The 230,686-nt window shown below is 67.8% G+C and carries 197 protein-coding genes, 4 tRNA genes and 1 pseudogene (1 of these 202 cut by a window edge); 126 read left to right on the top strand and 76 right to left on the bottom strand.

Annotated features, from left to right (window positions below; genetic code table 11):
• Together EV640_RS07010 and tgt are read right to left on the bottom strand one after the other, a co-directional pair.
• Positions 1–2,018, bottom strand: partial view of an acyltransferase family protein gene (locus EV640_RS07010; protein ID WP_166645880.1) — the 5' portion only. The gene continues 67 nt to the left of window position 1, outside the view; only the first 2,018 of its 2,085 coding nucleotides appear in the window; it begins with the start codon at positions 2,016–2,018; its stop codon lies off the left edge, out of view.
• Between the two features lie 226 nt (positions 2,019–2,244).
• Complete coding sequence (gene tgt / locus EV640_RS07005; RefSeq protein WP_243832254.1) at positions 2,245–3,576, bottom strand: tRNA guanosine(34) transglycosylase Tgt; 1,332 nt, start codon at positions 3,574–3,576, stop codon at positions 2,245–2,247.
• Between the two features lie 35 nt (positions 3,577–3,611).
• Here tgt and EV640_RS07000 point away from each other — a divergent pair, with 35 nt between their 5' ends.
• From EV640_RS07000 to EV640_RS06970, 7 genes are all read left to right on the top strand, one after another.
• Positions 3,612–4,694: a putative sulfate exporter family transporter gene (locus tag EV640_RS07000; protein WP_051501318.1), complete on the top strand. Its 1,083-nt coding sequence runs from the start codon at positions 3,612–3,614 to the stop codon at positions 4,692–4,694.
• 37 nt (positions 4,695–4,731) lie between these two features.
• The gene (locus tag EV640_RS06995; RefSeq protein WP_133726141.1) at positions 4,732–6,312 is read left to right on the top strand and encodes an Rv2578c family radical SAM protein; all 1,581 of its coding nucleotides are present in this window, start codon (positions 4,732–4,734) and stop codon (positions 6,310–6,312) included.
• Positions 6,313–6,403: 91 nt separating this feature from the next.
• Complete coding sequence (locus tag EV640_RS06990) at positions 6,404–8,194, top strand: gamma-glutamyltransferase family protein (protein ID WP_036476471.1); 1,791 nt, start codon at positions 6,404–6,406, stop codon at positions 8,192–8,194.
• A 46-nt stretch (positions 8,195–8,240) separates the two neighbouring features.
• On the top strand, positions 8,241–8,561 hold the full coding sequence (locus tag EV640_RS06985; RefSeq protein WP_036476469.1) for an antibiotic biosynthesis monooxygenase family protein: 321 nt from the start codon (positions 8,241–8,243) through the stop codon (positions 8,559–8,561).
• Positions 8,562–8,640: 79 nt separating this feature from the next.
• A tRNA-Arg gene (locus EV640_RS06980) sits at positions 8,641–8,713 on the top strand.
• Between the two features lie 218 nt (positions 8,714–8,931).
• On the top strand, positions 8,932–9,426 hold the full coding sequence (locus EV640_RS06975; RefSeq protein WP_051501317.1) for an HD domain-containing protein: 495 nt from the start codon (positions 8,932–8,934) through the stop codon (positions 9,424–9,426).
• 9 nt (positions 9,427–9,435) lie between these two features.
• The gene (locus EV640_RS06970; protein ID WP_200869324.1) at positions 9,436–10,260 is read left to right on the top strand and encodes an ion transporter; all 825 of its coding nucleotides are present in this window, start codon (positions 9,436–9,438) and stop codon (positions 10,258–10,260) included.
• Between the two features lie 149 nt (positions 10,261–10,409).
• Here the strand turns inward: EV640_RS06970 and EV640_RS06965 are convergent, their stop codons facing one another.
• The 4 genes from EV640_RS06965 to EV640_RS06950 are packed head-to-tail and all read right to left on the bottom strand — an operon-like array spanning position 10,410 to position 13,177.
• Positions 10,410–10,805: a VOC family protein gene (locus EV640_RS06965; protein ID WP_051501316.1), complete on the bottom strand. Its 396-nt coding sequence runs from the start codon at positions 10,803–10,805 to the stop codon at positions 10,410–10,412.
• 47 nt (positions 10,806–10,852) lie between these two features.
• Positions 10,853–11,839, bottom strand: a complete 987-nt coding sequence (locus tag EV640_RS06960; protein ID WP_133726140.1) for an SRPBCC family protein — start codon at positions 11,837–11,839, stop codon at positions 10,853–10,855.
• Between the two features lie 17 nt (positions 11,840–11,856).
• Entirely contained in the window at positions 11,857–12,231 is a 375-nt protein-coding gene (locus EV640_RS06955) for an ArsR/SmtB family transcription factor (protein WP_036476467.1), read from the bottom strand.
• 28 nt (positions 12,232–12,259) lie between these two features.
• A complete protein-coding gene (locus tag EV640_RS06950; protein ID WP_036476465.1) occupies positions 12,260–13,177 on the bottom strand; it encodes a LysR family transcriptional regulator in 918 nt (305 codons plus the stop codon).
• 89 nt (positions 13,178–13,266) lie between these two features.
• On the opposite strand from EV640_RS06950, the gene EV640_RS06945 reads away from it, so the two are divergent.
• The 20 genes from EV640_RS06945 to EV640_RS06850 all read left to right on the top strand — a co-directional run bounded on the left by EV640_RS06945 (position 13,267) and on the right by EV640_RS06850 (position 36,146).
• Positions 13,267–14,067, top strand: a complete 801-nt coding sequence (locus tag EV640_RS06945) for a LysE family translocator (protein ID WP_036476464.1) — start codon at positions 13,267–13,269, stop codon at positions 14,065–14,067.
• A gap of 76 nt (positions 14,068–14,143) precedes the next feature.
• Positions 14,144–15,799 carry an arginine--tRNA ligase gene (gene argS, locus EV640_RS06940; RefSeq protein WP_036476462.1) on the top strand — a complete coding sequence of 552 codons (1,656 nt, stop codon included), beginning with the start codon at positions 14,144–14,146 and terminating at the stop codon, positions 15,797–15,799.
• A gap of 84 nt (positions 15,800–15,883) precedes the next feature.
• A complete protein-coding gene (locus EV640_RS06935) occupies positions 15,884–17,395 on the top strand; it encodes a diaminopimelate decarboxylase family protein (RefSeq protein WP_051501315.1) in 1,512 nt (503 codons plus the stop codon).
• A 56-nt stretch (positions 17,396–17,451) separates the two neighbouring features.
• The gene (locus tag EV640_RS06930; RefSeq protein ID WP_036476461.1) at positions 17,452–18,801 is read left to right on the top strand and encodes a homoserine dehydrogenase; all 1,350 of its coding nucleotides are present in this window, start codon (positions 17,452–17,454) and stop codon (positions 18,799–18,801) included.
• A 60-nt stretch (positions 18,802–18,861) separates the two neighbouring features.
• Positions 18,862–19,971: a threonine synthase gene (gene thrC / locus EV640_RS06925; protein WP_036476460.1), complete on the top strand. Its 1,110-nt coding sequence runs from the start codon at positions 18,862–18,864 to the stop codon at positions 19,969–19,971.
• 23 nt (positions 19,972–19,994) lie between these two features.
• The gene (gene thrB, locus EV640_RS06920; RefSeq protein ID WP_243832253.1) at positions 19,995–21,110 is read left to right on the top strand and encodes a homoserine kinase; all 1,116 of its coding nucleotides are present in this window, start codon (positions 19,995–19,997) and stop codon (positions 21,108–21,110) included.
• Positions 21,111–21,418: 308 nt separating this feature from the next.
• Complete coding sequence (gene rho / locus EV640_RS06915) at positions 21,419–23,800, top strand: transcription termination factor Rho (protein ID WP_133726139.1); 2,382 nt, start codon at positions 21,419–21,421, stop codon at positions 23,798–23,800.
• Positions 23,801–23,942: 142 nt separating this feature from the next.
• A complete protein-coding gene (gene prfA / locus EV640_RS06910; protein ID WP_036476579.1) occupies positions 23,943–25,025 on the top strand; it encodes a peptide chain release factor 1 in 1,083 nt (360 codons plus the stop codon).
• Positions 25,026–25,030: 5 nt separating this feature from the next.
• Complete coding sequence (gene prmC, locus EV640_RS06905; RefSeq protein ID WP_133726138.1) at positions 25,031–26,065, top strand: peptide chain release factor N(5)-glutamine methyltransferase; 1,035 nt, start codon at positions 25,031–25,033, stop codon at positions 26,063–26,065.
• A complete protein-coding gene (locus tag EV640_RS06900) occupies positions 26,053–26,796 on the top strand; it encodes an L-threonylcarbamoyladenylate synthase (RefSeq protein WP_036476457.1) in 744 nt (247 codons plus the stop codon). The genes prmC and EV640_RS06900 overlap by 13 nt, the downstream gene beginning before the upstream one ends.
• On the top strand, positions 26,793–27,941 hold the full coding sequence (locus EV640_RS06895; protein WP_036476455.1) for an MraY family glycosyltransferase: 1,149 nt from the start codon (positions 26,793–26,795) through the stop codon (positions 27,939–27,941). The genes EV640_RS06900 and EV640_RS06895 overlap by 4 nt, the downstream gene beginning before the upstream one ends.
• Positions 27,942–28,230: 289 nt before the next feature.
• Entirely contained in the window at positions 28,231–29,022 is a 792-nt protein-coding gene (atpB, locus tag EV640_RS06890; protein WP_084479650.1) for a F0F1 ATP synthase subunit A, read from the top strand.
• Between the two features lie 135 nt (positions 29,023–29,157).
• Positions 29,158–29,361 (top strand): ATP synthase F0 subunit C, encoded by a 204-nt coding sequence (locus tag EV640_RS06885; protein WP_036476452.1) that lies wholly within the window; start codon positions 29,158–29,160, stop codon positions 29,359–29,361.
• A gap of 81 nt (positions 29,362–29,442) precedes the next feature.
• On the top strand, positions 29,443–30,012 hold the full coding sequence (locus EV640_RS06880; RefSeq protein WP_036476451.1) for a F0F1 ATP synthase subunit B: 570 nt from the start codon (positions 29,443–29,445) through the stop codon (positions 30,010–30,012).
• A complete protein-coding gene (locus EV640_RS06875) occupies positions 30,012–30,821 on the top strand; it encodes a F0F1 ATP synthase subunit delta (protein ID WP_036476449.1) in 810 nt (269 codons plus the stop codon). The genes EV640_RS06880 and EV640_RS06875 overlap by 1 nt, the downstream gene beginning before the upstream one ends.
• 89 nt (positions 30,822–30,910) lie before the next feature.
• Positions 30,911–32,539 carry a F0F1 ATP synthase subunit alpha gene (gene atpA / locus EV640_RS06870; protein WP_036476448.1) on the top strand — a complete coding sequence of 543 codons (1,629 nt, stop codon included), beginning with the start codon at positions 30,911–30,913 and terminating at the stop codon, positions 32,537–32,539.
• A gap of 57 nt (positions 32,540–32,596) precedes the next feature.
• Entirely contained in the window at positions 32,597–33,490 is an 894-nt protein-coding gene (locus EV640_RS06865) for a F0F1 ATP synthase subunit gamma (protein ID WP_036476446.1), read from the top strand.
• 69 nt (positions 33,491–33,559) lie between these two features.
• Positions 33,560–35,020 carry a F0F1 ATP synthase subunit beta gene (gene atpD, locus EV640_RS06860; protein ID WP_036476444.1) on the top strand — a complete coding sequence of 487 codons (1,461 nt, stop codon included), beginning with the start codon at positions 33,560–33,562 and terminating at the stop codon, positions 35,018–35,020.
• A 2-nt stretch (positions 35,021–35,022) separates the two neighbouring features.
• Positions 35,023–35,289, top strand: coding sequence for a F0F1 ATP synthase subunit epsilon (locus tag EV640_RS06855; RefSeq protein WP_036476443.1), 267 nt, complete (start codon positions 35,023–35,025; stop codon positions 35,287–35,289).
• A 191-nt stretch (positions 35,290–35,480) separates the two neighbouring features.
• Positions 35,481–36,146, top strand: a complete 666-nt coding sequence (locus tag EV640_RS06850; protein ID WP_084479649.1) for a dihydrofolate reductase family protein — start codon at positions 35,481–35,483, stop codon at positions 36,144–36,146.
• 3 nt (positions 36,147–36,149) lie between these two features.
• Here the strand turns inward: EV640_RS06850 and nucS are convergent, their stop codons facing one another.
• Positions 36,150–36,842, bottom strand: a complete 693-nt coding sequence (nucS, locus tag EV640_RS06845; RefSeq protein ID WP_036476441.1) for an endonuclease NucS — start codon at positions 36,840–36,842, stop codon at positions 36,150–36,152.
• 104 nt (positions 36,843–36,946) lie between these two features.
• On the opposite strand from nucS, the gene EV640_RS06840 reads away from it, so the two are divergent.
• Positions 36,947–37,258, top strand: a complete 312-nt coding sequence (locus EV640_RS06840) for a hypothetical protein (protein WP_036476440.1) — start codon at positions 36,947–36,949, stop codon at positions 37,256–37,258.
• A gap of 30 nt (positions 37,259–37,288) precedes the next feature.
• Here EV640_RS06840 and EV640_RS06835 read toward each other — a convergent pair whose 3' ends face one another.
• Positions 37,289–38,578, bottom strand: coding sequence for an AI-2E family transporter (locus tag EV640_RS06835; protein WP_243832252.1), 1,290 nt, complete (start codon positions 38,576–38,578; stop codon positions 37,289–37,291).
• A gap of 146 nt (positions 38,579–38,724) precedes the next feature.
• On the opposite strand from EV640_RS06835, the gene EV640_RS13715 reads away from it, so the two are divergent.
• The 6 genes from EV640_RS13715 (at position 38,725) to EV640_RS06805 (ending at position 46,649) form a co-directional block, all read left to right on the top strand.
• Positions 38,725–40,869 (top strand): hypothetical protein, encoded by a 2,145-nt coding sequence (locus EV640_RS13715; protein WP_208292190.1) that lies wholly within the window; start codon positions 38,725–38,727, stop codon positions 40,867–40,869.
• Positions 40,870–40,935: 66 nt separating this feature from the next.
• Positions 40,936–41,925, top strand: a complete 990-nt coding sequence (locus EV640_RS06825) for a co-chaperone YbbN (RefSeq protein WP_036476438.1) — start codon at positions 40,936–40,938, stop codon at positions 41,923–41,925.
• Positions 41,926–42,014: 89 nt separating this feature from the next.
• Positions 42,015–42,830, top strand: a complete 816-nt coding sequence (locus EV640_RS06820) for an ABC transporter ATP-binding protein (RefSeq protein ID WP_051501312.1) — start codon at positions 42,015–42,017, stop codon at positions 42,828–42,830.
• Positions 42,815–44,395: a transporter gene (locus tag EV640_RS06815; protein WP_133726137.1), complete on the top strand. Its 1,581-nt coding sequence runs from the start codon at positions 42,815–42,817 to the stop codon at positions 44,393–44,395. The genes EV640_RS06820 and EV640_RS06815 overlap by 16 nt, the downstream gene beginning before the upstream one ends.
• 110 nt (positions 44,396–44,505) lie before the next feature.
• Positions 44,506–44,838, top strand: coding sequence for a DUF3039 domain-containing protein (locus EV640_RS06810; RefSeq protein WP_036476566.1), 333 nt, complete (start codon positions 44,506–44,508; stop codon positions 44,836–44,838).
• Between the two features lie 23 nt (positions 44,839–44,861).
• Positions 44,862–46,649, top strand: coding sequence for a DEAD/DEAH box helicase (locus EV640_RS06805; RefSeq protein ID WP_036476434.1), 1,788 nt, complete (start codon positions 44,862–44,864; stop codon positions 46,647–46,649).
• A gap of 58 nt (positions 46,650–46,707) precedes the next feature.
• Here EV640_RS06805 and EV640_RS06800 read toward each other — a convergent pair whose 3' ends face one another.
• Positions 46,708–47,352, bottom strand: coding sequence for an isochorismatase family protein (locus EV640_RS06800; protein WP_133726136.1), 645 nt, complete (start codon positions 47,350–47,352; stop codon positions 46,708–46,710).
• Positions 47,353–47,425: 73 nt separating this feature from the next.
• Positions 47,426–48,406 carry an NAD(P)/FAD-dependent oxidoreductase gene (locus tag EV640_RS06795; protein ID WP_036476433.1) on the bottom strand — a complete coding sequence of 327 codons (981 nt, stop codon included), beginning with the start codon at positions 48,404–48,406 and terminating at the stop codon, positions 47,426–47,428.
• A 77-nt stretch (positions 48,407–48,483) separates the two neighbouring features.
• Between EV640_RS06795 and EV640_RS06790 the strand changes: the two genes are divergently transcribed.
• Positions 48,484–49,119 (top strand): helix-turn-helix domain-containing protein, encoded by a 636-nt coding sequence (locus EV640_RS06790; RefSeq protein WP_084479659.1) that lies wholly within the window; start codon positions 48,484–48,486, stop codon positions 49,117–49,119.
• Here the strand turns inward: EV640_RS06790 and EV640_RS06785 are convergent.
• Positions 49,112–50,371: a nicotinate phosphoribosyltransferase gene (locus tag EV640_RS06785; RefSeq protein WP_235181077.1), complete on the bottom strand. Its 1,260-nt coding sequence runs from the start codon at positions 50,369–50,371 to the stop codon at positions 49,112–49,114. The genes EV640_RS06790 and EV640_RS06785 overlap by 8 nt on opposite strands.
• Before the next feature lie 143 nt (positions 50,372–50,514).
• Here EV640_RS06785 and clpS point away from each other — a divergent pair, with 143 nt between their 5' ends.
• The 7 genes from clpS to EV640_RS06750 are packed head-to-tail and all read left to right on the top strand — an operon-like array spanning position 50,515 to position 55,883.
• Complete coding sequence (gene clpS / locus EV640_RS06780) at positions 50,515–50,826, top strand: ATP-dependent Clp protease adapter ClpS (protein WP_036476432.1); 312 nt, start codon at positions 50,515–50,517, stop codon at positions 50,824–50,826.
• A gap of 3 nt (positions 50,827–50,829) precedes the next feature.
• Positions 50,830–51,633 carry a DUF2017 domain-containing protein gene (locus tag EV640_RS06775; protein WP_133726135.1) on the top strand — a complete coding sequence of 268 codons (804 nt, stop codon included), beginning with the start codon at positions 50,830–50,832 and terminating at the stop codon, positions 51,631–51,633.
• A complete protein-coding gene (gene murI / locus EV640_RS06770; protein WP_133726134.1) occupies positions 51,630–52,532 on the top strand; it encodes a glutamate racemase in 903 nt (300 codons plus the stop codon). The genes EV640_RS06775 and murI overlap by 4 nt, the downstream gene beginning before the upstream one ends.
• An 18-nt stretch (positions 52,533–52,550) precedes the next feature.
• Positions 52,551–53,384, top strand: coding sequence for an MBL fold metallo-hydrolase (locus EV640_RS06765; RefSeq protein WP_051501310.1), 834 nt, complete (start codon positions 52,551–52,553; stop codon positions 53,382–53,384).
• Between the two features lie 2 nt (positions 53,385–53,386).
• Entirely contained in the window at positions 53,387–54,121 is a 735-nt protein-coding gene (gene rph, locus EV640_RS06760; protein WP_036476556.1) for a ribonuclease PH, read from the top strand.
• The gene (gene rdgB / locus EV640_RS06755) at positions 54,118–54,756 is read left to right on the top strand and encodes an RdgB/HAM1 family non-canonical purine NTP pyrophosphatase (protein ID WP_036476431.1); all 639 of its coding nucleotides are present in this window, start codon (positions 54,118–54,120) and stop codon (positions 54,754–54,756) included. The genes rph and rdgB overlap by 4 nt, the downstream gene beginning before the upstream one ends.
• Entirely contained in the window at positions 54,753–55,883 is a 1,131-nt protein-coding gene (locus tag EV640_RS06750) for a 3'-5' exonuclease (RefSeq protein ID WP_133726133.1), read from the top strand. Before rdgB ends, EV640_RS06750 begins: the two co-directional genes overlap by 4 nt.
• Here the strand turns inward: EV640_RS06750 and EV640_RS06745 are convergent.
• Positions 55,867–56,775 (bottom strand): ADP-ribosylglycohydrolase family protein, encoded by a 909-nt coding sequence (locus EV640_RS06745; protein ID WP_051501308.1) that lies wholly within the window; start codon positions 56,773–56,775, stop codon positions 55,867–55,869. The genes EV640_RS06750 and EV640_RS06745 overlap by 17 nt on opposite strands.
• A 66-nt stretch (positions 56,776–56,841) precedes the next feature.
• Between EV640_RS06745 and EV640_RS06740 the strand changes: the two genes are divergently transcribed.
• Genes EV640_RS06740 through EV640_RS06730 form a run of 3 tightly spaced genes read left to right on the top strand, consistent with a single transcriptional unit; the run spans position 56,842 to position 62,731 of the window.
• Positions 56,842–58,092, top strand: coding sequence for an exonuclease SbcCD subunit D (locus EV640_RS06740; RefSeq protein ID WP_036476430.1), 1,251 nt, complete (start codon positions 56,842–56,844; stop codon positions 58,090–58,092).
• Positions 58,089–61,367, top strand: a complete 3,279-nt coding sequence (locus EV640_RS06735; RefSeq protein ID WP_133726130.1) for an AAA family ATPase — start codon at positions 58,089–58,091, stop codon at positions 61,365–61,367. The genes EV640_RS06740 and EV640_RS06735 overlap by 4 nt, the downstream gene beginning before the upstream one ends.
• A complete protein-coding gene (locus tag EV640_RS06730; protein WP_133726129.1) occupies positions 61,364–62,731 on the top strand; it encodes a hypothetical protein in 1,368 nt (455 codons plus the stop codon). Before EV640_RS06735 ends, EV640_RS06730 begins: the two co-directional genes overlap by 4 nt.
• A 9-nt stretch (positions 62,732–62,740) precedes the next feature.
• On the opposite strand, the gene EV640_RS06725 is transcribed toward EV640_RS06730, so the two are convergent.
• From EV640_RS06725 to EV640_RS06715, 3 genes are all read right to left on the bottom strand, one after another.
• Entirely contained in the window at positions 62,741–63,529 is a 789-nt protein-coding gene (locus tag EV640_RS06725) for an alpha/beta fold hydrolase (protein ID WP_084479645.1), read from the bottom strand.
• A gap of 3 nt (positions 63,530–63,532) precedes the next feature.
• Positions 63,533–65,044: a malate:quinone oxidoreductase gene (locus EV640_RS06720; protein WP_036476426.1), complete on the bottom strand. Its 1,512-nt coding sequence runs from the start codon at positions 65,042–65,044 to the stop codon at positions 63,533–63,535.
• A 118-nt stretch (positions 65,045–65,162) separates the two neighbouring features.
• On the bottom strand, positions 65,163–66,809 hold the full coding sequence (locus EV640_RS06715; RefSeq protein WP_084479644.1) for an ABC transporter substrate-binding protein: 1,647 nt from the start codon (positions 66,807–66,809) through the stop codon (positions 65,163–65,165).
• Between the two features lie 120 nt (positions 66,810–66,929).
• On the opposite strand from EV640_RS06715, the gene EV640_RS06710 reads away from it, so the two are divergent.
• On the top strand, positions 66,930–67,952 hold the full coding sequence (locus EV640_RS06710) for a saccharopine dehydrogenase family protein (protein WP_133726128.1): 1,023 nt from the start codon (positions 66,930–66,932) through the stop codon (positions 67,950–67,952).
• Here the strand turns inward: EV640_RS06710 and EV640_RS06705 are convergent.
• Both EV640_RS06705 and bcp read right to left on the bottom strand, forming a co-directional pair.
• Positions 67,917–68,000 (bottom strand) — tRNA-Leu (locus tag EV640_RS06705). The two genes, EV640_RS06710 and EV640_RS06705, sit on opposite strands and share 36 nt — an antisense overlap.
• 159 nt (positions 68,001–68,159) lie before the next feature.
• Positions 68,160–68,627 carry a thioredoxin-dependent thiol peroxidase gene (gene bcp / locus EV640_RS06700; protein ID WP_036476424.1) on the bottom strand — a complete coding sequence of 156 codons (468 nt, stop codon included), beginning with the start codon at positions 68,625–68,627 and terminating at the stop codon, positions 68,160–68,162.
• Between the two features lie 90 nt (positions 68,628–68,717).
• Between bcp and EV640_RS06695 the strand changes: the two genes are divergently transcribed.
• Positions 68,718–69,236 carry a hypothetical protein gene (locus tag EV640_RS06695; RefSeq protein WP_036476423.1) on the top strand — a complete coding sequence of 173 codons (519 nt, stop codon included), beginning with the start codon at positions 68,718–68,720 and terminating at the stop codon, positions 69,234–69,236.
• A gap of 213 nt (positions 69,237–69,449) precedes the next feature.
• Here EV640_RS06695 and EV640_RS06690 read toward each other — a convergent pair.
• Positions 69,450–69,522 (bottom strand) — tRNA-Lys (locus EV640_RS06690).
• Between the two features lie 294 nt (positions 69,523–69,816).
• On the opposite strand from EV640_RS06690, the gene EV640_RS06685 reads away from it, so the two are divergent.
• The 14 genes from EV640_RS06685 (at position 69,817) to EV640_RS06620 (ending at position 82,056) form a co-directional block, all read left to right on the top strand.
• Positions 69,817–69,890, top strand: a tRNA-Pro gene (locus EV640_RS06685).
• A gap of 40 nt (positions 69,891–69,930) precedes the next feature.
• The gene (tig, locus tag EV640_RS06680) at positions 69,931–71,316 is read left to right on the top strand and encodes a trigger factor (protein ID WP_036476422.1); all 1,386 of its coding nucleotides are present in this window, start codon (positions 69,931–69,933) and stop codon (positions 71,314–71,316) included.
• A gap of 208 nt (positions 71,317–71,524) precedes the next feature.
• On the top strand, positions 71,525–72,133 hold the full coding sequence (locus EV640_RS06675; protein WP_036476421.1) for an ATP-dependent Clp protease proteolytic subunit: 609 nt from the start codon (positions 71,525–71,527) through the stop codon (positions 72,131–72,133).
• 65 nt (positions 72,134–72,198) lie between these two features.
• On the top strand, positions 72,199–72,867 hold the full coding sequence (locus tag EV640_RS06670; protein WP_036476420.1) for an ATP-dependent Clp protease proteolytic subunit: 669 nt from the start codon (positions 72,199–72,201) through the stop codon (positions 72,865–72,867).
• Between the two features lie 124 nt (positions 72,868–72,991).
• Complete coding sequence (clpX, locus tag EV640_RS06665) at positions 72,992–74,284, top strand: ATP-dependent Clp protease ATP-binding subunit ClpX (RefSeq protein WP_133726127.1); 1,293 nt, start codon at positions 72,992–72,994, stop codon at positions 74,282–74,284.
• 135 nt (positions 74,285–74,419) lie between these two features.
• Entirely contained in the window at positions 74,420–75,730 is a 1,311-nt protein-coding gene (locus tag EV640_RS06660) for an extracellular solute-binding protein (RefSeq protein WP_036476419.1), read from the top strand.
• Positions 75,727–76,734 (top strand): carbohydrate ABC transporter permease, encoded by a 1,008-nt coding sequence (locus tag EV640_RS06655; RefSeq protein WP_051501305.1) that lies wholly within the window; start codon positions 75,727–75,729, stop codon positions 76,732–76,734. The genes EV640_RS06660 and EV640_RS06655 overlap by 4 nt, the downstream gene beginning before the upstream one ends.
• A 2-nt stretch (positions 76,735–76,736) precedes the next feature.
• A complete protein-coding gene (locus EV640_RS06650; RefSeq protein WP_036476418.1) occupies positions 76,737–77,588 on the top strand; it encodes a carbohydrate ABC transporter permease in 852 nt (283 codons plus the stop codon).
• Positions 77,589–77,609: 21 nt separating this feature from the next.
• Positions 77,610–78,857, top strand: a complete 1,248-nt coding sequence (locus EV640_RS06645) for an ABC transporter ATP-binding protein (RefSeq protein WP_036476416.1) — start codon at positions 77,610–77,612, stop codon at positions 78,855–78,857.
• A 164-nt stretch (positions 78,858–79,021) separates the two neighbouring features.
• Entirely contained in the window at positions 79,022–79,408 is a 387-nt protein-coding gene (gene gcvH, locus EV640_RS06640; protein ID WP_036476413.1) for a glycine cleavage system protein GcvH, read from the top strand.
• Between the two features lie 36 nt (positions 79,409–79,444).
• Complete coding sequence (locus tag EV640_RS06635; protein WP_036476411.1) at positions 79,445–79,888, top strand: FHA domain-containing protein; 444 nt, start codon at positions 79,445–79,447, stop codon at positions 79,886–79,888.
• A gap of 91 nt (positions 79,889–79,979) precedes the next feature.
• Positions 79,980–80,738: a transcriptional regulator FtsR gene (gene ftsR, locus EV640_RS06630; RefSeq protein ID WP_036476409.1), complete on the top strand. Its 759-nt coding sequence runs from the start codon at positions 79,980–79,982 to the stop codon at positions 80,736–80,738.
• A gap of 14 nt (positions 80,739–80,752) precedes the next feature.
• Positions 80,753–81,256, top strand: coding sequence for a bifunctional nuclease family protein (locus EV640_RS06625; protein ID WP_133726126.1), 504 nt, complete (start codon positions 80,753–80,755; stop codon positions 81,254–81,256).
• Between the two features lie 194 nt (positions 81,257–81,450).
• Positions 81,451–82,056 carry a MerR family transcriptional regulator gene (locus EV640_RS06620; protein ID WP_051501304.1) on the top strand — a complete coding sequence of 202 codons (606 nt, stop codon included), beginning with the start codon at positions 81,451–81,453 and terminating at the stop codon, positions 82,054–82,056.
• Positions 82,057–82,163: 107 nt separating this feature from the next.
• Here the strand turns inward: EV640_RS06620 and EV640_RS06615 are convergent, their stop codons facing one another.
• The gene (locus EV640_RS06615; RefSeq protein WP_036476546.1) at positions 82,164–82,949 is read right to left on the bottom strand and encodes a ParA family protein; all 786 of its coding nucleotides are present in this window, start codon (positions 82,947–82,949) and stop codon (positions 82,164–82,166) included.
• A gap of 65 nt (positions 82,950–83,014) precedes the next feature.
• On the bottom strand, positions 83,015–83,344 hold the full coding sequence (locus EV640_RS06610; RefSeq protein ID WP_036476407.1) for a putative quinol monooxygenase: 330 nt from the start codon (positions 83,342–83,344) through the stop codon (positions 83,015–83,017).
• 162 nt (positions 83,345–83,506) lie between these two features.
• On the opposite strand from EV640_RS06610, the gene EV640_RS06605 reads away from it, so the two are divergent.
• Together EV640_RS06605 and EV640_RS06600 are read left to right on the top strand one after the other, a co-directional pair.
• Entirely contained in the window at positions 83,507–84,955 is a 1,449-nt protein-coding gene (locus tag EV640_RS06605) for a mycothione reductase (protein WP_036476405.1), read from the top strand.
• A 204-nt stretch (positions 84,956–85,159) separates the two neighbouring features.
• The gene (locus EV640_RS06600; RefSeq protein ID WP_036476403.1) at positions 85,160–85,762 is read left to right on the top strand and encodes a mycothiol-dependent nitroreductase Rv2466c family protein; all 603 of its coding nucleotides are present in this window, start codon (positions 85,160–85,162) and stop codon (positions 85,760–85,762) included.
• 114 nt (positions 85,763–85,876) lie between these two features.
• Here the strand turns inward: EV640_RS06600 and EV640_RS06595 are convergent, their stop codons facing one another.
• A complete protein-coding gene (locus tag EV640_RS06595; protein ID WP_036476401.1) occupies positions 85,877–86,641 on the bottom strand; it encodes an SDR family oxidoreductase in 765 nt (254 codons plus the stop codon).
• 81 nt (positions 86,642–86,722) lie between these two features.
• Between EV640_RS06595 and valS the strand changes: the two genes are divergently transcribed.
• Positions 86,723–89,410 (top strand): valine--tRNA ligase, encoded by a 2,688-nt coding sequence (gene valS / locus EV640_RS06590; protein ID WP_036476545.1) that lies wholly within the window; start codon positions 86,723–86,725, stop codon positions 89,408–89,410.
• Positions 89,411–89,515: 105 nt separating this feature from the next.
• On the opposite strand, the gene EV640_RS06585 is transcribed toward valS, so the two are convergent.
• From EV640_RS06585 to EV640_RS06580, 3 genes are all read right to left on the bottom strand, one after another.
• Positions 89,516–90,223: an MgtC/SapB family protein gene (locus tag EV640_RS06585; RefSeq protein WP_036476399.1), complete on the bottom strand. Its 708-nt coding sequence runs from the start codon at positions 90,221–90,223 to the stop codon at positions 89,516–89,518.
• Positions 90,224–90,373: 150 nt separating this feature from the next.
• On the bottom strand, positions 90,374–90,505 hold the full coding sequence (locus EV640_RS13840) for a putative transporter small subunit (RefSeq protein WP_036476397.1): 132 nt from the start codon (positions 90,503–90,505) through the stop codon (positions 90,374–90,376).
• Positions 90,502–92,229, bottom strand: a complete 1,728-nt coding sequence (locus EV640_RS06580) for a sodium:solute symporter family protein (RefSeq protein WP_036476395.1) — start codon at positions 92,227–92,229, stop codon at positions 90,502–90,504. The genes EV640_RS13840 and EV640_RS06580 overlap by 4 nt, the downstream gene beginning before the upstream one ends.
• Positions 92,230–92,862: 633 nt before the next feature.
• Between EV640_RS06580 and ileS the strand changes: the two genes are divergently transcribed.
• From ileS to ndk, 4 genes are read left to right on the top strand one after another with little or no spacing between them, the layout of a single operon-like run.
• On the top strand, positions 92,863–96,207 hold the full coding sequence (gene ileS / locus EV640_RS06575; protein ID WP_133726125.1) for an isoleucine--tRNA ligase: 3,345 nt from the start codon (positions 92,863–92,865) through the stop codon (positions 96,205–96,207).
• On the top strand, positions 96,204–97,580 hold the full coding sequence (locus EV640_RS06570) for a bifunctional folylpolyglutamate synthase/dihydrofolate synthase (RefSeq protein ID WP_036476393.1): 1,377 nt from the start codon (positions 96,204–96,206) through the stop codon (positions 97,578–97,580). The genes ileS and EV640_RS06570 overlap by 4 nt, the downstream gene beginning before the upstream one ends.
• A 14-nt stretch (positions 97,581–97,594) precedes the next feature.
• The gene (locus tag EV640_RS06565; protein WP_036476391.1) at positions 97,595–98,074 is read left to right on the top strand and encodes a DUF4233 domain-containing protein; all 480 of its coding nucleotides are present in this window, start codon (positions 97,595–97,597) and stop codon (positions 98,072–98,074) included.
• Complete coding sequence (gene ndk, locus EV640_RS06560) at positions 98,067–98,480, top strand: nucleoside-diphosphate kinase (RefSeq protein WP_036476389.1); 414 nt, start codon at positions 98,067–98,069, stop codon at positions 98,478–98,480. Before EV640_RS06565 ends, ndk begins: the two co-directional genes overlap by 8 nt.
• A gap of 86 nt (positions 98,481–98,566) precedes the next feature.
• On the opposite strand, the gene EV640_RS06555 is transcribed toward ndk, so the two are convergent.
• The 5 genes from EV640_RS06555 to EV640_RS06535 form a co-directional block, all read right to left on the bottom strand.
• Positions 98,567–99,601, bottom strand: coding sequence for an ABC transporter ATP-binding protein (locus EV640_RS06555; RefSeq protein ID WP_084479640.1), 1,035 nt, complete (start codon positions 99,599–99,601; stop codon positions 98,567–98,569).
• Positions 99,598–100,536, bottom strand: coding sequence for an ABC transporter permease (locus EV640_RS06550; protein ID WP_051501303.1), 939 nt, complete (start codon positions 100,534–100,536; stop codon positions 99,598–99,600). The genes EV640_RS06555 and EV640_RS06550 overlap by 4 nt, the downstream gene beginning before the upstream one ends.
• A gap of 147 nt (positions 100,537–100,683) precedes the next feature.
• Positions 100,684–102,798 (bottom strand): acyltransferase family protein, encoded by a 2,115-nt coding sequence (locus EV640_RS06545; protein ID WP_133726124.1) that lies wholly within the window; start codon positions 102,796–102,798, stop codon positions 100,684–100,686.
• Positions 102,799–102,850: 52 nt separating this feature from the next.
• Positions 102,851–104,914 (bottom strand): acyltransferase family protein, encoded by a 2,064-nt coding sequence (locus tag EV640_RS06540; protein ID WP_161634828.1) that lies wholly within the window; start codon positions 104,912–104,914, stop codon positions 102,851–102,853.
• 11 nt (positions 104,915–104,925) lie between these two features.
• Complete coding sequence (locus EV640_RS06535; protein ID WP_133726122.1) at positions 104,926–106,185, bottom strand: hypothetical protein; 1,260 nt, start codon at positions 106,183–106,185, stop codon at positions 104,926–104,928.
• A gap of 71 nt (positions 106,186–106,256) precedes the next feature.
• Here EV640_RS06535 and wecB point away from each other — a divergent pair, with 71 nt between their 5' ends.
• Positions 106,257–107,423 carry a non-hydrolyzing UDP-N-acetylglucosamine 2-epimerase gene (gene wecB / locus EV640_RS06530; protein WP_036476381.1) on the top strand — a complete coding sequence of 389 codons (1,167 nt, stop codon included), beginning with the start codon at positions 106,257–106,259 and terminating at the stop codon, positions 107,421–107,423.
• 10 nt (positions 107,424–107,433) lie between these two features.
• Positions 107,434–111,057 carry a chromosome segregation protein SMC gene (smc, locus tag EV640_RS06525; protein WP_208292189.1) on the top strand — a complete coding sequence of 1,208 codons (3,624 nt, stop codon included), beginning with the start codon at positions 107,434–107,436 and terminating at the stop codon, positions 111,055–111,057.
• On the opposite strand, the gene EV640_RS06520 is transcribed toward smc, so the two are convergent.
• Positions 111,044–111,436: a DUF1801 domain-containing protein gene (locus EV640_RS06520; protein ID WP_133726121.1), complete on the bottom strand. Its 393-nt coding sequence runs from the start codon at positions 111,434–111,436 to the stop codon at positions 111,044–111,046. The two genes, smc and EV640_RS06520, sit on opposite strands and share 14 nt — an antisense overlap.
• A 130-nt stretch (positions 111,437–111,566) precedes the next feature.
• On the opposite strand from EV640_RS06520, the gene EV640_RS06515 reads away from it, so the two are divergent.
• Positions 111,567–112,799 carry an MFS transporter gene (locus EV640_RS06515; protein WP_133726120.1) on the top strand — a complete coding sequence of 411 codons (1,233 nt, stop codon included), beginning with the start codon at positions 111,567–111,569 and terminating at the stop codon, positions 112,797–112,799.
• A gap of 107 nt (positions 112,800–112,906) precedes the next feature.
• On the opposite strand, the gene EV640_RS06510 is transcribed toward EV640_RS06515, so the two are convergent.
• The 6 genes from EV640_RS06510 to eat all read right to left on the bottom strand — a co-directional run bounded on the left by EV640_RS06510 (position 112,907) and on the right by eat (position 120,275).
• Positions 112,907–114,187 (bottom strand): ammonium transporter, encoded by a 1,281-nt coding sequence (locus tag EV640_RS06510; protein ID WP_036476377.1) that lies wholly within the window; start codon positions 114,185–114,187, stop codon positions 112,907–112,909.
• 169 nt (positions 114,188–114,356) lie between these two features.
• Complete coding sequence (locus EV640_RS06505; protein WP_036476375.1) at positions 114,357–115,133, bottom strand: 3-oxoacyl-ACP reductase; 777 nt, start codon at positions 115,131–115,133, stop codon at positions 114,357–114,359.
• A gap of 50 nt (positions 115,134–115,183) precedes the next feature.
• Positions 115,184–116,542: an aldehyde dehydrogenase family protein gene (locus tag EV640_RS06500; protein WP_036476374.1), complete on the bottom strand. Its 1,359-nt coding sequence runs from the start codon at positions 116,540–116,542 to the stop codon at positions 115,184–115,186.
• Positions 116,539–117,378, bottom strand: a complete 840-nt coding sequence (locus EV640_RS06495; RefSeq protein WP_243832251.1) for a gamma-glutamyl-gamma-aminobutyrate hydrolase family protein — start codon at positions 117,376–117,378, stop codon at positions 116,539–116,541. The genes EV640_RS06500 and EV640_RS06495 overlap by 4 nt, the downstream gene beginning before the upstream one ends.
• Entirely contained in the window at positions 117,359–118,705 is a 1,347-nt protein-coding gene (locus EV640_RS06490) for a glutamine synthetase family protein (RefSeq protein WP_133726153.1), read from the bottom strand. The genes EV640_RS06495 and EV640_RS06490 overlap by 20 nt, the downstream gene beginning before the upstream one ends.
• A gap of 136 nt (positions 118,706–118,841) precedes the next feature.
• Positions 118,842–120,275, bottom strand: coding sequence for an ethanolamine permease (gene eat, locus EV640_RS06485; protein WP_036476371.1), 1,434 nt, complete (start codon positions 120,273–120,275; stop codon positions 118,842–118,844).
• Positions 120,276–120,450: 175 nt separating this feature from the next.
• Here eat and EV640_RS06480 point away from each other — a divergent pair, with 175 nt between their 5' ends.
• Entirely contained in the window at positions 120,451–121,167 is a 717-nt protein-coding gene (locus tag EV640_RS06480; RefSeq protein WP_133726118.1) for a FadR/GntR family transcriptional regulator, read from the top strand.
• Positions 121,168–121,283: 116 nt separating this feature from the next.
• Here EV640_RS06480 and ftsY read toward each other — a convergent pair whose 3' ends face one another.
• On the bottom strand, positions 121,284–122,483 hold the full coding sequence (gene ftsY / locus EV640_RS06475; RefSeq protein ID WP_051501302.1) for a signal recognition particle-docking protein FtsY: 1,200 nt from the start codon (positions 122,481–122,483) through the stop codon (positions 121,284–121,286).
• Between the two features lie 202 nt (positions 122,484–122,685).
• Here ftsY and EV640_RS06470 point away from each other — a divergent pair, with 202 nt between their 5' ends.
• Entirely contained in the window at positions 122,686–124,857 is a 2,172-nt protein-coding gene (locus tag EV640_RS06470) for an acyltransferase family protein (RefSeq protein ID WP_084479638.1), read from the top strand.
• 32 nt (positions 124,858–124,889) lie between these two features.
• Here the strand turns inward: EV640_RS06470 and EV640_RS06465 are convergent, their stop codons facing one another.
• The 5 genes from EV640_RS06465 to EV640_RS06445 form a co-directional block, all read right to left on the bottom strand.
• Entirely contained in the window at positions 124,890–126,290 is a 1,401-nt protein-coding gene (locus EV640_RS06465; protein ID WP_133726117.1) for an ATP-grasp fold amidoligase family protein, read from the bottom strand.
• A gap of 102 nt (positions 126,291–126,392) precedes the next feature.
• A complete protein-coding gene (locus tag EV640_RS06460) occupies positions 126,393–128,927 on the bottom strand; it encodes a glycosyltransferase (RefSeq protein WP_133726116.1) in 2,535 nt (844 codons plus the stop codon).
• Between the two features lie 167 nt (positions 128,928–129,094).
• Positions 129,095–129,508 (bottom strand): hypothetical protein, encoded by a 414-nt coding sequence (locus tag EV640_RS06455; RefSeq protein ID WP_036476359.1) that lies wholly within the window; start codon positions 129,506–129,508, stop codon positions 129,095–129,097.
• Between the two features lie 106 nt (positions 129,509–129,614).
• Positions 129,615–130,847 carry a UDP-N-acetyl-D-mannosamine dehydrogenase gene (wecC, locus tag EV640_RS06450; protein WP_133726152.1) on the bottom strand — a complete coding sequence of 411 codons (1,233 nt, stop codon included), beginning with the start codon at positions 130,845–130,847 and terminating at the stop codon, positions 129,615–129,617.
• Between the two features lie 292 nt (positions 130,848–131,139).
• Positions 131,140–134,031, bottom strand: coding sequence for a glycosyltransferase (locus EV640_RS06445; RefSeq protein WP_166645879.1), 2,892 nt, complete (start codon positions 134,029–134,031; stop codon positions 131,140–131,142).
• Positions 134,032–134,128: 97 nt separating this feature from the next.
• Between EV640_RS06445 and ffh the strand changes: the two genes are divergently transcribed.
• The 14 genes from ffh to EV640_RS06375 all read left to right on the top strand — a co-directional run bounded on the left by ffh (position 134,129) and on the right by EV640_RS06375 (position 146,007).
• Positions 134,129–135,736, top strand: a complete 1,608-nt coding sequence (ffh, locus tag EV640_RS06440; RefSeq protein ID WP_036476356.1) for a signal recognition particle protein — start codon at positions 134,129–134,131, stop codon at positions 135,734–135,736.
• Between the two features lie 199 nt (positions 135,737–135,935).
• Positions 135,936–136,340, top strand: a complete 405-nt coding sequence (gene rpsP / locus EV640_RS06435; RefSeq protein WP_036476354.1) for a 30S ribosomal protein S16 — start codon at positions 135,936–135,938, stop codon at positions 136,338–136,340.
• A gap of 20 nt (positions 136,341–136,360) precedes the next feature.
• Positions 136,361–136,603 carry an RNA-binding protein gene (locus EV640_RS06430; RefSeq protein WP_036476533.1) on the top strand — a complete coding sequence of 81 codons (243 nt, stop codon included), beginning with the start codon at positions 136,361–136,363 and terminating at the stop codon, positions 136,601–136,603.
• 19 nt (positions 136,604–136,622) lie between these two features.
• Entirely contained in the window at positions 136,623–137,207 is a 585-nt protein-coding gene (rimM, locus tag EV640_RS06425; protein WP_133726114.1) for a ribosome maturation factor RimM, read from the top strand.
• Positions 137,208–137,221: 14 nt separating this feature from the next.
• Positions 137,222–137,956, top strand: coding sequence for a tRNA (guanosine(37)-N1)-methyltransferase TrmD (trmD, locus tag EV640_RS06420; RefSeq protein ID WP_036476352.1), 735 nt, complete (start codon positions 137,222–137,224; stop codon positions 137,954–137,956).
• Positions 137,957–138,161: 205 nt separating this feature from the next.
• Positions 138,162–138,557 carry a 50S ribosomal protein L19 gene (gene rplS / locus EV640_RS06415; RefSeq protein WP_036476351.1) on the top strand — a complete coding sequence of 132 codons (396 nt, stop codon included), beginning with the start codon at positions 138,162–138,164 and terminating at the stop codon, positions 138,555–138,557.
• 44 nt (positions 138,558–138,601) lie between these two features.
• Complete coding sequence (gene lepB / locus EV640_RS06410) at positions 138,602–139,327, top strand: signal peptidase I (protein ID WP_036476349.1); 726 nt, start codon at positions 138,602–138,604, stop codon at positions 139,325–139,327.
• A gap of 73 nt (positions 139,328–139,400) precedes the next feature.
• Entirely contained in the window at positions 139,401–140,048 is a 648-nt protein-coding gene (lepB, locus tag EV640_RS06405; protein ID WP_235181068.1) for a signal peptidase I, read from the top strand.
• Between the two features lie 64 nt (positions 140,049–140,112).
• Positions 140,113–140,781, top strand: a complete 669-nt coding sequence (locus EV640_RS06400) for a ribonuclease HII (protein WP_051501299.1) — start codon at positions 140,113–140,115, stop codon at positions 140,779–140,781.
• A 169-nt stretch (positions 140,782–140,950) separates the two neighbouring features.
• Positions 140,951–141,331: a YraN family protein gene (locus EV640_RS06395; RefSeq protein ID WP_036476347.1), complete on the top strand. Its 381-nt coding sequence runs from the start codon at positions 140,951–140,953 to the stop codon at positions 141,329–141,331.
• Positions 141,331–142,914, top strand: coding sequence for a YifB family Mg chelatase-like AAA ATPase (locus tag EV640_RS06390; RefSeq protein ID WP_133726112.1), 1,584 nt, complete (start codon positions 141,331–141,333; stop codon positions 142,912–142,914). Before EV640_RS06395 ends, EV640_RS06390 begins: the two co-directional genes overlap by 1 nt.
• A 14-nt stretch (positions 142,915–142,928) precedes the next feature.
• Positions 142,929–144,326, top strand: coding sequence for a DNA-processing protein DprA (locus tag EV640_RS06385; RefSeq protein ID WP_051501298.1), 1,398 nt, complete (start codon positions 142,929–142,931; stop codon positions 144,324–144,326).
• A 48-nt stretch (positions 144,327–144,374) separates the two neighbouring features.
• Positions 144,375–145,352: a tyrosine recombinase XerC gene (locus EV640_RS06380; protein ID WP_133726111.1), complete on the top strand. Its 978-nt coding sequence runs from the start codon at positions 144,375–144,377 to the stop codon at positions 145,350–145,352.
• Between the two features lie 148 nt (positions 145,353–145,500).
• Positions 145,501–146,007 carry a DUF3145 domain-containing protein gene (locus tag EV640_RS06375; protein ID WP_036476342.1) on the top strand — a complete coding sequence of 169 codons (507 nt, stop codon included), beginning with the start codon at positions 145,501–145,503 and terminating at the stop codon, positions 146,005–146,007.
• Positions 146,008–146,253: 246 nt separating this feature from the next.
• On the opposite strand, the gene fabF is transcribed toward EV640_RS06375, so the two are convergent.
• From fabF to aceE, 6 genes are all read right to left on the bottom strand, one after another.
• Entirely contained in the window at positions 146,254–147,513 is a 1,260-nt protein-coding gene (gene fabF, locus EV640_RS06370; RefSeq protein WP_036476340.1) for a beta-ketoacyl-ACP synthase II, read from the bottom strand.
• Between the two features lie 95 nt (positions 147,514–147,608).
• Positions 147,609–147,854 (bottom strand): acyl carrier protein, encoded by a 246-nt coding sequence (locus EV640_RS06365; protein WP_036476339.1) that lies wholly within the window; start codon positions 147,852–147,854, stop codon positions 147,609–147,611.
• Between the two features lie 101 nt (positions 147,855–147,955).
• On the bottom strand, positions 147,956–148,960 hold the full coding sequence (locus tag EV640_RS06360) for a beta-ketoacyl-ACP synthase III (protein WP_051501329.1): 1,005 nt from the start codon (positions 148,958–148,960) through the stop codon (positions 147,956–147,958).
• A 143-nt stretch (positions 148,961–149,103) separates the two neighbouring features.
• On the bottom strand, positions 149,104–150,027 hold the full coding sequence (locus tag EV640_RS06355) for an ACP S-malonyltransferase (RefSeq protein ID WP_036476335.1): 924 nt from the start codon (positions 150,025–150,027) through the stop codon (positions 149,104–149,106).
• A 91-nt stretch (positions 150,028–150,118) separates the two neighbouring features.
• A complete protein-coding gene (locus tag EV640_RS06350; protein ID WP_051501297.1) occupies positions 150,119–151,294 on the bottom strand; it encodes a PucR family transcriptional regulator in 1,176 nt (391 codons plus the stop codon).
• Positions 151,295–151,579: 285 nt separating this feature from the next.
• Positions 151,580–154,321, bottom strand: a complete 2,742-nt coding sequence (aceE, locus tag EV640_RS06345) for a pyruvate dehydrogenase (acetyl-transferring), homodimeric type (RefSeq protein ID WP_036476332.1) — start codon at positions 154,319–154,321, stop codon at positions 151,580–151,582.
• Between the two features lie 244 nt (positions 154,322–154,565).
• Here aceE and EV640_RS06340 point away from each other — a divergent pair, with 244 nt between their 5' ends.
• Complete coding sequence (locus tag EV640_RS06340) at positions 154,566–155,042, top strand: DUF3052 family protein (protein ID WP_036476330.1); 477 nt, start codon at positions 154,566–154,568, stop codon at positions 155,040–155,042.
• Positions 155,039–155,539 (top strand): redoxin domain-containing protein, encoded by a 501-nt coding sequence (locus tag EV640_RS06335; protein ID WP_036476329.1) that lies wholly within the window; start codon positions 155,039–155,041, stop codon positions 155,537–155,539. Before EV640_RS06340 ends, EV640_RS06335 begins: the two co-directional genes overlap by 4 nt.
• 9 nt (positions 155,540–155,548) lie before the next feature.
• Here EV640_RS06335 and EV640_RS06330 read toward each other — a convergent pair whose 3' ends face one another.
• From EV640_RS06330 to EV640_RS06320, 3 genes are read right to left on the bottom strand one after another with little or no spacing between them, the layout of a single operon-like run.
• A complete protein-coding gene (locus EV640_RS06330) occupies positions 155,549–156,619 on the bottom strand; it encodes a COX15/CtaA family protein (RefSeq protein ID WP_051501296.1) in 1,071 nt (356 codons plus the stop codon).
• Positions 156,616–157,377, bottom strand: coding sequence for an ABC transporter permease (locus EV640_RS06325; protein WP_133726110.1), 762 nt, complete (start codon positions 157,375–157,377; stop codon positions 156,616–156,618). Before EV640_RS06325 ends, EV640_RS06330 begins: the two co-directional genes overlap by 4 nt.
• A complete protein-coding gene (locus EV640_RS06320) occupies positions 157,374–158,348 on the bottom strand; it encodes an ABC transporter ATP-binding protein (protein ID WP_235181066.1) in 975 nt (324 codons plus the stop codon). The genes EV640_RS06325 and EV640_RS06320 overlap by 4 nt, the downstream gene beginning before the upstream one ends.
• A gap of 164 nt (positions 158,349–158,512) precedes the next feature.
• Here EV640_RS06320 and EV640_RS06315 point away from each other — a divergent pair, with 164 nt between their 5' ends.
• The 15 genes from EV640_RS06315 (at position 158,513) to EV640_RS06245 (ending at position 177,378) form a co-directional block, all read left to right on the top strand.
• Positions 158,513–159,490, top strand: coding sequence for a helix-turn-helix transcriptional regulator (locus tag EV640_RS06315; protein ID WP_133726109.1), 978 nt, complete (start codon positions 158,513–158,515; stop codon positions 159,488–159,490).
• Positions 159,487–160,944 carry a Fe-S cluster assembly protein SufB gene (sufB, locus tag EV640_RS06310; RefSeq protein WP_036476322.1) on the top strand — a complete coding sequence of 486 codons (1,458 nt, stop codon included), beginning with the start codon at positions 159,487–159,489 and terminating at the stop codon, positions 160,942–160,944. Before EV640_RS06315 ends, sufB begins: the two co-directional genes overlap by 4 nt.
• 154 nt (positions 160,945–161,098) lie before the next feature.
• A complete protein-coding gene (gene sufD, locus EV640_RS06305; RefSeq protein WP_133726108.1) occupies positions 161,099–162,388 on the top strand; it encodes a Fe-S cluster assembly protein SufD in 1,290 nt (429 codons plus the stop codon).
• 108 nt (positions 162,389–162,496) lie between these two features.
• Positions 162,497–163,258 (top strand): Fe-S cluster assembly ATPase SufC, encoded by a 762-nt coding sequence (gene sufC, locus EV640_RS06300; RefSeq protein ID WP_036476321.1) that lies wholly within the window; start codon positions 162,497–162,499, stop codon positions 163,256–163,258.
• 7 nt (positions 163,259–163,265) lie between these two features.
• The gene (locus EV640_RS06295) at positions 163,266–164,582 is read left to right on the top strand and encodes a cysteine desulfurase (RefSeq protein WP_036476319.1); all 1,317 of its coding nucleotides are present in this window, start codon (positions 163,266–163,268) and stop codon (positions 164,580–164,582) included.
• Positions 164,582–165,040, top strand: coding sequence for a Fe-S cluster assembly sulfur transfer protein SufU (gene sufU / locus EV640_RS06290; protein WP_036476318.1), 459 nt, complete (start codon positions 164,582–164,584; stop codon positions 165,038–165,040). Before EV640_RS06295 ends, sufU begins: the two co-directional genes overlap by 1 nt.
• Before the next feature lie 88 nt (positions 165,041–165,128).
• On the top strand, positions 165,129–165,461 hold the full coding sequence (locus EV640_RS06285) for a metal-sulfur cluster assembly factor (RefSeq protein ID WP_036476317.1): 333 nt from the start codon (positions 165,129–165,131) through the stop codon (positions 165,459–165,461).
• A gap of 127 nt (positions 165,462–165,588) precedes the next feature.
• A complete protein-coding gene (locus EV640_RS06280) occupies positions 165,589–168,531 on the top strand; it encodes a helix-turn-helix transcriptional regulator (RefSeq protein ID WP_084479635.1) in 2,943 nt (980 codons plus the stop codon).
• Positions 168,532–168,879: 348 nt separating this feature from the next.
• Entirely contained in the window at positions 168,880–170,454 is a 1,575-nt protein-coding gene (locus EV640_RS06275) for a tyrosine-protein kinase domain-containing protein (protein ID WP_133726107.1), read from the top strand.
• Between the two features lie 148 nt (positions 170,455–170,602).
• Positions 170,603–171,346: a WecB/TagA/CpsF family glycosyltransferase gene (locus EV640_RS06270; protein WP_036476310.1), complete on the top strand. Its 744-nt coding sequence runs from the start codon at positions 170,603–170,605 to the stop codon at positions 171,344–171,346.
• Positions 171,346–172,302, top strand: a complete 957-nt coding sequence (locus EV640_RS06265) for a glycosyltransferase family 2 protein (protein ID WP_133726106.1) — start codon at positions 171,346–171,348, stop codon at positions 172,300–172,302. The genes EV640_RS06270 and EV640_RS06265 overlap by 1 nt, the downstream gene beginning before the upstream one ends.
• The gene (locus EV640_RS06260; protein WP_133726105.1) at positions 172,295–173,866 is read left to right on the top strand and encodes a hypothetical protein; all 1,572 of its coding nucleotides are present in this window, start codon (positions 172,295–172,297) and stop codon (positions 173,864–173,866) included. The genes EV640_RS06265 and EV640_RS06260 overlap by 8 nt, the downstream gene beginning before the upstream one ends.
• A 5-nt stretch (positions 173,867–173,871) precedes the next feature.
• Positions 173,872–174,807, top strand: coding sequence for an ATP-grasp fold amidoligase family protein (locus EV640_RS06255; protein ID WP_051501295.1), 936 nt, complete (start codon positions 173,872–173,874; stop codon positions 174,805–174,807).
• A gap of 154 nt (positions 174,808–174,961) precedes the next feature.
• A complete protein-coding gene (locus EV640_RS06250) occupies positions 174,962–175,921 on the top strand; it encodes an ATP-grasp fold amidoligase family protein (protein WP_133726104.1) in 960 nt (319 codons plus the stop codon).
• The gene (locus EV640_RS06245) at positions 175,918–177,378 is read left to right on the top strand and encodes a sugar transferase (RefSeq protein WP_036476307.1); all 1,461 of its coding nucleotides are present in this window, start codon (positions 175,918–175,920) and stop codon (positions 177,376–177,378) included. The genes EV640_RS06250 and EV640_RS06245 overlap by 4 nt, the downstream gene beginning before the upstream one ends.
• Before the next feature lie 64 nt (positions 177,379–177,442).
• Here EV640_RS06245 and EV640_RS06240 read toward each other — a convergent pair whose 3' ends face one another.
• Complete coding sequence (locus tag EV640_RS06240; RefSeq protein ID WP_036476522.1) at positions 177,443–178,132, bottom strand: energy-coupling factor ABC transporter ATP-binding protein; 690 nt, start codon at positions 178,130–178,132, stop codon at positions 177,443–177,445.
• 65 nt (positions 178,133–178,197) lie between these two features.
• Here EV640_RS06240 and EV640_RS06235 point away from each other — a divergent pair, with 65 nt between their 5' ends.
• A complete protein-coding gene (locus tag EV640_RS06235; protein ID WP_133726103.1) occupies positions 178,198–179,796 on the top strand; it encodes an ABC-F family ATP-binding cassette domain-containing protein in 1,599 nt (532 codons plus the stop codon).
• 357 nt (positions 179,797–180,153) lie between these two features.
• Here EV640_RS06235 and EV640_RS06230 read toward each other — a convergent pair whose 3' ends face one another.
• The 3 genes from EV640_RS06230 to EV640_RS06220 are packed head-to-tail and all read right to left on the bottom strand — an operon-like array spanning position 180,154 to position 181,879.
• Positions 180,154–181,086: an SURF1 family cytochrome oxidase biogenesis protein gene (locus tag EV640_RS06230; protein WP_036476305.1), complete on the bottom strand. Its 933-nt coding sequence runs from the start codon at positions 181,084–181,086 to the stop codon at positions 180,154–180,156.
• Positions 181,083–181,370, bottom strand: coding sequence for a hypothetical protein (locus tag EV640_RS06225; RefSeq protein WP_036476303.1), 288 nt, complete (start codon positions 181,368–181,370; stop codon positions 181,083–181,085). Before EV640_RS06225 ends, EV640_RS06230 begins: the two co-directional genes overlap by 4 nt.
• Positions 181,370–181,879 (bottom strand): DUF3099 domain-containing protein, encoded by a 510-nt coding sequence (locus tag EV640_RS06220; protein WP_084479634.1) that lies wholly within the window; start codon positions 181,877–181,879, stop codon positions 181,370–181,372. The genes EV640_RS06225 and EV640_RS06220 overlap by 1 nt, the downstream gene beginning before the upstream one ends.
• Before the next feature lie 157 nt (positions 181,880–182,036).
• Between EV640_RS06220 and EV640_RS06215 the strand changes: the two genes are divergently transcribed.
• Together EV640_RS06215 and EV640_RS06210 are read left to right on the top strand one after the other, a co-directional pair.
• On the top strand, positions 182,037–182,744 hold the full coding sequence (locus EV640_RS06215) for a beta-ketoacyl-ACP reductase (RefSeq protein ID WP_036476302.1): 708 nt from the start codon (positions 182,037–182,039) through the stop codon (positions 182,742–182,744).
• 75 nt (positions 182,745–182,819) lie between these two features.
• Positions 182,820–183,581 carry an SDR family oxidoreductase gene (locus EV640_RS06210; protein WP_036476300.1) on the top strand — a complete coding sequence of 254 codons (762 nt, stop codon included), beginning with the start codon at positions 182,820–182,822 and terminating at the stop codon, positions 183,579–183,581.
• A 36-nt stretch (positions 183,582–183,617) separates the two neighbouring features.
• On the opposite strand, the gene EV640_RS06205 is transcribed toward EV640_RS06210, so the two are convergent.
• From EV640_RS06205 to EV640_RS06195, 3 genes are all read right to left on the bottom strand, one after another.
• Positions 183,618–184,643 (bottom strand): M56 family metallopeptidase, encoded by a 1,026-nt coding sequence (locus tag EV640_RS06205; protein ID WP_036476299.1) that lies wholly within the window; start codon positions 184,641–184,643, stop codon positions 183,618–183,620.
• A 79-nt stretch (positions 184,644–184,722) separates the two neighbouring features.
• Positions 184,723–185,064, bottom strand: a complete 342-nt coding sequence (locus tag EV640_RS06200) for a BlaI/MecI/CopY family transcriptional regulator (protein ID WP_036476298.1) — start codon at positions 185,062–185,064, stop codon at positions 184,723–184,725.
• Between the two features lie 135 nt (positions 185,065–185,199).
• Positions 185,200–187,740: a DNA gyrase/topoisomerase IV subunit A gene (locus EV640_RS06195; protein ID WP_036476297.1), complete on the bottom strand. Its 2,541-nt coding sequence runs from the start codon at positions 187,738–187,740 to the stop codon at positions 185,200–185,202.
• 92 nt (positions 187,741–187,832) lie between these two features.
• On the opposite strand from EV640_RS06195, the gene EV640_RS06190 reads away from it, so the two are divergent.
• On the top strand, positions 187,833–190,568 hold the full coding sequence (locus tag EV640_RS06190; RefSeq protein ID WP_133726102.1) for a bifunctional GNAT family N-acetyltransferase/acetate--CoA ligase family protein: 2,736 nt from the start codon (positions 187,833–187,835) through the stop codon (positions 190,566–190,568).
• A gap of 30 nt (positions 190,569–190,598) precedes the next feature.
• On the opposite strand, the gene EV640_RS06185 is transcribed toward EV640_RS06190, so the two are convergent.
• From EV640_RS06185 to EV640_RS06175, 3 genes are read right to left on the bottom strand one after another with little or no spacing between them, the layout of a single operon-like run.
• Positions 190,599–191,621, bottom strand: a complete 1,023-nt coding sequence (locus EV640_RS06185; protein WP_133726101.1) for an NAD-dependent epimerase/dehydratase family protein — start codon at positions 191,619–191,621, stop codon at positions 190,599–190,601.
• Positions 191,618–194,404 carry an alpha/beta fold hydrolase gene (locus tag EV640_RS06180; protein ID WP_133726100.1) on the bottom strand — a complete coding sequence of 929 codons (2,787 nt, stop codon included), beginning with the start codon at positions 194,402–194,404 and terminating at the stop codon, positions 191,618–191,620. The genes EV640_RS06185 and EV640_RS06180 overlap by 4 nt, the downstream gene beginning before the upstream one ends.
• Positions 194,398–195,426, bottom strand: coding sequence for a 3-oxoacyl-ACP synthase III (locus EV640_RS06175; RefSeq protein ID WP_036476295.1), 1,029 nt, complete (start codon positions 195,424–195,426; stop codon positions 194,398–194,400). The genes EV640_RS06180 and EV640_RS06175 overlap by 7 nt, the downstream gene beginning before the upstream one ends.
• 62 nt (positions 195,427–195,488) lie before the next feature.
• Between EV640_RS06175 and EV640_RS06170 the strand changes: the two genes are divergently transcribed.
• Positions 195,489–196,148: a DUF5998 family protein gene (locus EV640_RS06170; protein ID WP_051501290.1), complete on the top strand. Its 660-nt coding sequence runs from the start codon at positions 195,489–195,491 to the stop codon at positions 196,146–196,148.
• A gap of 13 nt (positions 196,149–196,161) precedes the next feature.
• Entirely contained in the window at positions 196,162–197,358 is a 1,197-nt protein-coding gene (locus tag EV640_RS06165; protein ID WP_036476294.1) for an alkaline phosphatase family protein, read from the top strand.
• 185 nt (positions 197,359–197,543) lie between these two features.
• On the opposite strand, the gene sepH is transcribed toward EV640_RS06165, so the two are convergent.
• Entirely contained in the window at positions 197,544–199,121 is a 1,578-nt protein-coding gene (sepH, locus tag EV640_RS06160; RefSeq protein WP_133726099.1) for a septation protein SepH, read from the bottom strand.
• 388 nt (positions 199,122–199,509) lie between these two features.
• On the opposite strand from sepH, the gene EV640_RS06155 reads away from it, so the two are divergent.
• Entirely contained in the window at positions 199,510–199,809 is a 300-nt protein-coding gene (locus tag EV640_RS06155) for a DUF4193 domain-containing protein (RefSeq protein WP_036475539.1), read from the top strand.
• 78 nt (positions 199,810–199,887) lie between these two features.
• Here the strand turns inward: EV640_RS06155 and EV640_RS06150 are convergent, their stop codons facing one another.
• Positions 199,888–200,415, bottom strand: coding sequence for a DUF3093 domain-containing protein (locus tag EV640_RS06150; protein WP_133726098.1), 528 nt, complete (start codon positions 200,413–200,415; stop codon positions 199,888–199,890).
• A 61-nt stretch (positions 200,416–200,476) separates the two neighbouring features.
• On the opposite strand from EV640_RS06150, the gene dut reads away from it, so the two are divergent.
• From dut to EV640_RS06115, 7 genes are all read left to right on the top strand, one after another.
• On the top strand, positions 200,477–200,917 hold the full coding sequence (gene dut / locus EV640_RS06145; RefSeq protein ID WP_036475538.1) for a dUTP diphosphatase: 441 nt from the start codon (positions 200,477–200,479) through the stop codon (positions 200,915–200,917).
• A gap of 31 nt (positions 200,918–200,948) precedes the next feature.
• A complete protein-coding gene (locus tag EV640_RS06140) occupies positions 200,949–201,875 on the top strand; it encodes a DUF3710 domain-containing protein (RefSeq protein ID WP_051501173.1) in 927 nt (308 codons plus the stop codon).
• Entirely contained in the window at positions 201,865–202,659 is a 795-nt protein-coding gene (locus EV640_RS06135) for a DUF3159 domain-containing protein (protein WP_051501172.1), read from the top strand. The genes EV640_RS06140 and EV640_RS06135 overlap by 11 nt, the downstream gene beginning before the upstream one ends.
• 7 nt (positions 202,660–202,666) lie before the next feature.
• A complete protein-coding gene (locus EV640_RS06130) occupies positions 202,667–204,199 on the top strand; it encodes a class I SAM-dependent RNA methyltransferase (RefSeq protein WP_051501171.1) in 1,533 nt (510 codons plus the stop codon).
• Positions 204,200–204,326: 127 nt separating this feature from the next.
• Entirely contained in the window at positions 204,327–207,146 is a 2,820-nt protein-coding gene (locus EV640_RS06125) for an aconitate hydratase (protein WP_133726097.1), read from the top strand.
• Positions 207,147–207,312: 166 nt separating this feature from the next.
• Positions 207,313–209,340, top strand: a complete 2,028-nt coding sequence (dxs, locus tag EV640_RS06120; protein WP_036475536.1) for a 1-deoxy-D-xylulose-5-phosphate synthase — start codon at positions 207,313–207,315, stop codon at positions 209,338–209,340.
• Positions 209,341–209,342: 2 nt separating this feature from the next.
• The gene (locus tag EV640_RS06115; protein WP_133726096.1) at positions 209,343–209,834 is read left to right on the top strand and encodes a hypothetical protein; all 492 of its coding nucleotides are present in this window, start codon (positions 209,343–209,345) and stop codon (positions 209,832–209,834) included.
• A gap of 7 nt (positions 209,835–209,841) precedes the next feature.
• Here the strand turns inward: EV640_RS06115 and EV640_RS06110 are convergent, their stop codons facing one another.
• The 6 genes from EV640_RS06110 to msrB all read right to left on the bottom strand — a co-directional run bounded on the left by EV640_RS06110 (position 209,842) and on the right by msrB (position 216,115).
• Positions 209,842–210,273 carry a Rieske (2Fe-2S) protein gene (locus tag EV640_RS06110; protein WP_036475533.1) on the bottom strand — a complete coding sequence of 144 codons (432 nt, stop codon included), beginning with the start codon at positions 210,271–210,273 and terminating at the stop codon, positions 209,842–209,844.
• A 99-nt stretch (positions 210,274–210,372) separates the two neighbouring features.
• On the bottom strand, positions 210,373–212,544 hold the full coding sequence (locus tag EV640_RS06105) for a 3-hydroxyacyl-CoA dehydrogenase NAD-binding domain-containing protein (protein ID WP_051501169.1): 2,172 nt from the start codon (positions 212,542–212,544) through the stop codon (positions 210,373–210,375).
• Positions 212,545–212,650: 106 nt separating this feature from the next.
• A complete protein-coding gene (locus EV640_RS06100; RefSeq protein ID WP_036475627.1) occupies positions 212,651–213,880 on the bottom strand; it encodes a ribonuclease D in 1,230 nt (409 codons plus the stop codon).
• 19 nt (positions 213,881–213,899) lie between these two features.
• Positions 213,900–214,517 carry a DUF3000 domain-containing protein gene (locus EV640_RS06095; RefSeq protein ID WP_036475625.1) on the bottom strand — a complete coding sequence of 206 codons (618 nt, stop codon included), beginning with the start codon at positions 214,515–214,517 and terminating at the stop codon, positions 213,900–213,902.
• Between the two features lie 119 nt (positions 214,518–214,636).
• Positions 214,637–215,695 (bottom strand): threonine aldolase family protein, encoded by a 1,059-nt coding sequence (locus EV640_RS06090; RefSeq protein ID WP_235181030.1) that lies wholly within the window; start codon positions 215,693–215,695, stop codon positions 214,637–214,639.
• Positions 215,696–215,698: 3 nt separating this feature from the next.
• Positions 215,699–216,115 (bottom strand): peptide-methionine (R)-S-oxide reductase MsrB, encoded by a 417-nt coding sequence (gene msrB / locus EV640_RS06085; RefSeq protein ID WP_036475532.1) that lies wholly within the window; start codon positions 216,113–216,115, stop codon positions 215,699–215,701.
• Between the two features lie 45 nt (positions 216,116–216,160).
• Between msrB and EV640_RS06080 the strand changes: the two genes are divergently transcribed.
• Positions 216,161–217,555, top strand: coding sequence for an alpha/beta hydrolase family protein (locus EV640_RS06080; protein ID WP_243832250.1), 1,395 nt, complete (start codon positions 216,161–216,163; stop codon positions 217,553–217,555).
• Here the strand turns inward: EV640_RS06080 and EV640_RS06075 are convergent.
• Positions 217,500–217,973 carry a SufE family protein gene (locus EV640_RS06075; RefSeq protein WP_036475531.1) on the bottom strand — a complete coding sequence of 158 codons (474 nt, stop codon included), beginning with the start codon at positions 217,971–217,973 and terminating at the stop codon, positions 217,500–217,502. The genes EV640_RS06080 and EV640_RS06075 overlap by 56 nt on opposite strands.
• Positions 217,970–218,860: a sulfurtransferase gene (locus tag EV640_RS06070; protein WP_036475530.1), complete on the bottom strand. Its 891-nt coding sequence runs from the start codon at positions 218,858–218,860 to the stop codon at positions 217,970–217,972. Before EV640_RS06070 ends, EV640_RS06075 begins: the two co-directional genes overlap by 4 nt.
• A gap of 89 nt (positions 218,861–218,949) precedes the next feature.
• Here EV640_RS06070 and zapE point away from each other — a divergent pair, with 89 nt between their 5' ends.
• The 4 genes from zapE to EV640_RS06050 all read left to right on the top strand — a co-directional run bounded on the left by zapE (position 218,950) and on the right by EV640_RS06050 (position 223,987).
• Complete coding sequence (gene zapE, locus EV640_RS06065) at positions 218,950–220,005, top strand: cell division protein ZapE (protein WP_036475528.1); 1,056 nt, start codon at positions 218,950–218,952, stop codon at positions 220,003–220,005.
• Positions 220,006–220,115: 110 nt separating this feature from the next.
• Entirely contained in the window at positions 220,116–221,039 is a 924-nt protein-coding gene (gene ppk2 / locus EV640_RS06060; RefSeq protein ID WP_051501168.1) for a polyphosphate kinase 2, read from the top strand.
• 300 nt (positions 221,040–221,339) lie between these two features.
• The gene (gndA, locus tag EV640_RS06055; protein ID WP_036475527.1) at positions 221,340–222,800 is read left to right on the top strand and encodes an NADP-dependent phosphogluconate dehydrogenase; all 1,461 of its coding nucleotides are present in this window, start codon (positions 221,340–221,342) and stop codon (positions 222,798–222,800) included.
• An 80-nt stretch (positions 222,801–222,880) separates the two neighbouring features.
• Positions 222,881–223,987: an NAD(P)H-dependent flavin oxidoreductase gene (locus EV640_RS06050; RefSeq protein ID WP_036475526.1), complete on the top strand. Its 1,107-nt coding sequence runs from the start codon at positions 222,881–222,883 to the stop codon at positions 223,985–223,987.
• Positions 223,988–224,050: 63 nt separating this feature from the next.
• Here EV640_RS06050 and epsC read toward each other — a convergent pair whose 3' ends face one another.
• From epsC to msrA, 3 genes are read right to left on the bottom strand one after another with little or no spacing between them, the layout of a single operon-like run.
• Complete coding sequence (gene epsC, locus EV640_RS06045) at positions 224,051–224,638, bottom strand: serine O-acetyltransferase EpsC (RefSeq protein ID WP_036475525.1); 588 nt, start codon at positions 224,636–224,638, stop codon at positions 224,051–224,053.
• Positions 224,639–224,687: 49 nt separating this feature from the next.
• A complete protein-coding gene (gene cysK, locus EV640_RS06040; protein ID WP_036475523.1) occupies positions 224,688–225,623 on the bottom strand; it encodes a cysteine synthase A in 936 nt (311 codons plus the stop codon).
• Between the two features lies 1 nt (position 225,624).
• A complete protein-coding gene (gene msrA / locus EV640_RS06035) occupies positions 225,625–226,179 on the bottom strand; it encodes a peptide-methionine (S)-S-oxide reductase MsrA (RefSeq protein ID WP_036475521.1) in 555 nt (184 codons plus the stop codon).
• A gap of 62 nt (positions 226,180–226,241) precedes the next feature.
• Between msrA and EV640_RS06030 the strand changes: the two genes are divergently transcribed.
• The 3 genes from EV640_RS06030 to EV640_RS06020 all read left to right on the top strand — a co-directional run bounded on the left by EV640_RS06030 (position 226,242) and on the right by EV640_RS06020 (position 229,279).
• Complete coding sequence (locus tag EV640_RS06030; protein WP_133726095.1) at positions 226,242–227,129, top strand: Nif3-like dinuclear metal center hexameric protein; 888 nt, start codon at positions 226,242–226,244, stop codon at positions 227,127–227,129.
• Positions 227,130–227,191: 62 nt separating this feature from the next.
• Positions 227,192–227,644 carry a reverse transcriptase-like protein gene (locus tag EV640_RS06025; protein ID WP_036475517.1) on the top strand — a complete coding sequence of 151 codons (453 nt, stop codon included), beginning with the start codon at positions 227,192–227,194 and terminating at the stop codon, positions 227,642–227,644.
• A gap of 774 nt (positions 227,645–228,418) precedes the next feature.
• Positions 228,419–229,279 (top strand): hypothetical protein, encoded by an 861-nt coding sequence (locus EV640_RS06020; protein ID WP_133726094.1) that lies wholly within the window; start codon positions 228,419–228,421, stop codon positions 229,277–229,279.
• A gap of 332 nt (positions 229,280–229,611) precedes the next feature.
• Here EV640_RS06020 and EV640_RS06015 read toward each other — a convergent pair whose 3' ends face one another.
• Both EV640_RS06015 and EV640_RS06010 read right to left on the bottom strand, forming a co-directional pair.
• On the bottom strand, positions 229,612–230,319 hold the full coding sequence (locus EV640_RS06015) for a hypothetical protein (protein ID WP_133726093.1): 708 nt from the start codon (positions 230,317–230,319) through the stop codon (positions 229,612–229,614).
• A gap of 19 nt (positions 230,320–230,338) precedes the next feature.
• A pseudogene (locus EV640_RS06010) lies at positions 230,339–230,593 on the bottom strand (integrase core domain-containing protein); the annotation flags it as partial.
• Between the last annotated feature and the right edge of the window lie 93 nt (positions 230,594–230,686).

Genomic DNA, 230,686 nt, shown 5'->3' with positions numbered 1-230,686 from the left:
TGGTTCGAAAGGTGACTCTGGTCGTAGTACACCGCGATATTGCCGATCACCGCCGGGCAGATCTGCTCGAAACACAGGTGCTCGGTCATGTCCACGGTGAACAAGCCCTCGGGCAGGTCGGGTGTGGTGAGCGGGTTGGTGTCCCGGTAGCTGATCGGGTCCATCCCGCAGGCCTCGGCGTCCCCGTCCTGGGCGAGACAGTCAGCCACCGAGTCCTCGCGCCGCGGGGTCCCGCGCATCAGCAGCACCTCGGAGCCGCGGTCCATGATCTGCTGCCACTTCTGCGGGGCCCCTGGCTGGATGTTCTCCGGGCTGCCGTCGTTGGGCACCCGGGTGCCGGCGGTGAACACCAGGTCCGGTTCGCGCTCGGAGACCACGTCGAGCAGGTTGAGGTTCCATTCGTGGCACTGGTTATTCTCGGGGTCCGAGGCCTCCGTGAAGATGCAGGCCGACTTATCGGCGATCAGCAGCTCCCAGTTGTTCTGCGCCGCCAGCATCCTCCAGGCGTGGTGCCACTGCCCCGCGTGTGAGCCTCCGGTGATCATCACGGTCAGGTCCGGGTCAGCGGGTCTGTCCGGGTCTACGCACACCAGAACCTCGCCGCGGCCCGGCCCGTCACCGATCTCCTGTCGGCATCCCCAGTCGTAGTAGTCCGGCCGGCTCTGCGCCAGGGTCTGCAGATCGGGGACGAAGTCCACGTTCTTCGGGGCATCGGTGTCGGCCAGCGTGGCCAGTGCCCCCGGATAGTCCTGATGATCAAGCTCCGCCAGGGACGGGGCCCCGCTGCGCTGGAGATCGATCTGGTGGATGGCGTAGCTGCTCGCGGAGCCGCCGATCAGCAGCACCGTCGCCGCCATCGCCAGGGGCACTCGCAGGGAGATGCGGGCGGAGACGCGGGTCACCGGGCGCTCCACCCACCGGTGGGTCAGCACCGCCAGCACCAGAGACGCGGCCAGGACGATCATCGCACCACCGACCCCCAGTCCAGGGCGCTCCCTGATCTCGAGGTAGAAGATCAACAGCGGCCAATGCCAGAGGTAGAGGGCGTAGGCGCGATCGCCGACCCAGGTGAAGAGGTGCGCCGAGAGCACTCGGGTCGCCGTCGCGACGGGGTCCTTCGCACCACCCCCGGGACCGGCGGCGGCCAGGACAAGTGCCATGCCCAGCAGTGGCCACAACGCCCACGGGCCGGGGAACAGCGCCGCACCGTCGAGCAGGAATCCGGTGGTGATGATGAGGGCGACGCCGGCCCAGCCGGCCGGTCGGCGCCAGCGGCGCGGCAGCGTCAGTGTGGAGCCCAGCAGCGCCAGCAGCCCACCGAAGCCGAGTTCCCAGAAGCGGGTCCGCGTCATCAGATACGCCTCGTCCTGACTGACCCCGCCCATGTAGACGGCGTAGCCGAACGAGACCACGACGATGAGGCCGGTCATCACCCCCATGACCAGGATCGGGCTGCGTCCAGCCCGTTTGGCCAGGAGCACTGCTGTCAGCGCCACCAGGGGCCAGAGAAGGTAGAACTGGCCCTGCACGGAGAGCGACCAGAAGTGCTGGAAAGGGCTCGTCTCTGGACCGGCGGCCCCGTAGCTCAGCTGCGAGCGGATCAGCTCGAGGTTCTCGAAGTAGAGCAGGGAGGCCCGGGCCTCGGATAGAAGCTGAGCATGCCGGGTCTCTGGGAACAGGAGCAGCCCGGCCAGTGTGGTGACCAGGATGACCAGCGCCGCCGCCGGAAGCAGCCGTCTCGCGAGCCGTGCCAGGTACCTGCCCACGCGGATCGTGCCGCCGCTCTCGACTGCTTCGCGCAACAGCATGGCGGTGAAGAGGAACCCGGAGATCGCCAAGAAGATGTCGATGCCGCCGGAGACTCTGCCCGCGCCGAAGAGGTGGAAGAGCACGACTCCGAGGATCGCGAAGCCGCGCAGACCGTGGATCTCGGGTCGATAACGGCGTTCCGGGGCCGCCCAGGAGGCGTGGCGGTCAAGGGGTGGAGCGTGACCGCTCGCGGGTGGGGGTTGGCGCAAATGGTCCTGCCTAGATCGATCCTGACGGTGCTGAGGCGTTGGCCGAAAGGTTCTGCAGGCCAAAGAGCTGTGACTCAGTGCACCTCAAGTGGTTCGATTGCGCAACTTCAGGCCGAGGGTCGCATGACGCGCTGAGCAGGGATGAGTGACTCGTCCTCAGCTCTCAGTCAGGCCAGGGAGCTGACCTGTCCGGCAGGGTGCCAAGTCTGACTCGGGGTCCGCCGGCCTACGGCGTGGCCCCGGCCTGATAGCGCCCCAGGGTGGCATCGCAGAACTCGTAGAACCGGCCCTGTTCGATGCTGGCCCGGATGTCGTCGACCATCTTGATGGTGTAGTGCTCGTTGTGGATCGTGCACAGCGTGTTGTAGAGCATCTCCTTGGCCTTGAACAGGTGATGCAGGTAGGCCCGGGTGTAGTTCGCGCAGGTGTAGCAGCTGCACTCGGCATCGATGGGGGAGAAGTCCCGTTTGAAGCGGGCCTGCGGAATGTTGTAGCGACCGTCGGGATGATACACCCGACCGGTGCGCGCCACTCGGGAGGGCGAGACGCAGTCGAAGGTATCTGCGCCGTTCTCGATCGCGGTGAAGAAGTCCTCGGGCTCAGAGATGCCCAGCAGGTGGCGTGGCTTGTTCTCCGGGAGCTCCTCGGCCATCCAGCCCACGATGGTCCCGAGGTTCTCCTTGTCCAGGGCCCCGCCGATCCCGAAGCCGTCGAAGCTCTGCCCCTCGATCTCCATGGCGCCGAGATCCTTCGCGGCCTTGCGGCGCAGATCCTCATACTGGGCCCCCTGCAGCACCCCGAAGAGCGCCTGGTAGGGACGGTGGCTGCGTTCGGCGGTGAGGCGGCCGTGCGCCGAGAGGCAGCGCTCGGCCCACAACCGGGTGCGCTCCAGGGAAGTCTCCTGGTACTCGCGGGTGTTGAACAGCGTGGTCAGCTCGTCGAAGGCGAAGATGATGTCCGCCCCGATCTCGTGCTGCAGCCGCATCGAGATCTCAGGGGTGAATCGGTGGGTGGAGCCGTCGATATGGGACTTGAACGTGACGCCGTCGTCGTCCACCAGTGCCAGGCGGACCTTCTTTGGGGCGACGGCCGCGTCGTCGGGGACCACCGAGGAGTCCATGGTGATGACCTTCTTGAATCCCGCGCCCAGGCTCATCACCTGGAACCCGCCGGAGTCGGTGAAGGTGGGCAGCGGCCAGTTCATGAACTTGCCCAGTCCGCCGGCAGCGTCGATCACGTCGGTGCCGGGCTGCAGGTTCAGGTGATACGCATTGGCCAGGGCCGCCTGGGCGCCTATCTCGAGCATCTCCTCGGGCCGGACGGTCTTGATCGTGGCCTTGGTGGCCACCGGGATGAACGCCGGGGTCTTGATGTCCCCGTGGGGAGTGCGGATGGTACCGGTGCGGCCCAGCGCCCCCTCGATCCGAGACTCGACCTCGAAGCTGAAGGACTCGCGGTTCGCCTGCGGGTGGGCGGCCTCCTGTTGTGGGGCCTTTTCCTGCGGAGCTTTCTCCTGCGGAGCGGCGGAGGGGGTCTCGGTGTTCAGCTGATTCGGCACCCGCCCAGTCTAGGCCAGGGTCCTATGCTTATCCGGTGCCTCCCCTCTCCGCCCTGACCACCGCCCTGACCTCGAGGCTCGCGCGTGTCTGGCGCGAGACCGCGCTGATCCTTCCCGGGATCGCGCTGGCGCTGATCATCGCGATCGCCGCACATCGGCTGATCGCCGAGCTGATCCCGGTGGTCTCCGGACTGCTGATCGCCGTGCTGGCCGGGATCGCGCTGCGCAGCCTGGGCTGGGTACCGGCCTGGGCGGAGCGAGGCCTCGGCTGGGCGGCCAAGACGCTGCTCCGCGCGGGCATCGTGCTGCTCGGACTCCAGCTTGCCCTGGGAGACCTGCTCGGCCTGGGCTGGCAGGTGCTCGCCGTCGTGGTACTCGCCGTCGGGGTGACCTTCTTCGGCATGCTCGGTCTGGGGCGGCTGCTGGGTGCCCCGCGGGGAATGACCACACTGCTGGCCACCGGAACGGCGATCTGCGGCGCCTCGGCGGTTGCCGCTGCCGCAGCGGCGATCGACCGCGGTGACGGCAAGGACGACGACGGCGCCCCGGTGCAGTCCGCGGCCGCGGCCGCGGTTGCCGTGGTCACCCTCTACGGCACCCTGGCGCTGCTCGCCCTGCCCGCGCTGGGAGCTCTGCTGGGCCTCGGTGAGGAACAGCTCGGTGTCTGGATCGGCGCCAGCATCCACGAGGTGGGGCAGGTGGTCGCCGCCGGGGGAGTGGTCGGTGCCGCGGCGCTGGCCACCGCGACCCTGGTGAAGCTGGCCCGGGTGGTGCTGCTGGCGCCGGTGGTGGCCGGGATCAGCCTGGCCGGGCGTCGTCGTCGCATCACCGCCGACCATCAGGGCGGGGGGCGGCGGCCGCCGCTGATCCCGCTCTTCGTGCTCGGCTTCCTCGCGATGATGCTGCTGCGCTCGGTGACCGACCTGCCCGCACCCACCCTTGACTTCGCGGCGGACGTGACCACGATGCTTCTGACCACCGCAATGGTCGGCGTCGGGGCCTCGGTGGACCTGCGACGACTGCTGCGTGAGGGTGGCCCGGCGCTGCTTCTCGGCGCCGGCGGCACCGTGCTGGCGGTGGGGACCGGGCTGGTTTCGGTGCTGCTGCTGGTGAGCTGATCTCGACACCCATTCGAAACTATGTTCGAATAGCTTCATGAGGTGGCAGGGACAGGCAGTGCAGGAGAGTGAGGGCACGGCTCTCATCCCGCTCAAGGGGCTCATGCGCTCGGTGCGCACCCCGGAGTTCGAAGGAGTGACCTTTCACGAGGTGGCGGCGAAGACCGCGCTCAACAAGGTCCCGGGCCAATCGAACATGCCATTCTCCTGGACCGTGAACCCCACCCGGGGGTGTCTCCACCAGTGCGTCTACTGCCTGAGCCCGGAGACTCTGATCCTCATGGCGGACGGTCGTCAGAAGCCGCTGCGCGACGTCCTGGTGGGCGACACCGTCGTCGGCACCAAGTTCGACGGCAAGTACCGCCGATTCGTCCGCTCGGACGTGTCTGCGAAATGGGGGACGGAGAAGCCTGCTTTCCGCGTCACGCTCCGTGATGGGACGGAGATCGTGGCCAGCGGGGATCATCGGTTCCTGACAGAGCGTGGGTGGAAGTACGTGGCTCGGCCGGAGGGTGGCTCGCAACGCCCCTCTCTGACGGTGAACAACCGACTCATGGGGTTCGGCCTTGGCATGTCTCCCGAGCTGTATACAGAGCCGGAGGCGACTGCGGTCGAGGCGACGCTGTTGGGAAGTCTGGTGGAAACCCGCGACGCTCTGAGCATCACCCACATCGAAGCGCTGGGCCGAACTGAGGCTCTGATCGACATCACGACCAGCACCGGTGACTTCATCGCCAACGGGGTGATCAGTCACAACTGCTTCGCGCGCAAGACCCACGAGTACCTCGACCTTGACGCTGGCCGTGACTTCGACACCCAGATCATCGTGAAGACCAACGTCGCCGAGGTGCTCCGCGCCGAGGTGAATCGGCCCTCGTGGAAGCGCGAGCACGTGGCGCTGGGGACGAATACCGATCCGTATCAGCGCGCCGAGGGCCGCTACCAGCTGATGCCCGGAATCATCCGGGCGCTCGCCGATTCCGGGACGCCGTTCTCCATCCTGACCAAGGGGCCGCTGCTCAAGCGAGACCTCCCGCTGCTCCAGGAGGCGGCCAAGCAGGTGTCGGTCTCTGTCGCAGTCTCCCTGGCGGTCATGGACCCGGAGCTGCAGCAGAAGGTGGAGCCGGGAACGCCTGACCCGCGGGCGCGATTGAACCTGATCCGCTCCATCACCGACGCCGGGCTGGACTGCTCCGTGCTCGCCATGCCCATCCTGCCCTGGCTCACCGACGGCGAAGAGCGCATCGACACCCTGCATGCCGCACTTGCCGAGGCCGGCGCCAGCTATGTGACCACCGGTGCGCTGCACCTTCGCCCCGGCGCCCGCGAGTGGTTCATGGCGTGGCTGGCCCGCGAGTATCCCGCCCTGGTGGCGAAGTATCGCCGGATCTACGGCGGCGGCTCCTACGCGTCGAAGGAATACCGGCACTGGCTGGCCGACTCCGCGCGCACCGCCCGGCGTCGCCATGGCTTCGACAAGCCCGCAGACCTGATGTGGCGGGAGCGGAAGGACCCGGACTCCCCGGTGCCCGGCGAGACGGCGTCCAACCAGATGGTGCCCAACCAGGGGGCGCTGACCACCGCCGCCGCGGCGCCGAGTCAGCCGGCGCTCTTCTGAGTGCGCCCATCCCGTAGTCTGGTTTGCATAAGCAACTAAAGCGACGGATGGATGTCTGCTCGATCCTCGCACCGACGCCTCAGGAGTGCCCATGACGTTCACCCACGCCGAGACCTTCACCACCCGGCCCACGCTGGAGGGCCACTTCGGAATGACCGCCTCCACGCACTGGCTCGCCACCGCCTCCTCGCAGGCGGTGTTGGAACGGGGCGGCAACGCCTTCGACGCGGCGGTGGCCGGTGCCTTCGTGCTGCACGTGGTGGAGCCGCACCTCAACGGTCCAGGCGGTGACATGGTCGGGATCTTCGCCACCGCCGGGGCCCCTTCGAACCCGCAGGTGCTCATGGGCCAGGGTCCGGCGCCCGCCGGAGCCCTGATCCAGCACTACCGGGCGCTCGGACTCGAGAACGTCCCCGGCGCCGGTGCGCTCGCGGCCGCCGTCCCGGCCGCCGTCGACGCCTGGCTGGTGCTGCTGCGCGATCACGGGACCTGGGATCTCGCCGAGGTGCTCGACTTCGCCATCGGCTACGCGGAGCACGGCCATCCGATCCTGCCCGGCGCGGTGCGGGCGATCCGCGCCGTCGCCGAGCTCTTCCAGGAGCACTGGCCGACCTCGGCCGCCCTGTGGATGCCCGAGGGAAAGGTCCCCGAGCCGGGACAGATCATCCGCAACCCCGAATACGCGCTGGTTCTGCGCGAACTCATCGCCGCCGGTGAGGGCGCCTCGGGACGTGTCGCGCAGATCGAGGCGGCACGGGGGGAGTGGAAGACCGGACGGGTCGCCCAGGCGGCGGCGGAGTTCGTCAAGACCCCGCACCGGCACTCCGACGGCGGCGATTACGCCGGGGTGATCACCGCCGAGGACTTCGCCTCGCACAGCGCTGGCTACGAAGACCCGGTGTCCATCGAATTCCGCGGATACACCATCGCGAAGTCCGGCCCCTGGGGCCAGGGTCCCGCGCTGCTTCAGGCGCTGAAGATCCTCGAGGGCTACCCGGACGAGCAGCTGGATCCCGGCACCGAGACCGGCGCCCACCTGATCCTGGAGGCGCAGAAGCTGGCCCTGGCCGACCGTGACACCTACTACGGAGATGTCCCGGTGAACCTGAAGCATCTGCTCTCAAATGCCTACGCGGCCCAGCGCCGCGAATTGATCAGCGAGCACGCCTCTGCTGAGTTCCGCCCGGGAGAGGTTCCCGGGCAGGAGCAGGTGCTGCCGGCGCTGGTGCACGTGTCCGATGCGGCCACGGGCGCCGGAGCCGGCGAGCCGACGGTGTCCAAGTCCGGGGAGACCAAGGGTGATACCTGCCATCTGGACGTGGTGGACCGCTGGGGCAACATCGTCTCGGCGACCCCCTCCGGGGGATGGCTCCAGTCCTCGCCGGTGATCGAGGGGCTCGGCTTCTGCCTGGGCACCCGGCTGCAGATGACCTGGCTCGATGAACGCTCCGCCTCACGGCTGGAACCGGGCAGGCGTCCGCGCACCACGCTCACGCCCACGCTCGTGCTCAAGGGCGGCGCCCCGCTGATCGCCCTGGGCACCCCCGGTGGGGACCAGCAGGATCAGTGGCAGCTGCCGATGCTGCTGCGCATGCTCATCGGCGGACACACCGCCCAGCAGGCCATCGACGCACCCACCCTGCATACGACGTCGATGCCCGGCTCCTTCTGGCCGCGCGCCTGGGAGCCCGGCGGGGCCGTGGTGGAGGACCGGCTCGGTGCCGAGCTCATCGAGGGGCTGCGCCGACGGGGACACCAGGTGACCACGGCCGGAGACTGGGCGCTGGGCCGGCTCTCCTGCGTCACGCGGGACCCTGAGACCGGGCGGCTGCGCGCCGCCGCCAATGCGCGCGGCGCCCAGGGTTACGCGGCGGGACGATGACGCGGGCCCCTGGTGCGGATGCCGCGGACTTTGGCAGGATGACCCCATGAGCATCATCAAGATCAACGCCATCACCGTCCCTGCCGACTCCGGCGACGAGCTCGGCAAGCGGTTCGCCGCGCGCCGCGACTCCATGGAAGGCACCGAAGGCTTCGAAGGGTTTGAGCTGCTCAAGCCCACCGATGACCGCCACACCTGGCTGGTCATCACCCGGTGGGCCAGCGAGGAGGCCTTCGAGAACTGGCGCACCTCCCAGGACTTCCAGAGGTCGCACAGCGGTGGCGAGGCGCCCGCCGGTGAGGCGCCGAAGAAGCCCGTGGGCATGTCCGCAGAGCTCTGGAGCTACACCACCTCGGTGACCGGCTAGGTGGAACCGGTGGGATGCTGGTAATCTAAATCGGTCAGTTGCTCGAGGAACTCAGGTCTTCGAATTGCACAGCTGGCGGGCCTCCGTAGCTCAGGGGATAGAGCGTTGGTTTCCGGTACCAAAAGTCGTGGGTTCGATTCCCGCCGGGGGCACAGAGAGAAATCAGGTCCGCATTCTTGTCACAACAAGGATGCGGACCTTTTTCGTGCCTGCGGATCGGTGCTGCCGTCACCTCGGCCATGCGGCCGGCATGTCAGAGGGTCATGAGAGTCTCAGGACGGTCAGGAGGAAAGCGGGCGGGACGCCGCTGCTGCCACCCGCCGATCCTGCTCTGAACCCCAGTCTCCCAACAGATCGGACACCGATTGCTATGAGCATTGAGAACTCCTCTGCACCGGGACCAGCGGAAGACGCCGCCGCAGACCTGATCGCCCAGCTAGCCCACCGCGGTCAGGTGGACAAGGCAGGCAATCCCTACATCGACCATCCTCGGCGCGTGGCCGGGATCGTGCGCGCCAATGGCTATGGACCCCCGTACAGCACCGTCGCGCTGCTGCATGATGTCGTCGAGGACACCGAGGTGACGCTGACCGACCTGCGGGCCGCCTTCGGTCCCACCGTCAGCGAGCCCGTGGACCACCTGACCCGACGAGAAGCGGAGGCCCCCGAGGACTACTACGCCCGGGTCCTGCTCAGCGAGGTGTCACTGGTGGTCAAGCATGCCGACATCCAGGACAACACCTCTGCGGAGCGTCTCGCCGCACTGGACTCGGCGACCCAGGAGCGGCTGACCGCGAAGTACGCCAACGCCGTGGCGCACCTCGGCGGACCGAAGCTTCCCTCGCGAGATTCAGAACCCCTCTAGTCTGGAACGATGACTTCCGCATCCCCTCCCGCCGAAGAAGACGAGCGCGGACCTAGATCCAAGCGGCGGCGTACCTCGGCCGCAGCCGGCGAGCTTGCCGAGACCGCCAGCGGCAGAGCATCCGAGGAACGAGCCCGCGAGCTGGAGGAGCGGTGGGAAGACCGGCTGGCCTGGCCGGTGCTCATCGCCGCCGTGATCTCGGTGCCCGCTGTCTTCCTGACGCTGCTGGACGAGCCTTTCGAGATGATCGGGCACGTGGGGCTCTGGGTCACCAGCGTGGTCCTGATCTTCGAGACCATCGTGCTGTTCCTGGTCTCGCCCAAGAAGATCGACTGGCTGCTCCGCAACTGGTGGCTCGTGGGCCTGAGCGTGCTCGTCATCGTCGGTGTGGTCTTCAGCATCGGCCCGATGCAGCTGCTTCGGCTGCTGCGCAGCGTCGGTGCGCTGCGGGTGCTGCGCGCCAAACAGGTGGCCAAGGCGGGTCACTCGCTGCAGAACGTCGGAGCGTCGCGGTGGTGGCGGCGCCTGGGCACGATCCTGGCTACATTCGTGGTGACCGCGTTCGTCGTGGTGGCACTCGTGGACCCCGAGTCCCCGGCACGGTCGTTCTTGGATGACCTGGTCGGCGAGGAGTGGGCCATCCCCACCGCCATCGGCGCCGGGCTCCTGCTCTTCGGTGCGACCTACCTGCTGGTGCGTCAGCCCCGCGGCGAGGCGGAGGACGACGGCGCAGCAGGCGACGAGGGTGATAGTGACGGCGCAGAATACGCGGACCTGGAGGGCGCAGACCGCGATGGCGCGTCGTCAGATCCTGAGCAGACCCTGGGTCGATAGGCCGAGGAGCAGGCCGGTCGTGCCAGAACATGGGTGTCGGCGTTGGTCTTGGTCTGGTGATCGGTATCGCCATCGCGGCCGGCTTCCGTGAGGATGAAGAGAAGAGGGACCCTGACGATAGGCAGCGGGGTGCGGACTGATCTCCGAGCTCAGCCCACGTAGAGCTGCCAGGCGTGACCATCCGGGTCCGCCACGATCGATTCGAAGCCCCAGGGCTGCTGGGTGGGCGCGGTCAGCAGCGTGCCCCCGGCTGCCAGGAGGCGGTCGGTCATCGCGCTGACCTGCTCGGCGTCGGTGAGCGCCATTCCCAGCAGGCATTCGCTGAGCCCGGCGGGGGAGAGCTCGCGGTCACCGAGGACCCAGCCGAGTCCCTCCGTGGGGACCAGGCAGAGGTAGGCCTCCCCGAACAGCCGAAACTGCAGCGGTTCGGGCAGGCCGTCCTGTGCCACCTGCCCCACAGGGTCGAGACCTAGACCCTCCCGGTAGAACCGGTGAGAGCGGCCTCGGTCGGCGATCGGCAGGGTGATGGTGAACGGTGACGGCATGGATCGGGGGGCCTTCCTTCTCGGGGATGCTCTGTGTGGACTGCGGGTCAGGCCCGAGCGGAGGCCCGAAGCACCTCCTCCAGGCGTGCATAGCTGGTCTCCATCCCGTCGGTCATGCCGGTCCCGAGCACCATGTCCCGGACCTCCACGCTGGGATAGGTGACGATCAGAGTGAGCAGCGTGCCGCCCTCGATCGGCGTCAGCGTCTGTTCATTGACGTTGGGTTCCCCGGGGACGCCCTCCATGGATTCGGTGGTGACCTCGCGGTAGGGCTCATCCAGCTCGAGGAGCTCACCGTAGAGCGCGAATCCGTCGGAGCCGTCCTCCTCCTTCTCCCAGGCGAAACGGTATCTGTCTCCCACCTTGGTCGCGACCTGGCAGTCCGACATCCGCCAGCCGTCGGGTCCGAGCAGCCAGCGGCGCAGCAGATCGGGATCGCGGTGTGCCTGCCGGACCTGCGCCGGGGTGCCGCGGATGACCCGGCTGATGCGCACCTTGGTGTCGGTGAGCACCTGGGTATGGACGCCGCTGCCGGCGGCGTAGGAGGTCAGGTCCTGAAGGACCGCGTCCATCTGCCCCATGGCCGAGGTCAGGCCCTCCTCCATGCCCATCTCGAGCAGCTGCTGATAATCCGCAGCGGAGTTGAACCAGGTCTTCGAGGTGAGCCTGGAGCCCTGGGGGGTCTCCTCGAAGACCAGTCTCAGGCGCATCACCGGCATCTCAGGATCCGGGGTGCCGAACTCATCGGCGAAGCCGTCGGTGACCTCGAAGGAGCGCCCGGGATCCATTGCGAGGTACTCCCAGCAGCCGGCGGCCCGGGTGCCGTCGGGCCCGGTCATCCAGTAGTGCGAACGCCCCCCGGCGTGGAAGTCGTGGCGGGTGAAGGTGGCCGGCCACTCGGCAGGTCCCCAGAACCTCTCGAGCTGGCGGGGGTCGGCGTGCGCGTCCCAGAGTCGCTGGACCGGCACGGGGAAGTCTGCGACCACGGTCATGGTCAACGCATCGGTGTCCTTGGTGATCGAGGTGATAGGCATGACGAGCCTTTCTGCTGTCAGTGCTTCTTGCTGCTGTCTTCGGTGGGTGTCTCCGCCAGCACGGCGTCGAGGCGGGAGATCCGGCCCTGCCAGATGAGCGCATAGTCATCGAGCAGTGCCTGGGCTTCACGGATGGTGTGGGGGTTGCCGCGGACCAGGCGTTCGCGCCCCTGCTGGCGCTTGGTCACCAGATCTGCGCTTTCCAGGACGCTGATGTGCTTCTGCACGGCAGCGAAGGACATCTCGTAGAGCGCGGCCAGCGCGGAGACGGATGCCTCCTCGCCGAGGGTGCGACGGACGATGTCCCTGCGAGTGGCGTCTGCCAGGGCCCGGAAGATCCGGTCCACCTGGGCGTCGCCGGGGGGCGTTGAAGACTCAGAACGCATAACCATTTGGTTGTAGATTAGGACTGGCCGATGCTCAGGTCAAGGGTCCTGCGCCGAGTGATTTCTCCGATTCCTCGCGCAGCACCTGCAGCGCTGCGGCGACCAGCTCCTCACCTGCGCGGTCCTGTCTCACGTGAGCCACGATCCGGCGCTGCACAGTGGGATTGCGCAGTGCCCGCACCACGGTTCCGCGCGGAAGATCGCGCAGCGCGAGATGGGGGAGCACAGTGATCCCCAGTCCGGCGGCCACGAGGGAGAGGGCGGCATTGTGGTCATCCAGCCTGGCGGCGAACTGGGGCACGAACCCTGCAGCCTGAGCGGCGGTGCGGATCATCCGCCCGTTGGGGCTGTCCTTGATGTCATGGTCCACCCACATCTGATCACTGAGCTCGTGGACCTCCACGGTCTCCGAGTCCGCCAGCGGGTGGCCCGCAGGCAGGACGACGGCGAAGTCCTCGTGCCGCAACAGGTGACGCAGGTAGCCCTTGAAGTGCTCTTCGGGCTCCAGCGGGGATTCATTGCGGATGTCGATGTCCACCGGGTGCCCGGTCTTCTCCGCGTAGGGCTCGTTGAGACTGATCTGCACGGTCAGCTCCGGGTCCCTGGCGCGCAGGGTGGCCACCACCTGAGGGAGCCATTCCTTCGCGGCGGAGGTGAAGCTGGCCAGTGTCAGGTGGCTGGACCGCCCCCGGCGCAGACCCTCCACCAGGCGGTCCAGCTCATCGAACGCCTGCAGCACGGCGGTGCTCCCCTGCGCCAGGGCCAGGGCTGAGGAGGTCGGCATCAGTCCTCTACCGCTGCGCTCGAAGAGCTTCAGCCCGGTCTCCTGCGCGAGGATGCTCATATGTTGACTCACCGTGGCGGGGGAGTAGTGCAGGCTGCGCGCGGCGCCCTGGATCGAGCCGGTGGCGATCACCGATTGCAGCACGCGCAGCCTGTGTGGATTCAACATGGCACCAGTATCTAACGATTCGTCGATGCCGAACAGTCCTATGCTTTTATCTGCTTGTTCTGATCGATGCGGTGTTCCAGGATGGTGTTGTGACACTTTCCAGCTACCTCGGTCTGCTCGCCGTCTCCGCCGTCCTGGCCATCACCCCGGGACAGGACACGATGCTGTCTCTGCGCAATGCGCTGCTCTCGCGCCGGGCCGGCCTCGGCGCCGCGACGGGCTCCTCCGTGGCGGCGCTGATCTGGGCGGCACTGGCCGCCACCGGCCTGGCGGCCCTGTTCCAAGCCTCACCGGTGGCATATGAGCTGCTCAGCCTGATCGGCGGGCTCTACGTGATCTTCCTCGGCGCCCGCGCGGTGCGCAGCGCGCGGATCACCTTGAGGGCCCACCGGCTGACCCGCGCCGAGGTTGGGGTTCCCGCGCTGGTCGGTGGTCCCTATGATCCCCAGCCGCCTGCTGCGGCCGCGGCTCCGGCAGGTGCGCACGGAGCTGATCCGGCGCAGGGCGAGGGCGCTCGCGGATCGGGGGCCGATCCACAACGGTCCGCGGGGCGGCGGCCGCGCCGCACCATCACCAGTTTCCGCGGCACCTTCCTGATCGGGCTGGCCAGCTGCATGACCAACCCGAAGGTCGGCCTGTTCTTCCTGGCACTGTTCCCGCAGTTCACGCCGGTCGGCGCATCCCCGGCCTTCGCGATCGGCGTGCTCGGCGGCACGGTGGCCGCCAGCATGTGGCTCTACCTGATCGGCGTCGTCCTGCTCGTCGACGCGGCGAACACCTGGCTCTCCAACCCGGTCGTCACCGGTCGGCTTGAGATGGGCAGCGGCCTGACCCTTGCCGGACTCGGCGTCTATCTCAGCGTCACCGGCGTGCTCGGACTGCTGGGCTGATCCGGCCCAGCGATCGGCCTCAAGGCGCATCCAAGTCGAGACCCGGCTCCCGGGGCGAACCCCGTAGACTGTTCCGGTGACTCCCGAAGAACTCTCCACCGTTGTCAAGAGCGCGCTCGCCGAAGCTGTCGAAGCCGGTGAGCTCACCGTCGATCTCCCCGAGAACGTCGTCATCGAGCGCCCCAAGAATCGCGAGCACGGCGACTGGGCCACCACCATCGCCCTGCAGCTGGCCAAGAAGGCCGGGATGCCCCCGCGTGCCTTCGCCGAGGTTCTCGGCGCCCGGCTTCAGCAGGCCCCCGGCGTGGAGCGCATCGAGATCGCCGGCCCAGGGTTCATCAACATCACCGTGGACTCCGCCGCGGCCGGCGAGCTGGCCCGCACCATCGTCGAAGCCGGAGACACCTTCGGGCACAACACCGCGCTTGCTGGGCGCAGCGTCAACGTCGAGTTCGTCTCCGCGAATCCGACCGGGCCGCTGCACATCGGACACACCCGGTGGGCCGCCCTCGGTGACGCGATCGGCAGGCTGCTGCGCGCCTCCGGCGCCACGGTCGCCAACGAGTACTACGTCAACGACGCCGGCAACCAGATGAACGTCTTCGGCCATTCGGTGCTCTCCCGGATCCACGGCGAAGACGTCCCCGAGGGCGGTTACCCCGGCGACTACGTCATCGAGCTGGCCGAGGAGATCCTGGCCGCCCGCCCGGACGTCAAGGACATGCCCCGCGAGGAGGCGCTGCCGATCGTGCGCGAACTGGGCTACCAGGCGCAGATGGGCCAGATCAAGGACACGCTGACCGCTTTCGGCGTGCACTTCGACGTGTTCTACTCCGAGCAGGCGCTGCACGCCGAGGGCAAGGTTGCCGCCGCCGTGGAGACCCTGCGCGAGCAGGGCCACATCGAGGACCGCGACGGCGCCGTCTGGCTGCGCACCACCGACTTCGGCGACGACAAGGACCGGGTGCTGTTCAAGGCCGACGGCGAGCCCACCTACTTCGCCGCCGACGCCGCCTACTACCTCTCCAAGCGCGAGCGCGGCTTCACCGAGAAGATCTACCTGCTCGGCGCGGACCACCACGGCTACGTCTCCCGGCTCAAGGCCATCGCCGCCTGCGCCGGGGACGATCCGCAGCGCAACATCGAGGTGCTCATCGGGCAGCTGATGTCCATCCGCGGAGCGAAGCTCTCCAAGCGGGCCGGCAACATCATCGCGCTCACCGACCTCATCGAATGGCTCGGCACCGATGCGCTGCGCTATACCCTGGCCCGGTTCCCTGCCAATTCACCGATCGACGTGGACCCGGAGCTGCTGCAGTCGCGGACCAATGACAACCCGGTCTTCTACGTCCAGTACGCCCACGCCCGGTCCCGCAACGCCGCCCGCAACGCCGAGGCCGCCGGGGTCGACCGCGAGGGCTTCGACGCAAGCCTGCTGACCCATGAGACCGAGGAGGAGCTGCTCTCCCAGCTGGGGCGCTTCACCTCCGTGGTCTCCTCGGCCGCCGAGCTGCGCGAACCTCACCGGGTGGCGCGCTACCTGGAATCCCTGGCCAGCGCCTACCACGGCTGGTACGCCGTCTGTCGGATGGCGCCCAGCGTCAGCCCCGACGGCGTCCAGGACCCGGTCACCGACCTCAACCGCACCCGGCTCTGGCTCAACGACGCCACCGCCCAGGTGTTGCGCAACGGACTGGCGCTGCTCGGCGTCACCGCACCCGAAAGGATGTGAACCCTCATCACGACTCCCGGCTCACCCACGTCCCGCCCCTCCTCGGAGAACTCCACCGCGGAGAGCCCCACCCTGGAGGCCTCCGTGCAGGACGGGTCTGCGCAGCATGGCTCCGCCCCGCGCGCGCACCCGCTGGCTCCGTCGTGGCTGACCGCCCGCCGGGACACCGATGACCTCGAGGCCGCGCTGCTTCCGGCCGACGCGCACCGCGACGCCGAGGGCCGCCTGGTCATCGGCGGAGTCGACGTGGAGACCCTCGCCGCCCAGCACGGCACTCCGCTCTATGTGCTCTCCGAGGCGGACTTCCGCGCCCGAGCCCGCAGCTTCCGCGAGGCTTTCAGTGCCGCCTTCGCCCCAGAGGCTGAGGTGGATGTGTTCTACGCCGGCAAGGCCTTCCTGAGCACCCATGTGGCTGGCTGGGCCGTGCAGGAGGGCCTCTGCGTGGACACTGCCTCCGGCGGCGAGCTCGCCCTCGCCCTGGCCGGCGGGGTCCCGCCGGAGAAGATAGGCCTGCACGGGAACAACAAGTCCGACGCCGAGATCCAGCGCGCCCTGGACGCCGGGATCGGGCGGATCATCGCCGATTCCCTGGATGAGCTGGAACGGATCTCCAGGCTCGCCGTGGCAGCCGGCACCCGCGCCCCGGTCATGCTGCGGCTGACTCCCGGCGTGCACGCCTCCACCCACGAATACATCGCCACCGCGCACGAGGATCAGAAGTTCGGCCTCTCGCTGACCCCGAGCGCCGGTGCGCCCAGCACGGACGCAGACGGCACCCCCTCGACACCAGCCAACCCCTACCTCGGGTCACCGGCCTGGACCGCGGCCTCGCGCGCCCTCCAGCTCCCCGGCGTCGAGCTGCGCGGCCTGCACGCCCATATCGGCTCGCAGATCTTCGAACCCGCCGGTTTCGAGCTGGCGGCGCAGAAGCTCATCACCTTCCTGGCCAGTCTGCATTCGGCCTACGGCGTGGAGCTGCCAGAGCTCGACCTCGGCGGCGGCCACGGGATCGCCTACACCGAGGCCGACACCCCGCGGCACCCCGAATCCATCGCGGCCGCGCTGGCCGCCACGGTCAAGCAGGCCTGCGCGGAGCACGCGCTGCGCGTGCCGCGGATCTCGATCGAGCCCGGCCGAGCGATCGTCGGACCTGCCGGGGTCACGCTGTACCGGGTCGGCGTGCAGAAGGACGTCCAGGTCGACGCGCCCGACGGCAGCACCACCTCCAGGCGCTACGTGGCCGTGGACGGCGGCATGAGCGACAACGCCCGCGGCGTCCTCTACGACGCGGACTATTCTGCGGTGCTGGCCTCACGCCGGGTGACCGGAGACCATGCGCTGTCTCGCATCGTGGGCAAACACTGCGAGTCCGGCGACATCGTCGTGCGAAACGTATACTTGCCGACGGCGACGGCCCGGGATGATCTCCTTGCCGTTCCCGCCACCGGCGCGTACTGCCACTCGCTGTCGAGCAACTACAACTACCTGACTCGACCCGCGGTGGTCGCCGTCGCAGACGGCGCCTCCCAGGTGCTCATCCGCCGAGAGACCGAGCAGGAGATGCTCGGGCGCGACACCGGCTTTGCCGCAGGCTGACACACAGCGCGCGCGCAGCGCCGGAAACCGAACAGGCACAAGGGATTGAGGTCATGATGTCCGCAGCAAAGAGCACCGCCGAGCCGCTGAAGATCGGCCTGCTCGGCGCCGGCAACGTCGGCGCCCAGGTCGCACGCACTCTGGTCGAGGGCCGGGCGCTGATCTCTTCGCGCGTGGGGGCCCCGGTCAAGCTGATCGGCGTCGCCGTGCGCGACGTCGAGGCCCCGCGTGACTGGAAGATCCCCGGCGAGCTGCTGACCACCGACGCCGAGGCGCTGGTGGACGAGGCCGACCTGATCATCGAACTGATGGGCGGGATCGAGCCCGCCGGCACCCTGGTGGAGCGCGCCCTGCGCGCCGGCACCGCCGTGGTGACCGGGAACAAGGCGCTGCTCGCGGTCCAGGGCGGCAAGCTCAGCCAGGCCGCCGCCGAGTCCGGGGCGCTGCTGCGCTTCGAAGCCGCGGTCGGCGGTGCCATCCCGATCCTGCGCCCGATCCAGGAGTCGCTCTCCGGTGACCGGATCACCAAGGTGATGGGCATCGTCAACGGCACCACCAACTACATCCTGGACCAGATGGACTCCACCGGCGCCGCGTTCTACGACGCGCTGCTCGAGGCTCAGCGGCTCGGGTATGCCGAGGCCGACCCGACCGCCGACGTCGAGGGCCACGACGCCGCCGCCAAGGCAGCGATCCTCGGTGCGCTGGCGTTCCACGCGCCCTTCGACATCCATGACGTCTACTGCGAGGGCATCTCCTCGGTCACTGCCGAGGACATCGAGGCCGCGGCAGCCTCCGGGTACGTGATCAAGCTGCTGGCGATCGTGGAGAAGAACGATGACGGCGCCATCCTGCGCGTCCACCCCACCCTGCTGCCCCGCACCCACCCGCTGGCCAGTGTCCGCGGCGCCTTCAACGCGGTCTTCGTGGTCGCCGAGAATGCTGGAGAGCTCATGTTCTACGGCCAGGGCGCCGGCGGGCTGCCGACCTCCTCGGCCATCATGGGCGATGTGGTCTCCGTGGCGCGCCGGCTGCACAGCGGCCCGGAGCACCCCGGGACCACCGACACCAGCAGCGACTCCCAGTCCGTCCGCGCGCTCCCGGTGGATGAGGCCCACACCCAGTACTACATTGATATGGAAGTCGCTGATCGTGAGGGTGTCATCGCCGAGGTCGCCCGCGTGCTGGCCGATCATCACGTCTCCATCGAGTCGATGCGACAGCCCGGCAGCGTCTCCAGCGACGGCGAGGTGGACACCGAGGCGGCCCGGGAGCGCGGCGCCGTCGTGCAGATCGTGACCCACCTGGCCAAGGAGAAGGACCTCTCCGACACCGTGTCCACACTGCGGGCCCTGGACGTGGTCAAGTCAGTGAACTCGGTGCTGCGCGTTGAGGTCGAGCAGTAGCCCTGGGCCCATCCCCGCCCGAGCAGATCCCACCCGCTTGACGATGAAGGAGCACCCACCGTGGCGCACCAATGGCGCGGAGTCATCCGTGAATACGCAGACCGACTCCCCGTGGAGCAGACCACCGAGGTCATCACCCTGGGAGAGGGCGGCACCCCGCTGGTCTACGCCCCGGCGCTCTCCGAGCTGGTCTCCGGCACGGTCTACCTGAAGGTCGAGGGGATGAACCCCACCGGATCCTTCAAAGACCGCGGCATGACGATGGCGATCACCGCCGCGGTGGCCGAAGGCGCCAAGGCCGTGGTCTGCGCCTCCACCGGCAACACCTCCGCCTCCGCCGCGGCCTACGCGACCCAGGCCGGACTGACCTGTGCGGTGTTGGTGCCGGCGGGGAAGATCGCGATGGGCAAGCTCTCCCAGGCGGTCGCCCACGGGGCCGAGCTGATTCAGGTGGACGGCAACTTCGACGGCTGCCTCGACATCGCTCGCAAGCTCTCCGAGAACTACCCGGTGTTCCTGGTGAACTCGGTGAATCCGGCACGCATCGAAGGCCAGAAGACCGGCGCCTTCGAGGTCGTGGACGCACTCGGCGACGCGCCGGACTACCACCTGCTCCCGGTGGGCAACGCCGGGAACATCACCGCGTACTGGAAGGGTTACCAGGAGTATTCCCGGCCCTGGACCAACCCCTACGAGGGTGCCGACGGCGCGGAGCTCGCCCCGGTGTCCAGCCACACCCCGATCATGTGGGGCTTCCAGGCAGAGGGCGCAGCGCCCATCGTCATGGGTCACCCGGTGACCGAGCCGGAGACGGTCGCGACGGCCATCCGGATCGGCAATCCGGCCTCCTGGGAGAAGGCGGAGGCTGCTCGCGACCAGTCCGCGGGAGTCATCGAGTCGGTGACCGATCAGGAGATCCTCACCGCGCACCGCTGGCTTTCCGCGAAGGAGGGCGTCTTCGTGGAACCCGCCTCGGCCGCCGGCGTCGCCGGACTGATCAAGAAGCACTCTGCCGGCGAGGTCCCTGCGGATAAGACGATCGTCATCACGGTGACCGGTCACGGTCTGAAGGACCCCGACTGGGCGCTGAAGAACGCCGACGGCTCCGACGTCACCCCGACCATGGTCCCGCAGGACGTCGAGACCGTGGCCCGGCAGCTGGGGCTCTGATCCTCGTGAGCGGGCAGTCCAGCATGCATAAACTCGGTCAGGGCCTCGCCCCGGAGGAGGCCCTGGCCCCTTCGGCGGCCACTCCGCCGTCGGCGGGGAACGCGGCTGGGAATCACGAGTCGCCTCAGCTGCGCGAGCCGCTGAGCGCGCCGATGTCCTTCCACCTCAGGGTGCCCGCCACGTCGGCGAATCTCGGCCCGGGCTACGACAGCATGGGCCTGGCCCTGGGACTCTTCGATGAGATCACCGTCCATGCCGCCCCGCGGCGCGGTGCGCAGGCCCAGGTGCAGATCACCGTGGAGGGCGAGGGCTCCGAGACGCTGCCCCGTGACGCCTCCCATCTGGTGGTCACCCTGGTCGAGAAGATCCTCAACGCCAAAGGCTTCAGCCTCCCGGACCTTGAGGTCCGCGCGGTCAACAACATTCCGCACAGCCGCGGACTCGGCTCCTCAGCCGCCGCGGTCGCCTCCGCGGTGATGACCGCGGACACGTTGCTGCCAGAGGGCTTGAGCGAGGACGAGAAGCTGCAGATCGGTTCCCGGATCGAGGGCCACCCGGACAACTACGTACCGGCGCTGCGCGGGGGAGTGGCGATCTCCTGGCAGGACGCCCCGAACGCGCTGTCCTCCGGGTCAGAGGTGCGCAGATCCACCCTCGACACCGGCGACGGGGCGTTCCGCACCGCACCGCTGCTTCCGCACCCGCGGCTGCGCACCGTCGTGGCCGTGCCGAACTTCGAGCAGTCCACCCAGGTGGCGCGCGATCTGCTCCCGGCGCAGATCGATCACTCCGCCGCCGCGCAGAACTCTGCGCGTGCCGCGCTGCTGGTCCACGCCCTGACCAGCGCACCGGAGCTGCTGCTCGACGCCACCGAAGACGCGTTGCACCAGCAGCAGCGCCGTCCCGCCTTCCCCGGATCCATGGCCCTGGTGGACGGGCTCCGGGCCGCCGGGTTCGCCGCCGTGATCTCCGGCGCAGGACCCTCAGTGCTGGTGCTTGCCGATTCCGACGCCCAGGCCAGCGCCGCGGCGCAGCGTATCTCCGCGCTCGGCGGTCCCGACGCGCAGGGTCACGTGTTCACCCCCTCAATCCTGCCGATCGCCGGCTCTGGTGTTACAGTGGAGGCACATCAGCGTTGACGGCGTGCTGCGCACGCTCGCTCTGCCGGGCCGGTCGAATCGGCCTCTAAGAGATCACCATGATGTTCCTTCGCGCAAGCCGCGCTTTTTTCCTGAGCGCTGGACGGTGCCGATTCCTCGACAGAGCGATCCGGCAGCGACCTGCGATGATCCCACTCCCCGCCGGGGACGCGGACCGTGCAAGAAATCTCCCTGATGCTGGATGCGCGAAGAAACAGTAATAAGCCAACGGACTTCTGACGCTCCGTTGAAGACACCGCAGGACGGCGCATCCGCCGGGCCTGCCTGACGAGGGGGAAGGAACCTTCGTGACAGAAACCACCGCTGAGACCACTGCGACTCAGAGCCCTGAGAAGGCCGAGTCCGCTGCACCTGAGCCCAAGAGCTCCGGGCTGGCCGGTCTGAAGCTCGCTCAGCTGCAGGCGCTTGCCTCCCAGCTGGGCATCACCGGAAGCTCGCGGATGCGCAAATCTGCCCTGGTGGAGGCCATCTCCTCGCACCAGCGTGGTGGCGCCGTCGCCGAGCGGGACAAGCAGCAGGACAAGGCGGCCGCCGAAGGTCGCCAGAACGACGCCGCCAAGGGCGGCAGCGACCAGCAGGGCGCCGGCTCCGAGGAGCCCGCCGCGAAGCGCCCGAACCGCCGCCGGTCCAAGGCCGAGCCCAAAGCCGAGCCCAAGGCGAGCGAGTCCGTCGCAGAGCAGAACGGCTCCAGCACCGAGGTCGCCGAGAACGCCCAGAGCAGCGGCACCTCGCGCGGGGAGAATTCACGCGAGAACGCGCCCACCGAAGGCGGCGGCAACGATCGCCGCAGTGGACAGCAGAACCGTGATCAGCAGAACAGTGATCAGCAGAACAACGATCAGCAGGCTGGCGAGAGCAGCAGCGCCGAGGACGGCGATTCCCAGCCCCGCGGACGCAACCGCAACCGGCGCAACCGCAATCGCGAGGACAACGGCGGCCAGCAGCAGAACACCGCGCAGGCCGAGGCCCAGCAGGCGGATGCGCAGCCGTCGAACTCCCAGTCAGGCTCCAACGAGCAGACTCAGGACCAGAGCCAGGAGAACGGCCAGCGCAACGACGGCGAAGGCCGCGGAAGGCGCAATCGAGACAACAGCGGCCGTGACGGTGGCCGCGGAGGCCGCGAGAGCAACCGCAACGAGAACAGCCGCAACGACGGCGGGCGCGACAGCAGCCGCAACGACGGCGGCCGCGAGAGCAGCCGCAACGACCGCAACGACGGTGGGCGCGACAGCAGCCGCAACGACCGAAACGACGGTGGGCGCGACAGCAGTCGCAACGATCGCAACGACGGTGGGCGCGACAGCAGCCGCAACGAGAACAGCCGCAACGATCGCAACGACGGCGGGCGCGAGAGCAACCGCAACGAGGGTGGACGCGACGAGGAGCGCCGCAACCGGCGCAGCCGCAATCGCAACGACCGCAATGACCGGGGCGATCGCACTGACCGCAATGACCGGGGTGATCGCAACAACCGCCGTCGCGGCCGCGATCCCGAGGTCGATGACACCGAGGTCACCGAGGACGACGTCCTGGTGCCGGTGGCAGGCATCCTGGACGTGCTCGACAACTACGCCTTCGTGCGGACCTCGGGCTACCTCTCCGGACCCAACGACGTCTACGTGTCCCTGGCCCAGGTCAAGCGGCACAACCTGCGCAAGGGCGACGCCGTTCACGGCCACATCCGCGCTCCTCGCGAAGGTGAGAACCCGCAGAAGCGGGCGAAGTTCAACGCGCTGGTGAAGCTCGACGCCGTCAACGGCCGGCCCTCCGAGGCCAACACCGACCGGGTGGAGTTCAGCAAGCTGGTCCCGCTGTACCCGCAGGATCGTCTGCGCCTGGAGGGTGACGCCAAGGACATCGCACCTCGCGTGATCGACCTGATCGCCCCGATCGGCAAGGGTCAGCGCGGCCTGATCGTCTCCCCGCCCAAGGCCGGCAAGACGATCATCCTGCAGGCCCTGGCGAAGGCGATCAAGATCAACAACCCTGAGGTTCACCTCATGATGGTCCTGGTCGACGAGCGCCCCGAGGAAGTCACCGACATGCAGCGCACGGTCGACGGCGAGGTCATCGCCTCGACCTTCGACCGCCCGGCCGAGGACCACACCACCGTGGCCGAGCTGGCCATCGAACGCGCGAAGCGTCTCGTGGAGCTGGGCAAGGACGTCGTCGTGCTGCTGGACTCCATGACCCGACTGGGCCGTGCCTACAACACCGCGGCCCCGGCTTCAGGCCGGATCCTCTCCGGCGGCGTCGATGCCAATGCGCTCTACCCGCCGAAGCGCTTCTTCGGCGCGGCGCGCAACATCGAGAACGGTGGTTCGCTGACCATCCTCGCCACCGCGCTGGTGGAGACCGGCTCCAAGATGGACGAGGTCATCTTCGAGGAGTTCAAGGGCACCGGCAACATGGAGCTGCGCCTGTCCCGCCGACTGGCGGACAAGCGGATCTTCCCCGCCGTGAACGTGAACGAGTCCTCCACCCGTCGTGAGGAGAACCTCCTCTCGACGGAGGAGGTCAAGATCATGTGGAAGCTGCGTCGCGTGCTCTCCGGACTCGAGCAGGAGCAGGGTCTCGAGCTGCTGATCAACAAGCTCAAGGCGACCCAGTCCAACGCCGAGTTCCTGATGCTTGCATCGAAGACCACGCTCGGAGACAAAGGCAACTAGCCGCAGCAACAGCTGAAGCCCGGGGAGAGCGCCGCTCTCCCCGGGCTTCGCCTGTAACAGCCCGGTGCGCCCGCGCTGCGTTCGCGCGCCAGCCCAGGAAACGAGAGAGAATCCAGTCATGGACGAAGAGATCAACGCCCGGATGTTCGACTCCGTATCGACGCTGCTCGCCGAGCACGCGGAGCTCCAGGAGCAGCTCGCCGATCCACAGGTCCACGCCGATCAGTCCCTGGCGCGTCGGCTGGGGCGCCGCTACGCGCAGCTCAACGGTGTGGCCGAGGCGCACAAGACGTGGAAACAGCTCAGCGAGGACCTGGTGACCACGCAGGAGCTCGCCGAAGAGGACTCCGAGTTCGCCGCCGAGATCCCCGCGCTCACGGCTGCGCGCGAGGAGGCCGCCGCGAAGCTGCTGCGCATGCTCATCCCACGCGATGAGAACGATGTGCGCAACGTGATCATCGAGATCAAGGGTGGTGCCGGCGGCGATGAGGCGGCGCTCTTCGCCGGGGACCTGCTGCGCATGTACACCCGCTACTCCGAGGCTCGGGGCTGGAAGACCGAGATCATCTCCTCGACCCCCTCAGATCTGGGGGGCTATAAGGATGTACAGATGGCGATCAAGTCCTCCACCAATGACCCTGCCCAGGGCGTCTACGCCCACCTGAAGTTCGAAGGCGGGGTGCACCGGGTCCAGCGGGTGCCCGAAACCGAGTCCCAGGGCCGGATCCACACCTCGGCGGCCGGAGTGCTGGTCCTGCCCGAGGTCGATGAGCCCGAGGAGCTGGAGCTGAGCCAGAACGACCTCAAGATCGACGTCTACCGCTCCTCCGGGCCCGGCGGGCAGAGCGTGAACACCACCGACTCCGCGGTACGCATCACCCACCTGCCCACCGGGATCGTGGTGGCGATGCAGAACGAGAAGTCCCAGCTGCAGAACAAGGAGGCCGCGATGCGGGTGCTGCGCTCCCGGATCCTGGCCCACCAGCAGGAACAGATCGACGCCGACAACGCCCAGGTGCGCAAGTCCCAGGTCCGCACCATGGACCGCTCCGAGCGCATCCGCACCTACAACTACCCGGAGAACCGGATCGTGGATCACCGCAGCGGGTACAAGGCCTACAACCTCGACACCGTGATCAACGGAGACCTGGAGGCCGTGATCCAGTCCTGCGTCGAGCTCGACGAGCAGGAGCGCCTCGCGGCGCTCAACGACAACCAGGCCTGAGCCCGATGCCCGCACACCATCCCGCCCCAGCCGAGCCTGCACACCAGGCAGCTGAGCCCTCGGCGAATCAGGCAGCTGAGCAGCCGGCGAATCAGCCGGCCAATCAGCCAGCGGACCAGCTGCTGGACCAGGCCGCAGCCCGGCTCGGCGCCGCAGGCGTGCCCAGCCCTCGGGTCGATGCTGAGATCCTTGCGGCCCACGTGCTCGGCGTCCCGCGCGGTCGTCTCGCCGCCATGGCCGTGGCGGGCAGCGCGGTCACCGCCGAGCAGGCCGAGAAGCTCACCGACCTGGTCGCCGAGCGCGCCGATCGGGTGCCGCTGCAGCACCTCACCGGACTGGCCCCGTTCCGGCACCTCGAGCTGCGCGTGGGCCCCGGAGTCTTCATCCCGCGCCCCGAGACCGAACAGGTCGCCCAGGTGGCCTTGGATCAGCTCGCACTCATGGCCGCCCAGCGTCCCGCCTCCTGGCGGCCCCGGGTGATCGACCTCGGCACCGGATCCGGTGCCCTGGCCGCCGCCATCGCCGCCGAGCATCCCTCCGCCGAGGTCCACGCCGTGGAACTCTCGGCCCAGGCGGTGGCCTGGGCCGAGCTGAACCTCGTCCCGCTCGGCGTGGCCCTGCACCAGCGGGACCTGCGCGAGGTGCCCGAAGAGTGGGAGTCCAGCTTCGACCTCGTCGTCTCCAACCCGCCCTATATCCCGGCCGGGATGGTGCCGCGCGAGGAGGAGGTGCGGGTCCATGATCCGGAGCTGGCGCTCTACGGCGGGGGAGCCGACGGACTCACCATGCCCCATGCGGTGATCGCCGCCGCCAAACGGCTGCTGGTGCCGGGCGGCTGGTTCATCCTGGAACACGCCGAGTCCCAGGCTTCGGTGCTCGCCGAGCACTGCCGCGCCGACGAGTCACTGACACAGGTCAGCACCCACCAAGACCTCACCGGACGAGACCGCGCCACCAGCGCGGTCACCGGCGCTGCCGCTGACGCAGGCCCCGTGGCTGAGCAAGATCCAGCTCTCGGCGTGGAAGAATGGCGCGCGTGAGCCAGACAGTCGACTGCACCGACCCCGCCTCCCGCGCCGAGGGCATCTCTGCGGCGCAGGACGCGCTCTCCCGCGGCGAAACGGTGGTCCTGCCCACCGACACGGTCTACGGGATCGGCGCCGACGCGTTTTCGCCGCAGGCCGTCGCGGTGCTGCTGGCCGCCAAGGGACGCAGCCGCGCCATGCCGCCGCCGGTGCTGATCGGGCGCCCCGAGATCATGGACGCCCTGGCCATCGATGTTCCCGAGGAGGCCCGGGCCCTGGCGCAGGCCTTCTGGCCGGGTCCGATGACGCTGATCCTGCATGCCCAGCCCTCGCTGCGCTGGGACCTGGGGGAGACCCGCGGCACCGTGGCGCTGCGCATGCCCGCCGATGATCTCGCCCTGGACCTGCTCGGCGCGACCGGACCGCTGGCCGTCTCCTCGGCCAACCGCACCGGCATGCCCGCCGCGACCACCGTCGCGCAGGCCCAGCAGATGCTCGCGGAATCCGTCTCGGTCTACCTCGACGACGGCGACCGCGGCTCCTCCGAGGCCTCGACCATCATCGACGCCACCGTGACCCCGCTGCGCGTGGTGCGCCCCGGGGCGCTGCCGCTCGCCGAGCTGCAGGCCGTGGTCGCCAGCCTGGCGCCCGAAGCCCCGTCTGAGGCAGAGGCCTCCGAAGCTCCGGCTGAGGCAGAGGCCTCTGAAGCCCCGCCTGAGGCAGAGGCGCCCGACACGCACTCATGATCTATTTCCTGGCAGTCCTCGCCGTCTCGATGGTGGTGACCTATCTGCTCACCCCCGCGGTGCGAAGCATCGCGCTGAAGCTGGGCATCTACACCCCCATCCGGGAACGCGATGTGCACAGCCAGATCAAGCCGCGCTGGGGCGGGGTGGCGATGTTCCTCGGGATGGTCGTCGGCCTCGCCGCGGCCTCCACGATTCCCTACCTCAGCGGGATCTTCGCCGATCTGACCCCGGTGCGCGGCGTGTTCGCGGCGATGGTGGTGATCCTGCTGGTCGGCATGGCCGACGACACCTGGGACATCCCGTGGATGCTCAAGCTCGGCGGACAGGTCGGGGCTGCCGTCATCCTGGTGCTCCATGGGATCCAGCTCGAGGTCATGCCGGTGGGCTGGCTCGGGGTGGGTGGTCCGCTGGTCCAGTCGCTGCTGACCGTCTTCGTGGTGGTGCTCACCATCAACGCCTTCAACTTCATCGACGGCCTCGACGGGTTGGCCGCCGGGGTCGCCGCGCTCGGCGGCGCCGCCTTCTTCATCTACAGCTACCTGTTGACGCTCTCCATCAACGCCTTCGACGCCTCGAACCTGGTGACCCTGCTGATGGCGGTGCTGGTGGGCTCCTGCCTGGGGTTCCTGCCGCACAACTTCTACCCCTCCAAGATCATCATGGGCGACACCGGGGCGATGCTGCTGGGACTGGTCATGGCTGCCGGGGCCCTCGCGGTGACCGCCGACGTCGGCCAGCTCGCCGAGGGCTTCAGATTCCGTAACATCCCGGCGTACATGCCGATCCTGCTGCCGCTGGCGGTGACCCTGCTTCCCCTGCTGGACCTGGCGATGGCGGTGGTCCGGCGCACCGCGCGCGGGTCCTCGCCGTTCACCCCGGATCGCGGGCACCTGCACCACAAGCTGGTCGACGGCGGCTACTCCCACCCGCAGGCGGTGCTGCTGCTCTACCTCTGGTCGGCGCTGTTCGCCTTCGGGGCTGTGTCCTTCAACTTCCTGCCCTGGTGGCTGGTCACCTCGGGCATGCTGCTGAGCCTGGGCGCCGCGGTGGTGCTCACGCTGGGGCCCTGGCTTCGGCGTCGTGCGCTGCGAGTCAACCGTGCCGCCGCCCAACGGGCACTGCGGCACCGGCTGGGCGGCTGAGCCAGCCCCTGGACCTGGCCGTGAGTGGGGTGGGACTGCCCCGCGCCAGTGTTGCCCGGCAGTGCCGGGGGTCGTTGTTCTGGTAAGCTTTCGGTGACTTCCCACACTAGTTCCGTGTGTTCTCACACCTGCGTGGGGGAGTTGCCCGTGGACCGTCTTCGGAAGTCTTTCTCGTAGACCGGCGGACCACATACAAGGCGAGACGGAGTTGATCCGGCTTCCGATGCCCGGGGTAGTAACCCACTGACGGACACCGCAGAGAGGACCAGCGTTGCATTCGCTTGCGCCCATGGCCACCAATGAAGGTGGATTCCAGCCGCCCACGATTTCTGAGACGCACCTTCCGGAGATCTTTCCCTGGATGGCGGAGTGGGGGACTGGCTTCGGCAAGAACATGCTGATGGTCATCCTCTCGGTCATCGTCATCTCCTGGTTCTTCATGTGGGCGATCCGGAAGCAGTCCCTGGTTCCATCCCGCACCCAGTTCATCGCGGAGTCCGGCTATGGATTCGTCCGGCACACCCTGGGGCGCGACATCCTCGGTGAGAAGCACTTCCGGCAGTGGATCCCGCTGCTCTTCGCGGTGTTCTTCTTCGTGCTGGTCAACAACATCTTCGGCGCCATCCCGGGCCTGCAGCTGCCGACCTTCTCCCACGCCGGCCCCGCCTACGCGCTGGCCGGAATCATCTGGATCGCCTGGATCGTGCTGGGCTTCAGGACCCACGGGCCGAAATTCATCAAGCTCATGACGGTGCCCTCGGGCGTGCCGAAGTGGCTGCTGCCGCTGCTGGTGGTCCTGGAGTTCCTCTCGAACTTCATCATCCGTCCGCTCACGCACTCGCTGCGTCTGATGGCCGTGATGCTCGCCGGTCACATCATCGTGATGCTCGCCGGCTCCGGCGTCGAGTTCCTCGTCGCCCAGCAGGGCGGTCTGGACGGCTACGGCCTCGGCGCGCTGATCCTGGTGGGCTCCATCCCGCTGTACTTCCTGGAGCTCATCATGATGGTCCTGCAGGCCTTCGTCTTCGCCCTGCTGACAGCGATCTACATCCAGGGCTCCATCGAGGCTGACGCCCACTGATTTTCCTCTATGCGGTTCGGATGACCTGAGACGGACACCGAGTCGCAGCGGCGGACCGGCAGACGCCGGTGAGCCTGACATTGAACCGTCCGCGTGGTACGCACGCCGGACTCGTACAGAAAGTGAGCAACACATATGGACGGCACTCTGAACATGGTCGGTATGGGTCTCGCAGGCTTCGGCGCTGCACTGGCCATCGGCATGATCTTCTCGGCCTACCTCAACGGTGTGGCCCGCCAGCCCGAGGCGCAGCGCGTGCTGCAGCCCATCGCCATCCTCGGCTTCGCGCTGGCGGAGGCGGTCTTCATCCTTGCCATCGTCTTCGCCTTCGTGCTCTGACGCTGGTTCGATTCTTCTGGGACGGGCACCGGAGCTCCGGGCCCTCTGAGATCGTCAGACTACTGAAAAAAGGGTGAACACATGATCAGTGCATCTCTGATCCAGGCGGCAGAAGGTGACGCCAACCCATTGCTTCCCAACCCCTGGGAAGCGCTGGTCGTAATACTCGGCTTCCTGGTGCTGCTCTATGTCGTCAAGAAATGGATCGCGCCGGCATTCGAGAAGGCCTATCAGACCCGCATCGAGGCCATCGAAGGTGGACTCAACGAGGCGGAGAAGGCCAAGTCTGAAGCCGAGGCCATGAAGGCTGAGTACGAGAAGAACCTCGGGGATGCCCGCGCTGAGGCGAGCCGGATGCGCGAGGAAGCTCGCGCCGAGGGTGCGCAGATCGTCGCCGAGCACAAGGAGAAGGCCGCCGTGGAGGCAGCCCGCATCACCGAACAGGCCCAGCAGCAGATCGCCGCAGAACGGGCATCGGCCGCACATTCGCTCAAGGCTGAGGTCGGGTCGCTGGCCACACAGCTTGCGAGCCGGATCGTCGGCGAGGCGCTCGAGGACGACACCCGCTCCCAGCGAGTGGTGGATCGCTTCCTCGCCGACCTCGACGCTGATCAGTCAGCTCAGGCTGGCCAGACAGGAGCAGCACAGTAATGGCAGCGGTGACCACCGAATCCCTGGCAGCCGTGCAGCAGGAGCTCGCGCCGTCATTGGCGCAGGCCGACCTCGAGGTCGCCCGCGAGCTCTTCGCTGTACTGGATGTCCTCGATTCCTCGGCAGGGCTGCGCCGCAGCCTCACCGACCCCTCCCGTGATCCGCAGGATCGGGTGGCGATGGCGCGCAGCCTCTTCGGCGCGAAGGTCAAGGCCACGACGACGGAAGTCCTCGATGCCCTGGTCTCACGACGCTGGAGCAAGGAGCGCGATCTCGGCGATGCCGTCGAGGTCCTCGCCGTCGTAGTGGTGGTGGTGCAGGCCGAGCGTGAGGGCCTGGCAGGACTCGAGAAGCTGGAGACCGCGCTGCTGGACTTCCGGCGGACCGTGGCCTCCTCGCACCAGGTGCAGCGTGCGCTGACCGACGCCCAGGCAACCGGCGAAGCCAAGCAGAAGCTCGGTGCGCAGCTCTCACCGGGAGCCAGCGCCGAGGCGCGGCTGCTCATCGATCGCGCCGTGACGGCGCCGCGCGGGCTTCGTCCCTCGCAGCTCGTCGAGCGCTTCACCGAGCAGATCGCAGCACGCCAGCAGCGCTGGATCGCACTGGTCACCGTCGCCAAGGAGCTGGACCCCAGCTATATGCAGCGGCTCGGGGCAAGCCTGGACCGTTACTTCGGTCGAGAGCTCAAGCTCGACGTCGTGCTCGACCCGGCCGTGGTCGGCGGCATCCGTGTCCAGGTCGGAGATGAGGTGGTCGACTCAACGGTGGCCACCAAGCTCAATGACCTGAACCGGAGACTGGCCAGCTAGTCTTCTTCAGACTGGCTCAACACATACGTGAATCTTTGAACCACCCGGCCGCAGACTGCGGCCATGACTGAGGAGAGCAGGGACTGCAGATGGCCGACTTGACCATCAACGCCGACGACGTCCGCAACGCCTTGAACGATTTCGCCGCATCCTACGATCCCGGCAGCGCAGAGCGCGTCGAGGTCGGACGCGTGATCTCCGCGGCTGACGGCATCGCTCGTGTCGAGGGACTTCCCTCGACCATGGCAAACGAACTTCTTCGCTTCGAAGACGGCACTCTGGGCCTGGCCCAGAACCTCGACACCCGAGAGATCGGCGTCGTGATCCTCGGCGAGTTCTCCGGCATCGAGGAGGGCCAGGAGGTCACCCGCACCGGCGAGGTCCTCTCGGTCCCGGTCGGTGACGAGTTCCTGGGTCGCGTGGTCGACCCGCTGGGCACGCCCATCGACGACAAGGGCGACATCACCCCGGAGGGTCGCCGTCCGATGGAGCTTCAGGCTCCCTCGGTGGTGCAGCGCAAATCCGTGCACGAGCCGCTGCAGACCGGCATCAAGGCCATCGACGCCATGATCCCGATCGGCCGCGGCCAGCGTCAGCTGATCATCGGTGACCGCCAGACCGGCAAGACCGCGATCGCCATCGACGCCATCCTGAACCAGAAGGCGAACTGGGAATCCGGCGATGTCGCCAAGCAGGTCCGCTGTGTCTACGTCGCTGTGGGCCAGAAGGCCTCCACCATCGCTGCCGTGCGGCAGACCCTGGAGGAGCGCGGCGCGCTGGAGTACACCACCATCGTGGCGTCCCCGGCCTCAGACCCCGCCGGTTATAAGTACCTGGCGCCGTTCGCCGGCTCGGCCATCGGCCAGCACTGGATGTACGGCGGCAAGCACGTGCTGATCGTCTTTGATGACCTCTCCAAGCAGGCTGAGGCCTACCGCGCGGTCTCGTTGCTGCTGCGTCGCCCACCGGGCCGCGAAGCCTACCCCGGCGACGTGTTCTACCTGCACTCCCGTCTGCTCGAGCGTTGTGCCAAGCTCTCCGACGAGCTCGGCGCCGGTTCGATGACCGGACTGCCGCTGGTGGAGACCAAGGCCAACGACGTCTCGGCCTACATCCCGACCAACGTCATCTCGATCACCGACGGTCAGATCTTCCTGCAGTCGGACCTGTTCAACGCCAACCAGCGTCCGGCAGTCGACGTGGGCATCTCGGTGTCCCGCGTCGGTGGTGCCGCGCAGCTCAAGGCCATGAAGAAGGTCTCGGGCACGCTGAAGCTGGACCTGGCGCAGTACCGCGACATGCAGGCCTTCGCGATGTTCGCCTCGGACCTGGACCCCGCCACCCGCCAGCAGCTGGTGCGCGGCGAGCGACAGACCGAGCTGCTCAAGCAGGCGCAGTACACGCCGTACCCGATCGAGGACCAGGTCGCATCGATCTGGACCGGCGCCCAGGGTCACCTGGACGATGTCGAGACCGCTGACATCAAGCGCTTCGAGACGGACTGGCTGGACTACCTGCGTCGCAAGACCAACGTGCTGACCAACATCGCCGCCTCCGGCAAGCTGGAGGACGACACCGTCAGCGCGCTCAAGGACGCCATGGTCGCGTTCAAGAAGGAATTCCACGCCGAGGGTGCTTCGTCCATCGTGGGCAACGAGCAGACCGACGCGATGTCCGCCGACGAGATCAGCCAGGAAGAGATTCCCGCCCGCAGCTGAGGTTTTCACCCCCGCTGAGCAGAATCACTTGCTGGACGACATCAGGGAAGGACAAGCATGGGAGCCCAGATTCGCGTCTACCGCCAGAAGATCGCATCGACCTCGTCGATGAAGAAGATCTTCAAGGCGATGGAGCTGATCGCGACGTCTCGCATCGGCAAAGCACGCAGCCGTGCGCGGGCAGCCTCGCCATACGCAGATGCCATCACACGTGCGGTCTCCGCCGTGGCCTCGCAGAACGACATCGATCATGTGCTGACCACAAAGGTGGAGAACCCCACCCGCGCGGCAGTGCTGATCCTCACCAGCGACCGCGGACTCGCCGGCGCCTACTCCACGAATGTGCTCAAGCGGGGCGAAGCCCTGACCAAGCGCCTTCGGGAGGACGGCAAGGAGATCCGCCCCTACCTCTATGGACGCAAGGCGCAGGCGTTCTACGACTTCCGTGAGCGGGAGTATGACCAGGTATGGACCGGAAACACCGACGCCCCCGAGGTGGACCGTGCTCAGGAGATCGGCCGCACACTGGTCGATCGCTTCCTGCAGCCCACCGAGGAGGGTGGCGTGGACGAGCTGTACCTCGTCTACACCGAGTTCCAGTCCATGGTGAAGCAGGAGCCGGTGGTGCGACGTCTGTTGCCGCTGGCCTTCGTGGAGCAGGATGCGGACGCCAAGCACGAGCCCACCCCGCTGTACGACTTCGAGCCCGCCGCCGAAGAGGTCCTCGATGCGCTGCTCCCGCGGTACATCGAGTCCAAGATCTTCGCGGCGATGCTGGAGGCCTCGGCATCGGAGCTCGCAGCTCGCCAGCGGGCGATGAAGTCCGCTGCCGACAATGCGGACGACCTCATCAAGAAGTACACCCTGTTGCGCAACAACGCTCGCCAGGCCGAGATCACCCAGGAGCTCAGCGAGCTCATCGCGGGTGCCGACGCTCTGGCCGCGAGCTAGCCCACGGGTACTCCCGCAGGCCAACAACAGACGTTTTGACATCATCCAAGATCAAGTGAAGTGAGAGAGATGACTGCCACCACTGCAGAGCAGAGCTCCGGAGGAGCCGGTCAGCCGGGTGCGACTGGTCGCATCGCCCGGGTGATCGGTCCGGTCGTGGACATTGAGTTCCCCGCCGACTCCATCCCATCGATGTACAACGCGCTCAACTCCGAGGTCACCCTCGGCGGCGTGACCCGCAAGATCACCTTCGAGGTCGCCGCGCACCTGGGTGACAACCTCATTCGCGCGATCTCGCTGCAGGCCACCGACGGCCTGGTGCGCGGCACCCCCGTGCACGACACCGGATCCGCGATCTCGGTGCCAGTGGGTGAGTCCGTGAAGGGACACATCTTCAACGTCCTGGGCGAGACCCTGGACATGCCGATCTCGGAGCTCGAGGTGACCGATCGCTGGCCGATCCACCGCCCGGCCCCGAACTTCGCCGCGCTCGAGGGTTCCACCGAGATGCTGGAGACCGGCATCAAGGTGATCGACCTGCTGACTCCCTACATCCAGGGTGGCAAGATCGGTCTCTTCGGTGGTGCCGGTGTCGGCAAGACCGTGCTGATCCAGGAGATGATCACCCGTGTGGCCCGCAACTTCGGCGGCACCTCGGTGTTCGCCGGTGTCGGTGAGCGCACCCGTGAGGGCAACGACCTCTGGGTGGAGATGGAAGAGGCCAACGTGCTGAAGGACACCGCACTGGTGTTCGGTCAGATGGATGAGCCGCCAGGCACGCGTCTGCGTGTGGCACTGAGCGCCCTGACCATGGCGGAGTACTTCCGCGATGTGCAGAACCAGGATGTGCTGCTCTTCATCGACAACATCTTCCGCTTCTCCCAGGCCGGCTCCGAGGTCTCCACGCTGCTCGGGCGCATGCCCTCGGCAGTGGGCTACCAGCCGAACCTCGCGGACGAGATGGGTGTGCTCCAGGAGCGCATCACCTCGACCCGCGGCCACTCGATCACCTCGATGCAGGCCGTCTACGTACCCGCCGATGACTACACCGACCCGGCGCCGGCGAACGTGTTCGCCCACCTGGATGCGACCACGGAGCTCTCCCGTGCGATCGCCTCGCGTGGTCTGTACCCGGCTGTGGACCCGCTGAGCTCGACCTCGCGCATCCTGGACCCGCAGTACGTGGGTCAGGAGCACTATGACACCGCGACTCGGGTGAAGCAGATCCTGCAGAAGAACAAGGAGCTGCAGGACATCATCGCGATCCTGGGCATCGACGAGCTCGGCGAAGAGGACAAGATCGTCGTCTCCCGTGCCCGCCGCATCGAGCAGTTCCTGTCGCAGAACACCTACACCGCCAAGCAGTTCACCGGTGTGGACGGCTCCACTGTTGCGATCAAGGACACCATCGAGGGCTTCAACGCCATCGCCAACGGCGATCTCGACCACATCCCGGAGCAGGCGTTCTACAACGTCGGCGGCCTCGATGATGTCGAGCGTCTCTACGCCGAGATCAAGAAGCGGGGCTGAGCATGGCCGAACTCGACGTCCAGGTGGTCGCCAGCGACCACGCCGTCTGGTCCGGTGCCGCGAAGTCGGTGCGCGGGCGCACCGTGGAGGGTGACATCGGCATCCTGCCGGGTCACACCCCGGTGCTCTCGCTGCTGGCCGAAGGTGACCTGGTCATCAACCCCGTCGAGGGCGCTCCGGTGCGGGCTCGGGTCAGTGGAGGATTCTTCTCCGTGGACTCCGATCAGGTGACCATCGTGGCGGACAAGGCCGAGCTCGACGAGAGCTGAGTCTTCCCACCGACTGATCCAACCGCATCACCAGGCGGGCCCCCGGACTCCTCACGGAGACCGGGGGCCCGCCTGTCTGTGGGCCGCGGGTCCAGCGTCCACGCCGGGCCTGAGCCGATCGGGCTGCGATAGATTGGCCCGAACCACCCCTGTCACACCGCCTAGAACGTCCGCAGCCTCGGGAGCATGTCATGCGTGAGCTCGTCTACTACATCGCCACCAGCATCGACGGCTTCATCGCGGACCCGGCGGGGGACTTCTCCAGCTTCCCGCTGGATCCACAAACCTTGGAGGCGCTCTTCGAGCTCTATCCCGAGACCTGCCCGGTGCACGCACGGGAGGCTCTGGGTGTCACGGCGGAGCCTCGCCGCTTCGACACGGTCCTGATGGGCCGACGCACCTATCAGCCCGCGGTGGATGCCGGGCTGGTCGGTGGTGCGTATCCGCACCTTCGTCAGATCCTGGCAGCGCATCGCGCGCCGGCGCAGGCGCCGGGCGTCGAGGTGATCCACGGGGATCTGGCCTCCCAGGTGCGCGAGCTCAAGGCCGAACCCGGCAGGGACATCTGGCTCTGCGGGGGAGCTGAGCTCGCGGGGCAGCTCCTCGGCGAGATCGACGAGGTTCAGCTGAAGATCAACCCGCTGGTGCTCGGCGCCGGCATCCCGCTGTTCAGAGCAGAGGCCATGGCACACACCTTCCACCCCGCAGGTCTCGAGTCGCTGCCCGGAGGGGTCACGCTCGCGACGTTTCGCGCCGCAGGCGTCGCCGGAAGCCCGCTCGAGAGCGGCAGCGGAAGCGGCACCGAAAGCGGCACCGAGAGCGGCACCGAAAGCGGCGACGGAAAACGCGCCGGTTAGCGGCTAGAAGAGTCGCGAATCGGCGTCGTCGACCCCGCGCATCGCGTCGTAGTCCAGCACCAGGCAGCGGATGCCGCGATCCTCGGCCAGTGTGCGAGCCTGCGGCTTGATCTGCTGGGCGGCGAAGACCCCCTGCACCGGAGCCAGCAGCGGATCGCGGTTGAGCAGCTCCAGGTAGCGGGTGAGCTGCTCGACGCCGTCGATGTCACCGCGACGCTTGAGCTCCACGGCCACACTGCCCTGCGGCCCGCGGGCGAGCAGGTCCACCGGGCCGATCGGCGTCGGATGCTCCCGGCGGATCAGTCGGTGCCCGGCGCCCAGGAGCTCGATCTGCTCGGCGAGCAGCCTCTGCAGGTCGGACTCCACGCCGTCCTTGACCAGACCTGGGTCCACGCCGAGGTCGTGGGAGACGTCCTCGTGGACCTCGCTGATCAGGATGCGCAGCGTGTCATCGCTCTTGGTCGCCGAGACCGTCCAGACCTCGGTGATCCCGGCTTCGCGCTGCTGCGCGTCGGGCTCGGTGACCCGCATCGTGGCCGGCGGGGACATCCAGTTCAGCGGCTTATAGGAGCCGCCGTCGGAATGGATGAGCACGCCGCCGTCGGCCTTGACCATGAGCAGGCGCGTGGCCTGGGCCAGGTGGGCGTTGAGCCGTCCGGAATATGACACTGAGCAGGTCGCAATTACCAATCGCACGGTGCCTGATCCTACCCGGTCATCGCACTCCGGCCGCACGTGCAGCGCAAGGAGCGGTCGCGGTGGTGCGGGAGGAGTCCCGATCACCTGGAACAATGGGACCCATGGCCAAGTCTGCGAAGGGACCCGGAAGGCGCGCGTCGAAATGGCAGCGCGAGCACCGGCCGCTGTCCACCGGGGTCTTCGGTCACGGAGCATTCTCCACGGGGACGGTGCGCCGCCGGGACGGGGAGTACCACGTGCGCCATATCTCCGCCTCCGCTGCGCAGAAGAGCTACACCTGCCCGGGATGCCAGCTCCCGGTGCCCGCCGGCACCGCCCACGTAGTGGCCTGGCGTGCGGATTCGATCTTCGGCGATGAACACGCCGCCGCCGAGCGGCGCCACTGGCACAGTCACTGCTGGCGGATCGGCTGACGCCAGGCCTGCCAGGAAGCCCGACGCGGGCTAGCGCGCGTCCTGCCGGCGGATGAGCACCTCTCGGGTCAGCAGCATCACGGCGGCCGCGGTCGGGATGGCCATCAGGGCGCCGAGCACGCCGAGCAGCGTGCCGCCGGCGATCACCGAGATCACGACGACGGCGGCGGGGATCCGCACGGCACGCGCCATGATGCGCGGGGAGACGAAGTACGCCTCCACCTGCAGGTACACGAAATAGATGCCGGCGAACGTCGCCGCGGTCTGCCAGTCCACCGTGAGCGCGACCAGTGTGACCAGGGTGCCGCCGGTGACCGGGCCGACCAGGGGGATGAAGGCCAGCACCCCGGCGACCACCGCGAAGAGCACGCCGAACGGCACACCGGCGATGCTGATCGCGATGAACGCGACGATCCCGTTGAGCAGCGCCACCCCGGCCTGGCCGATCACGTAGTGGCCGACCCCGTCCAGGATCCGGTCCCCGAGGTGCTGGACCCGGTCGCGCTTGGACCGCGGCGCCAACCGATAGGCCCAGGCGGTCATCACCGGCAAGGAGGCCAGGAAATAGATCGCAAGGACGAACACCACCAGTGTGCCCAGACCGGTGGTCAGGATCGCGGTCCCGACGCCGAACAGCCCGCCGAGAGCATTGGTGATGTTCATCGGGTCAGAGATGAACCGGTTGACCTCGGTGTCGATGATCTGCTGGATCTGGAACTCATCTTCGATGCTCTGGAACCACTGCGAGCTGGAGATGTTCTCGACCAGCACCGGCAGTGAACGCACGAAGGTGGCGGTCTGCTCGGTGACCATCGGGGCCAGGGCCGCGATGAAGGTGGCGACGACGGCGAGGAACCCGGTGATCGTGACCGCCACGCCCGCGGGCCGCGGCAGACAGGCCCGTTCCAGGCTGCGCACCACCGGATCAAGGCCAATGGCGATGAACAGCGAGGCGGTGATCCACACCAGCAGCTGCGTATTGGCCTGAGCCACGAAGAACACCATCAGCGCCAGGCCGACGCCGAGGGCGAGCATGAATCCGGTGTAGATCGGGCGTGAGGTGGAGGTTGCGGCCGTCTGCGGGTCCCCGGCGGAGACCGGAGGCAGACCGTACTCATCGAATTCGGGCGGGGTTCCCGAGGACCTGGCCGCGCGGGCCGAACGCATCGTCCGGACGCTGTTCTGCACGGCCCGCAGACCTCGTCCAGCGGGGACGCGGGCGAAGCGTCGACGGCGCGGAGCAGCGGGGCCAGTCTGCTCGTCGCTGCCCGGCGGGACCTGGGACTCCCGCTGATGAGGATTCGGCTCGGACTCTGTCACGGGGTCAGCTTAGCCACGCCCCCGTCGCCGGACACCATCCCTCGGCGGGAAACCTTCCAGCCGACGCTCAGACTGTGATCTTATTGTTACGTTCGGTATCCTAGGGGGTTGAACCCTCGTCTCCCTCGATCAAGGACCTCTCACCCGTGCGTTTCCCCGCTTCCATCATCGCTTTCATCCTGGGTCTGCTCATGGCAGGCATCGGGGTGGGGCTGCTCACCGTCTGGGCCTCCGATGAGGTCCCCACCGCGCAGAGCGAGGAGGTTCAGGACGCCCCGCTGACCGTGATCAGCGACGACCTGATCGACCCGGAGGCCGAGCGCGAAGAGTTCACCATCAATGCCGAGGGCGAGTACACCATCGCCCTGGCGCGCACCCAGGACATCGAAGCCTGGGTGGGTGACGCGGCCCATGTGACCATCGGCGCGGTGCGTCAGGGTGAAGAGGACGCTCCTGCCACCATCGAGACGGAGTTCACCGAGGGTGAGACCACGGTGCCGGATCCGAGCGGCTCTGATCTCTGGGCCGCCACGGAGACCACCCAGGGTGATCTGCGCTACCGCTGGAGCGCCCCCGATGACACCGGCGAGTGGAGCCTGCTGATCTTCCGCGACGGCGAGGAGCCCGCGCCCAGCGCGGTCACGGTCGAGCTTCCGGAGGAGGAGGAGGAGAGCCTGCTCGGCACGACGCTGATCGTGCTCGGCGCACTGGTGATCCTGGTGGGCATCTTCCTGCTCTATCGAGCACTGGCCGCCCGACGCCGCGATTCCACCACCCCCGTCGGCGCGCCCGGTGCCTCTGCCACCCCCGTCGGCGCGCCCGGTGCCTCTGCCACCCCCGTCGGCGCGCCCGGTGCCTCCGCCACCGCCGTGAGTGCCACGGAGACCTCCGCCGCCGGCGCGAGTGCTACGGACACCGCCGTCGTCACCGCCACCACCGAGGACGAGATGAATCAGACCGAAGGACACCCCAAGCGCCCCGATCGTGACGATCCGCAGCATGTCGATCCTGCCGAGGAAGAGCTGACCGGAACCCTTGGCTCGATCTCCGCCACCGAGAGCACCTACGATCCCGACGCGCTCCGCGAGGAAGACCCGACTGCGGCCGGAGCGGACGCTCGGGAGGCCGGAACCCCAGAGGATCCCGAGGCCACCGGCATCATCGCCCCGGTGGACGCCGAGACGGCTGAGGCCGAGGAGCCCGAGAACGGGACCGAGAACAGCACCGAGGACGGCACTGAAGAGGGCCGCACCTGGCGCAGCCGCTCGGTGGCGACCGCCGCGGCGTTCGCGCTGGCCCTGAGCCCGGCAGTGCTGGTGGCCGACGCGGAGAACCCCGCAGAGGACCCCGCCGAGGACGACTCTGCGCAGACCGAAGAGGTCGAAGCCGAAGAGGTGGAGGCCGAGGACGGCGAGGACGCCGGATACTCGGTGCTCCTGGAGTCCCAGCTGCAGGGGATCGTGGAGGACATCGCGGAGCAGGCGGCCGCCGCGGACGCCGAGTTCGACGCCGAGATGCTCGCCCCCCGCGTGTCCGGGAACGCCGCACAGGTCCGGGAGCTGACCTACCGCAACCATGAGATGGACGAGCAGGTCACCCCCGACGCGATCGGCACCGAGATCCTCAGCGCCGCCGTGACCTCCAGCACCGAGTTTCCCCGCCAGGCCGTGGTCATCACCCAGGAGGCCGAGGCTGAGATCCCACAGGTGCTTGTCATCGAACAGGAATCGCCCCGAGAGAACTATGCGCTCACCCAGGCAGTGCTGATGGTCCCGGGCACAGCGTTCCCGGCCATCTCCGCCGAAGACGGCGGCGTGGAGCCGGTGGACCCCGATGACGAGGTGGCCCGGTTCGCCGCGAACCATGCCATGGAGCGCGTCGCCGTGTTCATGAACAACCGCGAGTACTACTTCGGCATGAGCGTGGAGGAGAACGCCTATATCGAGGACCTGCAGGCGTACCAGGAAGAGCTCAACGAGAGCGCCGAGGACCTCAGCATCTCCTACACCCGGCCTTTCATCGGCGAGGGAAGCACCGCGCTGCGGCTGCCGGATGGTTCGGTCATCGCCGTGGGAAGCTTCGACTCCACCACGCAGCTGCGCCCGGAGGAAGATGCCTCGATCAATCTCAGCGGAGTCACCGCCGAGCTGGCGGGGACCGACTCCACCACCGAGGACGTGGACATCGTCAACCGTGAGTCGATGATCCTGCACATCCCGGCCGAGGAGGGCGAGCGGGTCGACGTGCTCGGAGTCCACGATATTGTGAACGAGGTCAACGTACTGGACTGATCTCCGCATCTGGAGATCGGTCCGCCGGACCAGCCTGATCGACGCCGACGTGCAAGGAGCGCTGCAGTGACAGATTCCGCCCAGGAGCCCCAGTCCCGACGGGTCGACGCCAGGGGAGCGGTGGACCTCTCCGGTCTCGCCTCCCAGGGCGCACCCGCTGCGCCCACACCCGCTGGACCAGCGGGCCAGAGTCCGACCGCTCAGGCCCAGGCCACGGCAGGCCCGTCAGCAGCGCCCAACAGCTGGGCGATCCAGGTGCAGCCGCAGCAGCTTCAGCAAGTGGTGGAGCTCTCCGGGCAGGCCCCGGTGATCGTGCTCATCCACGGTGCCGACGCTGCATCAGCGACGATGAAGACCACCCTGGAGGATCTCGTCGACGCCCAGCAGGGTCGCCTCCTGCTGGCGGAGATCGACTCCGCGGCGCACCCAGAGCTGGCCCAGAGCGCCGATCAGGTCCCGGTGGCCACCGCCTTCATCGGCGGACGTCCGGTCGGGGAGTTCGACGCCTCGGTGCCCGCCGATCAGCTCGCCCAGCTCGTGACGCAGATGGTGCAGATGGCGACGCAGAACGGGATGACGCAGAAGCTGCCGGCACAGTCCACCCGAGTCGTGGAGGGCCAGGAGCCTCCCGCTGAGCCTGAGCTGCCGCCCTTGCACCAGGCGGCGCTCGACGCCCTGGAGAACAGCGACTACGCCGCGGCCGCGACGGCCTACCAGCAGGCCATCAAGGAGAAGCCCGACGACGAGGACGCCAAGATCGGCCTGGCCCAGGTGAAGCTGCTGCAGCGCACCACCGGAGCCGATCTCGCCGCAGCCCGGCAGGCAGCGGCGGAGAACCCCGACGACATCGACGCACAGATCGCCGTCGCCGACCTCGACGTGCTGGGCGGCCATGTGGAGGACGGCTTCTCACGACTGGTCCGATTCATCCAGACCCACTTCGGTGACGATCGGGAGACCGCGCGCGCCCACCTGGTCGAGCTGTACTCCATCACGGGCGACACCGATCCCCGGGTCTCCGCCTCGCGCAAGCAGCTGGCGCGAGCGCTCTTCTAGAGCCCTGCATCCGGCGCAGCCCGGATGCCTCACGCCATGTCCTTCTCAGGGCTGAGGTGGAGCTGACCTGGGGTCGGTAGGCTCGAGGCATGCAACCAGCCAGTGAGAGCCCTGCTGCCCTGACTCCTCCTGCCCCGACCCCGCCTGACCTGAGGGTCCCGGCGCTGCGGCTGCGCGGTCTGGCCAAGAGATTCGGGCAGACCCCCGCGGTGGACCACCTCGACCTCGATGTGCCGCGCGGCTCCTTCTATGGCTTCGTCGGACCCAACGGGGCGGGCAAGACCACCACGCTGTCCATGGCCACCGGTCTGATGCGTCCCGACGCCGGCACCGCCGAAGTCGGAGGCATTGATGTCTGGGCCCAGCCCCGCGAGGCCAAACAGACCATGGGCGTGCTCGCCGACGGCGTCATGCTCTTCAACAAGCTCACCGGAGCACAGCTGGTGACCTACGCGGGTCTGCTGCGCGGCATGGACCGCGACACCGTGGCCTCCCGGACCGAGGACCTGCTTCGGGTGCTCGGTCTCGAAGATGCCCGGGGGAAGCTGGTCCAGGACTACTCCGCCGGGATGACCAAGAAGATCGCGCTGGCCTCCGCAATGGTCCACGCCCCGGAGCTTCTGGTGCTCGATGAGCCTTTCGAAGCCGTGGACCCGGTGTCCGCGCGCACCATCCGTGGCCTGCTGGAGTCCTACGTCGCCTCCGGCGGCACGGTGATCCTCTCCAGCCATGTGATGGATCTGGTCCAGCGAATGTGCTCCCACGTCGGGATCATCGCCGAGGGCCGGCTGCTGGCCTCCGGCACTTTGGACGAGGTCCGCGGCGGATCGGATCTGGAGTCACGCTTCGTGGATCTGGTCGGACTTGAAGCTGGCGATCAGGAGCTCGCATGGTTGCAACTCTGATCCGGCTCAAGAAGGACCTGACCTTCAACGCCTTCAACCAGTCAGGCTGGCACATCCTCGGCACGGTCTTCGCCGGACTCTATGGTCTGGGCATCGTGGGGATGGTGTTCTCAGCGCAGGTCATGGCGGGCGGCGCCGAGGTCATCGATTCCCAGTTCATCCGCACCTCCAGCGTGCTGATGGGTTCGGCGGTCTTCCTGCTCTGGCTGATCATTCCGGTGTTCATCTCGGGGGCGGACGCGGCGATGAACCCGCGGCAGTTCATCACCTACGGCATCCCCCGCCGCGGCCTGATCCTGGGTCTCGCGCTGACCGGGTTGGTCTCTATCGGGGCGGTGCTCACGCTGGTCTGGCTGATCGGGCAGGTGCTGCACTGGCGCTGGGATCCTGCGGCCACGGCGACGGCGCTGCTCACGCTGCCGTTGCTGCTGATCACCTTCAGCCTGGTCTCTCAGGCGGTGACCACCTCGATCAGCGCCTGGCTCAGCGGTCGACGCTCCCGAGACTTCCTGGCGATCCTCGCCCTGAGCCTGATGGTGATGATCTACCCGATCATGGTCGGGCTGCAGAGCGCGTTCAGCTCGCTCAGCGACGCGGTGCCGAGCGTGGTGGACTTCCTCACACTGACCCCACTGGGGGCAGGAGCAGCCCTGCCTGCCGACGCGGCGGCAGGTCACTGGGGCGCCTTCGCGCTGCGAGTGGGGATCCTGGCTGCCACGGTGGGCCTCGCGGTCCTCGTCATCCGGGCCGCGCTGTTGAAGATCACCGAACGTCCGGCCGTGCACGGCTCGGCGGGGCCCAAGGACGCGAAGGGACTCGGGCTCTTCGCCCGTTTCCCCGCCACGCCCTGGGGTGCGGTGGCGGCACGCGCCAGCACCTACTGGCTCAAGGACAGTCGCTACGGCGGCACCCTGGTGGTGATTCCGGCCTTCGTGGTGCTGGCCATCGTCATGTACTCCCAGCTCGGCCAGCCGTGGATCCTGCTCGCACTGGGTCCGGTCGTGGGCTGGATGCTCGGTTTCGCGATCTCCGCCGACATCTCCTATGACCATTCGGCGTTCGCGCTGCACATCACCAGCGGCGTCTCCGGCACGGCGGACCGGGCGGGTCGGCTGATCGGGCTGCTGAGCTTCGGGCTGCCGGCCACGGTGCTCGCCTCCCTGATTCCGGCCCTGATGTTCACCGAACCGGTCACCACGCTCGCGCTGGTGGGCGTGAGCCTGGGCCTGCTGCTGAGCACCGCCGGATTCTCCTGTCTGGTCTCCGCACGCTTCACCTATCCCGTCCCCAGGCCCGGGGACGGGCCGCTGAGCCAGCCCTCCGGCTCCACCGGACGCCTGATGATCGTCCAACTTGGCATGCTGGTCGCGACCCTGATCCTGATGCTGCCCGAGGTGATCTTGGTCATCGTCTGGCTTCTCAGCGACGCCTCCCTGTGGGGGTGGCTGCTGGGGATCGGCGCGGTGCTCAAGGGGCTGGCGCTGGTCTGGATCGGGGTGCGTCTCGGCGCGCGGGTCTATGAGCGCAGCCAGCCGGAGCTGTTCCAAGCGGTGAGCCAGTACTGAGCGGGGCCTACTGGCGTCGCGCGGGGATGATGTGTCGGCCCAGGCTCGCTAGACTAGGCTCCATGATGGTCAACGACAACGGACTCCAGCCCGCCTCCGCCCGGTTCGGCATGCATACTGCTGATCCGGCCGCCGCACCGGCCCCAGGCGGAGCCGCCACCATCGAACGCGTTCACCAGGAGCAGCTCTCCGAGCCCGGTGATCACGAGCGTTTCGCCCACTACGTGAACAAGAACCGCATCATGGAGTCCGCCCTGGAAGGCGGCGCCGTCGTGGCGCTGTGCGGCAAGGTCTGGATCCCCTCGCGCGATCCCAAGAAGTTCCCCGTATGCCCCGAGTGCAAAGAGATCTACGAAGAGATGATGGGCGGCGGCGACGGGGACGGCGAGTCCGGCGGGGACTCCGGCGGCAAGCGCGGCTTCTTCGGCTTCGGCCGCAGCTGAACCTGCGCTGAGCCAAGCACACAGTGGAGCAGTCTGAGACCCTTTTCGACGTCGGCACCGATGTCGGCAAATCCCTGCCGCCGGTCTATCCGCACCGCGCCGCGCACGGCACCGCGGGAACGCTGCGCCAATGGCAGCAGGAGGCCCTGGACCTCTACATCCAGAAGCGGCCCAAGGACTTCCTCGCCGTCGCCACCCCGGGCGCCGGCAAGACCACCTTCGCGCTGCGCGTGGCGAAGCTGCTGGTGGAATCCGGTGAGGTCAATCGGATCTACGTGGTCGCGCCCACAGAGCACCTGAAGCGGCAGTGGGCCGACGCCGCCGGGCGCGTGGGCCTGGCCCTGGATCCGAACTTCAAGAACTCCGACGGTCGCCACGGTCGCCAGTACATGGGCGTCGTCGTGACCTACTCGCAGGTCGCGAACAAGCCGGCGCTGCATCGGAACAAGACCGAGGCCGGACGCACACTGGTGATCTTCGACGAGATCCACCATGCCGGTGACGCCCTGTCCTGGGGCGACGGCGTGCGTGAGGCCTTCGACCCGGCGGTGCGGCGCCTGGCGCTGACCGGGACTCCGTTCCGCTCCGACACCTCCCCGATCCCCTTCGTGGAGTACGTGGAGGACGGCGCCGGGGTGCGCCGCTCCAAGGCGGACTACGCCTATAACTACGGTCCGGCGCTGAAGGACCGAGTGGTGCGCCCGGTGGTCTTCATGGCCTATTCCGGGAACATGCGCTGGCGGACCTCGGCCGGGGAGGAGATGGAGGCCCAGCTCGGGGCCGCCGCGACCAAGGACATCACCAACCATGCCTGGCGCACCGCCCTGAACCCCGAGGGCGAGTGGATCCCCTCGGTGCTGCGGGCTGCGCATCAGCGTCTGCTCAAGGTCCGCGACAAGATCGACGACGCCGGGGGCCTGGTCATCGCGACCGACCACGAGACCGCGCGCGCCTATGCCGCGCAGCTCGATGAGCTCACCGGGCAGAAGACCACGGTGGTGCTCTCCGATGACAAGGGTGCCTCGAACCAGATCGAGAAGTTCTCTTCAGACCCCTCGAAGATGTGGATGGTCGCGGTCAGGATGGTCTCGGAGGGGGTCGACGTGCCGCGGCTCTGCGTGGGCGTCTACGCGACTTCCACCTCGACCCCGCTGTTCTTCGCCCAGGCGGTCGGGCGCTTCGTGCGGCTGCGCAAGAAGGCCGAGGTGGCCTCGGTCTTCCTGCCCTCGGTGCCGGTGCTCACCACGCTGGCCAATGAGATGGAGCAGGAGCGCGACCACGCCCTGGAGGTTCCGCGGACCGCGGCCGAGGACTCCGAGGAGGGCCTCGATGATGAGCTGCTCGATGCCGCCAATAAGGAGGAGCGTGGCTCGGACCAGCTGGAGCGTGGCGAGTTCGCGGCGCTGCATTCCAACGCGTCCTTCGACAAGGTGCTCTTCGACGGCGCGGAGTTCGGCCTCGGCGGCGCGATGGGATCCGAGGAGGAGCTCGACTTCCTGGGCATCCCCGGCCTGTTGGAGCCCGAGCAGGTCTCCACGCTGCTGCGTCAGCATCAGGCGGACCAGCTGCGCCGCAAGCCGGCGACTGCAACGCCGGCGGAGCCGGTGGTGGACCACCGGCAGCTCAAGACCCTGCGGGCCACGCTGAACAAATCGGTCTCGGCCTATGCCGCGAAGACCGGGATGCATCAGGGCAGCATCCATACCAAGCTCCGCGATGCCTGCGGCGGGCCTGCGGTGGGTCAGGCCACCCAGACTCAGCTTGAGGAGCGGCTGAAGAAGATCCAGATGTGGTTCGTCGGGCGCAGGTGACGCCGCGGCCGGTGGACTCAGAGCTCCCGGCTCAGAGGTCCGGCTCAGTGGTCCCGGCTCAGAGGTCCTCTAGGCTGACGATCTCGACTTCGGCGGCGTCGAACTCTGCGTAGGCCTCATCGACCGACTCCTCGCCCACGCCCACCGTGAGCTCACGGATCACCCGGACCTGGTAGTCGTTCTCCACCGCGTCCAGCACGGTGGCCCGCACGCAGTGATCGGTGGCGATCCCGACGATGGTCACGGAGTCGATGTCTTGGGCGCGGAGCCAGGTGTGGAGGTCCGCGGCGCCCTCGGTGATGGCCGCGGCGGGCCCGACCTTGGTGCCGTTCTCTCCCTCCAGGGTGCCGACCTTCTCGGGATCGCCCTCGAGGCCCTCGAACCCGGAGTAGCCGTCGGAGTAGAGGCCCTTGAGGAACCGGGCGTCCACGTGTTCGGTGTCGAGATTCTGATGCAGCTCCGCACCCGGGGTGCCGGCGACGCAGTGCTCGGGCCAGCTCTGCTGGAAGTCCGGGGTGGCGGAGAAATGCGGGCCTGGATCGATGTGCCAGTCCTGGGTGGTGAGGATCGCGTCGAACTCGGCGTAGCTGTCCTCGAGGAACTCACTGATCTCACTGGCGACCTGCGCGCCGCCGGCCACCGCCAGCGCCCCACCTTCGCAGAAGTCCTGCTGCACATCGACAATGATCAGCGCCTGGGCCACTACGTCCTCCTGGTCGGAACTCTCCTGGTACGGGTGTGCGGCGCGAGGATCCCGCGACCGCACACCCACCACGTTACTGGTTCCGCCCGGCCTCGGCGAGGTCGAACTCCTCGGCGACCAGCGCCCCGTTGGCCGCCGCGCCGGCGAAGCTTCCCATCCCCATGGACAGCGGGACCGTCGCCATGGGTGAGGCGAGGTTTCCGGCCGCCCAGATCCGGTCATGAGAGGTCTGCCCCATCGCGTCGATCTTCAAGAAGCTGCCCACCATGGTGTCCTCGCGTTCCAGCCCAAGCCCACGCAGGTAGGCGTCGCGCGGGATGAGGCTGCCTCCGGTGAAGATCGCGTCCACCTCCAGTGTCCGGGAGTCCTCCAGGACGACGCCGGTCACGCGTGTGCCATCGCCGAGGACCTCCTTGACCGGGGCCGGTTCGAGGACGACGCCGCGTGAGCGCAGCCGCGCAGCCGTCTCGGCAGTCAGCTCGCCGGCGCCGGCATGGAAGTAGGTCAGCCGATCGCTCCACTGGCGCAGCAGCTGCGCCTGGTGCAGCTGCATCGGACTGGTGGCCAGCACCGCCAGACGCTGTCCGCGGACCTCCCAGCCATGGCAGTAGGGACAGTGCAGCACGCTCTTGCCCCAGCGCTCGGCCAGTCCCGGGATGGGCGGCAGCTCGTCGGTCAGCCCCGAGGCGGCGATGACCGTGCGGGTGAAGAGCTGCACCCCGGAGTCCAGGGTCACGACAAGCTCGCGGGGTCCGGTCTTCTCGGTGGAGTCGGTGCGGGTGGACTCGCTGACCCGGTGCACCCCCGCAGTCAGGTGCTCGACCCCGTAGCGCTGCGCCTCCTTTCTGCCAGCGGCGACCAGCTGGTCGGGGGAGGCGCCGTCGTGTCCCAGGATGTTGTGCATCTGGTCGGCGAAGCGGTTGCGGGGTTCGCCGGCGTCCAGGATCAGGGTCCTGCGCAGCGCCCGGCCCAGCGACTGGGCGGCGCTGAGTCCCGCGGCGCCGCCGCCGATGATGATGGCGTCGAAGAGTTCTGCTTCTGCTGTGCTGTTCATGGCTCCAGCATGCGCCGCTCGGGCGAGGCGTGAAAGAGATCTTGCTGAAATGGCAAGAAGTGGTGAGAATGCTCGATATGGAGGAACTTGCCCAGCTGGGCCTGCGACTGAGATCAGCGCGCACCACCCGCGGATGGACCTTGGACCGACTGGCCCGCAGCGCCGGCATCTCACCCAGCACGCTGTCGCGGTTGGAATCCGGCAAGCGCCAGGCCAGCCTGGAGCTGCTGCTGCCGATCACGCGCTGCCTGGGCATCACAGTGGACGAGCTGCTCGTCTCCTCGAGTCCGGACCCGCGCGTGCAGCGCGACGCCTGGGAGCGCAACGGGATGCTCGTGCAGCCGCTGTCCCCGGAGAGCTCGCCGGTGCACACCTACAAGATCCGCTACGTGCCGCGCCCGCCGATCACCGCGCTGCGCAGCCACGACGGATATGAGTGGCTCTATGTGCTCTCCGGCAGGCTCCGGCTGCAGCTGGGCGAGCAGGAGATCCTGCTGCAGGCGGGGGAGGCCGCGGAGTTCGACACGCTGCGCCCCCACGGACTCAGCGCGGTCGGCCCGGAGGACGCCGAGGTGATCTGCATCCTCAACGACGCCGCCGTGAACAGCCATACCGAGGACCACATAGACCACCAGGTCGCTGATGAGAACGCTGAGCACACCGCTGACCAGGCGGGTGCTGAGCCGACCGAGCTCAGCGAGAAGCTCAGCTGAAGATCGTGGGCAGCACCGGGTCGCCGTCCTGCAGCCGCTTCGCCGCCGGAGGCAGCTCGGCGAGCGACGCCGCATGGCGGCGCCGTGCTTGGGCCACGCCCGACTCGCCGGTGTGCTCCGCAGCGATCTCACCGCGTCGGACCAGCGGCACCATCAGCTCACGGGTGCGCTGGCCGTGGGTCTGTGGCGCGGCGCCGACCCCGATCAGCTCCGCAGTCGCCCGACCGGACTCGTCCAGGCTGCGCAGCGGATGCTTGACCCCACCGAGGCTGGACTTGCCCGGGGCGTTCTTCGCCACGGGGATGCTCTGGCCGTCGTCGTCGGTGCGCGCCACCAGCTTGTAGACCATCGCGGCGGTGGGGGAGCCGCTGCCGGTGACCAGCTTCGTACCCACCCCGTAGGAGTCCACCGGGGCCGACTGCAGCCGGGCGATGGCGTGCTCGTCGAGGTCCGAGGAGACGATGATCCTGGTGCCGGTGTTGCCCAGCGAATCCAGCAGCGCCCGGACCTCGCCGGCCTGCTCCACCAGGTCCCCGGAGTCCAGCCGGACCGCGCCCAGCTCGGGCCCGGCGATCGCTGCCGCGCGGCGCACCGCAGTCTCCACGTCATACGTGTCCACCAACAGGGTGGTGCCCGGGCCGAAGGCCGCGACCTGAGCCTCGAAGGCCTCCTCCTCGGAGTCGTGGAGCAGAGTGAAGGCATGGGCGGCGGTGCCCAGGGTAGGCAGGCCCCAGCGGCGCCCCGCTTCGAGGTTCGAGGTGGCAGTGAAGCCGGCGACGGCGGCCGCCCGGGCCGCGGCCACGGCGCTGAATTCCTGGGTGCGTCGTGACCCCATCTCCACACACGGCCGGTCCCCGGCGGCCACGGTCATCCGCGAGGCGGCGGAGGCGATGGCCGAGTCGTGGTTGAGCACCGAGAGCACGTAGGTCTCCAGCAGGCAGGCCTCGGCGAAGCTGGCCTCGACGCGCAGCACCGGGGAGTCGGGCAGGAAGACCTCTCCCTCGGCGTAGCCGTGGATGTCTCCGGAGAATCGGTAGTCCGCGAGGAACTCCAGCGTCGGCTCATCCACGATGCCCCGGCCGCGCAGCCAGTCGATCTCGGCCCCGCCGAAGCGGAACGCGGCGAGGCCCTCGAGCATCCGTCCGGTGCCAGCCACCACCCCGTAGCGTCGACCTGCGGGAAGATGCCGGGTGAAGACCTCGAAGACGCAGCGCCGTCCGGCGGCCCCGGAGGCCAGGGCGGCCTGGACCATGGTCAGCTCATACTGATCGGTGAGCAGCGCGGTGACCGGGACGGCAGGCGCGGGAACGGCGGAGGCGGACTCGGTGGCGCGCGCAGCGTGGGGCTGGGCGGAGGCAGATTGAGGTGTCACAGCCCCAGCGTAGAATACCGAGCATGAGTTCAGCCGAAGGATCCACGCTCAGCCGTGAGGAGACTGACCTCGATTCCGAGTTCTCCCAGCTCCTCTCGGCCGCGCGCCCCTACCAGGTGGTCGTCTGGAATGACCCGGTCAACCTGATGACCTATGTCAGCTGGGTCTTCCGCAGCTACTTCGGTCACTCCAAGGCACGCGCGGAGAAACTGATGATGCAGGTGCACCAGGAAGGCCGCGCCGTGGTCTCCCACGGCCCGCGGGAGAAGGCCGAGCGCGACGTCACCGCCATGCACCAGTACGGCCTGCAGGCGACCCTGGAAGAGGCGGAGTAACCCGTGGCGACAGCTTTCCGCGCCACCACCACGGGATACCGCGCCGACCTGGAACAGCACGAACGGCGCCTGCTCAGTTCGCTGTGCGCCGATGTCATCGCGCTCCTGGAGAGCCGCGAGGACCTGCAGCAGGACGACCCGACCCCGTCCGGCGCCGAGGACCCCGCCTTCGCCCATTTCCGGGCCGAGCTCGCAGGGCTGGGCGGCGAGGAGCCCCTGGCACCGCCGGAGGACGAGGTGCTGCGCCGGCTGCTGCCGGATGCCTCCAGCGATCCGGAGCAGGCTGGACAGTTCCGTCGGCTCAGCGAGAATTCGCTGCGCAGCGCCAAGATCGCGGATCTGCGCACCGCGCGGATGCTGCTCGAGTCCACGCCGGTCACTATGGACGAGGACGTCGCGCCGATCTTCGGACGAGCGCTCAACGATCTGCGGCTGACCCTGGCCAGCCGACTGCGGCTGCACAGCGCCGAGGACGCCGAGCGGGTGCACAACCTCGCCGTCGGCCCCAGCGCCAAGGACACCGATTCCTTCATGGCGGAGATCTACACCTTCATCACCTGGCTCCAGGAGACCCTGTTCAGCGCGATGACCGAGTTCCTCCCGGAGCAAGGAACGGCCGACGACGCGGCGGATGCCGGTGATCCAGAACCCAGCGGTCCAGCGGCCGGGGATCCAGCGCCCGGTGACCCAGAAGCCGGTGACCCAGAAGCTGGCGACCCAGAAACCGGCGACCCAGAAACCGGCGACCCAGAAACCGGTGATTCAGACCCGGGTGCGAGCGGCGGTGCGGGAACATCGTCTCGATGAACGCCTCGGCTCCGGTGGGCATCTTCGACTCCGGGGTCGGTGGACTGACCGTGGCCCGGGCCGTGCTGGACCAGCTGCCCGGGGAGCTGATCACCTACCTCGGTGACACCGCCCACGGTCCCTACGGCCCGCTGCCGATCGCGCGGGTCCGAGCCCACGCGCTGGGGGTCATGGACGAGCTCGTCGACTCCGGGGTCAAGGCCCTGGTCATCGCGTGCAACTCCGCCTCGGCCGCAGTGCTGCGCGATGCCCGGGAACGCTATACCGATCGTCACGGGATCCCGGTGATCGAAGTCATCCAGCCCGCGGTGCGGCGCGCAGTCTCGGCCACTCGCAATGGGCGCATCGGGGTCATCGGCACCGCCGCTACCGTAGGCTCCGGAGCCTACGAGGACACCTTCGCCGCCGCCCCGGCGCTGCAGATCACCAGCGCGGCCGCCCCGCGCTTCGTGGAGTTCGTCGAACGCGGCGTCACCACCGGAGAGGAGCTGCTCGATGCCGCACGGGAGTACCTGGCGCCGCTGCAGGCCGCCGGGGTCGACACACTGGTGCTGGGCTGCACGCACTACCCGCTGCTGACCGGCGTGATCTCCTTCGTCATGGGGGAGCAGGTCACCCTGGTGTCCTCCGCCGAGGAGACCGCCAAGGACCTCTACCGTGCGCTCACCCGAGGGGACCTCCAGCGCCCGCCGGTCGCCTCTGCCCGGGGAGTCTTCGAGCCAGCGGGCCACACCTTCCTCTCCACCGGCGACGCCGAGGCGTTCGCGCTGCTGGCGCGGCGCTTCCTCGGCCCCGAGGTGCTCACGGTGCGTCAGGTGGCTCATGTGCGTGAGACCTATCCCACCGGCGTGATCCGACGCATCTCTCCCGCTATGCTGTCCGGAGCGCAGGATGACTGAAGGGGAGCCCGGCACCATATGAAACTCACCATCATCGGGTGCAGCGGATCCTTCCCCGGCCCGGAGTCCCCGGCCTCGTGCTATCTGCTGACCGCCCGGTATCAGGGCCGGACCTGGCGCGTCGTGGTGGATCTGGGCAATGGCGCGCTGGGGAAGCTGCAGCAGCACCTGGCGCTGGAGGACATCGACGCGGTCTGCCTCTCCCACCTGCACCCGGACCACTACATGGACCTGTGCGGACTCCATGTGGCCATCCGCTGGCGTCCCGGGGGCTGGCCGGGCAAGCACGTGCCCGTCTACGGTCCCTCCACGACCGACCAGCGGATCGCCAGCGCCTACGGGATGGACCCCAACCCGGGGATGCACCCGGACTTCGACTTCAGGACCTGGCAGCCCCGGCAGGCCGAGACCATCGGGCCCTTCACCATCACCCCGGTCCCGGTGCGTCACCCGATCGAGGAGGCCTACGCGCTGCGGATCGACATCGCCGCCGAAGCCTCGGCCGATGCCCGCGCGCACACGCTGACCTACTCCGGAGACACCGACGCCTGCGAGGGACTCGTCGAAGCCGCCCAAGGTGCCGACGTCTTCCTCTGCGAGGCCGCCTTCGAGGACGGCCGCGATGACCATATCGACGGGGTGCACCTGAACGGTCACCGCGCCGGAGCCACGGCCCGAGCCGCGGGGGTGGGGCGGCTGCTGCTGACCCACATCCCGGTCTGGACCTCCCAGAGGGTGCTGCTGGCCAAGGCACGAGAACAATACGGCGGCGACCTCGCGGTCGCCGTCGCCGGCGTCACCTACGAGATCGGTGCCGCCACGACCCACCACCACGGAGAGAGCGAGCAGTGACTATCACCACCCTGCGGACCGACGGACGCGCAGCCGATGAGCTGCGCCCGGTCACCATCACCCGGAACTGGAACGCCCACGCCGAAGGCTCGGCGCTGATCGAGTTCGGCGGCACCCGAGTGCTGTGCACCGCCTCCTTCGAGTCCAACGTGCCGCGCTGGCTCAAGGGCCGGGGCGAAGGCTGGGTCACCGCCGAATACGCGATGCTGCCCCGCGCCACCAACACCCGCTCCGGACGTGAATCCGTGAAGGGAAAGATCGGCGGGCGCACCCACGAGATCTCCCGGCTGATCGGCCGATCACTGCGCGCGGTCGTGGACACCAAGGCGCTGGGCGAGAACATGATCACCCTGGACTGCGACGTGCTGCAGGCCGACGGCGGCACCCGCACCGCCGCGATCACCGGGGCCTACGTGGCGCTGGCCGACGCGGTGGAATGGGCGCGCGAACAGGGCCACGTGTCCAAGCGCGCGGCCGTGCTCAAGGACTCCGTGGCAGCGATCTCGGTCGGGGTGCTCCCCGGAGGCCAGGCCGTGCTCGACCTGCCCTACACGGAGGACTCCACCGCGGGCACCGATATGAACGTCGTGGTCACCGGTTCCGGGGAATTCGTGGAGATCCAGGGCACCGCCGAGGGAACCCCGTTCAACCGCACAGAGCTGGACCGGCTGCTCGACCTCGCCCTGGGAGGGACCGACCGGCTGGCCCAGCTGCAGCGGGAGGCGCTGGCCCCGTGACGCCCAGGATCGTGCTGGCCACCAGAAATCCGGGAAAGCTCCGCGAATTCCGCGCCCTGCTCGGATCAAGTCCTCAGCTGAGCGAGCTCGATCTGGAGACCGCGGTCATCGATGCGGCCACCGCCGGCTGCGCCGAGGTCCCGGAGACTGGTCTGACCTTCGAGGAGAACTCACTGCTGAAGGCGCGCGCAGTGGCAGCCGAGACCGGGCTGCCCGCCGTGGCCGATGATTCCGGGCTCGCTGTGGACGTCCTCGGCGGAGCCCCCGGAATCTTCTCTGCCCGCTGGGCCGGCGCCCAAGCCTCCGACGAGGCGAATCTGGCGCTGCTGCTGGAACAGCTCGCAGACATCGCTCCGGCCCACCGCGGCGCGGCCTTCGTCTGCGTGGCCTCCCTGGTGATCCCCGACGCTCAGGGCGCACCGGCGAGCGAGTTCACCACCACCGGGCGCCTCCAGGGCAGGCTGCTGCGCGAGCCGCAGGGCCGGGGCGGCTTCGGCTATGACCCGATCCTGCAGCCCGTGGGGGAGACCCGCAGCACTGCCGAGCTCTCCATGGCAGAGAAGAATGCGATCTCACACCGGGGCAAGGCCTTCGCCTCGCTGCGCGGTCACATCGTGGAGGCGCTGACCCGGTGAAGGGCCTGAACTTCACGGCCGTGGACTTCGAGACCGCCAACGGATTCCGCGGGTCTCCCTGCGCCATCGGACTGGTGAGGGTCCGCGATGGAGCGGAGGTCGAGAGCTACTACTCCGCGATGCGTCCCCCGGAGGGCTTCGACCGATTCGACCCGCATAACGTCGCGATCCACGGGATCACCGCAGACGCGGTGGCCCAGTCGCCGCGCTTCGGAGAACTCTTCGGCGAGATCCAGGGCTTCATCGGAGAGGACGTGCTGGTCGCGCACAACGCCGGCTTCGACATCGAGGTCTTCGAAGCCGCACTGGAGGTCAGCGGGCTCGATTCCCCAGGCCTGAGCTGTCTGTGCTCAGTGCGGCTCTCCCGTGCGAACTACCAGCTCGCCTCCCATGCGCTGCCGAAGGCGGCCGCCGAGGCCGGCTACCAGCTCACCCAGCACCACTACGCGCTCGACGACGCACGGGCCTCGGCGGCGGTGGTCTGCGACATCGCGGCCCGGCGCAACGTCGGGACCACCCACCGGCTCTTCCAGGAGAGCGGGATCGCGGCGCGCACCATGGAATCCTGGCAGGGCCCCAGGGCGCGGGAGTCCCGGGCGACCCGACAGGTGCGCGGCATGGCGCACCTCTTCGACGCTCGCCTGCCCGCCCCGCAGCCACGGCATATGCCGGATCTGATGCGCTGGCAGGACGAGGGCAAGAACCTGCCGCCGTCCTCGGTGGCAGACCCGGCCCACCCGCTGTTCGCCCAGCAGCTGACCTTCACCGGCAACCTCGCGATCCCGCGTGCCGAGGCCAAGGAGCTGGTGGCCGCGCTGGGCGCGGCCACCGCCTCCCGGGTCACCGCCGGCACCACGCTGCTGGTGGTCGGCGACGGCTTCGAAGCCTGGGAGCTCCGCGAGCCGGAGCAGTCCTTTCCGCTGCGCAGCAGCAAGGCGCGCGAGGCGCTGCGCCGGCAGCGAGACGGTCAGCGGCTGCGGCTGATCGCCGAGGAGGAGTTCCGCGCGATGCTCGGCTCGCACTGGCCGCTCAGCGCTGCGGCCGAGGCCGTGGCGGATCCCAAGCCCGAGGCCGGCACCGATCCCGAGGCGCAGGAGCCGACTCTGCGGCTCAACGCGCCCGGGTGACCTCTTCCCAATTCTGGGCCAGCTCCTCGATCACGTCATAGATCGTGCGCAGCTCCCCGGTCGACTCCGAGCCGCCGAGCCGGGCACCGGAGTTCGGGGTGTCACCGGAGGATGACGCGCTGAACTGGGCTGAGGCTGTTGCGCGGGTGGTTGCCGGAGCGGCGGCTGCTGCCGAAGCGGAGGCTGCCGCGGGTCCCGCTCCGGCCGCGGCGCGGAGCTGGCGGTCCAAGATGGCGGCGACGTCGTCGTCCAGGCCTGCGGTGAGCGCCGCCTGCTGCTGCGCCGCGGCTTCGGGGAGCACCTTTGCGGGGGGACCGCCGGCCAGACGGTGCACGAGATCAGCGAGCTCCTCGGCCCTCTGTGTCAGCTCGGGATGCCCGTGCGTGAGCGCGATGGCCTGGCGCACCCAGCTCCGTCGCATCGGCGCATCGATATAGGGCACCAGGCCGATCGGCACCGCGCGCAGCAGCACGGCGGAATCGGTGGACTCCGGTTGCGCCGGAGCGCTCGGATAGGCCATCTGTCCCTGGCTGAGTCCGCGCAGGCTCGTCATGCCGGAGCCGGTCCGCGCCGTGAACCCGCCCTGCCGGCTCAGCTGCGTCAGCGCCTGATCCAGCGGGCGCGCCGGCGGCTGCGGCGCATGCTCCGGGTAGGACCCGGTGATGAGCCGGTACCAGCGCAGCGACCCGAGCCACATGCAGGCGAGCGGATCCGCGCCGAGTCCCTGGCGAGACCAGTCCAGCAGCTCCATCAGGCCATCGGCGGTGCACATCTGGTGCAGCACCTCGGCGTGCAGCACGATCGGCTCACCAGGTGGCTGCGGAGCCTGGGGCTCCACGGCGGCGGCCAGCACCGGGCGCAAGCGGCTGATCAGTCTCTCGGCAGTCTCCACCCGTTCAGAATAGTCTCCTGCGGGGTGGTGCGGGGCCATGTCCGTGCCAGCCGATACCGTGGGGGCATGCGCTGGCTCCACACATCGGACTTCCACCTCGGTCGAGGCTTCCATGGACACTCCCTGCGCACCGAACAGGAGCAGATGCTCGAGACGGTCTGCGCCGCGGTGACCGAGCACCAGGTCGATGTGGTGCTGATCGCCGGAGACGTCTATGACCGCGCGCTTCCCCCCGAATGGGCCGTCGCCGCCCTGGAAGAGACGCTGCAGCGGCTGACCGAGAGCGGGACCCAGGTGATCATCACGCCGGGCAACCACGATTCCGCCCAGCGGCTGGGATTCGGACGCGCCCTGATGCGCGGTTCAGGCGTGCACATCCGCAGCTCCCTGAGCGACTCATGGTCCCCGGTGGAGGTCCGCGAGCCCGATGGCGGCAGGACGCTGGTCTATGGCATCCCCTACCTGGAGCCGCAGCTCTTCGCGCCCAGCCTAGGGCTGGACCGCGGACACCATACCGGGGTCACCGCAGAGGTGATCGAGCGCATCTGGGCGGACGTGGCTCGGCGTCGGCAGGCCGCCGGCGAGCCGACAGCGTCTGAGGTCTCGGAGCACACCACAGAGAAGCCCGGGGTGAGTCCCGGCGCGGAGCTGAAGGTGGTGCTCATGGCGCACCTCTTCGCCGCCGCTGGGGCAGCCTCGGACTCCGAGCGCAATATCGGCGTGGACGCCGCGGCCGGAGATCAGCCCACGCACCACCAGGACAGCATCGGCGGGCTGTCCGTGGTGCCCCTTGAGCTCTTCAACGGCTTCGACTACGTCGCGCTGGGCCACCTGCATGGGCGTCAGCGGCTCTCCGAGACCGTACGCTACAGCGGATCCCCGCTGCGGCTCTCCTTCTCTGAGACCCGACAGGCCAAGGGAGCCTGGCTCTGGGACTCGAGTTCGGGAGAGCAGGCCCAGCCGCTGGACTGGAACATCGGGCGGCCCCTGGCGCAGCTGGAGGCGACGCTCGAGGAGCTGCTGAGCCCGGACACGGTGGCGGCGCACGAGGAGTCCTATGTGCAGGTCAGACTTACCGATCCGGTCCGCCCGGCACGCGCCTTCCAGCAGCTCCAGGAGGTCTACCCGTACATGTCCTCGTTCTCGCACACCGGACGCCAGGACGCCCCACACCGGACCTACTCGGCGAAGGTGGAGCAGGCACGCACCGACACCGAGGTCATCGACGGATTCTTGGAACACGTGCGCGGCGGACGCGGACCCAGCCTTGAGGAGTCTCACCTGATCTCGGGGACTCTGCAGGCGGTGCGGCCATGAAGCTGCACCAGCTCACCCTGCACGCCTTCGGCCCCTTTCCCGGCACCGAGATCATCGATTTCGACCGGCTCGGCGCCGACGGGCTGTTCCTGCTGCGCGGACGCACCGGTGCCGGCAAGACCTCGATACTTGACGCGGTGACCTTCGCGCTCTACGGAGACGTCCCGGGTCAGCGAGACAAGACCCAGCTCAAGAGCACCCACGCGCCCGCCGAGAGCGAGCCCCATGTGCAGCTGGAATTCACCCAGGGCGGGCGGCGCTGCCGCGTCTGGCGCTCACCGCACCACGGCCGCCCCCAGAAGCGCGACCCGAGCCGCCAGCGCGAGGTCGGGCAGCGCGTCGTCGTCGAATTTCTCCAGGACGGAGCCTGGCAGCCCTACACCTCCGGCATCCAGGCGGCCAATGATGAGATGCAGCGCATGCTCGGACTGGACCTGCACCAGTTCACCAAGGTGATCCTGCTGCCCCAGGGGGCCTTTGCGCACTTCCTGCACGCCAGCAGCAAGGATAAGCAGGACCTCCTCGAGCGTCTCTTCGACACGGATCGGTTCACCCTGGTGGAGAAACACCTGCGTGAACTGGCCCGGGAGGCCGAGCAGCAGCTCCAAGCCAGCGACACCAGGATCGCGATGCACCGGGAGAACCTGATCCAGGCCGCGGTGGCGATGCTCCCAGCCCCCGCGGACGCCGAACCGGGCGGCCCTGCGCCGGAGGCTCTCGCAACGGGCGGACCTGCGCCGGAAGCTCCCGAAACGGGCGACCCTGCGCCGGAAGCTCCCGAAACGGGCGACCCTGCGCCGGATGCTCTCGCAATGGACGGCACTGCGCCGGAAGTCGCTCCGCCGTCGACACCCGAGGCGCCAGTGGCCGTCCCGGAGCAGCCAGGGCTCCGGGAGGCAGAGCTTGCAGAGCTCAGCCCGGCGGAGCTGAGTCCCCGCGTGGCTCGGGCCATCGAGACCCGGCACGCCCAGCTGCAGCGCAGCGCAGCGGCGGCCGACGCGGCGGCTCAGCAGGCTTCCACCGCGTTGGAGGAGCTGCGAGCCCGCGAAGAGACCCTGAGTCGGTTCGCCGACCATGCCGAACGGCGTGCGGCCCACGAGGCGCAGCGCGAGCACATCTCGATGCTGCGCGCACAGCTGGATCGGCACGAGTCGGCTGCGCAGATCCAGACCTGGTTCGATGCCGCCGAGGAGGCCGCACAGGAGCACCGGACCGCGGGCGCGACCGCCTCGACGACGACCCAGGAGGCCGAATCGAGCCTGGGCGGGTTCGCAGCCCTGCAACCCGAGGAGGTCACGCCCCGCGCCCTGTTCGCTGAAGACCAGGAACCAGCGGCCGCGGTGGTCCTTGCGGCCATCGAGGAGCTGATCGCGCTGCGCGCCAGGCTCTCCGGGGCCGACGCCGAGAAGCTCGAGACCCGACTCACCCAGCTGCGTGAGGCTCAGACACAGACCCTGCAGCAGCAGGAGCAGGCAGAGGCCGAGGCCGAGGCCCTGTCCGGGGAGCAGGAGCGCCTCCGCGCCGCGCACCAGGCTCTGCAGACTGCGCTCGAGGATCCAGAGGAGTTAGAGGCCGCCAGGGATGTGGCCCGCGCTCACGCCGACCTGCTCGCGATCCGCGCGCAGACCCAGCGCACCCGGGATGCGCTTCAAGACCGCTGCGCGTCCTGGCGGGAACGCCAGGCCGAGCGCGAACGCGCTCATGACCAGGTGCAGGACCAGCATCGAGCGCGGCTGCAGAGCTACCTGCGCAGCATCGCCCTGCAGCTTGCCGGCGAGCTCGAGGACGGGGCACCCTGCTTGGTATGCGGCTCCACCGAACATCCCGACCCTGCCGGTGACCAGGACCCGTCCATCACCCGGGAAGAGGTGGAACACACCCAGCTTCAGCTGCAGAACGCCCGGGATGAGCTCCGCGAAGCCCAGATCGAGCTCCGCAGCCTCAACGCACAGCGCGACGCGGTGCTGGTGGAGCTCGCGGACTCCGCTGAGATCCCGATCGAGCGCACCGAGGAGGAGCTGGCACAGGCTCGCGAGGCGCTCACCCTCGCGGAGCAGCGCAGATCGGAGCAGCGCAAGCTGCGAGAACGCCTGGACGCCAGCGTCGCCGAACGGCGGCGCGGCGACGCCCGGCACACGGAGGCGCAGCACCAGGCGCAGCAGGCCCAGGCGACGCTGAAGCACCAGCGGACCCAGATCGCTGAACTCGAGGCGGCGCTGGCCGGACTCCGCGGACGCTACGATTCGCTGCGTCTGCGCCGCGAGGCGCTCGAGCGGGTGTTGGAGGAGCTGCGAACCTCGCAGCGGCAGATCGAAGCGGCCGACGTTCTGCGGTCCCACCGGGATCGTGCCCAGCGCAGCGCCGCCGCCGAACTGGAGGCCTCGGTGTTCACTGACCGGGCCCATCTGCAGGGCGCCCAGCTGGCCCAGGAGGTCCGGGACAGTCAGCACCAGAGCCTCCAGCGCTGGGACGAGCTGCAGCGGCAGCTCGACTACGAGTCCGAGCAGGAGGTCATCCGGGCTGGCAGGCGTCGGCGTGACGAGGGTCAGACCCGGCCGGAAGCTGCGGAGCTCGACACCGCAGCCGAGGACAGCCTCGCCGCAGCGCAGGCCGCAGCGGACGCGGCGGCGGCGGTGCTGCGCTTCGACACGCAGCGTGAAGCTGTGGAGGACATGAGCGCCAAGCTTCTGGGCGCGCTGCGGCATCGTGACGCGGCACTGGGAGAACAGCGCATGAGAAGCGAGCTGGCCGCAACCATCAATGGTGCAGGTCCCGAGAACTCCTTGAAGATGACGCTCACCACCTACGTCCTGGCAGCGCGCCTCGAACGCGTCGCCGAGGCGGCCTCCCGACACCTGGCCACGATGTCTGAAGACCGGTACCAGCTGCAGCACAGCGACGAGGCGGGCGGTCGTGGGCTGCGCGGACTGGAGCTGAAGGTCCACGACGACCACAGCGACGTCGAACGGCCCACCTCCTCGCTCTCGGGCGGCGAGACCTTCATGGCCTCGCTCTCGATGGCGCTGGGCCTCGCCGAGGTGGTCCAGGCCGAGTCAGGCGGAATCGGTATGGAGTCCCTGTTCATCGATGAGGGGTTCGGCTCGCTGGATGAGGACACGCTGGAACATGTGATGGCCGCCCTGCACCGGCTCCAGGGCGAGGGCCGCAGGGTGGGGCTGGTCAGCCATGTCACCGAGATGCACCGAGCAATCCCGACCCAGCTGCGCATCCACCGCCACCGCGCCGGGTCCACCACCGAGATGGTCATCCCGTGAGCGGCCGGTCCGGGCTGAGCACGACGGTCTCTCTGGCTGCCCGGATGCCCGGGCCGTTGCTGCCGGTGGGCGTCATGATCGCCGCCGCCGCCAGCACCGGGTCGATGTTCACCACTGCTACGCTCACCGCCTCAGCGCTGGTCGGCCTCTCGATCTCCGCGCCCGCCGCCGTGGCGAGCGCCGAGCGATTCGGTGTGCGCAACGTTCTGCTGAGCAGCGCCATCGCCCATGTGCTGATGCTGGTGCTCATGATCAGCAGCGTGGAGCGACTCACCCAGGCAGATACGCTCACCTCCGACGCGACCATCTACACGTTGCTGCTGGTCTGCGCGCTCCTGGCTGGTCTGAGCACGCCAGCCGTGGCCAGCTTCAGCCGCGCCGGCAGCTCGGTTCGGCCTGCGGGACCTCTGGTGGGGGCCCTGCTGCGCAGGGAGGCCAGGCTCGACGACGCGGCCCTGATCACCGCGCCAGTGATGCTGGTCCTGCTCAGCTTCAGCTTCGGGCCCACCGTGGGCCTGCTCAGCTCAGCGGTTCTCACCGCGATCGCGGTGCCGATCTATGCCGTGGACCGGGAGCATCCGCTCGAGTCGCCCAGCGACTCCGCACGGCTGCCCCTGGGAGGAGCGGAACATGCCCAGCAACAGCTTCTGGAACACCACGGACTGGGCGCCGAGCAGCCCAGGAACGTCATCTCCTGGGCCACAGGGATCAGCGCGGCGATCCTTCTGGCGGCGGCGGTGGGCCTTGTCCTGGGTGCGCTCTGGATCACGGCGTTGGATGCCGCGCAGACCCTCCAGCGCTCCAGCTGGTTCGCGGTGACACTTGGGCTCATGGCGACCGCCGGAGTTCTCTGCGCCCGATGGAACCCCTCGAGCTTCACCGCGCCGCTGACCCTGCGCAGACGGCGGCTGCATGTCATCGTGCTGCTGGCCTCCAGCCTGATCCTGCTGCTGTTGGCGATGGGGCTTCCCCAGGGCCTGGCCTCGCTGGTGGTGCTCAGCGTGATCGTCGTGTTCCAGGCGGCCGTGCTGGGGCGGCTGGTACTGGGACTCTATGCCGGTCTGGCCGTCGGAGTGCCGGCTGTTCGGTTGCCCACCGCGCTCACCGCCGTCGCCGGGGGAGTGCTGCTGGGGGCAGCGTTGGGCCTCACCCTGGCAGGGATCGCCTCCGATGAGATCGGCGGAGGCGCTTCGGGCGCGGTCGCCGTGGCGGGAAGCGCACTGGCCGTCGGCGTGGTGTTCTCCGACCGGCTCTGGGGCAGCCCCGGTTCCAGCGCCGGATCCCGCTCCAGCCCCCGGCCGGGCGTCGGGATCAGACCCAGATCCCAGGCGGATCAGCCGGACACACAGGGTCCGCGAGAGTGAAGCCTGGGCTCAGCCGGTCTGCAGGAAGCTGACCACGGCCGCCTTATAGTCGCGTGAGGTCACCGCATTGATGTGGTCACGCTCGGGGATCTGTACGAACGCCGCAACTGCGCCTCGGGCGGTCACCAGCGGGACCAGGGAGGCGGCCTCGGCGGCGATCTCATCCTGCGAGCCGGCCACCACCAGAGTGGGAACCGGGGGCACCGAGGAGGCAGGGTCGTAGGGGTCCGCCGAGAGGCTGAGCAGCAGCTCCACGGTGTGCGGCACATTGGCACCGGGCAGGGCTCCCGCCAGGGTCACCAGGTTGCGCGTCAGGTCATCCACCGGTCGCACGCCCTCCTGCACCCAGAGCCGGGCCTGTTTGGCCTTCAGCGCGCCGAGGCGATCATCGGTGGGGGAGCCACCCATGACCAGGTGCGTGACCATCTCCGGGTGGGCCGCGCTGAACTCCCAGGCCAGCCGAGAGCCCAGCGAGTACCCGTGCACGGCGACCGTCTCGTGCCCCTGCTGGAGCAGGTGCGAGCTGAGATCAGCGAGGATGTCCCGGACCCGGACCTCCACCGGGTTGAGGTCCTGGGAAGCACCGTGCCCGGGCAGGTCCACGGCGATGATGCTGCGCCCGGTCCTCGCCAGCGGGTCGAGCCAACCAGTCTTCACCCAGTTGAACAGCGTGCTGCTGGCAAAGCCGTGGATCAGCAGCACCGGTGGCCCGGTGGGGTCCTGATGGGTCCAGGTGTGCAGCGTCAACCCTGCTGGGGTCCGCACAGACTCCGGGGCCGGAAACTCAAGACGCGCCACGGATCAGGGCTGCAGCTGCAAGGTCGCGACGGTCTCTGCAGTGATCTCGGAGAGCAGTCCCGGCTCCTCGTTGAGCGCCCGCCCGAAGGAGGGGACCATCTGTTCCAGCTTCGGCCGCCACCGGTCCATCTGCGCACCGAAGCACCGCTCGAGCAGGGAGAACATGATCGACGGCGCCGTGGAGGCACCGGGGGAGGCCCCGAGCAGCCCGGCGATGGAGCCGTCCCGGGCGGAGATCAGCTCGGTGCCGAACTGCAGCACGCCCTTGCCCTTCTCGTTCTTCTTCATCACCTGCACCCGCTGACCGGCGGTGATCATCTCCCAGGCCTCCGAGCCGGCGCTGGGGAAGAAGGCATGCAGCTCTTCGAACTTCGAGCTCGAGGACTTGGTGACCTCCTTGACCAGATAGGTCACCAGATCGGTGTTGTCCTTGCCCACCTGCAACATGGGCAGCAGGTTGTGTGGGCGGACCGAGAGCGGCAGGTCCATGAAGGAGCCGCTCTTGAGGAAGTTGGTGGAGAACCCTGCGTAGGGCCCGAACATCAGCGTGCGTCGGCCTTCGACAAAGCGGGTGTCCAGGTGCGGCACCGACATCGGCGGCGCACCGACCGAGGCCAGGCCGTAGACCTTGGCGTGGTGCTGTGCGGCGACGGCGGGGTCGGTGCTGCGCAGGAACTTGCCCGAGACCGGGAAGCCTCCGAAGCCTTTGATCTCGTCGATGCCTGCCCCCTGGAGCAGTCCCAGCGCTCCACCGCCGGCGCCGACGAAGACGAAGCGGGCACTGGCCACGCTGCGGTCTCCGGTGGCCTTGTCCTTGACCTTGATGTCCCACCGGCCGTCCACCCCGCGCTTGACCGACTGGACCTCATGGCCGTAGCGCAGATCCGCGCCGCTGCTGTCCAGATGGGTCGCCAGCTGGCGGGTGAGCGAACCGAAGTCCACATCGGTGCCTGTGTCGAACTTCGACGCGGCGATCCGCTGAGCAGGATCGCGTCCCTCGATCAGCAGCGGGGCCCATTCGGCGATCTCCGCGTGGTCCTCGGTGTGCACGATGTCGGAGAAGAGCGGCTGGGCCTTCATCGCCTCATAGCGGTCCTTGAGGTACTGCGCGTTCTTATCGCCCCAGACGAAGCTGATGTGCGGCAGGCCGTTGATGAAGGTGCGCGGCGAGCCGATCGTTCCCTCTTTGACCCAGTGCGAGTACAGCTGCTTGGAGACGGTGAACTGCTCGTTGATGCCTTGGGCCTTCGCGGTGGAGACCTTGCCGTCGGCTCCGCGGGGGGTGTAGTTGAGCTCGCACAGCGCGGCGTGGCCGGTGCCGGCGTTGTTCCAGGGATCGGAGGACTCCTGGCCCGCCTGGTCCAGGGCTTCGAACAGTCCGATGGACCAGTTCGGCTCCAGCTCCTTGAGCATGGCACCGAGAGTGGTGGACATGATCCCGGCGCCGATGAGCACGACGTCGAACTTCTGCCCTTCGCTGGACTGCTGAGCGCTGGTCGACGATGACTTGGCCACAGAATTCTCCTTAAGTGTTCCCCCTGATGAGACCCGGGGGTGGTACGCGTTGTCCTTGAATCGACTCTACCCGCGCGCGCGCGAGCCCGGGAAATCCAGCACGGCCCGGGGAAGGGACCTAGTCGCTCGGCGTGATGTCCTTGAAGAGCTCGTGCAGCACCGGGGAGATCGGATAGTCAGCCACGCCCCGGCCCAGCGCCACTCCGGAGATCGGATGTACCAGCGGAAGCGCGGGAAGGTCCTCGGCGACCAGGTCTGCAATCTCCCGGTATATGTCATTGCGTGACTGCTCATCATCCTCGCTGCGCGCGTCCCGGATCAGTCCACGGACCTCTGCGGAGTCGTAGTTGAACTCAGGCGTGCGGTGCGAGAACAGCGGTCCGAAGAACGAGTGCGGCGACCGGTACCCGCCGTTGCGGCCCAACAGGTGCATCGCCCGATCATCGTCGCCGAGCAGCGCATCCACGTACCCGTCGTCCCAGGACACCGGTCGGGGCGTGATGTTGAACCCGACCGCCGTGAGGTCCCGCGCGATCGAGGCGAACACCGCCTCCGGGCGCGGGAAGTAACTGCGGGTGGCGTTCATCGGATAGTAGAGGCGCAGCGGTTCACCGTCGTAGCCGGTCTCAGCCAGCAGCTCGCGCGCCTCCTCGACGTTGTAGCCGTACCGGGTGGCCTGTTCCGAGTGCACGCCCAGCGCCGCGGGGGTGAACTGGTAGGCCGGCCGACTGCCTTCCAGGAAATACGACTCGACCAGGGTGCTGAGACTGATGGCGCGCGCCGCAGCCTCACGCACGTCCAGATCTCCCATCACCGGGTGGTCCAGGTTGAAGCCGAGATAGAGGACTGAGAAGGGATCACGCTGCAGGATCAGCCGGCCGGACTGCACCAGCGAACGCAGATTGTCCGCGGTGATGTAGTCATAGACATCGATCTCGCCGCGCTGCAGCTCCCGCAGCCGATCGAAGGAACGGGGGAGCGTCCGCACGGTCACTCGCTCTGCCGGGGGTTCCCCGTCCCAATAGTCTTGGAACGCCACGAGCACCGCCTCGTCCTGGCCCACGCTGAGCACCCGGTAGGCGCCGGTGCCTCGGGGTCGCCGGGAGAGGAGCTCGGGGTCGTTTCCGGATAACACCTCCGCGGAGGCGATCCCGAAGGCGGGCATCGCCAGCGCCTGCGGCAGGAAGACCAGCGGCTCGGAGAGCACGAGCTCCACGGTGAACTCGTCGGCGGCTTCCACCGATTCCAATAAGCAGTCGTCGTCGTCGAAGAATCCGCCGAAGACCGACTCGAAGGCCAGCGTGGTCCGAGCCGGAGCGCCGGAGCCCAGCAGCTCGTTCATCCGGCCCCAGCGCTGAAAGTTCGCGACCACCACCTCGGCGGTCAAGTCGCTGCCGTCATGGAAGAGCACGTCTTCGCGCAGCGTGAAGGTATAGGTCAGCCCGTCACGGCTGACATCCCAGTCCGTGGCCAGCAGCGGGGCGGTGGCACCGGTCTCGCCGTCGATCCCGACCAGGGTCTCGAAGACCTGCCGGCAGACCCGCTCGGTCTCGGTGTCCACCGACAGCGCCGGGTCCATCGACATCACAGAAGAGACCGCAGAGAGCACGACGCTGCCCGATCGTGCCTGATCGGGGCTCTCGGTGGCCCGGGCGGGCACGGGGGAGCCGGGTGTGGATCCGGAAGCGGGCCATTGCAGCGCGCCGGCGGAGCCCGCCAGTCCCAGCGCACCGAGAAAGCGACGGCGCTGCATGGGTGATGGCATCTCGCGTCCTTTCGATCGGCGCAGGACCTGCGGGCTGCTCCTTGGTCGCCGTTCAGACTACCCGAGCCCCTTCCGTGTAGCCCATCTGTGCGCCATGATCGAGCTATGCCAAGGATCCTGGTGATCGGCTCTTCCGGCGCGCTGGGTCAGCAGATCTGCACCGCGCTGCTGACTCAGCGCGAGGTGACGCTGATCAGGGGAGTGCGGTCCCAGGGCGAACCGGGCTCGCGACGAGTCGATGTCCGCGAGGAGATGAGCATCCGTGCTTCGGCCGCAGCGGCGGACCTGGTGGTGGTGGCGGTGCCGCAGGATCAGCCTCGAGTCCAGCGGGTCTGTGCCGCGTTGGGGATTCCCTGCATCGATGTCTCCCACGAAGGCGCGCTGCTGCGCGCCACCCAGCGGGAGCTTGGTGGATCTCCGGTGCCGCTGGTCATGATGTGTGGGGTCTATCCCGGGCTCAGCGGCATTCTGGCGGCCGACCTTGTTTCGACCTTCGATGAGGTCTCTGAGATCCATCTGGGACTGCTCCAGAGCACCAATGCGCTGGTCGGGCCGGTCGGGGTGCGCGACATGCTCAGCAAGATCTCGCAGCCGGTCCCGACCAGGAAGGGCCTGACTCCGGGGTTCAGGCTTCGGCGCAGGATGAGATTCGGTGAGCGGCCGGTCCCGGTGCGGCTGATGCGCTGCGATGAGCGGGAGGTCCTGCTGCAGCGGTTCCGGGCTGGCGAGGTCCGCTACTACACGGGGTGGTCGGACCTCCGGTTCACCTCGATGATCGCCGCGCTGCGCAGGTCGGGTCTGCTGCGGCTGATCACGAGGAGCGGGGTGAGAATCACCCCACGGCATGATCCCTCTGTCCCGGAGACGATCTGGCTCAGCGTGGAGGCGAGCGGACGGCGCGGCGGGGAGCCGGTGACCCGGAGCGTGGGGATACAGGCCTTCAGTGACTATGGAAGCACGGCGCTGCTCGTGGCCGCAGTGGCGAAGAAGCTGCGCAGTGCGCCCGGTCCGCAAGGCGTGCTGGTGCCGCTGGACTTCTTCACCGCCGAGGACCTGCAACGCGTGATCGACGAGGCGGGTCAGACCCAGCATGGGCCCAGGCTCGCGTGGTGCGGGCGGGGGGACTTGAACCCCCACGTCTAAGACACTGGAACCTAAATCCAGCGCGTCTACCAATTCCGCCACGCCCGCAGCTGCCGCTGGCGAAGTACCTGGACTCCTCGCCGCGACGCCTCAGTCTACAGGAGCCTCAGCCCTGAGCCCGGGCCGGCGAGGCCGCGGGGAAAGGGCCAGTGCCCGGGACCGGCGACGAATCAGCTCAGATTCCGGACTGAGGACTCACGGCCTGATTCAGGCGGCGAGCTTCTCGCGCAGACGCGCGACATGGCCGGTGGCCTTCACGTTGTACTGGGCCAGCGCAACCTTGCCGTCCTCGTCGAGCACGATGGTGGAACGGATCAGTCCCTCGACGACGCGGCCGTAGTTCTTCTTCTCGCCCCAGGCGCCGTAGGACTCCGCCACGGAGTGATCCTCGTCTGAGAGCAGCGGGAAGCTCAGGGACTGCTCCTGCGTGAACTTCGCCAGAGCAGACACCGGATCCGGTGAGATGCCGAGGACCGTGTAGCCCGAGGCGGCCAGAGAGTCCAGCGAGTCGCGGAAGTCACAGGCCTGAGTGGTGCACCCTGGTGTCGAGGCCTTGGGGTAGAAGTAAAGGATGACCCGCTGCCCGCGCAGCTGGTCCAGACTCACCGAATCCCCGCCGGCGGCCGGCAGGTTGAAGTCGGGAGCGGTGTCGCCGGTCTCAAGTCGAATGCTCATCGAAGGTCCTTTCAACGGTATGGCTGATGCGCCAGAACCAGCCTATCCGTAGAATAGATCGACCCAGCCCCCGCGAGAGTCGAGGCACCCATGGTCATCCTCACCGAGCGCAGCCAGCCGGAGCAGCTGCTGGTCGATGCCCTGCGTGCAAGCTTCGACGCCTCGGTGATGAACTTCGGGTCCTACAACATCCTCTGCACGGTGGACCGGCTGGGGGCCCCGGCCGACACCGGCGCCGCCCGCGCCTGGGGCGGGTCGCTGCTGCTCGTGGGCTACCGCCGAGAACCCATCGAGATCGTGCTCTGCCCGGTGGATCTCGATGACGCGCTCAGCCGGGTCGAGACCCTGCGCAGGGGGGAAGAACCGGGCCCTGCCGCGGCGGCGATTCCCACACTGGTGAACCTCACGAACCTTGCCGGGATGGCGTCACAGGACAACGTCGTCGAGGTGACCCTCTCTACCGGCAGACGGACGAAGCTGGACCTCCATTCGCAGGTGCGCTTCGACCAGTTCCCCGAGACCGCGCTGCACCAGGGCCGGGACGTGGCGGACTTCTACGAATTCATCGACTACTTCATGGACGTGGTCGAGCGGATGAACGCCGCCTGAGCAACGCTTCCCGCGGGCGACCTGCGGGAGGCGGACAGGCTCCGGAGGGGTGCTCCCGTCGCTGCGGCACCGCATGAACCCGCGGCAGCACGCCACGAGCCCGCGGCGGCGGGCCACAATGAGACCGGGCGAGGGCACGAAAAAGGCCGCCGGTGCACGATGAATTCGTGATCCGGCGGCCTGATTCTGGCCACAGCGCCTGCCCTCTAAAAGTGGGCCCCTCGGGACTTGAACCCGAAACCTGCAGATTAAGAGTCTGATGCTCTACCAATTGAGCTAGAGGCCCTTAATGACAAGCGCTGTACTGCCTTTCGCTGCTCTGCATCTCAGCAGGGCAACGACATAGAACTCTAGCACCAGGTCTGCGGGTGCGCCAATTGAGAATGGGTGACCGTGCTCTCACCGGACCGGATCGCCTCTGTCCGGCGTGAGTGCCCTATTCGAGGGCTCACCTGGGCACATGGCGCAGGATTCGTCGCCTCGGGGGAGGACACGGTACTGTGGACCGGTCCGCCTGAAGTCCTCACGGAGGCCCGCCGATCCAATGCGGCGCGGCCGCACGGCAGGGCGGACAGTCAATCGGGGTGTAGCTCAGCTTGGTAGAGCGCGCGCTTTGGGAGCGTGAGGCCGCAGGTTCAAATCCTGTCACCCCGACAGCAGACGATTCACCAGTCATCGATCAGGAGCCCCACACGTGGTCAAGAGCACCGTAGAGAATCTGAACCCGACCCGCGTCAAGCTCACCGTCGAGGTGACTTCCGAGGAGCTGGCGCCAAAGATCAAGGCGGCGTACAAGAGCATCGCCGAGCAGGTCCAGGTCCCCGGCTTCCGCAAGGGCAAGGTGCCGGCTCCGATCATCGATCAGCGCGTCGGACGCGAGTACGTGATGCAGCAGGCCATCAATGATGGTCTCAACGACTTCTACCAGCAGGGCCTGGCCGAGGCCGAGCTCGCCCCGCTGTCCCGTCCTGAGGTGGAGATCGAAGAGATCCCCGACGTCAAGACCAACGAAGGCGTGCTCAAGTTCACCGGTGAGCTGGACATCAAGCCTGTCATCGAGCTGCCGGAGTACTCCGGCCTCGAGATCGAGGTTGAGTCCCGCTCGGCAGACGAAGCAGCAGTCCAAGAGCAGCTGGATGAGCTCCGCGCCCGCTTCGGCACGCTCAAAGACGTCGAGCGCCCCGCCGCCAACGACGACTTCGTGACCATCGACCTGATCGCCACCGTCGGGGAGGAAGAGGTCGACACCGCTTCGGGCCTCTCCTACCAGGTCGGCGCAGGCACCATGCTCGAGGGCATCGACGAGGCCCTCGAGGGCCTTTCGGCCGGCGAGGACGCCACCTTCGAGACCACTCTGGCCGGCGGCGATCACTCCGGTGAGACCGCCTCGGTCAAGGTCACCCTGCAATCCGTGAAGGAGCGCGAGCTGCCCGAGGCCGACGACGAGTTCGCTCAGCTCGCCTCGGAGTTCGACACCATCGAGGAGCTTCGCGCCGACCTGACGTCCAAGGCCGAGGAGAACCTCGTCGTGGAGCAGGGCGTGGAAGCACGCGACAAGGTGCTCGAGAAGCTGATGGAGCTCATCGATGTCCCCGTGCCCGAGTCCGTGGTAACCGAGCAGGTCGAGCAGCACTTCGCCTCGCAGGGCCACGAGGTCGGTGACGATCACGACACCAAGGAGCACCGCGAGGAGCTTTCCAAGCAGACCGCCGAGGCCTTCCGCAACGAGCTCGTCCTCGACGAGATCGCGCAGAAGGAAGAGATCGGCGTCGAGCAGAGCGAAGTCATCGAATACATCGTCTCCACCGCCTCGCAGTACGGCATGGAGCCGAACCAGTTCGCGCAGATGCTTGACCAGGCCGGCCAGGTCCCCATGATCATGGGCGAGGTTCGCCGTCGCAAGGCCCTGGCCAAGGTGCTCGAGCTCGCCGTCGTCAAGGACACCGAGGGCAACCTCGTGGACCTGACCGACTTCGTCACCCCCGCCGGAGATGAGGACGAGGCTGAGGCTGTTGAGGCTGAGGCCACTGAGTCTGAGACCACTGAAGCTGAGGCTTCCGAGGAGACCAAGCAGGGCTGATTCAGCCTGCAGCAACAGAAGGGCCCCACTTCACACGTGAAGTGGGGCCCTTCTGTGCATCCAGGCGTTCTCTGCTGGTAGAAACCGTGTGCCAACAGCGAACAGTCCCGGGTCAGGGGCTCACCTGGAGCAGGGGAACCAGTAATGTTCTTGCCGAGGGCACTGCAAGTGCCGACCCCAGATTTACCCACCAGTGGAGGATGAGTCCATGACCCAGAGCCTGCCGAGCATGTCCAGCGTGGACCCCGCGTCCCGCGACGACTACATCTACAACCGTCTGCTCAAAGAACGGATCATCTGGCTCGGTTCAGAGGTCCGCGACGACAACGCCAACGCCATCTGCTCACAGCTGCTCCTGCTCTCGGCTGAAGACACCGAGAAGGACATCTACCTCTACATCAACTCCCCGGGCGGATCCGTCACCGCGGGCATGGCGATCTACGACACGATGAAGTTCATCCCGAACGACATCGTCACCGTCGCCACCGGCCTCGCCGCCTCGATGGGACAGTTCCTGCTCTCTTCGGGCACCCCGGGCAAGCGCTTCGCCACCCCGCATGCGCGCATCCTGATGCACCAGCCCTCGGGCGGCATCGGAGGCACCGAGTCTGACGTCCGGATCCAGGCGCAGCTGATCCAGCACATGAAGCAGGTCATGGCGGAGCTCACCGCCGAGCAGACCGGCCAGAGCCTCGAGACGATCCTGCGGGACAACGCCCGTGACAAGTGGTTCACCGCTGAGGACGGCCTCGAGTATGGCTTCTTCGACAAGATCGCTCAGCGGTCTTCCACCGTCTCCGGAGGCGGGGGAGTCTGATCCCTGACGGGACCAGATCGCCTTCAGCCCACGATTCGCACCAGGACCACAGGAGCACATCTGACATGAACCCACTTGATCCTTCGGCACAGGGCCTCCCCTCGGCTCAGCCCAGCGGCCCCGGCATGCCGGATTCGCGCTACATCCTTCCCTCCTTCGAGGAGCGGACGCCCTATGGCTTCAAGCGCCAGGACCCGTATGCGAAGCTCTTCGAGGATCGCATCGTCTTCCTGGGCAGCCAGGTCGACGACGCCTCGGCCGATGACATCATGGCGCAGCTGCTCGTGCTCGAGTCGATGGACTCCGAGCGCGACATCACGCTCTACATCAACTCCCCGGGCGGCTCGTTCACCGCGATGACCGCCATCTACGACACGATGCAGTTCGTCCGGCCGCACATCCAGACGGTCTGCCTGGGTCAGGCAGCCTCCGCCGCAGCGGTGCTTCTGGCCGCAGGCACGCCCGGCAAGCGCCTGGCGCTGCCGAACGCACGCGTGCTGATCCACCAGCCTGCCGTGGGGGGCACCCGCGGCACCGCCACGGATCTGCAGATCCAGGCCGATGAGGTGCGCCGCATCCGCACGTGGATGGAAGACGTGCTGGGAGATCTCACCAAGAAGTCCCCGGACGAGATCGCCGAGGACATCGACCGTGACAAGTTCCTCTCCGCCGCCGGAGCCAAGGACTATGGCCTGGTGGACGAGGTGCTGGCCTCACGCAAGCTTCCGCTCTGAGGCACATGAGCTGAAGATCTCGACCCGTTCGGGGACGTTCCTTCGGGACGTCCCCGAACGTGTCAGTGCCCTGGAGTACGCTAGAGCCGAAAAGCACAACAGTTCTTAAGGGGATTCAACGTCCATGGCACGCATCGGTGAGAGTGCAGATCTGCTCAAGTGCTCGTTCTGCGGCAAGAGCCAGAAGCAGGTCCGCTATAAGCTGATCGCCGGGCCCGGCGTATACATCTGCGACGAGTGCATCGAACTCTGCAACGAGATCATCGAGGAGTACCTCAATGAGGTGCAGGAGCCCGATGACTTCGAGCTGCCCAAACCCCGCGAGATCTACGATTTCCTCGACGAGTATGTGATCGGGCAGGACAAGGCCAAGCGCACGCTCTCTGTCGCGGTGCACAACCACTACAAGCGCATCCAGGCCACCGGTTCGGCGAAGAAGACCACCTCCTTGGAGAAGGGTCCGCTGGACGACGTCGAGATCGGCAAGTCCAACATTATGATGGTGGGCCCGACCGGCTCCGGCAAGACCTACCTCGCGCAGTCCCTGGCTCGGAAGCTCCAGGTTCCCTTCATCGTGGCCGACGCGACCAGCCTCACCGAGGCCGGCTACGTCGGTGAAGACGTGGAGAACATCCTGCTGAAGCTGATCCAGGCCGCCGACGGGGACGTCAAGAAGGCCGAGCAGGGCATCATCTACATCGACGAGATCGATAAGATCTCGCGCAAGTCGGAGAACCCCTCGATCACGCGCGACGTCTCCGGCGAGGGAGTTCAGCAGGCGCTGCTGAAGATCCTCGAAGGGACCGTGGCCTCGGTGGCTCCGCAGGGCGGGCGCAAGCACCCCCAGCAGGAGTTCATCCAGATCGACACCTCCAACATCCTGTTCATCGTCGCAGGGGCCTTCGCCGGGCTCGAGGAGCTCATCGAGTCCCGTGCCGGGCGCAAGGGCATCGGCTTCGGCGCCCCGCTGTCCACGATCACCAAGACCGAGGCCAGCTACGCCGACGTCGAACCGGAGGACCTGCACAAATTCGGACTGATCCCTGAACTGATCGGCCGGCTCCCGGTGATCGCCACCGTCGAACAGCTCGACGCCGCCGCGCTCACCGACATCCTCACCAAGCCCCGCAACGCGCTCGTGAAGCAGTACCAGAAGATCTTCTCCATCGACGGGATCGAGCTCGAGTTCACTCCCGAGGCACTCGGCGCCGTGGTGGAGCAGGCGGAGCTGCGCGGCACCGGTGCCCGCGGTCTGCGCTCCATCCTGGAGAACGTGCTGGGGCCGGTGATGTTTGAGCTGCCCTCCCGCGATGACGTCGCCACGGTGACCATCACCGCGGCGGTCGTCCGTGAGGGTGCCGAGGCGGAACTGGTCACCCTGTCCGAAGCCAAGAAGTTCCGCAAGAAGTCCGCCTGACCTGCCTTTTTCACCCTTTTCGGAGCCTGTCTATTTGCTGGACAGGAGCTGGGGTGTAGGCTCGATCACACGTCGTGGCCTAGGCCACATCAAGTGATCGGGCCACCGCGCCGGGTGACGAGAGGTGGAAGATTCATGGGTCAATCCCAAGGTTCCCCGCGCAGGGGACGGACGGTTCGAGCAGCCGGCACCGCACTCGCGGCAGCCATCCTGCTGAGCGGCTGCTCCGACAGTGAGGACGTCCCCGTCCTCACCTGGTACATCAACCCGGACGACGGCGGACAGGCCACGCTGGCGCAGCTCTGCACCGAGGAGGCTGAGGGCGCCTACACGATCCAGACTTCGCTGTTGCCCGCCGACGCACCCTCCCAGCGCGAGCAGCTGGCCCGGCGTCTTGCGGCCAACGACTCCTCGCTGGACATCATGTCCCTGGACCCGCCGTTCATCCCGGAGCTCGCTGAGCCCGGGTTCCTGGCCCCGGTCCCGGAGGACGTCGCAGAACGCACCACCGAAGACACCCTCGAGGGTGCCCTCGCCGGGGCGATGTGGAACGACGAACTGGTCACCGTCCCGTTCTGGGCCAACACCCAGCTGCTCTGGTACCGCGAATCCGTGGTGGAGGAAGCCGGACTCGACATGGACGAGCCGGTCACCTGGGACCAGGTCATCGAGACCGCGCTCGAGCAGGACAAGCTGCTCGGCGTCCAGGGGATCCGAGCCGAGTCCATGACCGTCTGGCTCAACGCGCTCGTAGAGTCCCAGGGCGAGTCGATCCTGGCCAACCCCGAGGCGCCTGCCGCAGACCTGCAGACCAACCTCGACACCGAACCCGGGTCGCGGGCCGCCGAGATCATCGGCATGATCGGCTCCGAGGGCTTGGCTGGCCCCGGTGTTGCGTCCATGGACGAGAACCAGTCGATGCTGCTGTTCCAGCGAGATCAGGGGTCCTTCATGGTCAACTGGCCCTTCGTCTGGGCCGCGACCAACGCCGCCGCCGAGGAGGGCGCCGTCGAGTCCGAGCTCGTCGATGACATCGGCTGGGCGCAGTACCCCCGGGTCGACGAGGACACCGCCTCGGCACCCCCGCTGGGCGGCATCAACCTCGCCGTGGGCGCCGACTCCGAGAACCAGGAGCTCGCCTTCGAGGCCATCGAGTGCATCGTGGCCCCGGAGAACCAGACCGAGTACTTCATCACCAACGGCAACCCTCCCTCCTCGGAGGCCGCCTACGAGGATCCGGCCCTCGAGGACGACTTCCCGATGGCCGATGCCATCCGAGAGGCGCTGGAGAACGCAGCACCGAGGCCTCAGACTCCCTTCTACAACGAGATCTCCACCGCGATCCAGCAGGAGTTCACACCCATCTCGGGGGTCAATGCAGAACAGACTCCCACACAGACCGATGCCTTCATCGTCGAAGTGCTCAGAGGGGAGCGTCTCCTGTGACAACCGCACCTGAAACCTCGCGGCGGCAGAAGCGCGAAGCCGCCGCGTCTCATGGCAGGACTGCCGACCGTAAGAACGGCAGCGGGAAGAAGCGGACCAACCGCGCGAAGTCTGAGGCCCGCCTGGGCTGGCTGATCGCCGGTCCTGCCTTCTTCATCATGCTCGCGGTCACCGCGTACCCGATCGCCCAGGCGATCTACGACTCGCTGTTCTCCTTCCGGCTCACCTCGCCGGATGACCGCTCCTTCGTGTTCCTGCAGAACTACATGACGATCCTCTCCGACACCGGAGTCTTCTGGTCTGCCCTGGGAGTCACGGTGCTGGTCACCGTGGTCACCGTGGCTGTGGAGCTGGTCCTCGGGTTCGGACTGGCGCTGGTGATGCATAAGGCTCTGTTGCGGATCCGTGGGGCGCTGCGCACCGCGATCCTGGTGCCCTACGGCATCATCACCGTGGTCTCCGCCTTCGCCTGGTACTACATGTTCGACATCAACTCCGGCTTCGTGAACAGCTGGTTCGGCTGGGTGCCCGGGATCGACAGCGACCTCGACTGGTTCGCGAACTTCGGCACCGCGATCACGGTGATCATGGCTTCGGAGATCTGGAAGACCACACCGTTCATCGCCCTGCTGCTCCTTGCCGGCCTCGCGCAGGTCCCCGATGAGCTGGTCGAGGCCTCCAAGGTCGACGGTGCCAGCTGGCGGCAGCAGATGACCCGGGTCATCCTTCCCAACATGAAGGCCGCCATCATGGTCGCGGTGCTCTTCCGCGCACTCGACGCCTTCCGAATATTCGACAACGTCTTCATCATGACCAACGGCGCAGCCGGCACCGAGGTGCTCTCGCTGCTGGCCTATCGGACCTCGATCGGGCGGCTCGAGATCGGACTCGGCTCCGCCGTCTCGGTGATCTTGTTCGCCTGCGTCCTGCTGATCTGCGTCATCGCGATCAAGTTCTTCAAGGTCGATCTCGCCAGCGGGACCGATGCAAAGGGAGGTAAGTAGAGATGGCCTCCAACGGCAAGCTCACCGGCAAGCAGAGGCTCGGATGGACGGCGCTCACCATCGTCGTCATGGGATACGCGCTCTTCCCCGTGGCCGCGATCCTGGCCACCAGCTTCAAGACCCAGGCCGACCTCGGCAATGCCAGCTTCCTGCCAAGCAGCCTGACCTGGGAAAACTACGAGATGATCCTCTTCGGGGATGCCCAGGGTCTGTTCCTCACCGCCTTCCGCAACTCGATCGGCATCACGCTGATCGCCACGTTCATCGCGGTGGTGCTGGCCACGCTGTGCGCCTACGCCATCGCGCGGCTGAACTTCCCGGGCAAGAAGATCATCCTGGGCACCGCCTTGGCGGTGTCGATCTTCCCGGTGATCTCCGTGGTGACCCCGCTGTTCAACCTGTGGCGCAACATCGGGCTCTACGACACCTGGCTCGGTCTGATCATCCCGTATCTGTCACTGACCCTGCCGATCTCGATCTGGACCCTGGCGGCGTTCTTCCGGCAGATCCCCTGGGACCTCGAGCAGGCCGCGCAGGTGGACGGCGCCACCCAATGGCAGGCCTTCCGCCGGGCCATCGTGCCGCTGGCCATGCCGGGCGTGTTCACCACCGCGATCATCGCTTTCTTCATCGCCTGGAACGACTTCGTCTACGGGATATCCCTGACCTCCACCGAGGCCGCCAGACCGGTGCCCGCGGCGCTGGCCTTCTTCACCGGTTCCTCGCAGTTCGAGGAACCCACCGGCGCGATCTCCGCGGCCGCCATCATCGTGACCATCCCCGTCGTCGTTCTGGTGCTGCTGTTCCAGCGCCAGATCGTCTCCGGACTGACCCAGGGCGCCGTCAAGGGCTGAGTAGATAAGGACTCCACTGCAATGTCATCCATCACGCTTCAGAATCTCGTCAAGAAATACGACGACGGCTTCCCCGCCGTCAATGACATCTCCATCGACATCGAGGACGGCGAGTTCATCATCCTGGTGGGACCCTCCGGCTGCGGAAAGTCCACGCTGCTGCGCATGATCGTGGGCCTGGAAGACATCACCGAGGGTGACCTGCTCATCGGCGGGGAGCGCGTGAACGAGAAGGCCCCGCGCGAACGTAACCTCGCCATGGTGTTCCAGAGCTACGCGCTCTACCCGCACCTGACCGTCTACGAGAACATCGCGTTCCCGATGCGGCTGACCAAGGGGAAGTTCACCAAGGAAGAGATCGATGAGAAGGTCCGCCACGCGGCGACCATGCTCGAGCTCACCGAACACCTGGAGCGCAAGCCGGCGAACCTCTCCGGCGGTCAGCGGCAGCGCGTGGCCATGGGCCGCGCCATCGTCCGCGAGGCAGACGCTTTCCTCTTCGATGAGCCGCTCTCGAACCTCGACGCCAAGCTGCGCGGTCAGATGCGCGCCGAGATCGCCAGGCTCCAGCGCGAGCTCAACACCACCAGCGTCTACGTCACCCACGATCAGACCGAGGCGATGACCCTGGGGGACCGGGTAGCAGTGCTGAAGAAGGGCCTGCTCCAGCAGATCGCCTCTCCGCGAGAGCTCTATGAGCAGCCCGCGAACCTCTTCGTCGCCGGATTCATCGGCTCACCGTCGATGAACTTCCTGCCCGGCACCGTGGAGGGCAACATCTTCTCCACGCCGCTGGGCAAGATCGAGATCCCGGACCGCGCGGCCAAGGCCGGCGCAGGCCGTGACATCGTGCTGGCGGGGATCCGTCCAGAGTTCTTCGACGACGCCTCTCAGCTCAGCGAGGCGCAGCTCTCCAAGGGCACGACCTTCACCGCGGAGATCAGCCACAGCGAGTGGATGGGCAACGAGCAGTACGCCTATGTCTCCTACGAGACCGACGAGCGGGTCCAGGAGACGCTGCGCAACCTCGCCGAGGAGATGGACGCCGATGAGCTGCGCACCCAGCTCGTGGTCGAGGTCGATGCCACCTCGCGCTTCCGCAGCGGGGACACCGCCGAGCTCTGGCTCGACACCCGCAGAATGCACCTCTTCGACCCGGGCACCGGTGAGAACCTCACCCGGGATGAGGAAGCTGGCGCGGAGCTCACCCGTGAGGCCCGCGAGGACCGCAAGCGCGATGCCGAGCGGTTCGTCGCCAAGCAGTCCTGACCGGGGCGGGTTCGTTCGCCGCTGACCTGCACGGTCACACCCCCCGGCGAGCCCGGGATGCTAAGTTATTTACAAGACAGACCTGACGCTCAGCAGGGCAGGCCGCCGCGGGGCGACCGTCTGGCTGAGCAGTCAACACCAGGCCGAAGAGTTGGAGCGCCACCATGAGCACCGTCCCCGAAGAGTTCAAGTACAGTGCCGAGCACGAGTGGATCGGGACCACCGAGGATTCACTCGTGGTGCGCGTGGGCATCACCGACTTCGCCCAGGACGCCCTCGGCGAGGTCGTCTACGTGGAGCATCCTGAGGTCGGTGCGACGGTTGCAGCCGGCGACGTGGTGGGCGAGGTGGAATCCACCAAGTCGGTCTCTGACATCTTCGCCCCGGTCGCGGGGGAGATCGTGTCCGTCAACACGGACCTCGACGAGAATCCCGGAGCGGTGAACTCCGCCCCCTATGCGGCGGGCTGGCTGTTCGAGATCAAGCTCGCAGAATCCGCAGCGGCAGACACTCTGCTCAGTGCCGCGGACTACAAAAACCAAGTAGGCTGAAGGCCGCCAGCAGGCAGCCCGGCGAGAGGAGGCGACGTGGAGAGCACGCGAAATCGTGACAACGGTCAAAGTGCGGCGGAGACGACGAGCATCTCGTTGCCGCCGGCAGAGGCGCACGCAGGGGAGCCTCATCTCTCGGAAGATGACAGGCAGGCCATCGCGGCGCTGCCCAGGAACTCGGCGCTTCTGATCGCCCACAGCGGTGCAAACCAGGGGGCGCGCTTCCTGTTGGACCAAGATCTGACCACCGTCGGCAGGCACCCTGAGGCAGGGATCTTCCTCGATGACGTCACCGTGTCCCGGCGCCACGTCGAACTGACCCGGCAGGGACTGGGCTTCCAGATTCGAGATCTCGGCAGCCTCAACGGCACGTATGTGAATCACGACCGCGTAGACGAGTACGCGTTGAAGCCCGGCGATGAGGTGCAGATCGGCAAGTTCCGGCTGACCTTCTATGCCGGATCCAAGGAATCCGACTGACCGGTGATCCACAATGCCAGGGCGGACCGGAGGGAAACGTTATCCTGAGGATGATTTCGTCTCGCCCCCAAAGCCCGAAAGAGGACATGCAGTGAGTGCTTCAGCAGCGTCGAAGCCGAAACCGGCCGCGACTCCCACCGAGCGCGCCGCCACGCATGTCTTCACCATCTCCGAGGTTCTGCGCGAGCTGCAGAACGAGTTCCCCGACCTCACCGCATCGAAGCTGCGCTTCCTCGAAGAGCGCGATCTCGTGGAACCCGCCCGCACCGCATCGGGCTACCGGAAGTACTGCGCGGCCGACGTCGAGCGACTCCGCTTCATCCTGGCGCTGCAGCGCGACCGGTACATGCCGCTGGATGTCATCAAACAGACCATGGACGCCATCGACTCCGGGGATACCCCGGAGGCGCTGCCGCAGGCGGCCCCAGTGGGTCCCCGCGAAGTCACCGATGAGATGGCCGCCCAGATCACCGGACGAATTCGCCCGATGTCGCGCAAGGAGCTGCGCGCCCACTCCGGCGCCACCCGCGGGATGCTCGACACGCTGGAGAAGTTCCGGATCATCGCGGCCGACGCGGAGGGCAACTACAGCCACCACGATCTCAAGGCCGTCAAAGCGGTCCGGGTCCTGGCGCGCTATGGGCTCGAACCGAAGCATCTGGTCAACATCCGCCGCTCCGCGGACAACGAGCTGGATCTGATCTCACGCGCCATGGCCCCGCATGCTGCCCGCAGGGACACTGCCGCCCGGGCGCGAGTCGCGGAGTCCTCCAAGGAGATGCTCCAGTGCCTCAAAGATCTGCGCGGCTCAATCATGGACACCTCAGTGGAGCAGTTGGACAAGAACTGACCTAGACTTGAACCATGGAGAGCCAGCTTGTGCCGCTGGATGTCGTGGGTGTTCGGATCGAGCTCCCATCGAAACAGCCTGTTGTGGTGCTCCGCGGCGCAGAACCCGGCCTGGACAATCTTCATGTGGCCGTCTTGGTGGGACCAGCTGAGGCCAACGCCATCGCGATGGCCATGGAGAAGAAGATCCCACCCCGCCCGATGACCCACGATCTGCTCGCCGAGGTCATGACTCGGCTCGGCTCGGGAGTGCGCTCGGTGGAGATCGGCATGTTGGACTCATCGACCTACCGAGGGACCATCACCCTGGTCAGCGGCCGCAGCTTCGACGCCCGCGCCTCCGATGCGATCGCCGTGGCGGTGCGGGTGCAGTGTCTGGTCACCATGGAGCGCGAGATGCTCACCCGGGTGGGCATCACACCGCGCACCGCAGCCACGGGACAGCGTCCGATCTCCGAGGACGAGATCAAGGAATTTCGCCGGTTCCTCGACGATGCCGAGCCGGGTGACTTCGAGTGAACCAGGGCCGATGCGAGCTCGTCACTGGTGGAACTTCGCGACACGCCGTAGAGTAAAACTCAAATGTCTTTGACCCTGCGCGGCTGCGGCAATACCGTCAAGGGACAAGGCCTTCGCAGGCGCCTTCCTCGCCGCTCTCGCGGCGCCGGGTAGGGGCTTTCCCAGCGGAGTCCGGCACTTCAGGAGGCTACCAGGTGGGTCCAGAATCGCACGCGGGCACCGAGCGTGTACGGCCAGGGCAGGCAGCTGCCCAGCAGCCCCTGTTCAGCGACGGTCGGCCTGAGCTGGACGAGGAGCTCGGCTACCGCGGGCCCGTGGCCTGCGCCGCCGCAGGGATCACCTATCGTCAGCTGGACTACTGGGCGCGCACCAAGCTGGTGCAACCCTCTATGCGCAACGCCGCCGGCTCTGGTTCGGCCCGACTGTATTCCTTCCGCGACGTACTGGTGCTCAAGGTGGTCAAGCGTCTGCTGGACACCGGTGTCTCGCTGCAGCAGATCCGCAGCGCGATCGAACACCTGCGCGAACGCGGCGTCGATGACCTCGCCCAGATCACCCTGATGTCGGACGGCGCCTCGGTCTACGAATGCACCTCCGCCGACGAGGTCATCGACCTTGTGCAGGGCGGACAGGGAGTCTTCGGCATCGCCGTGGGCCGGGTGTGGCGCGAGGTCGAAGCCAGCCTGGTGGAGCTTCCACGGGAGCGCACCGAGCCCGAGGCCATTCCCGAGCTTGAGGCCTTCGGCTCAGCCGGAGATGAACTCGCCCAGCTCAGAGCGCGTCGCTCCCAAGCCTCCTAACCCTCAGACTTCGCCCCGCGGGGCACACGCAAAAGGACCGCCCCTCGATGAGGAGCGGTCCTTATCTGCTGTGTCAGACCAGCTGCTGTGTCAGACCAGCTGCTGTGTCAGACCAGCTGCTTGAGCAGCTGGTCGAAGGATTTCGCCAGGTCCTTGACCTGTTCGCCGGGCCACTGGTGCACCGGGTACGCCGCGCCCTGGATCTGCTGCCAGAACGGGTTCTCCTCCAGCACCGGGAGCATCAGCTTGTCCTTGTAGAGCCGCTCCATCTCCAGCAGGCGGTATTCGTGCTCGGCGGAGTCGGCACGGGCACGGTTGACCACCACGCCGGCGGACTTCAGCTGCGGTGCGTACTCGTTGGAGAACATCCGGATCGCACGCATCGTGCGCTCGGTGCCGGCCACGGAGAACAGGCTCGGCTCAGCCACAAGGAGCACGCCGTCCGATGCCGACCAGCCGATTCGGGTCAGACCTGCCAACGAGGGCGGGCAGTCGATGAGCACCAGGTCATAGCCGCTGACCCGATCGAGGATCATGCGGAGTCGACGCATATCGCGAGGCCGGATATCGGGACGATCGAAGGCCGCCGAGAGCGCGGAGCCGACGACGACGTCCAGTGTCGCCTCGGAGCGCTGCTCTGCGGGGAGCAGGTCCAGCCAGCCGGAGCGGACCACGTGGTCACTCAGGGTGGTGCGCTTGGCATCGCGCAGCAGCTGCCCGGCCTCAGTGCCGGTGCCGCGGGTGACGGCCAGCCCGGTGGTGGAATCCGCGTGCGGGTCCAGGTCGACGACGAGAGTCCGCACCCCCTGGTGGAGGGCGGCCGAGGCAAGGCCCATAGTGACCGAGGTCTTACCGACCCCGCCTTTCAGACTGGAAACACTCAAGATCTGCACGCTCCCCATCATAGGGATGATCTGCTGTGATCCTTGCCCCGGCGCTCCGCGCAGGAAGGGATGGATCAGCTGATCTTCATCTCACCCATCTCTTCCCAGCCCTCACCCTCGATCTGGCGCGAGATGATCTTCGGGGTGGAGACCAGCGCCTGCGCCATGGCTCCGTCTGAGCTGACCGCCTGCTGGAAGTGCGCCGATTCCACGTGCGGGCCAGCGGCGTCGTCGTCGAAGGCTTCGATGAGCACATATTCGTTGGGGTCCTGAAGGCTGCGGGACCAGTCGAACCACTTGTTGCCGGGCTCGGCCCGGGTGGCCTCGGTGAAATCAGCGGTGATGGCGGGCCACTGGTCTGCCAGCTCGGGCTTGACCTGGAATTTCACGACGATGAGGATCATGGGCTGCTCCTTGGTGTGGGTCGGGTTGAGGCATCCGCGGCGACAGGCCGCAGACGCGGGTGAGTCTTCCACGACAACCGAGCCGGGCGCCCAGGGATTCCCGAAACGGCCCCGAGCCCGGGCTGGGAAGAATCACCCGACGGTCGCGTCTAGGATTGCCACATGGCCCACTACGACCTCTCCATCATCGGTTCCGGCTCCGGGAACTCCCTGATCACACCCTTCTGGGATGACAAGCGCGTGGTCCTGGCGGACAAGGGCTCCGGCAGCACGGCGGCCTTCGGCGGCACCTGCCTGAACGTGGGGTGCATTCCGACCAAGATGTTCGTCCGCCCGGCGGCGCTGGCCCGGGGGCCGGTGGAAGCGGCCCGGCTCAACGTCACCCAGGAGACCACCGAGGTGGACTGGTCCGCGATGCGTGACCGGGTCTTCGGCCGGATCGACGCGATCTCTGCCGGCGGCCGGCAGTACCGCGAGGTCGAGCTGGACCACGTTGACCTGGTGACGGAGCAGGTCACGCTCACCGGGGACTTCAGCCAGCCACCCTTCGCCTTCGTCTCTGAGTCCGGTGTCCGCGCGGAGGCCGACCAGCTGGTCATCGCCGCCGGCTCCCGGCCGGTGCTTCCGCAGGTCCCCGGAATCGACCTGCCTGGGGTGCACACCTCTGACAGCATCATGCGCATCGAGCAGCGGCCCGAGAAGCTGCTGATCATCGGCGGCGGCTACATCGCCTGCGAGTTCGCCGGGGTGTTCTCCGCCTTCGGCACCGAGGTCATTCAGGTCAATCGCAGCCAGGGGCTGATGACCGCCATGGACGCCGACATCTCCGCCGCCTTCTCGGCCGAGGCCGAGAAGAACTGGACGGTGCACTACCAGCGCACCGCGACCCGGATCGCCGAGCACGGTGAGGGGCTGCGCGTCGAGCTGGTCACCTCCGACGGCCGTGTCGAGCACCAGGATGTGGACGCGGTCCTGGTGGCCATCGGTCGCATGCCGAACACCGACCTGATCGGTGCTCGAGAGGTCGGTCTCGACGTGCACTCCGACGGGCGCCTCACGGTGGATGAATACCAGCGAGTGCTCAGCCAGGGCGAACCCGTTGCGGGTCTCTACGCACTGGGCGACGTCAGCTCCGAGGCGATGCTCAAGCATGTCGCGAACCAGGAGGCCCGGGTGGTCGCCCACAACCTGGAGCACCCGGACCGGATCCGCGCGTCGCGGCACGAGGCCATCCCCTCTGCGATCTTCTCCTTCCCAGAGATGGCCCAGGTCGGAATCACCGAGGTCCAGGCCGCAGAGACCGTAGGTGCGGAGAACCTCACCACCAAGATCCAGCGATACGGCGACACCGCCTACGGCTGGGCGATGGAGGACGGCGAGGGGATCTTCAAGGTGATCGCGGACCGCCGCAGCGGGCAGATCCTCGGCGCTCACGTCATGGGCTACCAGGCCTCGAACCTGATCCAGCCGATCATCCAGGCGATGAGCTTCGGCCAGGATGCCTACACGGCCGCTCGGGGACAGTACTGGATCCATCCCGCCCTGATGGAGGTCACCGAGAATGCGCTGCTGGGCCTCGAGGTCCCGATCCCGGAGGACGCCCCGCTCTGAGCCTGGCGGAGCTTCAGCGCTCACCGCAGGTGCCTCGCCGTGCTGCCCTGCCGGAGCCGCGGCGCCAGGAATGGATTTCGCGGCGCTCCGGTTGTCAGGAGAAGAAGCACCAGCCGCACGCTCCACTGAGCAGCGCTGCGGCTGGCCCGAACACCACTGAACCGTGCGCGGAGACCGATCGTCCCGCGCCGAGAGGAGCTTTCCATGGCAGAACGCGTTGATTTCTGGTTCGACCCACTGTGCCCCTTCGCCTGGGTGACATCACGCTGGATCCTGGAGGCCGAGAAGGTCCGTGACATCGAGGTGCACTGGAACGTGATGAGCCTCGGTGTGCTCAACGAGGCCAAGAACCCCGCACCGGCCGAGGACCCCGAGCAGCTCGCCCGCTGGATCCCGGCCCGCACCGCCACCGCCGTGGCGCTGAAGCACGGCGAGGACAAGGTCGGAGAGTTCTACACCGCCGCCGGCACCGAGATCCACAACAACGGCAACAAGGACTTCGAGGCGGCCACGCGCAACGCACTGCGCGCCGTCGGCCTGGAGGAGGACCTGCTCGCCGAGGCCAAGACGGAGAAGAACGACACCGAGATGCGCGCCTCACACGAGAAGGGCATCTCCCTGGTCGGTCAGGACGTCGGCACCCCGGTCGTCGCATTCCAGGGCACCGCGTTCTTCGGCCCCGTCCTGACCCGGATCCCGCGCGGCGAGGACGCCGGCAAGGTCTTCGACGGCGCCGTCGCACTGGCTCAGTTCCCGTACTTCTTCGAACTCAAGCGCTCCCGCACGGAGTCCCCAGCCTTCGATTGATCGAGGCTCCCACCCAGAGGGCCCTCATAAGAGGGCACCACACGACGACGCCGGCACGGGCTTGAAGCCCGCGCCGGCGTCGTCGTTTCCGGTGTTCTCAGGCCGGGGGAGTGCTCAGTCCTCGCGGATCACCTTGTGCTGGGCCGCCTGGGCGACCGGGCGGACCACGACCTGATCCAGGTTCACATGGTGGGGGAGCGTGACGGCGCCCGCGATCACCTCGGCGATGTCCTCGGCGACCAGGGGTCGCTTGACCCCGCGGTAGACCGCCTCGGCGGCGGCCACGTCTCCACGGAGACGCTTCGCGGTGAACTCCTCGGTGGCGACCATGCCCGGCAGCACCTCGATGACCCGGATGTTGTGCTCGGCCTCTTCCAGTCGCAGCGCCCCGGTGAGTGCATGTTCTCCGAACTTCGCCGCGTTATAGCCGGCGCCACCCTCGTAAGCCGTGATGCCAGCGGTGGAGGTGACGGTGAGGATCGTTCCCTCGCCGTGGGCGCGCAGCATCGGGATGAAGGCCTGGATCACATTCAGCGCGCCGAGCACGTTGACCTCATACATCCAGCGCCAGTCCTCGGGCCGGCCCTCGGCCACCAGGTCCATGCCCAGCGCCCCGCCGGCGTTGTTGATCAGGGTGTCGATCCCTCCGGCGGCGGTGACCTCTTCCAGAGCGGCGGCCACCTGCTCCGGATCGGTGACGTCGCAGATGATCGGGATGATCCCCTCCTGCTCGGCGAGGCTCTCGAGCTTCTCGGTGCGCCTCGCGACGGCGAAGACCCGCCAGCCTTCGGTGGTGAGTCGGTGCGCGGTGGCAGCGCCGATCCCGGAGGAGGCGCCGGTGACCATGGCGCTGCGGGTGGAGGCATCAGTGTCGATCATGGAGACAGCCTAGTGAGCAGCGTGCGCTGAGAGAACCGGTGGTTCAGTATGTGACACTTGCGTCGTGAGAGAATGGCCAGCATGGCTGATCAGACTCCGGGCACAGACGCGCCCGCCACCGCGACCCTTTCCGCAGACACCTCCCAGGGCGCCGCCGCGCACAAGACCCCCGTGGTCCCGGACCGCCCGGCGCTGGAGGGCCTTGAGGAGAAGCTCCATGCCGCCTGGCAGGCCGAGGAGATCTACCACTTCAACGAGGACACCGAGCGCGCCGAGGTCTACTCCATCGATACTCCGCCGCCCACCGCCTCCGGCTCGCTGCACGTGGGGCATATGTTCTCCTACACGCAGACCGACGTGATGGCGCGCTTCATGCGGATGACTGGGAAGAACGTCTTCTACCCGCTGGGCTGGGACGACAACGGACTGCCCACCGAGCGTCGGGTGCAGAACTACTACGGGGTGCGCTGCGATCCGGCGCAGCCCTACGACCCGGACTACACCCCGCCGGAGAAGCCGGCGAAGAACCAGCGCGACTGGGACGCGATCAGCCGCGCGAACTTCATCGAGCTGTGCGAGACCCTCACCGTGGAGGACGAGAAGATCTTCGAGGATCTCTTCTCCCGGCTGGGCCTCTCGGTGGACTGGCGCCAGACCTACCGCACCATCGACGATGACTCCCGCGCCGCCTCTCAGCGGGCTTTCCTGCGCGATATCCACGCCGGCAACGCCTACACCGCCCAGGCGCCGACGCTGTGGGACATCACCTTCCGTACGGCCGTGGCCCAGGCCGAGCTCGAGTTCAAGGACCACCCCGGTGCCTATCATCGCTACCCCTTCACCGTGAAGGACACCGGCGAACAGGTCTTCATCGAGACCACACGGCCCGAGCTGCTGCCCTCCTGCGTGGCGCTGGTCGCGCACCCCGATGATGAGCGCTACCAGCACCTCTTCGGCAAGACCGCGATCTCCCCGCTCTTCGGCGTGGAGGTCGAGGTCAAGGCGCACGGACTCGCGCAGCCGGACAAGGGCTCCGGCGCGGCCATGATCTGCACCTTCGGCGATATGACCGACGTGACCTGGTGGCGCGAGCTGCAGCTGCCGACCCGAGCGCTGATCGGCCGCGACGGCCGATTCTCCCGCGAGGCCCCGGAGTGGATCAGCTCCACGGAGGGCCAGGCGAACTACGAACAGCTCGCCGGCAAGACCGTGCATTCGGCCAAGGAGGCCGTGGTGGAGCTGCTCAAGTCCGCCGAGCTGCTCGAGGGGGAGCCCAAGAAGATCACTCACGCGGTGCACTTCTATGAGAAGGGCGACAAGCCGCTGGAGGTCGTCACCTCCCGGCAGTGGTACATCCGCAACGGCGGCCGCGACGCCGCCCGGCGCGAGAAGATGGTCGCCCGCGGCAAGGAGATCTCCTGGCACCCGACCTTCATGCGCTCTCGCTACGAGAACTGGGTGGAGGGGCTCAACGGCGACTGGCTGGTCTCCCGGCAGCGCTTCTTCGGCGTGCCGATCCCGGTCTGGTACCCGCTGAACGCCGACGCCGAACCCGACTACGACCACCCGCTGCTGCCCGAGGAGGCCCTGCTGCCGGTGGACCCGGCCTCGCAGGTCCCCGCCGGATACCAGGAGTCCCAGCGCGGCGTCGCCGGCGGCTTCATCGGTGAGGCCGACGTCCTGGACACCTGGGCAACCTCGGCGATCACCCCGCACATCGCAGGCCGCTGGGAGAAGGACAACGACTTCTTCAACAAGGTGTTCCCCTTCGATCTGCGCCCACAGGGCCACGACATCATCCGCACCTGGCTCTTCGCCTCGGCGGTCCGCGCGAACTCGCTCAACGACTCCGTGCCGTGGACCAACACCGCGATCTCCGGCTGGATCCTGGACCCGGATCGCAAGAAGATGTCCAAGTCCAAGGGCAACGTGGTCGTGCCCACCGAGCCGCTGGAGCAGTTCGGCTCCGACGCGGTGCGCTACTGGGCCTCCTCGGCCAAGCTCGGCGCGGACACCGCCTACGAGGTGGCGCAGATGAAGATCGGGCGCCGCCTGGCGATCAAGCTGCTCAACGCCTCGAAGTTCGCGCTGAACCTCGGTGTCACCGAAGCCCACATCATCCGCGACGACGCCGGAGCTCAGGTCCTCACCGAGGCTCTGGATCGCGCCCTGATCGCCGAGCTGCGCACCGTGGTGGACCAGGCGACCAAGCACTTCGCAGACTACGACTACGCCCGCGCGCTGCAGCTGGTGGAGTCCTTCTTCTGGTCCTTCACCGACGACTACGTGGAGCTGGTCAAGGACCGCGCCTACGGCTCACGCGGTGAGTCGGCCCAGGATTCGGTGCTGGCAGCCCTGGCGACCACACTGGATTCGCTGCTGCGGCTCTTCGCCCCTGTGCTGCCCTTCGTCACCGACGAGGTCTGGCGCTGGTGGCGCCACGGCTCGGTGCACTCCACCCAGTGGCCGACCACCTCCGGGCTGGAGTCCGTGCAGGGCTCGGCCGGGATGCTGGACTCCGTGGCGCAGGTGCTCTCCGGTCTGCGCAAGGTCAAGTCCGAGGCCAAAGTGAAGCAGCGCACCGAGGTGATCACCGCCAAGGTCTCCGCACCCGAGCGGACGCTGGCCCATATCGACGCCGCCATCGCCGACGTCCAGGCGGCCACCCGGTCCCGCTCCCTGGAGCTGAGCGCGCAGACCGACGGCACGCAGGCCGTGGTGGTCACCGAGGTGGAGCTCGCCGAAGAGGAACAGCCCGCCCAGGTCTGACCTCTCAGCGCGTCAAGGAATCGTAGAGCTGCAGCCGATCGTCGGGCTGCAGCTCTACGATTCTTGCGAAGCTCTCCGATTTTCTGACCAGGGCGGGCTGCCGCCTCAGTCGTTCTCCTCCGTGACGGTCCGGATCTCCAAGACGCCCTCGAGCTCCTGGAGCGCCTCGAAGAGCTGCTCGCGGCCCACACGCTGGGTGCGGGTGAAGGTCATGGTGGCGTCGACAGCGAACCCATCGGAGACTGCGAGTCTCCGGGTGCGCACCAGCCGGGTCTCGTAGCCCAATTGCGAGGCGGCCCCGAGGATCTCGCGCAGGATCCCACGCCCGTCGGTGTAGCGCACGATGTAATGCTCGGAGCGATCATGGCGTGGGAGCCGGCGGACCAGGTTCGTCACCAGGGTGACCGAGAGCAGGTAGAAGACCACCGTGAGTCCCGCGATCACCGGCATCCCGGCGCCGCAGGCCATGCCGACGGCGGCCGTCACCCAGATCGAAGCCGCGGTGGTCAGCCCCGAGACCACGTTCTGCCGGACGAAGATCACCCCGGCACCGATGAAGCCGATCCCACTCACGATCTGCGCGGCGATCCGGGAGGGGTCCAGGACCACGTCCCCGCCGATCAGATGCGAGAAGCCGTAGGCGGAGACCAGGGTGAACAGGGCTGAGCCCATGCCGACCAGGATGTGGGTGCGTGCACCGGCGGACTTCTGCCGGATGTCACGCTCGATCCCGATCGCCGCCGACATCAGGAAGGCCAGGGTCAGGAGCAGAATCTGGGTCGGTGCCGTCTCCGGCCAGACATCGATGCTCATCGCCCCTCCTCTGAAGATCCCACATCAGCCTATAACCCCACCGACACCCGGGACAGCCCTACCGACACCCGGGACAGCCCGCCGAGATTCAGCCCGCCGAGATTCAGCTCTCGCTGAGAGCGGCCACCGCGGGGCGGCTCGGACGCAGACCTAGATGATGTCCTGCCCGGTCTCGCGGGCCTTCTTCCAATCGGCGAAGAAGGCGTAGCCGATCACGGCCATCACCGCCAGGACGATCAAGGGCCACATCAGGGTGTAAAGGGTCATCGCAAGGGTGCTCATCGGGGGTCTCCCACTGTTGTCGATTCATGGCTGGCCGAACCGGGGGCGGCTCCGGCCGTGCTGGAGGAAGCTGCGGGGCTGGCTGCCGCGTCGTCGTCGAAGTCGCCGGTCCGCTGCGCGATCAGCGCGAAGTCGAACTCGGCGCTGCCGCGCACGGACATCGCCCAGCAGACGATGGTGCTCACGGCATAGGCGAGAAGCGAGGCGCTGAGCGTGGCGTAGTCATGCAGGAAGCCGATGACGAAGGGTGCCGAGACGACCGCGGCGATCACCGCCACCACCTTGGCCACCTTGACCCCGAAGAAGCCGAAGCACATCAGGCCCAGAATCACGGCGATGCCGACCACCGAGAACAGGTCCACGATGATCCCGACCACGCCGGTGAGCGGGAACCACTCGAATCGGACCGGCACGAAGCAGGCCAGCGCCGCGAGCACCGAGACGGTGAACGCCTTGTTCGTGACCTTCTTCCAGTAGAAGCTCGCCAGCACCGGGAACACCAGCGCGCCCCAGAGGGCACCCACGAACACCAGCAGGTCCAGGATGCTCAGCTGCAGGCTGGCGAAGCTCACCGCCGCGGCGGTAGCCAGCAGCATGGTCACCCGACCCACGAGCAGCATGGTCCGCGGATTGGCCTTGGCCTTTCCGGCGACGTTCTGGCCGTAGACGTCGGCCATCATGATCGAGGACATCGCCGAGAGATCGGAATCCGCGGTGGAGGAGAGTGCTCCGATGATCATCACGAAGAAGACCGCCAGCAGCACCGCAGGCAGATAGCTCGCCGCCAGCTCCGGGATGATGTTGTTGACATCGCCGCCGGTGGGCTCGAAGCCCAGGTAGAGGGCCATCACACCGAACATGCCCACACCGATGACCATCGCGCCATAGCCGATGGTCGCGGTGATGAAGGTCGGCTTGATCAGATCCTCGCGCACCGCGAAGAGTCGCTGCGCGATGGTCTGGTTGCCGATCGCGTAGGCGAGCACCGCCGCGATGTAGGGCGCGCCTTGATTGAGGAACGCCTCGCTGGAGAAGAAGCTCTGCTGCTCGGAGGTGAGGTTCTGCGCGCCGGTCTCGAAGGCGGCGGGAAAGTCCGCGGCGAAGAAGATGAACGGGATGATCACCGCCACCGCCCCGAACATGGCCATGACCTGGATGAAATCGGTGAGCACCGAGGCGCGGAAACCTGACCACAGCGTGTAGAGCAGCACTCCGGCGGCCACGGTGAGCACACCCTGGATGAACGTGAACGGTGAGAGCATCGCGATCAGCACGCCACCGGCGATGAAGTTCGACATCAGCGAGATCAAGCTGCCCACCACGTTGGAACCGGCGAGCATCAGCTGGCTGGAACGGCCGTGCCGAGCATGCATCACCTCCGCGATGCTGTGCGCCTTCGGGGCCACTGCGCGGATCCGCTTGCCGAAGGGGTAGATGAACAGGATCATCAGCGCCCCCCAGAGTCCATAGTGGATGGGCCCGGAGATTCCGTAGGTGTACCCGGCCTCGGCGGAGGCATACATGGAAGACGCCCAGATCCAGGTGGCGGTCATCGATGCCGCCGAGATGCCGAAGCCGATCTTGTTGCCGGCGGTCATGTACTGGTCAGCGTTCTCCTTCTTCTTCCTGATCCGGTGTGAGACCAGGTAAGTCCCCCCGTAGAAGGCCACCAGAAGCAGCACCACCGTGATGGCGCCGAACTGGACTGCGCTTGATTCGTTCACGTTGTATGTTCCCCTCGTTGAGTATCAGTCGTCTCGCATCTTCAGATGCCGCGGCACCGTTGTGTATAGGCATTTTTGGGCGCAGTCGTGCAGGCGTCTGTCAGACGCTGCTTCTTGCTGCTGCGGATCCGTGGCCGGGCTCTCGGCTCATGACGCGGGCTGGTTCTCAGCCTCGGCGGAGCTCGGGCAGGCGGCGCGCGACGGTGTTCCCCTCATGCCGGGCCGAGCCCACCCTCACTCATCAAAGGGGGTGAACCAGGCCACAAGCAGTAGACCGTAACACATCGCTTTTCTCGCCTGACCGGCAGCCTCGGGCGGGACAGCCCGCCCGACAGGGCCTCGTATGGCCCCGCACGCACGGACCCAGTAGACTGAACCCCAGCAGCTTTGACCCGGCCATCACCGGTGAGCTTCCGGGAGAACCGGCCCGCGGCACCACCGCCGCAGCGCCTCAGTAGAGCCGGACGGGTAAGCCCGTCACAGCAGTCATGGAGTGGCCCGACGGCGGCGCGCCCCAGCTCCTCCAAGGGGCAGGAGCGTCAGGCGTGGGGCAAGCAAGGTGGTACCGCGCCCGGCAGGCGTCCTTGTGAGTGCGTCAGACCATCGCTCAGCACCACAGCAGGACGGACCTCCATGACCGAGAACAACTCTCCCGTGTATCCCCGCGCATCAGCCGCCGACTCCGGTGCGCGCCGGATCCCCGCCTCTCCGCGCTTCCCGAGGATCGAAGAGCGCGTGTTGGCGCAGTGGGAGAAGGACGGCACCTTCCAGGCCTCCATCGAGAACCGGCCCACCGAGGACGCCTCGGGTGAGGCCAACGAATTCGTCTTCTACGATGGTCCGCCCTTCGCCAACGGTCTGCCACACTATGGTCACCTGCTCACCGGCTACGTCAAGGATCTCGTGGCGCGATACCAGACCCAGCGCGGGTCCCGGGTGGAGCGGCGCTTCGGCTGGGACACCCACGGGCTGCCTGCCGAGCTGACCGCCATGAAGGAACTCGGCATGACGGACAAGGCCGAGATCGAGGCCTTCGGGGTGGACAAGTTCAACGACGCCTGCCGCGCCTCGGTGCTGAGGTACACCGGCGAATGGGAGTCCTATGTGCACCGCCAGGCCCGCTGGGTGGACTTCGAGAACGACTACAAGACGCTCAACGTCGACTATATGGAGTCGGTCATCTGGGCCTTCAAGCAGCTGCACGAGAAGGGCCTGACCTACCAGGGCTTCCGCGTGCTTCCCTACTGCTGGAAGGACGAGACCCCGCTGTCCAACCATGAGCTGCGGATGGATGACGACGTCTACAAGGATCGTCAGGACCCCTCGGTCACCGTGGCCTTCCCGATCACCGGCGGCGGCGCCCACGGTGACGCCCTGGCCGGGGTCAATCTGCTCGCCTGGACCACCACTCCCTGGACACTGCCGACGAACTTCTCCGTGGCCGTCGGGCCCGAGGTGGAATACGTGGTCGTCCAGGCGCCCGCCGATTCGCCGCTTCCCGGCCGGCATCTGATCGCCGCCGAGCTGCTCGGCGCCTACGCCACGGACCTGGGCTTCACCGACGCTGAGGTCACCGACGCCGAGGTGACCACCGCCGCTGAGGCCGCAGCCGCCGCCGTCGTCGCCCGCTACCAGGGCACCGAGCTGGCTGGCATCGAGTACGCGCCGCTGTGGGACTACTACACAGATACCGAGACCTGGGGTACGCAGCACGCCTTCCGGGTGCTGGTGGAGGACTACGTCACCACCACCGATGGCACCGGGCTGGTCCACCAGGCCTCGGCCTACGGTGAAGAGGATCAGCGCTCCTCCGAGCAGGCGGGGATCCCGGTGATCCTCTCGGTGGACGAGGGCGCCCGGTTCCTGCCGATGTTCGCCCAGCCCACGCCGACTGGTGAGACCCCGCTGGCCGAGATCGCCGGCCTCCAGGTCTTCGAGGCCAACCGCACCATCATCAACGAGCTCAAGGCCTCCGGCCGGCTGGTCCGTGAGGCGTCTTATGTGCACTCCTACCCGCACTGCTGGCGCTGCCGCACCCCCCTGATCTACAAGGCGGTGACCTCCTGGTACGTGGCGGTCACCCAGGTCAAGGAGCGGATGCTCGAACTCAACGAACAGATCAACTGGATCCCGGGCAACGTCAAGCACGGCCAGTTCGGCAAATGGCTCGAGAACGCCCGTGACTGGTCGATCTCGCGCAACCGCTACTGGGGAAGCCCACTGCCGGTCTGGGTCTCCGATGACCCCGAGCACCCGCGCACCGAGGTCTACGGCTCGCTGGAGGAGCTCAAAGAGGCCTTCGGTGACTACCCGCGCAACGCCGAGGGCGAGCCGGACCTGCACCGGCCCTGGATCGACGCGCTGACCCGGCCGAACCCCGATGACCCCACGGGGAAGTCCACCATGCGCCGGGTCGAGGACGTCCTGGACGTCTGGTTCGACTCCGGGTCGATGCAGTTCGCCCAGGTCCACTACCCCTTCGAGAACGCACAGTGGTTCGCCGATCACCACCCGGCCGACTTCATCGTGGAGTACATCGGGCAGACCCGCGGCTGGTTCTACACCATGCACGTGCTGGCCACCGCGCTCTTCGACCGCCCGGCCTTCACCAACGTGATCAGCCACGGGATCGTGCTGGGCTCAGACGGGCAGAAGATGTCCAAGTCGCTGCAGAACTACCCGGATGTCTCCGAGGTCCTGGACCGAGACGGCTCCGACGCGATGCGCTGGTTCCTGATGTCCTCGCCGATCCTGCGCGGCGGCAACCTGGTGGTCACCGAGGAGGGGATCCGCGAGAGCGTCCGCCAGGTGCTGCTGCCGATGTGGAACGCCTGGCATTTCTTCGGGCTCTACGCCAACACCGCCAACCAGGGCGCCGGCTATCAGGCGAAGTCCGTGGGCGCGGAGGACGTGGCCAGCCCGCTGGACCGCTACATCCTCGCCGCCACCGGTGATCTGGTCCGTGAGGTCACCGCCTCGCTGGACGCCTACGACGTCTCCGACGCGTGCGAGTCGCTGCGCCGGTTCTCCGACACGCTCACCAACTGGTACATCCGACGTTCTCGAGCCCGGTTCTACGCCGAGGATTTTGCCGCCTACGATGTGCTCTACACGGTGCTCGAGACCTTCGCCCGGGTGGCTGCCCCGCTGCTGCCCATGATCAGCGAGGAGATCTGGCGCGGCCTGACCGGGGGCCGCTCGGTGCACCTGGCCGACTGGCCGGACCCGGAGGACTACCTGAGCGACGAGCGCGCCGTGGAGCTGATGGAGCTCACCCGTCTGGTCAGCTCGGCCGGGTCCTCGCTGCGCAAGCAGGCGAACCTGCGGGTGCGCCAGCCGCTGGCCACGCTCACTGTGGCCGTGCCGCAGGCCCCGGCGCTGGAAGGCACCTACCAACAGATCATCGCCGATGAGCTGAACCTCAAAGAGGTCCAGCTGCTCGACGCCGCGCAGACCGATGCCGCGGATTGGGGGATCGGGCAGCAGCTGGTGGTCAACGCCCGCGCCGTCGGCCCCCGGCTGGGCAAACAGGTCCAGCAGGCGATCAAGGGTGCGAAGTCCGGTGACTGGTCGGTGGCCGATGGTGTGGTCACCGCCGGAGGCCTCGAGCTCTTCGAGGGCGAGTACACGCTGAGCACCACGGTGTCGGAACAGCTGAGCGAGAAGGCGGTCACGGTCCTGGACGGCACCGGAGGGTTCCTGGTGCTCGACACCGAGCTCAGCGAGGAGCTGATCAAGGAGGGCACCGCCCGGGATCTGATCCGCAGCATCCAGCAGGCCCGCAAGGACGCCGATCTCCAGGTCTCGGACCGGATCGAGACCACGGTCACCGCCTCACCGGCCATCGTGGAAGCGCTTCAGGCCCACAGGCAGCTTGTCTGCGAGGAGACCCTCACGGTGGATCTGCACCCGGTTCCCTGCGAGACTGCACCCGAACCGAGCATCCATGTGTCCGTCGTCGAAGGAGCTCGAGCATGAGCGAGGAACTGGATCAGTTCTCAGTGGCCAGCGTCTACGCGGAGCTGCTCTCGCGCGCCCCGGAGAACAAGATGGAACCGCGGATGCAGCCCATGATCGAAGCCATGGATCTGCTGGGGGAGCCGAACAGGACCGCGCCGGTCATCCACATCACCGGCACCAACGGCAAGACCTCCACGGCACGGATGATCGAGGCCGGGCTGCTGGCCCACGATCTGCGGGTCGGGCGCTACACCTCTCCGCACCTGAACTCGGTGACCGAACGGATCTGCCTCGACGGGCAGCCGGTGGAGGACGGCACCTTCGTGCGGATCTGGGACGAGGTGCGCCCGTTCATCAGCCTGGTCGATGCCAAGCTCGCCGAGCGCGGCGAGGTGCCGCTGACCTACTTCGAATGCGTCACCATCCTGGCCTTCGCGGTCTTCGCCGACGCCCCGGTAGACGTCATGGTCCTGGAGGTCGGCCTCGGCGGCATCACCGACGCCACGAATGTGGCCGACGGTTCGGTCAGCGTGATCACTCCGATCAGCCTGGACCACACCGACCTGCTCGGCGATGATGAGCGTGACATCGCCCTGGAGAAGGCCGGCATCATCAAGACCGACGGGTTCCTGATCTCCGCCGCCCAGGTGCCGGCCGCCGCCGATGTGCTGCTCGCCGAGGCGCGGGAGAAGAACGTGCCCTACCGCTTCGAAGGTGTGGAGTTCGGCGTCGAATCCCGGGTCCCCGGAGTGGGCGGCCAGCAGCTGAGCGTCACCGGGCTCGCGGGACGCTACCCGGACATCCTGCTGCCCCTGCATGGGGCGCATCAGGCGCAGAACTTCGCCGTGGCGGTGGCCGCGCTGGAGGCCTTCATCGGCGGGGGAGACCAGGAGCTCAACATCGAGAACCTGCGCCTGGCCGCGGAGAACATCAGCGCCCCGGGTCGACTGGAGACGCTGCGCACCGGTCCCAGCATCATCGTCGACGCCGCGCACAACCCTGCGGGGGTCACTGCCAGCGCACAGGCGCTGAAGGAGAGCTTCGGGCTCTCCCGTCTGGTGCTGGTGGTCGGGATCCTGCAGGACAAGGACGCCCGCGAGATGCTCACTGCGCTGTACAAGGAGTATGAGGGACTGGTCGAGGACATCTGCTTCACCCAGTCCACCTCGCCGCGGGCCATCCCCGCCGGGCAGCTCGGAAGCCTCGCGCTCGACATCGGCTACGCCGAGCAGGACATCTACGTCACCGAACGCCTCGACGACGCGATCGACTGGGCGGTCGGACGCGCCGATGAGGCCGACCCCGGCCTGATCGGCGGGGTGCTGATCACCGGCTCGATCACCCTGGTGGGGGAGGCCCGGACACTGCTGGGCGCCCCCGAAGGCATATGAGACAGGAGCAGAGGATGCCCAAGCAGACCCGCGCACAGCGCGAATGGCGCCCCGGACAGGTCAAGGCACCACGGTCGGTGAAGACGCTGTTCGCCTCCACCGTGCTGTGCCTGGAAGCGGTGCTGATGTTCTTCTTCAGCCTCATGGCCTGGGGACTGAACCAGAACGAGTCCTACGCCTGGTGGCTGTTCGGCGGCTCGATCGCCCTGGCGGTCGTTCTGGTCCTCACCTGCGCCATCCTGCAGCGCCCCGGCGGCTACGTCTTCGGCTGGATTCTGCAGTTCGTGATGCTCTTCGGCTTCATCGGCGTGGCCCTGGTGACCAGCGAAGGCCTGATCGTGCCGCTGGCCGCGATCCCCGGGGTGGCCTTCATGGCCTGCTGGTGGTACGCGCTGAACAAGGGCGAACAGCTCGACGACGAAAAGCTCGACCGATTCCGGGCCGAACAGGCCCTGGCAGAGAACCCGACAAGTGAGGAGCACAAGAATGACTGAACGTACCCTGATCCTGGTCAAGCCCGACGGTGTTGAACGAGGCCTGACCGGCGAGATCCTGCGCCGTGTTGAGGCCAAGGGCTACCGGATCACCGCGCTGCAGCAGATCAGCGCGAGCACCGAGCAGCTGGCGCAGCACTACGCAGAACACGAGGGCAAGCCGTTCTACCAGCCGCTGGTGGACTTCATGCTCTCCGGCCCGGTGGTCGCCGCCGTGGTCGAGGGTGAGCGCGTCATCGAAGGCTTCCGCTCCCTGGCCGGCACCACCGAGCCCACCACGGCAGCGCCGGGCACCATCCGTGGCGACCTCGGTCGGGACTGGGGCGAGAAGGTCCAGAAGAACCTGGTCCACGGCTCCGACTCGGTGGAGTCCGCCGAGCGTGAGATCGGCATCTGGTTCAGCTGAACCAGGACCGGCCCTCAGCACGGCTCAGAGCCTGAACACGACGAAGGCCCCGGGGAATCATCTCCCGGGGCCTTCGTCATGCAGGCTCAGCGAATACGGCTGCTGCCGGCCTTCTTCGGCCGGGAGCCGGAGGTGAAGTCGACCTTGATCGGGTCCAGCCGCAGCCGGGTGCGTTCGTAGACCACCTTGGCCGCGCGGGTGCGCCCGTTGGACTTGTGCGAGGTGTACTCCTCGTACTGCTCGCAGACCCACTGCGGGTCGCCGTCGGCGAGCATCTCGCCCTGTTCGATCCAGATCACCCGGGTGCACATCTGTTTGATGGTGCCCAGCGAGTGCGAGACCAGGAAGACGGCACCGGCATTGGCGCGCACCTCGTCGAGGCGCTCCTTGGTGCGGGCCCGGAACTGCGCGTCACCGGTGTTCAGCGCCTCATCGATCAACAGGATGTCCGGGTCCACGGAGGTCGCGATGGCGAACTGCAGACGCGAGGACATGCCCGAGGAATAGGTCTTCAGCGGCATCTCCAGGGCATCGCTGAGCCCTGAGATCTCGACGATCTGTTCGTATTTCGCCGCCGTCTGCTCGGGGGAGAGCCCCATGGCCAGGCAGCCGAGCCGGATGTTCTCCCGGCCGGAGATCTCTTTGACCAGGGCGGCGTTGACGCCGAGCATCACCGGCGTCGAGGTGGCGTAGACCTCGCCGCTGGTGGGGCGGACCTTGCCGGTGAGCAGCTTCATCAAGGTGGACTTGCCGGACCCGTTGGTGCCGATCACGCCGACGGATTCGCCGCGATTGACGATGAAGCTCAGGTTCGACAGGGCGTGGACCTCGGCCCAGCCGGCGCCGGTGATCCGCTTGAGGCCGCGAGAGATTCGCCCCCCGGAATCGTTGTTGCCCGTGGAGGAGCGCACCCGGTAGGTCATGGAGGCGTCGTCGACGACCATGCACACGTTCTCAGGATCCACGGTCTGGATCACCGGAGTCTGCTGGGTGAAGGGATGCTCATCCCAGGCCTCAGCCCGTCCGGCGGCGTCGTCGAGCTCGATGGCGAGGTCCTGGGCGATCAGATCAGCCTCAGAGTCAGTGTGCCGACGTGGGACATAGGGCGTTGAGGTGCTCATCGTTCTTTACCGTAGCTCTCTTCACCGTGCCAGAAGATCAGGAAGCCGATGAGCATGGAGCCCGCCGCCCAGGAGCCCAGGACGATCCAGCGGGCGGGGTCGGCGAAACCGTCGTAGAGCCACGCGTGCCGGAGGATGTCCAGGACGCAGAACAGCGGATTGAGGCCCATCACGGTGTCCAGCCAGTCCACTCCGAGGTCGGAGTAGCGATCTGCGGAGAAGAAGACCGCCGAGGTGTAGAACAGGATCCGGGTGCTGAAGCTGATCAGATGTTTCACGTCGTTGTGCGCGTTGACCGCGCGGGCCAGGGCCAGAGACCAGCCGAGCATCACCATCAGGGCCAAGGCGATGCAGGGGAAGAAGAGCAGCCAGTGCCAGGTCAGGGTGATCGGGATCGACTCCGCCCCGCCGAGCCGCATGTCGCCGATGCTCAGCACCAGCAGCGCCATCACGAAGAACATCGGAATGCTCGAGAAGAGCTCGCGGACCGTGGTGGAGATGACCAGGCAGGCTCGGGGGAAATTGAAGGCCTGGACGACCTTCTGGTTGCCCGCGATGGCGTTGGCACCGCCTGAGACGGCTGCCGTGAAGAAGCGGAAGGTGAACACGCCGATGATCAGGTAACCGATGAAGTTGTCGATGCCGCGGCCGGTGTTCAACAGCAGGCCGAAGACGAAGAAATAAGCCGTTCCGAACAGGACCGGATTCAGGATCATCCAGATCCGGCCCAGTGAGTCGTAGCTGTTGGCGGAGGAGACGCGGGAGTGCGAGTCGTAATACAGGAAGTGGCGGAAGGACCAGATCTCCCGGATGTAGCGGAAGAGCCCGGGGCGGGCGCCGACCCGGATGAGGTTGCTGCCATCAAGTTGAGCGACCCTGCGAGCGTCGCCCGGCTCCGTGGGTCCACCGGCGCGCTCTAGAGCAGGTGCGGCCATGGTCGTTTCCTTCCTGATGCCTCGATCCGGCAGGGATGCCGTCTCGTTCTCGCTGTCATCTTGCCTCGTTCTGCGAAACGCGCGGACTCGAGGTGCAGGACCGGTTGAGCGCCTGCGAGTCTATCAGCGTCCCCACCCAACACCGGGTCAGCTGGCCGGGGCAGAGAAGAGCCCCGGGACGGACTCCCGGAGCTCACGCTCCAGATGCGGCACCATGGTCTCGACATATTCGTTGGTCAGGTGGTGGCTGTCTCGATAGACCAGGACATTGCCGATCACGGCCGAGCATTGACGGTCGGGGCAGAAGTGCTCGGTGAGATCCAGGCTGTAGGTGTTCTCTGGCAGGTCCAGATCTTCCAGCGGGTTGACCTCCGCGTACTTGCCGTAGTCCGGGGCGCAGTCCAGCTCGTCTCCGCCCTCGGCCAGGCAGTCGGGGACATTATGCTCCTGCCGAGGTGTTCCACGGAGCAGCAGCAGTTCCGACCCGGCGTCTGTGATCGCCTGCCACTGCTCTTCGGCGCCCTCATGGATGCTCTCAGTGCCAGTGTCCTGGGGGATTGTGGTGCCCGGAGTCACCACCAGGTCAGGCTGGTGTTCGGTGAGAACCTCGGGAAAGCCGGCGAGCCATTCGTCGCAGGTGTTGGGATCCTCGGTGTCGAGACCGCGGAACACGCATCCGCCCTTGGTGGCGACCAGCACCTCCCAGTCGTGCTTCTCGGCCAGGATGATCCACGCGTTGTGCCAGTGGCCCGCGTGGGAGCCGCCGGCGAGCATGATGGTCTTGGCGGGGTTCTCCGGCTGGGCGGGATCCTCGCAGACCAGCACCTCTCCGGATCCTGGCTGATCCCCGGTGGGCTGGTGGCAGTCGGTGCGCGCGTATTCGGGCACGCGCCGGGAGATGCCGCCGAGTTCCGGGTAGAACTCGACGTCGTGCGCGGCGTTCTCCGCCTGGATGATGTCCGCACCGGGATAGAGCTTGCGATCCACCCCCGCCATGGCGAGGCCGTCCTGCTGAGGGTCGGTGGTCACCTGGACGTAGGCAGTAGCTCCGAGGCCGCCGACCACAAGCGTGCTTGCGGCCAGGGCCAGGGTCATGGCTCTCCTCGGCCTTGCTGGGTTCTCGGCGCTGGAGCTGCGGGCCAGGGGCTGCTCGATGAAACGGTGGGTCGCCCAGCCCAGCAGCAGGGAGAGAGCGAGCACGATCACTGCGTCGGTGGGTCTGAGCCCGGAGTCGCCGCGGAACTCGAGGGTGAAGATGAGCAGCGGCCAGTGCCACAGGAAGAGCCCGTAGGCGATGTCACCGAGCCGGGTGAACGGCGTGGTGGACAGCAGCGCCGCGGCGCTGACCGGCCTGCGCTGCTCATCCGAGCCGGACGGAGCCGTCGAGACCAGGATCAGCGCCATGCCCATCAGGGGCCACAGCGCCCAGGGTCCGGGGAAGAGCGCCGCCCCGTCCAGGACGAAGCCACAGCTGATCACGAGTCCCAGGCCCAGCCAGCCCGCAGCGGTGCGCGCGGCGCGTGGAATCACGAGCCTGGCACCGAACAGGGCCAACAGCCCGCCGAAGCCCAGCTCCCAGATCCGCGTCTGGGTGAGCAGATACGCCTCTGCCTGATTCTGCTGCTGGACGAGAAGCGCGGCTGCGAAGGAGGCGATCATCAGCAGCATGATCAGCGTCGCCATAGTGGCGGTGAGGGAGAACCGGGACCGCCGGGCCCACCAGACGGCGAGCAGAGCCACCGCGGGCCAGATCAGATAGAACTGCCCCTGGACGGAGAGGGACCAGAAATGCTGAAAAGGGCTGGTCTCCGCGCCTGCCGCCTCGTAGGACAGCTGAGATCGGATCAGTTCAAAGTTCTCGAAGTAGAGCAGCGAGGCGCGCGCCTCGGTGACGAGCTGCGCGTGTCGGGTGAGCGGGAGCAGGATCAGGCCTGCAGTCGTGGTGACCGCGATGACCAGTGCCGCAGGCGCCAGGATCCGCTTCGCAAGGCGCACGAAGTAGCGCAGGAGGTCGATCTTCCCCGTCGAACCCGCCTCCCGCAGCAGCATGGCGGTGAACAGGAAGCCCGAGATGGCCAGGAAGATGTCGATGCCCCCGGAGACCCTGCCCGCACCGAAGAGGTGGAACAGCACGACGCCGGCGATGGCAAGTCCGCGCAGACCGTGCAGCTCGGGCCGGTGGCGACGCTCAGGGAGGGACCCGGTGCCGGACTCAAAGGGTCCGGTGGCGCGGGCATCTAGGGCGGGGACTGGTCGAGGCATTGAAACGAGGGTAACCGAGAGGTGCGCCGGATTCGTGGAAGCCCGCCCGAGATCAGAAGAGGTGGGGCATCTCTTGTCGGAGCTCAGCGTCGAGGATCGGCGCCAGGGATTCCACGTAGTGGTTGGAGAGATGGCTGTGATCGTAGTAGACGGCGATGTTCCCGATCACTGCGGGGCAGACCTCCGCCTCGCAGAGATGCTCGGTCAGGTCAACGGAGTAGATCCCCGCAGGCAGTTCGGGGTCGGCAAGCGGATTCTGCTGCTGGTAGCTGACCGGATCCATTCCGCAGCTCGTCCCGTCACCACCTTCGGCCAGACAATCAGCCACAGAATCTTCTCCGCGCGGGGTCCCGCGCATCAGCAGCAGGTCGGCTCCGCGGTCCATGATGGCCTGCCACTGGGCGGGCGCGCCATCAGGGATGTTCTCCTCCGAGTCATCATTGGGCACCCGGGTGCCGGCAGAGAACACCAGGTCCGGCCCTCGAGTCTCGATGAGGTCCAGCAGGCCCTGGTTCCATTCGTGGCACTCGCTCTCCTGCGGATCTGTGGGTTCGGCGAGCACGCAGCCGGACATGTCGGCGATCAGGAGCTCCCAGTTGTTCTCCGCCGCGATGATCCGCCAGGCATGGTGCCACTGTCCCGCATGAGAGCCACCGGTGATGAGGACGGTCAGCTCTGGATCGGTGGGCTGACCAGGGTCCTCGCAGATCAAGACCTCCCCGCCTGCTCCGTCGTTGTTCTCCCGACGGCAGTCCCACCCGTAGTAGTCCGGACGAGTCTGGCTCAAGGTCTGCGGATCCGGGACGAATTCCACGTCATCGGGAACGTCGATGCCACCCAGAGTGCTCAGCGCCCCCGGGTGGTCGTCCCGGTCGAGGTCGGCGAGCGAGGGAGACCCCGTGCTTTCCAAGTCGATCTGATGCAGCCCGTAGCTGGTGAGCGAGCCGCCTAGCAGAAGCGTCACGGCGGCAATGCGCAGCGGGTCCCGGGAGCCTGTCCTGGGGCGCGCGTTGATCGGCTTTTCCACCAAGGAATGTGTCGCGACCGCGAGCACCAGGGACGCGCCCAGGACGACTACGGCGCCGGATGCGTCCAGGACGCTCTCGTCGTTGAGCTGGAGGAAGAAGACCAGCAGCGGCCAGTGCCAGAGATAGAGCGCGTAGGCGTGGTCTCCGACCCAGGTGAAGGGCTGTCGGGACAGCACTCGGGTGGCGCTGTTGGCAGTATCGGCTGCGCCTCCACTCGGTCCTGCCGACGCCAGCACCAGGGCGAGTCCCAGGAGCGGCCACAGCGCCCAGGGGCCGGGGAACACCTCGGCACCGTTGAACACGAATCCGGTGGAGACAATCAGCGCCACCCCAGCCCAGCCCAGCGGTGCGCGCCACGGCTGCCGCACACTGAGCCGGGCGCCGCACAGCGCCAGCAACCCTCCGAAGCAGAGTTCCCACACCCTGGTGCGGGTCATCAGATATGCGGCGTCCTGATTGGCCTCCCCCATGTATACCGCGTAGCCGAAGGACGCGGCCATGATCACACCGACCAGGACGCCCATGACCAGGATCGGACCGCGGTGCAGGCGCCTGGCCAGGAGGACGGCGAGCAGCGCCACCGCGGGCCAGACCAGATAGAACTGGCCCTGCACCGACAGCGACCAGAAGTGCTGGAACGGACTGGAGTCGGGTCCCGCAGCGTCATACCCGAGCTGGGAGGTGGTGAGCTCTACATTCTCGAAGTACAGCAAGGACGCTCGAGCCTCGGCGAGGAGCTGTCCGTGGCGGGTCTCGGGCATCAGCCAGAGCCCGGCCAGCGTCGTTGCCGCGATGACCAGGGCGGCAGCAGGCAGCAGGCGTCGGGCCAACCGTGCGACGTATTGCCCGATCCGAATCGTGCCTCGGTTCTCGACTGCCTCCCTGAGGAGCATCGAAGTGAACAGAAACCCTGAGATTGCCAGGAAGATGTCGATGCCGCCGGAGATCCGGCCGGCGCCGAAGAGGTGGAACAGGACGACCCCGAGGATCGCCAGGCCGCGCAGTCCGTGCAGCTCTGGTCGGTAGCGCCGTTCCGGAGCGCTCCAGGGGGCGGGGGCAGGTGGGGAGTCTTCAGTCGAGCGGAGCAAGCCGGTCCCCATCACGCAGCGGAGTCCGCCAGCATCCGACTGATGACAGCGGGCGCTGGAGAGCGCCAGGTGCCGAACGTGGGGTATCGATGCAGAGACATGTCCGCACTGTCGGTGACATCGGTGACGACCGCCTCGGCGGTTTCGCTCAGGTCACTCACCCGAAGATCAACCCCTCCCGCAGGCAGTCCGGGAACCGCCCACAGGGCATCGACCGCCAGCCGACGCAGCGGGGCGCTGAGCATCGCCGTGACGTCGAGGGTGACGCCTCCCGCCTTGGGATTCGACGTCCCACTGATATCACGCACTTCCCCGACTGGAAGAGTCACCAGGGGATCGAGCCCCAGGTCAGCCAGCGCGTCGGCGCTGATGTCCGGTGGAGACTCGGCTAGAAAGGCGTTTCGACCGCGGGCCGCAACTGCATCTCGGGCGAGAGTCGCCACGGTTGAGCGTCCGTCGCCGACGATGAAGAGCGGAAGCCGTGCCAGTGCGCCGACCACCGCCTCACCGACGACATAGACCCGAAGATCGGCTCCCGGGACGAACTGCTCGACGAGGAGGTTCTTGGCGCGCCACAGTGGAGACTTCTCCTGCGGCTGGGCTGACTCCCAGGCATGCGCCAGTTCCTGGTGGCTCGAAACATCTGTGGAGATCCCGTCGCCGTGTCTGCCGGCTTGGGGTTTGACCGTGACGGAGCCACCGAGTCCGGCCATGTAGTCTCGGGCTCCCTGCAGGTCTCGCACACTGAACCCACGCCCGACCGGGGTGGGAACGCTCGCCGATTCAAGGCAGTCCTTGACCAGCGCGCGTGATCGCATGACCGTCTTCGCCAGATCGCTCGTCAGCGAGGTGGTGAGCTGGTGGAACCCGCCGATGACCCGGCCGTTCCGGGTGAACGTGCGGTAGCCTTTATGGACCTCAAGGATGCCAGCCTTGCCCTTCTTGGCCGCATCGAGCAAGAGGATGTTGTTGGACTTGAAGGTTGAGTACTCTTCCGGCGCGCTCCAGTCAATCGAGTCGAAGCGGGCGATGAGGCGGCGGCTGGGATCGCTCGGGTCGCGGAATCTCTCGGCTCGTCGTCGCCGCTCGGAGCGCCTAGCCTGATCCGCCGACGAGGTCGAGTCCGTTGCACTTGCCATCGCTATGAATCTCCTCGTCGGTCCAGATTGGTAGTGGTGCTGATCCAGTCTAGGCCGCGTCGGGACGGGGGAGTCTCCCTCTGCTTCGCCCGTCCTGCGGATAGGCTGTTTTCGTCGGTGTGGAGCGGGCACGTCCCCGCTGCACGCCACCAGCCGCAGAATTCGTCACACCTGGCGACACCAGCGAAAGAGGAATCCACGCTATGAAGCGAATCATGCCCATCTACGGGACACGTCCCGAGGCCATCAAGATGGCACCGATCGTCAAGGCGCTGCAGGCCAGCGAGCTCTTCGAGTGCGAGGTCACCGTGACCGGCCAGCACCGCGAGATGCTGGACCAGGTCAACGAGCTCTTCGGCATCGTGCCGGACCATGACCTGAACATCATCCAGCCCCGGCAGACGCTCAACGGGGTGCTGACCCGCACAGTCACCGGACTGGACGCGATCTTCGCGCGGAACAAGCCCGACGCCGTCGTCGTCCAGGGTGACACGACCACCACCACCGCCGGCGCGATGGCCGCGTTCTACTCCGGGATCCCGGTGATCCACGCCGAGGCCGGGCTGCGCTCGTTCAACCTCTACTCACCGTTCCCCGAAGAGGCGAACCGCAAGATGACCAGCCAGATCACCGCGCTGCACCTGGCTCCCACCGGGCAGTCCCGGGACAACCTGCTGCGCGAGGCGCTGCCGGCGCAGGACATAGTGGTCACCGGCAACACCGTGATCGACGCGCTGCTCGAGGTCGCGAGCAAGCATGTGCCGTTCGCCGATGCCCAGCTTGAAGACGCGGCGGCCTCCGGCCGGGACGTCCTGCTGGTCACCACCCACCGACGCGAGAACCAGGGCTCCGCCATGGAGGGCGTGGGCCGCGCGCTGGCCCGCCTGGCCAACCGGTACCCCGAGAAGCTGATCGTGCTTCCGGCGCACCGCAACCCGGTGGTCCGCGAAGCGATCCTTCCCGCCCTGGCTGGGCACGAGAACGTGATCGTCACCGAGCCGCTGCCCTACGGCGAGTTCACCCGGCTGATGAATCTCTCCACCGTGGTGCTCACCGACTCCGGCGGCGTGCAGGAGGAGGCCCCCTCCCTGGGCAAGCCGGTGCTGGTGATGCGGGACAACACCGAACGCCCCGAGGCCGTGGACGCCGGCACCGTCCGGCTCATCGGCACCGCCGAGGAACGAGTGGTCGAAGAGGTCGCCGCGCTCTTCGACGACCCGGACGCCTATTCCGCGATGGCCAATGCGGTGAACCCCTACGGCGACGGCCACGCCGCGCAGCGCACCGTGGCGGCGATCGCTGCGATGTTCGGGCTCGGGGAACGGATGGAAGACTTCCAGCCCAGCCCCGCCGAGTCCGGCGGAGTGTGAGTCCACCCCCGTGCACCTGAAGACCCTGACGGTCCGCGGATTCAAGTCCTTCGCCTCGGCCACGACCTTCGAGTTCGAACCCGGGGTCACCGCCGTGGTGGGTCCCAACGGGTCGGGCAAGTCCAACGTGGTCGACGCCCTGGCCTGGGTCATGGGCGAGCAGGGCGCGAAGTCACTGCGCGGCGGCACCATGGAGGACGTCATCTTCGCCGGCACCACCGAGCGCCAGCCGCTGGGCCGAGCCTCGGTGTCGCTGACCATCGACAACTCCGACGGTGCGCTGCCGATCGAATACTCCGAGGTCACGATCTCCCGGACGATGTTCCGCACCGGGGGCAGCGACTACACGATCAACGGTGCCAAGTGTCGGCTGCTCGACATCCAGGAGCTGCTCTCGGACTCCGGGCTGGGCCGGGAGATGCATGTGATCGTCGGTCAGGGGCAGCTGGATCAGATCCTCCAGGCCACCCCGGAGCAGCGGCGCGGCTTCGTCGAAGAGGCAGCCGGAGTTCTGAAGCACCGGCGCCGCCGGGAACGCAGCGTGCGCAAGCTCGAATCGATGCAGACCAACCTCTCCCGCCTCGAGGACCTGATCGGTGAGATCTCCCGGCAGCTCGCGCCGCTGGGCCGCCAGGCCCGAGTAGCCCGCCGCGCCCAGCGCATCCAGCATGATTTGCGCGATTCGCTCTCCCGGATCATCGCCGATGATTTGGTCCGCGCGGCCACCGCTCTGCACGAATCCAGCCAGGGCGAACAGCAGGACCGGGACGCCGCCGAGCAGCTCCGAGCCTCGCTCGCGGCGCAGGACGCGGAGATCGCGCAGCTGGAGAAGCAGGCCGCAGATCAGCGCGCCCACGTCGAGAAGCTGCTGGCGGGACACCACCGGCTCGAGCGGGTCCAGGAGCGACTGCGCTCGGTGGCCTCCCTGGCTCAAGAACGAGCTCGCAGCCTTCGGGCCTCCGCCGTGGTGCAGCAGTCCGGCCGCGACCCGGAGGCGCTGCGCGCTCAGGCCCAGTCCGTGGCCGAGGCCGCCGCCGAGCTCGACGCCGAGGTCACCGCGAACCGGGAACGGCTGGAACGCTGCTCTGCCGCGCGGGCGCAGGCCGAGGAGGCCTTGAAGGTGGAGGAGACCCGGCTGACCGAGCAGCTGCGCGCCGTCGCAGACCGTCGCGCCGGGCTGGCCACGCTGCGCGGCCGGGTGGACACCGCCCAGGGCCGGATCGACGCGGCGCAGGCGCGTCGTCGCCGTGCGCGGGAGCAGGGCGACGCCGCCCGGGCGGCCCAGAAGCGTGCCCGCAGCGAGTTCGCCGAGCTCGAGCAGCGCCTCGCCGGCGTCGAGACCGGCGAAGCTGATCTCGACGCCGACTATGAGGCTGCGCATCAGCGACTTGAGACGCTGCGCACCGGCTACGACGAACAGCTCGCCGCGCAGCAGCGGCTGCGCACGCAGATCAATGAACACCGCGCCCGGCTCTCGGGGCTCTCCGCGGCCCGCACCCCTCGCGACGGCGCCGCGGCGCTGCTGCGAGACCGGGCCGAGGACATCGAGGCGCCGCTGGCGCACCGGCTGCGCATCACCCGTGGCTGGGAGACCGCGATCGCCGCCTGCCTGGGCAGTCTGGACGCGGCACTCATCGTGAAGGACGCCGAGACTGCCGCGGAGGCGCTGGGCTGGCTCGCCGCGGAGGACGCCGGCCGGGCACACCTGATCCACCCGGTGCTCACCGGGACCGATACCCGTTCCGAGCAGGTCTCCGCCGGGCTGCCAGACGCTGAGCTTCCCGCGCTTCCCGAGGGCGCGGCCTGGGCCCACCAGGTGGTCAGCGTCGCCGAGGACCAGCAGATCCCGGTGCACGCTGCCCTTGCCGGGGTCGTGCTCTGCGCCGACCAGCCGCAGGCCGCCGGGCTGCTCCAGCGGTCTGAGGTGCGCGCCGCGGTGACCAGTGAAGGGATCATCCTGCGCGCCGGTGAGCGGATCGGTGGCACGGTGCTGGAGAACTCCGATGTGGCGATCACCGCCGAGATCGCCGAGCTCACCGAGGCCGTGGAGCAGCGGGAGCTCGAGCTCGAGGCGCTCGCCGCCGCCTCCGCATCGGATGAATCGGAGGTCAATGCCGCGGAGCTGCGTGTGGAGGCGACCCTGCAGGCTCTGCACGCCAACGACGCCGAGCTGCATGCCATGACCGAACAGCTCGCGCGGCTCCACGCGGAGATGGCGCGCTCCGCCGAGCGGATCGAGACCTCTGACCAGGAGGCCCATGCAGCGCAGTCCTCGGCCGCCGAGGCGCAGCAGCAGTGCCAGGAGGCTCAGTCACGGCTGGAGGCCGCGCAGAGCGAAGACATCGAGGAGGAGCCCTCCAGCGCCGAGCGGGATCGTCTCTCGGCAGCCGCCGCGGCGCGGCGCCGTGAAGAGGTCGACGCCCGCCTGGAGCTGCGCGCCGCCGAGGAGCAGCATAAACAGATGCTTGAGCGGGCCGCCGCGCTGAGGCGCAGCGCCTCCGCTGAAGAGACCCGCAGGGAACAAGCCCAGAAGGTCGCGGAGGCTCGCAGCTCCCGCGCCCAGGCGGCCGAGACCATTCAGGGCGAGGCCGAAACCGCCTTCCAGGCACTGAACGAGGTCCTGCGCCGCTCGGAGACGACGCGCACCGTCGCCGAAACTGCCGGGGCGGCCACCCAGGAGCGCACCACCACGCTGCGCGCCGCACGCCGGAACGACGCCGCCGAGCTGGAGACGCTCACCGCAGCGCTGCACCGGGCCGAGCTGACCCGCACCGAGCTGCGCCTGAGCCTGGAGGCCGCGGAGGCCCGCGGACTCGAGGAGCTCAGTCTCACCGCGGAGTATCTCATCGAGCACTACGGGCCGGACCAGCTGGTGCCACACGCCGAGACGCCGGAGACCGACGAGCGCACCGGTGCGTCCCCGGAGCTCGAGCGCGGAGTGCCCTTCGATCGCTCGGAGCAGGAGAAGCGGCTCACCCGCGCGCGCCGTGATCTGAAGGCACTCGGCAAGGTCAACCCGCTGGCGCTGGAGGAACATTCTGCCCTCGAGGAGCGCCATACCTACCTGCAGGAGCAGCTGGCCGACCTCAAGAGGTCTCGGCAGGATCTGCTCGAGATCATCGCGGATGTCGATGCCACCGTGGAGAAGGTGTTCACCGAGGCCTGGCTCGACACCAAGATGCAGTTCGAACGGGTCTTCGCCCGGCTCTTCCCCGGCGGCGAGGGCCGATTGGAGCTGACCAACCCCGAAGACATGCTCAACACCGGAATCGAGGTGCAGGCGAGGCCTCCCGGCAAACGGATCCGCCGGCTCTCGCTGCTCTCCGGGGGAGAACGGTCACTGACCGCCGTCGCGCTGCTGGTCGCGATCTTCAAGGCTCGGCCAAGCCCGTTCTATGTGATGGACGAGGTGGAGGCCGCGCTCGACGATACGAACCTTTCACGGCTGCTGGTGATCTTCGAGGAGCTCCGCGAGTCCTCCCAGCTGATCATCATCACCCACCAGAAGCGCACCATGGAGATCGCCGACGCGCTCTACGGGGTGTCGATGCGGCAGGACGGCTCCACCCGGGTGGTCTCGCAGCGCCTCGGCGCGGCGCAGGAGATCAGTGGCGCAGAGCTCACCACGCCGTGACTCTGCGGTAGGAGCCGGCGATGATCTCCTCAAGCACCGCGAGATCCACCTGATCCAAGCGTGGGATGTAGAGACATCCGACGCCGGTGCTGTGCGGACCGAGCCGGTCCAGCGCCTCGGCGTGCGCCTCGACCCCGTCGGGCAGATAGATCGTGGTGGCCTGCCAGCGGGCGGCGAAGCCCGCCGCCGGGGCGTCGCCCTCGCGGCCCGAGGCATAGCGGTAGTGGTAGGCCCCGAAGCCGATGATGCTGCCCCAGAGCTGCGGCTCCTCGGCCGTGACCCGCCGCATCAGCTCCACCATGGTCCGAGCGTCACGCTGCCGAACCTTCGGCGTGATCGCGCTCAAGAAGACGTCCAGGCTGCCGGCAGTGGGTTCCATCGAAACGCCTCTCGTGATGAAGTGCCCCTATCCTGCCATGAGATCGCGAAGCCGGGGGAGGGAATGGTCCCGGGGTTCGTTGCGTTGAGCAACGAGGATGACCGATGGCAGAACAAACAGGAGTGGCTCCATGACACGTGACACGAAGATCGGGATCCCTCCTGAGCTGAAGGTGATGATCGTCTCGGCCTTCGTGATCGCCATCGGGTTCGGCATCGTGGCCCCGATCCTGCCGCAGTACGCCTCAGACTTCGGCGTCTCGGCCATGGCGGTCTCCGCCGTGGTCTCGGCGTTCGGCCTCTTCCGGCTGCTCTTCGCCCCGGCATCGGGAAAGCTCACCCAGTGGCTGGGGGAGACCCCGGTCTACGTGATCGGTCTGCTGATCGTGGCGGTGTCCATGATCGCCACCGCCTACGCCCCCAGCTATGAGCTGCTGCTGCTCTTCCGGGCCCTCGGCGGGATCGGCTCGACCTTCTTCACCGTCTCGGCGATGACGTTCCTGGCCCGGAAATCGCCGCCAACGATCCGCGGCCGGGTCTCCGGCGCCTACGCCTCGGCGTTTCTGATCGGCAGCGTCGCCGGTCCGCTGGTGGGTTCGGGACTGTTGGTCTTCGGCCCGCGGGTGCCCTTCCTGGTCTACGGAGCGGCGCTGGTGGTGGCGGCCGCGATCGTGTTCGTGATGCTTCGGCAGTCTCGCCTGGAGGACCGGGGACGCAAGGAAGAACGCGAGACCGCCACCCTGGCCGAGGCCTGGCAGCACCGCGGGTACCGGGCCGCGCTCACGGCCGGCTTCGCGAACGGATGGGCGACCTTCGGGCTGCGCAATTCCGTGGTGCCGCTCTTCGCCGCCACGGCCTTCGTCGGCTCCGGCTGGATGCTGGACTCCAGCCAGCTCGCCGGGGTCGCGCTGGCCACCTTCGCCGCAGGCAACGTGGCGGCGGTGCTGCTGTTCTCACGGCGGTCGGATCGGTTCGGACGACGACGCCCGATCATCCTCGGTCTCCTCGTCTCGGCGCTGGCCACAGGCCTGCTCGGTCTCGCGCCGAGCCCGCTGGTGCTGCTGCTGCTCAGCGTGATCGCCGGGGTGGGCACCGGCCTGATGAATCCCGCGCAGCAGGCGGCGATCGCGGACATCGTCGGTTCGGGACGCAACGGGGGATCGGTGGTCTCCACCTTCCAGATGACCCAGGACCTCGGGGCGATCATCGGGCCGCTGCTGGCAGGGTTCCTGGTGGATCAGCTCGGCTACGCCTGGGCCTTCGGTGTGACCGGAGTGATTCTGATGTTCGGCGCTCTGGCCTGGACCCAGGCTCCGGACACCTTGGAGGCCGAAGCGGAGACCGCCGACACGGCGCGGCCCTGAGCCGCCGCCGCTGATCCCGCACAAAGAGCCTGGGTCCGGTCCACCGAGCGAGATGCTCGATGAAGCGGACCCAGGCTCTTGATGCGTTGCGGGGACCTAGACGGGGGTCACTCGCGGGGTGCGCCGACGGTGGTCTTGTGCTCACCGTTGATGGTCTCGAAGATGTAGGCATCCTCGTCGTGCTCGGAGCGGTCGATGCCGAGGGTCTCGACGTCGGAGGTGACGCGGAAGCCGATGGTGGCGTGGATGGCGTAGGCGATGATCGCGGTCATCACCACGGTGAAGACCAGGGTCACCAGCACGGCCACGACCTGTGAGCCCATCAGGCCCAGACCGCCGCCGTAGAACAGACCGGCGCGTTCGCCGTCGATCAGTTCGGCGCGGCCCAGCAGGCCGATCGCGACGGTGCCCCAGAGGCCGGCGACGAAGTGCAGGCCGACCACGTCGAGCGTGTCATCGAAGCCGAGCTTGTACTTCAGGCCGACTGCCAGGTAGCAGACGAAGCCGGAGATGGCGCCGATGATGATGGCACCGACTGGGTCCACGTGTGCACAGGCCGGGGTGATGGCCACGAGTCCGGCCACGATGCCCGAGGCGGCGCCGAGGGCGGTCGGCTTCTCGCCGCGGATGCGCTGGGTGATGAGCCAGACGACCAGAGCCGACGCGGGGGCCAGCAGGGTGTTGACCCAGATGAGTCCAGCTTCGCCGGCTTCGGCAGCTGCGCCGCCGTTGAAGCCGAACCAGCCGAACCAGAGGAGTGAGGCGCCCAGCAGCACGAACGGGGTGTTGTGCGGGCGGTGTGAGGCGCGTTCGGTGAAGTTGCGACGCTTGCCCAGGATCAGTGCAAGAACCAGAGCAGCGAGACCGGCACACATGTGGACCACGAGGCCGCCGGCGTAGTCGACTGCCTCACCGACAGCGTCGCCCACGGCGCCGCCCTCAACGAGGAGTCCACCATCGCCCCAGACCATGAAGGCCAGCGGGCAGTAGACCAGGGTGACCCAGATGGGCACGAAGACCATCCAGGCGGAGAACTTGGCGCGGTCCGCGATCGCGCCGGAGATCAGTGCCGTGGTGATGATGGCGAAGGTGGCACCGAAGCCGATGCCGATCAGGTCCTCGGGTGCCTCGGCCAGGGTGTTGTAGAGGCCGAGATCGGTGCCGGGGTTGCCGAACAGGCCACCGACGGACTCGCCGCCTGCGATGGCGGAGCCCCAGAGGGCCCAGACCACGGCGACCAGCCCCATGGCCGCGAAGCTCATCATCATCATGTTGATGGCGGACTTGGCCTGAGACAGACCACCGTAGAAGAAGGCCAGTCCGGGTGTCATGAGCAGCACGAGGCCGCTTGCCACAAGCACCCAGACGTCTAGTGATCCAAGTTCCATGTGTCCCTCCAGGAAACATCAATTCATCGGTGAACTTCACCGAGACGAGCTGATCTCCATGGTGACCGCCTCGTGTTTCACCGGGCGCGCCGTGATGTTTCAGGAAGGTTAAACCTTTCCCCGCGGTGCGGGGTCCGCCATGCACCGGGGCCCTTCGCCGCCTCGGGGCTCAGAACGGGGTGACGTAGGCACCCGAGATGCCGCCGTCGACCAGGAAGGTGGAGGCGGTCATGAAGGAGGAGTCGTCGCTGGCGAGGAAGGCCACCGCGGCGGCGAGCTCCTCGGGCTCCGCGAAGCGGCCCAGCGGCACGTGGACCAGGCGGCGGGCGGCCTTCTCCAGGTCCTTGGCGAAGAGCTCCTTCAACAGCGGCGTGTTCACCGGCCCCGGGCACAGCGCGTTGACCCGGATGCCCTGCCGGGCGAACTCCACGCCCAGCTCCCGGCTCATCGAGAGCACGCCCCCCTTGGAGGCGCTGTAGGAGATCTGGGAGGTCGCGGCGCCCATCACCGCCACGAAGGAGGCCGTGTTGATGATCGATCCCTTGCCCTGCTGCTGCATGTACGGGATGGCGTGCTTGCAGCAGAGGTAGACCGAGGTGAGGTTGACGTCCTGGACCCGGCGCCAGGCGTCGATATCGGTGTCCAGGATGGAGGCGTCATCGGGCGGGGCGATGCCGGCGTTGTTGAACGCGATGTCCACGCTGCCGTAGGCCTCCTGGGTCTGCGCGTACAGGTCCTTGACCTGCTCCGGGTCGGTGACGTCGACCTTGACGAAGAGCCCGCCCAGTTCGGCGGCGACCTGCTCGCCGGCGACCGCGTCGACGTCGGCGATGACCACCCGTGCTCCTTCGGCGGCCATCCGGCGGGCACTGGCGAGACCGATGCCGCTGGCGCCTCCGGTGATGACGGCGCTTCGGTCGACGAGACGGCGGGCGTTGATCTGCATGGGGCTCCTTGATCGATGGACAGGGGGGGTGGGATGTTCTGTGCAGCCCTTCAGCTGCTGGAGATGAAGACGTTCTTGGTCTCGGTGAAGGCCTCGGCCGCGTCGGGGCCCAGCTCCCGGCCGAAGCCGGATTCCTTGAACCCGCCGAAGGGGGTCCAGTAGCGCACCGAGGCATGGGTGTTGACCGAGAGGTTTCCGGCCTCGACCCCGCGCGAGACCCGCAGCGCGCGTCCCACGTCCCGGGTCCAGATAGAGCCCGAGAGGCCATAGTCGGTGTCATTGGCCAGGCGGATCGCCTCGGCCTCATCCTCGAAGGGGACCACGGCCAGGACCGGTCCGAAGATCTCTTCGTTGAACACCCGGGAGTCGGGGGACGGGGTGAGCACGGTCGGCGGGAACCAGAATCCGGGCCCGGTGGGTACGGACCCCTGGAAGGCGATCGAGGCGTCGTCCTCGAGGTAGGCGGCCACCGAGTCGCGATGGGCGGCGGAGACCAGGGGGCCCATATCGGTCTGCTCCTGCCGGGGATCCCCACAGCGGAAGCCGCGCACGGCAGGTTCCAGCAGCTCCAGGTACCGGTCCAGGACCTTGCGCTGCACCAGGACCCGGGACCGGGCGCAGCAGTCCTGTCCGGCGTTGTCGAAGGCGCCGCCCGGTGTGGCGGCGGCGGCCTGCTCCAGGTCGGCGTCGGCGAAGATGATGTTGGAGTTCTTCCCGCCCAGCTCCAGGGTGAGTCGCTTGACCTGGTCCGCGCAGCCGGCCATGATCCGCTTGCCCACAGCCGTGGAGCCGGTGAAGACCACCTTGCGCACCCCCGGGTGGGTCACGAAGCGCTCGCCGACCACCGAGCCCTTGCCGGGCAGCACGGTGAAGACCCCCTCGGGCAGCCCGGCCTGCAGCGCCAGCTCGCCCAGCCGGATGGCGGTCAGTGGGGTGATCTCCGCCGGCTTGAGCACCACGGTGTTTCCCGCCGCCAGGGCGGGCGCGAAGCCCCATCCGGCGATCGGCATCGGGAAGTTCCAGGGCACGATCACCCCGATCACGCCCAGCGGCTCATGGAACGTCAGGTTCACGCCTCCGGGCGCCGGGATCTGCCGACCGGAGAGTCGCTCCGGCGTGCCGGAGTAGTAGTCCAGCACGTCGCGGACGTTGCCGGCCTCCCAGCGGGCATTTCCGATGGTGTGCCCGGCGTTGCGCACCTCCAGGGCCGCGAGATGTTCCAGATCCGCGTCCACCGCCTGGGCGAAGCGACGCAGCAGACGCGCCCGGTCCGCCGGGTCCACCGCGCGCCAGGAGGTGAAGGCGCGCTGGGCGCCGGCGATGGCGGCGTCGGTCTCCTGCAGCGAGGTCAGCTCGATGGTCTCGATGACCTCTTCGGTGGTCGGGTCGATGATCTCGGTCGCGGTCATGGGTGCAGTGCGTCCTCTCGGTCGTGGTCAACCAGCGCCCCAGATCCTCGGGGCGGGCTCTGGTGGCGGTCGGTCTCTGCTGCGGCGTCCCGCTGCTGGGCGAAGCGCCGGGCGACGTCGATGAAGCCCTCGAAGAGCCGGGCATCCTTGCGGTTCTCCTCGGGGTGGAACTGGACGCCCAGGGTCCAGGGCTCTGTGGTGGTCTCCACGGCCTCGATCGTGCCGTCAGCGGCGCGGGCGGTCACGACGAGCCCTTCAGCCACCGCGTCCAGCGCCTGGTGGTGGTAGCAGGGTGACTCCGCGCTCTCCCCGAGCAGCTGCGCGCATCGGCTGCCCGGTTCCGTGGTGAACCGGACCTTGCCGTAGCGCCCGGGTGCGGGCTGGTACTGCGCGGCGTCGGGATTCACGTCGGGCAGATGCTGGATCAGGGTTCCGCCCAGCGCGACGTTGAGGATCTGGGCGCCGCGGCAGATCGCAAACAGCGGCAGGCCCCGATCCAGGGCCGCCCGGGTCAGCGCGATGTCGTGCTCATCCCGGCTCGGCTGGGAGGAGGTGCGTTCGTGCCGGTCGGCGCCGTAGAACCGGGGATCCACGTCGACCCCGCCGATCACGATCAGCCCGTCCATCAGCTCCAGAACCGAGGGGTCGGTGCCCACCGGAGGCAGCAGCACCGGAGTTCCACCGGCGGCCGCAACGCCTTCCACATAGGTCCCGGGCACGATCGCCGCGATCGACCTCCAGTCGCCCCAGGATCCCTCCTGGTAGTACGTGGTCAGCGCGATCCGGGGCGGACGTCCCGGCGCGGTCGAGGTGTCGTCAGAGCCTCTCGAAACCACGGTGCAGCTCCCAGTCGGTGACGGCGGCCTCGAACGCCTCCAGCTCCACATCGGCGTAGTGGACGTAGTGCTCGATCACGTCCTCGCCGAAGACCTCGCGGGCCAGTGCTGAGCCCTCGAGGAGGTCGCGGGCCTCGCGCATCGCCGAGGGCACGACCTGCGCGTCGGACTCATACGCGTTGCCCTCCATCATGGGCTCCAGCTCCAGCTGATGCTCGATGCCGTAGAGACCTGAGGCCAGCATGGCGGAGAGTGCCAGGTAGGGATTGACGTCGCCGCCGGGAAGTCGGTTCTCCATCCGCGCGGAGCCGCCGTGACCGACCAGCCGCACCGCGCAGGACCGGTTGTCGATGCCCCAGGCCACCGAGGTGGGAGCGAAGCTTCCCTTGGCGAATCGCTTATAGGAGTTGATGTTCGGCGCGTAGAAGATGGAGAGTTCCCGCATCCCCTTGAGCACCCCGGCGATGAAGTGGTCGTAGGTGGCGCTGCGGGCGTTGGTCTCCTCGTCCCAGAAGCTCAGTTCGCCGTCGAGTCCGCGCAGGGACATGTGGATGTGGCAGGAGCTGCCCTCACGCTCGTTGGGCTTGGCCATGAAGGTGATGGACTTCCCCTGCTGCTGGGCGATCTGCTTCGAGGCGAGCTTGTAGACCACGTGGTTGTCCGCCGTGACCAGACCCTCATCGAAGCGGAAGGCGATCTCGTGCTGGCCGAAGTTGCATTCTCCCTTCGCGCTCTCCACGGTCATCCCAGCGGTATACATCGCATTGCGGATCTCGCGCAGCAGCGGCTCCACCCGTTGGGAGCCGAGGATGTTGTAGTCGACGTTGTATCGGTTCGCCGGGACCAGGCTGTGATAGTTGGAGTCCCAGGCGTCCTCGTAGCTGGTGTTGTAGACGCAGAACTCGAGCTCCGTGCCGGTGAGCATCTGATAGCCCATCTCCCGAGCGCGATCGAGCTGACGGGTCAGCATCGCCCGAGGCGACATCGGGATCAGCTGGCCGTCGTGAGCGGTGAGATCACACTGGATCATCACCTGCCCCGGGTTGTGCGGCATCACCCGGATCGTGTCCAAGTCCATGGCGAAGCTCATATCGCCGTAGCCGGCCTCCCAGCTGCTGATCGCGTAGCCGCCCGGGGTGTTCATCTCGGTGTCCACGGCCAGCAGATAGTTGCAGCCCTCGGCGCCCTCCTCGAGCATCGAATCCAGGAAGAACTGCGCGTGGCACAGCTTGCCCTGCAGCCGACCCTGCATATCGGTGAACGCGAGGACCACGGTGTCGATGCGCCCCTCGGTGATCTCCTGGCGCAGCGCAGGGACGGTGAGCATTCGATCGTTGCGGGGGTGCTTGGGCGATGTCGTCACGGGATCTGTTCCTTGGGGTGGAGGGGCAGGGACGGGGTCCAGGCTGGGGTGGTGATGCCCGGGCGGGTTCGGTTCGAGGTGGGCCTGGTTCAGGGTCGGCTCAGTTCAGGGTGGAGTCTGCGTCCTTGACCCGGGCGAACTCCTCCTCTGGTGCGTTGGCGACCACACGGTGGCGGCTGAAGAACCAGAAGTAGCCGAGGAAGGCCAGGAACACTGCGGCGGTGATCGAGGCGGCGAACACATCGACCAGGAAGGTCGCGATCACCGCCACCACCGCCAGGACGAGTGCGATGCCGGTGGTGACCACTCCGCCGGGTGTGCGGTAGGCGCGCGGGAGGTCGGGTTCGCGCAGTCGCAGCACGATGTGAGAGAGGTTGAGCAGCACATAGGACACGGTGGCGCCGAAGACCGCGATGTTGATCAGCAGGCCACCGTCCCGGGTCGCCGCCGCCAGCACGAAGCCGATGGTGCCGGGCACGATCAGGGCCACCCAGGGGGTCTGGCGGCTACCGGTCAACGAGAGCCAGCGCGGCAGGTAGCCGGCGCGGGAGAGCGCGAAGAGCTGCCGGGAGTAGGCGTAGATGATCGAGAAGAAGCTGGCGATCAGGCCCGCGAGCCCGGCGTAGTTGACGATGCTGGCCATCACGCTGTCGGGGCCGCCGACGGCGCGGATCGCCTCGGGCAGCGGGTTGTCGGAGGTGCTCATCGATTCCGCGCCCGCAGCGCCGGGGACCAGGACCAGCATCAGCGCCCCGGTGACCAGCAGGATGAGCATCGCCACGATGATCCCGCGCGGCATGTCGCGCTGGGGATCGGTGGTCTCCTCGGCGGCCAGCGGCACGCCCTCGATCGCCAGGAAGAACCAGATGCCGTAGACCAGCGCGGCCATCGCCCCGGCGTAGCCCATCGGCAGGAAGGCGCTGGCGCCCACGGCGTCGTTCGGGACGATGTCGAAGAGGTTCGCGGCGTCGAAGTGCGGGACCAGCGCGATGACCGTGACCACCAGGGCGAGCACGGCGATCGCGGTGATGCCGAACATCAGCCGCAGCGCCTCACCCACGCCGTAGAGATGGATGCCCACGAAGATCACATAGGCCGCCAGGTAGACCGGCCAGGAGTTGGTCATGCCGAACAGCCCCAGCGCCTCGATGTAGCCGCCGATGAACGTGGCGATCGCGGCCGGCGCGACCGCGTATTCGATGAGCACCGCGACGCCGGTCGCGTAGCCGCCCAGCGGTCCCAGTGCCCGGCGGGCGAAGCCGTAGCCGGCACCCGCGGTGGGCAGCGAGGAGGACATCTCTGCGAGGCCGAAGACCATGCAGGTGTACATCACACCCATGAGCACGAAGGCGATCAGCAGCCCGCCCCAGCCGCCCTCGGCCAGGCCGAGGTTCCACCCCGCGAAGTCCCCGGAGATGACGTAGGAGACCCCCAGTCCGGCGAGCAGGATCCATCCCGCGGCGCCGGTCTTGAGCCGACGGTGGGCCATATAGCTGGAATCAGCGACGAATGGGCCGGTCTTGTCATGCGGCATGGCTGTCCACCTCTTGTGGATTCGAACCGATCGGAACACCCTCAAAGGACTGATTTCAGTCCATGGTGTTGTGCGGAAGCCTGCCAGCTCTGATCTGAGGCGTCAATAGGCGGACGCCCGTTCCGTCCGCGCAGGGAACACGTAGGCTGTGGCCAGAGCCAGAGCGGAGGATCAGATGACTGCGGCAGACTTCGGGGACCCCTATTCGGTGCTGCGTCCGGTGCGTTCCGGCAACACCTTCGAGGAGACGATCGAGCATCTGCTGCAGGCGATCCGGGTCGGGCTCTTCCCACCGGGGCAGAAGCTGCCCCCGGAGCGGGACCTGGCGGAGCACCTGGGGGTATCGCGTGCGACCCTGCGTGAGGCCCTGGCCGAGCTGCAGACGGCGGGGTTCCTCGAGATCCGCCGGGGACGCTACGGCGGGACCTACATCCTGGAAGCTCCCAACGCCGCCCCTCAGGGGGTGCAGCATATGGATCCGCTCCAGCGGCGCGACGTGCTGGTGTTCAGGGCGGTGCTTGAGCCCGCCGCCGCGGAGCTCGCCGCCCAGGCAGACCTCTCCGCCTCGGCCCGAGAGCACCTGCAGGGCTGCCTCTCAGATCTGGAGGGCGCGGATCGGGCCAGCTATCGTGCCCGGGATGCGCGGTTCCATATCGCGATCGCGGAGCTGAGCGGGTCGCCGTCGCTGATCACCGCGGTGACCGACACCCGGGCACGGGTCAGCGCGCTGCTGGATGAGATTCCGCTGCTGCCGGCGAACCTGGAGCATTCCAACGCCCAGCACCTGGCGATCACCACCGCGATCCTGCACGGGGATGGAGCGCGGGCGAAGTCCTTGATGATCGATCACCTGGAGGGCACTGCTTCGCTGCTGCGCGGCTTCCTCACCTAGGCCGCCGGGCTGCCTCCCCGGGGCGGAGCGAGGCTGTGGTCGTCCGGATGCGGCGGCCGCTCAGAGCTGTGGCGGCCCATAGTCAGTGGCCGTTCAGACTCAGCGACCGTTCAGGCTCAGTGGTCCTCGAGCAGCGCGGCGACGAACTCGGCGGCGTCGAAGGGTGCGAGGTCATCGGGCCCCTCGCCGAGCCCGATGAGCTTGACCGGGACGCCCAGCTGGCGCTGGATCGCGACCACGATGCCTCCGCGAGCGGTGCCGTCGAGCTTGGTCAGCACGATGCCGGTGACATTGACGACCTCGGAGAAGACCTTGGCCTGGTTCAGGCCGTTCTGACCGGTGGTCGCGTCGAGGACCAGCAGGACCTCGTCGACGGCGGACTTCTTCTCCACCACGCGCTTGACCTTGCCGAGCTCGTCCATCAGGTTGGACTTGTTCTGCAGCCGGCCCGCGGTGTCGATCATGACGACGTCGGCTTCGAGCTCGATGCCCTTGTCCACGGCCTCGTAGGCCACAGAGGCCGGGTCAGCGCCTTCGACGTCGGACTTCACCGTGGGCACGCCCACGCGGTGACCCCAGGTGCTCAGCTGCTCCGCGGCGGCGGCACGGAAGGTGTCGGCCGCACCGAGGAGGACGTCCTTGTCCTCGGCGACCAGCATCCGGGCCAGCTTGCCCACCGTGGTGGTCTTGCCGACGCCGTTGACGCCGACGACCATGATGACTGCGGGGCGGCCCTCGGCCGTCACCGTGAGCCGGCGATCCAGGGTCGGGTCGACCAGATCGGTCAGCTCCTGGGTCAGCATCGACTTGACCGTCGCGGGATCCCGGGTGCCTTCGACCTTGACCCGCTCGCGGAGCCGGTCCACGAGCTCCATGGTGGGATCGGTGCCGAGGTCCGCCATGAGCAGGACCTCTTCGATCTCCTCCCAGACGTCCTCGTCGATCTCGTCTCGGGAGAGCAGGGCCAGCAGCGACTTGCCGAAGATGTTGTTGGACTTGACCAGCCGGGCGCGAAGCCGCGCCAGGCGCCCCGCCACCGGCTCCGGGGTCTCGACGGTCGGTTCAAGGACCGTCGGCTCCTCGAGAAGGTCGACGCCGTCCCCGAGGCTCGGCTCGGCGGTCTCCGGGCGGTCCTCGGTGGGAGCCGGGAGAGTGTCCACGCCGCCGGAGGGCAGATCGTCGGGGTCCCGCTGGGTCAGGTATTGCTCACGCTTGGCCTTGGGCAGCAACTTCCCGCCCTGCACCAGGAAGAATCCCAGGGTGCTGAGCAGGATCACAGCAAGAACGATGAACAGAATCAGTACGTCAAAATCCACCCGTTCAGTCTGTCACAGACCTGCGCGGTGGGCGGCCAGGGTAACGAGGATCGCGTCTTGACGCGAAGCTCCAGGGCGTTGGAGTATCGTGCAGTTTCGGAATCGTCGGCGTTTCATGAGTGGGCGACTGACATTGCATGAGCTTGAATAGACCGGCGCATCCGCGTGCAACGTAGGACAAGGTGAGAGATTCAGTGCCCGAATGACTTCGATACCCTCGACAACGGCCACCCCATCGGGGCGCCCGCTGCCCGCGCAGGTCAAGACCCCGGCGCACTTCCAGCCTGAGATCCAGGGGCTCCGAGCCTTGGCGGTTCTGGTCGTGCTGCTCTACCACTTCTGGCCCGACCGGCTCACCGGCGGCTACGTGGGCGTGGATGTGTTCTTCGTGATCTCCGGGTACCTGATCACCGCGCATCTGTTCAAGGAGGCGGTGAAGACCGGGGGAGTCCGGCTCGGTCAGTTCTGGGCGCGCAGGATCCGTCGGCTGCTGCCGCTGAGCCTGCTCGTGCTGCTGCTGACCGCAATCTCGGCCGTGCTGATCCTGCCCAGCACCGCCTGGCAGGCCACGCTGCGCCAGATCATCGCGTCCACGCTCTACGTGCAGAACTGGGTCCTCGCGGCAGACGCGGTGGAGTACTCGAAGGCCGACGAACGGGCGACCGCAGTCCAGCATTTCTGGACGCTGTCGGTGGAGGAGCAGTTCTACGTCCTGTGGCCCGTCCTGTTGGCGCTCACACTGATGTTCCTGGCATTCCGGCAACGACGGTCGGGGGCCCCGGCGTTGGGGCATGCTCAGATCCGGGTAGCGTTCCTCTGGGTGGTAGGACTGCTCGGCGCCTTCTCGCTGATCTTCTCCATCTACTACACCGCCGCCGCGCCTGCGCAGGCGTACTTCGTGACCCCCACTCGGATCTGGGAGTTCACCCTGGGAGCGATCGCGGCGCTCGTCCTCGGCTCTCGGCAGTTCACCGGCAAGTGGGGAAATGTGCTGGGCTGGGTCGGGTTCCTGATGATCTTGGGCTCGGCGATCATGTATACCGATGCCACCCCGTTCCCCGGCTGGACGGCACTGGTGCCGACCCTCGGCACGGTGCTGGTGCTGTCCTGCGGCGGACGCGAACCTGTGACCGGCATCCACTGGTGGCTCTCGCTGCGCCCCGCGACTGCCATCGGTGACTGGTCCTACGCCATCTACCTCTGGCACTGGCCAGTGGTGATCTTCTCTCCTTACATCAGCGAGGCCGCAAGGTTCTGGTATGTGAAGGTCCTGCTGATCCTGGGGATCATCGCGCTCTCTGCGCTGAGCACCCGCTTCTTCGAGACCCCGATCCGCCGGGCCAAGATCCTGCTGCCCACCTGGCGGACGATGGTCGCGGCCGGTGCTGGCATGGCGCTGGTCATCGTCTCCGGCATCGCGGCAGTCTCGACCATGCAGACCAGCTCCGAAGACTCCACCATCACGGCGGACCACCCCTGCTACGGCTACCGGGCGTTAGCCAACATCGGGGAATGCGGCGACGCCTTTGCAGGTGAGCTTGGTCTGTGGCCCTCGCCTGCGGTGGTGGCGGAGCAGTACCAGGAGGGGGCATTCCCGGGATGCCAGGCCGACAACGAAGACCCTGCTGTCCAGGAGTGCTGGCTCGGTGCCGAGGAGTCCGACGCCGACGGCACGATTGCGGTCTTCGGGGACTCCCACGCCACCATGTGGCTCCCGGCTCTCGATGAGATCGCCCAAGAGCAGGACAAGCAGCTCCTGGTGCTCACCAGATCTGCCTGCACGCCGCGTGGCGGCGAGGTCGGCGACGACTCCAGCGAGTGTCTGCAGGCCAATGCAGAGATCATGGAGCAGGTCTCCGAGGACGAGAGCGTCCACACGGTGGTGGTGGCCGCCAGCCAGATGCACGGCGAATTCGGCGGACCGAGCCGCGACCTTGGTCTGGACGAGAGTGACTACGATCTCGATGATTCCGCGCTGGCGATGTACGAGCCGATCGTGACCTGGCTCGAGGCCGAGAAGGAAGTGGTGGTCTTCGGCGAGTCCCCCCGCATGAGCAACGATGAGGACTCGGAAGAGACCCTGCCGGAATGTGTTGCCCTGAACGAGGATGATCCCTCCGCGTGCAATGAGACCCGAGAGGACACCCAGGTGGGGGATCGTTGGCTGACACGATCAGCCGAGGTCTTCGAGGATGCGGAGAACTACCACTTCGTGCCCACAGAGGACCTGGTCTGCCTGGAGGACACCTGCTACGCAACGATCGGCGGTGCCATCACGTACTCAGACAACAGCCACCTGGCAGAGGACTTCGTGCGGTCCATGATCCCTGAGATCAGCGACCGGATGGAACCGGCGCTCTCGGCGCAGGGCTGAGGGTCGCCCCACCTCCCCTCGCAGTACTGGGGTCAGTCCTGCTCGCCCTGCCGAGACGGGGGCGGAGTGAACCAGCGCCGGGCGTCGGCACGCCGGCGCGGCCACGCCGAGGGGTGCGACTCCAGGGGTGATTCTGGGTACCACCAGGTGTAGGGCTGCGCTCCGAAGATCGTGCCCGGAGGGCGTCCCCGCGCGATGTCGCGGTGTAGACGCACCTCCGCGTTGTTCCACGCGGCGCCGAGCTGGGCATCGTGGTCCAGGGAATATGTCTGCTTCCCCCCAGGAGCCGGAGTGAGTTCGCCCAGCACCGGACCCCGTGAGGTCGCATAGAGGTCGACCCTCACAAAGGGTATGCCTGCGGCGATGGACATCTTCTCTGCCGCTTCGAGCAGCCCGTTCCAGCCCACCGGCACAGGGATGTCTGGTCCGTAGTTTGCCCCGGGCAGAATGGGACCGAGATCACCACCGTCCGGGCCGAAGTACTTCCGCTTGAAGGTCTTTCGATTCATCACCTGCACGCCCTCGGTGCTCATCACGAGCACATGAAGCACCTGACCGTACGCGGTGTAGACCTTGATGTCTTCGGGGATCGTGGCATTGCTCGCGCTCTCGAGGAACTCTTCAGCGAAATAGGGTCCTCCTCCTTGCTCGAGGCGGGTCAGCATCCGTGCTGAGGGGCGGCTTTCGGTGAGCTGCTCCTTCCCGGTGAGTGTCTGCCAACCGGTCCCGGTGCGCGTCAGAGGAATGACTGCCATACCGCTGTGCCCCCGGTCAGCTTTGAGGACGAAGCGCTGAACGGTGAGGTCGCTGAAATCGATGTCTTCCAGGGAGTGCCACACCCTGTAGATCTCAGGTGTAGCTATGCCGAGGCTGTCTGCGAGGGCGTAGCTGCGCAGCTTGTAGCTCACCTGAGCAAGCGGACCGGATGCGTGCCACTTGTTGTCACTGGTGATGTCGGCGGCATCTCGGTAATTCACGAGCTTTGCCTTGAAGGACGGCAGGGTGAATCGCTGGTGCTCAGCGACTGCGGCCTCATACTTGGCCTGCAGAATCTCGATCTCCGATTTCAGGCCGTCGTTCTCCTCCGTGAGGGCGGCACGCTCTGCGTCGTGTGCCGCCTCGAGGGTGTCCCGTTCCGCCTTGTGCGCGGCATGGGCTGCGGCACGCTCGGAGGTGTAGGCGGCATCGGCTGCGGCACGCTCGGAGGTGTAGGCGGCATCGGCCGCCGCACGCTCCGATATGTGGGCCGCATCGGCTGCGGCGTGTGCAGCACGCTCCTGATCCAAGGCGGTCTTCAGCTTCCGAACCTTCATGGTCAGCGAGTGCTGGGCACGGTCGAGCTGATTCGTTCGCGTCTGAAGGAAGGCGATCTTCCGATCGCGCCACCCTATGCCAGGAATGCGGTCGTGCAGTGCCTTCGGGATCTGCGGCATGCGATTCCTTCCGTGCCAGCACCCAGGGAGCGCCACGGAGGTAGGCCTACGGTCTTGACCTCAAGGACATCCAAGCACTGGTGGACGGCCTATCGAGAGCATTCATCCGCAGGACTGCACACGTGGTGATCTGGCGGCGTTGAGATCTTTCCAGAATGAGATAGCTGTGGGTTGTGTCCATTCATACTCCCCATAGCAATCTAGCAGTTCGGCGAGATTCTCCGCCGCCTCTTGCCATTCTTCGGGCTTCACGCGCCTCAACTTTGGCAATAACCAGGAGACCAGGAACGGCTCAAGACGATCGGTTTTATAAGCGTCCAGAAGACCGACTTCATCCAGCCATTTCGCGCGCGCCCGGTCCAGCGGCAGGTACTTCCTGAAGTAGTGCGGATTCAAGGTGTTGACCGTCGAGTTGCTCACGGCCATGTAATACGTGTGCACGCCGACGTCGATCGCCCTGATCGATTTTGCGTAGTGCAGCATCTGTTGGAAGAAATACGAATCTTGGCCGACGGCCCCGACCGGCTGGGTGAGGTTCAGCGACTGCAACCATTCGGTGCGCGCCACCACCGTCTGGATGCCCATGGGCCGGAAGCGCAGAGCCTCGAGCGCCCGCGGAGGGACCGTGATGTTTCCTGCCCCGTCGATATCATCGGCGAACACGGTCTGAAGCACCTCGGCGTAGGGCTGCATGGACCTGCGCTTAGCCCACTGGGACATGTTGCCCAGCGCGAAGTCCACGTCTTGATGCTCCTGGATTGCTGCGTAGAGCTCTGCGTACCCGTCTTCTATGGCCTCGTTGTCAGGATCGAGATAGGTCACGAACTCCGTCTGGGCGAGATCGAGCCCCGTGTTGCGGGGACGCGATGCCGAACCAGAGCCGCCTCGAGCGTGATGGAAGGCAGAGACGTTGGGATGGTCCTCGGTGAGGTCCTGGATCGTGTCTAGCGTCAACGGGTCCGTGGAACCGTCGCTGACCAGCAGCACATGCATGTCAGAAAACGCGCTCGACCTCAGCAGCGAGGCGAAGGCCTTATGTCGCAGGTGGGGTCCATTGTTGTAGATCGGCACGACGACCGAGAGCCTGAGGTCGGCGTCGCGTGACGTCTGCGCCACCTGGCGAGAAACCTCATCGAAGTCATCTCCCTGGGCGAGCTCCATGGACGTGCGGCGCGGCGAGTCGGCTCGTCGAGTGCGATGGCTTGATTCCTCGGCGATGTAGACGCGAGCTTCGGCGAGGCTTCCAGCCAACTTCTCGGCACTCATCTCTTCGCCGAGGTCGGGACGCCACCAAGCCGTCAGAGCGAGATCGCCAAGGGACCCCTCGACGTGCCGGTGGCCCTGATCCTCGGCACCCGAGTCCAACTTGGCAACCACCTGAGCAGACTGGTAGGCCATCGCGGCGAGATGGTCAGCAACGTACGTCGATGCGTAGTGATGCGCAGAGGAGACCGGGAGCAGAACGTCGTAACCCGCAGAGCGCATGGAGGCTTCGCGCCAGGTGACGACGTCGACACCGCCCACAGTCTGGACCGAGAGCTCTGCTCTGAGCACGTCATCCTCGTCATCCGTGACGGCAAGAACCCGCGGCGCGGAAGCTGGATCAGACAGTCCCACGGAATGGAGGATCTGACGCAGAACATCTGTCGCGTGGTTCTCGCTGAAGACCTGCCGAACCCCGTCGTTCTGGGCTCGACGCAGGTCAGTCCGCTGCAACGCTTCCAGCATCGAGGCAACGTCGAGCGTGGAGTTCGCCACGTGCACCTGCGGATAGTAGGAGTTGACGCCCTGGTTATATGTTGAGAGCACGAAGGACCCGGAAGCCTGCAGCTCGATCACTCGAGGGGAGAACGCCGTCTGGGAGCCGCTGATCGTGTGTGCCACCACTCCGATGTCCGTGAGTCGGTCGAGCTCGGACCTGCGGTTCGACACCCAATCCTGGACGTGCGGCCAATACTGGGTGGTCAGCGCCGCCTCGACACGCGCTTCGGGGCTGATCAGCAGATCAGCGCCGGCCGCCAAGACTCCATCGAGGGTCCATTTTAGACTTTCGCCGACCTCGGTCGGAAGCTGGGTGCCGAGATCACCCAGATAGGTGACCAGAGGAGGAATGACCTGGCGGGAGCCCAGTGGGGACCGATGGAGGGGGTTGACCGGGCATGCAACGACTTCTACGGGGATGAGCTGCGGCGAGGAGATCCGGGCATCGTCGTCTGCCGAGGTCGGGGGAACAGATCGCGCGTTCTGGAAGACCCCCGCATTCTCCTCCGAGACGGCGAAGATTCGATCACAGCGGGCCGCGAGCCTCAGCTGCTCTGCAGTCGGTGCGGCGGTGCCGAGGTCTACGTAGATCAACGGCAGGGAGTGTTCACGGGCATACTCTATGACCCTGCCGCGGCCCCGGCGTGACCGGGTGCTCTGGGGGCCGAGCAAGATGATCTGGGAATCCCGGACCCCTGCTTCCCAGTCGAGCGGGTCGATGGACCTCATGAGGGCGCTGTTCTCGAAGGCATGCAGCAGCGTGTCATCGCCGAATACACCCACCGTCGCGGGAACGGCCGGTTTGGCAATACCGCTCTCCAGCGCCGGCAGAGCATCCATGGCTCCGGAGAGCGCAGGCTGGGTGTCGGGGTGCATCACTCCACCGCGGAACGGCGAAGAAGCCGCCACGCCCAGAGCCGCGAGCAGGCTGGGGTCTCGCAGCGCGCTCAGCGGATCACTCGTGCTGAGCAGACGCTCTACGCGGGCCCGGCCGACGGCGAGCTGGGAATGCCTGTCGAACGGCTGTCGGTGTCGGGGGCGGTTCACTTCGTGAGGCCCTCTTGTGCGGCAGGGGCCTCGTTCCTCCTCCGCAGACGGCGCTCTGCTGCTCGGACGGCCCGGCGCGGGTGCCGAAGCGTGAAATCCAGGCGCTTGCGGGTATCCGTCAGGAACGACGGTGGGGCGGGGCTGAGGTCCCGCTCGGGAGCGCTTCGTCCCTTCAGCTTCTTGGCCACCCGGTACTCCAGTGAGGAGACGCGGGACCTGAGGGCGGCGATCTCCGACTCCTGGGACCGTTCGAGCTGCTCGTACGCCCAGCTCAGCTCGGCGAGGAGGGTCTCCTGCTGACGCAACAAGGCGACCACGACGTCCTCGGGGGACAGCTGGTCTCCGCTGACAGCGCCCTCAGGCGCATCTTCGGTGACGCCAGAACGTCTTGTGGCTGAGTCGGTGGTCATCAGGCTCCTCGTTGGCTCAATAGAGTTCTGCTGCTTCGGGGTTAGCCCAAGGGATCATTGGGCACAGTGTAACTGCGGTCGGTTTGGGACCGCCCCTGTGGACGCCTCAGCGCCAGATGCCGCGAGTGTCGATGACCGCCGCGGAGCCCAGCCGGGACTTCGGCAAGGACTTGAACACGTCGTGGTCGACCAGCAGCACCAGCACATCTGCGCGCTCCAGGGCCTCGTCCAGTTCGGTCAGCGCGACGTTGCCAAACTGTTCCAAGGGAGCGGGCAGCTTCTGGATGTGCGGCTCCACCGCGAGGATCTTCGCATCGGGGGCCCGCTGCGCCAGCTTCTCCGCGATGTGCAGCGATGGCGATTCTCTCAGGTCATCGATATTCGCCTTGAACGCCAGGCCCAGCAGCGCCACAGTGGGCGCCTCACCGGAGGCTTCGAGCGCCTGTTCGATGCGGCCCAGGACCCACTCAGGTTTCGCGTCGTTGGTCTCGCGGGCGGTCCGGATCAGATTGGCCTGCTCCGGGGCGGCGTCGACGATGAACCACGGGTCCACCGCGATGCAGTGCCCGCCCACGCCGGGTCCTGGCTGAAGGATGTTGACCCGCGGGTGGTGGTTAGCGAGCTCGATGAGCTCCCACACGTCGATACCGAGTTTGTGGCTGATCACCGAGAGCTCATTGGCGAATGCGATGTTGACGTCACGGAAGCTGTTCTCCGTGAGCTTCGCCATCTCTGCGGTGCGCGCATCGGTGAGCAGGAACTCGCCTTTGCAGAAGGCTGAGTAGAGGTCCTTCGCCGCCTCCGCGGCGGCGGGTGTCAGACCACCGATGATCCGGTCATTGGAGATCATCTCCTCCATGATCTTGCCCGGCAGCACACGCTCGGGGCAGTGCGCGACCATGATGTCCGCCGGGCCCAGGTCGGGGCGTGCGGCAAGGATCCGTGCGGCCATGTGTTCGGTGGCCCCCGGAGGGGACGTCGATTCCAGGATGATCAGTTCGCCGCCGGAGAGCTTGGCGGCAATTCCATCCGCGGCAGCTTCGATGTAGCTCAGGTCAGCCGAGTGGGTATCGGTGAAGGGAGTGGGCACGGCGACGATGTAGGCGTCCGCCACGGGTGTCTGCGTGCTCGCGGTCAGTGCGCCGCTGCTGACTGCCCGTTCCAGGACTTCGCGCAGCCCTGGTTCCACGAACGGCACCTCGCCGTTGTTGACAGCGGTGACGTTGCGCTCGGAGACGTCCATCCCGATGGTGGTGACACCGTGATCGGCGAGGATGGCTGCGGTGGGTAGACCGATGTAGCCAAGTCCGATCACACCGACGGTGGAGGATTTGCTGATCAAGGCGATTCACTTTCTTCGGCGGTCCTAGGTGTCTAACAGCTGGCGAGTCTATCCCAGCAGCTAGATATGAGCGTGACCCGCATCCCGCGCGCCGCGAACGGTGAACGTGGATTTGATCAATCCGGAGTAGCGGCACCGAGCTGCCGCGGCCCAGAACCAGTTCACGCGAACTCGGTTTGAGGCCCGCCCCGCCCACCCGGGTCGGAGCGGGCGATGCCAGCCCGAGATCCCGGGCCTGCGCTCCCCGGGCTGGCTGTGTGGCCTCGCGCCTCCAGCTTGGGGAGAGCGCCTAGTACCTTCTGAAGAAGGCTCGCGCCCTAGAGTCGTTCCAGTGGTAAGGGCCATAGGCGCGTGCGATCTCTCGGAGCACGCCCGCGGCCTCCTCGCGATCCTCAGGGCGGACCTTCGCGAACTTCGCGAGATACCAGGAGACGAAGAAGTTCTCGAAGCGTTGTTCCATGTAGTCCTCGAGGAGGCCCACCTCACGCAGCCACTGGGCCCGGTCGAGTTCCAGGATCAGGTACTTCCGGAAGTATTTCGGAGAGACCACGTTCACGATCGAGGTATCCACGGCGCCGTAGTAGGTGTAGACCGGTCGGTGCACCGGGACGTAGGCCCGGACGTGGTACATCAGCTGCTGGAAAAAGTACGAGTCCTGCCCGACCGCGCCCACCGGCTGGACGAGTCCCAACCCTTTGAGCCAATCCGTGCGAGCGACCAGGGCCTCGATGGAGGCTGGTCTGAAGTTCAGCGTGCGCAGGGTGTCGCGGTGAGGCCACACGAGCCCGTCTCGATGCTCGACCCCGTCGGCGAACCATGCGTGGTAGTCATGGACACTGTAGCGATGCGTCCAGACAGCCATCGTGCCCAGCGAGAAATCGGCCTCGGGCCTACTGCGGAGCTCGTCGAGGAGCACCAGGTAGCCGTCGTCGAGCTCTTCGTCGTCGGGGTCCAGATACGTCACGAACTCGGTGAAGCTGAGCGCCAGGCCGGTGTTGCGCGGTCTCGATGCTGAACCAGACCCGCCGGAAGCGTGATGGAATGCGGAGACGTTCGGATAAGAATGCGCCAGCTCCTCGATGGTGTCGAACGTGGACGCATCCGTGGAACCGTCGTTGATCAGCAGAACGTGCATCCGGTCGAACATCTCGGAGCGGCGCAGCGAGGCGAAGGCCTTGTGCCGCAGGTGGTCGCCGTTGTTATAGATCGGGACGACGACGGCGAGCTCAAGCCCTTCAGCCTCAGCCGTGGTCTTGAACTCCCGTGCCGTGCGCTCGAAGTCCGACCCCACAGCGGGGTCGACCACGCGCCGGGTGGCGGGGGAACGATGCCCGAAATGGTCGATGGCGTAGACCGGCAGGCCAGATCTGGACGCCTCCAGCTCCTGCGGTGAGCCCAGGGCGGCCGCAGACGGCCGCCACCAGGCGGTGAGCGAGAGCTTCCTGACCTCGGAGGTCCGCGAATGGGCGAGGTGATCCGTCTCTTCGGCAGTTCCCTGGAGCTTGGTGGTGATCGGTGCCGACTGATACCGGAACGCGGCCACATGATCGGCCGTGTAGATCGGGGAGTATCGACGCGAGGCGCTCACCGGCAGGAGTATGTCGAAGTCCCCGGCATCAGTGTCGCTGCCGACCTGCCATTCTCCGATCTCTGCCCAGGTGACCAGAGCGACGGCGGGGTGGGTCTGGCGTGCGATGTCTTCGCGAAGCTCATCCGTGACCTCCTCGGTGACGGCGAGGACCCGGTCGGTGGGAGCGGCCACGTGCAGACCGACCGTCCGTGCGATCGTGCCGAGCACATCCGTCCCGTGATGGGCCGTGAAGACCTGGCGGATGCCATCGCTCTGGACACGGCGAAGCTCCTCGAGGTCCATGTACTGGAGGGTCTTCGCCACGTCCTCCGCCGCATTGGCGACATACACGTTCGGATGATAGGAGTTGACGCCTTGGTTGTAGGTGGCGAGCACCATGGTCCCGCACGCCTGCAGCTGCAAGATCTGGCTGTCGAGCAACGTCTGCGAGTTGGCCACCGAGTTCACGGCGAGGCCGATGTCCATGCTGCGCTGCAGCATCGCGGTCTCGGTGAGGCCCTCCAGGGCCGGAACCTCGCGCCGGGACAGCGTCCAGGGAGCGTACTCCGCTGGCACAGCCCACTGAGAAGCTCGCAGTCCGTCCTCCTCGGCGGGCCGAAACAGCGCCACAGCGCGGCCGGACGCAAGGGCGCCGTCGAACAAGGGGGAGACCGACTGGGCGGCGTGGATCTTGGCCGGTGTCGACGATGGGTCCAACCCCATGAACGCGAGCAGATCCGTGCCCGCAGGTCGGGTCCCGAGGGGAGTGTGCAGCAGGGGGCTCACGGGGAGTTGAACCATGGTCACGCTCAGACCCGACCGGCCCAGTTCCCGGTATGTCTCCGCGACTTCGTGGTCCACCGCGAACACCGCGTCGCAGCTCTCTACGATGCCGGTGGCTTCCTCGGCCTCGTCCTTGCCGACGGCGGAGAAGAACGCAGTGGGCACGGAACGTTCCTTGTAGTGCGGAATGATCGAGTCGATGAGCAGTTCATGGGATACAGAGGTGTCCGAGCCGATGAGCAGCAGGTCGAGGTCTCCGTGAAGGTCCATCCAGTTCTCAGCGTCTATGTGGATGATCTGCGCCAGCCCAAACAGTCCTGCGCCCAGTCGCGGACCCGCGATCAGTCCTACACGCAAGGACAGCCGAGGACGAGACGCGCCGGGCTCCGGGACGGGGAGCGTCACCGCCGCCTCAAGCGCGTCCTCCACTGCGTGAACGGGAGATCGGAGGAACTCCTGTCCCAATTCAGCGGGCGCTGAGATCTCGGCGACGCTGCTGGCGGTCGGAACGGCACCGCCTCGCGGCGCTGCCGCGGCGCGGTGCTCCAAGATCTGGATCAACTCGTCGTAGGACCGGGTCCGCCGCATATGCGCGGCACTTGCCTGGTTGAGCAGCGTCAAGGCCGGCGACGACTCGGCAGCCGACGACGAGGCGGTCGTCATCCAGGCACGGGCGGCGGCCAGGTGCGCCCGTCCGGCGGCCCCCAGTGCAGAACGATGCATCGCGAGTGCGGCGTCCACCATCTCGGTGCCGACAGAGTCTGCAGTTGCGTCGGGTTCGCCGAGGTCGGACGGGTTGGCACTGGGGTGAAGGTCTATCCATCGCACATTGATACTCTAGAGCCTCGGTACATCCACTGCGCGGTGGACGCCCTCGGCGTCGCGCTGCGCAGCCCTCACCCACGACCCAAGGGACATCCCAGACGTGTTCAACTCCCTCTCCGATCGCCTGAGCGCCACCTTCAAGAACCTCCGCGGCAAGGGGAGGCTCTCCGAGGCAGACATCGACGGCACCGCTCGGGAGATCCGCCGGGCGCTGCTCGACGCCGACGTCGCGGTGCCGGTGGTCCGTGAGTTCATCGCCAAGGTCAAGGCGCGCGCCATGGGCTCCGAGGTCGCGCAGGCGTTGAACCCGGGTCAGCAGGTCGTGAAGATCGTCAACGAGGAGCTCGTCGGGATCCTCGGCGGGCAGACCCGCGAGCTCGCGTTCGCCAAGAACCCGCCCACGGTGATCATGCTCGCCGGCCTCCAGGGCGCGGGCAAGACCACGCTCGCCGGGAAGCTCGCGCACCACCTGAAGAATCAGGGCCACACCCCGATGCTGGTCGCCTGTGACCTGCAGCGGCCCAACGCGGTCACCCAGCTGCAGGTCGGCGGTCGGCGGGCCGGCGTGCCCGTCTACGCCCCGCACCCCGGGGTGTCCTCTGAGTTCGAGTCCGCCACCGGGGACCCGGTCAAGGTGGCCACCGACGGCCTGGCCGAGGCGCGCAACAAGCTTCACGACGTGATCATCATCGACACGGCCGGCCGCCTCGGCGTCGACGCCGAGCTGATGCGCCAGGCCGCCGACATCAAGGCCGCGGTGGGCGCGCACGAGACGCTCTTCGTGATCGACGCGATGATCGGACAGGACGCGGTCACCACCGCGCAGGCGTTCAACGAGGGCGTGAACTTCACCGGCGTGGTGCTCACCAAGCTCGACGGCGACGCCCGCGGCGGCGCCGCGCTCTCGGTCGCCTCGGTCACCGGCAAGCCGGTCATGTACGCCTCCACCGGTGAGGGGCTGAAGGACTTCGAGGTCTTCCACCCGGACCGGATGGCCCGCCGGATCTTGGACATGGGCGACATCCTCTCCCTGGTCGAGCAGGCCGAAGCCAACTGGGATCGTGGCGAGGCCGAGAAGATGGCGCAGAAGTTCGCCGACCAGGAGGACTTCACCCTGGAGGACTTCCTGGGTCAGATGCAGCAGCTCAAGAAGATGGGCTCGATGAAGAAGCTGCTGGGCATGATGCCCGGCGCGCAGGGGATGCGTCAGCAGCTGGAGCAGTTCGACGAGTCCTCCATCGGCCGGGTCGAGGCCATCATCTATTCCATGACCCCCTATGAGCGCAACGTCCCCAAGGTGATCAACGGCTCCCGCCGTGCACGCATCGCCAAGGGCTCCGGGGTGCACGTCTCCGAGGTCAACCAGCTCCTGGAACGCTTCACCCAGGCGCAGAAGATGATGAAGAAGATGGCCGGCGGCGGGGGAATGCCCTCGATGCCCGGTGGCGGCGGAGGGATGCCCGGTATGGGTGGCATGCCTGGAATGGGCGCCGGCGGCGGCGCCTCGAAGAAGCGCAAGCCCCAGCCGAAGCCGAAGAAGAAGTCCGGGAACCCGGCCAAGGCCGCCCAGGAGGCCCGAGAGGCCGAACTCAAGCGGACCCAGGGCGCGGCCAAGCGGATGGATGGCTCCAGCTTCGGGGCGGGTACCAAGGACCTCAAGCCCGAGGACCTGAACCTGCCCAAGGGGTTCGAGAAGTACCTGCGCTGAGCAGGACCGACGCGGTCTCAGATCGCGTGTTCGGCCGATCTCTGGCACAATAGGCAGGTACTTTGTTCGACGGGGGCACCCTCTAAACCCGCCGTAGGGACAATGTTCTGAAGTGGTCGCATCGATTGTGCAGCTCGTCCCCACGCAATCCGGTGCCTGACCGCGCCCCTGAAACAAGAAACGGGAGTGGACCACTCAAGTGGCAGTTAAAATTCGTCTGAAGCGCATGGGCAAGATCCGTGCACCGTTCTACCGCGTTGTCGTCGCCGACTCCCGCACCAAGCGGGATGGCGCCGCCATCGAGCAGATCGGCAAGTATGACCCGACGCAGGAGCCCTCGCTGATCGAGATCGATTCCGAGCGCGCTCAGTACTGGCTCTCCGTGGGCGCTCAGCCCACCGAGCAGGTCAATGCACTGCTGAAGGTCACCGGTGACTGGCAGAAGTTCAAGGGCCTCGAAGGCTCCGAGGGCACTCTGCGGACCAAGGCCCCGAAGGAAGCGTTCGTCGCTCCCAACAAGGGTTCAGTCATTCAGGAGCAGAAGTCCAAGGCTCCGGCTCCTGCCGAGGATGCAGCTGAGTCTGCCTCGCAGGAGAATGCATAGTAATCATGGGAGCTGATGCAGTGCTGAGTGACGCGCTCGAACACCTGGTCCGCGGAATCGTGGATGCACCTGATGACGTCGATGTCCGCCGTAAGGGCGGGCGTCGCTACGACGTGCTTCAGGTGCGAGTTCATCCGGATGACCTCGGTCGAGTGATCGGCCGGGCCGGGCGCACCGCCAAGGCACTGCGCACCGTGGTCTCAGCCCTCCCCGGTGGGGGCGATGTCCGCGTGGACGTGGTCGACACCGACCGCAGCCGCTGACGGACCGAGGGACTGCACCATGACTGCTGGCATCAATGGCCAGGAAGCACATGAGATCGACCCGCAGGCACTGCCGGAAACGGCAGAGCGCCTGCGGGTCGCTCGCATCGGCAAACCCCACGGCATCCGTGGCGAGGTCACTGCCCAACTCTTCACCGATGAGCCGGAGCAGCGGCTCGCCCCCGGTTCGGTGGTCATCCGCATCGCCGGGGAGAACACCGCCGACCGGATCACCACGCTGCTCACCGTGACCCGACAGCGCTGGAACAAGAGCATCGCTCTGCTGAGCTTCCGAGAGGTCACCGACCGCGACGGCGCCGAGGCCCTGCGTGGGTCGACGCTCTACGTCGAGGTGGCGACGGAGCAGGAGTCCGACTCCGACGGCTGGTACAGCCACGAACTCGCCGGATTCGCCTGCGTGGACGCCGCGGGCGAGCCCCTGGGCACGCTCAAGGAGCTGCTCACCGGAACGGCGCAGGACCTGCTCGTGGTCACCGCGGTCAACGGCGAGGACGTGATGGTCCCCTTCGTCGAAGAGCTCGTGCCCGAGGTGGACGTGGAGAATCAGCGCATCGTGCTGACCCCGCCGCCCGGCCTCTTCTGAGCGAGCGCCCCGCCATGCGGATCGACCTCATCTCCATCTTCCCCGAGTTCTTCGACGTCCTGGACCTCTCCCTGATCGGGAAGGCCCAGCGCGAGGGACTGCTCAGCCTGCACCGGCACCAGCTGCGCGACTTCAGCTTCGACAAGCACCGCAGCGTGGATGACACCCCCACCGGTGGAGGCGCCGGGATGGTGATGAAGCCCGAGCCCTGGGCGTTGGCGCTGGAACACGTGCTGACCCAGCCTGAGGCTGCCGCGGCAGAGCAGCCGCCGATCCTGATCATCCCCACCCCGGCCGGCGAGGTGCTCACCCAGCGCGCCGCCCAGGAGCTCGCCCAGGCAGAGCACCTGGTCTTCGCGCCCGGCCGGTTCGAGGGCATCGACCAGCGGCTGCTGGACTGGGCGCCGGAGCACTTCCAGGTGCGCCCCATGTCCATCGGGGACTACGTGCTCAACGGCGGGGAGTCCGCCGTCGTCGTGATGGTCGAGGCGATCACCCGGCTGATCCCTGGGGTGCTGGGCAACCCGGAATCGCTCGCCGAGGAGTCTCACGCCGACGGGCTCCTGGAATACCCGGTCTACACCAAGCCTGCGCGCTGGCGCGGCCTCGAGGTGCCCGAGATCCTGCTCTCCGGGGACCACGCGAAGATCGGCGCGTGGCGGGCACAGCAGCAGGAGATCCGGACTCGAAAGCTGCGCTCCGATCTGTGGGCCAAACACGTGGTCGCACGGGAGCAGAATCTGACATAGAATTGACCACCGTGCCTGCTGGGCGGCCCATCTGCCATAGGGGATGGCCGTCAACAGCCAGGCCGCCGGTGCGGGAACTCATCCCGATCCGGTTGCTCACGCTTTGACCTGCGCCGTGATTCGGCGTGGTCGGCGCCTTGTGCGCCGGCACGGAGAGGTCGCAACCCGGGCGAGTGACCTGTGGCAGTCGTCCAAGGAGAAGCATATGCATAAGCTTGATTTCGTTGATTCCGCCAGCCTGCGCACCGACATCCCGGAGTTCGGCCCCGGCGACACGGTCAACGTGCACGTCAACATCATCGAGGGCAAGAACACCCGTGTTCAGGTCTTCAAGGGCTACGTCCTGGGCCGCCAGGGCCACGGCATCGGCGAGACCTTCACGGTCCGCAAGGTGTCCTTCGGCGTCGGCGTGGAGCGCACCTTCCCGGTGCACTCCCCAGTGACCGAGAAGATCGAGGTCCTCGCCCGCGGTGACGTCCGCCGCGCGAAGCTCTACTACATGCGCGATCGCCACGGCAAGGCTGCACGCATCAAAGAGAAGCGTGAGTCCACCATTGCTCGCCAGCAGGGCGAGAAGGTCGAAGAGGTCACCGAGGCCTGATCCGCGGATCGGCTTCGGCCCAGCGCTGAGAGCCTGTACGTCTTATGAAGAATCCCGAGAACCCTGAGCCCTCCGAGTCTGACTCGGAGACTCAGGGTTCTCGGCGTCTGAAGCGCCCTCACCGCGTTCGGCTCTGGGCCGCGGTGCTCGTCACCGCGGTCCTCGCCGTGCTGGTCGCCACCGGTCTGCGCCTGTTCGTGGTCGACGTCTACACCGTCTCCCAGGTCTCCATGGCACCGACCCTGGCCGATTCCGAGCGGATCCTGGTCGAGAAGAGCTACCCCGAGGACCAGGGGGTGCAGCGTGGGGATGTGATCGTCTTCGACGGGGAGGGCTCCTTCACTCCATACGAGGGCAGAGGCTCCACCCTGGAGCAGCTCGGCGCCCGGGTGGGCCACTGGTTCGGGCTCGCCACTCCTCCCGCGACCTACGTCAAGCGGGTCCTCGGCACCGGGGGCGACACCGTGACCTGCTGCGAGGACACCGGAGAGCTCAGCGTCAACGGTGAACCCCTCGCGGAGCCCTACCTGGGCCGTCCCATCACCTCCGAGAACCCCGCCTCAGCGCTGGGCTTCGAGGCGGAGGTGCCTCCCGGCCGGCTCTGGGTCATGGGGGACAACCGGGAACAGTCCCTGGATTCGCGGGCACTGCTGGGCGCCCCCGGCGGGGGTATGATCAGCCAGGACCGCATCCTGGGCCGCGTCACTGGCGTCTTCTGGCCCTGGGATGAACGACGAGAGCTCCCGGAGGCCGATCATCAGCAGCAGTGACGGGCCTTCGACACCACCGTCCGAGAGCCGACGCGAACGCCGCCGTCAGGCCCGGTCGGCCCGGCACCCGGCGGTGAGTTTCCTGATCGAGATCGCGACGATTCTGGTCTTCGCGCTCGTGATCTCCTTCGTGGTCAAGACCTTCTTCTTCCGGGCCTTCTACATCCCTTCGGAGTCCATGGAGCCGACCCTGGAGGTCGATGACCGGATCATCGTGAACCTGCTCGCCCCGGAGGTCATGGAGGTCCAGCGCGGCGACGTCGTCGTGTTCGAGGACACCCGAGCGTGGTGGGGCGCCGGAAGCGGAGTGCCCACCAACGCCTTCCAAGACGCGATGATCTTCGTCGGTCTGATGCCCGACACCTCGTCCCACTTCGTGGTCAAACGCGTGGTGGGCCTGGGCGGTGACGAGGTGGAGTGCTGTGACGATTCCGGACGGATCCTGGTCAACGGCGAACCCATCGACGAGCCCTATATCTTCCCCGGAAACGTCCCCAGCGAGGGTGAGTTCTCCGTGACCGTCCCCGAGGACAGCGTCTGGCTGCTCGGAGATCACCGCGGCAACTCCGCCGACTCGCGCTCCCATGTGGACGAACCCGATATGGGTGCGGTGCCCCTGGAAGACGTCATCGGACGCTCCTCGGCGGTGATCTGGCCGTTCGAGAACTTCGGCGGCGGCGGCACCGAGCGGGATCCCTTCGAGGCGGTCCCGGCGCCGTGAGCACCCGATCCACTGGCGCCGGATCCGCGGGCGCCAGCGCAGGATTTGCGGACGGCGCGCGCTGATGCCCGAGAACGCCACGCTGCTGCCTGAGCTGGCCATCGCCGCGCAGCGCAATGTCCGTTTCATCGCGGGGATCGACGAGGTCGGCCGGGGCGCCCTGGCTGGACCGGTCAGCATCGGGGTGGTCGTGTTCGACCTCAACGCCCCGGTCTTCGCCGAGACGCCGACGGCGAGCGGGATCTGCTCCCAGCTCGACGGCGTGCGCGACTCCAAGCTGCTCAGCGCCAAAGCCCGGCAGCGCTGGCACCCGCACATCTGCGAACACGCCGCCGCCTACAGCGTCCAACACCGCGCGCCTCGAGAGATCGACGCGCTGGGCATCAACGGGGCGCTGCGCGCCGCCGGTCTCGCCGGGCTCAACGCGGTAGAGGTCCAGCTCGGGAGGCCGCTGGATGCCGTGATCCTGGACGGCTCCTACGACTGGCTCACCCACGGCGCCTCACCGCGGGTGCAGACCATGGTCAAGGCCGATATCAGGGCGCTTTCGGTGGCCTGCGCCTCGGTGCTGGCGAAGCTGGAACGGGACCGGCTGATGGAGGAGCTCGCGGCAGCCCACCCCGGCTATGGCTGGGATTCCAACCGCGGGTACGGCTCCCAGGGACACCGGAGCGCACTGCTGGAGCTCGGCGTCACCGCGCAGCATCGGCTCAGCTGGAACCTCGGGGTCTGAGCTCACGGCCTGACCTGCGACTGGATCCTCTCTGAGGTCTCCGGCGTCCCGCATCTTCCCCAGGCCCGTTCAGCCTGTGCGCTCGGCTCGGTCCCTCCACAGCGCCCCGATCTTGCGGCCGGGGTCTCGGGAGGTGCCGGATGCTGGTGCCTGCGAGGAAGGAGCGCAGATGCGAGCCAAGGACGTCACCGGCATCATCGGAGAAGAGATCGCGGCCGACTATCTGAGTCGGCAGGGTCACCAGATCTTGGAGCGCCGCTGGCGCGGGGTGCGTGGAGAGCTGGACCTGATCACCAGGGATGGGGCACAACTGGTGGCGGTGGAGGTCAAGACCCGGCGGGGTGAGGGATACGGCCATCCCTTCGAGGCGATCGGCACAGCCAAGCTGGCCCGGCTGCACCGGCTGCTGCTGGACTACTGTGTCGCCCGGCATTGGCTCCATATGCAGCGCCGGGTGGACGTCATCGCGGTGCTCCTGAGCGGAGCCGCCGAGGCGCATGCCGAGGAGCACCTGGTGCAGCGGCTGGAACATCTCAGGGACGTGAGCTGATGAGCATGGGTCGGGCCCGTGGCGTGGTCCTCTTCGGCATGGACGGACACCTGATCGAGGTCGAGGCCGATATCGGCCGGGCTCTTCCGGCGTTCATCCTGCTGGGCCTGCCCGATGCCTCGCTGCGGGAGAGCCAGGACCGGATCCGATCCGCGGCGAAGAACACCGGTTGCGATCTTCCGACCCGGCGGCTCACCGTGAACCTGCTCCCGGCCTCGCTGCCGAAATCGGGTTCCGTCCTGGACCTCGCCATTCTGATGAGCGCCTGGGCGGCCGACGGCAGGGTCCAGGGCACGGCAGAGATCGTCTTCCTGGCGGAGCTGGGTCTGGACGGGAGGCTGCGCCCGGTCCGCGGTGTGCTTCCCGCAGTGGCGGCCGCGCAGGCCGCCGGGGCCCAGACGGTGGTCGTGGCGATGGAGAACGCCCAGGAAGCGGCCCTGGTGCCCGGGATGGAGGTCCTCGCGGCCGCCCATGTGTCACAGGTGGCGGCCTCCTTCGCCACCGCCGAGCTCGAACCGCTGGTGCGTGAGGCGTCCGGGGTCCATCGGTGGTCGGCTGGCCACGGTGTCGCAGCCTCGATGGTGGGCGAAGATGCCGCCGGCTCCGAGAACTCCGGCGCTCCCGCGGTCGATCTCGCGGAGGTGCGGGGCCAGCAGGAAGCGAGGTTCGCGCTGGAGCTGGCGGCCGCCGGTGGCCACCACCTGCTGCTCATCGGTGCCCCGGGTGCCGGCAAGACGATGCTGGCTGAACGAATGTCGGGGATCCTCCCGCCGCTGGATGATCAGGCGGCGATGGAGGCCACGGCGATCGAATCCCTCTCGGCGGACCCACGGACCGTGATTCGGCTGCGCCGCACCCCGCCGTTCCAGGCCCCGCACCACAGCGCTTCGATGGCGGCCATCGTGGGCGGCGGCGCGCGGATCGCGCGGCCCGGCGCCGTGACCCGGGCACACCAGGGAGTGCTCTTCCTCGATGAGGCCCCGGAGTTTCCACGCCCCGCGTTGGACGCACTGCGTCAACCCATGGAGACCGGCAGGATCTCGCTGCACCGCTCGGCCGGGAGCGTGACGTACCCGGCGCGCTTCCAACTGGTGCTCGGCGCGAATCCCTGTCCCTGCGGACTCAACGTGGGCACCGGCGCAGGCTGCAGATGCTCGGTGGCCCAGCGGCGGCACTACATGTCACGCCTCTCCGGTCCACTGCTGGATCGCATCGACCTGCAGATCCAGGTCGAGCGTCCTCGATCGGCGGCCGCCGCCCTGGGACCGCCGGGGGAGAGCTCCGCGGCCGTCCGGTCCAGGGTGCTTGACGCGCGCACGGTGCAGAGCGAACGTCTTCACCGGTGGGGCCTGCGCACCAACGCTCAGGCTCCGATGCAGCTCTTGACCGGAGAGCTGCGCCTGCCCGCCGGCTCCACCCGTCACATCGACGCCGCACTGGATCGAGCCGCGATCTCGCTGCGCGGTTATCTGCGGGTTCTGCGCCTGGCCTGGACCATCGCGGATCTGGCGCAGCGGGACCAGCCAGGGGCCGACGAGGTCGATGCTGCCTTGCAGCTGCGGCAGCGGGCCCAGACGAACTGAATCGAGGAGCAGCTATGAGACATGACCCCGGTCCCGCCGCCCCTGGGGTGGACCTCGAGCAGGAAAGGGTCCTTCGTGCCGAGCTGTCCCGGCTGATCGAACCTGGAGACCTGCTCGCCGGACTCGCTCTGGAGACCTTCGGAGCTCAGAGCCTCCACGCACTGATCACCTCGGCGCGGGCACCCTCCGCCGCAGAGCGTGACCGAATGGCGCAGGTCGCTGACTCGGCGGGGCTCGGAGCCCGGCAGCAGGACCTGCGCACCGGGCTTGCCCGTTGGCGCACCCGGTGCGGGCAGCTGCATGGCGCCTCGGACCTCGCCACGATCCGCCGGCTCGGCGGGGGTCTGTTGATCCCGCAGGACCCCGGCTGGCCCGCACAGCTGGGAGATCTCGGTCCGCTGGCCCCGGTGGCGATCTGGTTCCGTGGCAGCCGGGAGGAGTCCGCCTCCCAGGCACTGGGCCGACTTCCCGGCCCGGCCCGGACGGTGGCGATCGTCGGGTCCCGGGAGGTGACGGACTATGGCATCCGGATCACCGCCCAGCTCACCGAGGATCTGGTCCATGCCGGTCTCTGTGTGGTCTCCGGCGGCGCCTACGGGGTCGATGCCGCCGCCCATCGGGCCGCGCTGCGCGCGTGCTCGGATCAGGACTCAGGTTCGCGCCGCGCGGAGGACTCCGGGGACAGAGACGCCTCCAGGTTCAGCGATGCAGACCGCTCCGCGCCGACGCTGGCAGTCTTGGCCGGCGGACTGGATCGGTTCTACCCGGCTGGGAACGAACGTCTGCTCCGCGAAGTTGCAGAACAGGGTCTGCTGCTCAGCGAGATGGCCCCCGGTTCGGCGCCGACCAGGCACCGGTTCCTGCAGCGGAACCGCCTGATCGCGGCACTGGGTATGGTCACCGTGATCACCGAGGCGCGCTGGCGCAGCGGAGCCCAGTCCACCGCCCACCATGCGCTGAACCTCGGCCGGGAGGTGGGGGTGATCCCCGGAAGCGTCTTCTCCGCCGCCTCGGCAGGATGTCACCGTCTGTTGCGCGAGACACCCGCGCAGCTGGTCCGGGACGCGACCGACATCCTGAACCTTGTCGCTGAAGGCGCAGGCCCAGAAACCGCGCATCCGCCGGGCCCCAGCCAGGAGTCGCTGGCCATCGGCTCCTGGGCCGGGCGCAGGGAATCAGCCTCCCGACCGGCTGTCCAACCCGAGCTTCCCCTGGGCCGGGAGCACCCGCAGGATGGACTCGATGAGGCCCAGCGGCTGCTCTTCGACGCGCTGCCCAGACGTGGTCTGAGCGCGCCGGGCAAGCTCTCCCAAGTCGCGGGGCTCCCGCTGCCCACTGTGCTCGCCGAGCTGACCCGGCTTCAGCGTTCGGGCCGCGCCCGCATGGTCAACGGTCATTGGGGTCGGGCATGATCGGCGCGGAGCACCTAAGCCCGATGTGCGCGGTCGTAGACTTCCCTCATGGCCTCCGCGCAGGATCGATCCACAGACCCGGCTGCACCTCCGGGCCCCGACGCTGCGGTCGAACCCGAGCTGGTCACAGCGTTCATCGACCATCTCAGGCACGAACGGGGGCTCTCGGTGCAGACGCTCCGCGCCTATCGCGGCGATCTGCGCCAGCTCGCTCTGCAGCGTGGTCCGCTGGAGGAGCTCGGCCTCGCGGAGATTCGCAGCTGGCTGAGCGAGCTGCACGAAGCGGGACTCTCGCGGAACACCCTGAACCGCAAGACCGCCTCGGTGCGGGCCTTCACCGCCTGGGCGCACCGCCGGGGGCACCTGCCCGAGGATCCTTCCGTGCGGCTGCGCACCGCCCGAAAGAGCAGCCACCTGCCCGATGTGCTGCAGCACCAGCACGTCGAACAGCTCACCTCCCAGCTGGCAGGTGCGGCCCAGCAGGCCGGACAGGCGGATGAGGCAGATCCGATCGCGCATGCGCTGAGCCTGCGTGACGCAGCGATGGTGGAGCTGCTCTACGCCACCGGTATGCGCGTCTCCGAGCTCAGCGGTCTGAACCTGGCCTCCTTCGAGACCGGTCGGCGGATGGTCCGGCTGCTCGGCAAGGGCAACAAGGAACGGATCGTCCCCTACGGGGTGCCGGCAGAGACCGCTCTGCGCAGCTGGTTGTACCACGGCCGATCCCGACTCGTCACGAGCACCTCGGCCGAGGCGTGTTTCCTGGGTCGTCGAGGAGGCCGCATCGATGTGCGCACGGTGCGCCGCGTCGTCGACGATTCCCTCGCCCGGCTTGGGACCACGGCAGCCCGAGGCCCGCACGCGCTGCGTCACACCGCCGCCACGCACCTGTTGGAAGGAGGTGCTGATCTGCGGACCGTCCAGGAGCTGCTCGGGCACGCCTCGCTGAGCACCACGCAGCTCTACACCCACGTCACCATCGACAGGCTGCGCGACGCCTACGGACAGGCTCATCCCCGCGCCTGAGAGACCGATCTGATCTGGATCTGTTAACATCAGTAGTAGTGCTCGCCGCGCAAGGTGTTAACCTTTGGTGGAGCATCAAAACCATCAGCCACCTGGCTGCTGTCTGGTCGTAGGGGAAGACGTACCAACAGCACAGTGGAGGATGGATATGTCCCAAAATACGGCCCGAGGTGTGCTTCACATCCATTCGGCGCCCGCCGCGCTCTGCCCACACGTTGAATGGGCGGTGTCCTCGGCGGTTGACGCGCGCGTGGACTTCACATGGCACCCTCAGCCTGCCGCGCCCGGCGACTTCCGTGCAGAGCTCTCCTGGGAGGGCTCAGCCGGTCTGGGCGCCACCCTGGCCTCAGCGCTGCGCGCGGTGAGCCATCTCCGGTTCGAGGTGACCGAGGACCCCTCTCCCGGCTGCGACGGCGGCCGCTGGTCCCACACGCCTGAACTGGGCATCTTCCATGCCACCACCGATGTGCACGGCAACATCGTGGTCTCCGAGGACCGGATCCGTTACGCCTACGAGATGGGCGCCGGTGACCCCTCCGTGGTCTATCAGGAGCTCTCACTGGCGCTGGGCGAGGCCTGGGACGAGGAGCTGGAGTCCTTCCGCCATGCCGCAGAGGGCGCCCCTGTGCACTGGCTGCACCAGGTGGTCAGCTGAGCCCAGGCGGACCGCGCGGCGTCCTCCACCGCCGCCCATCCGCTCAGCCGGTGCTGACCACCAGCAGCCGTGATCGACCGGCACCACCACAGTCCTGCCGCACAGAGCCCGCTGAAGCGGGCCGTCGCTTCCCAGCGCGGCAGCTTCTACATGAAGCAGCAAAGACCCCCGGCGGGGATCCCTGAGGATCCCGACCGGGGGTCTTCTTCTGCGCGGATGCCGCCGGATGAGCCCCGGCGGAGTTGCTCAGTAGGTGCGGAACGCCGCCACGGCGTTGTGCCCGCCGAAGCCGAAGGAGTTGCACAGCGCCACCTGCTGCTGGTCCCCGAGCTCGCGAGGCGAGCCGGTGACCACGTCGAGCGGCATCTCCGGGTCCTGATGATCGAGGTTGATCGTGACCGGCGCGCGACGCTCATGCAGGGCCTTCACGGTCAGCACCGACTCCACGGCACCGGCGGCGCCGAGCAGATGACCGGTCTGGGACTTCGTGGCGGAGATGCAGACGTTCTCGAGGTGATCTCCGAACACCGACTTCAGCGCCGCATACTCAGGCTTGTCGCCCACCGGGGTGGAGGTGGCGTGGGCGTTGATGTGGGTGACCTCGCTCAGCTGCGCGCCGGCGGACTCCAGCGCCCGGCGCAGCGCGCGGGAAGCACCCAGCGCCTTGGGGTCCGGGGCGGTGATGTGGTGCGCGTCCGAGGTGATCGCGGAACCCGCGAGCTCGGCATAGATGGTGGCGCCGCGGGCCTTGGCGTGCTCTTCGGTCTCGACGACCAGAGCGCCGGCGCCCTCACCCATGACGAATCCATCGCGGTCTCGGTCATAGGGCCGCGAGGCGGCAGCGGGGTCGTCGTTGCGCTTGGAGAGCGCCTGCAGCGAGCTGAACGCGGCCATGGGCAGCGGATGGATCGCAGCCTCGGTGCCGCCGGCCAGGACGACGTCGGCGTCGCCCTTGCGCAGCATCTCCAGCGCGACGTCCAGCGCCTCGACACCGGAGGCGCAGGCGGAGACCGCCGTGCGGGCCCCGCCCTGAGCGCCGAGGTCCAGGCTGATCGCTCCGGCCGCGCCGTTGGGCATCAGCATCGGCACGGTCATCGGCATCACCCGGCGCGGGCCACGCTCGCGCAGGGTGTCCCAGCTGTCGATCAGCGTCCAGACCCCGCCGATGCCGGTGGCGAAGGACACCGCGACCCGCTCGGGATCCAGGTCGTAGCCCTCATCGCCGGGGCGGCTGAGACCGGCGTCGTCCCAGGCCTGCCGGGCGGCGACCATGCCTAGCTGGGTGGAGCGATCCATCCGGCGGAGCTCCGGACGGGCCAGCACCTCGGAGGGCTCGATGGAGACCTCGGCGGCGAAGGTGACCGGCAGCTGGTACTTCTCGACCCAGTCGTGCTCGAGGGTCTTGGCACCGGGAGTGCCGGCCAGGGCGTTGGTCCAGAGCGTCTTCACGTCGCCGCCGATGGGAGTGGTGGCGCCGAGACCGGTGATGACAAGACGACGGGTCATGGATCTACCTCAATGAAAGTGGGACAGCGGGTGGGGGGAGAGGAGGGGAGGGCTCGGCGGTGCGCCGGAGCCCTCCCGTCCGATGCGGGGCTGGATCAGCCCTGTGCGTTGGCGATGAAGTCCACGGCGTCGCCGACGGTGGCCAGGTTCTTGACCTCTTCATCGGGGATCTTCACGTCGAACTTCTCTTCGGCGTTGACCACGATGGTCATCATCGAGATCGAGTCGATGTCGAGGTCCTCGGTGAAGGACTTCTCCGACTGGACCTCTTCGACCTCCAGGCCGGTCTCCTCGTTCACAATCTCGGCCAGGCCTGCGAGGATCTCGTTCTTGTCAGCCATATCGGCGACTCCTTTTCTTTGGGTGGTTCCAGTTCGTTGGGTGGTTCCAGGGATACGTGGTGAATCTGTCCCGCGGCCGCGTGGCGGCCCCGGTCCCGGGGCTACGGCAGCCGGATGACCTGCGCGCCGTAGACCAGTCCGGCTCCGAAACCGATCTGCAGAGCAAGACCGCCGGAGAGTTCTGGGTTCTCCTTGAGCAGGCGGTGCATGGCCAGCGGGATCGAGGCTGCGGAGGTGTTGCCCGCGTCCACGATGTCGCGTCCCACCATCACGTGCTCAGGAAGCTTCAATTGTTTGACCATCTCGTCGATGATCCGCATGTTCGCCTGATGTGGGACGAACGCCACGAGGTCCTCGGCGGTGATCCCAGCGGCATCGAGTGCCTGCTGGGCGACCTTGGCCATCTCCCAGACGGCCCAGCGGAACACCGTGGGACCGTCCTGGCGCAGCGTGGGCCAGTAGCGGTTCTCGGCGTCGAGCAGCTCGGTGGCGTCCTGGGTCTCGCGGGCTCGGGCGAGCGCGTCGCGGAAGTTCAGCAGCGTGCTGTCCATCGCCACGGCCTCCCACTTCTCGCCGTTGGAGCCCAGGATCGAGGGCGAGATCCCGGGAGCTTCGGCGGGACCGATGATCGCGGCCCCGGCGCCGTCGCCGAGCAGGAAGGAGATGGTGCGCTCGTGGTTGTCGATGAAGTCCGAGAGCTTCTCCACCCCGACGACCAGCACATAGGAGGACAGCCCGGAGCGCACCATGGCGTCGGCCTGGCCGATTCCGTAGCAGTAGCCGGCGCAGGCGGCGGAGATGTCGAAGGCCGCCGCTGGGGTGGCGCCCAGCCGGTGAGCCAGGTCCGCCGCGGCCGAGGGGGTCGCGTAGGGGTGGGTCACGGTCGCGAGGATGACTCCGCCGAGCTGATCTCCAGAGATCCCGGCGTGCTCCAGCGCCTCGCGGGCGGCGCCTTCGGCCATGTCCACCACGGAGACGTCTCTGGGCGCACGGCGCCGGGTCTTGATACCGGTGCGCTTCTGGATCCACTCGTCTGAGGAGTCGATCCACTGGCAGATCTGCTCGTTGTCAATCACGAGCTCGGGTCGGTAGGCACCCAGGCCCATGACACGGGTGCCCGCCACGGCGGTGGGCTGGTTCAATGCGACAGTCACGTCAGGAACGTCCTTCGTGGATCATTGGGGGGAGCTGCGCGGCGGTGCCGCCTGCGCAGAGTTTGTCGACGGCCATGGACCTAGGCCCGCTCAGCTCAACCCGCATGCTCGGCGATGAATTCCTGGGCGAGGGGGATGTCGGCGGGAGTCTTGATGGCCAGCGACTTCACGCCCTTGAGTCCGCGCTTGGCCAGGCCGGTCAGCGTGCCACCGGGCAGCAGCTCGAGCACGCCGGTGACCTCGGCCTGCGCCATGGTCTCCATGCAGAGATCCCAGCGGACCGGACGAGTCACCTGATCCACGAGGCGCTCCAGCACCTCGGCACCGGTGGAGACGTAGCCGCCGTCCCGGTTGGAGATCAGCTTCTGGCGGGGGTCGTTCACCGTGAGGCCGGCAGCCGCGGCCGCCAGGGTCTGCCGGGCCGAGTCCATGAAGTCCGTGTGGAAGGCACCCGCCACGGTCAGCGGTATCACTCGGGCCCGAGCCGGAGGACTGGCCTCCAGCGCCGCAAGCTTCTCCAGCTCCCCGGCGGCCACGATCTGGCCGGGCCCGTTGGCGTTGGCCGGAGTCAGCCCGGCGTCAGCGATCGCCTGCCGGACCTCCGCCTCCACACCTCCGACGACGGCGGCCATGGAGGTGGGCGTCGCGGCGGCGGCTGCGGCCATGGAGGTGGCGCGGACCTTGATGAACTCCAAGGCCTGCTCGGGCGTGAGCACCCCGGCGAGCACGGCGGCAGGGATCTCGCCCACCGAGTGGCCGGCGTAGAGCACCCGGTCAGGATCCAGCGCTGCGAGATCCAGGGTGGACGCGCTGAGCAGGGAGGCGGCCACGATCAGCGGCTGTGCGACCGCGGTGTCCCGGATCGTCTCGGCATCGGAGACCGTCCCGTGGGCGCGCAGATCGGTGCCGGAATGCTCGGAATAGGCCTCGAGCGCCGCGCGGGTGGCCTCGTCGCTGATCCATTCCGAGAGGAATCCTGGGGTCTGGGAGCCCTGTCCGGGGCAAACTATGGCAAGCACAAGACCAACCTCCCATAGTGCGGCTGGTTTTCGCGGGTCATGGGCTCACCAAGCTCCACCGTGGCCTTTGTAGGTACCCTACAACGGCTGGTCAGAGACGCCCCACGGCCAGCGCGGTCTGCAGCACATAGGCGTCGCGCGGGGTCACGGGGTCCCATCCGGTGACGTCGGTGACCCGGCGCAGGCGGTAGCGCACGGTATTGGTATGGACGAAGAGTTCACGTGCGGTCGCCTCCAGCGAGTGACCGGCCTCCAGATAAGCGGTGACCGTTTCGAGCAGCCCGTTGCCGGCGGCGCTGAGCACCTCGAAGATGCGCTCGCGCAGCACGGTCTTCGCGGTCTCGTCTCCACAGAGCGCGCGTTCCGGAAGCAGGTCCTCGGCGGCCACCGGACGGGGTGCCGAGGTCCAGGCCCCGACAGCGGTGAACCCGGTGAAGGCCGACTGTGCACTGCCGTGCGCCTGGCTGATCGAACCCTCGAAGCTGGAGAAGACCACCTGTCCGGGGCCGAAGCGGGGCAGGATCCGCTCCAGTCCCTCGGCGAGGTCGGTGACCCGGCCCAGGAGCAGGATCAGCCGGTCACCATGAACCCCCACCACCGCATCGGCGGAGAAGCGGATGCATTGGCGTCTCAGCTGCGACATGAACACCGCGTCGGCCTGGTCCGGGGCGTCGCCGACGACGACGACCACTCCTTCGTGGCTGCGCCACCCGACGGCCGCGGCGCGGGAGGCGATCTGCTCGGCGGGCTCGCCGCGCAGCACCGCGTCCACCAGCAGCGCCTCCAGGCGAGAATCCCACGCGCCGCGGGACTCCGCGGCCCGGGCATAGACGTCGGCGATCGCGAAGGCCACCTCCCGGGAGTAACGCAGCACGGCTTCGAGCATCAGCTGCTGGTCCTGCGGAGCCACCAGACCGGGCAGTCGCTGCTCCACCGCTTCGACGATGCTGCGGATGAGCTGCAGCGCGCGCTGCAGGGAGATGGTGCGCATCAGATCGGTGGGGGCGTTGCCCAACAGCTCGTTGACCAGCGGCAGGGACCTCGAGGACGGGTTCTCCAGCCAGCTGATCAGACCGCCGATGCCACGCTGCGCGATCAGGCGCAGCGAAGCCCGCTCATCGGTGCTCAGGTGGCGGTACCAGGTGAGGGTCTCCTCCAGGTAGCAGTTGACCTCGTGGGTGAGGTTTCCGGCGTCGGAGCGGAGCACCTCGAGGGCCTCCCAGGAGACCGGGACGGGCCCTGGCGTCGTCGGAGCAGATGCAGTCATGTTCAGGAGCCTAGAGCCTGCGGAGTTCGCCCGCCAGTTGTGTGATCCCTACAAACCGCATCGAATGGCCATTGCCTCCGCCTGGACTGCCGCCCAAGCTGCCTGACCAGCGGGGAACCAGCGGGGCACCGGCGGCCGGACCAGCGGTGAGTCGCACTGCGATCTCCACGTCCGGTCCCGGTGGAGGGGCATACATGCCGCCGATACACGCAGCGGGGGCCCGGAGCTGATGCTCCGGGCCCCCGCTGGGTGCTCATCGTGCTGGCCCCTCAGGAGGGGGCAGAATCAGGCGTCGCCGCCCGCCTCGCCCGAGGTGCCGGCACGGACGTTGCTGAGATCGTACTTCTTGAACGCATCGACCGGAGCCGAGGCGTCCACCGCGCCGTCGTCGGCGAGCATCTGCAGGGCGCGCACCACCATCGAGTGGGCGTCGATCCTGAAGTGCCGCCGTGCCGCGGCTCGCGTGTCGGAGAAGCCGAAGTCGTCGGCTCCCAGGGTCGCGAAGCGGTTCGGCAGGAACTGGCGGATCTGATCCGGGACCTGGGTGGCGAAGTCGGTGGTCGCGATGATCGGCCCCTCGGCGCCTTCCATCTGCTGGGTCACGAAGGGAACCTCGGGCTCGCGCTCCGGGTCCAGCAGGGCCGACTGCTCCACGTGCAGCGCCTGACGGCGCAGCTCGTTCCAGGAGGTCACCGACCAGACGTCGGCCGAGACGCCCCAGTCCTCGGCGAGGATCTCTGCGGCCTCCTTGGCCCAGGGCACCCCGACGCCGGAGGCCAGCAGCTGCACCTTGGGGCCGTCCTGCTCGGAGCTGGAGAGCTTGTAGATGCCGCGCTTGACGCCTTCGACGTCGAGGCCCTCGGGCTCTGGAAGGTGCTGCACCGGCTCGTTGTACACCGTGAGGTAATACATCACGTTGTGGTCGCCGTCGTGGTCGCCGTACATCTCGAAGAGGCCGTTCTCCATGATGTGAGCGATCTCGTAGCCGAAGGCCGGATCGAAGTGCTTCACCGCGGGATTGGTCGCGGCGAGCAGCGGGGAGTGTCCGTCGAGGTGCTGCAGACCCTCACCGGCCAGCGTGGTGCGCCCGGCGGTGGCTCCGATGATGAAGCCGCGCGCCAGCTGGTCGGCGGCCGCCCAGAAGGAGTCGCCGGTGCGCTGGAACCCGAACATCGAGTAGAAGATGTAGAACGGGATCATCGTCTCGCCGTGGGTGGCGTAGGAGGTGCCGGCTGCGGTGAACGCCGCGGTGGCGCCGGCCTCGTTGATGCCGGGGTGGATCATCTGGCCCTGCGGGGACTCCTTGTACGCGAGCATCAGCTCACGGTCCACGGAGATGTAGTTCTGCCCCTTGGGGTTGTAGATCTTCGCGGTGGGGAAGAACGAGTCCATCCCGAAGGTGCGCGCCTCATCCGGGATGATCGGCACGATCCGGTGACCGATGTTCTTGTCCCGCATCAGGTCCTTGAGCAGCCGGACCAGCGCCATCGTGGTGGCGGCCTTCTGCTTGCCGGAGCCCTTCTTGGCCTGGGCGTAGGTCTTGGACTCAGGCAGGATCAGCCCCTCGCCGACGGTCCGACGCTCGGGCACGGGCCCGCCCAGACGTTCGCGACGCTCGAGGGTGTACTTGACCTCGTCAGAGTCCTTGCCCGGGTGGTAGTACGGGACGTTATAGGTGTCTTCCTCGATCTGCTCATCGCTGATCGGGATCCGCAGCGTGTCGCGGAAGCGCTTGAGGTCATCCACGGTGAGCTTCTTCATCTGGTGGGTCGCGTTGCGACCCTCGAAGCTGGGTCCCAGACCGTAGCCCTTGACCGTCTGGGCCAGGATCACGGTGGGCTTGCCGGTGGACTCGCTGGCGGCCTTATAGGCGGAGTAGACCTTCTTATAGTCGTGTCCGCCGCGCTTGAGGTTCCAGATGTCGTCGTCGGACATGTCCGCGACGAGCTCCTTGGTCTTGGCGGAACGACCGAAGAAGTGCTCGCGGACGAAGGCCCCAGATTCTGCCTTATAGGTCTGGTAATCACCGTCGAGGGTCTCGTTCATGACCCGGACGAGCTCGCCGTCGTCGTCCTGATCCAGCAGCTCGTCCCACTCGCGGCCCCAGAGGACCTTGATGACGTTCCAGCCGGCGCCGCGGAAGAAGGCCTCCAGCTCCTGGACGATCTTGCCGTTGCCGCGCACCGGGCCGTCGAGGCGCTGCAGGTTGCAGTTGACCACGAAGTTCAGGTTGTCGAGCTTCTCGTTGGCCGCGAGCTGAAGCAGGCCGCGGGACTCGGGCTCATCCATCTCGCCGTCGCCCAGGAACGCCCAGACCTGCTGCTCCGAGGTGTCCTTGATGCCGCGGTTGTGCAGGTAGCGGTTGAACTGCGCCTGGTAGATGGCGTTCATCGGACCGATGCCCATGGACACGGTCGGGAACTGCCAGAACTCCGGCATCAGCCGCGGGTGCGGGTAGGAGCTCAGGCCGTCGGGGGCCTTGGAGTGCTCCTGGCGGAAACCGTTGAGCTGGGTCTCGGTGAGGCGGCCTTCGAGGTAGGCCCGGGCATAGTTGCCGGGGGAGGAGTGGCCCTGGAAGAAGATCTGGTCGCCGCCGCCGGGGTGGTCGGCGCCGCGGAAGAAGTGGTTCAGACCCACCTCGTAGAGCGTGGCCACGCCGGCGTAGGAAGAGATGTGTCCGCCCACGGAGATGTCACTGCGCTGGGCGCGGTGCACCATGACCGCGGCGTTCCAGCGCAGGATGCGGCGCACCCGGCGCTCCATCTCCTCGTCGCCGGGGAAGTCAGGCTCCTGATCCACCGGGATCGTGTTCACGTAGTCGGTGGTGGTGACCATCGGGACTTCGATGGACTTCGCGCCGGCTCGCTGCAGCAGCGAGCGGATGATGTATTCCGCGCGCTCGGTGCCGTGGAACTCCACGAGCTGGTCAAAAGACTCCAGCCATTCCTGGGTCTCCTCCGGATCCAGATCCGGAAGTTGGTTCGTCAGTCCGCTGCGGATATGGGAGTTCTCTTCACCAGCGCTCACGGGTCACCTCTCAAGGGGTAAGGGTCTGGGTCATGCGGTCCATGGACAGGGATGTTCCACGGGCGGGACCCACGAGGGCATCGGCCACCGGTTGTTCGACGGCCGAATTTCAGCTCAACTCTACCCGCTTGGGTGGTGTCGCACTTCCCCAACCGACAGGGATCCGCGTAACGTTGCTGGTGGCAGCCCCATCCTCGGGTGGGAGCTGCGCTTCAGACGCTAATGAATGGGAAGGGAACCTCAGGTGAGTCAGGCTTCTGCAGCCGAGGATCCGTCGGGCACCTCGACGGACCACAAGAACGACGCCGGAACCAATGTCGTCTCGCTCGGCGACCTGCTCCAGGAGCTCGGGCTCAAGCCCGATTCCCTGGTCCAGGAGATCGGTGTAGATGAGGATGTCGATGACGACTTCCGCGACCGTCTGGAGGACCTGCTCGACGAGGACCTGCTCGACGAAGACGTCCAGGAGGTCGTCGACGCCGTGCTGGTCTGGTTCAGAGACGGCGATGACGATCTCACGGACGCGCTCGTGGACGCGCTGGCCACCCTCGACGAGGGCGGCGTGCTGTGGCTGCTGACTCCGCGTTCGGGCCGGGACGGCTATGTGGCACCGGTGGAGATCCAGGACGCGGCGCCCAACGCGGGTCTGCATGTGACCTCCTCGGCGGGTGTGAGCACCCATTGGGCCGCGACCCGCCTGATGGGGCGCAAGAAGCAGTGACCACCTCGCCGCTCCCCGTGCTCGGGGAGCAGGCGCCCGGCTTCTCCGGGCGCAGCCACCATGGCGAGGTGCTTGAACTGGATCGACTCGCCGGCTCTCCGGTGCTGCTCATGTTCTACCCCTTTGCCTTCAGCCGGGTCTGCGACTCCGAGCTGCAGGCCCTGGTGGCGCGCCGAGAACGGGTTCGCTCCACAGGGGCGAGAGTGCTCGCGATCAGCTGTGACCCGGTGCATAGTCTGCGTGCCTACGCGCAGACGCTCACCGCTGACTTCTCAGAGGCCGAGTCCAGTGAGCTGCCTTTTGACCTGGTCAGCGATTTCTGGCCGCACGGCGAGATTGCGCGGCGTTACGGGTCCTTCGATCAGGTCAAGGGCGCAGCCCAGCGCAGCAGCTTCCTGCTGGATTCCTCCCTGCGGCTGGCTCATGTGCAATCCGTGCCAGCCGGAACGGCGCGCGACCTTGATGAGGCGCTGCGTCTGCTGGGGCGTCTGCGCTGAGCCGCTCGCTCAGGAGGCCGGCGCCGTCGCGCTCTGCGATGCGGGCGCCACAGCCGCGGGGTCGCCGAGCCCGCGGGTGACATACCGGGCGCGGTAGCTGTCGAAGACCGCGGTGGCCATGACGACCAGCAGCGCCGAGCCGAGCATGTGCAGCCCGACCAGGATGATCGGCAGTCCGGTGAAGTGCTGGACGTAGCCGATGACCCCCTGGGCGATGATCACGATCATCAGCCACCAGGCCGAGCGTCGCTGATTCGGTGCCGTGCTGATCCGGTACTGGCGCACCAGCAGCGCGATCGCCGCGAAGCACAGGACATAGACCGGCACCACGTGCATCCGGGTCACCAGATCCGGGTCGAAGAGGTGTCGCGGTGATCCGGGATCCCCCGCATGCGGGCCGGTGCCGGTCACCACGGTGCCCAGGAACACCGAGACCCAGGTCGAGGCGAGGATGACCGGGGCCATCGCGGAGGTCACCGCATCGGAGGCGCCGTGGCTCATCCGGACCCCGGCCACGCCCTGAAGCTGTGCACCAGGCGCCGCGGGGGAGTCCTGCCCCGAGCCCTGGCCGGCCTCGCGGGCACTCCGCAGCTCAAGTCGGATCCGGTTCAGCAGCATCGTGGCGACCATGACCAGTGCCGCGGAGAGCAGGAAGTGCAGCGCCACGATCCAGGGGTTCAGGTTGGTCCACACGGTGATCCCGCCGATGACCGCCTGCAGCGGGATCCCGGCGAGGATGATCAGGCTCATCCGGAACAGCGGCCGATGGCTGCGCCGCAGCCGCAGCAGCGCGAAGAACATCAGCGCGCAGATCAGCACGAGCACGTAGGTGAGCAGCCGGTTGCCGAACTCGATGGCCCCGTGCAGTCCCATCTCCTGGGTGGCGACCCAGGAATCCGGCGTGCAGCGCGGCCACTCCGGGCAGCCGAGTCCCGAGGCGGTCAGTCGGACCGCCCCGCCGGTGAGGATGATGCCGATATTGCTGACCAGCGTCGCCCAGGCGAGCACCTTGGTGACCCGGGTGATCCGGGTGGGCAGGTTGGTGCGAAAGACTTCGAGCACATTCATCGGAAATTTCATCGCCAGTTGAACCACCTTCGTGCGGCCAGGACGGCCAGCGCGGCCCACCCGGCGAGAATCAGAGCTTCCAGGATCGGGAACGATCCCTCCAGGGAGGCGGTGCGCAGACCTTCACCCAGGGCGGCGGAGGGCAGCAGCAGCAGCAGCGCCCCGGCCCCCTCGTGGTCGAGCGGGAACACCGAGCCGCCGGCGGCACCGAGCAGCACCCAGATGACGTTGGTCAGCGCAAGGGTCGCCTCGGCGCGGACCGTGCCGGCCAGCAGCAGCCCGAGCGCGGTGAACGCGGTGGCGCCCAGGACGACGACGACGCCCAGCCACACCAGGCCCACCGGGTCCGGGCTCCAGCCCAGGACCATCCCGGCGGTGCCGATCACCACCACCTGCACGATGACGACTGCCAGCACGGCGATGGCCTTGCCCAAGATCAGGCCGGTGGCCCCCAGCGGCGTGGTGGCCAGATATGCCAGCACCCCGTACTGGCGCTCGAAGCCGGTCGCGATGCCCTGACCCGTGAAGGCCGAAGCCATCACGGCCAGCGCGAGGACGCCCGGGGTGATCACGTCGATGCTCGGCGTGGCGGCGGAGGTGATCAGCTCCAGACGGTGAGCGCCGAAGAGCACCAGCAGCGGCAGGATCAGCGAGACCAGCAGCTGCTCGCCGTTGCGCAGCACGTTGCGGGTCTCATAGAGCCCGTGCGAGAGGATCCGGCGAGCCGCGGGACGCGGCGCGGGCGCCAGCGGCGCGTGGGGTGTGGTCATGAGACGGAGACCTCCCAGAAGACGTCTTCCAGCGTGCGGGCTTCCATGCGGACCTCTACCGGCATCATGTCGATCAGCTCCCACCAGGCCGCCAGCTCGCGCAGCTGGGTCGGTCCGGTGAGGCTGGGAGTCATCCAGGCCGCACCGGGGGCGTTGTCGGTGCCGCCGTCGAGCTCGATGCTCACCGGAGCGCTGATGATCTCGCGGTGGGTCAGCGTCCTGGACGCGGTGAACAGCATCCGACGGGCGGCGCCGGGGGAGGCCCCGGACCCTGCGTCGTTGGCCCCGGTCAGTTCCGCGACGGATCCGTGGCGGACCACCTCACCGTCCTTGAGGATGAACACCGAATCGGCGAGCTTCTGGGCCTCCTCCAGCAGATGCGTGGTGAGGATGATCCCCATGCCCATCTCGCGCAGCTCGCCGATGAGCTCGAAGACGGTCTGCCGGGACTGCGGGTCCAGCCCGGCGGTGGGCTCGTCGAGGAAGACCACCTCGGGGCGTCCGAGCAGGCTCGCCGCCAGTGCGACCCGCTGCTTCTGTCCGCCGGAGAGCCGACGGATCGAGGTGCGGAGGAAATCACCCATGTCCAGGCGAGCGACCAGGTCATCCACCGGCCAGGGACTCTGGTGCAGCGAGGCCACGTGGTTCAGCAGTGCGCGGGGCTGGACCGACTGGGGCATGCCGCCGTCCTGAAGCATCACCCCGACCCGTGCCCGAAGCTCGGCACCGGCGCGAAACGGGTTCTCACCCAGCAGCGTGACGCTTCCCTGAGAGGGGCGCAGCAGTCCCTGGGCGCAGCTGAGCGTGGTCGTCTTGCCGGCGCCATTGGGGCCGAGCAGGACCGTGACCTCGCCGGATCGCGCGGTGAGGTCCACGCTCCGGAGGATCTCCTTGAAGCCCTGAGGACTGCGAGCTGAGCCGACGGCGTAGCGCACATGGCGCAGGGTCAGACAGGGTGGATGCTGGGGCACTGCACCAGTCTACATTTCTACGCCCCGTAGAAGAGCGCCAAGTCAGCTGGAGGCGCAGTTCGAGCTCAGGCAGCGGGCAGTTGGCGCAGCGCCGTGGGGCAGGTCTCCGGGAACTTAGGTGCACCTTGCTGGCGGGTTTGTTCTGAATAGGTCAGAATAGGATCATGTATTCCATCGCTTCCGAGTCTGCTGCCGCCGGTGCGCAGTCACGCGACGTGGACACCCCGGCGGCCGACGTCGTCGATTCCGCGGCTGCAGGTGAGACGATCCGCGAGGCAGAGAGCACGACCCGTCAGCGGGTCCTGCAGCTGGTGGTCGAAGAGGGCCCGATCAGCGCGGCCGCGCTGGGCAGCGAGCTGCAGCTGACCACCGCCGCCGTGCGCCGCCACCTCGACGCGATGACCGAACAAGGCATCCTCGAGGTCAAGAACGTCACCACGCGCCGTCGCGGCGCAGGCCGGCCCTCCCGGCGCTACGTCGTGTCCCAGCGCGGGCAGCGCACCATGGGCGATGACTACCTCGGCCTGGTCAAGACCGCCCTCTCGCTGCTCCAGGACGACCGCGACTCATCCCTCGAGGCAGACGTCGCAGCCCAGCCGGACTCCAGCCAGCCGGAGACCACCCAGGTGGCCGCCGCCGCCCTGGCGCGCGGGTACTTCGCCGGCTTCGAGCAGCGCTGGGAGACGGAGCTCTCCGGGATCGAGGACCTCGATGCGCGCACCGACCGGCTCTCCCAGCTCTTCAACGAGGAGGGATTCGCCGGCTTCACCCGCCTGGTGGGCCGGGACAACCCACTTCTGGCCATGCAGTCCACCCAGCTGTGCCAGGGTCACTGCCCGATCCGGGAAATAGCTGCGGCCCATCCGGTGTTCTGTGAGGAGGAGACCGATATGATCTCCCGCCTGCTCGACGTCGATGTCAGGCGGCTCTCCACCCAGGCGGCCGGTGCCCATGTCTGCACCACTCACGTGCCGGTGGGTCGCGAGAGGCTCGCCGCTGAGCAGCGGGAACGCGCCGCAGCAAGCGCAGAGGCAGAACTACAGATCAGCGCCGCAGCCGGCGCGACACATTCGTCGCGCAGGGTCAGTGGCGGACGAAAACGAATCGTCATCTCCCCCCGTCAACAAGAGAGGTTGTCATGACCGAGCAGATCCAGCGCGAAAAGGACCAGGGGGTCACCTCCGATATTCTGGAGCGCAACCCCGAGCTCCACGGCATCGGTTCCTACGAATACGGCTGGTCGGATTCCGACTCCGCCGGAGCCAACGCCAAGCGTGGCATCGATGAGGCGGTCGTGGAGGACATCTCCTCGAAGAAGAGCGAACCCGAGTGGATGCTCAAGCTGCGCAAGAAGGGCCTGAAGTACTTCCAGCGCAAGCCCATGCCCATGTGGGGAGCAGACCTCTCCGGCATCCACTTCGACAACATCAAGTACTTCGTGCGCTCCACCGAGAAGCAGGCGAAGACCTGGGAAGACCTCCCCGAGGACATCCGCAACACCTACGAGCGGCTCGGCATCCCCGAGGCCGAGCGCGAGCGCCTGGTCTCCGGCGTCGCCGCACAGTACGAGTCCGAGGTGGTCTACCACCAGATCCGCGAGGACCTGGAGGAGCAGGGTGTCATCTTCATGGACACCGACACCGCGCTGAAGGAGCACCCCGAGTTCTTCGAGGAGTACTTCGGCTCGGTCATCCCGGTGGGCGACAACAAGTTCGCGGCGCTGAACACCTCGGTCTGGTCCGGCGGTTCCTTCGTCTACGTCCCCAAGGGCGTCCACGTGGAGATCCCGCTGCAGGCCTACTTCCGGATCAACACCGAGAACATGGGCCAGTTCGAGCGCACGCTGATCATCGCCGACGAGGACTCCTACGTCCACTACATCGAAGGCTGCACCGCGCCGATCTATGACTCCGACTCGCTGCACTCCGCCGTGGTGGAGATCGTGGTGAAGAAGAACGCCCGTGTGCGGTACACCACCATCCAGAACTGGTCCACCAACGTCTACAACCTGGTCACCAAGCGGGCCGTGGTCGACGCCGGCGGCACCATGGAGTGGATCGACGGCAACATCGGTTCCAAGGTCACCATGAAGTACCCGGCCGTCTACCTCACCGGTGAGCACGCCAAGGGCGAGACGCTCTCGGTCGCCTTCGCCGGCGAGGGCCAGCACCAGGACACCGGGTCCAAGATGGTCCACATGGCGCCGAACACCTCCTCGACCATCGTGTCGAAGTCTGTGGCCCGCAACGGCGGCCGTGCCGCCTATCGCGGCCTGGTGCAGATCAACGAGGGCGCGAAGAACTCCGCGAACTCGGTGGTCTGTGATGCCCTGCTGGTGGACACGATCTCCCGCTCGGACACCTACCCCTACATCGACATCCGCGAGGACGATGTGACGCTGGGCCACGAGGCCACGGTCTCGAAGGTCTCTGAGGATCAGCTCTTCTACCTCATGGCCCGCGGACTCGCCGAAGACGAGGCCATGGCCATGATCGTGCGCGGCTTCATCGAGCCGATCGCCCGCGAGCTGCCCATGGAATACGCCCTGGAGCTCAACCGTCTGATCGAGCTGCAGATGGAAGGCTCGGTCGGCTGACCCAGCCAGATCGTCGCAGGACACCCAGTCGCCCGGGGTCACAACCACTCCGGGCGACTGGGGCCTGCCGCCCACCGCGCAGCCTCGGCTGCCCCGCGCATCAGCACCGTGCGCAGAAGAAATACGCGCATCAGAACCAAGGGAAGAGAAACACATGACGAATTCCGCGTCCGCCGATCAGGCGGAACAGGTCGCAGGAGTCGAGGTCGGCGAAGCCCGCATCACGATTCCAGGCATGAGCGAAGAGGGCGAGAACCTCGCCACCGCGCATGAGGAGACCGAACACAGCCACGGCGGTCTCGGTGAGTCCACCGTGAAGGCCAAGTCCGGCGGCTCCCGAGCCGACCGCACCACCAGCCTGAACGTGGCTGACTTCGCCGTACCCACCGGGCGCGAAGAAGAGTGGCGCTTCTCGCCGCTGAAGAAGCTCGGCCGCGTCCTCTCCGACGCCGCCACCCAGACCCCGGTCACGCTGAAGGTGCGCAACACCGCCACCGGCGTCACCCACGGTGAGCTGGCGCTGGCCCAGTCACCGCGCGGCACCGTCTTCCTCGCCGCCGACCGCGCCGCCGTCGTCGGCTACAGCCAGACCCAGACGGCCGATCACATCAAGGTCGCGGCGAACACTGAGCTCAGCGAGCCGATCTTCCTCGACATCACCGGTGAAGCCGCCGGGCACCGCGCCAACGGGCACATCGTGCTGGAGGCGGGAAACCACTCCAAGGCGGTCTTCGTCATGGAGCACCGGGGCTCCGCCGATGCCAACCTCAACGTGGAGGTCATCGTGCGCGACGGCGCCGACGTCACCGTGGTCTCGCTGCAGCGCTGGGACGAGGACGCCGTCCACGTGGGCCAGCAGGACGCCGAGGTCGGCCGCGACGCGAAGTACAAGCACGTCTCGATCACCCTGGGCGGCGAGGTCGTCCGGCTGAACTCCAACGTCCGCTACTCCGCCGAGGGCGGAGAGGCCTCGATGTACGGGCTCTACTTCGCCGACGCGGGCCAGCACCTGGAGCACCGCAGCTTCGTGGACCACAACTCCCCACGGAACAGCTCCAACGTGCTCTACAAGGGGGCGCTGCAGGGTCAGGACGCTCGTACCGTCTGGGTCGGCGACGTGCTGATCCGCAAGGCGGCCGAAGGCACCGACTCCTATGAGAAGAACCAGAACCTGATCCTCACCGACGGCGCCCGCGCCGATTCGATCCCGAACCTGGAGATCGAGACCGGACTGATCGAGGGTGCCGGACACGCCTCCTCCACCGGGCGCTTCGATGAGAACCACCTGTTCTACCTGATGGCGCGCGGCATCCCGGAGAAGGAGGCCCGCCAGCTCGTGGTCCGCGGCTTCCTCAACGAGATCGTCCAGGCCATCGGCGTGGAGTCGATCGAGGACACGGTCCAGCAGGACCTGGAGAACGAACTGAAGATCGCCGGCTTCTAGGGGCCCCGGTCCTCCAGAAGCACCGCCGGCAGGAAGTCCTGCCGGGCGCCGCGGCTCGTTCGCTCCATCACCAGCACTTCTACGAATCAAGCAAAGGACACGCAAAGAATGTCTACTCTCGCGATCAAGGACCTGCACGTCTCCATCGAGACCGAGCAGGGTTCCAAAGAGATCCTCAAAGGGGTCACCCTGACCATCAAGTCCGGTGAGATCCACGCCATCATGGGCCCCAACGGCTCCGGCAAGTCCACACTGGCCTCCACCATCGCCGGGCACCCCCGTTACAAGGTCACCTCGGGCACCATCACGCTCGACGACCTCGACGTGCTGGAGATGTCCGTGGATGAGCGGGCCCGCGCCGGCCTGTTCCTGGCCATGCAGTACCCCGTGGAGGTTCCCGGCGTCACCATGACGAACTTCCTGCGCACCGCCAAGACCGCCATCGACGGCGAAGCTCCGAAGCTGCGCACCTGGGCCAAGGATGTCCGCGGCGCCATGGAGAAGCTGAAGATCGATGCCGACTTCGCCAACCGCAACGTCAACGAAGGCTTCTCCGGTGGTGAGAAGAAGCGCGTAGAGATCCTGCAGATGGAGCTGTTCAGGCCCAAGTTCGCGGTCCTCGACGAGACCGACTCCGGCCTGGACATCGACGCGCTGCGCGTGGTCTCCGACGGCGTGAACCGTGCCCACTCCGAGAACGACATGGGCACCCTGCTGATCACCCACTACACGCGGATCCTGAACTACATCACCCCGCAGTTCGTCCACGTGTTCGTCGACGGCCGGGTCGCCGAGCAGGGTGGCCCAGAACTGGCCGACGAGCTCGAGGCCAACGGCTACGATCGCTTCCTCGCGCCCGCCCAGGCCTGAGCGCCCCATGCTGAATCCAGACACCGTCAGGGCTGACTTCCCGCTGCTGGGCCGCACGGTCCGCGGCGGGAAGCCGCTGGTGTACCTGGACTCCGGGGCCACCGCGCAGAAGCCGCAGCAGGTCATCGACGCGGAGCTGACGTTCTACGCCCAGACCAACGCGGCGGTGCACCGCGGTGCCCACCAGATCGCCGAGGAGGCCACCGAGGCCTACGAGACCTCGCGCGATGTCGTCGCAGAGTTCGTCGGCGCCGACTCCGAGGAGATCGTCTGGACCAAGAACGCCACCGAGGCGCTGAACCTCGTGGCCTACGGGTTCCTCAACGCCAGCCTCGCCGCCGCGGCAGCCCCAGGCAGCGCCGCGGCAGCCGCGGTGACGCCCGAGGCCGTCCAGCGCTATGCGCTGGTCCCCGGTGACGAGATCGTGGTCAGCGAGGCCGAACACCACGCAAACCTGGTGCCCTGGCAGCAGCTTGCGCAGAAGACCGGCGCGACCCTGCGCTGGATCTCGGTCACGGCGGAGGGCCGCCTGGATCCCGAGACCTTCTCCGTGATCGGGGAGCGGACCAGGATTCTGGCCATCACCCACGCCTCCAACGTCTCCGGTGCGATCACCGACGTGGAGGCGCTGGTGGCGCGTGCCCGGAGGGTGGGCGCCTACGTGGTGCTCGACGCCTGCCAGACCGCGGCCCACATGCCGGTGGACCTGCACGCCCTCGACGTCGACTTCGCCGCGTTCTCCGCGCACAAGATGGTCGGACCCACGGGCGTGGGCGCGCTCTACGGCAAGCGTGCGCTGCTCGAGGATCTGCCGCCCTTCCTCACCGGGGGCTCCATGGTCGAAGTCGTCACGATGGAGGCCACAAGCTTCATGCCGCCGCCGCAGCGCTTCGAGGCCGGCACGCAGATGGTCGCCCAGGTCGTCGGCTTCGCGGCCGCGGTGAAGTACCTGAGCGAGCTGGGCATGGACCAGGTGGCCGCCCACGAGTCGCAGCTGACCCAGCGGCTGCTCGACGGCATCACCTCGGTGCCCGGAGTCCGGGTGCTGGGACCCCAGGACGCCACCGATCGGCTCGCCGTCGTCGCCTTCGAGGTGGACGGGGTGCACCCGCACGACGTCGGCCAGGTGCTCGACGACGCAGGGGTGGCCGTGCGGGTGGGCCACCACTGCGCCCAGCCGATCCACCGGCGGCTCGGTGTCCATGCCTCGGCACGCGCCTCGGCAGGGGTCTACACCACCGCCGCAGACGTCGATGCGTTCATCGCCGGGCTCCACGAGGTGCGCCGGTTCTTCGCGGCGCCCTCGGATACAGGAGGCCACTGATGGCCGATGCGATGGAACAGCTCTACCAGCAGGTGATCCTTGATCACGCCCGGGTACGGCAGGGCGAGGGCGAGCTCACCGAATACGGCGGAGAGTCCTTCCAGATCAATCCCACCTGCGGAGATCAGGTCACGCTCCGGGTCCGGCTGGACCCGGAGGGGGAGCGGATCCAGGCGCTCGGCTGGACCGGCCAGGGCTGCTCGATCTCTCAGGCCTCGCTCTCGGTCATGCACGAGCTCGTCCTCGACCAGCCGGTCGCCCGCGCCGAGGAGCTCGGGGCGTACTTCCGAGAGCTCATGGCGGCACGAGGCAAGGAACTGGACTCCTCACGCCTGGAGGCGCTCGAGGACGCCTCGGCCTTCACCGGTGTGGCACGCTATCCCGCACGGATCAAATGTGCTCTGCTGGGTTGGATGGCGCTGCGCGACGCACTGGTCCAGGCGCGCGGCCGGGCATAGACCCTTGACTTGAAACGTTGGACCCTGCAGATGATCAGATACAGACCACAGCACGTACATACAGAACGTCGAAGGAGAGGAGAGCGCCATGAGTGACGCTGTCACCGCGGCTCAGACGCCGCTTGAAGATGTCGAGGAAGCACTCAAGGACGTCATCGACCCCGAACTCGGGATCAACATCGTGGACCTCGGTCTGCTCTACGGCCTGCACTACGCCGAGGACGGCGCGCTGCTCATCGACATGACGCTGACCACCGCGGCCTGCCCGCTCACCGATGTGCTCGAAGAGCAGGTCGGACAGCACGTGGGCAGCCTGGTCGACGAGTGGCGGCTGAACTGGGTCTGGATGCCGCCGTGGGGCCCGGAGAAGATCACCGACGACGGCCGCGAGCAGATGCGCGCCCTGGGCTTCAACATCTAATAAATTTGAACAATTACCTGCCGGGTCTATTGCTGGGAAGAACCTTGGCATAGGCTGTCTCGGAGCAGGTGGCATCCATGTCCGTACCCTGAAGCAGGCAGGATGCCGCCTGTGCCAGGGAGCTCACATGTCACGATTGCACAGGTTTCTGGGCCGAGAATCAGAGCTGGAACTCATTGCGGCGGCGGCGGAGTCCGTTCACTCCTCCTCCGACCCGAGGTTCATCCTGATCGACGGCCCTCCGGGCGTAGGCAAGACGTCCCTGCTCAATGAGGCCGTGGCCCGACTGACGGGCTGGTCCCGTGCAAATGTCTACCTCGATGTCGCCGACCGGGCGACGCCGGGCTACGCGGCCGCGCATCTGCTGCGCAAGCCGCAGCGCTACCACGCGCCCACAGATCCGCAGGAGCTTGCCGCGCTGGTCCAGGAGCAGGTCGACGGCATCACGGAACCCGTGGTGCTGGTCATCGAGGACCTGCAGTGGATGGATCCGCTCTCGGCCGCCGTGGTCTATCAGACCATCCGCGAGGTCGAGGACGTCCCGCTGCTCTCGCTGGTGACAAGCCGCCCCACCACGCGACCGGAGCTGCAGCGCCTGGCGCGATACACAGCGACCGCCGGCGAGGCGCTGCGCATCGTGTTGGAGCCGTTCAGCCGAGCCGAGGTCCGCGCGCTGCTCCAGGAGCAGACCGGGCTGCCGATCAGCAGCAATGTGGCGGCGCGGATCCACGACGCCACCGGCGGGTTCCCGGCTTTCCTGGACCACGTCATCGAGAAGCTCACCGCACGCGACGAGGCGATCACCGCCGCGGCGCTGGACGACGCGCTGGAGCAGCTGGACCGGGGCGAAGGTCCGGCCGAGTCTCAGCGGCAGCGCATCCGGGAGGTCTTCGAGGAGACTCCTGTGCAGCTGCAGGAGGTCCTTGCGCTGCTCGCCCTCTCCAGCTACCCGCTGGCGATCCACGAGATCCGTGACCTGCTCGGCGTCGAGGCCGTGGACGCCGCGGCGCTGCGAGACTCCGGCCTGGTCCAGGAATCGGTCAAATCCGGCCGGTTCTTCCTGACCCACCACATCTTTCGGCAGGGCCTCGTGGCCGATCTCCCGCGCGAGCAGCGGGCGGATCTGCACCTGCGCCTGGCACGCCTGGATGCGGGTCCCTCCTCGGCGCGTCACCGTGCGGAAGCGGCGCTGCTGGACCCCTCGGTGGGAGACCGCCCGGCGATCGTTGCAGCGCTCACGGACGCAGCGCGCACCGCGAGCCGGACCAGCGATCATGCCGAGACCCTCGAGCTGAGCCGGCTCGCCTTCGAGGTGGACCGATCAGGGGACACCCTGGAGGCCCTGACCTTTGCCGCGATGCGCGCCGGCACCCGGTTCGCCATCGACTCGACGACCAGCTGGGCGCAGAGCCACGAGAACGTGCATCCGGTGCTGCGCCGCGGAATCCTGGCCCGCGAGAGTCTGATGCGCGGAGATCTGCAGAGCACACTGGGCTTTCTGGCCGGCGGCGCCGGTCTGGAGGAGGCCTCGCCGAAGGCACTGTTGTGCTATGCCGACACGGTCTTGAGCGCTTCGCGCACCACAGGTCTCCGCGGATCCTACTGGCAGCTCTTCAAGATCGCTGAACGAACCGTCGAGGTGCTGCAGCTGCTCGAAGAACGCCTCCAAGCCGGGGATCCGACCCTGCGCATCCGGATGGCTACGCCCGAGCAGCTGCTGGCGGAGACACGTGGACTGCGGGTCAGCCTGCAGCTCTGGCGACTGCTGGAGGGCATGGATGCCGCTGAGCCCGAGCTGTTCTCCCAGGAGGTCGAGGTGCTCCTCGACGAGGTTCGCCAGATTCCCGGCACGGAGTCTGCGCAGCTGGTGCTGCTGGTTGCGCGCGGCGCACTGCTGCGTACCACCGGTCACCTCTCCGAGGCCTACTCGGACCTGATCTCCGCCGTCGAGAACTGGCCCGGACGAAATCGTCGCGCACTGGCGCACGCCGAGATCCATCTCACCTACCTGCTCTTCGAGGCCGGGATGTGGAGCGAGGCCCAGGGGTTCGCCGAGTCGGCCGCCGCGGAGGTGCTGGACATCAGCGAAGACAACCTGGCACCGGTGGCGTTCAACGCTGCCCACCTGGTGCCCGCGGCGCGCGGGGAGCGGGAGGGGCAGAACTGGCCCTTCGACCTGCGCGCACACATCCATCGCATGACCGACACCAGTCTCGGGCGCGCGGGCCGAGGATTCGTCGAGGCCTGGGGGGCCACGTGCGCCCAGGACCATGAGCGCGTGATCAGCAGCGTCCTCGGGCTGCAGGCCGAGCTCAACATCTGGTCCCGCGCGATCACCCCTGCAGTGCTGCTCGGCCGCTCGCTGTTCCACAGCGGCCGGGCCCAGGCGCTGCCGGCACTGATCACCAAGGTTCGTGCTGATGAGCACTCCTCCGCCGCACAGCGCGACTACGTGCTGCGTCACCTGCGCGGACTGGCCGCCATGGGGGCCGGAAAACACGTCACAGCCTATGAACACCTCAGCGCGGCGATGACCACGGTCTCCGGGATCCCGGCGCTGAAATCCAGCCAGGTCTCCGGTGACGGCGGAGCGCTGAGCATCTACCGCGGACTCCTCGCACTGGACCTGGCGCAGTGCGTGGTGCTCGGCATGGACTCACTGCAGGAGAAGGTCGAGCAGAGCTCTGAATGGGTGCTCTGGGCCGGGTCCATGTTCCAGGGGTGCGGGGCGGAGGGGCTCTTCCATCAGGCCGATGAGGTCTTCCGGACGCTGCGCAAGGGGGGCGCACTCCCAGGTGCCGTGGGACGCGTGAGGATGATCGACCTGCCCGCAGGACTCAGCTCCAAGGCGCGCTTCGCGCTGGCCGCGCTCACCGCCCGCGAGCGGGAGATCGCGCTGATGGTCGGGCACGGTCTGTCCAATAAGGACGTGGCCGAGGAGCTCGTCCTCTCGGTGCGCACCGTGGAGTACCACGTGGCGAACGCGCTGGGAAAGCTCGCGCTGGACTCGCGTCATGCGCTGCGTCGGATGCTCCAGGACGAGGCCGAGGACGGTCTGCGCAGCGCCTGAGCTGGCTCCGCGACAGCGCCTGGGCTGGCTCCGCCGCAGCGGCCGGGCTGGCTCCGCGACAGCGCCTGGGCTGGCTCCGCCGCAGCGGCCGGGCTGGCTCCGCGACAGCGCCTGGGCTGGCTCCGCCGCAGCGCTGGATTGCTGTGCCGTGCCCTGGCTGACCTGGACGCGAATCCCACCACGGGGAATCACGGGGGTTCCCACGTAGTCCCTGCGGGGGTTCGCCCACCACTGTGATGCGGGACCCACCTCCCGGCCTAGCGTGAGCAGTGCACCGTGACAGGCGCCCCTCCGTTCCAGGGGCGTCTGCCCGGTGACCACTGACCTTGCACCGGGAAGTTGTCCCTCATGACCATGCATGACTCTGTGCGGATCGCCCGCCGTCGATGGGCTTCCATCCTGCTCACGCTGCTCCTCGCCGCCGCCGTGGCGGTCGGCGTCTACGCCTGGCAGCCGACCGTCTACGAGGCCACCACCACGATCTATGTCTCGGCCGCCACGGGGGAGAATTCGCAGGAGCTTCCCCAGGGCAGCGCCCTTGCTGCACAGCGGACCCAGACCTATGCGGACCTGGTCACAACACCGGCCGTGCTGGGCCCTGTCATCGAGGCACTGCGGCTGCCAACCTCCAGTGCCGAGCTCGCCGAGGACATCGAGGCCACGGTTCCCAGCGGCACCTCGCTGGTGAGGATCACCGCATCTGCCGGGGAGGCCCAGGCGGCCGCGGACCTCGCCGGCGCGACGGTCACCAGTCTTCGAGCCCTGGTCACCGAGATCGAGAGTCCAGGCGATGGCCCAGCCTCCGAGGGCGAGGCCCGCGTCGAACTGGCAGTGGTTCAGGAAGCCGAAGCACCGGTGCGTCCGCAGAGCCCGCGGCCGGAGATCACGCTGGGCACGGGCCTGGCACTCGGTCTTCTCCTGGGCCTTGCCCTGGCATTCCTGCGGGAAGCCCGCGACACCTCCGTCAGGACTCCGCAGGATCTCAAGGACCTCACCGCAGCGCCGCTGATCGGTGTCATCCGGCGCGCACCTGCGGGGCGCTGGGAGAAGCGGCGCCGGGATCCCAGGTCCGTTGACGCCACGGGACCCTTCCGGGAGATGCGCCGACGCCTGATGTTCGGCAAGCCACCAGGCACCCCGAGCTCCTATGTGATCACCAGCGCCGTGGAGCAGGAGGGTCGCACCAGCGTGGCCGTGAATCTGGCTCGAGCCCTGGTGGACGCGGATCGCCGCACCCTGCTGATCGGGGCGGACTTCACGAACCCGGACCTGGTGTCCTGGTTTCGGGCCACGACCCCGGGGGCAGGCCAGCTGACCGATCTGACCCCGGCAGGGTTGAGCGAAGTACTTGCTGGACGGGCGTACCTCGAAGATGTGGTCATCACCGAGGCCGAACCGGGTCTCGACATCCTCCCGGGTGGACGGGGGACGGTCCAGGGCCTGGAACCCGCCAACCTCGACGCCATGGCGGCACTGCTCGAGGGCTGCGCCGAGACCTACGACGTCACCGTGATCGACACGCCAGCGCTGCTGAACGAATCCGATGCGGCGCTGCTGGCTCAGATCACGACCGGTGTGATCTTGGTGGCGCGCTACGGCGAGGTCACGCGGGCACAGTTGGGCACCGGACTTGAGCTGCTGACCCGCGCCCGCGCTCGACTCGTCGGGGTGGTCTTCACCGGGGTTCCGCTGCGCGGACCTGACAGCCTGAGAGACCCTCGGTCTTCGCGCTCACGCCGGCGACGTCGTGATGCCGGACCCGGACCCGATGCAGGTCCCCACGAGCCCGGGCGGAACTTGAGCGCCCGCGCCTCCGGACTCTCCTGGGCGCGACGACGTCGGCTCCCTGACGGCACCCTGGCGCTCTCCGAGGCTGCCCCGCGCAGCGCGCACATCTTCTCGCTGCCTCAGGACAGGACGTGATCTGTCTTCATGGCTGCTCCGACTCCGGGCCCCGCCGCTGCCTTCGAAGGCGGCCGATCCCGACTGCTGCACCCCCGGTCAGGTGATCCAGCACGGCTCCACCGGCCTCGCCCCCTGCACCATCGATCCATTCCTGAGGAGACCTGAGATGACTGTCATCCCGTCCTTGAACGTTCCGCTGCTCAACGTCGACGTCACTCCGTTGCGCAGGGAGGAGCTGCTGGCCCATATCCGCGACGCCGCCCGCGAGCACCGTCGGATGCTCGTCGCCGGGCACAACCTGCACTCCGTCTACCTCTGGCACAACCTGCCGGAGTTCCGCGACTTCTACGACCGGGCCGGCGCCGTCGTCGTCGACGGCATGCCGCTGCTGGCCCTGATGCGGATCGGGCTCCGGGTGCCGCTGCGCACCGAGCACCGGATCGGCTCCACCGACTGGGTGGAGGGCCTGGCGGAGCTTGAGGGGATCCAACGCGTCTCTCTGCTCGGGGGAACGCCGGCCGCGAGCGCAGCGGTGCGCAAGCATCTGCGCTCCCTGGACGGCGCGGTCGACTGGCAGGCCATCCCCGGTGACCCCTGGCGCGCGGAGAACCTCGAAGAGGTCGCGGCCAGCATCCGGGAGCACGACCCGCAGGTGCTGCTGATCGGCATGGGCATGCCGTTGCAGGAGCGGATCGCCGACGAGCTCGCCTCACGCGTGGACGTCCCGGTGATCGCCACGGTGGGCGGCGCGCTGGACCAGCTGGGCGGCACGCAGTCCCTCGCCCCTCGCCGGCTCGGCGCGATGGGGCTGGAGTGGGCGTGGCGCCTGGCCACAGACCCGCGGAGGCTCGCCGGACGCTATCTGTTGGAGCCCATGAAGCTCGCCGCGCTGCTGATGTGGAGGGCCTGATGAGCATCGACACCCCCTCCAGGGTTCAGGCCGGGAAGGTCGCGAGCTTCGACGCCGAGCTGGCAGCAGGCCCGGCCCCTGCGCACGCCCCGTCCCTGACCGCCGTCATTCCCACCGTGGGACGACGTTCCCTCAAGCGCGCCGTCGCCTCGGTGCTGCGTCAGTCCTTCGACACCACGGCTCTGGTGGTCCTGGACCGGCCCGAGGACGCCGGGCGCGTCGAGACGCTGCTCAAGGGCCTGCCGCACATCCTGGTCCCCACCCCAGGAGGGCTCGGGGCCGCCGGTGCGCGCAACCTCGGGGTGCGCAGCGCCGGCACCACGCATGTGGCCTTCCTCGACGACGACGATGAGTGGGTCTCCGAGAAGGCAGCCCTGCAGATGGCGATGGTCGACGAGAACACCGTGGTCACCTCCCGTGCGCTGCTCGTCGGGACCTCGAGCCGGGTGGTCCCGGAGCGGCTCTATCAGGGCCAGGGACAGGACGCGGAGGCAGTGGTGGACTACATCCTCGACCGCTCCACGCTGCGACTCCGCCGCACCTTCATGCAGACCTCCTCGCTGCTGTGCAGCCGGGCGACCGCACTGCAGATCCCCTGGGACGAGGAGCTGAGCAGGCACCAGGACTGGGACTGGCTGGCTCGGCTGGACGCAGCCGGCAAGTCCCTGACGATGCTGCCCGAAGTCCTGGTCCGGGTGCATCAGGGCAGCGTGGGCTCGATCTCGCGCAGCGCCGACTGGAAGGCCAGCTCGCGCTGGATCGACTCGATCGGCACCACCGTCTCCGAACGCTCCGGTGCGGACTTCCGAGCCTCGGTGGTCGCGCGGGACGCGTTCGCCTCCGGGGCCTGGAACCAAGGAGTGCGTCAGCTGGTGAAATGCCTGCGCGCTCGCCCACACGCGGCCGCCGTCGTGGTCGCCATGTCCGGGATGCTGCAGGTCCGCGGACATGGCTGAAGACAGGGCTGCCCGAGCATCCCGGGGTTCAGCGGTGCCGCACCCGGGGCCGCAGCGGAGCTGGACCGCGATGTTCGTGCGCACCGCCGGTCTGCGCGTCGCGGTGCTGCCGATCAGCGCACTCTGCGCCCTGACCACGGCGGGTCTCACCGTGCACTATGCGGGGGTGCTCGCCTTCGGGTTCATCACCCTGGTCGCGCAGCTCCAGCTCGCGCTCCCGTTCGCAGACCTCGGCATGGGCGCGGCCGTCGCCCGCGCGGCGGCCCGGGCCGATGGTTCGACCCGGGCGCTGCAGGGACTTCGAGCCCTGATTCGGCGCACCGCCCTGGTGCTGCTCGCAGTGGGACTCCTCGGTGCCACGGTCGCGGCGCTGAGTGGGATCTATGGGTTCTGGTCCAGAGTCTTCGACGTCCCCGAGGCGCTGGCCCCCGACGTGGATCTGGTCATGAGCCTGGTGCTCGGCGTGTTCTTCCTGAGCCTCCCGCTGGGCCTCGCCGAGCGGGTGCTGGTGGGCCGGGACCGCTCGGATGTGCTCGTGCTGCTGGGCCTGCTGCCCTCGGTGGGAAACCTGTTGGCGGTCTTCACGCTCGGCCAGCTGGGGGTGCCCGTGGCCTGGCTGGCGCTTGGTCTGCCGCTGAGCACGCTGAGCTTCCTCGGTCTCTGCGGCTATCTGGCCTTCCTGCACCCTCGCATCGGGATCCGCGGGATCCCTGCCCCCGCCCACCAGCCGGAGAACCCCACACCCTCCGAGCTCCATGAGCGCTCCGAGCCGGAGGAGTCTCGTCGGCGCCGCAGAGAGCTCACCGAGAGCACCTCCATCAGACTCATCCTCTTCGGCGGGCTCCCGGTGCTGCTGGCCACGGCCGGCATGGTGCTCTCCGAGCAGCACGGCCGACTCGTCCTCGCCGCCGCCGGGTCCCCGCTGGAGCTGAGTCAGTATGCCATCGCTCTGCAGCTGTACATGCCGATCTACTCGGTCTTCTATATGGCCGCCACGGTGCTGTGGCCACGGTTCGCGGTCGATCCCGGACCGGAGCTGTGGCTCCGAGCCAACCTGATGCTCACCGGGCTGGGCGTGGGGGCAGCCGTGGGCTACATCGTCTTCGCCCGCCCCGTGGCAGGTCTCGTGACCGGCGGCAGTCTGGTGCCCTCCTGGGGCGTGGTGCTCGGACTCGGAGCAGCGCTGGCGGCACAGGCCGCACACCTGACCCAGGTGAATCTGTTCACCGACCGCAGCGGATTCTGGCGGCAGGCCGCGATGTCGCTGTGCCTGCTCGCGTTCGTGGTGCCAGGAACCCTGCTGGGCATCCGGCTGGGACTCGGAGCAGCCGCCCCGGGCCTCTCGATGGCCGTGGGCGTGGTGATCGCCCAGGTGATTCCCGGCCTGGTCATGGCCTCCCGCATCCTCCGCGAGCCCGGCACCCCATCGAGCTCGCCGCCCCCCTCCGGACACGGCGCAGCCCCCTCCGGACACGGCGCAGCCGCCTCCGGACCTGATTCCGACTCCTTCGACCTCATCTCAGCACCTGCAGGTGCTCAGCAGCCTGTCACCCTTGAAAGGTAATCACGATGCGCCCATCACTTCGCCGCCTGCTGATCCCCCTGCCGGACACCTTCCTGCGGCAGATCATGTACCTGCGGTGCTACCGGCGCCGGGGTGACTTCAAGGACCCCACCCGGTTCAGCGAATTCCTGACCCAGCGGATGCTCCAAGACCGCAGTCCAGAGATCGCGTGGACCTGCGACAAGCGCGCCATGAAGGAATACGCCGCTGCGCACACCCCCTGGATCAAGGTACCGGAGACCCTCTGGCGGGGCACTGACCTGAGCCAGCTCGACCTCTCGAGCCTGCCGGAGAGTTGGGTCATCAAGCCGAATCACGGCAGCAATGCCGTGCACTTCGGCGACCCCAGCACCACCTTGGGGGAGCTGCGAGAGGTCACGCGAGGGTGGCTGCGTCCGTTCGACCGGATAGCCGTAGGGGAGTGGGCCTACACCGCCGCCAGACGAGAACTGATCGTAGAACCTCGTATCGGTTCCGGGCGGCCGCTGGCTGACTTCAAGATGTTTGTCTTCCATGGAGAGCTGAAGCTCGTGCTCACCTATCAGGGGCGATTCACCGATGGTCTCCGCGCGGTCTTCTACAACCGGGAGTGGGAGCCGCTCGATATCAGGAATGGGGCGCCCCGGGGGACGGTCTCGCCGAGACCCCAGAACTTCGAGGAGATGGTCCGCGCGGCTGAGACGCTCGGGGCGGGCTATGCCTCCATGCGAGTCGACTTCTATAACCTCGACGGCGACCTCTGGTTCAGTGAACTGACCCCTTATCACGGCGGCGGACTGGACCCGTTCACGCCTGAGTCGGTGGACCACCAGTTGGGCGCCTGGTGGGCCGGGGTCGGGGCCATCGAGGAACTCCCGGAGGGTCTTCCGCGACTGCTCCTCGCAGACCCCGAGGAGTCGGATCGACGGCCCGTCCTCGGCCACGAAGGGTCACAGAAGTGACCGCCCCGATCGCAGCAGCCGCGTCTGAGGCGGCTCCTGGCTCGACCCCGGACTCGCCGGAGGTGCCGACTTCTTGCTCTGACGTTGACCCCTCAGATCTTGCACCCGCACCGACGCCTGCTCCACAGGCCGTTCCCCTTGAAAGGTGACCACCATGCACCCGTCATTCCGTCGACTGCTGACTCCGATACCCGATCCGCTGCTGCGCCATGTCATGTATCGGCGTCGTTTCGGACGCTGGGGCGACTTCAGGAAGCCGGCCCGCTTCACCGAGTTCCTGACCCAAAGGATGCTGCAGGACCGCAGCCCGGAAATCGCCTGGACCTGTGACAAGCGGGCGATGAAGGACTACGCCGCGGAGCACGCACCATGGATCCAGGTGCCGGAGACGCTGTGGCACGGCACCGATCTGGACCAGCTGGACCTTGCAAGCCTGCCGGACCACTGGATCATCAAGCCGAACCACCGCAGCAAAGCGGTCCACTTCGGGGACCGCGGCACGACCTTGGACGAGCTGCGCAGCGTGACCAAGGGCTGGCTTCGTCCCTATGACCGGATCGCCGTGGGGGAGTGGGCCTACACGCAGGCCCGGCGCGAGCTCATCATCGAGGCCCGGATCGGCTCCGGGGTCCCGTTGACCGACTTCAAGATCTTCGTCTTCCACGGCCGGGCCCATATCCTGCACACCGACCTCGGTCGCTTCACCGACGACTTCCAGGAGGTGTTCTACGACCGTGACTGGGAGCCGCTGAACATCACGAATGAGGTGCCCCAAGGGGTTGCCGCTCCGCGACCGGAGAACTTCCAGGATATGGTCCGCGCCGCGGGAACGCTGGGAGCCGGCTATGACTTCATGCGGGTGGATCTGTACAACCTCCACGGTGAGCTGTGGTTCGGCGAGCTGACCCCCTATCCCTCCGGCGGGATGGAGCCCTTCACCCCCGATGCGGTGGACCTCCAGCTGGGGGCCTGGTGGGCGGGGTTCGACACCGTGAAGGACTACCCGGTCGGACTGCCCCGGGTGATCTCAGCTGAGCAGTCCCTCGATGCCGAATCCGCCGCGGATCAGGATCGCAGTCCGGTCCGCACCCAGCGCGAACGGGCTCTGCCATGAGCACCCAAGCCAGCCCGGTGGGCGTCACCAGTGCCCAGCGGCAGCTCGACTGGATGAGCACCCCGGCGGGCCCGGCCTCGGCCCGACGCTGGCAGACCGGCTATGCCAGGCGGCTGGTCGTCACGGACCTCGCCGTCATCGTCGGCTCGCTGGCCTTGGGTCATCAGCTGGGCCTGCCAGGAATGGACGCGGTGAGCACCGGGCTGTTGGCTGCGCTGTGGATCACGACGCTGGGGGTGACCAGGTCTCGGGATTGGCGGCACATCGGTGCCGGGGTCACCGAGTACCGAAGGGTGCTGGTCGCCACCGCTGCGAGCTTCGGACTGTTCTTCGCGGTGCTGGTGGCCCTGGAGATCGCCATTGCGCGAGAGCACCTGATCTGGTCACTGCCGGTCGGGGCCCTAGGGCTGATGCTGGGTCGACTCCTCTGGCGCCGCCGACTGCATGCCCAGTGGCGTCGGGGCCTCTGGACCCACCGCGCCGTGGTGGTGGGGCACCCGGGGAAGGTGCGTCACGTGGTCTCCGCGGTGCAGGGATCCAAGACCGTGACCGGCACGATCGTGACCGCCACCCACCTGGTGGCAGGCGAGCGCACCGGCGACGACGCAGAGACCCGCGAGCGCGCGGTCGTCCAGATCCTGGACGTCGTCACGCGCAGCGCGGCTGACCTGGTGCTGCTCACCGAGACGGATTCACTCTCGGCGCAGGGAGTGCGGGAGCTGGGCTGGGCGCTGGATGCGCTGGATGTGAACCTGGTGGTGGTGCCCTCGCTCACCGAGACCTCCGGGTCGCGGATCAGCTCGCATATGATCGCCGGAGTGCCGCTGCTGCACGTGGCCTACCCCCGGCTCACCGGGATCGCCCGGCTGACCAAGCGCACCTTCGACCTCGTCTTCTCCGCCCTGGCGCTGCTGATGCTGGGGCCGCTGCTGATCAGCATCGCCCTCTGGGTGCGTCTGGACAGCCCCGGGCCGGTGCTGTTTCGCCAAGAGCGCGTGGGGATTCATCACTCGCGCTTCTCGATGCTGAAGTTTCGGTCCATGGTGGTCAACGCGGAGGAGTATCTCTCGCTGCTCCAAGCCCGGTCCGAGGGCAACGGCGTGTTGTTCAAGATGCACCAGGACCCGCGGGTGACCCGGATCGGGGCGGTGCTGCGCCGGCTGAGCCTGGATGAGCTCCCGCAGTTCTACAACGTGCTGCGCGGCGAGATGTCCGTGGTGGGGCCGCGTCCGCCGCTGCCCGTGGAAGTGGAGACCTATGACGAGCACGCTCATCGGCGGCTGCTCGTGAAGCCCGGGATCACCGGGCTGTGGCAGGTGACCGGGCGTTCTGACCTCTCCTGGGAGGAGAGCGTCCGGCTGGACCTCTACTACGTGGAGAACTGGACGCTGTTGGGCGACATCCAGATCGTGCTGCGCACCGCGCGGGCGGTCTTCGGCGGGGCCGGGGCCTACTGACCTGACCTGACCTGACCTGACCTGACCTGGTCCGACTCTGCTGTCGGTCGCCTCGGGACCTCGGTCAGGCTGCGCCGGCGATCTCGCGGTAGCAGGCGATCGCCGGGCCCGGAGCGTCGTCGGCGATGAGCCGACCCTGCTCGAACACCAGCACCCGCTCGGCGCGCGCGGCGAGCTGAAGGTCATGGGTGGCCACGATCATCGGGGCCTGAAGCCCCATCAGCAGCTCGGTGAACTCCACGGTGCTGCGCAGATCCAGCAGCGTGGTGGGCTCGTCGGCCAGGACCAGACCCGGCTCCGCGGCCAGGACCCCGGCGAGCGCGACCTTCTGCCGCTCCCCGGAGGACAGCTCGTAGATGCTCGAGTCCTCACGGTCCCCGAGACCCATGGTGTCCAAGATCTCACGACTGCGCTCCCGCCGCCCGGCGGCCGAGCCGATGCTGCGACGCAGCGAGAATGCGATGTCCTCACCGACCACCGGCATGATCAGCTGAGCCTGTGGATTCGCGAAGATGAATCCGGGCCGCACACCCGCGGGACTGAGCTGGAGTGATCCCTCTGAGGGAGCCACCAGGCCCGCGATCAGGCGCAGCAGCGTGGACTTTCCCGAGCCGTTGGCGCCGATCACCGCGATCCGGTGCTGGTCCAGGGTCAGGGTCAGCGGGTGCAGGATTCGGCGCCTGCCGCCTTGAGCGGTGTCGACGTCGAATGCGACGGCATCGAGCGTCGTCGTTACACTAGAGAGGTTGTCCACCAAACCCACCCATCTGAAATTGTCAGGCCGGCGAACCGTGTTCGGCCCGAAGGGAAGCTGCACCGTTGATCAGCGTATCCAATCTTGAACTCCGCGCCGGCGCGCGCCTGCTGATGGACGAGGTCAACTTCCGGATCGACTCCGGCGACAAGGTCGGGCTCGTCGGTCGCAACGGTGCGGGCAAGACGACGATGACCAAGGTGCTGGCCGGGCTGACCCAGCCTGCCGCCGGTCATGTGGAGCGCCGCGGCAGCATCGGCTATCTGCCGCAGGACCCCAAGATCGACGATATGGAGCAGCTTTCCCGCGACCGGATTCTCTCCGCCCGTGAGCTCGACGTGATCACCGCGAAGCTGCGCCAGGCCGAGCAGGACATGATGAGCACCGACGACGCCGTCCGGGACCAGGCCATGGCCCAGTACGGGAAGGTCCAGACCCGGTTCGACGCCGCCGGAGGCTACTCCGCAGAGGCCGAGGCCGCGATGATCTGCAACAACCTGGACCTGCCGGAACGGATCCTCACCCAGCCGCTGAAGACCCTCTCCGGTGGACAGCGCCGCCGCGTGGAGCTGGCCCGGATCCTGTTCTCCGACGCCGATTCGCTGCTGCTCGACGAGCCCACCAACCACCTCGACGCCGACTCCATCGTGTGGCTGCGCGATCACCTGCAGAGCTACGCCGGGGGAGTCCTGATGATCTCCCACGACGTGGAGCTCATCGAGTCCACCGTGAACAAGGTGTTCTACCTCGACGGCAACCGCACCACCCTCGACGTCTACAACATGGGCTGGAAGAAGTACCTGGTCCAGCGTGATCAGGACGCCGCGCGCCGCAAGCGTGAGTACGCCAACGCGGAGAAGAAGGCCAGCACGCTGCGCTTCCAGGCCGAGAAGATGCGGGCCAAGGCCACCAAGGCCGTGGCCGCGCAGTCCATGCTCAAGCGCGCCGACCGGATGATGGCCGGACTCGAGGGTGAACGCGCCGCCGAGCGTGTGGCGAACATCCGGTTCCCCGCCCCGGCCTCCTGCGGCAAGACCCCGCTCATGGCGGAGGGACTGTCGAAGTCCTACGGCTCGCTGGAGATCTTCAACGGACTCGACCTGGCGATCGATCGCGGCTCTCGCGTGGTGATCCTGGGCTATAACGGCGCGGGCAAGACCACGTTGCTGCGCCTGCTCGCCGGTGCCGCCGAGGCGGACGCGGGCCGGGTCATCAGCGGCCACGGACTCAAACTCGGCTACTTCGCGCAGGAGCACGACACCCTGGACACCGAGAGCTCGGTGCTGGAGAACATGAAGACCGCCGCGCCGTTCCTCAACGACACCGATCAGCGCAAGATCCTGGGCTCCTTCCTGTTCTCCGGCGACGATGTCAGCAAACCTGCCTCGGTGCTCTCCGGCGGTGAGAAGACTCGGCTGGCGCTCGCCTCGTTGGTGGCCTCCAGCGCGAACGTGCTGCTGCTCGATGAGCCCACGAACAACCTGGACCCGGCCAGCCGCGAGGAGATCCTCGCCGCGCTGCGCACCTACGAGGGTGCAGTCGTCCTGGTCAGCCACGACCCGGGCGCGGTCGAGGCGCTGAGCCCGGACCGGGTGCTGCTGCTGCCCGACGGCGAGGAAGACCTCTACACCAAGGACTACGAGGACCTGATCACGCTCGCCTGAGCTGCGGCTTCCACGGTGTGAACAGGAGCCTCTCAGGACCGACCGGGACTCGTGCAGGGCGGGCCGGTGCTGAGGCGAGGCTCGCCGGATCGCCCTGACACCTGACTCGCTGCTGGGCGGCCCGCGCGGTCGTCGTCTGCTGCTGGAGTCCACGCTGGCCTCGGAGTGGAGTCTCGAATCGGGGAGCTTACGCCTCTCCGCGGTGGTTCATCAGGCAGCGGGGAGACTCGAACCGGGCGGAGAGCACCGTAGCTGGCTCATGTGCGCGCTGGAAGTCCTCGGGGCGGGGCCGGGGACGGCCTCTGGCGGCAGGTTGAGTCCTGTGCCCAGGACGAGTGCCCACCCGCAGGGTGATGCTCAGCGGTGCAGCCGCTGGTCCACCCAGGCGTCTTCGAGGTCCTCATCGGAGAGCTTGCCGGTCTTGATCCGCGCTCGGCGCTTGGCCTCGCGGATCCTGTCCTGGGCAGGGGCCGAGGAGGCCGCGTGCACCGGAGCCCCGTCTTGGCCTGCGGCATGGTGTGGCTCTCCCGAGATCAGCGCCTCGGCCTGCTCGTAGTCCCGGTTGCGGGCATGGATCCGGGCCGCGTAGCCCCAGCCGATGAAGCCGAGCAGCCCGAAGGTGATCCACTGCATCGAGTACGACAGGTGTGGGCCCTCATCCTGGGAGGGCCGGATGAGCTGCCGGGGCGCGATCTCCGGCGCCGGAGATTCCTCGGCCATGAGCCCATAGCCACCGGTCAGCAGGTCGTAGCCGAGCTGGTCCTGGTACTCGATGAGGTCGATCGAGGCCAGCTGACCCTCGGGTGCGCCGCGGTTGATCTCCGGCTCGGCGGGCCGGATCCGGGCCACCAGGTCCACCTCGCCCTCGGGCGGAGCCGGGTTCAGCGCGGGCTGGGATCCGTCGGTGCTGTCGGTGGGAAGCCAGCCGCGGTCGATGACCACCACGTCCTCGGTGCCTGTCACCGCGAAGGGGACCACCGACTCGTAGCCCACCGAGCCGCTGTGTCCACGGTTGCGGACCAGCCGGGAATCCTGGGTCAGGTACTCGCCGCTGAGCTCCACGACGGTCCACTCATCCTGCTCATCGGCGGCCTCGAAGAGCTCCCGGGCCTCGGCGTAGGGGATCGGGTCCTGGTCGTAGTTCTCCACGATCCGGTTGATCTCCTCCAGCGCGACCTCGCGGCGGTCGATCTGCCACTGACCCAGGAACACGCAGGCCACCGCGAAGAGCACGCAGATGCCCAGCCAGCCCAGCCAGGTGGGGGTCAGCAGGAACCGGTAGCGCCTCACGGGTCCGCCTGCTGCGGCTCATCGGAGGTGCCGCCGGGGCCGGAAGGGCCGGCGTCGAGCGGTTCGGTGCTGCGCCAGAACAGCCGCTGAGTCAGGTAGTTCTCCAGCCAGGGCCGGTGCTCCTCGCAGGCCAGCCAGATCTTGCGCCGTTCGGGCGTATGGACCTTCGGGTTGTTCCACAGCACCTGCCAGGTCGCGTCGAGCCGACAGTCCTTGCGCGAGCACTGTGGAGTCTGCGGTCCGGGCTGCGCGCCGGCGCCGCCCAGAGTGTTCAAGAGGTCCATCAGCGGTGCATGTCCTGATCATCGAGGGGCTGGTTCGATCCGTCCTGCGGCTGCGGCTGCGGCTGGGCGTCGTCGCTGGTCGCCGGATCCGCATCGGTCGGGTCCTCGGGACCTACCAGCTCGCCGGGGATCACCTCGGACTCGGAGACCCCGTTGGAGAAGCCATTCTCGGAGTCAGATTCTTCCTCTTCCTCCTCCCACCACTGCTGGTCAGCGTCTGGCTCGCCCTGTTCATGGGCGGTGGCCAGCATCGCGGGGGTGTCCAGGTCCTCGGACTCCCGACGCCCCATGTAGCGGTCGGCACCGACATTGGCGGTGGTGACTGCGACATAGGGCAGGATCACCGCGGCGGCCAGCAGCACCCAGGTCATCCAGTTCTGCAGGATCACCGCAAGGATGAAACACACCATACGGATGCCCATAGACACCGCATAGCGCACCATCCTTGAGTGCTGCTCGTCACTGTGCTTCTGAGGAGCATCAGTGATCGAGTGGACCTGGTCGCTCACCGGTCCATTCTAGGGTGCCAACCTGGTGCCCGACGGCGATGTGACGCGACGGTCACATAGCCGCTGGCATAGGCTGGGCCGAGAAGCCCTACCGGGCCGTGGGCGGGACCTCACGAGGGTGCGCCGGATCGGCCGCAGAGACGTAACAAGGAGACTCATGACCGCACGCAGCGTACTGATCACCGGTGGAAATCGCGGCATCGGCCGCGCCATCGCCGAGGCGTTCATCGCCAACGGGGACAAGGTCGCCGTCACCACGCGCAACGGAGACGCCCCTGAAGGTGCGCTCGGCGTCGCCGCCGACGTCACCGACGCGGCCTCGGTGGACGCCGCCTTCACCGAGGTCGAGCAGGCCCACGGGCCGGTGGAGATCCTGGTCGCCAACGCCGGGATCACCCGCGACACCCTGCTGATGCGGATGAGCGAGGAGGACTTCACCGATGTGCTCGACACCAACCTCACCGGAGCCTTCCGGGTGCTCAAGCGCGCCTCCAAGGGCATGATCCGGATGAAGAAGGGCCGGGTCGTGCTGATCTCCTCGGTGGTCGGGCTCTACGGCTCTCCGGGACAGATCAACTATGCCTCCTCGAAGTCTGGTCTGATCGGCATGGCCCGCTCACTGACCCGAGAGCTCGGCAGCCGCGGGATCACCGCCAATGTCGTCGCCCCGGGGTTCGTACGCTCCGATATGACCGACGAGCTGGATGACGCCACCCAGGCCAAATACCTGCAGAACATCCCCGCAGGACGCTTCGCAGAGCCCACCGAGGTGGCCTCGGTGGTGCGCTGGCTCGCCTCCGCAGAGGCCGGCTACATCTCCGGCGCCGTCATCCCGGTCGACGGCGGCCTGGGCATGGGCCACTGAGCCCGACCATCGCGCGGGCCGTCGCGGCGCGCACCCCAGCAAACATCACGTACCAGCAGAACTGAGGACACAGTCATGACAGAGCAGGATCTCGCCGGCATCGGCGCCATCATCACCGGTTCATCGCGCGGCATCGGTGCCGCCACCGCGGCCCTGGTCGGGGCTCGCGGCGCCGGCGTCGTGGTCAACTACCGGCAGAAGGCCCCCCGCGCCAAGAAGGTCGTCGCGGGGATCGAGGAATCCGGTGGACGCGCGGTGGCCGTGGGCGCCGACCTTACCGAGGCCGCCGGGGCCCAGGCGCTGGTGGACGCGGCGGTGGAGAACTTCGGTGCACTGAACCTGCTGGTGCTCAACGCCTCCGGCGGCATGGAATCCGGCCGAGGTGAGGACTACGCGCTGAAGCTCAACCGCGACGCTCAGGTGCAGATGGTGCGCACCGCGATCGAGGTGATGCCGGCAGGCTCCCAGATCGTCTTCGTGACCAGCCACCAGGCGCATTTCATCAAGCAGACCGCCACGATGGACGCCTATGAGCCGGTGGCGCGTTCCAAGCGGGCGGGAGAGGACGCGCTGCTGGAGCTGATCCCTGAGCTCGACGCCAAGGACATCACGCTGAGCATCGTCTCCGGAGACATGATCGAGGGCACCATCACCGCGACCCTGCTCGAGCGTGCCGAGCCCGGCGCCCTGGAAACCCGCCGCGAGGCCGCCGGACGGCTCTACAGCGTGGAGGAGTTCGCGGTGGAGATCGCGGCGCTCATCGGGCGCAAGGACCTCGCGCAGGGGCACACCGAACTGGTCGGCGGTGCGGAGGACTTCCTGGCGGCCAACGGCTGAACACTGCGCGGGCTGAACGGCCCGGGCGACGAGCGGTCACGGCCCCAGCAGCAGCGCGGCGGTGGGCACCAGGATCAGTGCCGCCACGATTCCCACGATGCCGCCCAGCGCGGCCCGGCCCAGCGGCTCGGGCGGGACCAGCAGCCTGCGCAGCCGCGCCGTGGTGATCAGCTCGGACTGTTCCTGCACGGCGGGATCCCCGGTGAACGTCTCATCGACCGTCGCCTCGCGGCGCACGTCGCGGTGTTCCAGTCCGGAGGAGCTCAGGGCCAGGGCGCGCACCAGGTCCTCACGTCGATGGGCGCGCAGGGCGCCGTCGTCGGCCAGCATCTCGGTGAGCTCGGTGACCGCGGCACGCCCGTGCCGAGTGGTCGGCAGCCAGGGCAGCGCGCGGTACCAGGCCTCGAACGCCATGGTCAGGAAGTGATGTCGCTGCTGCAGATGCGTCTGCTCGTGCGCGACGACGGCGGCGAGCTCGCCCTCGGAGAGCTGATCCAGCAGGCCCCGGGAGAGCACCGTGACCGAGCCGGAGTTGGTCCGGCCGGGCAGGCAGTAGGCCAGCGGCGCGTCATGTTCCAGGACGTGGGCGTGGAGCAGCTCCGGAGAGAGGTTCAGGTGCCGTCCCAGGGTGGCCGCCTGGTCGCCCTGGACCGGAGTCGAGAGCAGCCGGACCACATCGCGGTGCCGCCGGCGCTGGCCCAGGACCCGCACGTAGGTCAGCAGCAGCGTGGCCAGCAGGTGGCATCCCAGCAGCACTCCCAGGCACAGCGCGAAGATATGACCGGCGTGCACGTCGAGCTCGGTCAGCGCGGCGAAGTCGGCCGCGGCCGAGAGGCGCAGCACGTGCAAGGCCGCGCCCGGCACCGACTCTCCGAAGGGGCCCAGGCCGTAGACGATCGGGGCGCCCACCATGGAGAGCCCGCCGGCCAGGGCGATGGCCTGCCACAGCAGCATCGCCGCCCAGGGGGAGCGGGCGCGGAACTTCGCCTGGCTGAGCACCCGGGGCACCGGGACCGCCAGGGCGAGGGCCAGCGCGGCGAGGCAGACGGCGAGAAAGGTCACCGGCTCAGTTTAGTCTGCGAGGCGTCGGGCCTTCGGACGGTGCATGCGCATCGGGCGCGGGGATCCTCCGCCGTCGCGGCTATTTCTGCAGCAGCCGGCGCAGCGCCGCGGCCTCGGAGTCGGGGATGCCCCCGATGAACCGGGCGAGCACTGCCTCGCGGTCTCCCGCAGTGCCCAGCACCTCGTTGAGCATCTCCACGGTGTGCTCCTCACGGGAGGCCACGGCCGTGTAGCGGTGCGGGCGGGTGGAGCGTTCACGCCGGACCATGTCCTTGCGCTCCAGGCGGGAGAGCACGGTCAGCACCGTGGTCACGGCCAGGTCCTCGCCGAGCCGGTCGCGCACATCATTGGCGCTGAGCGACTCGCCGCCGTCCCAGAGCAGGCTCATGACTGAGCGCTCGAGTCCTCCGAGAGTGGCCATCTGCAGGTGCTCCTTATCGCGGTGACACGTCGACAATCCTGGTGAGAGCGGGAACCAAAGCGTCTTCTCAGTCAGGTGATGTCAACAGGATACTCCTGCGGACCGTCGATTTCTACACGCTGTAGTAATGGTGTGTCATGTGGCCGCGACCGCCGCGGCGGCAAGAGCCTCGGGGCTGGGCGCGACCGCGTCCACTCCGCGTTCCAGTGGGATCCCAGACCCGTCGCGGCGCACCATCTCGGAGGGAAGATTCCGTGCGACGCCGTTGCGCGCGGCCCCCAGGGCCGGCCCGAACCCGGCCCAGCCCAGCTTCAGATGGTCTTCTCCGCGCATGAACCGGTGAGCCCGCACCCCGGCGGTGCCGCGACCCTTGGCGGGGAACTCGGCGAAGTCGGTGAGCTTGATGCTGCCGGCCTCGAAGCCCTCCAGCGGGGTGTCCCCGGCGGCGAGGGTCACCACCAGCGCCGAGGTGCTTCCCTCGGCGTCCTCCGGTGCTCCAGCGGCGGGGACCACCGAGAAGCCGATCACAGTGTCCTCAGGAGCCAGCTTGATCCCGAGCATCCCGGACGCGGTGCGCCCCTGGGCCCGGACCAGCGCGGCCTCGAAGCGCAGCAGCTGCGCGCCGGCGGTGATGAAGCAGAGCTGGTCGGCGTCGTCGGCGGCCACGGCGGCCCCGATGACCCGGTCCTGGGCGCGGCCCTCACCCTTGAGCGAGATCACCTCCCAGTCGTCGCGGTTCAACGGATAGTCCGGGTTCACCCGTTTGACCCGGCCCTGCGCGGTGCCCAGGGCGATCACCGCATCCAGGGGCACGAACGCCAGGAGCTCCTCGGCCTTCTCCAGGTGCAGGAACTCCTTGGCCTTCACGCCCTGGTTGAGATTGACCATCCCGGAGGACATCTCCACGGCGGGCATGTCCACCACGGGGACCCGGATCATCCGCCCGGCCGTGGTGACCGCGCCGATCTCGCCGCGAGCGCTGGTGGGCACCACGGAGGTCAGCGCATCATGGCGGGCGCGCCGGGTGGGGTGGACCACGCTGGAGCGGTTGGTGGTCCGAGCCAGCTGACCCGAGCTGGAGAGCACCGCCCAGCAGGGCGCGTCGGGGATCTGCAGGCTGGACCCGGCGGCGGGTGCGGCGGGGTCTGGCTGCACGGCCACCGCCGGTGCGGCCTCGGCGTCGAGCAGCTCGGTGCGCCGGTCATCGCCGTACTTCGCGGCCACCTCATCGAGCTCCGCGGCGACCAGGCCGCGCAGCCGGTCTTCCGAGCCGAGGATCGCCTCGAGCTCGGCGATCTCCGCCTCCAGGCGCTCCTTCTCCTGCTCCAGCTCCAGGGCGGAGTAGCGGGTGAGCTGGCGCAGGCGCAGCTCGAGGATGTGATCGGCCTGGGCCTGGCTCAGGTCGAAGATCGTCATCAGTCGGGCCCGGGCAGCCGCGGTGTCCTCGGCGGCGCGGATGATCTGGATCACCTCGTCGATGTCGAGGATCGCGATGAGCAGCCCCTCGACCAGGTGCAGCCGGGCCTGGCGCTTGCGCAGCCGGTAGGCGCTGCGCCGGCGCACCACGTCGAGCCGGTGGTCGACATAGACCTGCAGCATCTCCAGCAGGCCCAAGGTGCGCGGCTGCCCGTTGACCAGCGCGACATTGTTGATCCCGAAGGAGTCCTCCAGCGGGGTGTACCGGTAGAGCTGGCCGAGCACCGCCTGCGGGTTGAAGCCCGCCTTGAGCTCGATGATCATCCGCAGCCCGTGCTTGCGGTCGGTGAGATCCAGGACGTCAGAGATGCCGGTGAGCTTCTTGGCCTGAACCGCGTCCTTGATCTTCTCGATGACCTTCTCCGGGCCGACCATATAGGGCAGCTGGGTCACCACGATCCCGGTCTTGCGGGCCGAGACCTGCTCGATGGAGACCTTCGCCCGGGTCTTGAAGGTGCCGCGGCCGGTGCGGTAGGCATCCCTGATCCCCTCGAGTCCCACGATCCGCCCGCCGGAGGGCAGGTCGGGGCCGGGGATGTGATGGATCAGGTCCTCGAGGGTGGACTCCGGGTGCAGGATCAGGTGCTTGGCCCCATTGATCACCTCGCGCATGTTGTGCGGCGGCATGTTCGTGGCCATGCCCACCGCGATGCCGGAGGCCCCGTTGACCAACAGGTTGGGGAAGGCGCTGGGCAGCACGCCGGGCTGGGTGAGCTGGTTGTCGTAGTTGGGCTCGAAGTCCACGACGTCCTCGTCGAGGTCCGCGGTCATCGACAGCGCCGGGGCGGTCATCCGGGCCTCGGTGTAGCGCGGGGCGGCGGGCCCGTCGTCGAGCGAGCCGAAGTTGCCGTGCCCGTCCACCAGCGGCAGACGCAGCGCGAAGGGCTGGGCCATGCGCACCAGCGCGTCATAGATCGCGGCGTCGCCGTGCGGGTGCAGCTTGCCCATCACCTCGCCGACCACCCGCGCCGACTTCACATGGCCCTTCTCCGGGCGCAGGCCCATATCGGACATCATGTAGAGGATCCGGCGCTGCACCGGCTTCAGACCGTCCCGGGCGTCCGGCAGGGCGCGCGAATAGATCACCGAATACGCGTACTCCAGGAAGGAGGTCTCCATCTCCGCGGAGACGTCGATGTCGATGATGTTCTGCTCCGGGGTGACCGGGGGGTTCTCGGCGCTCTTGGAACGGCGGGCCATAGCGAGGGTGCTGGTCCTGTATCTCTCGGTGATCAGGTGCAGCTCGGAGGGTGGGTATCCATCTCCGGGCGAGGGTGGTTAGTCTTGATCCTATGGGTGAGACACCCCGAACCGGCGGATATCCGGCCCACTGGGAAGCTGATGTCGTGCTGCGCGATGGGGCCGCAGCCCATCTGCGCCCGATCAACCCGGAGGACGCGGAGCGGCTGCAGCGCCTGCATTCCTCCCAGTCAGAGTCCTCGATCTACCTGCGATATTTCACGTTCAAGTCTGCGCTGACCGAGAAGGAGCTCGCCCGGTTCACCCGCGTGGACCACGTCGACCGGGTGGCGATGGTGATCCTGCTCGACGATGAGATCATCGGGGTGGGCGGCTATGACCGGATCGATGGCACCGGGGAGGCCGAGGTCTCGTTCAACATCTCCGACCGCCACCAGGGCCGCGGACTCGGCTCGATCCTGCTGGAGCATCTGGCCGCAGCCGGACGCGAGCGCGGACTCGAGCGGTTCTCCGCCGAGGTGCTGCCGGAGAACCGCAAGATGCTCGGGGTCTTCTCCGAGGCCGGCTACGAGACCCAGCGCAGCTTCGAGGACGGCGTGGTGATGGTGGAGTTCCCCATCGACCCCACCGAGCGCTCCCGGGCGGTGATGGAGGCTCGCGAGCACCGCGCCGAGTCCCGCAGCATCGCCGAGCTGCTCGCGCCGGAACAGGTCGCAGTGATCGGGGCCTCGCGCGAATACGGCTCGGTGGGCTACCACCTGGTGCAGAACCTGATCGAGGGCCACTTCACCGGGGGAGTGCACTCGGTGAATCCGGAGGCCTTCGAGGTCGGCGGGGTGGAGGCCTATGCCTCGCTGGCACACATCAAGCAGGTGGTGGACCTCGCCGTCGTCGCGGTGCCGCCCGAGCGCCTCAGCGAGGTGGTGGCGGACTGCGGACGCAACGGGGTCAAGGGGATCCTGGTGATCACCGCTCCTGATCTGGGCCGGGACTCCGAGGCGGCGGACCACCAGCGGCTGGATCAGCGGGAGCTGGTCCGCCTGGCCCGGCGCTGGGGGATGCGGGTGATCGGTCCGGCCTCGGTCGGGCTGCTCAACACCGACCCGGACGTCTCGTTGAACGCCTCCCTCTCGCCGACCATGCCGCTTCGCGGCGGGGTGGGACTGTTCAGCCAGTCCGCCTCGATCGGGGTCTCGCTCTTCGCCCAGGCCAACCGGCGCGAGCTGGGACTGTCCTCGGTGATCTCCGCGGGCAACCGCGCAGACCTCTCCGGCAATGACGCGATGCAGTACTTCGAGGACGACGACTCGACCCGCGCCGTCGGGGTCTATCTGGAGAGCTTCGGCAACCCGCGCAAGTTCTCCCGGATCGCGCGCCGGCTCTCGCGCACCAAGCCGGTGGTCGTGGCGAAGTCCGACGTGATGGGGCGCAGTCTGCCCCCCGGCCATGAGGTCCGCACCACCCGGGCGCCGATGGGCGCGGTGGACTCGATGTTGGAGCACTCCGGGGTGATCCAGGTGGGCAACCACGATTCGCTCATGGACGTGCTGCAGGTGCTCGCCACCCAGCCGCTGCCCGGCGGCGGGCGGGTCGGGATCCTCTCGAACTCGCCCTCGATGAGCCGGATCCTGGCGGACACCGCCGGCACCCTGGACCTCACCGCGACCCACGTCGTCGGGGATCTGGACCTCGATCTTCCGCGCGCCGAGGCCGACGCCGCGCTGGCCGGAGCGCTGCAGGAGCTGTTCACCGCCGAGGACGTCGACGCCGTGGCACTGTGCCTGCAGCCGGCGGTCACCGGGGAGCACTATGACCACAGCCGGCTGATCTCGCAGACCGCGCGCCAGCACACCAAGCCGATGGTCGCCTCCTGGATCGGGGTGCTCGACACCAGCGTGCCGCTGAACCACATCGGCAACGCGGCGCCGGTGATCGAGAAGGGGTCGCTGCAGCAGGGGTTCCCGGTGTTCTCCTCCCCGGAGCGCTCACTGACCGCGCTGGCGAAGATCGTGCGCTATCAGCGATGGCGCTCGCAGGGCATCGGGGAGCCCTATGTCCCGGCCGGCCTGGAGGGCACCACGGTCTCCCGGCGCGGCGACGAGCTGCTCGACGGCTGGCTCCAGGGCCTCGAGGGTGCGACGCTGCGCCAGCTCGAGCCCGAGCGCTGCGCCGAGCTGCTGGAGGTCTACGGGCTCTCGATGCTGCGCTCGGTGGCCTTCTCCACCGAGGACGAGGCGCTGGCCGCCGCACAGACGCTGGGCTATCCGGTGGCGGTGAAGTCCACGAACACCTATCTGCGCCACCGCCTGGACCTCGGCGGGGTGCAGCTGAACATCGAGGATCCCGAGGCGCTGCGCCGGGCGATCGGCGAGATGCGCCGGGCGCTGGCCGACTATGAGCCGGCGGGTCTGGAGCTGCAGTCCATGGCGCCGACCGGGCAGGGCTGCGTGATCCGCGCGATCGAAGACCCGCTGATGGGTCCGGTGGTCTCCTTCGGGCTCTCCGGGGACGCGGTGGAGCTGCTCGACGACTGGGCGCATGCGGTGCCGCCGCTGACCGACCAGGACGTGCGCGGGCTGCTGCGCCGGCCCCGCGCGGCGAAGCGGCTCTTCGGCTATAAGGGCGTGCCCGCGGTGGACATCGCGGCACTGGAGGACACGCTGCAGCGGGTGGCGACGCTGAAGGACAACCACCCGCAGGTGGCCTCCCTGGAGCTGACCCCGGTGCTGGCCTCCCCGGAGGGTGTGCAGGTGTTGCACGCCGCGATCGAGATCGCCAACCCGGAACAGCGCACCGACTCGGCCCGCCGGGCGATCAGTCGCTACTGACCCGCTCCTGCTGTGCCCAGGAGGGGCGGGTCAGCGGACGCTTCCGGTGGCTTGGATATGCTCGCGCAGCAGCGCCAGACCCTGGTCCAGGCTCACCCGCGGGGTCCAGTCCAGGGCACGCTGGGTCTTGCGCTGGTCGAACCAATGCGCGGTGGAGAGCTGCTCGGCGAGGAACTTCGTCATCGGGGGCTCGTCGGCGCGCGGGCCGGCGAGCTTCTCGCTGAGCGCCCAGACGCGTTCGACGACGGCGCCGAGGCCCTTGGCGAGCCCGGGGGACAGTCGCAGCCGGGGCGCGGGGGCCCCGCCGGCGGCGGCGATCCCGGTGATCAGCTCACCGATCGGGCGGGGTTCGCCATTGGTGAGCACCAGGCGCCTCCCGGCGATCTGCGGAAGCCGGCGCAGCCCGGCGACGAAGGCGTCCACGGCGTTGTCGATGTAGAGCGTATCCACCAGCGCGGCGCCGGAGCCCAGGATCGGCATCCGTCCGGAGCGGGCGCGGTCGATGATCCGGCTGGTGAGCTGCCCGTCCCCGGGGCCCCAGACCAGGTGCGGACGCAGGATCAGCACGTTGAGATCCGCCGCTCCGCGGGCCTCGACGAGGAGCTCGGCCTCGGCCTTGGTCTTGGCGTAGCTGCCGACGGCGTGCTGCGGATCTGCCGTCCCGGCGCCGACGCCGATGAGCGAGGCCCCGGCGTGGGCCACCGAGGGGGAGGAGACGTGGAGGAAATCGGTCACACCCGCCGCCGCTGCGGCGTCGAGCAGCCGCTGGGTGCCGCGCACATTGACCTCCAGGAAGTCCTCATGCCGGCCCGAGACCGAGACCTTCGCGGCCATATGGATCACCGCGTCCTGGTCCTTCACCGCCCGGGCCAGCGCTGCGGGGTCGCTGAGCGAGCCGCGCACCTCGTGCACGCCCTGCAGCCCGGAGGCGCCGCGCTGGAGCACCGTGACCTGGTAGCCCTGCTCCGCCAGCCGTTGTGCGACGCTGCCGCCCAGCAGCCCGGAGGCGCCGGTGACCAGCACCCGGGCGCCGGGTTCGATCAACCGGCTCATGGGGCGCCCACCTTCTCGCCGGAGAGCACCTTCTCGGCCCAGGCGGCCAGTCGGGTGCGGTCGATCTTGGAGTTGTGCCGCACGTCGGTGGGCAGCTCCTCGAGCACCAGCACAGCAGAGACCGGGACCTCGCCGGCGGCCTCACGGACCCGGGAGGCGAAGCTGGTCTCGGCCACCGGGGAGCGCCCGGTGCGCAGGCTGCGATCCGGGGCCGGTTCCACGATCACCACCACGGCCTGGGTGCCCTGGGGCCCCACCGGCACCGCGGCGCTGCGGGCCACCTCTTCGAGCGCATCCACCGGTGTCTCCACGGCGCCCGGGCCCATCGGCCCGGCGGGTGTGCTCAGCACATGCTGCAGCCGACCCTCGATCCAGAGCCGGTTCTCGGCGTCGAAGTGTCCGATGTCATTGGTCCGGTGCCAGATCAGCCCGTCAAGGGTGTCCCGGCGGGAGGTCCGCTCGGTCTGCCAGAGCCGGTCATATCCGGCCTTCAGGTGCGCCGCGGAGACCACGATCTCGCCCAGCACACCGACCGCCTCGGCGGGTTCGCGCAGCTCCTCTGCGGGCCGTCCCAGCCCGTCCAGCGGGGCCAGTGCGAAGCGGACGCCCGCGACCGCGGTGCCCACGCAGACCCCGGACTGGCCGGTGGCGACCGCCTCGATCACCTGGCGGCGCTCGATGTCGGCCTGCAGCAGGCCCTCGGTCATGCCATAGGGGGTGTGGATCTGCGCACCCGGGAAGATCTCCTGGACCGCGTCCAGCAGGTCCGGGTGCACCGGGGCTCCGGCGGAGAGCACCAGCGTGATCTCGGAGAGTCCCCGGCGCTGCAGCTCGCTCAGCTCGCCCGTGGTGGCCACGACATTGCGCAGCGCGGCCGGGGAGCCGAAGAACATGGTGGCGCTGCCAGCCAGCGCGGCATCGGCCACGGCCGCGGCGGTGAGCGTGGCCGGACGGGTCACCGACATGTCAGGGGTCACCGAGGTGGCGCCGATGGCCGGTCCCAGCAGCGCGAAGGGCGCGAAGCCGGCGATCAGCGAGGCGCCGGGGCGAATCTCGAGGTGCTCCACCAGCAGCGCCACCAGGGCGCCGAGCCGTCCGTGGGTGTACATGACGCCCTTGGCCGGTCCGGTGGAGCCGGAGGTGAACAGGATCGCCGCGGGGTCCTCCGCGCCGGGTGTCGCCACCTGGTCCGGAGAGGCACCCTCGTGGCGGCTCAGCAGCGATTCCACCGAGGCGACGGTGCCCAGCAGCCGGGCCTGGCGCGCCGAGAGCGCCTGGGCGCTGATCCGTCTGCCGGGCCAGCCGAGGCTGCGCGCCAGGGTGAGCCCGGGCAGGGCACCGATGACCCAGTCGGGCCGGGCGGCGCGCACGGCGCGGGTCATCCCGCGCACCCCCAGCCCGGCGTCGGCGACCACGGCCACCGCACCCAGGCGCAGGCAGGCGTAGAGAATCACGGTCAGCGAGGCGCCCGGCTGGACCAGCAGCGAGACCCGGTCACCGGGGCGGACCCCGGTGTAGGTCAGACCCACGGCCAGCGCGTCGACCTGGGCGGAGAGCTCTTCCCAGCTCAGCGCCCGGTCTCCGGTGCCGGCGTCCTCGGCGTTGCTCCAGGCCTCGGGCTCGGCGGTCATGTCGACGACGGCGGGGCTGGCCCGCCGCTCCGAGCCGGCGAGTGTGCTCAGCTGCTCATGCATGCCGAGCACCCTGCCCGCCGGGGCGGGGGATTCCAACGCCGCCCGCGAGGCGCCGGCGCCGAAGTGGTCATCGAGCCAGGTGAAGATCGGGGCACTGAGGTCTCGGTCTTCGGCGAGCATGTGTCCGGCACCTTCGAATCGGTGCAGATCCGCGTGCGGCACCCGGGACTGCAGATCCGCCAGGTAGCGGTCCTGGAAGACCGGGTCCTTGGGTCCCCAGAGCAGCAGCAGCGGCTTGTCCCAGGAGCACAGGCCCGAGGAGACCTCGGTCAGCGCGGCACGGGAGACGTGGGTGGCCTCGGCCGGGATGTCGGCGACGAACCCGCCGATCCCGCCTCGTCCCAGCCGTGAGGTGTAGGGCGCCCGATAGGCCTCGCGGACCGCCTCGGGCAGCGGATCCTCGGTGAGGCCCAGCGTCACCTTCAGGAAGGCCTCGCTGGCGATGGTCGCGGCGGGCAGCACGGCCGGGGCCATCGCGGCGCGCAGCGCGGCGGGGACCTGGTCCTGCGTCGGGTGGTCCACCGCGGTGTTCAGCGAGATCGCCGCATCGACCCGGCCGGCGTGGCGCACCGCCCAGCCCAGCGAGATGATCCCGCCCCAGTCGTGGCCCAGGGTGACCAGCCGGGAGCCGGTGTCCACATCCAGGGCGTCCATGAGCGCGTCGAGATCGCCCAGGCGCTGCGGGAGCCGTCGGTAGCTGGGCGCCTCGGCGGCGGGCGGCACCGGATGGGCCAGCCGGTCCGAGAAGCCCATGTCCAGCTGGTCCGGGGCGATCACCCGCCAGGCGTCGCCGCTGCGGGCGCGTTCCAGCGATCCTGCGATCACGTGGCGCCACAGGTAGGACCAGGTGGGGTTGCCGTGGACCGCCAGGATCGTGCCGGTGGGGGTGATCCCGCGGGCCTCGAGCACCGGTCCGGTGTCCAGCACGTGGAAGCTCCGCGCGCCGTCTTCGGTCTTGGCCGTGACCAGCCGGGACCAGGCCGGGTCCAGGCCGGGGAAGCTGGTGCCGGGGGCGTGGTCGGCGGGCAGCCGCGCGCCGGCAGCCGGGATCGCCGTGAAGCGCCCGGAAAGGTCTCTCAGGCTCACCATTCGATCTCCAGCATCGCGGTGTTGAGCCCGGAGCCGACGCCTATGCACAGCACCCGGTCGCCGGGCTGCAGCCGATCGGCCTCCCTCGAGAGGGTGATCGGCAGCGAGGCGGGTCCGACGTTGCCCAGCTCCGGGAAGGTGACCGGGACGCGCTTCTTGTCCAGCTTGGCGGCCTTCACGATCGAGGAGGTGTGCAGCTGGGACACCTGGTGGGTCACGTAGGTGTCCATCGAGTCCCAGTCGAAGTGCTCGCGGGCATCTTCAAGGGCGTTCATGACCAGTTCGATGCCACCGTCGAGCAGACCGCGGGCATCGGTGTACATGCCGTTGTGGTCGCCCACGCAGAGTCCGTGGTGCTGGGTCGCGGCCCGGGTGACGCCGCCGATGATCCGGTGGCCCTCGGGGTGCAGGTCCGCCGGTCCGATCACCGCCGCGGCGGCGCCGCAGCCCAGGGTGAGCGAGGCGAACTCCGCCATGAACTCCTCCCGGGAGGCCATCTTCTCAAGCGAGTTGATCCGGTTGATGGTGGCTTCCTGGACCTTCCGCGTGTCCTCACCGTTGACGATCAGGACGTACTTGGCCTGACCGGCGTCGATCATGGAGCTCGCGAGCGTGATCGCGTTCACGAAGCCCAGGCAGGCGTTGGTGATGTCGAAGTTCATCGCCGAGGTGGGCAGTCCGAGGTCATGGTGGATCCCCACCGCCACCGAGGGCTCCAGGTGCTCACGGGACACCGAGGTGTTGATCATCATCGAGACGTCCTCCGGCGCGATCCCGGCTGCGGCCAGCGCCCGGCGACCGGCCTCCGCGGTCCCGGCACGAACGTCACCTGGCCCTGACCAGTGGCGGCGAGTCTTGACCCCCGCGACCCGTTGGAGCAGCCCGGTGGGCAGCTTGAGTCGTTTGAGCGCATCCGCCAGACGCCGGTCAAGGTCCTTCGATGTGAGGACCTCCGGGGCCTGTACCTCCTTCACGGAGAGGAGGGCGGCGTTGCGGTGATGAAAGGTAGCGTTTCCTGGCACCGGTCTAGTATCCCGTATGTGACGCGCACCGGCGAATCCCGCTACCGGATAGCATGAGTTCCATGACGTTCAGCCAGCACGGGTCCGGGGAGCACCACCGAAGCGCCGCCTCCACCTCCAGTCTCAAGGAAGCAGTCGAGCGGGGAGGCTTTTATCCATCTCTGGTGCTGCACACGCTCAGCGAGGCGCTCGACGAGCGTGAAGCCAGCCATCAGATCGTGCATGTGGACACCCATTTCGACATGGAGGAGGTCCATCGTCACATCACGGTGCTGGCGCTGGCCGAGGACATCATCGTCGTCGCGCACCTCGATGACCATGATCTGGAGGCCGACGACGGCCCCGCCTTCGGCCACGGCGACTCGCCTCATCCGCGACGAGCTGACACTGTGGCCCGGATCTCCACCGAGGTGGTCCCGGTCAGCCGGGTCCGCTCGCTGATTCTCTCCGAGGTCCACCGCAGCCCGGAGAACTTCACCCCGGATCGGTCGCTCGCCGAGGTCTCGCTGAACCTGACCTGGACCGGGGGAGCCCGGTTCGACACCTATCCGGCCGAGTGCGGAAACCCGGAGTGCGTGGCCGACCACGGGGACACCGGAAACTGGGTGCCCGAGGACATCGCGCTGCGGATCGCGGCCACCGCGGAGGGTGACACCGCCGTGGACGAGGCCCGCGGGTTCGTCCGGGCGCTGCGCCGAGCCTGCATCACGCACGCCCGCTGAGGCGCCCTCCGCGATGACCTCGAAGCCTCGCCCGCTGCCGGACGCCCCGGACTACGACGGCGCACACCTGCGCCATGTGATGACCTCAGCCGCCGCCTCGTTGGGCCTCTCGGGATTCCAGAACCGGCTGGGCCTGCCCGAGGCCTCAGCCACGGTGGTGCTGATGGTCGATGGTCTCGGCGACGCGCTGCTCGCCCGCTATTCCGGGCACGCCCGCTTCCTCGCCGCCGCCTGGCGCAGCTCCAGCGCGGAGATCCTCGACGTCGGGGTGCCCACGACGACGGCGGCCTCCCTGGCCTCCCTGGGGACCGGCACCACGCCGGGGCAGCACGGGCTGGTCGGCTACGACGTCCTCGCGCCGGAGCTGGATCGCACGGTCAACATGCTCGGAGGCTGGGACGCTGAGATCGACCCGGTGCAGTGGCAGCGGCACCCCTCGGTGCTGCTCCGGGCCCACGCGGCCGGGGCTGCCGTGCTGACCGCCTCACGGCCGAAGTTCGTGGACTCCGGACTCACCCAGGCGGTGCTGCGCGGCGGCGAGTTCCGCGGCGCCGCCCGGATGGACGCCCGCTTCAGCCTCACTGCGGAGTGGATCCAGCAGCAGCGCACCAGCAGCGGTGTGCGGCAGGGACCCGCCCCCCGTCAGCTGGTGTACCTCTACGTCGATGAGCTTGATAAGACCGGTCACCGCTACGGCGTGGACTCCGCGCAGTGGCTGCAGATGCTGGAGACGCTCGACGCCGAGGCGGAGCGCTTCACCGCCGGACTGCGCCGCCGCTACGGCGACCAGGTCTCGGTGGTGCTGACCGCAGACCACGGGATGATCGACATCGCGGCCGAGAACCGGCTCGACTTCTCCGGGCAGACGGCGCTGCTGGACGGGGTGCGCCATACCGGCGGCGAGCCGCGACTGGTGCAGCTCTATGCCGAACCCGGCACCGCGCCCGAGACCATCGCCGCAGCCTGGGACAGCGAGTATGGCGACCGCGCCTGGGTCCTGACCCGCGCGCAGGCCGTCGCTGCGGGCTGGTTCGGAGAGGTGGAGGACCGGGTCTCGGGGCGCATCGGCGACGTGCTGGTGGCCGCGCACAGCGATATCGCGCTCTACCACTGTGACCGGGTGGGCCAGGCGCCGATGGACATGGTGGGTCAGCACGGCTCGCTCACCGAGGCCGAACGTCGGGTGCCGCTGCTGCGTCTGGGGGCCTGAGGCCTCCTTGCTGCCCGACGTTGGCAGCGTCGGATCCCCCCGACCCATCAGGCTCACGTGCCGGGTCGGCTTCACCAAGGCGCTCCAGTGAGCCGAGATCAGAGCCCGGGGGAGGTCACCGGGACGAGACCTCGAGTCCGGCGCGCAGCTGGGAGGCCGCCCGGGCGGGACGAGCCAGCCGGCGCTCAGTCGTTCTTGGAGCCGAAGAGGATGTCGTCCCATTTCGGCATGCTCGCCCGCCGAGGGGGTGTGCGTTTCCGCGGCTTCTCCGCAGGATCCTCTGGCTCGGTCGGCTCGGTCGGCTCGGCGGCCTGATCGGCGGGCGCTGGCGCTTCACCTGCAGCAGACTCACCTGCCGAAGCCTCACCGGTGTCGGCGCTGCGGTCCTCAGGCTCACCCTCGTAGGCGAAGCCCCAGGCGTCGAGCCGGCCGTCGTTGGCACCGGTGTCGGAGGCGTTGGTGCCCTGCGGTGCGGCCGCCGCCGGGGCGTCCCCAGCGGACTCCTCGGACCCTTCGGCGGTCTCGTCGCCACGCGTCTCGGTCGCATCAACGTCGGTGCCTGTGGTCTCGGCGTCATCGGCCGCGGGGTGCTGCACCGGGCGCAGCCGTGGGATCGGAACCGTGGAGTGCTCCTCGTCCTCTGGCCCTGTCGGCGTGCTGCCCGGAACCGCAGGCGTAGCCGCGCTGTCACGGTCCTGTGGGTCTTGTTTGTTGAGCATCAGAGCGAGCCGATCATCGGCCTCGGCGTCGGCGCCCAGGCGCTGGCCGCGCCGGGCGCGCAGGACGTCGAGCAGGTCCTCATGCTCGTGGCCTTCACCGCGAGCCCCGGCACCACCACGAGCTCCGGAGCCACCGCGACGGGCGGCGTCGCCGCGAGCTCCTGCGTCACCCCGCTGCGCGGCCTCGCCACGGGACCCGGCGCCAGCACTCGGCACGGAGGCACGCGCGCCTCGGGGGCCTGCCTCTGTCTGCGGGCGTCCAGCGGCCGGACCGGCTGTGCCGGAGGTCGCGCCGAGTCCGCGTGGATCGGCGGCCTCCTCTACGTTGAACACGGCGTCCACGGCGCTCAGCCGTCTCCCGGTGCCCGAGGTGGCGCCCTGGGGCTCCGACTCGGATCTCCGCGGGGTCGGCACCGTCGCGGAGAGCTCGCTGAGCGACTCAGCCCACCGGTTGACCGCTCGCAGCTGGCGCGTGACCGGCTGGAAGCTCCACTCCGCGGGGGGCTTGAGGCCGATGCCGGCACCGTGAGTGGCCGAGGAGTCGACGTCGAAGACACAGGTGATCTGCCAAAGACCGTCTTCCCGGCGCCAGGAGTCCCAGCTCAGAGTGGTGAGATCCACGTCCATAGCGCGCAGCCGGACGTTCACCATGTCCTCGAGATTGGCGGGTTCATCGCCGAAGGCCAGGCGATGCGCCTCGGCGGCCGAGGCAGGTGCAACCTGGGTCGTGCGGGCTCGTTGGGCGATGTACGAGCGTTCGGCGTGGACCGGTCCGGCATAGCGGTCCACATGCGCGGTGGTCAGTCCCGAGGCGGCCACGACCTGGTCCACGGTGGCCCCGGCGCGCAGCCGCGCCTGGATCTCACGAGGAGTCAGCGGACTTGTGGCGGGTCTGGCCTGGGAGGGCCGGACGGGGGGCCGGGTCGCGGCGTGGCGCAGGGCCTCATCGATCGGCAGCGAGAACTCCTGCCCTGAGTCGTCGGAGAGGATGAGCTGCGCCATGTTCTCCTCGTCATTGACCCCGACGATGCGCAGGTGCTGCATTTGGGCTTCCTCCGAAGAACGAGCTGGTGGCTATTGCGGCCACTGTATCGCGGGGCGGTTCAAAAAACTCTCGAGGTGCTCAACCACTCCTGGAAGGATTGCTCAATCGGTCGGCCCGTGACATTCTTTGGTCCTCATCCGCACCTGCCAGCTGTGTTCCGAGCCCCTCCGTGTCAGCCCAGGGCTCAACGGTTGATCAGGATTTGGTCCTGTGATCCGGATGGGACACAATCTGTCCGACCAGAATTTCCCACGTGTTCTGCGGGCCGGGCAACAGCCTGGTCCGGCAGGGGGCCACGCCACAGGGAAATCGCGCTCAATCAGCTTCAACCCGAAGCCGGTCAACGAGCGCTTCGATCTCAAGAATTCGGAGTGTGGAGCACCTCTCATGGCAACCGATTACGACGCCCCGCGGAAGAACGACGACGAAACCAGCGAAGATTCCATCGAGGAGCTGAAGAACCGGAACACCTCGCGGCAGTCTTCAGTGGTGGACGAGGACGAGACCGAGGCCGCTGAAGGGTTCGAGCTCCCAGGCGCTGATCTCTCCGATGAGGAGCTGCAGGTCCGCGTGCTGCCCGCCCAGTCGGATGAGTTCACCTGCTCATCCTGCTTCCTGGTGCGTCACCGCTCCCAGGTGGCTCGCGAGGAGAACGGCATGTTCTTCTGCAAGGACTGCGAGGGCTGAGCGCTCCGCAGCGAGGCGGACCTGGTGACCCTCAGCCGCCGACGGACTGAGGGCATCCGAGTCCTCTAGAATCACCGGTCACTCGAAACTGACGCCGTGCTCCTGCACGGGCTCTGCGGAGCCCAACGCGGAGAGCACGGCGTTCGGCTTTCTGGTGGAGAAGATCCAATACGGGGTGGCGTCCTTGGGATCGATGATCTGCGCGGTGATGACCGGATCGATCCAGCCCCGGATGCACTGATAGGAGCTCGCATCAAAGCCCGGTCCGAGCTGCTCCCGCGCGGCATCTCCGGTGTGCGCCACGATCCGGCCCAGATGCACCGTCTGGATCCGAGCCCGGCCCACCCGCAGCCACCCCGGAGTGACCTCCAGGGTCGGGGTGGTGACGATCAGCCCGAAGATCACCAGGCCGATGCCGATGAACACGGTCAGCACCCCGAAGGTGACGCTGATCGGGAAGAAGATCAGCGAGATCGACGCGCCCAGCATGACCCCGGCGACCCAAAGCCACCAGGCCGGCCACAGCTTCTCGGTATAGATCGGGGCGGCCTCCACGTCCGCGCGGGTGGAGGAAGCTTCGCCGCTCTTGGAACTCTCGTCACTCATGGCACTATCGTCGCATGTCCGGCTGGGGAATCGTCGGGACCGCGACGGTACACTCAAGGCTGTGAATCGCATCTCAGTACCACTCAAGCAGCTTGACCCGGGCCTCGACCTCCCGCGCTATGCCCATCCCGGTGACGCCGGAGCGGATCTGCTGACCTCCGAAGACTTCAGCCTGGAACCGGGGGAGCGCCGACTGGTCCCCACCGGGGTCGCGCTGGCGCTGCCCCAGGGCTGGGTCGGCCTGGTGCATCCGCGCAGCGGGCTGGCCGTGCGCCACGGAATCACAGTGGTCAATGCCCCAGGGACCGTAGACGCTGGGTATCGTGGGGAGATCAAGGTGTGCCTGCTCAACACGGACCGCCGTGAGACCGTCCACTTCGCCCGTGGGGATCGGATCGCTCAGCTGCTTCTGCAGAAGGTGGAGCAGGCCGATTTCACCCTGGTGGACGATCTCGAGACCAGCGATCGCGGTGCGGGCGGCTTCGGCTCCACCGGGCGATAGCAACAGCGCAGAACCGACCAGGAGGACAGGCATGCTCTTCGGCAAGAAGAAGACCCCAGCGACGCAGGCACCGGAGACAGACGCTGCCCCGGCAGAGACACCACCGGCCCAGACACCACCGGCCCAGACACCATCAGCAGAGGCGCCAGCAGCGAAACCTGCCCAGACGGAACCAGCCTCGACGGAACCGTCCGAGGCTCAGGCTTCCGACGCCGAGACCACGGATGCCGCACCCACCGACACCGCACCCACCGACACCGCAGCCACGGACTCCGACCCCGCAGCCGCCGCGGCCCCGGTCACCCCCGTGGCGCAGCCGGTCACCGAGGCCACCCCGCTGGCAGTGCCGCGGGACTCCCGTGAGCTGGAGTCCAAGAAGGGCTACCTGGACTTCGGTGCGCTGCTGGTCCCGGCCGCGAAGAACCAGCAGGTCCGGCTGGACATCGACCAGAAGACCAAGCGCGTGGTCGCGCTGACCATCATGGTCGACCAGGCGAGCATTCAGGTCCAGCCCTTCTCCGCCCCGAAGTCCGGGGGGACCTGGGGTGAGGTGCTGGATCAGATCGAAGAGTCGGTGATGAAGCAGAGCGGCAAGGTCAAGCGGGTCGACGGTCGTTTCGGCAAGGAGCTCGCGGCACGCGTGCCCACCGTGCTGCAGGACGGCCGCAAGGGCTGGCGCGTGGCCCGCTTCATCGGCTTCGAGGGTCCCCGCTGGTTCCTGCGCGGGGTGGTCGGTGGCCGCGGCGCCATCGACGCATCGGCGGCCCGTGCGGTCGAGGACCTGTTCGCCAAGATCGTCGTGGTCCGCGGTGACGACCCGCTGCCTCCGCGCGAGCTGCTGCGGCTGCAGCCTCCCGAGGGGGCGAAGCGGGTGGTGGTCCCGCGCAATCGAGCGCAGCGCCGCGATGATTCCCCCGGCCCCAACCCCGCCGCGGCTCCGGTGAGCGATGTCCGCTGACCCAGCCCAGCCACGCCCAGAGCAGGACCCGAAGCAGGACTCCGTTCAAGACCCGGTGCAGGACCCGCGGCCGGACTCCGGTCCCCATGCCGCGGCGCAGTTCTCCACCGCGGCCGGGTCGCGGGTGCGCACGGGCGAGGACGGCTCGATCGATGTGCTGGCCTCGGTGGGAGGGGTGCGCGGACTCGTGGAGTCCTCGCTGCCCGCCGCCGCGTTCCTGATCGCGTTCCTGGTCACCGAGGACCTGATGACCGCGCTGATCATCTCGGTGGCGATCGGCGTCGGATTCGCGGTGCTGCGGCTGGTGCAGAAGGGCTCCCTGGTGCAGTCCCTGGCGGGACTCGCCGGCATCCTGATCTGCGCCCTGGTCGCCTACCGGACCGGGGACGCTCGCGACTTCTATGCCTGGGGCTTTCTGATCAACGCCGGCTATCTGCTGGCGTTCCTGGTCTCGATCCTGGTCAAGTGGCCGTTCCTCGGCCTGCTCTTCGGCATCGTGCGCGGGGAAGGTCTGGACTGGCGCAGGGATCCGGTGCGCCGCCGTCGATATTCCCTGGCCACCTGGCTGCTGCTCGCCGTGCCGGCGCTGCGCCTGATCATCCAGGTGCCGCTCTACCTGGCCGACGACGTGGCCGGGCTCGGCACCGCCCGCCTGGTCATGGGCATCCCGCTCTACGCTCTGGCCCTGTGGGTGGGCTGGTTGATCTCACGACCCGCGCAGAGCCCGCTCGAGCTCTCAGCCGAGAAGCCCGCCGCAGCGCCCGACCAAGACGAGAGAGGGTGATTCTGCGATGACGCAGACCCTGACGCTGGACATCGGCCCGATGGCCCACGGTGGCCACTGCGTGGCCCGCCACGAGGGTCGTGTCGTCTTCGTGCGCCACGCCATCCCCGGGGAGACCGTGCGGGCCCGGGTCACCGAGGGAGAGCCCGGTGCGAAATACTGGCGGGCCGACGTCGTCGAGGTGCTCAACGCCTCCGACTACCGGCGCCGACACATCTGGAAGCTTGCCGATTCGCTGCGCGCCCATGAGAACGACCGGCTTCCGGTGGGCGGCGCGGAGTTCGGTCACATCACCGACCAGCACCAGCGTCGACTCAAGGGTCAGGTCTTCCGCGACACCATGCAGCGGATCGGCGGATTCTCGATCCACGATCAGCGACTGCCGCTGGCCTCCGGGGACGGGGAGGTCCACGTCCACGATGTGCTCTCCGACGGGCCGTATCACGGGCTGCACTGGCGGACCCGGGCGAGCTTCGCCGTCGGGGCCGAGGGTGTTTTGAGCATGAAGCCGCACCGCAGCAACGAGCTCATCGAACTGCGCGGGATGCCGCTCGCGGTCTCCTCGATCCACGAGAGCGGGATCTTCGGCTACAGCTTCAAGGGCGCCGAACGCGTTGACGCGGTGGCCGCCGGCGCCGGCGCGCAGGTCACGCTCGTGGTGCACACCCGGGCCGGGCTGCCTGCGCCCGAGCAGGAGGCGCTCACCGAGCGGCTGCTGCAGCTGCACCAGCGTGCGCCCGAGGTCGCCAATATCGTCTTGGCCACCTCGCAGCCGGAACCGGCACCGAGTCGTGGTCGCGGCGGCGCCCGTAGCGCCGCACGCCAAGGCCGCACCCAGCGCTCCGGTCCGGGCTCGCGCGCCGCGAACCAGTCCGCGCCGCGCCCGGAGCGGATCAGCTACACCGTGCTCGCCGGCTCCCGCACCATCACCGAACCGCTCCCGCTGCCGCTGCCGGCGCTCACCGCGGCAGGCACCGACGCGGCTCCGCCGAGGCTCACCACGGTGGAGATCCAGCCCGAGGACTTCTGGCAGATCCACCGCAATGCCCCGTCCTGCCTCATCGAGGCGGTGAACACGATGACCCAGGTGCCGCAGGGCGCCTCCGTGGCAGACCTCTATGCCGGTGCGGGACTCTTCACCGCCTGGGCCGCCCAGCTCGCGGGCACCGAGGGATCGGTGCTCAGCGTCGAGGGCGCGCCCGGCTCCAGCGCCAGCGCGGCACAGCTCTTCGCGCAGACCCCCCAGGTGGAGGTGCTCCAGGCGCCGGTGGAAGCGGTCCTCAAGCGGCTCACCCAGCGCGAGCTGATCCTGCTGGATCCCCCGCGCACCGGAGCCGGGGAGCGCGTGATCGCCGGGATCGACGCCGCCGGGGCGCGCGAGGTCCTCTACGTCTCCTGCGAGCCCTCCTCCTTCGCCCGGGACGCCAAGTCGCTGCTGGGCCGGGGCTGGGAGCTGGCGGACCTGAAGGTCTTCGATCTCTATCCCAACACCCACCATATGGAATCAGTGGCGTTGTTCCGCGCACCGCGTCGCAGGTGAACGGCGCGCCAGAAGCCCCATGACGGGCGTCTCAAGAAATCTGAAAGAGTAGACTGAACATCGATCCATCGGCCCGGCTTTTCATCTGCGCGGGCTGGCACGACTGGCAACTAACAAGGAGTCCCGAGTGAATAATGCGGACAGCTATGGGGCCAAAGGCGTCCTCAACGTCGACGGCACCGACTACGAAATCTTCCGACTCAACGCTGTGGAGGGATACGACTCCCTGCCCTACAGCCTGAAGGTCCTGCTCGAGAACCTCCTGCGCACCGAAGATGGTGCCAACGTCACCGCCGATCACATCAAGGCGCTGGCGCAGTGGGACGAGAACGCGCAGCCGGACACCGAGATCCAGTTCACCCCCGCCCGAGTCCTGATGCAGGACTTCACCGGTGTGCCCTGCGTGGTGGACCTGGCGACCATGCGCGAAGCGGTCAAGGAGCTCGGCGGCAAGCCCGAGCAGATCAACCCGCTGGCTCCCGCCGAGATGGTGATCGATCACTCCGTCCAGATCGATTCCTTCGGCAACGCCGACGCCATGGAACGCAATATGGACATGGAGTACCAGCGCAACGGCGAGCGCTACCAGTTCCTGCGCTGGGGCCAGACCGCGTTCGACGACTTCAAGGTCGTTCCTCCGGGGATGGGCATCGTGCACCAGGTCAACATCGAGAACCTGGCCCGCACGGTGATGACCCGCGAGGTCGAGGGCACCCTGCGCGCCTACCCGGACACCTGTGTCGGCACCGATTCGCACACCACCATGGAGAACGGCCTGGGCGTGCTCGGCTGGGGCGTGGGCGGCATCGAGGCCGAGGCAGCGATGCTCGGCCAGCCGATCTCCATGCTCATCCCGCGGGTGGTCGGCTTCAAGCTCAGCGGGTCCATCCCCGCCGGTGCCACCGCCACCGACGTGGTGCTCACCATCACCCAGATGCTGCGCCAGCACGGTGTGGTGGGCAAGTTCGTGGAGTTCTACGGCGAAGGCGTCGCGGCCGTGCCGCTGGCCAACCGCGCCACCATCGGCAACATGTCCCCGGAGTTCGGCTCCACCGCGGCGATGTTCCCGATCGATGAGGTCACCATGGGCTACCTGCGGCTGACCGGACGCACCGAGGAGCAGCTGAAGCTGGTCGAGGCCTACGCCAAGGAACAGGGCATGTGGCACGACCCCTCCCGGGAGCTGCGCTTCTCGGAGTTCCTCGAGCTGGACCTCTCCACCGTGGTGCCCTCCATCGCCGGCCCGAAGCGCCCGCAGGACCGGATCGAGCTCACCGACGCCAAGGAGCAGTTCCGCAAGGACATCCACAACTACGCCAAGGACGGCGCGGTCACCAACGGAGCCGTCGATGACGCCTCCGAGGAGTCCTTCCCAGCCTCCGACGCGCCCGCCCACGATGCCACCGATGAGCAGTCCGCGGCCGATAAGCCCCGCGACACCTCCGGTGCCCCGGTGGATGGCCGCCCCTCGAACCCGACCCCGGTCACCATGCCCGACGGTCGCGAGTTCCACCTCGATCACGGCGCCGTCTCGATCGCCTCGATCACCTCCTGCACCAACACCTCGAACCCCAACGTGATGATGGCGGCCGGCGTGCTGGCCCGCAACGCCTCCGAGAAGGGACTGGCCAGCAAGCCCTGGGTCAAGACCTCGCTGGCGCCAGGCTCCAAGGTGGTCACCGACTACTACGACAAGTCGGGCCTGACCGAATACCTCGAGAAGATCGGCTTCTACCTGGTCGGCTACGGCTGCACCACCTGCATCGGCAACTCCGGTCCGCTGGAGGAGGAGATCTCACAGAAGATCCAGGAGCAGGACCTCGCAGTGACCTCGGTGCTCTCGGGCAACCGCAACTTCGAGGGCCGGATCAACCCGGACGTGAAGATGAACTACCTGGCCTCCCCGCCGCTGGTGGTCGCCTACGCCCTGGCCGGTTCCATGGACTTCGACTTCGAGAACGAGCCCCTGGGCCACGATGAGGCCGGCAAGGCGATCTTCCTCGCCGACATCTGGCCGGACCCGGTGGAGGTTCAGGAGATCATCGACGCATCCATCGACACCGAGATGTTCACCTCCAAGTACGCCACGGTCTTCGACGGCGATCACCGCTGGCAGGAGCTGGAGACCCCTGAGGGCTCCACCTTCGCCTGGGACCAGGACTCCACCTACGTGCGGAAGCCCCCGTACTTCGAAGGCATGAAGCTCGAGCCTTCGGATGTCACCGACATCGAGGGTGCCCGGGTGCTGCTGAAGCTGGGCGACTCGGTCACCACCGACCACATCTCCCCGGCGGGCTCCTTCAAGTCCGACACCCCGGCCGGTCGCTACCTGCTGGAGAACGGCGTGGCCCGGAAGGACTTCAACTCCTACGGCTCCCGGCGTGGCAACCACGAGGTCATGATCCGCGGCACCTTCGCCAACATCCGGATCAAGAACGAGCTGCTCGACGGCGTGGAGGGCGGCTACACCCGCGACTTCACCCAGGAGGGCGGTCCGCAGGCAGCGGTCTACGACGCGGCTGTCAACTACCAGGCGGCCGGCACTCCGCTGGTGGTCCTCGGCGGCAAGGAATACGGCTCCGGATCCTCACGTGACTGGGCGGCCAAGGGCACCAGCCTGCTGGGCGTCCGCGCGGTCATCACGCAGTCCTTCGAGCGGATCCACCGCTCAAACCTGATCGGGATGGGCGTGCTGCCGCTGCAGTTCCCCGAGGGCGAGTCGGCCGACACGCTCGGCCTGACCGGCCTGGAGACCTTCTCCATCTCGGGTGTGACCGAGCTGAACAACGGCACCACCCCGAAGACGCTGAAGGTCACCGCGGTGAAGGAGGACGGCGCCGAGGTCAGCTTCGACGCCGTGCTGCGCATCGACACCCCGGGCGAGGCCGACTACTACCGCAACGGCGGCATCCTGCAGTACGTGCTGCGTCAGCTGGTGAAGAAGTAGACAGCCTGAGCCCAAGCCGCTGAGCGGCTGCGGTCGGTGAATAAGAGGAGGGGCGCTTCGATCTTCGGATCGGGCGCCCCTCCTTCGGTCTGCGGAACATGTCGTCAAACGTGTCAGGGCCCCGTCAAAGTCCGCCCGTGCAGGCCGTGAGAGGTAGACTCCTGCAATGAGTATTCTGCAGACAATCACGTCTCCGCAGGAGCTGTCCAAGCTCAGCGACGAGCAGATGGAGCGGCTGTCGGCGGAGATCCGGCAGTTCCTCATCGCCAATGTCTCCAAGACCGGCGGACACATGGGGCCCAACCTCGGGGTGGTCGAACTGACCCTGGCGATCCACCGGGTCTTCGACTCCCCGCGCGACTCCATCATCTTCGACACCGGCCACCAGTCCTATGTGCACAAGCTGGTCACCGGGCGTCAGGACTTCTCCACGCTGCGCCAGACCGGCGGCATCGCCGGCTACCCGGATCGGGCCGAATCGGTGCATGACATCGTGGAGTCCTCCCACGCCTCCTCCTCGCTTTCCTGGGCGGACGGCATCTCCAAGGCCCGCGTGCTCGCCGGGGAATCCGATCGCTGTGTGATCCCGGTGATCGGCGACGGCGCGCTCACCGGCGGCATGGCCTGGGAGGCGCTGAACAACATCGCCGCCGACAAGGACCGCCGCGTGATCATCGTGGTCAACGACAACGGCCGCTCCTACGCGCCCACCGTCGGGGGGCTGGCCGAGCAGCTCGGGCGGCTGCGGCGGAACTTCCTGGACAAGGTCCGTACCCACCGCACCTACGAGAACATCATGGACGGCACCAAGCAGAAGCTGCAGAACGGCGGACCGATGGGCCAGATGGTCTACCGCAGCCTGCACGCGGCAAAGAAGGGCGCCAAGGACTTCTGGGCGCCCCAGGGACTCTTCGAGGACCTCGGCATGAAGTACATCGGGCCGGTGGACGGCCACGACCAGCGTGCCATGGAGGAGGCGCTCACCGACGCCAAGAACTACGGCGGACCGGTGATCGTGCATGCGCTGACCGAGAAGGGCAAGGGATACGCCCCGGCCCGCGCCGATGAGAACGACCAGTTCCACGCCGTGGGCGTCATCGACCCGGAGACCGGGGAGCCGGTGCACCGCGGCGGCGCCCGCTCCTGGACCTCGGTGTTCGAAGAGGAGATCACTGCCATCGCCGATGAGCGGGAGGACATCGTCGCGCTCACCGGGGCCATGATGATCCCGGTGGGGCTGCGCAGCTTCGCGCAGAAGCACCCGGAGCGGGTCTTCGACGTCGGCATCGCCGAACAGCACGCGCTGACCTCCGCCGCCGGGCTCGCCTTCGGCGGACTGCACCCGGTGGTCGCGATCTACGCGACCTTCCTCAACCGGGCCTTCGACCAGCTGCTGATGGATGTCGCGCTGCACCGCGCCGGGGTCACCGTGGTCCTGGACCGCGCTGGCGTCACCGGACCTGACGGCCCCAGCCACCACGGCATGTGGGACCTCTCGCTGCTGCAGATCGTCCCGGGGCTGCGGATCGCGGCCCCACGAGACTCCACCCGGCTGCGCGAGGAGCTGCGCGAGGCCGTGGCCGTGGACGACGCCCCGACCGTGCTGCGCTTCTCCAAGGGCTCGGTCAACGGTGAGATCGACGCGCTCGAACGCCTCGAGGACGGCGTGGACGTGCTGTGGAGCTCCGCGGCGACCTCTGAGGCGAGCTCCGCAGCGACCTCCGAGGCGCAGAAGCCCTACGCCCACGACGTGCTCATCGTCTCCGTGGGCACCATGGCCGAGCTCTCCCTCGACGTCGCGCAGCGGCTCGCGGATCAAGGGATCAGCGCCACCGTGGTAGACCCGCGCTGGGTGCTCCCGGTGCCGGACTCGGTGATCTCCCTGGCCGCGCGGCATCGCACCGTCATCTGCATCGAGGACGGCGTCAAGGCCGGCGGCGTCGGCTCACGCATCCGTCAGAGCATGCGCGAGGCCGGCGTGGACACCGGCCTCAACGAGGTGGGACTCCCGGTGGAGTTCCTCGCCCACGGCACCCGTGGCGAGGTTCTCGAACGAGTGGGCCTCACCGCCCAGAAGATCACCCAGGACGCCGTCGGACAGGTACTCGGCACCAAGGTGCCCTACGCCCGTCCGCTGCCCGGTGAACCGGTCCCCACCGGCCAGATCCCCAGTCTCCGTACCCGAAAGGTCTGACATTGATCACTCTCTACCGCCGCGACGAGCAGGCCTGGATCTACCGCGAAGCCTGGTACGACGAAGCGACCGGAGAGTTCGTGATCCACCACGGTGCGCTGGGCGCCAACGGCAAGCTCACCTCCGAGAAGGTCAGCGCACCGGAGGCCGAGCAGCTGCTCGAGAGCTTCACCGCCCAGTGCCGGGAAGATGGCTTCGCCGAACCTGCCCCTGATGACCAGATCGAACTGCGGCTGCTCTACCCGCTCAAGGGTGAGCACCCCAGCGCCTCGGAGCAGCGCAACGTCGGGGCGGTGCACCGAGAGGTGCTCGCCACCCTCGCCTGGCGCGGCCTGGGCCTGCTCAGCGACCCGGTGATCGAACCGCACAGAGGCGGCCATGCCTCGGTGATGCGGATCCAGACGCTGCACCAGGGCAAGGCCCGTGAGGCGGTGAAGGCCGCGGTCCGCGCCGGAGATGTGCCGGCCTCGAAGATCGAGCTGCGCGTCGGCTGAGCCTTCCTCAGGCCCGGACCCGGATGGAGTCTCCGTCGATCTCCGCGGGGTAGCGGGTCAGCGGCTCGCGCGCCGGTCCGCCCTCGGCGGCGCCGGTCTCCAGGTTGAAGATCGAGCCGTGACAGGGGCAGGCGAAGCGTTCCGGCTCGGTGCCCACCGCGCAGCCCTCATGGGTGCAGACCGCCGAGAACGCATGGACCGTGGTCTCGGCGCTGCGGTGCAGCAGCAGCTGGGTCTCTCCGACCTCCGCGGTGCTGCTCGCCCCCACCTGAAGCTCGGCAAGCGCCATGACCTCGGTCCAGGTGCCGCCCTCGGCGACACTCGGCGCGGCAGGATCTGGCGCCTCATCGGCGCCACAGGCGCTCAGCAGCGCCGCGGAGCCCGCGGTCAGGGCCGAGGCGCGCAGGAATCTGCGGCGATCACAGCAGGGCGAAGTCATGGTGCCCAGTCTACGAGGAATCGGACCGGGCCCAGGCCCTGGGTCAGCCCGCTGTGCGGGAACTGAACCAGGGCCTGGGCCCAAAAGCCGACGGGGGGATCAGTCCCGGGTGTTGAACGCCCGGCCGTTGATCCGTTCGCTGGCGCCCACCTGGTCCAGGTAGGGAGTGATCCCGCCGCGGTGCAGCGGCCAGCCGGCGCCCAGGATCATGCATAGATCCACGTCCTGGCGGGAGGCGATGACGCCCTCCTCGAGCATCATCCCGATCTCCTCGGCCAGTGCGTCTTCGACGGTGCGCAGCAGCTGCTCGGAGGTGCGCGGGGAGCTGCCGAAGCTCATCAGCGCGAGGGTGCTGTCCTTGATGAAGGGCCGGCCGGCGTCGTCGGTGCTCCAGATCTCGGTGACCCCCGCGTCGATGAGACGCTGCAGGTTGGCCGAGACGTGGAAGCGATCCCCGAAGCTGGTGTGCAGCGATTCGGTGACGTGCTGGGCCACCGGGATGCCCACCATCGCCAGCAGGGTGAACGGGCTCATCGGGAGCCCGATCGGCTTCAGCGCGGCGTCCGCCGTGGCGGCATCGGTGCCCTCGTCGAAGGCCCGCTGCACCTCACTCATCAGACGCAGCAGCACCCGATTGACCACGAACGCGGTGGAGTCGCTGGTCAGCACCGGGGTCTTGCGCAGCCCCGCGGCGAGGGCGAAGGCCGTGGCGATCGGCTCATCGGCGGTCTGCGGGGCCCGGGCGATCTCGATCAGCGGCATGGCGGCCACCGGGTTGAAGAAGTGGAAGCCGATCACCCGTTCCGGGTGCTGCAGGTCAGCGGCCATCTCGGTGACCGAGAGCGAGGAGGTGTTGGTCGCCAGGATGGTCTCGGCCGGCACGATCGCCTCCAGCTCGGCGAAGACCTGCTTCTTCACGTTGATCTCCTCGAACACCGCCTCGATGACGAAGTCGGCGTCGGCGTAGACGGACTTGTCGGTGGAGCCCGTGATCAGTCCGCGCAGTCCTGCGGCCTGCTCCTGGGTGAGCCGGCCCCGGCTCGCCTGCTTCTCGAGCTGGGCCGCGATGTGGGCCAGCCCCTTGTCCACCCGGGCCTGGTCGATGTCGGTGAGCACCACCGGGACCTGCAGCTGGGCCGCGAAGACCATGGCCAGCTGCGAGGCCATGAGTCCGGCCCCCACGACGCCGACCTTGGTGATGCTGCGCGGCTCGACGGCGGGGACCCCGGCTGGACGCTTGGCGCGCTTCTGCAGCAGGTTCAGGAAGGCGTAGACGGTGTTGCGGAACTCATCGGTGAGCATCAGATCGCCCAGCGCCTCGCACTCGGCGGCCCGGCTCTGCTCCCGGGTGCGCTCGGGCACCTGGGTGAAAAGGTCCAGCGCGCGGCGCGGAGCCGGCGCCGAGGGGCCGAGCTTGGTGGCCACGGTGCGCTCGGCGGCTTCGACGGCGCGGGCCCAGGCTTCGGCGGAGAAGTCGTGGCTGCGGTGCGCGGTGAGCTGCTGCGCGGTGGCGGGGTCGCCGCTGATGATCCGCGCGGCATAGCCGAGGCTCTCGGCCTCGAAGTCCTCCGCCTCGAAGAGCGCATCGGCGATGCCCAGAGCGTGGACCTTGTTCCCGGTGAGCGTGCGGTTGTTGTTCAGCGCGTTGTTGAAGATGACCTCTGCGGCGGCCTCGGGGCCGATCAGCCGGGGGAGGCGGTAGATCCCGCCCCAGCCTGGAACCAGGCCCAGGAACGCCTCGGGCAGACCGATGCCCTTGGCAGCGGTGGAGACCGTGCGATGCTGCGCGGCCAGCGCGATCTCGAGTCCGCCGCCCAGCGCGGTGCCGTTGATGAACGCGAAGCTGGGCACCGGGAAGTCCTCCAGGAGCCGATAGGCGTGATGGCCCAGATCAGCCATCGCGGTGGAGTGGTCCCGAGACTCCACGCGTTCGGCGGCGCCGAGGTCGGCTCCGGCGGCGAGCACCCCGGGCTTGCCGATCACCGCGATGCCGGCGATCTCTCCGGCCTGGGCTCGCGGCAGCGCGGCGGCGAGGACCTCACCGAACTGGATCAGGCTGCTCGGGCCCAGGGTGGAGGGGCGTTTGGGGTGGTCATTGTCCAGGCGGATCAGCACCAGCGTTCCGGCGCCCTCGGGCAGGACGACGTCCTCGGCGCGGGAGTGGGTGATGACCTCATCGCTGAAGGCCTCCGCGAGGTCTGCGAAGCGGGAGAAGTCCAGGGCCGCTGCGGGGATCTCGGCCGGGACCTCGGGTGGGTGCGCTGATGTCATGTGCTGCCTCCGTGACGTGGGTCGGCGCGGGGCAACCGCGCCTGGGGTGAGTCTCAGCTCACATCCTACCCATGAGTAACCAACGGCGAAACCCACGCCTCGGCGTTCAGAAGCTCTCCAACGGCTCCGGGTCCAGCAGGGCCACCGTGACGATGGCGGCGCACTGCTCGATCTGCCAGGGCCTGGCGCCGAGCTCGGCCAGCGCCGCACTGACGCCGTCGAGGTCCAGGACCTTCGGCGGGGTCCAGCAGAGCTGTTTGAGCACCGCCGGGGTCAGCAGGGTCTCGGGCATGAGGTCGAGCTCCTCGGCGCGGTGGTTCAACCAGTCCCGGGCGGTGCGGTAGCGGCGGAAGGCCAGCGGGTTGCGGTCCTTCCAGGTCCGCGGCGGTGGCGGGCCGGCGGCACGGCGCTTGGACTCCGGTGCCTCGGGGCTCTTGGTCCCGGATTCGATCGCGCGCAGCCATTTGGGCGCCTCGCGCTTGGCGGCCCTGCCGTAGAAGCCCTTGATCGAGAGCAGCTGGGGCACGGTGCGCGGCACCGCGTCGGCCGCGGCGACCAGTGCGGAGTCGGGCAGGATATGTCCGGGGGCGATGTCCTTGGACTCGGCCATGTTCTCCCGGGCGGCCCAGAGCTCGCGCAGCACCGAGAGCTTGCGCGGGGACTTCAGCCGGTTCACCCCGGTGGCCTTGCGCCAGCGTTCGCTGCGCGGGACCGTGACCGGGCGGTGGGTGCGCAGGTGTTCGAACTCCTGCTCGGCCCAGCCCAGCTTGTCCTGCTCGTCCAGCAGCTCGGTGAGGCTCGCGCGCAGCGGGATCAGCAGCTCCACGTCGAGGGCCGCGTAGCGCAGCCAGTCCTGCGGCAGCGGACGCCGCGACCAGTCCGCCGCCGAGTGTTCCTTGGCCAGGCGGACCCCGAGCAGGGATTCCACCACGGCGCCGAGGCTGACCCTGGGGAGCCCGCCCAGTCGGGCGGCGAGCTCGGTGTCGAAGAGGCTGTGCGGGTGCATGCCCAGCTCGGCGAGGCAGGGCAGGTCCTGGCTGGCGGCGTGCAGGATCCACTCGACGCCGTCGAGGGCCTCCTGCACCGGGGCCAGGGTGGTGAACGGTTCCGGGTCGATCAGCCAGAGCCCGGAGCCTTCGCGTTTGAGCTGGACCAGGAAGGCGCGCTGTCCGTAGCGGAAGCCCGAGGCACGTTCGGCGTCCACCGCGACCGGGCCGGTGCCGGCGGCCAGCGCATCGGCGCAGCGCTGCAGGCCCCGGTCGGTGTCGATGACGAAGGGGACCCCGTCCTCGGGCTCGGTCAGCAGCGGCGGCGGCCCCTGGTCGGGGGAGTCCATCGAGGTCTCCGGCACTGCGTCAGCTCCTCCTGATATGTGGCAGGGCGATCACTCCATCGGGCAGCGGCGGAAGTCCCGCGAAGGAACAGACCATATCGGCCCACGCCTGCAGGTGGGACCCGAACCCGTGTCCGGTGGGGCTCCACGAGGCGCGGAGCTCAACATCGTTGCTCGGCAGCCGGTTCTCCATGCTTCCGAAGCTCTCCGAGAGGATCCGGGTGGCCGTGCCGCCCGCATGACTGTACTCCACCCCGTGCTGGGCCAGGGAATCACAGAGCCAGGTCCAGGCCACGGAGGCCAGCAACGGATCATTGCCCATCTCGGCGTCGAGCTCGGCGCGGATATAGATCACCACCCGGAAGGTCCCGCCCCAGGCCTGCTGGCCTGCCGGGTCATGGAGCAGGATGAAGCGACCGGTGGCCAGCACCTCGGTGTCCTCGGGCTGCGGGTGCAGCCGGGTGACCGGGTGGGAGCCCAGGGCGAGGCCGCCGTCGGAATGCACCTCGGCGCGCAGCGCTACGGCGAAGGGCGCCAGCCTGGACGGGGCCGGCACCTCTTGGACCAGCGCCTCTGGTCGCGGGGAGGCGTGGCGCAGACTGCCCAGTGCCCACAGGAACGCCTCGGGCAGACCCTCGATGCCGGTGGCACCATGGGGCGGCTGGGAGGAGCCACCGGCTGCGCTCTGCTGGTCGGGTCCTCCTATAGGACCGAAAGCTGTCACGCCCCCAGATTAGGAACAACGATCAGCCTGCCGTGCTAGGCGCGCCGCGCGCACTCCACCAGCGCCTCGATCTGCGCGTCGGTGGTCTGGAAGGAGCACATGATCCGCAGCACCGGGTCGCCGCTGGCCGCAGTGTCCCAGACGTGGATCAGGTATCGGTCGCGGAGCGCTTCGGCCACCCGGACCGGCACCTCCGGGAATGTGGCGTTGACCTCGGTGGGCCGCGAGAGCGTGACCCCCGGCACCTGGGCCAGCGCCTCCCCGAGCTTCGCGGCCTGTGCATTGGCGTGGGTCGCGTTGCGCCGCCAGAGGTCAGTGCCGAAGAGCTCCAGCAGCTGCGCCGAGACGAAGCGCTGCTTGCTGGCCAGCTGCATCGAGAACTTCTGGATGAAATCGGTGCCCGCCACCCGGTCGGGGTCGATCACCACCACGGCCTCGGCCGCCATCGCGCCATTCTTGGTCCCGCCGAGGCTGAGCACATCCACCCCGGCCGCGGTGGTGATCTCGGCCAGCGAGCATCCCAGAGCGGCGGCCGCATTGGAGATCCGGGCCCCGTCCAGGTGCACCCCGAGGCCCTGGGCGTGGGCCGCCTCGGCGACCTCGGCGATCTCCTGCGCGGTGTAGACCGTGCCGAGCTCGGTGGACTGGGTCAGGGTGACGGCCAGCGGCTGCGCGGCGTGGACGAAGCCCAACGCCTTGGACTCTGCGTAGATGTCTGCCGGTGTGAGCTTCCCGGCCGCGGTCGGGCGGGGCAGCAGCTTGACCGCGCCCAGGCGCTCCGGTGCGGCGCCCTCGTCGTTGTTCACGTGGGCCTGGGCGGAGCAGATCGCGGCACCCCAGCGCGGCAGCAACGCCTGCAGCGCCACCACATTGGCGCCGGTGCCGTTGAAGACCGGCAGGATCTCCGCGCGAGCGCCGAAGGTCTCCTTGATCACCTCGCGCAGCTGGGCGCTCACCGGATCGGCGCCGTAGGGCAGCGCCGCGTCGGCGTTGACCCGGCTCAGCGCCTGCAGGATCTCGGGGGAGACCCCGGCGACGTTGTCAGAGGCGAAGGAGGCATCCAGCAGCCGGGGCTGAGTCTCGGTGTCTTGCACCGCTCAGCTCTCAGCGGCTTCGGTGAAGTCCATGGAGATGGAGTTGATGCAATAGCGCTGGTCGGTGGGGGTGTCGAAGCCCTCACCGGTGAAGAGGTGTCCGAGGTGGGAGTCGCAGGAGCCGCAGCGCACTTCGGTGCGCTCCATACCCATCGACGTGTCACTGAGATACCGGATGTTCGCGTCGCCGGCGGGCTCGAAGAAGCTGGGCCAGCCGCAGCGCGAGTCGAACTTCTCGGTGGAGGTGAACAGCGCCGCACCGCAGGCCCGGCAGGAGTAGGTTCCCGCCGCCTTGTTGTCCCAGTACTCCCCGGTATAGGCACGTTCGGTGCCGCCCTGACGCAGCACCTGAAACTCCTGCGGGGTGAGCTTCTCGCGCCACTCATCGGCGCTGGTTCCGGTGTTCTGGTTCTCACTCATGTCCCCATCTCATCACGTTCCGCGCGCCCGCGTAAGCTGAGCCGCATGACGTCACGGTTGAATGAACCCGGTGCTGCAGCGACTCAGGCGAAGGCGCTGGTCCCACGGGTGGCACACACCTGGACCAGACGGCTTCGGCGCGGAGCGGCGGGGCACACCCCGAGGCACACCGCGGGGCACACCCCATGGATCCGCGCCACGACCCTGGGAGTGGGCACCGGGCTCGCAGCCGGGATGACCCTGGCTGCCGCGGCCTCCGGGCTCGCCGGCTATTTTGCCCGCGCCGTGGTCACCCCGGTGCGCGAGCGGGCCGAGGACCTCCAGATCCTCGCGGTGACCCGCGGTCCCGAGGGCGACGAGGTGATCCTGCCGATCACCGCGGAGACCGTGGTGGAGGGCACCTACGGATTGTTCTTCCACGGCGGCCGCTCCCTGGCGCGGATCGGGCCGATCATCGCGCTGGAGCCCAAGGGTGGAACGGTGACCCGTCCGGTGCAGAAGGTCTACGGCGGGGACCTGCGCACCGCGGTGCGCGGCTGGTGGACCTCGGTGGTCTACCTGAACCCGGCCGATGCCGGCTTCGAGAGCGAGGAGGTGGTCATCACGCTTCCGGGCGGACCCTCACCGGCCTGGCACGTGGCGCCGCAGCCGGTGGCCGCGGGCCTGCCCGCAGATCATCAGGGCCCGCTGACCGGGCGCAACGTCTGGGCCATCGGGGTCCACGGCCGAGGCAGCAACCGCACCGAGGGCATCCGGGCGCTGGCGGCCACCTCGGCGCTGGGCGCCGAGACGCTGCTGATCTCCTACCGCAACGACGGCGAGGCCCCGGCCGCCGCCGACGGCCGCTACGGCCTGGGGGTCACCGAATGGGAGGACGTCGAGGCCGGCATCGAGTTCGCCCTGGAGCGCGGGGCGCAGGACATCCTGCTCTTCGGCTGGTCCATGGGCGGGGCGATCAGCCTGCAGACCGCCGACCGGTCACGCTACGCCGCCTATATCCGGGGCCTGGTGCTCACCGGCCCGGTGATCGATTGGATGGACGTGCTCGCCCACCAGGCCAAGGCCAACCGGATCCCCGACGCGGTGGGCCGACTGGGCCAGTGGTTCATCTCCAACCCGGGCGGCCGCAGGGTCACCGGGCTCGCCGCTCCGGTGGACCTGCAGGCGATGAACTGGATCGACCGGGCCGAGCAGCTGCGCGACCACGTGCTGATCATGCACAGCGTCGATGACAACATCGTGCCCTACGGGCCCTCCCGGGATCTCGCCCGGAAGAACCCGAAGGTCACCTATGTCTCCTTCGCCCAGGCCCGCCACGTCAAGGAATGGAACCACGATCCGCAGCGCTGGGACGCCACGGTCATCGACTGGGTCACCGACCTGTTCAGCCGGGCTGCCCCGGGGCAGACCCGGCCTGGTGAGCCCGGATATTCCGCTTGATCCGGCCCAGCATCGCGGTCATCCCGCGCAGCCGCAGCGGTGTGATCGCCTTGGACAGGCCCAGACGCTCCGAGAGGTCTTCGGGCACCGCGAGGATCTCCTCGAAGCGCAGACCGCTCAGCCCCTCATGCAGGATCGCCGCGAAGCCCCGTGTGGTGGGCGCCTCCGGGGGAGCGGCGAAGAAGATCGCGGCGGTCCCGGCGGCGTCGTCGTACTCCAGAGTCAGAAACAGCGGGGACTGACACTCCACCACCTCCTCCATCTGGTCGTAGCTGTTGAGGTAGCGCTCGGGCAGCTCCGGCAGCTCGCGGGAGAACTCAAGCAGCAGTTCCAGCTTCTGCCGATCTTCCAGCTCGGCGAACTCCTCGATGACCTCGGTCAGCTGCGCGGGCAGCGTCGAGTTCGGGGTCTGGCTCATGCGCCGGGCACCGCACCGGGCTGATCGCCGGTGGCGATCGGCAGCCGGACCGCGTTGCCCCACTCGGTCCAGGAGCCGTCGTAGTTGCGGACGTTGTCGTAGCCGAGCAGGTGCTGCAGCACGAACCAGGTGTGCGAGGAGCGCTCCCCGATCCGGCAGTAGGCGATGACCTCCTCGGCGGCCCCGAGGCCAGCCTGTTCGGTGTAGATCGCCTCCAGCTCGGCGCGGGAGCGGAAGGTCCCGTCCTCGTTGGCGGCCTTGGCCCACGGGACCGAGGCGGCCGAGGGGATGTGGCCTCCGCGCAGCGCGCCCTCCTGCTCGTAGCCCTCCATGTGGGTGCGCTCACCGGAGTACTCCAGGGGTGAACGCACATCGATCATCGGCTTGCCGAAGTGGGCGAGGACATCCTCGCGGAACGCGCGGAAGGTGGAGTCATCGCGCTGCGCCGGCGCGGGGTATTCCGCCGCGGCCGGGGCCTGCACCTCGGTGACCAGCTCGCGGCCCTCGGCGGCCCACTTCTGCCGGCCACCGTCCATCAGGCGCAGGTCCTCGTGGCCGAAGAGCGTGAAGACCCAGAGGGCGTAGGCGGCCCACCAGTTCGACTTGTCCCCGTAGAAGACCACGGTGGTCTCAGGGGTGATCCCCTTGGCGGAGGCGAACGCGGCGAACTGCTCCGGGCCCAGGAAGTCGCGGGTGACCGGGTCGTTGAGATCGGTGTGCCAGTCGATCTTCTGGGCACCGGGGATGTGGCCGGTCTCGTAGAGCAGCACATCTTCGTTCGATTCCAACAGCACCACGGACGGGTCGTCCTGGTGCTGGGCCACCCAGTCGGTGGAGACCAGGGCGTCGGGGTGGGCGTACTGGGAGAAGTCTTTTTCTTCGGTCATGATGCTCAGAACCTTCCGTCGTCACTGGGTCACCTTCCAGGATAGGGAATCAGCCGGTGAAACACGCAGTCGTGGGTAGAGTGGGTCACATGCCGTCAAACGCCACTCCGCTGAGCCAGCGGACCCCTCAGCTCGGAGTCGGTCAGCTCTTGGAGGGCCTGCGGCCGTCCTTCCGCTTCGCGGAGGTCTCCTTCGACACCTACATCCCGGACCCCGCGCATCCCTCGCAGGAGAAGGCGGTCACCGCGCTGCGCGAGTTCTCCGCCACGGTGGGCGCAACCCAGACCGGCGGCGGCTTCCTCGGCAAGCTCTTCGGACGGGCACCGGCCCGCCCCAAGGCGCCCGCCGGGATCTACCTCGACGGCGGATTCGGGGTGGGCAAGACCCACCTGCTGGCCTCGCTCTACCACTCGGTCGAAGGCCAGCGGGCGTTCGGCACCTTCGTGGAGTACACCAACCTCGTCGGGGCGCTGTCCTTCCGTCGCACCGTGGACGTGCTCAGCGACTACGCGCTGGTCTGCATCGACGAGTTCGAGCTCGACGACCCGGGGGACACCGTGCTGATGTCCCGGTTGATGCGCGAGCTGGCCGACGCCGGGGTCAAGCTCGCCGCGACCTCGAACACGCTGCCCGGCTCGCTGGGCGAGGGCCGCTTCGCCGCGGCCGACTTCCAGCGCGAGATCCAGGTGCTCTCGGACCAGTTCGCCGTGGTCAAGGTCGACGGCGAGGACTACCGTCACCGCGGCCTGCCCGAGGCGCCCGCGCCGCTGGGCTCCGAGGAGATCGAAGACTTCGCAGCCAAGCAGTACCCCGAGGCGCGGATCGCCGTGGACGACTTCGACGCACTCTCCAAGCACATCACCGGGGTCCATCCCAGCCGCTACCGGCAGCTGGTCACAGATATGGATGTGCTGGTGCTCAAGGATGTCGAGACCATCGAGGCCCAGGCGCTGGCGCTGCGCTTCGTGGTGCTCGCCGACCGGCTCTACGATCAGGACATCAAGATCGTCGCCTCCGGGAAGCCCTTCGATCAGCTGTTCACCGAAGAGATGATGTCTGGCGGCTATATGAAGAAATACCATCGCACAGTCTCCCGGCTCACCGCGCTCGCCCGCGCCGGCCAGATGGGTGAGGTCGCGCTCTGAACCAGCTGTAACAGGCCGCGGTGCTTCCAGATCGGGCCGATACGGTCGACAATGTGTCCATGGACATCCGATGAGCTGGCAGCAGCCGCAACCAGAGAAAGGCTGATCTGATGAATGACCCGATCTTCCAGGTCGACGGCACCGCCCGCAAGAACCTCCGTGAGTTCATCGACGAGCTCCGCGAGGGCGGATACACGGTCTTGGACGGTCACACCCCTGACCCGGACCTGATCGACCCGCAGGGCCGTGCCGTGGAGACCTGGCACGAGAACTACCCGTATGAGAATCGGCTCTCCCGAGACGTCTACGAGATCGAGAAGTACCACCTGCAGGTGGAGCTGCTGAAGTTCCAGTACTGGGCCGAGGACTACGGGCTCAAGCACGTGATCGTCTTCGAGGGCCGGGACGCCGCCGGCAAGGGCGGCACCATCAAGCGGTTCACTGAACACCTGAACCCACGCACCGCGCGGGTCGTCGCGCTGAACCGGCCCTCAGACCGTGAGCTGGGCCAGTGGTACTTCCAGCGCTATGTGGACCATCTGCCCACCGCAGGGGAGATGGTGCTCTTCGACCGTTCCTGGTACAACCGGGCCGGGGTCGAGCGGGTGATGGGGTTCTCCTCCGAGCAGGAGTATGAGCTCTTCATGCGCCAGGCCCCGCAGTTCGAGCAGATGCTGGTCGACGCCGGGATCCACGTGACCAAGTTCTGGTTCTCGGTGACCCAGCAGGAGCAGCGCACCCGGTTCGCGATCCGCCAGATCGACCCGGTCCGGCAGTGGAAGCTCTCACCGATGGACCTGGAGTCCCTGGACCGCTGGGAGGCCTATACCGAGGCCAAGGAAGAGATGTTCCTGCGCACCGACACCGACCATGCGCCGTGGATGACGATCAAGTCCAACGATAAGAAGCGAGCCCGGCTCAACGCGATCAAGTGCTTCCTGGCCCAGTTCGAATACGAGGGCAAGGACCATGAGATCGTCGGGGAGCCCGATCCGCTGATCGTGCAGCGCGGCCGCGACGCCGTGGGTGACTGACCGCCGCTGCGGGCGACTGCCCGTCAGCGTGGGCGCCTGACCGTCGGCGTGGGCGTCTGAGCCCGGGCCGGCCACGCGGACTCAGGGTTGACCTGGGCCGGTGCGCAAGGCGAAGCGGTAGAGTTGCAGTGCTCGCCCCGGGGACACCGAGGTTCACGACGGCGGGGATCCCATGTCCGACCTCCAGGACGGCTGCTGTGTGCACGGTGATCCGGGCCCGCGTCACCGCGGTCCGCGAGTGCAGACGGGGAAGATGCTGTGCTGTGAGAATGTCTGACTGACCTCGACGAAGGAGAATGCATGAGTGCCCATATCGGAGTGACCGGCCTGGCCGTCATGGGAGCCAATCTGGCTCGCAACCTGGCGCGCAACGGCTACACGGTCGCGCTGCACAACCGCTCGGTCGCCCGCACGGACGCCCTTCTGGCGGCCCACGGAGGCGACGGCGACTTCGTGCGCACCGAGACTCTGGCTGAGCTCGTGGAATCTCTGGAGCGCCCCCGTCGCGTGCTGATCATGGTCCAGGCCGGAGCCCCGGTGGACTCCGTGATCGCGGACCTGGTCCCGCTGCTGGACGAGGGCGACATCATCATCGACGGCGGCAACTCCTTCTACGAAGAGACCCGACGCCGGGAAGAGAGCCTGCGCGCGCAGAACCTGCACTTCGTCGGGGTCGGCGTCTCCGGCGGCGAAGAGGGCGCGCTCAACGGCCCCTCGATCATGCCCGGCGGCTCCAAGGAGTCCTATGACTCGCTGGGCCCGATGCTGGAGAAGATCTCCGCGAAGTACAACGGCGAGCCCTGCTGCGCCTGGGTCGGCACCGACGGCGCCGGGCACTACGTCAAGATGGTCCACAACGGCATCGAATACGCCGATATGCAGGTCATCGGCGAGGCCTTCGACCTGATGCGCTCACTGGCAGGCATCGAACCCCGCGACCAGGCCGGGGTGTTCCGCGAATGGAACACCACAGACCTGGCCTCCTACCTGATCGAGATCACCTCCGAGGTGCTCGAGCAGGAGGATGAGACCACGGGCCGTCCGCTGGTGGACGTGGTCGTGGACTCCGCCGGCCAGAAGGGCACCGGTCGCTGGACCGCGATCTCCGGCCTGGAGGTCGGCTCACCGGTCACCGCGATCGCCGAGTCGGTCTTCGCCCGCTCGATCTCCTCGCAGCGTGAGCTGCGCGCCGTCACCAACGCCACCTTCCATGCCGGCATCGACGAGACCCTCTCCGCCACCGAGAAGTACGGCAGCCCCGAAGACCGTCAGGACTTCGTCGAGGACGTGCGCAAGGCGCTCTACGCCTCCAAGCTCGTCGCCTACGCCCAGGGCCTGGACATGCTCGTCGCCGCTGGCGAGGAGTACGGCTGGGAGCTGCACCTCAAGGCCATCGCCTCGCTCTGGCGCGCCGGCTGCATCATCCGGGCCGACCTGCTGGACACCATCATGAAGGCCTACGACGCCCCCCGGGACCAGCAGCCCAAGAATCTGCTGCTGGCACCAGAGTTCAACGAGGCCATCAACGAATGCCTCCCGGCCTGGCGCCGTGTGGTCGCGGCCGCCGCGACCTACGGCGTGCCCGCACCGGTGTTCTCCTCCTCGCTGTCCTACTACGACAGCCTGCGCCGGGAACGGCTCCCGGCGGCGCTGACCCAGGGACTGCGCGACTACTTCGGTGCGCACACCTATCAGCGCGTGGACAAGGAAGGCACCTTCCACACCCTGTGGTCCGGGGACCGCAGCGAGATCGACGCCTGACCTGATCGGATCCACGGACTGACTCCGAAGCGACGGAGCTGAGCAGATGAGCAGGCTGAACGAATGAGCAGGCTGAGCAGATGAGCAGCAGGAGGACCGGCCTGCTGGCCTCGGTGGGCGCCACCATTCCCGTGGTGGCCGCCCCGATGGCCGGTGGGCCGAGCCGTCCCGAGCTGGTCGTGGCCGCCGCCGCAGCCGGGGGAGTCGGCTTCCTCGCGGCCGGGTACAAGAGGCCCGAGGACCTGGCGGCGCAGATCCAGCAGGTGCAGCAGTCCACGCCGCGCTTCGGGGTGAACCTCTTCGTGCCGAACCCGGTCCCGATCGGGCTTGAGGAGCTCGATCGGCACCGCGCTGAGCTGCAGCAGTGGCTGGGCGACCATGCCCGCGCTGGGGCAGGGTGGGCGGCGGAGGTGGAGCTGCCGGAGATCAGCAGCCTCGCGGGAGTCACTTCAGCGCCCGGCGAGGTCTGGGAGGACTTCTGGGAGCAGAAGCTCGAGGTGCTCGAGGCGAACCCGGTGCCGCTGATCAGCCTGACCTTCGGTCTGCCGTCAGCCCTGGACATCGCACGGATGCGGGCCACCGGGGCGAAGGTGCTGCAGACCGTGACCTCTGTCGCGGAGGCTGTGAGCGCAACCGGCGCCGGGGTCGACGGGCTGATCGTCCAGGCCTCATCAGCTGGGGGCCACTCCGGGACCTGGACTCCGCGGGATCCACCCGCGGAGATAGATCTCCTCGAGCTGCTTCAGGCTGTCTCCGGCCGCACCGAACTGCCGCTCTGGGCGGCGGGCGGCATCGCCGACGCCGAAGGGGTCAGCTCCGTACTGCATGCAGGTGCGGAGGGCGCGGTGCTGGGCACCGCGCTGCTGCGCTGCCCCGAGAGCGGGACACATCCGGTACATCAGCAGGCTCTGGCCGCTCCTCCGGGAGTGTCAGAGACCATCATGACCACCGCGTTCTCAGGTCGGCCGGCGCGGGCGCTGCGCAACAGCCTCACCGAGGCGCTGACCGCATCTGCGCCGTCGGGGTTCCCGGCACTGCATCAGCTCAGCGCGGGACTGCGCCGAGCAGCGGGTGCCGCCTCAGACCCGCACGGGTTGAACCTCTGGGCCGGAACAGGGTTCGCCGCAGCACGTTCGGACCCGGCCGGCGAGGTCATGCGCTGCTTCGCGGGCGGCCACCGGATCTGAGCGGACGTCCTCCTAGCAAGGACCGGCTCCCGATGGACGGGCTCTAGCTAGCGCACACAGCCTCTAGATGAAGATGGCCGGGTCCAGCGCGTACTCCGCCGGGTCGACGTGGGGCTTCCGCTCGGCGACTCCGCGCTGACGCGCCTTGGCCGGAACGCCGGTGAGGATCGAGTTGGGCGGTGAGGACTTCACCACCACGGCGTTGGCGCCCACGGCTGAGCCGGCGCCGATCTCCACGGGGCCGATCACCTTCGCGCCGGCACCCACGACGACTCCGTCGCGCAGGGTCGGGTGGCGCTTGGTCTGTTCCAGGGATCGTCCACCGAGGGTGACGCCCTGATAGAGCATGCAGTCGTCACCGATCTCGGCGGTCTCGCCGATGACCACGCCCATGCCGTGGTCGATGAAGAAACGACGCCCGATCTGGGCTCCCGGGTGGATCTCGATCCCGGTGAGGCCGCGGGTCAGCTGGGACAGCGCGCGGGCCGGGGTCTTCAGCGGTCGCCGTTGCCACATCTTGTGGGCGACCCGGTAGGACCAGACCGCGTGCAGGCCGGAGTAGACGAGCACCACCTCTGCGGTGCTGCGCGAGGCCGGATCATGTTCACGCGCGGCCTTGATGTCCTCGCGCAGACGCTTCAGAGGTCCCAAGGGGGAACCAACCTTTCACAGGGATCGAACTTCACGGCTGGTGGGCGGATCAGCCGCGGATGTCTTCGTAGAGCAGGGTGGAGATGTAGCGCTCTCCGAAGTCACAGGCGAAGGTCACGATGAGCTTGTCGCGGTTCTCCTCGCGGGAGGCCAGTTCCAGTGCGGCGGCGACGTTGGCTCCGGTGGAGATGCCGCCGAGGATGCCCTCCTGGGTGCCGAGGTCGCGGGCGCAGCTCACGGCCTTCTCGAGGTTGGCCTGGTAGACCTCGTCGTAGATCTCCTGGTCCAGGATGTCGGGAATGAAGTTCGGCCCGATGCCCTGGATCTTGTGCGGACCGGCGGTGCCGCCGGAGAGGATCGGGGAGTCTTCGGGTTCCACAGCGACCAGGTGGATGCTGGGCTTGTATTCCTTGAGTCGGCGCCCGGCACCGGTGATGGTGCCGCCGGTGCCGATGCCGGCGATGAAGATGTCGACCTCGCCGTCGGTGTCGCGCCAGACCTCTTCACCGGTGGTCCGGTAGTGCGTGGCGGGGTTGGCCTCGTTGGCGAACTGCCGGGCCCAGATGGAGTTCTCGGTCTCGGCCACGATGGCCTTGGCGCGCTCCACCGCGCCGCGCATGCCCTCAGCTCCGGGGGTCAGCACGATCTCGGCGCCGTAGGCGCGCAGCATCACGCGACGCTCGGTGGACATGGTCTCCGGCATGGTCAGGACCACGCGGTAGCCGCGGGCGGCACCCACCATGGCCAGCGCGATCCCGGTGTTGCCCGAGGTGCCCTCCACGATGGTCCCGCCGGGCTTGAGCATTCCGGACTCTTCCGCGGCGTCGACGATGGCGGCGCCGATGCGGTCCTTGATCGAGCCGGCGGGGGAGTAGAACTCCAGCTTCATCGCGATGTTGCCCGGAAGGTCCGCACCCAGCCGGTTCAGCCGGACCAGGGGGGTGTTGCCGACTGCCTGGGTGATGTTGTCAAGAATCTTGGCCATGTCAGTGTGTGGACCTTTCTTCCTCGGGTTTCAACCATGAAGCATAGTCTCTGCGGAGCTTTGCGACCTTGGGATCGATGATGACCTGACAGTATCCGACATCGGGACGGCGCGAGTGGAAGTCCTGATGGACCTCCTCGGCCTCGAAGACCCGTCCCAGCGGTTCCAGGGTGGTGACGATGGGCCGGTTGAAGGAGTTCTGCGCGTGGGCGATCGCGGCGGCGAACTCATCGTGCTGTGCCTCATCGGTGTAGAACATGGACGAGCGGTACTGGGTGCCGACGTCGTAGCCCTGCCGGTTCAGGGTGGTCGGGTCGTGGCTGGAGAAGAACACGTTGTAGAGCACCTGGTCCGGGAGCACGTTGGGGTCGTAACCGATCTCAACGGCTTCTGCGTGTCCGGTGCCGCCGGAGGCCACGGCTTCATAGATGGCGGGACCGGAGCCGCCGGTGTAGACGCTGCGCACGTGATGCACTCCGCGGAGTCGGCGTGCGAGGGAATCCAGGCACCAGAAGCAGCCGGCCGCGAGCACCACGGTCTTGAGAGAATTGTCCATGCCCAACACAACCGTCCGTGTCCCGGACTGTATTCCTGATCTGTGGCCTGTAGAAAAGAGATATGTCGCCCAGCCCCGCTCCGCGTCCGAATGAGACCACCACCGATTCCCAGGTCCCGACCCTCGATGAGGTGCTCGATGCCGCCGAGGAGCTCTGGCCGCGCTCCCTGGCCGAGTCCTGGGACGCCGTCGGGCTGGTCACCGGGCGGCGCGAGGCACCGGTGCGCCGGATCCACTTCGCCGTGGACCCGGTCCGCGCGGTCATCGAGGAGGCGGCGAGCTCCGGGACAGATCTGCTGATCACCCATCACCCGCTGCTGCTGCGCGGGGTCACCTCGGTGGAGGCGGGACAGTTCAAGGGCGAGATGGTGCACCGGCTGATCGAGTCGGGATGCGCCTTGCTGACTGCTCATACCAATGGGGATTCCGCGATCGGCGGGGTCAATGATGTCCTCGCCGGTGCGCTGGGGCTCGAGGACACCGCGCCGCTGGCTCCTGCCGCAGAAGGACTGGTTCAGGAGGGCCTCGGCCGGATCGGCATGCTCACCGAGCCTATGACGCTCGGGGACTTCGCCGCACGGGTGTTCTCCGTGCTGCCTGCCGTGGCGGGCGGCGTGCGGGTTGCCGGTGACCGGGACGGCCTTGTCCAGCGCGTGGCGCTGTGCGGCGGGGCGGGGGACTCCATGCTGTCCGCGGCTGCCGAGGCAGGGGCCGATGTCTTCCTCACCGCGGATCTGCGGCATCATCCGGCCTCAGAGGCCCGGGAGGCGGCCGTGGGGGGACGCCCGGGTCTGATCGATGTCTCACACTTCGCCTCGGAATGGCTCTGGCTGCCCACCGCGGCCCAGGCGCTCCACCGGGCGCTGACCGATCGCGGCTACGATGTGGAAGTTGCCGTGAGCGGCATCAACACCGACCCCTGGGTCTTCGTGCTCACACCCGGCCACTGAGCCGGCCCGTGGCCCCGACGTCCCTGTTTCAAGACCTGTACTGACCTGAAGGTGCGTGAGCCATGACCACTCTGTTCGTCGAGGCCGACGGCGGAAGCCGCGGCAATCCTGGAATCGCCGGCTCCGGCGCCCTGGTCCGCAACGAGGCGGGTCAGATTCTCGCCACCAAGGCCACCCCGCTGGGCAAGGCGAGCAACAACGTCGCCGAGTACACCGGGCTCATCGAGGGTCTGCGGCTGGCCCGTGACCTGGACCCGCAGGCCTCCGTGGAGGTCAAGCTGGACTCAAAGCTCGTGGTGGAGCAGATGAGCGGGCGCTGGAAGATCAAGCACGAGGACATGAAGCGCCTGGCCGCTGAGGCCGCCACTATCCTGCCGCCGATGCAGGTTCGCTACACCTGGATCCCGCGCAAGGACAACGGCGACGCCGACGCGCTCAGCAACGAGGCCATGGACGCCTGCGCCGCCGGGAGCGCCTGGGATCCGAGCCGCAGTCGGATCCGCCCGGTGGCCTGAACGCTTTAGTCCCGGTTAAAGTCCAGTCTGAAACGAGCGTCACAGACGATTGGATGGTTCGGGACCAACACGCCACAGCGTAAGTCTCACGGTGACAGAGACCTGAACGAGAACTCGGTTCGCCTCTGCCGGACTCCTGTGGACAGTTTTGACCATCAAGCAAGTGCAACGGCAGGATGTGGGGCAAGCCACTCCCAACGTTCCGCGTCCGAGTGCAGTCCAATGCCCAGACAACATGTTCGTGATTCGTCCAACTGAGGTCGCAGAGCCCCGGGTAGCAGGATGCAGCGTCCCTCGTGACCTCCCACGCATAACAAGCCGTCGGGATGAGGAGGTGAGAAGTCGGTCATTGACCACGACGGGCCAGAACCCGTCGAACTTTTCTCGGACACTCCCCAAGCGAGCTATCGCTAACACGACTCTCCATAGGAATACTGTGCTCGAGAGCTGACCGCCCGGGGTGGAGTTTGATGGGGACTTTGGGCCGGGGTAGACATCTGCTTAGCCACAGCGTTCTGTGTGGCTGCAGCGGTCAGACTTCGGTATAAGCGAGCAGTTTGCTCGAACCCGGATTCGGAGTAGTCAGCCTACTCGGTGCATCGGCTCCACCCACCCGTCGCTGTATCATGGCGGTGACGAGCCTGAGGGTCAGCGCGGGTTGCGTTGCGTACGGACGTTTTACAAGGTCTAAAGCCTAAGCGTTGATTTTGGAAACGATCACGTCGCCTTTCGTTCCTCTTGGACGGACTGGCGCGAGCAATGGGGGACGGTCCTTTGTACAACCTGCTCATGGGTTACACCGGTGGCGAGGCCGACACCAACCGAATGCTGGAGCACACCAGCGACGTAGTGCGTCAGTACGTCGCGCCTTCGACCGATGGCGGCAGTACCCGCGGCCCAATTCGGACCGAGCGACTACTCAACCTCCCGTCGCTCGTCATGCCGGAGACTGGGTACGACGGGGAGCCGCAGATCGCTCGGATTGGTCGGATTAGTGAGATCGTCCACTCCGGCCGAAACTACCGGTACACCTTCATCCCGAACCCAGCAATCGACCCAATTCCAAGTCCACGGATTGAGGCGGCCGGTAACGCGCTGGACATCTCGGCCTGGGAATTTCATCGGACCCATTGGGCAGTGAAGGACGTTGATCTTTACCGCGTCCTCGATGAGCACGTGTCTGGAGCTCGGCGTCGCCCGAAGGTGCTGAACTTCCCGACGCGCGAGTTCATCGAGCCAGACTTGGTCGCCGTCATGATGCCCTTCGGCGCCGGCTTCCAGCCCGTCTACGAGGCGATCCGGCAAGGAGTGGAGGCCTCCGGCATGCGATGCATCCGCGCGGACGACATCTGGGAGCGCGACCACATCATGGACGACGTGCTAAGCCTGATTTGGCGGGCCCGGGTCGTAGTGGCCGACCTCAGCGGTAAGAACCCGAATGTCTTCTATGAGACTGGCATCGCTCACACTCTCGGTAGGGACGTGATCCTCGTGACGCAGACCCTTGATGACGTCCCATTCGACCTTCGCCCGATCCGCACTTTGCCATACCACAACAACGGAGAAGGAAGGCAAGCGCTAGCTGAAGGCATCGACAGGCGACTGCAGACGCTCACCGCGGCTTCCGCTTCCTGAGCGCGAATATCGTGCGAAGAGAGTTCGGGTGTCCGGAGCAATGCAGCTCGCCAACCGCGGCACCAGCTCGATCGGCTCGTATCAGCCCAATTTTCCCATCTAGCCAGAGGAATCCTCGAACCTCTTTCTGCCGAACTTGTTGCCGCGATTCCCCAAAACGCGACCGAAAGAGCCTGGCTTTCACCGCCGTGACCGTCCGGTTGGATTGCACACCGCGGGTAGGGACGAGCATTCGTTCAATGTGAAAATTGACCCTGCATCAGCAGTTAAGCTCCAATGGCTCGTCAACTCGTCAGCTCGTCAGCTCGTCAGCTCGTCAGCTCGTCAGCCCGTCAATCCGTCAAGGCTATAGAGTAGATTGCCGCATACGCGCTGCGGTGCACGGAAGAATCGAAGCTCACCAATGTCGACGCCGCCACCGCCTCGAGGACGACGTTGCAGCCCGTCTTGGTTGTGGCCGACGTGGCATGGTGACGACAACGCTGGAGCCACTCCTGCCCACGCTTCAGGGTCAATTTGGCGGTACTTTTCTGGATTCGCGAATCACGCTCTTCCCAGATCACAACGAAGCTCTCGATGCTACGTTTCTTAACGGTACTGTCGTGTGTGTCGTTCTTGGAGGCCCGGTGTTCCTGCCGGGTCTCGAACAGTTTCCGGGCGTCGTCTTCTAACTTCAGATCCCGCGGGCTCGGTCTCGAGTTCAGTCTTGGGTTGGCCTTGCCAAACTCAATCCGGGTCTCCACATTCCGCTTCGCGGAGAAGAGAGACATGTCGATGTGTCCGGCACGCCAGTACTTGCCGTCAGGCACTTGCCACGCGATAGGACGTTCCCATACAGGTGTATTGTCGTGTGCTTCAAAATCCTGGCGCGCCAATTGCGAGAACTCGTAAACAACGCTGGTTTCATAAACGGAGTGGCGATATGTCGCCAGTGTCGGAGGGAGTCCTTCAACTTCGGCAACGCTGTCCAGAGCTTCCCGCCGAGTAGCTACAATTTCGACGGATGCCAAGGTCAGCCGAAGAAGATGGGTCTGCCGCACCGATAGGTGACAGGTGTAGTCACGCCGCGAGAGCGACGCCGGTGTTCATGATTGCTTCGTACTCCACTGGGGTCAATCCCGAGAGTCGTTTCTGCCTTCGGCGGCGGTGATAGGTCCGCTCGATCCATGTCACGATCGCGATCCGCAGCTGATCGCGGGTCTGCCATGAGCGGCGATCCAGGACGTTCTTTTGAAGCAGCGAGAAGAAGCTCTCCATCGCCGCATTGTCTCCCGCGGCCCCGACTCTGCCCATCGATCCGACCAGGTCATGTTGGGCTGACCCCGTTTTTTAGATCCAGTCGTTGTGAGAGTCGTCTTGTTGCCCGAGTCCTCGGGCGGGAAGACTGGTCAGATCATGACGAACACC

Origin of the sequence: Nesterenkonia aurantiaca, assembly GCF_004364585.1 — a bacterium.
GTDB classification, from domain to species: domain Bacteria; phylum Actinomycetota; class Actinomycetes; order Actinomycetales; family Micrococcaceae; genus Nesterenkonia; species Nesterenkonia aurantiaca.
The sequence above is the reverse complement of the archived record's forward strand: the minus strand, read 5'-3'. Positions and strand labels throughout refer to the sequence as shown.

What these genes read in the sequence shown, in the direction of transcription:
- EV640_RS06790 (WP_084479659.1), top strand. Translation starts at nt 48,484, where the DNA reads ATGGAGGAACTTGCCCAGCTGGGCCTGCGACTGAGATCAGCGCGCACC.
- EV640_RS06585 (WP_036476399.1), bottom strand. Translation starts at nt 90,223, where the DNA reads ATGAGCATCGATGTCTGGCCGGAGACGGCACCGACCCAGATTCTGCTC.
- EV640_RS06400 (WP_051501299.1), top strand. Translation starts at nt 140,113, where the DNA reads ATGCCCGAGAACGCCACGCTGCTGCCTGAGCTGGCCATCGCCGCGCAG.
- msrA (WP_036475521.1), bottom strand. Translation starts at nt 226,179, where the DNA reads ATGGACAATTCTCTCAAGACCGTGGTGCTCGCGGCCGGCTGCTTCTGG.
- sufU (WP_036476318.1), top strand. Translation starts at nt 164,582, where the DNA reads ATGGCCGATGCGATGGAACAGCTCTACCAGCAGGTGATCCTTGATCAC.
- fabF (WP_036476340.1), bottom strand. Translation starts at nt 147,513, where the DNA reads ATGACCCGTCGTCTTGTCATCACCGGTCTCGGCGCCACCACTCCCATC.
- EV640_RS06990 (WP_036476471.1), top strand. Translation starts at nt 6,404, where the DNA reads ATGACGTTCACCCACGCCGAGACCTTCACCACCCGGCCCACGCTGGAG.
- EV640_RS06100 (WP_036475627.1), bottom strand. Translation starts at nt 213,880, where the DNA reads ATGGACTCCCCCGACCAGGGGCCGCCGCCGCTGCTGACCGAGCCCGAG.
- EV640_RS06070 (WP_036475530.1), bottom strand. Translation starts at nt 218,860, where the DNA reads ATGACCGAAGAAAAAGACTTCTCCCAGTACGCCCACCCCGACGCCCTG.
- eat (WP_036476371.1), bottom strand. Translation starts at nt 120,275, where the DNA reads ATGCCGCATGACAAGACCGGCCCATTCGTCGCTGATTCCAGCTATATG.
- EV640_RS06375 (WP_036476342.1), top strand. Translation starts at nt 145,501, where the DNA reads ATGTCCCAAAATACGGCCCGAGGTGTGCTTCACATCCATTCGGCGCCC.
- EV640_RS06995 (WP_133726141.1), top strand. Translation starts at nt 4,732, where the DNA reads ATGAGGTGGCAGGGACAGGCAGTGCAGGAGAGTGAGGGCACGGCTCTC.
- sufC (WP_036476321.1), top strand. Translation starts at nt 162,497, where the DNA reads ATGTCTACTCTCGCGATCAAGGACCTGCACGTCTCCATCGAGACCGAG.
- cysK (WP_036475523.1), bottom strand. Translation starts at nt 225,623, where the DNA reads ATGGCCAAGATTCTTGACAACATCACCCAGGCAGTCGGCAACACCCCC.
- EV640_RS06820 (WP_051501312.1), top strand. Translation starts at nt 42,015, where the DNA reads ATGCAACCAGCCAGTGAGAGCCCTGCTGCCCTGACTCCTCCTGCCCCG.
- sepH (WP_133726099.1), bottom strand. Translation starts at nt 199,121, where the DNA reads ATGCAGCACCTGCGCATCGTCGGGGTCAATGACGAGGAGAACATGGCG.
- EV640_RS06170 (WP_051501290.1), top strand. Translation starts at nt 195,489, where the DNA reads ATGACGTTCAGCCAGCACGGGTCCGGGGAGCACCACCGAAGCGCCGCC.
- EV640_RS06080 (WP_243832250.1), top strand. Translation starts at nt 216,161, where the DNA reads ATGACGTCACGGTTGAATGAACCCGGTGCTGCAGCGACTCAGGCGAAG.
- EV640_RS06225 (WP_036476303.1), bottom strand. Translation starts at nt 181,370, where the DNA reads ATGGACCTCTTGAACACTCTGGGCGGCGCCGGCGCGCAGCCCGGACCG.
- atpD (WP_036476444.1), top strand. Translation starts at nt 33,560, where the DNA reads ATGACTGCCACCACTGCAGAGCAGAGCTCCGGAGGAGCCGGTCAGCCG.
- EV640_RS06135 (WP_051501172.1), top strand. Translation starts at nt 201,865, where the DNA reads ATGTCCGCTGACCCAGCCCAGCCACGCCCAGAGCAGGACCCGAAGCAG.
- EV640_RS06645 (WP_036476416.1), top strand. Translation starts at nt 77,610, where the DNA reads ATGTCATCCATCACGCTTCAGAATCTCGTCAAGAAATACGACGACGGC.
- EV640_RS06965 (WP_051501316.1), bottom strand. Translation starts at nt 10,805, where the DNA reads ATGCCGTCACCGTTCACCATCACCCTGCCGATCGCCGACCGAGGCCGC.
- EV640_RS06295 (WP_036476319.1), top strand. Translation starts at nt 163,266, where the DNA reads ATGCTGAATCCAGACACCGTCAGGGCTGACTTCCCGCTGCTGGGCCGC.
- ileS (WP_133726125.1), top strand. Translation starts at nt 92,863, where the DNA reads ATGACCGAGAACAACTCTCCCGTGTATCCCCGCGCATCAGCCGCCGAC.
- lepB (WP_036476349.1), top strand. Translation starts at nt 138,602, where the DNA reads ATGAAGAATCCCGAGAACCCTGAGCCCTCCGAGTCTGACTCGGAGACT.
- EV640_RS06985 (WP_036476469.1), top strand. Translation starts at nt 8,241, where the DNA reads ATGAGCATCATCAAGATCAACGCCATCACCGTCCCTGCCGACTCCGGC.
- EV640_RS06105 (WP_051501169.1), bottom strand. Translation starts at nt 212,544, where the DNA reads ATGACATCAGCGCACCCACCCGAGGTCCCGGCCGAGATCCCCGCAGCG.
- EV640_RS06570 (WP_036476393.1), top strand. Translation starts at nt 96,204, where the DNA reads ATGAGCGAGGAACTGGATCAGTTCTCAGTGGCCAGCGTCTACGCGGAG.
- EV640_RS06380 (WP_133726111.1), top strand. Translation starts at nt 144,375, where the DNA reads ATGGCCTCCGCGCAGGATCGATCCACAGACCCGGCTGCACCTCCGGGC.
- EV640_RS06815 (WP_133726137.1), top strand. Translation starts at nt 42,815, where the DNA reads ATGGTTGCAACTCTGATCCGGCTCAAGAAGGACCTGACCTTCAACGCC.
- EV640_RS06325 (WP_133726110.1), bottom strand. Translation starts at nt 157,377, where the DNA reads ATGACCACACCCCACGCGCCGCTGGCGCCCGCGCCGCGTCCCGCGGCT.
- bcp (WP_036476424.1), bottom strand. Translation starts at nt 68,627, where the DNA reads ATGAGCATTCGACTTGAGACCGGCGACACCGCTCCCGACTTCAACCTG.
- atpA (WP_036476448.1), top strand. Translation starts at nt 30,911, where the DNA reads ATGGCCGACTTGACCATCAACGCCGACGACGTCCGCAACGCCTTGAAC.
- EV640_RS06610 (WP_036476407.1), bottom strand. Translation starts at nt 83,344, where the DNA reads ATGATCCTCATCGTCGTGAAATTCCAGGTCAAGCCCGAGCTGGCAGAC.
- EV640_RS06285 (WP_036476317.1), top strand. Translation starts at nt 165,129, where the DNA reads ATGAGTGACGCTGTCACCGCGGCTCAGACGCCGCTTGAAGATGTCGAG.
- EV640_RS13840 (WP_036476397.1), bottom strand. Translation starts at nt 90,505, where the DNA reads ATGAGCACCCTTGCGATGACCCTTTACACCCTGATGTGGCCCTTGATC.
- EV640_RS06895 (WP_036476455.1), top strand. Translation starts at nt 26,793, where the DNA reads ATGATCTATTTCCTGGCAGTCCTCGCCGTCTCGATGGTGGTGACCTAT.
- murI (WP_133726134.1), top strand. Translation starts at nt 51,630, where the DNA reads ATGAACGCCTCGGCTCCGGTGGGCATCTTCGACTCCGGGGTCGGTGGA.
- EV640_RS06165 (WP_036476294.1), top strand. Translation starts at nt 196,162, where the DNA reads ATGACCTCGAAGCCTCGCCCGCTGCCGGACGCCCCGGACTACGACGGC.
- EV640_RS06150 (WP_133726098.1), bottom strand. Translation starts at nt 200,415, where the DNA reads ATGAGTGACGAGAGTTCCAAGAGCGGCGAAGCTTCCTCCACCCGCGCG.
- EV640_RS06565 (WP_036476391.1), top strand. Translation starts at nt 97,595, where the DNA reads ATGCCCAAGCAGACCCGCGCACAGCGCGAATGGCGCCCCGGACAGGTC.
- EV640_RS06660 (WP_036476419.1), top strand. Translation starts at nt 74,420, where the DNA reads ATGGGTCAATCCCAAGGTTCCCCGCGCAGGGGACGGACGGTTCGAGCA.
- EV640_RS06650 (WP_036476418.1), top strand. Translation starts at nt 76,737, where the DNA reads ATGGCCTCCAACGGCAAGCTCACCGGCAAGCAGAGGCTCGGATGGACG.
- EV640_RS06875 (WP_036476449.1), top strand. Translation starts at nt 30,012, where the DNA reads ATGGCAGCGGTGACCACCGAATCCCTGGCAGCCGTGCAGCAGGAGCTC.
- EV640_RS06505 (WP_036476375.1), bottom strand. Translation starts at nt 115,133, where the DNA reads ATGCAGATCAACGCCCGCCGTCTCGTCGACCGAAGCGCCGTCATCACC.
- EV640_RS06595 (WP_036476401.1), bottom strand. Translation starts at nt 86,641, where the DNA reads ATGATCGACACTGATGCCTCCACCCGCAGCGCCATGGTCACCGGCGCC.
- EV640_RS06140 (WP_051501173.1), top strand. Translation starts at nt 200,949, where the DNA reads ATGCTCTTCGGCAAGAAGAAGACCCCAGCGACGCAGGCACCGGAGACA.
- EV640_RS06190 (WP_133726102.1), top strand. Translation starts at nt 187,833, where the DNA reads ATGGGTGAGACACCCCGAACCGGCGGATATCCGGCCCACTGGGAAGCT.
- rplS (WP_036476351.1), top strand. Translation starts at nt 138,162, where the DNA reads ATGCATAAGCTTGATTTCGTTGATTCCGCCAGCCTGCGCACCGACATC.
- EV640_RS06960 (WP_133726140.1), bottom strand. Translation starts at nt 11,839, where the DNA reads ATGCCTATCACCTCGATCACCAAGGACACCGATGCGTTGACCATGACC.
- EV640_RS06075 (WP_036475531.1), bottom strand. Translation starts at nt 217,973, where the DNA reads ATGAGCCAGACCCCGAACTCGACGCTGCCCGCGCAGCTGACCGAGGTC.
- EV640_RS06880 (WP_036476451.1), top strand. Translation starts at nt 29,443, where the DNA reads ATGATCAGTGCATCTCTGATCCAGGCGGCAGAAGGTGACGCCAACCCA.
- sufB (WP_036476322.1), top strand. Translation starts at nt 159,487, where the DNA reads ATGACCGAGCAGATCCAGCGCGAAAAGGACCAGGGGGTCACCTCCGAT.
- EV640_RS06265 (WP_133726106.1), top strand. Translation starts at nt 171,346, where the DNA reads ATGAGCATCGACACCCCCTCCAGGGTTCAGGCCGGGAAGGTCGCGAGC.
- EV640_RS06390 (WP_133726112.1), top strand. Translation starts at nt 141,331, where the DNA reads ATGAGCATGGGTCGGGCCCGTGGCGTGGTCCTCTTCGGCATGGACGGA.
- EV640_RS06365 (WP_036476339.1), bottom strand. Translation starts at nt 147,854, where the DNA reads ATGGCTGACAAGAACGAGATCCTCGCAGGCCTGGCCGAGATTGTGAAC.
- EV640_RS06275 (WP_133726107.1), top strand. Translation starts at nt 168,880, where the DNA reads ATGACCATGCATGACTCTGTGCGGATCGCCCGCCGTCGATGGGCTTCC.
- EV640_RS06695 (WP_036476423.1), top strand. Translation starts at nt 68,718, where the DNA reads ATGGTCATCCTCACCGAGCGCAGCCAGCCGGAGCAGCTGCTGGTCGAT.
- EV640_RS06245 (WP_036476307.1), top strand. Translation starts at nt 175,918, where the DNA reads ATGAGCACCCAAGCCAGCCCGGTGGGCGTCACCAGTGCCCAGCGGCAG.
- EV640_RS06280 (WP_084479635.1), top strand. Translation starts at nt 165,589, where the DNA reads ATGTCACGATTGCACAGGTTTCTGGGCCGAGAATCAGAGCTGGAACTC.
- EV640_RS06840 (WP_036476440.1), top strand. Translation starts at nt 36,947, where the DNA reads ATGGCCAAGTCTGCGAAGGGACCCGGAAGGCGCGCGTCGAAATGGCAG.
- EV640_RS06025 (WP_036475517.1), top strand. Translation starts at nt 227,192, where the DNA reads ATGACCACTCTGTTCGTCGAGGCCGACGGCGGAAGCCGCGGCAATCCT.
- EV640_RS06360 (WP_051501329.1), bottom strand. Translation starts at nt 148,960, where the DNA reads ATGGGCCTGGGTGCCTACCGACCCGAGCTCGTGATTGACAACGAGCAG.
- EV640_RS06200 (WP_036476298.1), bottom strand. Translation starts at nt 185,064, where the DNA reads ATGGCCACTCTCGGAGGACTCGAGCGCTCAGTCATGAGCCTGCTCTGG.
- EV640_RS06765 (WP_051501310.1), top strand. Translation starts at nt 52,551, where the DNA reads ATGAAACTCACCATCATCGGGTGCAGCGGATCCTTCCCCGGCCCGGAG.
- EV640_RS06465 (WP_133726117.1), bottom strand. Translation starts at nt 126,290, where the DNA reads ATGCCGCAGATCCCGAAGGCACTGCACGACCGCATTCCTGGCATAGGG.
- EV640_RS06460 (WP_133726116.1), bottom strand. Translation starts at nt 128,927, where the DNA reads ATGCACCCCGACACCCAGCCTGCGCTCTCCGGAGCCATGGATGCTCTG.
- EV640_RS06885 (WP_036476452.1), top strand. Translation starts at nt 29,158, where the DNA reads ATGGACGGCACTCTGAACATGGTCGGTATGGGTCTCGCAGGCTTCGGC.
- EV640_RS06260 (WP_133726105.1), top strand. Translation starts at nt 172,295, where the DNA reads ATGGCTGAAGACAGGGCTGCCCGAGCATCCCGGGGTTCAGCGGTGCCG.
- ndk (WP_036476389.1), top strand. Translation starts at nt 98,067, where the DNA reads ATGACTGAACGTACCCTGATCCTGGTCAAGCCCGACGGTGTTGAACGA.
- EV640_RS06255 (WP_051501295.1), top strand. Translation starts at nt 173,872, where the DNA reads ATGCGCCCATCACTTCGCCGCCTGCTGATCCCCCTGCCGGACACCTTC.
- atpB (WP_084479650.1), top strand. Translation starts at nt 28,231, where the DNA reads ATGGCCACCAATGAAGGTGGATTCCAGCCGCCCACGATTTCTGAGACG.
- EV640_RS06670 (WP_036476420.1), top strand. Translation starts at nt 72,199, where the DNA reads ATGAACCCACTTGATCCTTCGGCACAGGGCCTCCCCTCGGCTCAGCCC.
- thrB (WP_243832253.1), top strand. Translation starts at nt 19,995, where the DNA reads ATGCATAAACTCGGTCAGGGCCTCGCCCCGGAGGAGGCCCTGGCCCCT.
- zapE (WP_036475528.1), top strand. Translation starts at nt 218,950, where the DNA reads ATGCCGTCAAACGCCACTCCGCTGAGCCAGCGGACCCCTCAGCTCGGA.
- EV640_RS06510 (WP_036476377.1), bottom strand. Translation starts at nt 114,187, where the DNA reads ATGGAACTTGGATCACTAGACGTCTGGGTGCTTGTGGCAAGCGGCCTC.
- EV640_RS06975 (WP_051501317.1), top strand. Translation starts at nt 8,932, where the DNA reads ATGAGCATTGAGAACTCCTCTGCACCGGGACCAGCGGAAGACGCCGCC.
- EV640_RS06930 (WP_036476461.1), top strand. Translation starts at nt 17,452, where the DNA reads ATGTCCGCAGCAAAGAGCACCGCCGAGCCGCTGAAGATCGGCCTGCTC.
- EV640_RS06515 (WP_133726120.1), top strand. Translation starts at nt 111,567, where the DNA reads ATGACACGTGACACGAAGATCGGGATCCCTCCTGAGCTGAAGGTGATG.
- EV640_RS06330 (WP_051501296.1), bottom strand. Translation starts at nt 156,619, where the DNA reads ATGAAATTTCCGATGAATGTGCTCGAAGTCTTTCGCACCAACCTGCCC.
- EV640_RS06385 (WP_051501298.1), top strand. Translation starts at nt 142,929, where the DNA reads ATGAGACATGACCCCGGTCCCGCCGCCCCTGGGGTGGACCTCGAGCAG.
- EV640_RS06480 (WP_133726118.1), top strand. Translation starts at nt 120,451, where the DNA reads ATGACTGCGGCAGACTTCGGGGACCCCTATTCGGTGCTGCGTCCGGTG.
- gcvH (WP_036476413.1), top strand. Translation starts at nt 79,022, where the DNA reads ATGAGCACCGTCCCCGAAGAGTTCAAGTACAGTGCCGAGCACGAGTGG.
- rimM (WP_133726114.1), top strand. Translation starts at nt 136,623, where the DNA reads ATGACTGCTGGCATCAATGGCCAGGAAGCACATGAGATCGACCCGCAG.
- prfA (WP_036476579.1), top strand. Translation starts at nt 23,943, where the DNA reads ATGTTCGACTCCGTATCGACGCTGCTCGCCGAGCACGCGGAGCTCCAG.
- EV640_RS06470 (WP_084479638.1), top strand. Translation starts at nt 122,686, where the DNA reads ATGACTTCGATACCCTCGACAACGGCCACCCCATCGGGGCGCCCGCTG.
- EV640_RS06955 (WP_036476467.1), bottom strand. Translation starts at nt 12,231, where the DNA reads ATGGTTATGCGTTCTGAGTCTTCAACGCCCCCCGGCGACGCCCAGGTG.
- EV640_RS06490 (WP_133726153.1), bottom strand. Translation starts at nt 118,705, where the DNA reads ATGCTCACCGTCCCTGCGCTGCGCCAGGAGATCACCGAGGGGCGCATC.
- EV640_RS06185 (WP_133726101.1), bottom strand. Translation starts at nt 191,621, where the DNA reads ATGAGCCGGTTGATCGAACCCGGCGCCCGGGTGCTGGTCACCGGCGCC.
- EV640_RS06740 (WP_036476430.1), top strand. Translation starts at nt 56,842, where the DNA reads ATGCGCTGGCTCCACACATCGGACTTCCACCTCGGTCGAGGCTTCCAT.
- EV640_RS06315 (WP_133726109.1), top strand. Translation starts at nt 158,513, where the DNA reads ATGTATTCCATCGCTTCCGAGTCTGCTGCCGCCGGTGCGCAGTCACGC.
- EV640_RS06715 (WP_084479644.1), bottom strand. Translation starts at nt 66,809, where the DNA reads ATGCCATCACCCATGCAGCGCCGTCGCTTTCTCGGTGCGCTGGGACTG.
- EV640_RS06735 (WP_133726130.1), top strand. Translation starts at nt 58,089, where the DNA reads ATGAAGCTGCACCAGCTCACCCTGCACGCCTTCGGCCCCTTTCCCGGC.
- valS (WP_036476545.1), top strand. Translation starts at nt 86,723, where the DNA reads ATGGCTGATCAGACTCCGGGCACAGACGCGCCCGCCACCGCGACCCTT.
- EV640_RS06270 (WP_036476310.1), top strand. Translation starts at nt 170,603, where the DNA reads ATGACTGTCATCCCGTCCTTGAACGTTCCGCTGCTCAACGTCGACGTC.
- gndA (WP_036475527.1), top strand. Translation starts at nt 221,340, where the DNA reads ATGAGTGCCCATATCGGAGTGACCGGCCTGGCCGTCATGGGAGCCAAT.
- EV640_RS06030 (WP_133726095.1), top strand. Translation starts at nt 226,242, where the DNA reads ATGTCGCCCAGCCCCGCTCCGCGTCCGAATGAGACCACCACCGATTCC.
- EV640_RS06215 (WP_036476302.1), top strand. Translation starts at nt 182,037, where the DNA reads ATGACCGCACGCAGCGTACTGATCACCGGTGGAAATCGCGGCATCGGC.
- dxs (WP_036475536.1), top strand. Translation starts at nt 207,313, where the DNA reads ATGAGTATTCTGCAGACAATCACGTCTCCGCAGGAGCTGTCCAAGCTC.
- EV640_RS06810 (WP_036476566.1), top strand. Translation starts at nt 44,506, where the DNA reads ATGCATACTGCTGATCCGGCCGCCGCACCGGCCCCAGGCGGAGCCGCC.
- prmC (WP_133726138.1), top strand. Translation starts at nt 25,031, where the DNA reads ATGCCCGCACACCATCCCGCCCCAGCCGAGCCTGCACACCAGGCAGCT.
- EV640_RS06795 (WP_036476433.1), bottom strand. Translation starts at nt 48,406, where the DNA reads ATGAACAGCACAGCAGAAGCAGAACTCTTCGACGCCATCATCATCGGC.
- EV640_RS06500 (WP_036476374.1), bottom strand. Translation starts at nt 116,542, where the DNA reads ATGACCGCGACCGAGATCATCGACCCGACCACCGAAGAGGTCATCGAG.
- EV640_RS06545 (WP_133726124.1), bottom strand. Translation starts at nt 102,798, where the DNA reads ATGCCTCGACCAGTCCCCGCCCTAGATGCCCGCGCCACCGGACCCTTT.
- EV640_RS06455 (WP_036476359.1), bottom strand. Translation starts at nt 129,508, where the DNA reads ATGACCACCGACTCAGCCACAAGACGTTCTGGCGTCACCGAAGATGCG.
- EV640_RS06350 (WP_051501297.1), bottom strand. Translation starts at nt 151,294, where the DNA reads ATGACTGCATCTGCTCCGACGACGCCAGGGCCCGTCCCGGTCTCCTGG.
- EV640_RS06855 (WP_036476443.1), top strand. Translation starts at nt 35,023, where the DNA reads ATGGCCGAACTCGACGTCCAGGTGGTCGCCAGCGACCACGCCGTCTGG.
- EV640_RS06625 (WP_133726126.1), top strand. Translation starts at nt 80,753, where the DNA reads ATGGAGAGCCAGCTTGTGCCGCTGGATGTCGTGGGTGTTCGGATCGAG.
- EV640_RS06950 (WP_036476465.1), bottom strand. Translation starts at nt 13,177, where the DNA reads ATGTTGAATCCACACAGGCTGCGCGTGCTGCAATCGGTGATCGCCACC.
- trmD (WP_036476352.1), top strand. Translation starts at nt 137,222, where the DNA reads ATGCGGATCGACCTCATCTCCATCTTCCCCGAGTTCTTCGACGTCCTG.
- EV640_RS06130 (WP_051501171.1), top strand. Translation starts at nt 202,667, where the DNA reads ATGACGCAGACCCTGACGCTGGACATCGGCCCGATGGCCCACGGTGGC.
- EV640_RS06180 (WP_133726100.1), bottom strand. Translation starts at nt 194,404, where the DNA reads ATGGTGAGCCTGAGAGACCTTTCCGGGCGCTTCACGGCGATCCCGGCT.
- EV640_RS06110 (WP_036475533.1), bottom strand. Translation starts at nt 210,273, where the DNA reads ATGACTTCGCCCTGCTGTGATCGCCGCAGATTCCTGCGCGCCTCGGCC.
- EV640_RS06050 (WP_036475526.1), top strand. Translation starts at nt 222,881, where the DNA reads ATGAGCAGCAGGAGGACCGGCCTGCTGGCCTCGGTGGGCGCCACCATT.
- EV640_RS06605 (WP_036476405.1), top strand. Translation starts at nt 83,507, where the DNA reads ATGGCCCACTACGACCTCTCCATCATCGGTTCCGGCTCCGGGAACTCC.
- sufD (WP_133726108.1), top strand. Translation starts at nt 161,099, where the DNA reads ATGACGAATTCCGCGTCCGCCGATCAGGCGGAACAGGTCGCAGGAGTC.
- EV640_RS06865 (WP_036476446.1), top strand. Translation starts at nt 32,597, where the DNA reads ATGGGAGCCCAGATTCGCGTCTACCGCCAGAAGATCGCATCGACCTCG.
- EV640_RS06395 (WP_036476347.1), top strand. Translation starts at nt 140,951, where the DNA reads ATGCGAGCCAAGGACGTCACCGGCATCATCGGAGAAGAGATCGCGGCC.
- EV640_RS06675 (WP_036476421.1), top strand. Translation starts at nt 71,525, where the DNA reads ATGACCCAGAGCCTGCCGAGCATGTCCAGCGTGGACCCCGCGTCCCGC.
- EV640_RS06555 (WP_084479640.1), bottom strand. Translation starts at nt 99,601, where the DNA reads ATGAGCACCTCAACGCCCTATGTCCCACGTCGGCACACTGACTCTGAG.
- clpX (WP_133726127.1), top strand. Translation starts at nt 72,992, where the DNA reads ATGGCACGCATCGGTGAGAGTGCAGATCTGCTCAAGTGCTCGTTCTGC.
- EV640_RS06600 (WP_036476403.1), top strand. Translation starts at nt 85,160, where the DNA reads ATGGCAGAACGCGTTGATTTCTGGTTCGACCCACTGTGCCCCTTCGCC.
- EV640_RS06520 (WP_133726121.1), bottom strand. Translation starts at nt 111,436, where the DNA reads ATGGAACCCACTGCCGGCAGCCTGGACGTCTTCTTGAGCGCGATCACG.
- wecB (WP_036476381.1), top strand. Translation starts at nt 106,257, where the DNA reads ATGAAGCGAATCATGCCCATCTACGGGACACGTCCCGAGGCCATCAAG.
- msrB (WP_036475532.1), bottom strand. Translation starts at nt 216,115, where the DNA reads ATGAGTGAGAACCAGAACACCGGAACCAGCGCCGATGAGTGGCGCGAG.
- EV640_RS06550 (WP_051501303.1), bottom strand. Translation starts at nt 100,536, where the DNA reads ATGGCCGCACCTGCTCTAGAGCGCGCCGGTGGACCCACGGAGCCGGGC.
- EV640_RS06785 (WP_235181077.1), bottom strand. Translation starts at nt 50,371, where the DNA reads ATGGTCCAGGCCGCCCTGGCCTCCGGGGCCGCCGGACGGCGCTGCGTC.
- EV640_RS06900 (WP_036476457.1), top strand. Translation starts at nt 26,053, where the DNA reads ATGGCGCGCGTGAGCCAGACAGTCGACTGCACCGACCCCGCCTCCCGC.
- EV640_RS06970 (WP_200869324.1), top strand. Translation starts at nt 9,436, where the DNA reads ATGACTTCCGCATCCCCTCCCGCCGAAGAAGACGAGCGCGGACCTAGA.
- clpS (WP_036476432.1), top strand. Translation starts at nt 50,515, where the DNA reads ATGAGTTCAGCCGAAGGATCCACGCTCAGCCGTGAGGAGACTGACCTC.
- EV640_RS06195 (WP_036476297.1), bottom strand. Translation starts at nt 187,740, where the DNA reads ATGGCCCGCCGTTCCAAGAGCGCCGAGAACCCCCCGGTCACCCCGGAG.
- EV640_RS06155 (WP_036475539.1), top strand. Translation starts at nt 199,510, where the DNA reads ATGGCAACCGATTACGACGCCCCGCGGAAGAACGACGACGAAACCAGC.
- EV640_RS06850 (WP_084479649.1), top strand. Translation starts at nt 35,481, where the DNA reads ATGCGTGAGCTCGTCTACTACATCGCCACCAGCATCGACGGCTTCATC.
- ppk2 (WP_051501168.1), top strand. Translation starts at nt 220,116, where the DNA reads ATGAATGACCCGATCTTCCAGGTCGACGGCACCGCCCGCAAGAACCTC.
- EV640_RS06210 (WP_036476300.1), top strand. Translation starts at nt 182,820, where the DNA reads ATGACAGAGCAGGATCTCGCCGGCATCGGCGCCATCATCACCGGTTCA.
- EV640_RS06250 (WP_133726104.1), top strand. Translation starts at nt 174,962, where the DNA reads ATGCACCCGTCATTCCGTCGACTGCTGACTCCGATACCCGATCCGCTG.